Origin of the sequence: Modicisalibacter coralii, from assembly GCF_004117855.1 — a bacterium.
GTDB classification, from domain to species: domain Bacteria; phylum Pseudomonadota; class Gammaproteobacteria; order Pseudomonadales; family Halomonadaceae; genus Modicisalibacter; species Modicisalibacter coralii.
This window is the reverse complement of the sequence record NZ_QWBW01000006.1, coordinates 1-225,348: the sequence shown is the minus strand read 5'-3', so window position 1 is coordinate 225,348 and position 225,348 is coordinate 1. Positions and strand designations below refer to the sequence as shown.

Annotated in this window: 209 protein-coding genes, 5 tRNA genes and 1 pseudogene (1 of these 215 only partly in view); 128 read left to right on the top strand and 87 right to left on the bottom strand. The window is 66.0% G+C overall.

Annotation, left to right across the window (positions count from 1 at the left end; all coding sequences use genetic code 11):
* Positions 1-430, bottom strand: the 5' end (the start) of a protein-coding gene (locus tag D0901_RS01560; protein WP_129138526.1) for an AMP-binding protein. It extends 1,283 nt beyond the left edge of the window; 430 of the gene's 1,713 nt are visible here — the first part of the coding sequence; the start codon lies at positions 428-430; its stop codon lies beyond the left edge, outside the window.
* A gap of 58 nt (positions 431-488) precedes the next feature.
* Positions 489-935, bottom strand: a complete 447-nt coding sequence (locus tag D0901_RS01555) for a MerR family transcriptional regulator (RefSeq protein WP_129138525.1) — start codon at positions 933-935, stop codon at positions 489-491.
* A gap of 151 nt (positions 936-1,086) precedes the next feature.
* On the opposite strand from D0901_RS01555, the gene D0901_RS01550 reads away from it, so the two are divergent.
* The 5 genes from D0901_RS01550 to D0901_RS01530 all read left to right on the top strand — a co-directional run bounded on the left by D0901_RS01550 (position 1,087) and on the right by D0901_RS01530 (position 5,440).
* Positions 1,087-2,253, top strand: coding sequence for an acyl-CoA dehydrogenase family protein (locus D0901_RS01550; protein WP_129138524.1), 1,167 nt, complete (start codon positions 1,087-1,089; stop codon positions 2,251-2,253).
* A 55-nt stretch (positions 2,254-2,308) separates the two neighbouring features.
* Positions 2,309-3,415 (top strand): enoyl-CoA hydratase/isomerase family protein, encoded by a 1,107-nt coding sequence (locus tag D0901_RS01545; protein WP_129138523.1) that lies wholly within the window; start codon positions 2,309-2,311, stop codon positions 3,413-3,415.
* Between the two features lie 79 nt (positions 3,416-3,494).
* Complete coding sequence (gene mmsB, locus D0901_RS01540; RefSeq protein ID WP_129138522.1) at positions 3,495-4,406, top strand: 3-hydroxyisobutyrate dehydrogenase; 912 nt, start codon at positions 3,495-3,497, stop codon at positions 4,404-4,406.
* The gene (locus D0901_RS01535; protein WP_233440320.1) at positions 4,403-4,801 is read left to right on the top strand and encodes a rhodanese-like domain-containing protein; all 399 of its coding nucleotides are present in this window, start codon (positions 4,403-4,405) and stop codon (positions 4,799-4,801) included. The genes mmsB and D0901_RS01535 overlap by 4 nt, the downstream gene beginning before the upstream one ends.
* 63 nt (positions 4,802-4,864) lie before the next feature.
* Positions 4,865-5,440, top strand: coding sequence for a DJ-1 family glyoxalase III (locus tag D0901_RS01530; RefSeq protein WP_129138521.1), 576 nt, complete (start codon positions 4,865-4,867; stop codon positions 5,438-5,440).
* Positions 5,441-5,450: 10 nt separating this feature from the next.
* On the opposite strand, the gene ppsR is transcribed toward D0901_RS01530, so the two are convergent.
* A complete protein-coding gene (gene ppsR / locus D0901_RS01525; protein ID WP_129138520.1) occupies positions 5,451-6,284 on the bottom strand; it encodes a posphoenolpyruvate synthetase regulatory kinase/phosphorylase PpsR in 834 nt (277 codons plus the stop codon).
* 232 nt (positions 6,285-6,516) lie between these two features.
* Here ppsR and ppsA point away from each other — a divergent pair, with 232 nt between their 5' ends.
* Complete coding sequence (ppsA, locus tag D0901_RS01520; protein ID WP_129138519.1) at positions 6,517-8,889, top strand: phosphoenolpyruvate synthase; 2,373 nt, start codon at positions 6,517-6,519, stop codon at positions 8,887-8,889.
* Positions 8,890-8,966: 77 nt separating this feature from the next.
* On the opposite strand, the gene D0901_RS01515 is transcribed toward ppsA, so the two are convergent.
* The 3 genes from D0901_RS01515 to acnB all read right to left on the bottom strand — a co-directional run bounded on the left by D0901_RS01515 (position 8,967) and on the right by acnB (position 14,433).
* A complete protein-coding gene (locus D0901_RS01515; protein WP_129138518.1) occupies positions 8,967-10,799 on the bottom strand; it encodes a glycerophosphodiester phosphodiesterase family protein in 1,833 nt (610 codons plus the stop codon).
* A 140-nt stretch (positions 10,800-10,939) separates the two neighbouring features.
* Positions 10,940-11,542: a porin family protein gene (locus D0901_RS01510; RefSeq protein ID WP_129138517.1), complete on the bottom strand. Its 603-nt coding sequence runs from the start codon at positions 11,540-11,542 to the stop codon at positions 10,940-10,942.
* A gap of 287 nt (positions 11,543-11,829) precedes the next feature.
* Positions 11,830-14,433 carry a bifunctional aconitate hydratase 2/2-methylisocitrate dehydratase gene (gene acnB, locus D0901_RS01505; RefSeq protein ID WP_129138516.1) on the bottom strand — a complete coding sequence of 868 codons (2,604 nt, stop codon included), beginning with the start codon at positions 14,431-14,433 and terminating at the stop codon, positions 11,830-11,832.
* A 227-nt stretch (positions 14,434-14,660) separates the two neighbouring features.
* On the opposite strand from acnB, the gene D0901_RS01500 reads away from it, so the two are divergent.
* The 3 genes from D0901_RS01500 (at position 14,661) to D0901_RS01490 (ending at position 19,707) form a co-directional block, all read left to right on the top strand.
* Complete coding sequence (locus D0901_RS01500; RefSeq protein ID WP_129138515.1) at positions 14,661-15,113, top strand: DUF1289 domain-containing protein; 453 nt, start codon at positions 14,661-14,663, stop codon at positions 15,111-15,113.
* Between the two features lie 6 nt (positions 15,114-15,119).
* The gene (locus D0901_RS01495) at positions 15,120-15,746 is read left to right on the top strand and encodes a MiaE family protein (RefSeq protein ID WP_129138514.1); all 627 of its coding nucleotides are present in this window, start codon (positions 15,120-15,122) and stop codon (positions 15,744-15,746) included.
* 61 nt (positions 15,747-15,807) lie between these two features.
* Positions 15,808-19,707, top strand: a complete 3,900-nt coding sequence (locus D0901_RS01490) for an ATP-binding protein (protein WP_129138513.1) — start codon at positions 15,808-15,810, stop codon at positions 19,705-19,707.
* Positions 19,708-19,778: 71 nt separating this feature from the next.
* On the opposite strand, the gene D0901_RS01485 is transcribed toward D0901_RS01490, so the two are convergent.
* Positions 19,779-20,513: a UDP-2,3-diacylglucosamine diphosphatase gene (locus D0901_RS01485; protein WP_129138512.1), complete on the bottom strand. Its 735-nt coding sequence runs from the start codon at positions 20,511-20,513 to the stop codon at positions 19,779-19,781.
* A 66-nt stretch (positions 20,514-20,579) separates the two neighbouring features.
* Positions 20,580-21,074 carry a peptidylprolyl isomerase gene (locus tag D0901_RS01480; RefSeq protein WP_129138511.1) on the bottom strand — a complete coding sequence of 165 codons (495 nt, stop codon included), beginning with the start codon at positions 21,072-21,074 and terminating at the stop codon, positions 20,580-20,582.
* A gap of 144 nt (positions 21,075-21,218) precedes the next feature.
* On the opposite strand from D0901_RS01480, the gene D0901_RS01475 reads away from it, so the two are divergent.
* Positions 21,219-22,898: a glutamine--tRNA ligase/YqeY domain fusion protein gene (locus D0901_RS01475; RefSeq protein ID WP_129138510.1), complete on the top strand. Its 1,680-nt coding sequence runs from the start codon at positions 21,219-21,221 to the stop codon at positions 22,896-22,898.
* A 2-nt stretch (positions 22,899-22,900) separates the two neighbouring features.
* Positions 22,901-24,283 (top strand): cysteine--tRNA ligase, encoded by a 1,383-nt coding sequence (cysS, locus tag D0901_RS01470; RefSeq protein WP_129138509.1) that lies wholly within the window; start codon positions 22,901-22,903, stop codon positions 24,281-24,283.
* Between the two features lie 79 nt (positions 24,284-24,362).
* On the opposite strand, the gene mtnN is transcribed toward cysS, so the two are convergent.
* From mtnN to folD, 3 genes are all read right to left on the bottom strand, one after another.
* Positions 24,363-25,088: a 5'-methylthioadenosine/S-adenosylhomocysteine nucleosidase gene (gene mtnN / locus D0901_RS01465; protein WP_129138508.1), complete on the bottom strand. Its 726-nt coding sequence runs from the start codon at positions 25,086-25,088 to the stop codon at positions 24,363-24,365.
* Positions 25,089-25,113: 25 nt separating this feature from the next.
* Positions 25,114-25,578: an S-ribosylhomocysteine lyase gene (locus tag D0901_RS01460; RefSeq protein ID WP_129138507.1), complete on the bottom strand. Its 465-nt coding sequence runs from the start codon at positions 25,576-25,578 to the stop codon at positions 25,114-25,116.
* 63 nt (positions 25,579-25,641) lie between these two features.
* On the bottom strand, positions 25,642-26,511 hold the full coding sequence (folD, locus tag D0901_RS01455; RefSeq protein ID WP_129138506.1) for a bifunctional methylenetetrahydrofolate dehydrogenase/methenyltetrahydrofolate cyclohydrolase FolD: 870 nt from the start codon (positions 26,509-26,511) through the stop codon (positions 25,642-25,644).
* Between the two features lie 199 nt (positions 26,512-26,710).
* Here folD and D0901_RS01450 point away from each other — a divergent pair.
* The 10 genes from D0901_RS01450 to D0901_RS01405 all read left to right on the top strand — a co-directional run bounded on the left by D0901_RS01450 (position 26,711) and on the right by D0901_RS01405 (position 35,948).
* A tRNA-Pro gene (locus D0901_RS01450) sits at positions 26,711-26,787 on the top strand.
* 87 nt (positions 26,788-26,874) lie between these two features.
* Positions 26,875-26,951, top strand: a tRNA-Arg gene (locus D0901_RS01445).
* Between the two features lie 68 nt (positions 26,952-27,019).
* Positions 27,020-27,094, top strand: a tRNA-His gene (locus D0901_RS01440).
* A 38-nt stretch (positions 27,095-27,132) separates the two neighbouring features.
* A tRNA-His gene (locus tag D0901_RS01435) sits at positions 27,133-27,207 on the top strand.
* Positions 27,208-27,488: 281 nt separating this feature from the next.
* A complete protein-coding gene (gene tig, locus D0901_RS01430; protein ID WP_129138505.1) occupies positions 27,489-28,844 on the top strand; it encodes a trigger factor in 1,356 nt (451 codons plus the stop codon).
* Positions 28,845-28,959: 115 nt separating this feature from the next.
* Complete coding sequence (gene clpP / locus D0901_RS01425) at positions 28,960-29,580, top strand: ATP-dependent Clp endopeptidase proteolytic subunit ClpP (protein ID WP_129138504.1); 621 nt, start codon at positions 28,960-28,962, stop codon at positions 29,578-29,580.
* Positions 29,581-29,647: 67 nt separating this feature from the next.
* Positions 29,648-30,925 carry an ATP-dependent Clp protease ATP-binding subunit ClpX gene (gene clpX, locus D0901_RS01420; RefSeq protein ID WP_129138503.1) on the top strand — a complete coding sequence of 426 codons (1,278 nt, stop codon included), beginning with the start codon at positions 29,648-29,650 and terminating at the stop codon, positions 30,923-30,925.
* A gap of 148 nt (positions 30,926-31,073) precedes the next feature.
* Entirely contained in the window at positions 31,074-33,482 is a 2,409-nt protein-coding gene (lon, locus tag D0901_RS01415; protein ID WP_129138502.1) for an endopeptidase La, read from the top strand.
* Between the two features lie 177 nt (positions 33,483-33,659).
* On the top strand, positions 33,660-33,932 hold the full coding sequence (hupB, locus tag D0901_RS01410) for a nucleoid-associated protein HU-beta (RefSeq protein ID WP_129138501.1): 273 nt from the start codon (positions 33,660-33,662) through the stop codon (positions 33,930-33,932).
* A 177-nt stretch (positions 33,933-34,109) separates the two neighbouring features.
* Positions 34,110-35,948, top strand: a complete 1,839-nt coding sequence (locus tag D0901_RS01405) for a SurA N-terminal domain-containing protein (RefSeq protein ID WP_129138500.1) — start codon at positions 34,110-34,112, stop codon at positions 35,946-35,948.
* Between the two features lie 179 nt (positions 35,949-36,127).
* Here the strand turns inward: D0901_RS01405 and D0901_RS01400 are convergent, their stop codons facing one another.
* Genes D0901_RS01400 through queC form a run of 4 tightly spaced genes read right to left on the bottom strand, consistent with a single transcriptional unit; the run spans position 36,128 to position 38,626 of the window.
* Positions 36,128-36,445, bottom strand: a complete 318-nt coding sequence (locus tag D0901_RS01400) for a YkgJ family cysteine cluster protein (protein WP_129138499.1) — start codon at positions 36,443-36,445, stop codon at positions 36,128-36,130.
* Positions 36,442-37,293: a 6-carboxytetrahydropterin synthase gene (locus D0901_RS01395; protein ID WP_129138498.1), complete on the bottom strand. Its 852-nt coding sequence runs from the start codon at positions 37,291-37,293 to the stop codon at positions 36,442-36,444. Before D0901_RS01395 ends, D0901_RS01400 begins: the two co-directional genes overlap by 4 nt.
* A complete protein-coding gene (queE, locus tag D0901_RS01390; protein WP_129138497.1) occupies positions 37,293-37,934 on the bottom strand; it encodes a 7-carboxy-7-deazaguanine synthase in 642 nt (213 codons plus the stop codon). The genes D0901_RS01395 and queE overlap by 1 nt, the downstream gene beginning before the upstream one ends.
* Complete coding sequence (gene queC / locus D0901_RS01385) at positions 37,934-38,626, bottom strand: 7-cyano-7-deazaguanine synthase QueC (protein WP_129138496.1); 693 nt, start codon at positions 38,624-38,626, stop codon at positions 37,934-37,936. The genes queE and queC overlap by 1 nt, the downstream gene beginning before the upstream one ends.
* A gap of 228 nt (positions 38,627-38,854) precedes the next feature.
* Here queC and D0901_RS01380 point away from each other — a divergent pair, with 228 nt between their 5' ends.
* Entirely contained in the window at positions 38,855-39,265 is a 411-nt protein-coding gene (locus D0901_RS01380; protein WP_129138495.1) for an SRPBCC family protein, read from the top strand.
* Between the two features lie 9 nt (positions 39,266-39,274).
* Here the strand turns inward: D0901_RS01380 and D0901_RS01375 are convergent, their stop codons facing one another.
* The 4 genes from D0901_RS01375 to flgA form a co-directional block, all read right to left on the bottom strand.
* A complete protein-coding gene (locus D0901_RS01375) occupies positions 39,275-40,738 on the bottom strand; it encodes a sensor domain-containing diguanylate cyclase (protein ID WP_162500797.1) in 1,464 nt (487 codons plus the stop codon).
* Positions 40,739-40,903: 165 nt separating this feature from the next.
* Positions 40,904-41,356, bottom strand: a complete 453-nt coding sequence (locus D0901_RS01370; protein ID WP_129138493.1) for a flagella synthesis protein FlgN — start codon at positions 41,354-41,356, stop codon at positions 40,904-40,906.
* A 61-nt stretch (positions 41,357-41,417) separates the two neighbouring features.
* Complete coding sequence (flgM, locus tag D0901_RS01365; RefSeq protein WP_129138492.1) at positions 41,418-41,687, bottom strand: flagellar biosynthesis anti-sigma factor FlgM; 270 nt, start codon at positions 41,685-41,687, stop codon at positions 41,418-41,420.
* Between the two features lie 265 nt (positions 41,688-41,952).
* Positions 41,953-42,693, bottom strand: coding sequence for a flagellar basal body P-ring formation chaperone FlgA (gene flgA, locus D0901_RS01360; RefSeq protein WP_162500796.1), 741 nt, complete (start codon positions 42,691-42,693; stop codon positions 41,953-41,955).
* Between the two features lie 180 nt (positions 42,694-42,873).
* Between flgA and flgB the strand changes: the two genes are divergently transcribed.
* The 11 genes from flgB (at position 42,874) to flgL (ending at position 53,680) form a co-directional block, all read left to right on the top strand.
* Complete coding sequence (gene flgB, locus D0901_RS01355) at positions 42,874-43,287, top strand: flagellar basal body rod protein FlgB (protein ID WP_129138490.1); 414 nt, start codon at positions 42,874-42,876, stop codon at positions 43,285-43,287.
* 4 nt (positions 43,288-43,291) lie between these two features.
* Positions 43,292-43,699 carry a flagellar basal body rod protein FlgC gene (gene flgC / locus D0901_RS01350; protein WP_129138489.1) on the top strand — a complete coding sequence of 136 codons (408 nt, stop codon included), beginning with the start codon at positions 43,292-43,294 and terminating at the stop codon, positions 43,697-43,699.
* Between the two features lie 29 nt (positions 43,700-43,728).
* Positions 43,729-44,412 carry a flagellar hook assembly protein FlgD gene (locus D0901_RS01345; protein ID WP_129138488.1) on the top strand — a complete coding sequence of 228 codons (684 nt, stop codon included), beginning with the start codon at positions 43,729-43,731 and terminating at the stop codon, positions 44,410-44,412.
* Between the two features lie 76 nt (positions 44,413-44,488).
* Positions 44,489-45,790, top strand: a complete 1,302-nt coding sequence (gene flgE, locus D0901_RS01340) for a flagellar hook protein FlgE (RefSeq protein ID WP_129138487.1) — start codon at positions 44,489-44,491, stop codon at positions 45,788-45,790.
* 77 nt (positions 45,791-45,867) lie between these two features.
* Positions 45,868-46,602 carry a flagellar basal-body rod protein FlgF gene (gene flgF, locus D0901_RS01335; RefSeq protein WP_129138486.1) on the top strand — a complete coding sequence of 245 codons (735 nt, stop codon included), beginning with the start codon at positions 45,868-45,870 and terminating at the stop codon, positions 46,600-46,602.
* Between the two features lie 23 nt (positions 46,603-46,625).
* Positions 46,626-47,408: a flagellar basal-body rod protein FlgG gene (flgG, locus tag D0901_RS01330; protein WP_129138485.1), complete on the top strand. Its 783-nt coding sequence runs from the start codon at positions 46,626-46,628 to the stop codon at positions 47,406-47,408.
* A 33-nt stretch (positions 47,409-47,441) separates the two neighbouring features.
* The gene (locus D0901_RS01325) at positions 47,442-48,128 is read left to right on the top strand and encodes a flagellar basal body L-ring protein FlgH (protein WP_425256162.1); all 687 of its coding nucleotides are present in this window, start codon (positions 47,442-47,444) and stop codon (positions 48,126-48,128) included.
* A 29-nt stretch (positions 48,129-48,157) separates the two neighbouring features.
* A complete protein-coding gene (locus tag D0901_RS01320; protein ID WP_129138484.1) occupies positions 48,158-49,282 on the top strand; it encodes a flagellar basal body P-ring protein FlgI in 1,125 nt (374 codons plus the stop codon).
* Entirely contained in the window at positions 49,282-50,385 is a 1,104-nt protein-coding gene (gene flgJ / locus D0901_RS01315) for a flagellar assembly peptidoglycan hydrolase FlgJ (protein ID WP_129138483.1), read from the top strand. The genes D0901_RS01320 and flgJ overlap by 1 nt, the downstream gene beginning before the upstream one ends.
* Positions 50,386-50,479: 94 nt before the next feature.
* A complete protein-coding gene (flgK, locus tag D0901_RS01310) occupies positions 50,480-52,429 on the top strand; it encodes a flagellar hook-associated protein FlgK (protein ID WP_129138482.1) in 1,950 nt (649 codons plus the stop codon).
* Positions 52,430-52,450: 21 nt separating this feature from the next.
* The gene (flgL, locus tag D0901_RS01305; RefSeq protein ID WP_129138481.1) at positions 52,451-53,680 is read left to right on the top strand and encodes a flagellar hook-associated protein FlgL; all 1,230 of its coding nucleotides are present in this window, start codon (positions 52,451-52,453) and stop codon (positions 53,678-53,680) included.
* 107 nt (positions 53,681-53,787) lie between these two features.
* Here the strand turns inward: flgL and fliR are convergent, their stop codons facing one another.
* The 13 genes from fliR to fliF all read right to left on the bottom strand — a co-directional run bounded on the left by fliR (position 53,788) and on the right by fliF (position 65,268).
* The gene (gene fliR / locus D0901_RS01300; protein ID WP_129138480.1) at positions 53,788-54,573 is read right to left on the bottom strand and encodes a flagellar biosynthetic protein FliR; all 786 of its coding nucleotides are present in this window, start codon (positions 54,571-54,573) and stop codon (positions 53,788-53,790) included.
* A 12-nt stretch (positions 54,574-54,585) separates the two neighbouring features.
* Positions 54,586-54,855, bottom strand: a complete 270-nt coding sequence (gene fliQ / locus D0901_RS01295) for a flagellar biosynthesis protein FliQ (RefSeq protein WP_129138479.1) — start codon at positions 54,853-54,855, stop codon at positions 54,586-54,588.
* A gap of 52 nt (positions 54,856-54,907) precedes the next feature.
* Entirely contained in the window at positions 54,908-55,675 is a 768-nt protein-coding gene (fliP, locus tag D0901_RS01290) for a flagellar type III secretion system pore protein FliP (protein ID WP_203234774.1), read from the bottom strand.
* The gene (gene fliO, locus D0901_RS01285; RefSeq protein ID WP_129138478.1) at positions 55,675-56,130 is read right to left on the bottom strand and encodes a flagellar biosynthetic protein FliO; all 456 of its coding nucleotides are present in this window, start codon (positions 56,128-56,130) and stop codon (positions 55,675-55,677) included. Before fliO ends, fliP begins: the two co-directional genes overlap by 1 nt.
* The gene (gene fliN, locus D0901_RS01280; RefSeq protein WP_129138477.1) at positions 56,127-56,639 is read right to left on the bottom strand and encodes a flagellar motor switch protein FliN; all 513 of its coding nucleotides are present in this window, start codon (positions 56,637-56,639) and stop codon (positions 56,127-56,129) included. Before fliN ends, fliO begins: the two co-directional genes overlap by 4 nt.
* Complete coding sequence (gene fliM / locus D0901_RS01275) at positions 56,632-57,672, bottom strand: flagellar motor switch protein FliM (RefSeq protein WP_129138476.1); 1,041 nt, start codon at positions 57,670-57,672, stop codon at positions 56,632-56,634. The genes fliN and fliM overlap by 8 nt, the downstream gene beginning before the upstream one ends.
* 6 nt (positions 57,673-57,678) lie before the next feature.
* Positions 57,679-58,167 carry a flagellar basal body-associated protein FliL gene (gene fliL, locus D0901_RS01270; RefSeq protein ID WP_129138475.1) on the bottom strand — a complete coding sequence of 163 codons (489 nt, stop codon included), beginning with the start codon at positions 58,165-58,167 and terminating at the stop codon, positions 57,679-57,681.
* 200 nt (positions 58,168-58,367) lie between these two features.
* Positions 58,368-59,816, bottom strand: a complete 1,449-nt coding sequence (locus tag D0901_RS01265; RefSeq protein WP_129138474.1) for a flagellar hook-length control protein FliK — start codon at positions 59,814-59,816, stop codon at positions 58,368-58,370.
* 11 nt (positions 59,817-59,827) lie between these two features.
* The gene (fliJ, locus tag D0901_RS01260) at positions 59,828-60,298 is read right to left on the bottom strand and encodes a flagellar export protein FliJ (protein ID WP_129138473.1); all 471 of its coding nucleotides are present in this window, start codon (positions 60,296-60,298) and stop codon (positions 59,828-59,830) included.
* A gap of 63 nt (positions 60,299-60,361) precedes the next feature.
* Entirely contained in the window at positions 60,362-61,771 is a 1,410-nt protein-coding gene (gene fliI / locus D0901_RS01255) for a flagellar protein export ATPase FliI (protein WP_129138472.1), read from the bottom strand.
* A complete protein-coding gene (fliH, locus tag D0901_RS01250; RefSeq protein WP_129138471.1) occupies positions 61,768-62,508 on the bottom strand; it encodes a flagellar assembly protein FliH in 741 nt (246 codons plus the stop codon). Before fliH ends, fliI begins: the two co-directional genes overlap by 4 nt.
* A complete protein-coding gene (gene fliG, locus D0901_RS01245) occupies positions 62,501-63,496 on the bottom strand; it encodes a flagellar motor switch protein FliG (protein WP_129138470.1) in 996 nt (331 codons plus the stop codon). The genes fliH and fliG overlap by 8 nt, the downstream gene beginning before the upstream one ends.
* Positions 63,493-65,268 (bottom strand): flagellar basal-body MS-ring/collar protein FliF, encoded by a 1,776-nt coding sequence (gene fliF, locus D0901_RS01240; RefSeq protein WP_129138469.1) that lies wholly within the window; start codon positions 65,266-65,268, stop codon positions 63,493-63,495. The genes fliG and fliF overlap by 4 nt, the downstream gene beginning before the upstream one ends.
* Positions 65,269-65,598: 330 nt before the next feature.
* Between fliF and fliE the strand changes: the two genes are divergently transcribed.
* The gene (gene fliE, locus D0901_RS01235; RefSeq protein WP_129138468.1) at positions 65,599-65,934 is read left to right on the top strand and encodes a flagellar hook-basal body complex protein FliE; all 336 of its coding nucleotides are present in this window, start codon (positions 65,599-65,601) and stop codon (positions 65,932-65,934) included.
* Between the two features lie 327 nt (positions 65,935-66,261).
* Here fliE and D0901_RS01230 read toward each other — a convergent pair whose 3' ends face one another.
* From D0901_RS01230 to D0901_RS01195, 8 genes are all read right to left on the bottom strand, one after another.
* A complete protein-coding gene (locus D0901_RS01230; protein WP_129138467.1) occupies positions 66,262-69,042 on the bottom strand; it encodes a sensor domain-containing phosphodiesterase in 2,781 nt (926 codons plus the stop codon).
* An 8-nt stretch (positions 69,043-69,050) separates the two neighbouring features.
* Positions 69,051-69,428: a flagellar protein FlaG gene (locus D0901_RS01225; RefSeq protein ID WP_129138466.1), complete on the bottom strand. Its 378-nt coding sequence runs from the start codon at positions 69,426-69,428 to the stop codon at positions 69,051-69,053.
* A 198-nt stretch (positions 69,429-69,626) separates the two neighbouring features.
* A complete protein-coding gene (locus D0901_RS01220) occupies positions 69,627-70,178 on the bottom strand; it encodes a FlgO family outer membrane protein (protein ID WP_129138465.1) in 552 nt (183 codons plus the stop codon).
* Positions 70,179-70,189: 11 nt separating this feature from the next.
* Positions 70,190-70,849, bottom strand: a complete 660-nt coding sequence (locus D0901_RS01215; protein WP_129138464.1) for a hypothetical protein — start codon at positions 70,847-70,849, stop codon at positions 70,190-70,192.
* Between the two features lie 374 nt (positions 70,850-71,223).
* Positions 71,224-72,054 (bottom strand): hypothetical protein, encoded by an 831-nt coding sequence (locus tag D0901_RS01210; RefSeq protein ID WP_129138463.1) that lies wholly within the window; start codon positions 72,052-72,054, stop codon positions 71,224-71,226.
* Positions 72,054-72,641: an acyltransferase gene (locus D0901_RS01205; protein ID WP_129138462.1), complete on the bottom strand. Its 588-nt coding sequence runs from the start codon at positions 72,639-72,641 to the stop codon at positions 72,054-72,056. Before D0901_RS01205 ends, D0901_RS01210 begins: the two co-directional genes overlap by 1 nt.
* 51 nt (positions 72,642-72,692) lie before the next feature.
* On the bottom strand, positions 72,693-75,584 hold the full coding sequence (locus D0901_RS01200) for an O-linked N-acetylglucosamine transferase, SPINDLY family protein (RefSeq protein WP_162500795.1): 2,892 nt from the start codon (positions 75,582-75,584) through the stop codon (positions 72,693-72,695).
* A 208-nt stretch (positions 75,585-75,792) separates the two neighbouring features.
* Entirely contained in the window at positions 75,793-76,980 is a 1,188-nt protein-coding gene (locus D0901_RS01195) for a FliC/FljB family flagellin (RefSeq protein WP_129138460.1), read from the bottom strand.
* Positions 76,981-77,275: 295 nt separating this feature from the next.
* Between D0901_RS01195 and D0901_RS01190 the strand changes: the two genes are divergently transcribed.
* The 3 genes from D0901_RS01190 to D0901_RS01180 are packed head-to-tail and all read left to right on the top strand — an operon-like array spanning position 77,276 to position 78,323.
* On the top strand, positions 77,276-77,515 hold the full coding sequence (locus D0901_RS01190) for a DUF2835 family protein (protein WP_233440318.1): 240 nt from the start codon (positions 77,276-77,278) through the stop codon (positions 77,513-77,515).
* Between the two features lie 47 nt (positions 77,516-77,562).
* A complete protein-coding gene (locus tag D0901_RS01185) occupies positions 77,563-77,982 on the top strand; it encodes a nucleotidyltransferase substrate binding protein (protein WP_129138459.1) in 420 nt (139 codons plus the stop codon).
* Positions 77,979-78,323: a nucleotidyltransferase domain-containing protein gene (locus tag D0901_RS01180; RefSeq protein WP_233440317.1), complete on the top strand. Its 345-nt coding sequence runs from the start codon at positions 77,979-77,981 to the stop codon at positions 78,321-78,323. The genes D0901_RS01185 and D0901_RS01180 overlap by 4 nt, the downstream gene beginning before the upstream one ends.
* Position 78,324: 1 nt before the next feature.
* Here D0901_RS01180 and D0901_RS01175 read toward each other — a convergent pair whose 3' ends face one another.
* The 4 genes from D0901_RS01175 to D0901_RS01160 form a co-directional block, all read right to left on the bottom strand.
* Positions 78,325-79,368, bottom strand: a complete 1,044-nt coding sequence (locus D0901_RS01175) for an asparaginase (RefSeq protein WP_129138458.1) — start codon at positions 79,366-79,368, stop codon at positions 78,325-78,327.
* A 133-nt stretch (positions 79,369-79,501) separates the two neighbouring features.
* A complete protein-coding gene (locus D0901_RS01170; protein ID WP_129138457.1) occupies positions 79,502-80,014 on the bottom strand; it encodes a hypothetical protein in 513 nt (170 codons plus the stop codon).
* A 300-nt stretch (positions 80,015-80,314) separates the two neighbouring features.
* A complete protein-coding gene (locus D0901_RS01165; RefSeq protein WP_129138456.1) occupies positions 80,315-80,929 on the bottom strand; it encodes a CBS domain-containing protein in 615 nt (204 codons plus the stop codon).
* A gap of 65 nt (positions 80,930-80,994) precedes the next feature.
* A complete protein-coding gene (locus D0901_RS01160; protein WP_129138455.1) occupies positions 80,995-81,498 on the bottom strand; it encodes a hypothetical protein in 504 nt (167 codons plus the stop codon).
* Between the two features lie 236 nt (positions 81,499-81,734).
* On the opposite strand from D0901_RS01160, the gene fliD reads away from it, so the two are divergent.
* The 25 genes from fliD to D0901_RS01035 all read left to right on the top strand — a co-directional run bounded on the left by fliD (position 81,735) and on the right by D0901_RS01035 (position 110,178).
* Positions 81,735-83,141, top strand: a complete 1,407-nt coding sequence (gene fliD / locus D0901_RS01155; RefSeq protein ID WP_129138454.1) for a flagellar filament capping protein FliD — start codon at positions 81,735-81,737, stop codon at positions 83,139-83,141.
* 18 nt (positions 83,142-83,159) lie between these two features.
* Positions 83,160-83,555, top strand: coding sequence for a flagellar export chaperone FliS (gene fliS / locus D0901_RS01150; RefSeq protein WP_129138453.1), 396 nt, complete (start codon positions 83,160-83,162; stop codon positions 83,553-83,555).
* Between the two features lie 6 nt (positions 83,556-83,561).
* The gene (gene fliT / locus D0901_RS01145; RefSeq protein ID WP_129138452.1) at positions 83,562-83,924 is read left to right on the top strand and encodes a flagellar protein FliT; all 363 of its coding nucleotides are present in this window, start codon (positions 83,562-83,564) and stop codon (positions 83,922-83,924) included.
* Positions 83,921-85,096, top strand: coding sequence for a flagellar hook-length control protein FliK (gene fliK, locus D0901_RS01140; protein ID WP_129138451.1), 1,176 nt, complete (start codon positions 83,921-83,923; stop codon positions 85,094-85,096). The genes fliT and fliK overlap by 4 nt, the downstream gene beginning before the upstream one ends.
* 14 nt (positions 85,097-85,110) lie before the next feature.
* Positions 85,111-85,395 carry an EscU/YscU/HrcU family type III secretion system export apparatus switch protein gene (locus D0901_RS01135; RefSeq protein ID WP_129138450.1) on the top strand — a complete coding sequence of 95 codons (285 nt, stop codon included), beginning with the start codon at positions 85,111-85,113 and terminating at the stop codon, positions 85,393-85,395.
* A 299-nt stretch (positions 85,396-85,694) separates the two neighbouring features.
* The gene (flhD, locus tag D0901_RS01130; RefSeq protein WP_129138627.1) at positions 85,695-86,033 is read left to right on the top strand and encodes a flagellar transcriptional regulator FlhD; all 339 of its coding nucleotides are present in this window, start codon (positions 85,695-85,697) and stop codon (positions 86,031-86,033) included.
* 3 nt (positions 86,034-86,036) lie between these two features.
* Positions 86,037-86,645, top strand: a complete 609-nt coding sequence (flhC, locus tag D0901_RS01125; RefSeq protein ID WP_129138449.1) for a flagellar transcriptional regulator FlhC — start codon at positions 86,037-86,039, stop codon at positions 86,643-86,645.
* 92 nt (positions 86,646-86,737) lie between these two features.
* A complete protein-coding gene (gene motA / locus D0901_RS01120; RefSeq protein ID WP_129138448.1) occupies positions 86,738-87,610 on the top strand; it encodes a flagellar motor stator protein MotA in 873 nt (290 codons plus the stop codon).
* A complete protein-coding gene (gene motB, locus D0901_RS01115; RefSeq protein WP_129138447.1) occupies positions 87,607-88,551 on the top strand; it encodes a flagellar motor protein MotB in 945 nt (314 codons plus the stop codon). Before motA ends, motB begins: the two co-directional genes overlap by 4 nt.
* A 17-nt stretch (positions 88,552-88,568) precedes the next feature.
* Positions 88,569-90,716 (top strand): chemotaxis protein CheA, encoded by a 2,148-nt coding sequence (gene cheA, locus D0901_RS01110; protein ID WP_129138446.1) that lies wholly within the window; start codon positions 88,569-88,571, stop codon positions 90,714-90,716.
* Positions 90,713-91,237, top strand: a complete 525-nt coding sequence (gene cheW, locus D0901_RS01105; RefSeq protein WP_233440316.1) for a chemotaxis protein CheW — start codon at positions 90,713-90,715, stop codon at positions 91,235-91,237. Before cheA ends, cheW begins: the two co-directional genes overlap by 4 nt.
* A 293-nt stretch (positions 91,238-91,530) precedes the next feature.
* Positions 91,531-93,219 (top strand): methyl-accepting chemotaxis protein, encoded by a 1,689-nt coding sequence (locus D0901_RS21195; protein WP_203234772.1) that lies wholly within the window; start codon positions 91,531-91,533, stop codon positions 93,217-93,219.
* 149 nt (positions 93,220-93,368) lie between these two features.
* Positions 93,369-95,552 carry a methyl-accepting chemotaxis protein gene (locus D0901_RS21375; protein ID WP_129138444.1) on the top strand — a complete coding sequence of 728 codons (2,184 nt, stop codon included), beginning with the start codon at positions 93,369-93,371 and terminating at the stop codon, positions 95,550-95,552.
* Positions 95,553-95,608: 56 nt separating this feature from the next.
* Positions 95,609-97,774 carry a methyl-accepting chemotaxis protein gene (locus D0901_RS21370; RefSeq protein WP_129138443.1) on the top strand — a complete coding sequence of 722 codons (2,166 nt, stop codon included), beginning with the start codon at positions 95,609-95,611 and terminating at the stop codon, positions 97,772-97,774.
* 77 nt (positions 97,775-97,851) lie between these two features.
* Positions 97,852-98,676, top strand: a complete 825-nt coding sequence (locus D0901_RS01085; RefSeq protein ID WP_224419798.1) for a CheR family methyltransferase — start codon at positions 97,852-97,854, stop codon at positions 98,674-98,676.
* 63 nt (positions 98,677-98,739) lie between these two features.
* Positions 98,740-99,801 (top strand): protein-glutamate methylesterase/protein-glutamine glutaminase, encoded by a 1,062-nt coding sequence (locus D0901_RS01080; RefSeq protein WP_129138441.1) that lies wholly within the window; start codon positions 98,740-98,742, stop codon positions 99,799-99,801.
* Between the two features lie 37 nt (positions 99,802-99,838).
* Positions 99,839-101,536: a methyl-accepting chemotaxis protein gene (locus D0901_RS21365; protein ID WP_129138440.1), complete on the top strand. Its 1,698-nt coding sequence runs from the start codon at positions 99,839-99,841 to the stop codon at positions 101,534-101,536.
* 45 nt (positions 101,537-101,581) lie between these two features.
* Entirely contained in the window at positions 101,582-101,971 is a 390-nt protein-coding gene (cheY, locus tag D0901_RS01070; RefSeq protein WP_129138439.1) for a chemotaxis response regulator CheY, read from the top strand.
* Positions 101,972-101,996: 25 nt separating this feature from the next.
* Entirely contained in the window at positions 101,997-102,659 is a 663-nt protein-coding gene (gene cheZ, locus D0901_RS01065; RefSeq protein WP_129138438.1) for a protein phosphatase CheZ, read from the top strand.
* Positions 102,660-102,884: 225 nt separating this feature from the next.
* Positions 102,885-104,051 carry a flagellar biosynthesis protein FlhB gene (flhB, locus tag D0901_RS01060; RefSeq protein WP_129138437.1) on the top strand — a complete coding sequence of 389 codons (1,167 nt, stop codon included), beginning with the start codon at positions 102,885-102,887 and terminating at the stop codon, positions 104,049-104,051.
* Positions 104,048-106,129: a flagellar biosynthesis protein FlhA gene (gene flhA / locus D0901_RS01055; protein ID WP_129138436.1), complete on the top strand. Its 2,082-nt coding sequence runs from the start codon at positions 104,048-104,050 to the stop codon at positions 106,127-106,129. The genes flhB and flhA overlap by 4 nt, the downstream gene beginning before the upstream one ends.
* Complete coding sequence (gene flhF, locus D0901_RS01050; RefSeq protein WP_129138435.1) at positions 106,126-108,411, top strand: flagellar biosynthesis GTPase FlhF; 2,286 nt, start codon at positions 106,126-106,128, stop codon at positions 108,409-108,411. The genes flhA and flhF overlap by 4 nt, the downstream gene beginning before the upstream one ends.
* A gap of 2 nt (positions 108,412-108,413) precedes the next feature.
* Entirely contained in the window at positions 108,414-108,938 is a 525-nt protein-coding gene (locus tag D0901_RS01045) for a hypothetical protein (RefSeq protein ID WP_129138434.1), read from the top strand.
* Entirely contained in the window at positions 108,935-109,336 is a 402-nt protein-coding gene (locus D0901_RS01040; RefSeq protein ID WP_129138433.1) for a flagellar protein FlhE, read from the top strand. Before D0901_RS01045 ends, D0901_RS01040 begins: the two co-directional genes overlap by 4 nt.
* A gap of 131 nt (positions 109,337-109,467) precedes the next feature.
* The gene (locus D0901_RS01035; RefSeq protein ID WP_129138432.1) at positions 109,468-110,178 is read left to right on the top strand and encodes an RNA polymerase sigma factor FliA; all 711 of its coding nucleotides are present in this window, start codon (positions 109,468-109,470) and stop codon (positions 110,176-110,178) included.
* A 51-nt stretch (positions 110,179-110,229) separates the two neighbouring features.
* Here D0901_RS01035 and D0901_RS01030 read toward each other — a convergent pair whose 3' ends face one another.
* Genes D0901_RS01030 through D0901_RS01020 form a run of 3 tightly spaced genes read right to left on the bottom strand, consistent with a single transcriptional unit; the run spans position 110,230 to position 113,822 of the window.
* Entirely contained in the window at positions 110,230-110,847 is a 618-nt protein-coding gene (locus tag D0901_RS01030; RefSeq protein WP_129138431.1) for a PqiC family protein, read from the bottom strand.
* A 16-nt stretch (positions 110,848-110,863) separates the two neighbouring features.
* Positions 110,864-112,507 (bottom strand): intermembrane transport protein PqiB, encoded by a 1,644-nt coding sequence (pqiB, locus tag D0901_RS01025; RefSeq protein ID WP_129138430.1) that lies wholly within the window; start codon positions 112,505-112,507, stop codon positions 110,864-110,866.
* Positions 112,500-113,822 carry a PqiA/YebS family transporter subunit gene (locus D0901_RS01020; protein WP_129138429.1) on the bottom strand — a complete coding sequence of 441 codons (1,323 nt, stop codon included), beginning with the start codon at positions 113,820-113,822 and terminating at the stop codon, positions 112,500-112,502. Before D0901_RS01020 ends, pqiB begins: the two co-directional genes overlap by 8 nt.
* Before the next feature lie 211 nt (positions 113,823-114,033).
* Between D0901_RS01020 and D0901_RS01015 the strand changes: the two genes are divergently transcribed.
* The 6 genes from D0901_RS01015 to D0901_RS00990 all read left to right on the top strand — a co-directional run bounded on the left by D0901_RS01015 (position 114,034) and on the right by D0901_RS00990 (position 122,208).
* Positions 114,034-115,008: a calcium/sodium antiporter gene (locus D0901_RS01015; RefSeq protein WP_129138428.1), complete on the top strand. Its 975-nt coding sequence runs from the start codon at positions 114,034-114,036 to the stop codon at positions 115,006-115,008.
* Between the two features lie 322 nt (positions 115,009-115,330).
* A complete protein-coding gene (locus tag D0901_RS01010; RefSeq protein ID WP_129138427.1) occupies positions 115,331-116,746 on the top strand; it encodes a cytochrome ubiquinol oxidase subunit I in 1,416 nt (471 codons plus the stop codon).
* Between the two features lie 3 nt (positions 116,747-116,749).
* The gene (gene cydB, locus D0901_RS01005; protein WP_129138426.1) at positions 116,750-117,751 is read left to right on the top strand and encodes a cytochrome d ubiquinol oxidase subunit II; all 1,002 of its coding nucleotides are present in this window, start codon (positions 116,750-116,752) and stop codon (positions 117,749-117,751) included.
* The gene (gene cydD / locus D0901_RS01000; protein WP_233440315.1) at positions 117,748-119,433 is read left to right on the top strand and encodes a thiol reductant ABC exporter subunit CydD; all 1,686 of its coding nucleotides are present in this window, start codon (positions 117,748-117,750) and stop codon (positions 119,431-119,433) included. Before cydB ends, cydD begins: the two co-directional genes overlap by 4 nt.
* Positions 119,420-121,150: a thiol reductant ABC exporter subunit CydC gene (cydC, locus tag D0901_RS00995; protein WP_129138425.1), complete on the top strand. Its 1,731-nt coding sequence runs from the start codon at positions 119,420-119,422 to the stop codon at positions 121,148-121,150. The genes cydD and cydC overlap by 14 nt, the downstream gene beginning before the upstream one ends.
* 65 nt (positions 121,151-121,215) lie before the next feature.
* Positions 121,216-122,208, top strand: coding sequence for an adenosine deaminase (locus D0901_RS00990; protein ID WP_129138424.1), 993 nt, complete (start codon positions 121,216-121,218; stop codon positions 122,206-122,208).
* A 90-nt stretch (positions 122,209-122,298) separates the two neighbouring features.
* On the opposite strand, the gene guaD is transcribed toward D0901_RS00990, so the two are convergent.
* Genes guaD through xdhA form a run of 4 tightly spaced genes read right to left on the bottom strand, consistent with a single transcriptional unit; the run spans position 122,299 to position 128,451 of the window.
* Positions 122,299-123,657: a guanine deaminase gene (guaD, locus tag D0901_RS00985; protein WP_129138423.1), complete on the bottom strand. Its 1,359-nt coding sequence runs from the start codon at positions 123,655-123,657 to the stop codon at positions 122,299-122,301.
* A 19-nt stretch (positions 123,658-123,676) separates the two neighbouring features.
* Entirely contained in the window at positions 123,677-124,516 is an 840-nt protein-coding gene (gene xdhC / locus D0901_RS00980; protein ID WP_129138422.1) for a xanthine dehydrogenase accessory protein XdhC, read from the bottom strand.
* The gene (gene xdhB / locus D0901_RS00975; RefSeq protein WP_129138421.1) at positions 124,503-126,992 is read right to left on the bottom strand and encodes a xanthine dehydrogenase molybdopterin binding subunit; all 2,490 of its coding nucleotides are present in this window, start codon (positions 126,990-126,992) and stop codon (positions 124,503-124,505) included. The genes xdhC and xdhB overlap by 14 nt, the downstream gene beginning before the upstream one ends.
* Positions 126,976-128,451, bottom strand: coding sequence for a xanthine dehydrogenase small subunit (xdhA, locus tag D0901_RS00970; RefSeq protein ID WP_129138420.1), 1,476 nt, complete (start codon positions 128,449-128,451; stop codon positions 126,976-126,978). Before xdhA ends, xdhB begins: the two co-directional genes overlap by 17 nt.
* Before the next feature lie 230 nt (positions 128,452-128,681).
* Between xdhA and D0901_RS00965 the strand changes: the two genes are divergently transcribed.
* From D0901_RS00965 to D0901_RS20845, 3 genes are all read left to right on the top strand, one after another.
* A complete protein-coding gene (locus tag D0901_RS00965; protein WP_129138419.1) occupies positions 128,682-129,323 on the top strand; it encodes a TetR/AcrR family transcriptional regulator in 642 nt (213 codons plus the stop codon).
* Positions 129,324-129,822: 499 nt separating this feature from the next.
* A complete protein-coding gene (locus tag D0901_RS00960) occupies positions 129,823-130,545 on the top strand; it encodes a GntR family transcriptional regulator (protein WP_129138418.1) in 723 nt (240 codons plus the stop codon).
* A 483-nt stretch (positions 130,546-131,028) separates the two neighbouring features.
* On the top strand, positions 131,029-131,193 hold the full coding sequence (locus tag D0901_RS20845; protein ID WP_162500794.1) for a hypothetical protein: 165 nt from the start codon (positions 131,029-131,031) through the stop codon (positions 131,191-131,193).
* A 150-nt stretch (positions 131,194-131,343) separates the two neighbouring features.
* Here D0901_RS20845 and D0901_RS00955 read toward each other — a convergent pair whose 3' ends face one another.
* Positions 131,344-131,562, bottom strand: coding sequence for a hypothetical protein (locus D0901_RS00955; RefSeq protein ID WP_129138417.1), 219 nt, complete (start codon positions 131,560-131,562; stop codon positions 131,344-131,346).
* Between the two features lie 283 nt (positions 131,563-131,845).
* Here D0901_RS00955 and D0901_RS00950 point away from each other — a divergent pair, with 283 nt between their 5' ends.
* Positions 131,846-132,379 (top strand): gamma carbonic anhydrase family protein, encoded by a 534-nt coding sequence (locus D0901_RS00950; RefSeq protein WP_129138416.1) that lies wholly within the window; start codon positions 131,846-131,848, stop codon positions 132,377-132,379.
* Between the two features lie 105 nt (positions 132,380-132,484).
* Here D0901_RS00950 and D0901_RS00945 read toward each other — a convergent pair whose 3' ends face one another.
* The gene (locus D0901_RS00945; RefSeq protein ID WP_129138415.1) at positions 132,485-132,808 is read right to left on the bottom strand and encodes a hypothetical protein; all 324 of its coding nucleotides are present in this window, start codon (positions 132,806-132,808) and stop codon (positions 132,485-132,487) included.
* Between the two features lie 788 nt (positions 132,809-133,596).
* On the bottom strand, positions 133,597-134,268 hold the full coding sequence (locus D0901_RS00940) for an IclR family transcriptional regulator (RefSeq protein WP_129138414.1): 672 nt from the start codon (positions 134,266-134,268) through the stop codon (positions 133,597-133,599).
* Positions 134,269-134,563: 295 nt separating this feature from the next.
* Here D0901_RS00940 and D0901_RS00930 point away from each other — a divergent pair, with 295 nt between their 5' ends.
* The 7 genes from D0901_RS00930 (at position 134,564) to D0901_RS00905 (ending at position 141,488) form a co-directional block, all read left to right on the top strand.
* Positions 134,564-136,912, top strand: a complete 2,349-nt coding sequence (locus D0901_RS00930) for a cytochrome P450/oxidoreductase (protein ID WP_129138413.1) — start codon at positions 134,564-134,566, stop codon at positions 136,910-136,912.
* A 90-nt stretch (positions 136,913-137,002) separates the two neighbouring features.
* Entirely contained in the window at positions 137,003-138,037 is a 1,035-nt protein-coding gene (locus tag D0901_RS00925; RefSeq protein WP_233440314.1) for a TRAP transporter substrate-binding protein, read from the top strand.
* A gap of 63 nt (positions 138,038-138,100) precedes the next feature.
* Positions 138,101-138,598 (top strand): TRAP transporter small permease, encoded by a 498-nt coding sequence (locus tag D0901_RS00920; protein ID WP_129138412.1) that lies wholly within the window; start codon positions 138,101-138,103, stop codon positions 138,596-138,598.
* A complete protein-coding gene (locus D0901_RS00915) occupies positions 138,595-139,896 on the top strand; it encodes a TRAP transporter large permease (protein WP_129138411.1) in 1,302 nt (433 codons plus the stop codon). The genes D0901_RS00920 and D0901_RS00915 overlap by 4 nt, the downstream gene beginning before the upstream one ends.
* A 35-nt stretch (positions 139,897-139,931) precedes the next feature.
* Positions 139,932-140,075 (top strand): hypothetical protein, encoded by a 144-nt coding sequence (locus D0901_RS20840; protein WP_162500793.1) that lies wholly within the window; start codon positions 139,932-139,934, stop codon positions 140,073-140,075.
* Positions 140,076-140,199: 124 nt separating this feature from the next.
* Positions 140,200-140,697, top strand: coding sequence for a DUF4124 domain-containing protein (locus D0901_RS00910; RefSeq protein ID WP_129138410.1), 498 nt, complete (start codon positions 140,200-140,202; stop codon positions 140,695-140,697).
* Between the two features lie 530 nt (positions 140,698-141,227).
* Positions 141,228-141,488, top strand: a complete 261-nt coding sequence (locus D0901_RS00905) for a hypothetical protein (RefSeq protein WP_129138409.1) — start codon at positions 141,228-141,230, stop codon at positions 141,486-141,488.
* An 81-nt stretch (positions 141,489-141,569) separates the two neighbouring features.
* Here the strand turns inward: D0901_RS00905 and D0901_RS00900 are convergent.
* Positions 141,570-141,646 (bottom strand) — tRNA-Pro (locus D0901_RS00900).
* Positions 141,647-141,855: 209 nt separating this feature from the next.
* Here D0901_RS00900 and D0901_RS00895 point away from each other — a divergent pair.
* Complete coding sequence (locus D0901_RS00895) at positions 141,856-142,218, top strand: CidA/LrgA family protein (RefSeq protein ID WP_129138408.1); 363 nt, start codon at positions 141,856-141,858, stop codon at positions 142,216-142,218.
* On the top strand, positions 142,215-142,943 hold the full coding sequence (locus tag D0901_RS00890; RefSeq protein ID WP_129138407.1) for an LrgB family protein: 729 nt from the start codon (positions 142,215-142,217) through the stop codon (positions 142,941-142,943). The genes D0901_RS00895 and D0901_RS00890 overlap by 4 nt, the downstream gene beginning before the upstream one ends.
* Positions 142,944-143,094: 151 nt before the next feature.
* Here D0901_RS00890 and D0901_RS00885 read toward each other — a convergent pair whose 3' ends face one another.
* A complete protein-coding gene (locus D0901_RS00885; RefSeq protein WP_129138406.1) occupies positions 143,095-143,463 on the bottom strand; it encodes a hypothetical protein in 369 nt (122 codons plus the stop codon).
* Positions 143,464-143,567: 104 nt separating this feature from the next.
* The gene (locus tag D0901_RS00880; protein WP_129138405.1) at positions 143,568-145,022 is read right to left on the bottom strand and encodes an SLC13 family permease; all 1,455 of its coding nucleotides are present in this window, start codon (positions 145,020-145,022) and stop codon (positions 143,568-143,570) included.
* A 286-nt stretch (positions 145,023-145,308) separates the two neighbouring features.
* Between D0901_RS00880 and D0901_RS00875 the strand changes: the two genes are divergently transcribed.
* The 10 genes from D0901_RS00875 (at position 145,309) to ihfA (ending at position 155,449) form a co-directional block, all read left to right on the top strand.
* Complete coding sequence (locus tag D0901_RS00875; protein WP_129138404.1) at positions 145,309-145,776, top strand: DUF2489 domain-containing protein; 468 nt, start codon at positions 145,309-145,311, stop codon at positions 145,774-145,776.
* Positions 145,777-145,798: 22 nt separating this feature from the next.
* Positions 145,799-146,956, top strand: coding sequence for an amidohydrolase (locus D0901_RS00870; RefSeq protein ID WP_129138403.1), 1,158 nt, complete (start codon positions 145,799-145,801; stop codon positions 146,954-146,956).
* Between the two features lie 269 nt (positions 146,957-147,225).
* Positions 147,226-148,110, top strand: coding sequence for an OmpA family protein (locus tag D0901_RS00865; RefSeq protein WP_129138402.1), 885 nt, complete (start codon positions 147,226-147,228; stop codon positions 148,108-148,110).
* 298 nt (positions 148,111-148,408) lie between these two features.
* The gene (thrS, locus tag D0901_RS00860; RefSeq protein WP_129138401.1) at positions 148,409-150,307 is read left to right on the top strand and encodes a threonine--tRNA ligase; all 1,899 of its coding nucleotides are present in this window, start codon (positions 148,409-148,411) and stop codon (positions 150,305-150,307) included.
* A gap of 33 nt (positions 150,308-150,340) precedes the next feature.
* A complete protein-coding gene (gene infC / locus D0901_RS00855; protein WP_267899200.1) occupies positions 150,341-150,880 on the top strand; it encodes a translation initiation factor IF-3 in 540 nt (179 codons plus the stop codon).
* 84 nt (positions 150,881-150,964) lie between these two features.
* Positions 150,965-151,159 carry a 50S ribosomal protein L35 gene (rpmI, locus tag D0901_RS00850; protein WP_129138399.1) on the top strand — a complete coding sequence of 65 codons (195 nt, stop codon included), beginning with the start codon at positions 150,965-150,967 and terminating at the stop codon, positions 151,157-151,159.
* A 37-nt stretch (positions 151,160-151,196) separates the two neighbouring features.
* Positions 151,197-151,550, top strand: a complete 354-nt coding sequence (gene rplT / locus D0901_RS00845; RefSeq protein WP_129138398.1) for a 50S ribosomal protein L20 — start codon at positions 151,197-151,199, stop codon at positions 151,548-151,550.
* A gap of 131 nt (positions 151,551-151,681) precedes the next feature.
* Positions 151,682-152,701: a phenylalanine--tRNA ligase subunit alpha gene (gene pheS / locus D0901_RS00840; protein ID WP_129138397.1), complete on the top strand. Its 1,020-nt coding sequence runs from the start codon at positions 151,682-151,684 to the stop codon at positions 152,699-152,701.
* Positions 152,702-152,727: 26 nt separating this feature from the next.
* The gene (gene pheT / locus D0901_RS00835; protein ID WP_129138396.1) at positions 152,728-155,118 is read left to right on the top strand and encodes a phenylalanine--tRNA ligase subunit beta; all 2,391 of its coding nucleotides are present in this window, start codon (positions 152,728-152,730) and stop codon (positions 155,116-155,118) included.
* 28 nt (positions 155,119-155,146) lie between these two features.
* Positions 155,147-155,449: an integration host factor subunit alpha gene (gene ihfA / locus D0901_RS00830; protein WP_129138395.1), complete on the top strand. Its 303-nt coding sequence runs from the start codon at positions 155,147-155,149 to the stop codon at positions 155,447-155,449.
* An 81-nt stretch (positions 155,450-155,530) separates the two neighbouring features.
* Here ihfA and D0901_RS00825 read toward each other — a convergent pair whose 3' ends face one another.
* Positions 155,531-155,842 carry an SCP2 sterol-binding domain-containing protein gene (locus D0901_RS00825; RefSeq protein ID WP_129138394.1) on the bottom strand — a complete coding sequence of 104 codons (312 nt, stop codon included), beginning with the start codon at positions 155,840-155,842 and terminating at the stop codon, positions 155,531-155,533.
* Positions 155,843-155,982: 140 nt separating this feature from the next.
* On the opposite strand from D0901_RS00825, the gene sohB reads away from it, so the two are divergent.
* Positions 155,983-157,014, top strand: a complete 1,032-nt coding sequence (gene sohB, locus D0901_RS00820; RefSeq protein ID WP_129138393.1) for a protease SohB — start codon at positions 155,983-155,985, stop codon at positions 157,012-157,014.
* A 9-nt stretch (positions 157,015-157,023) separates the two neighbouring features.
* On the opposite strand, the gene D0901_RS00815 is transcribed toward sohB, so the two are convergent.
* Positions 157,024-157,344 (bottom strand): ArsR/SmtB family transcription factor, encoded by a 321-nt coding sequence (locus tag D0901_RS00815; RefSeq protein WP_129138392.1) that lies wholly within the window; start codon positions 157,342-157,344, stop codon positions 157,024-157,026.
* A gap of 436 nt (positions 157,345-157,780) precedes the next feature.
* Here D0901_RS00815 and D0901_RS00810 point away from each other — a divergent pair, with 436 nt between their 5' ends.
* Entirely contained in the window at positions 157,781-159,700 is a 1,920-nt protein-coding gene (locus tag D0901_RS00810; protein ID WP_325051820.1) for a propionyl-CoA synthetase, read from the top strand.
* A 24-nt stretch (positions 159,701-159,724) separates the two neighbouring features.
* Here D0901_RS00810 and D0901_RS00805 read toward each other — a convergent pair whose 3' ends face one another.
* Positions 159,725-159,934: a DUF2788 domain-containing protein gene (locus D0901_RS00805; RefSeq protein WP_129138390.1), complete on the bottom strand. Its 210-nt coding sequence runs from the start codon at positions 159,932-159,934 to the stop codon at positions 159,725-159,727.
* 128 nt (positions 159,935-160,062) lie between these two features.
* Here D0901_RS00805 and D0901_RS00800 point away from each other — a divergent pair, with 128 nt between their 5' ends.
* Together D0901_RS00800 and D0901_RS00795 are read left to right on the top strand one after the other, a co-directional pair.
* Positions 160,063-160,527: a flavodoxin gene (locus D0901_RS00800; RefSeq protein ID WP_129138389.1), complete on the top strand. Its 465-nt coding sequence runs from the start codon at positions 160,063-160,065 to the stop codon at positions 160,525-160,527.
* 10 nt (positions 160,528-160,537) lie between these two features.
* A complete protein-coding gene (locus D0901_RS00795; RefSeq protein WP_233440313.1) occupies positions 160,538-160,912 on the top strand; it encodes a hypothetical protein in 375 nt (124 codons plus the stop codon).
* A gap of 76 nt (positions 160,913-160,988) precedes the next feature.
* Here D0901_RS00795 and ppnN read toward each other — a convergent pair whose 3' ends face one another.
* On the bottom strand, positions 160,989-162,353 hold the full coding sequence (gene ppnN / locus D0901_RS00790) for a nucleotide 5'-monophosphate nucleosidase PpnN (RefSeq protein ID WP_129138388.1): 1,365 nt from the start codon (positions 162,351-162,353) through the stop codon (positions 160,989-160,991).
* Positions 162,354-162,636: 283 nt separating this feature from the next.
* On the opposite strand from ppnN, the gene D0901_RS00785 reads away from it, so the two are divergent.
* Positions 162,637-163,554 carry a LysR family transcriptional regulator gene (locus tag D0901_RS00785; protein ID WP_129138387.1) on the top strand — a complete coding sequence of 306 codons (918 nt, stop codon included), beginning with the start codon at positions 162,637-162,639 and terminating at the stop codon, positions 163,552-163,554.
* 74 nt (positions 163,555-163,628) lie between these two features.
* Here D0901_RS00785 and gcvP read toward each other — a convergent pair whose 3' ends face one another.
* Complete coding sequence (gcvP, locus tag D0901_RS00780) at positions 163,629-166,523, bottom strand: aminomethyl-transferring glycine dehydrogenase (RefSeq protein ID WP_129138386.1); 2,895 nt, start codon at positions 166,521-166,523, stop codon at positions 163,629-163,631.
* Positions 166,524-166,615: 92 nt separating this feature from the next.
* Positions 166,616-167,008, bottom strand: coding sequence for a glycine cleavage system protein GcvH (gene gcvH / locus D0901_RS00775; RefSeq protein WP_129138385.1), 393 nt, complete (start codon positions 167,006-167,008; stop codon positions 166,616-166,618).
* 571 nt (positions 167,009-167,579) lie between these two features.
* On the opposite strand from gcvH, the gene D0901_RS00770 reads away from it, so the two are divergent.
* Together D0901_RS00770 and gcvT are read left to right on the top strand one after the other, a co-directional pair.
* On the top strand, positions 167,580-168,959 hold the full coding sequence (locus D0901_RS00770; RefSeq protein WP_129138384.1) for an alanine/glycine:cation symporter family protein: 1,380 nt from the start codon (positions 167,580-167,582) through the stop codon (positions 168,957-168,959).
* Between the two features lie 39 nt (positions 168,960-168,998).
* Positions 168,999-170,111, top strand: a complete 1,113-nt coding sequence (gene gcvT, locus D0901_RS00765; protein WP_129138383.1) for a glycine cleavage system aminomethyltransferase GcvT — start codon at positions 168,999-169,001, stop codon at positions 170,109-170,111.
* A gap of 96 nt (positions 170,112-170,207) precedes the next feature.
* Here the strand turns inward: gcvT and D0901_RS00760 are convergent, their stop codons facing one another.
* From D0901_RS00760 to D0901_RS00735, 6 genes are all read right to left on the bottom strand, one after another.
* Positions 170,208-170,825 (bottom strand): alpha-ketoglutarate-dependent dioxygenase AlkB family protein, encoded by a 618-nt coding sequence (locus D0901_RS00760; RefSeq protein WP_129138382.1) that lies wholly within the window; start codon positions 170,823-170,825, stop codon positions 170,208-170,210.
* A gap of 48 nt (positions 170,826-170,873) precedes the next feature.
* Positions 170,874-171,422: a phosphatase PAP2 family protein gene (locus D0901_RS00755; protein ID WP_129138381.1), complete on the bottom strand. Its 549-nt coding sequence runs from the start codon at positions 171,420-171,422 to the stop codon at positions 170,874-170,876.
* Positions 171,394-172,548 (bottom strand): glycosyltransferase family 4 protein, encoded by a 1,155-nt coding sequence (locus D0901_RS00750; protein WP_129138380.1) that lies wholly within the window; start codon positions 172,546-172,548, stop codon positions 171,394-171,396. Before D0901_RS00750 ends, D0901_RS00755 begins: the two co-directional genes overlap by 29 nt.
* 99 nt (positions 172,549-172,647) lie before the next feature.
* A complete protein-coding gene (locus D0901_RS00745) occupies positions 172,648-173,613 on the bottom strand; it encodes a M23 family metallopeptidase (protein ID WP_129138379.1) in 966 nt (321 codons plus the stop codon).
* A complete protein-coding gene (locus tag D0901_RS00740) occupies positions 173,532-174,431 on the bottom strand; it encodes an acyltransferase (RefSeq protein WP_129138378.1) in 900 nt (299 codons plus the stop codon). The genes D0901_RS00745 and D0901_RS00740 overlap by 82 nt, the downstream gene beginning before the upstream one ends.
* Before the next feature lie 96 nt (positions 174,432-174,527).
* Entirely contained in the window at positions 174,528-176,477 is a 1,950-nt protein-coding gene (locus D0901_RS00735) for an acetoacetate--CoA ligase (RefSeq protein WP_129138377.1), read from the bottom strand.
* A gap of 404 nt (positions 176,478-176,881) precedes the next feature.
* Between D0901_RS00735 and D0901_RS00730 the strand changes: the two genes are divergently transcribed.
* Positions 176,882-178,327 (top strand): MFS transporter, encoded by a 1,446-nt coding sequence (locus D0901_RS00730; RefSeq protein ID WP_129138376.1) that lies wholly within the window; start codon positions 176,882-176,884, stop codon positions 178,325-178,327.
* A 20-nt stretch (positions 178,328-178,347) separates the two neighbouring features.
* On the opposite strand, the gene D0901_RS00725 is transcribed toward D0901_RS00730, so the two are convergent.
* The 7 genes from D0901_RS00725 to D0901_RS00695 form a co-directional block, all read right to left on the bottom strand.
* Positions 178,348-179,115, bottom strand: a complete 768-nt coding sequence (locus D0901_RS00725) for a VOC family protein (protein WP_129138375.1) — start codon at positions 179,113-179,115, stop codon at positions 178,348-178,350.
* An 85-nt stretch (positions 179,116-179,200) separates the two neighbouring features.
* Entirely contained in the window at positions 179,201-180,376 is a 1,176-nt protein-coding gene (locus D0901_RS00720) for an acetate/propionate family kinase (RefSeq protein WP_129138374.1), read from the bottom strand.
* Positions 180,373-181,320, bottom strand: a complete 948-nt coding sequence (locus D0901_RS00715) for a bifunctional enoyl-CoA hydratase/phosphate acetyltransferase (RefSeq protein ID WP_233440312.1) — start codon at positions 181,318-181,320, stop codon at positions 180,373-180,375. Before D0901_RS00715 ends, D0901_RS00720 begins: the two co-directional genes overlap by 4 nt.
* A 155-nt stretch (positions 181,321-181,475) precedes the next feature.
* Complete coding sequence (locus D0901_RS00710; protein ID WP_129138372.1) at positions 181,476-181,751, bottom strand: GrxA family glutaredoxin; 276 nt, start codon at positions 181,749-181,751, stop codon at positions 181,476-181,478.
* A gap of 133 nt (positions 181,752-181,884) precedes the next feature.
* Positions 181,885-182,709 carry an inositol monophosphatase family protein gene (locus tag D0901_RS00705; protein ID WP_129138371.1) on the bottom strand — a complete coding sequence of 275 codons (825 nt, stop codon included), beginning with the start codon at positions 182,707-182,709 and terminating at the stop codon, positions 181,885-181,887.
* 89 nt (positions 182,710-182,798) lie between these two features.
* On the bottom strand, positions 182,799-183,335 hold the full coding sequence (locus D0901_RS00700; RefSeq protein ID WP_129138370.1) for a response regulator transcription factor: 537 nt from the start codon (positions 183,333-183,335) through the stop codon (positions 182,799-182,801).
* Between the two features lie 34 nt (positions 183,336-183,369).
* A complete protein-coding gene (locus D0901_RS00695; protein ID WP_129138369.1) occupies positions 183,370-184,647 on the bottom strand; it encodes an ATP-binding protein in 1,278 nt (425 codons plus the stop codon).
* Positions 184,648-184,841: 194 nt separating this feature from the next.
* On the opposite strand from D0901_RS00695, the gene D0901_RS00690 reads away from it, so the two are divergent.
* From D0901_RS00690 to D0901_RS00680, 3 genes are all read left to right on the top strand, one after another.
* The gene (locus D0901_RS00690; RefSeq protein WP_129138368.1) at positions 184,842-186,431 is read left to right on the top strand and encodes a peptide chain release factor 3; all 1,590 of its coding nucleotides are present in this window, start codon (positions 184,842-184,844) and stop codon (positions 186,429-186,431) included.
* Between the two features lie 83 nt (positions 186,432-186,514).
* Complete coding sequence (gene mscL / locus D0901_RS00685) at positions 186,515-186,991, top strand: large-conductance mechanosensitive channel protein MscL (RefSeq protein ID WP_129138367.1); 477 nt, start codon at positions 186,515-186,517, stop codon at positions 186,989-186,991.
* Between the two features lie 40 nt (positions 186,992-187,031).
* Positions 187,032-187,808, top strand: a complete 777-nt coding sequence (locus tag D0901_RS00680; protein WP_129138366.1) for a TatD family hydrolase — start codon at positions 187,032-187,034, stop codon at positions 187,806-187,808.
* Between the two features lie 23 nt (positions 187,809-187,831).
* Here the strand turns inward: D0901_RS00680 and ygfZ are convergent, their stop codons facing one another.
* The gene (gene ygfZ / locus D0901_RS00675; protein WP_129138365.1) at positions 187,832-188,881 is read right to left on the bottom strand and encodes a CAF17-like 4Fe-4S cluster assembly/insertion protein YgfZ; all 1,050 of its coding nucleotides are present in this window, start codon (positions 188,879-188,881) and stop codon (positions 187,832-187,834) included.
* 167 nt (positions 188,882-189,048) lie between these two features.
* Between ygfZ and D0901_RS00670 the strand changes: the two genes are divergently transcribed.
* Genes D0901_RS00670 through uvrB form a run of 3 tightly spaced genes read left to right on the top strand, consistent with a single transcriptional unit; the run spans position 189,049 to position 191,751 of the window.
* The gene (locus D0901_RS00670) at positions 189,049-189,243 is read left to right on the top strand and encodes a hypothetical protein (RefSeq protein WP_129138364.1); all 195 of its coding nucleotides are present in this window, start codon (positions 189,049-189,051) and stop codon (positions 189,241-189,243) included.
* Positions 189,244-189,272: 29 nt separating this feature from the next.
* A complete protein-coding gene (locus D0901_RS00665; protein WP_129138363.1) occupies positions 189,273-189,689 on the top strand; it encodes an OsmC family protein in 417 nt (138 codons plus the stop codon).
* A 31-nt stretch (positions 189,690-189,720) separates the two neighbouring features.
* The gene (uvrB, locus tag D0901_RS00660; RefSeq protein WP_129138362.1) at positions 189,721-191,751 is read left to right on the top strand and encodes an excinuclease ABC subunit UvrB; all 2,031 of its coding nucleotides are present in this window, start codon (positions 189,721-189,723) and stop codon (positions 191,749-191,751) included.
* A 79-nt stretch (positions 191,752-191,830) separates the two neighbouring features.
* Here uvrB and D0901_RS00655 read toward each other — a convergent pair whose 3' ends face one another.
* Entirely contained in the window at positions 191,831-193,621 is a 1,791-nt protein-coding gene (locus tag D0901_RS00655) for a thiamine pyrophosphate-requiring protein (protein ID WP_129138361.1), read from the bottom strand.
* A gap of 153 nt (positions 193,622-193,774) precedes the next feature.
* Complete coding sequence (locus D0901_RS00650) at positions 193,775-195,352, bottom strand: FMN-binding glutamate synthase family protein (protein WP_129138360.1); 1,578 nt, start codon at positions 195,350-195,352, stop codon at positions 193,775-193,777.
* A gap of 302 nt (positions 195,353-195,654) precedes the next feature.
* Between D0901_RS00650 and D0901_RS00645 the strand changes: the two genes are divergently transcribed.
* The 3 genes from D0901_RS00645 to D0901_RS00635 all read left to right on the top strand — a co-directional run bounded on the left by D0901_RS00645 (position 195,655) and on the right by D0901_RS00635 (position 199,821).
* Complete coding sequence (locus D0901_RS00645) at positions 195,655-197,160, top strand: fumarate hydratase (RefSeq protein WP_129138359.1); 1,506 nt, start codon at positions 195,655-195,657, stop codon at positions 197,158-197,160.
* 191 nt (positions 197,161-197,351) lie between these two features.
* Complete coding sequence (gene cls / locus D0901_RS00640) at positions 197,352-198,770, top strand: cardiolipin synthase (protein WP_129138358.1); 1,419 nt, start codon at positions 197,352-197,354, stop codon at positions 198,768-198,770.
* A gap of 133 nt (positions 198,771-198,903) precedes the next feature.
* A complete protein-coding gene (locus D0901_RS00635; protein ID WP_129138357.1) occupies positions 198,904-199,821 on the top strand; it encodes a LysR substrate-binding domain-containing protein in 918 nt (305 codons plus the stop codon).
* 63 nt (positions 199,822-199,884) lie between these two features.
* Here the strand turns inward: D0901_RS00635 and D0901_RS00630 are convergent, their stop codons facing one another.
* A complete protein-coding gene (locus D0901_RS00630) occupies positions 199,885-200,982 on the bottom strand; it encodes a bifunctional nicotinamide-nucleotide adenylyltransferase/Nudix hydroxylase (protein WP_129138356.1) in 1,098 nt (365 codons plus the stop codon).
* 143 nt (positions 200,983-201,125) lie between these two features.
* Between D0901_RS00630 and D0901_RS00625 the strand changes: the two genes are divergently transcribed.
* Positions 201,126-202,031: a YihY/virulence factor BrkB family protein gene (locus D0901_RS00625; protein WP_224417189.1), complete on the top strand. Its 906-nt coding sequence runs from the start codon at positions 201,126-201,128 to the stop codon at positions 202,029-202,031.
* A 104-nt stretch (positions 202,032-202,135) separates the two neighbouring features.
* Positions 202,136-202,408 carry an acylphosphatase gene (yccX, locus tag D0901_RS00620; protein ID WP_129138354.1) on the top strand — a complete coding sequence of 91 codons (273 nt, stop codon included), beginning with the start codon at positions 202,136-202,138 and terminating at the stop codon, positions 202,406-202,408.
* A gap of 57 nt (positions 202,409-202,465) precedes the next feature.
* Here yccX and D0901_RS00615 read toward each other — a convergent pair whose 3' ends face one another.
* The 3 genes from D0901_RS00615 to D0901_RS00605 all read right to left on the bottom strand — a co-directional run bounded on the left by D0901_RS00615 (position 202,466) and on the right by D0901_RS00605 (position 205,380).
* Positions 202,466-203,407: a nucleoside hydrolase gene (locus D0901_RS00615; RefSeq protein ID WP_129138353.1), complete on the bottom strand. Its 942-nt coding sequence runs from the start codon at positions 203,405-203,407 to the stop codon at positions 202,466-202,468.
* A gap of 35 nt (positions 203,408-203,442) precedes the next feature.
* On the bottom strand, positions 203,443-204,363 hold the full coding sequence (locus D0901_RS00610) for a ribokinase (RefSeq protein WP_129138352.1): 921 nt from the start codon (positions 204,361-204,363) through the stop codon (positions 203,443-203,445).
* A 78-nt stretch (positions 204,364-204,441) separates the two neighbouring features.
* Positions 204,442-205,380 (bottom strand): D-2-hydroxyacid dehydrogenase, encoded by a 939-nt coding sequence (locus D0901_RS00605; protein WP_129138351.1) that lies wholly within the window; start codon positions 205,378-205,380, stop codon positions 204,442-204,444.
* A gap of 195 nt (positions 205,381-205,575) precedes the next feature.
* On the opposite strand from D0901_RS00605, the gene D0901_RS00600 reads away from it, so the two are divergent.
* From D0901_RS00600 to D0901_RS00535, 14 genes are all read left to right on the top strand, one after another.
* Positions 205,576-205,842 carry an FmdB family zinc ribbon protein gene (locus D0901_RS00600; RefSeq protein ID WP_129138350.1) on the top strand — a complete coding sequence of 89 codons (267 nt, stop codon included), beginning with the start codon at positions 205,576-205,578 and terminating at the stop codon, positions 205,840-205,842.
* Positions 205,843-205,904: 62 nt separating this feature from the next.
* Positions 205,905-207,686, top strand: coding sequence for an aspartate--tRNA ligase (aspS, locus tag D0901_RS00595; protein ID WP_129138349.1), 1,782 nt, complete (start codon positions 205,905-205,907; stop codon positions 207,684-207,686).
* 138 nt (positions 207,687-207,824) lie between these two features.
* Positions 207,825-208,574 (top strand): YebC/PmpR family DNA-binding transcriptional regulator, encoded by a 750-nt coding sequence (locus D0901_RS00590; RefSeq protein ID WP_129138348.1) that lies wholly within the window; start codon positions 207,825-207,827, stop codon positions 208,572-208,574.
* Positions 208,575-208,619: 45 nt separating this feature from the next.
* Positions 208,620-209,159 carry a crossover junction endodeoxyribonuclease RuvC gene (gene ruvC / locus D0901_RS00585; RefSeq protein ID WP_129138347.1) on the top strand — a complete coding sequence of 180 codons (540 nt, stop codon included), beginning with the start codon at positions 208,620-208,622 and terminating at the stop codon, positions 209,157-209,159.
* Positions 209,160-209,226: 67 nt separating this feature from the next.
* Positions 209,227-209,835 carry a Holliday junction branch migration protein RuvA gene (gene ruvA, locus D0901_RS00580; RefSeq protein WP_129138346.1) on the top strand — a complete coding sequence of 203 codons (609 nt, stop codon included), beginning with the start codon at positions 209,227-209,229 and terminating at the stop codon, positions 209,833-209,835.
* A gap of 6 nt (positions 209,836-209,841) precedes the next feature.
* On the top strand, positions 209,842-210,879 hold the full coding sequence (gene ruvB, locus D0901_RS00575) for a Holliday junction branch migration DNA helicase RuvB (protein ID WP_129138345.1): 1,038 nt from the start codon (positions 209,842-209,844) through the stop codon (positions 210,877-210,879).
* On the top strand, positions 210,876-211,277 hold the full coding sequence (gene ybgC / locus D0901_RS00570) for a tol-pal system-associated acyl-CoA thioesterase (protein WP_129138344.1): 402 nt from the start codon (positions 210,876-210,878) through the stop codon (positions 211,275-211,277). The genes ruvB and ybgC overlap by 4 nt, the downstream gene beginning before the upstream one ends.
* Positions 211,278-211,295: 18 nt before the next feature.
* Positions 211,296-211,985: a protein TolQ gene (gene tolQ / locus D0901_RS00565; RefSeq protein WP_129138343.1), complete on the top strand. Its 690-nt coding sequence runs from the start codon at positions 211,296-211,298 to the stop codon at positions 211,983-211,985.
* A gap of 15 nt (positions 211,986-212,000) precedes the next feature.
* Positions 212,001-212,441: a protein TolR gene (tolR, locus tag D0901_RS00560; RefSeq protein ID WP_129138622.1), complete on the top strand. Its 441-nt coding sequence runs from the start codon at positions 212,001-212,003 to the stop codon at positions 212,439-212,441.
* Positions 212,442-212,450: 9 nt separating this feature from the next.
* On the top strand, positions 212,451-213,587 hold the full coding sequence (gene tolA, locus D0901_RS00555; protein WP_129138342.1) for a cell envelope integrity protein TolA: 1,137 nt from the start codon (positions 212,451-212,453) through the stop codon (positions 213,585-213,587).
* On the top strand, positions 213,587-214,876 hold the full coding sequence (tolB, locus tag D0901_RS00550; RefSeq protein ID WP_129138341.1) for a Tol-Pal system beta propeller repeat protein TolB: 1,290 nt from the start codon (positions 213,587-213,589) through the stop codon (positions 214,874-214,876). Before tolA ends, tolB begins: the two co-directional genes overlap by 1 nt.
* Before the next feature lie 55 nt (positions 214,877-214,931).
* On the top strand, positions 214,932-215,471 hold the full coding sequence (pal, locus tag D0901_RS00545) for a peptidoglycan-associated lipoprotein Pal (protein WP_129138340.1): 540 nt from the start codon (positions 214,932-214,934) through the stop codon (positions 215,469-215,471).
* A 76-nt stretch (positions 215,472-215,547) separates the two neighbouring features.
* Positions 215,548-216,315 (top strand): tol-pal system protein YbgF, encoded by a 768-nt coding sequence (gene ybgF, locus D0901_RS00540; protein ID WP_129138339.1) that lies wholly within the window; start codon positions 215,548-215,550, stop codon positions 216,313-216,315.
* Between the two features lie 19 nt (positions 216,316-216,334).
* Entirely contained in the window at positions 216,335-217,096 is a 762-nt protein-coding gene (locus D0901_RS00535; protein ID WP_129138338.1) for a YciK family oxidoreductase, read from the top strand.
* 56 nt (positions 217,097-217,152) lie between these two features.
* Here D0901_RS00535 and D0901_RS00530 read toward each other — a convergent pair whose 3' ends face one another.
* The 3 genes from D0901_RS00530 to D0901_RS00520 are packed head-to-tail and all read right to left on the bottom strand — an operon-like array spanning position 217,153 to position 219,925.
* Positions 217,153-217,836 (bottom strand): HAD family hydrolase, encoded by a 684-nt coding sequence (locus tag D0901_RS00530; protein ID WP_129138337.1) that lies wholly within the window; start codon positions 217,834-217,836, stop codon positions 217,153-217,155.
* Entirely contained in the window at positions 217,833-218,564 is a 732-nt protein-coding gene (gene ubiG / locus D0901_RS00525) for a bifunctional 2-polyprenyl-6-hydroxyphenol methylase/3-demethylubiquinol 3-O-methyltransferase UbiG (RefSeq protein WP_129138336.1), read from the bottom strand. The genes D0901_RS00530 and ubiG overlap by 4 nt, the downstream gene beginning before the upstream one ends.
* A complete protein-coding gene (locus D0901_RS00520; RefSeq protein ID WP_129138335.1) occupies positions 218,561-219,925 on the bottom strand; it encodes a TRZ/ATZ family hydrolase in 1,365 nt (454 codons plus the stop codon). Before D0901_RS00520 ends, ubiG begins: the two co-directional genes overlap by 4 nt.
* A gap of 250 nt (positions 219,926-220,175) precedes the next feature.
* Between D0901_RS00520 and galU the strand changes: the two genes are divergently transcribed.
* The 3 genes from galU to D0901_RS00505 all read left to right on the top strand — a co-directional run bounded on the left by galU (position 220,176) and on the right by D0901_RS00505 (position 223,697).
* Positions 220,176-221,063, top strand: coding sequence for a UTP--glucose-1-phosphate uridylyltransferase GalU (gene galU / locus D0901_RS00515; RefSeq protein ID WP_129138334.1), 888 nt, complete (start codon positions 220,176-220,178; stop codon positions 221,061-221,063).
* Positions 221,064-221,066: 3 nt separating this feature from the next.
* Positions 221,067-222,362: a nucleotide sugar dehydrogenase gene (locus tag D0901_RS00510; RefSeq protein WP_129138333.1), complete on the top strand. Its 1,296-nt coding sequence runs from the start codon at positions 221,067-221,069 to the stop codon at positions 222,360-222,362.
* 588 nt (positions 222,363-222,950) lie between these two features.
* Complete coding sequence (locus D0901_RS00505) at positions 222,951-223,697, top strand: SDR family oxidoreductase (protein WP_129138332.1); 747 nt, start codon at positions 222,951-222,953, stop codon at positions 223,695-223,697.
* A 171-nt stretch (positions 223,698-223,868) separates the two neighbouring features.
* Here D0901_RS00505 and D0901_RS00500 read toward each other — a convergent pair whose 3' ends face one another.
* Complete coding sequence (locus D0901_RS00500) at positions 223,869-224,456, bottom strand: NAD(P)H-dependent oxidoreductase (protein ID WP_129138331.1); 588 nt, start codon at positions 224,454-224,456, stop codon at positions 223,869-223,871.
* 353 nt (positions 224,457-224,809) lie between these two features.
* On the opposite strand from D0901_RS00500, the pseudogene D0901_RS00495 reads away from it, so the two are divergent.
* Positions 224,810-225,073: pseudogene (locus tag D0901_RS00495) on the top strand (DDE-type integrase/transposase/recombinase); the annotation flags it as partial.
* Between the last annotated feature and the right edge of the window lie 275 nt (positions 225,074-225,348).

Sequence of the window (225,348 nt, the reverse complement as noted above, 5' to 3'; positions counted from 1 at the left end):
AGCGCGAGGTCTTGAAGGCCCCCTGCAGGATCAGGGTCGAGGTACCCGACTGACGCAGCGCGTATTCCAGCTCATGGGTGCGATAGCTGGGGTTGATGTTGACCAGGATGGCACCGATCTTGGCGGTGGCGAACTGCGTGATCGCCCATTCGGCGCGGTTGGTAGCCCAGATCCCCACCCGGTCGCCCTTGGCGACGCCGACGGCGAGCAGGGCGCGGGCCGTCCGATCGACCGCCGCCTTGAGCGTTGCCCAGGTGTAGCGCAGGCCCTGATGACGGCTGATCAGGGCCTCGCGATCCGGGTAGCGTGCCACGGTGGCATCGAAGCAGTCGCCGATGGTTTCGCCCTTGAGCGGCAGGTGGCCGATACCGCTGAGATAGCTGACCGGGGGCCGGTTGCTGGGCTGGGGCTGGCTGGCTTGGCGTGTCATCTCGTGATTCCTGCTTGTTGTTGTCCGCAAAGGGAAGCATCGTCGATGGGCGTAGGCTTCAGGCGTCGGCCCGCTGCCGGGCCAGGGCATCCAGCGACTCGCGGCAGCGCGCTTCGACGTCGTCGAGTTCGTGCTGCAGAGCGCGGATGTCCTCCATCTGGCGCTCGAGGGCCTGGCGCTTGTCGGCGAGGATGTCGAGCATGCGCTGCAGCTGGCGCTCGTCGCCGTCCGGCGCCTGATCGTAGAGCTGGATCACCTCGCGAATCTCGGCCAGCGAGAAGCCCAGCCGCTTGCCGCGCAGGGTCAGCTTGAGCCGCACCCGATCCTTGTCGTGGTAGACCCGGGTCTGGCCGCGCCGCTCGGGCTCGAGCAGGCCTTCCTGTTCGTAGAAGCGGATGGTTCGCGGGGTCACCGCGAAGCGCTTGGCCAGTTCCCCGATAGTGTAGGTGCGGCGATGGCGGGCGTCCTCCTGCCGGGAAGTGCGGGACGGGCGTGTGTCGGGCATGCGGCTATCCTCGGTTCGATGGCGAAGGTGTCACCGGGATCGAAGCGCTAGGCTAAATGGCATTGACGTTTACGTAAAGTAGACCATAAGTCGTCTTGTCGAGCGGCCACGCGCTGCTAGGTTGATAGCGAATCGGCCGGAGGAGACGACCATGGACTTTTCCCTCAGTGACGACCAGCGGGCCCTGCAGGATGCCGCGGCGGACTTCGCCAGGGCGGAACTCGCGCCCCATGCGGCCGAGTGGGATGCGACCGCCCATTTCCCGGTGGACGTCATCAAGCGCGCCGGCGAGGCGGGCTTTCTGGCGCTCTACGTCGCCGAGGACCACGGCGGCCTGGGGCTGTCGAGGCTCGATGCCTCGCTGATCTTCGAGCAGCTCGCTCAGGGCTGCGTGTCGACCACCGCCTACCTGACCATCCACAACATGGCGACCTGGATGCTGGCCGAGTGGGGCAGCGAGGCGTTGCGCGAGACCTGGATGCCGTCGTTGGTCGTCGGCGAACGTCTGGCATCGTATTGCCTGACCGAGCCCGGGGCAGGCTCCGATGCGGCGAACCTGCGTACCCGTGCGGTGTGCGATGGCGACGACTACCGGATCACCGGCAGCAAGATGTTCATCTCCGGTGCCGGTGCCACCGACCTGCTGGTGGTCATGGCGCGCACCGGCGAGCCCGATTCAGGGGCCTCGGGGGTGTCGGCCTTCGTGGTTCCCGCCGACAGTCCCGGCATCGAGTACGGCAAGAACGAGGACAAGATGGGCTGGAAGAGCCAGCCGACCCGGCTGGTCAGCTTCGACGACGTCAGGATCCCGGCGGGCAATCGCCTGGGCGCGGAGGGCGAAGGTTTCAAGCTGGCCATGCGCGGGCTCGACGGCGGCCGCCTGAACATCGCCAGCTGTTCGCTGGGGGCGGCCCAGCAGGCGCTGACGCTGTCCCGCGATTACCTGCACGAGCGCCAGCAGTTCGGCCGCGAGCTGGCGGCCTTCCAGGCCTTGCAGTTCAAGTTCGCGGACATGGCCACCGACCTCGTCGGCGCCCGGCTGATGGTGCGCCATGCCGCCTGGCAACTCGATCGCAAGGACCCGCAGGCGAGCGCGCACTGCGCGATGGCCAAGCGCCTGGCGACCGACGTCGGTTTTGCCGTGTGCAACGAGGCGCTGCAACTCCACGGCGGCTACGGTTACATCAAGGAGTATCCGCTCGAACGTCTGGTTCGCGACACCCGGGTTCATCAGATCCTCGAGGGCACCAACGAGATCATGCGCGTGATCACCGCCCGCCGCCTGTTCGAGCCCGGTGCGCTCGAGGCACTGCAGTGAGTCGGGGGAAGAAAATGCCTCATCCGTTCCAGTCCCACCGGGAGATGATTGTCTCATGACCGAACCGCTCGTCCATTTCGAGGAACTCACCGGCCACGGCGATGCCCGGCTGGGCATCGCCAGGCTCGAGGCGCCACGCTCGCTCAATGCCCTGTCGCTGAGCATGATCGAGCGGCTCGAGGCCCAGCTCGAGGCCTGGGAGGCGGACCCGGCGATCGCCGCGGTCTGGCTCGAGGGCAGCGGCGACAAGGCCTTCTGTGCCGGCGGCGACGTGGTCGCCCTGTATCACGCCATGAAAGGGGATGCGCAGACGCCCGGCGATGACTTTCCGACCCGCTATTTCACCGCCGAGTACCGCCTCGACTACCGCATCCATACCTATCCCAAGCCGCTCGTGGTATGGGGCGACGGTATCGTCATGGGCGGCGGCCTGGGGCTGATGGCCGGGGGCAGTGAACGGGTGGTCACCGAGACCTCGCGGATCGCCATGCCGGAGATCACCATCGGCCTGTATCCGGACATCGGCGCGAGCTGGTTTCTCAATCACATGCCCAGCGGGGTGGGGCGCTACCTGGGGCTCACCGGTGCCCAGTTGAACGCGCGGGATGCTTTGTCTCTGGGGCTGGCGGACCGTTTCATTCCCCGCGAGCGTCGCGATGCGCTCATCGTCGCCCTGCGCGAGGCGGACCTGAGCCGGCCCGCGGCGGCGGTCGCCGAGGTGCTCGGCCGCTTCGAGCATCGCGAGCAGGCGCCGCCGGGCCAGGTGCTGGCGCACTTCGACACCCTCCAGGCGCTGGTCGACGTCGCCGATGTCGCCGAGGCCGTGCGGCGGATTCTCGACGATACCCGCGACGATGCCTGGCTCGCCGCCAATCGCGCGCGGCTGGCCGCCGGCTGTCCGGTGACGGCCTATCTGGTCTGGGAGATGCAGGCGCGTCACCGTCACACCAGCCTGGCGGACGCCTTCCGCGACGAGCTGAACCTGTCGGTGCAGTGCACCCGACACGCCGATCTCGCCGAAGGCGTCCGTGCCCTGCTGATCGACAAGGACAAGCAGCCACGCTGGTCGCATCGCGACGTCGCCGCGGTGCCGCGCGCGGATGTCGACGATTTCCTGGCGCCCTTGTGGGCACCGGAGGAACATCCGTTACGAGCTCTCTGAGCGCGCCTTTGCGAAGGTCCGGCGCGGGGGCAAGGCGTGCGAAGTCCGCCATTCACAACAACCAGCAAAGGAACACGTCATGCAAATCGCATTCATCGGCCTGGGCAACATGGGCGCTCCGATGGCCGTCAATCTGGTCAAGGCCGGGCATTCGGTGATGGTCTTCGATCTGGTGGAGGCGGCCATGCAGGTCGTCGAAGAGGCCGGTGCGCGGCGTGGCGCCTCGGCGCGCGAGGCCGCCGAAGGTGCCGAGGTCGTGGTATCGATGCTGCCCGCCGGCGAGCACGTCAAGGCGCTGTATCTGGGCGGCGACGACCAGCCCGGCCTGCTCGACGAATTGACCGAGCGGCCGCTGCTGATCGATGCCTCGACCATCGCCCCCGAGGACGCCCGCGAGGTGGCCGGGGAGGCCGCCCGCCGCGGTCTGAGCTATCTGGACGCGCCGGTGTCGGGTGGCGTCGGCGGCGCCAGGGCCGGGACCCTGACCTTCATCGTCGGCGGCAGCGACGCGGGCTTCGCCCAGGCCCGACCGGTGCTCGAGGCGATGGGCAAGAACGTCTTCCACGCCGGCGACAGCGGTGCCGGTCAGGTCGCCAAGATCTGCAACAACATGCTGCTCGGCATCCTCATGAGCGGTACCGCCGAGGCGCTCGCGCTGGGCGTCAAGAACGGCCTCGAGCCGGCGGTGCTCTCCGAGATCATGAAGCAGAGCTCCGGCGGCAACTGGGCACTCAACGTCTACAATCCCTGGCCGGGGGTGATGGAGCAGGCGCCGGCCTCCAACGACTACCAGGGCGGCTTCCTGGTCGACCTGATGAACAAGGACCTGGGCCTGGCGACGAATCTGGCCCTGGCGTCGCGTGCGCCGATCCCCATGGGCGGGCAGGCGCGCAATCTCTATGCCCTGCATGCCAGCCAGGGCAGCGGCCGGCTGGATTTCTCGAGCATCCAGCGGTTGTATCGCGCCGGCGAGGAGGGCGAGACATCGTGACGTCCCGCATCATGGGGGTCGCCGAACTGGTGGCCCAGGCCGAGCGCGAGATCGAGACGCTGAGCGTCGACCAGGCATTGGCGCTGCACGGCCGCGACGGTGTCACCTTCGTCGACATTCGCGACGTGCGCGAACTCGCCCGCGAAGGACGCATTCCCGGCGCCGTGCACGCGCCGCGCGGCATGCTCGAGTTCTGGGTCGATCCGGCCTCACCGTATCACCGCGAGGTGTTCGCCAGCGGCGACCGCTTCGTGCTGTTCTGCGCCCTGGGGCAACGCTCGGCGCTGGCCGTCCAGCAGTTGCAGCGCATGGGGTTCGGCCCGGTGTGCCACATCGGCGGCGGTTTCAGCGCCTGGCGCGAGGCGCGGGGGCCGGTCGCGCGAGATGGCGATTGAACGCCGTCGCTGGACTTCTATCCTGAGGGGAGTGGTTTAACCGACCCTTGAGGAGACGATTCCATGGCGAAGGTATTGCTCGCGGTGGCCGACGGAAGCGAGGACATCGAGACCGTCACCCTGATCGACGTGCTGCGGCGCGCCGATGTCCGGGTCACGGTGGCATCGGTGATGGCGGAGGCGACCGTGACGCTGTCTCGCGGCACGCGGCTGGTCGCCGACACCCGGCTCGAGGCGCTGGACGAGGACGCGGACTTCGATGCCATCGTCCTGCCCGGCGGCATGCCGGGGGCCGAGCACCTGCGTGACACCGGACACCTGACCGCGTTGCTGCAACGTCAGCGCGATGGCGGCGGCTGGATCGCGGCGATCTGTGCCGCGCCGGGCATCGTGCTGGCGCGGCACGACCTGGTGCGCGGCCACGTGGTCACCGGCTACCCGGCCTTTCAGGCCGCGCTGGAAGACGCCGGCGGTCACCTGTCCCAGCAGCCGGTGGTCGAGGACGGCCGGCTGCTGACCAGTCAGGGGCCGGGGACGGCGATGGCCTTCGCCCTGCATCTGGCGCGCCTGCTGGTCGACGATGCCACGGAGCGGCGGATCGCCGAAGGCTTGTTGATGGAGCTGGCCGGGCAGTATTGAGCGGCCGGCGTCAGCGCGGGCTGAAGCGCCGCTGCAGGCCGGTTTCGGCGATCAGGCGGGTGGATATCTCCTCGATCGAGAAGCGCGTGGTATCGATGTAGGGGATGTGGTGGCGCTTGTAGAGCGCTTCGGCCTGCTGGATCTCCTGCAGGCACTGGTCGATGGAGCAGTAGCGGCTGTTGGGGCGGCGCTCGCTGCGAATCGCCGCCAACCGGCGCGGGTCGATGGTCAGACCGAACAGCTTGTGACGGTGGGGTGCCAGGGCGCGGGGCATCTTCAGCATGCCGTCCTCGTCCAGGTCGTCCTCGGTGAGCGGGTAGTTGGCGGCGCGAATGCCGAACTGCAGGGCCAGGTAGAGCGACGTGGGCGTCTTCCCGCAGCGCGAGACACCGATCAGGATCACGTCGGCGGTGTCGTACTGATGGATCCGCGCGCCGTCGTCGTTGTCCAGCGCGAAGTGCACCGAGTCGATGCGGTGCATGTAGACGTCGTCCTGGCCGATGGCGTGGGTGCGGCCCACCGAATAGGACGAATGGACGTTGAGTTCCTCCTCCAGTGGGGCGAGAAAGGTGGTGAACACGTCCACCTTGAAGCCCGGCGCCCGGCTGATGATCTCGCGGATCGCCTGATCGACGATGGTGTCGATGATGATCGGCTTCTCGCCGTCGCGCACCGCGGTGGCCTCGATCACCGCGGCCAGGTTCGCGGCTTTCTCGGTGGAGTCGATGTAGGGCTTGGTGACCATGCGGATCTCGAGACTGGCGAACTGGGCGAGCAGGCTGCGGCCCAGGGTCTCGGCGGTAATGCCGGTGCCGTCGGAGATGAAGAAAGCGGTGCGGGTCATGCCGGGATTCTCGCGGGAAGTTCGCGATATTGTCGCGGTTCGCGGGAGGGGCGACAACCGAGTTCGCTGGCCCGACTACAGGAAAGCACCGCAAACGCCCGGTGTTGTAAAAATACTCCAGTGACTTCGCTATTAGACTAATGGCTAATAAGGGGTCGTCTTGGTACCGTGTCGTCCATCTGGCAAGCACGGCGCACCCGGCGCCGGCACCGCATTGGATCAAGGGGGTCTCTTGGAACACTACATCGAATGGTTCGATCGCCTGGGCATGGACGACGTCGATCGGGTGGGCGGCAAGAACGCGTCACTGGGTGAAATGATCTCCAATCTCGCCGATGCCGGTGTCACCGTGCCCGGCGGTTTCGCCACCACGGCCCACGCCTATCGTCAGTTCCTTGCCCACGAGGGGCTCAACGAGCGCATCAACGCCGCACTCGCCAGGCTCGATGTCGACGATGTCGGCGAGTTGACCCGGGTCGGGCGCGAGATTCGCCAGTGGGTCATCGACACCCCCTTGCCGCCGGAATTCGAGGCCGCGCTGCGCGAAGCCTATCGCGAGCTCGAGTCGCGCCATGCCAACCTCAAGGTCGCGGTGCGCTCGTCGGCGACCGCCGAGGATCTGCCCGATGCGTCCTTCGCGGGCCAACAGGAGACCTTCCTCAATATCGAAGGCTTCGACAACGTCAAGCGTGCCGTCCACGAGGTCTTCGCCTCGCTGTTCAACGACCGCGCCATCTCCTACCGCGTGCATCGTGGCTTCGATCATGCCCAGGTCGCGCTGTCGGCGGGGATCCAGAAGATGGTGCGCTCCGAAACCGGCGCCGCCGGGGTGATGTTCACCCTCGACACCGAATCCGGCTATCGCGATGCGGTGTTCGTCACCGGTTCCTGGGGTCTCGGCGAGACCGTCGTCCAGGGGGCGGTCAACCCCGACGAGTTCTACGTCCACAAGCCGACCCTGGCCGCCGGACGCCCCGCCGTGCTGCGCCGCACGCTGGGGTCCAAGCTGATCAAGATGACCTACACCGACGAGGCCTCGGCGGGCAAGTCGGTGCAGACCGTGGACGTGCCGCTGGGCGATCGGGCCCGCTTCTGCATCAGCGACGAGGATGTCATGGCGCTGGCCCGGCAGGCAGTGATCATCGAGCAGCACTACGGCCGGCCGATGGACATCGAGTGGGCCCGCGACGGTGATGACGACAAGCTCTACATCGTCCAGGCGCGTCCCGAGACCGTGGTCTCCAATCAGGAGGGCGGCAAGCTCGAGCGCTTCCAGTTGAAGGAGAAGGGGCGCCAGCTGATCGCCGGTCGGGCGATCGGCCAGCGCATCGGCAGCGGCGCCATCAAGGTGGTCGAGTCCACCGAAGAGATGGACAAGATCAATCCCGGCGACGTGCTGGTCACCGACATGACCGACCCCGACTGGGAGCCGGTCATGAAGCGCGCCTCGGCGATCGTCACCAACCGCGGCGGGCGCACCTGCCACGCGGCGATCATCGCCCGCGAACTGGGCATCCCGGCGGTGGTGGGTTGCGGCGATGCCACCGAGGTCCTCGAGGAGGGCCGCGAGGTCACCGTCTCCTGCGCCGAGGGTGACACCGGCCACGTCTACGACGGCCTGCTCGACTACGACTGCAAGACCACCAGCGTCGACAGCATGCCGGAGCTGCCGTTCAAGATCATGATGAACATCGGCAATCCCGACCGCGCCTTCAACTTCGCCGGTCTGCCCAGTGCCGGGGTCGGCCTGGCGCGTCTCGAGTTCATCATCAACCGCATGATCGGCGTACACCCCCGGGCGCTGATCGATTACGCCACCCTGCCCACCGATCTCCAGCAGATCATCGACGTGCGTACCGCCGGTTACGACGACCCGGTCTCCTTCTACGTCGACAAGCTGGTCGAGGGCATCTCGACCCTGGCGGCCTCGTTCCATCCCAAGCGGGTGATCGTGCGCCTGTCGGACTTCAAGTCCAACGAGTACGAGAACCTGATCGGCGGCAAGCTCTACGAGCCGGGTGAAGAGAACCCGATGCTCGGCTTCCGCGGCGCCTCGCGCTACATCTCCGAGGACTTCCGGCCCTGCTTCGAGCTGGAGTGCCGCGCGCTCAAGCGTGTCCGTGACGAGATGGGGCTCGACAACGTCGAGATCATGGTGCCGTTCGTGCGCACCCCGGAGGAGGCCCGCCAGGTCGTCGACCTGCTCGCCGCCAACGGCCTGAAGCGTGGCGAGCGCGGCCTCAAGGTGATAATGATGTGCGAGCTGCCGGCCAACGCGCTGCTCGCCGAGGAATTCCTCGAACACTTCGACGGCTTCTCGATCGGTTCCAACGACCTCACCCAGCTGACGCTCGGCCTGGATCGCGATTCGGGGATCGTGGCGCACCTCTTCGACGAGCGCAATCCGGCGGTCAAGAAGCTGCTGTCGATGGCCATCGCCGCCTGCCGGGCGCAGGGCAAGTACGTGGGGATCTGCGGCCAGGGGCCGTCGGACCATCCCGACCTGGCCAAGTGGCTGATGGAGCAGGGTATCGACTCGGTGTCGCTGAACCCCGATGCGGTACTCGAGACCTGGTTCATGCTGGCCGGCGAAACCCTGGGCTGAGCCTCACGACGCAACACCTCCCCCTGCCCGGTCTCGCGAGAGGCCGGGTTTTTTTCGTCCTGGATTCGGGGACGCCCTCAAGAGTGTAGCCAGCTGCGCAGCTTCAACAGCAGCAACTCGCCGTCGCTGAGATCGTCGCGCTCGCGCAGCACCTCGCGAAGCAGGGCCGGTCGGTCGGTGATGATGTTGTCGACGCCCAGGTCGATCAACCGGGCCATCTGCCGGCGATCGTTGACCGTCCAGGCATGCAGGGCGTAGCCGCGGCGATGCGCGGCCTCGACGCTGTGTTCGGTGATGCGGTTGTAGCGCAGCCCGAGGGCGTCGATGGGCCCCAGGTAGAGCCCGCCGCGAACCAGGAACTGGGCGAACAGGGTGGTGCGCAGTGTCGGGGCGCGGCGCTCAACGGCGGCAATCGCCCGCGACGAGAGCGAGGCGATGACGATCTCGTCGTAGCGCTCCCGCGGCAGGCGCTCGAGGACGGCGTCGACCAGCGCCTCGGCATTGCCGCCCACCGGCTTGAGCTCGATGTAGAGCTTGACCCGACCCCGGGTCGCGTCCAGCACCTGGCTCAGCGACGGAATGCGCTGCCCGCGATAGGCGTCGCCGAACCAGCTGCCGACATCGATGCGCTGGATGTCGGCCCAGGCCATCTCGCTGATGCGCTGCGATGAACCGATGAGACGGCGCAGGCTGTCGTCGTGGGAGACCACCACCCGATCGTCCGCGGAGAGGCGCACATCGAATTCGATGTAATCCGCGCCGTCGGCGATCGCTCGATCGAAGGCCGCCAGGGTGTTTTCCGGTGCCTGGGCGGCGCTGCCACGGTGCGCGGTGACCGTGACCGTGTCGTGGATCTCGAAGCTGTTGAGTACCGACCACGCCTGCCAGGCGGCGAACGCCAGCACCAGGGCCTCGGCGCCCCACGCCACCCAGGCCGGATGATCGTGCGAGGTCGGGGTCGGCGGCCGCGGTCGGCGGTGGGCCAGGCGCAGATAGACGCAGCCGCCGAGCAGGCTGTTGATCGCCGCCCCGATGAAGGTCGCCGTCAGGGCCAGCAGGCCGTAGAGCGTGAGATAGCCGAGCATCGCCGGCATGAGCACCGCCACCCGCTCGGGCAGCCACCACAGCAGCGGCGTGAACAGGGCGTCGAACAGGGCGGACGCCGCTACCGGCAGGGCGATGATCAGCACCGCCGGGAGCGCGACGGGCAGCAGCAGGGGACGGTGGCGGCCCCGGGTCAGCGTCCGGCTGCGCCTCAGGGCGTTCAGGGCGGAGCGATCCTCGAGCATCAGCACCGCCAGCGCCTGAGACCAGCGCAGATGGAGGCTGGCCGCTGCCCACAACCAGAGCAGCAGGGGGGCGATGCTCGCCGCGAGGAAGCCCCACAGGGCCGGCGGATGGGTCTGGGAGATGACATAACTCTCCATGTCGCCCAGGCACAGCTGGTAGAGCCCGGTCAGCGCCAGGATCATCGGCAGGGCGATTGCGACCTGGGCGCCGGTCTGTACCAGGGTCAGCAAAGTCAATCCCGGCAGGCGGCGGCCGACGCCCCACAGGGCTTCCAGGGCGAGGCGGTAGCGATTGGCGGCGGGGCGGGTCACCACCAGCAACATGCCGGCCTGCTGCAGTACCAGCAGCAGGCTGGCGAGACCGATCGCCACCAGCATCCAGAGCAGTCCCAGCGGGGTGAGGATGGTGTCGAGGAGTTGCGTGCCGGTGAGCAGCGGACGGCCCAGCCGCTTGAGCAACGCCGCCAGCAGCGTGGCGCCGATCGGCAGCAGGAGCGTCGTGGCGAGCAGGGTGAAGAAGAGCTGGTAGGCGACCAGCGGCCGCCAGTGTTCGCGCAGGGAGCGACCGACTGCCAGCCCCAGGGCGCGGGGCGCCAATGCGCCGGAGGTTGTCTCGAGCATGCCTTCAGACTGTCACCGTTCCCGGGGCGCTGGCAAACCCGTCCACCTGGCCGGCGGACGCGGTGCCCCGGGATACGCGCTGTCGGTGAACGAACGACGCCGGGCGGGGCCCGGCGTCGCGTGACGATGTCGCGGTGGGCTCAGAAGCGCCAGCCGGCCGATGCGGTGAAGGAGTCGATCTGGTAGTCGCTGTCGAAATCGTAGCGTTCGTATTCGGCTCGGATCAGGAAGGGGTCCAGGTTGAACTGGGCGCCGACGCCGTAGACCGGGTCGGTACCGTCCTGATCTTCCAGATCGACGTTGGCGTTGCCCAGGTTGCCGTCGACGTCGGTCTCCCACTTGGCGATACCCGCCTTGGCGAAGGCGGTGAACCAGGAGGTGATCGGTAACTGGCCGACCGCGCTCACCCCGTAGGCGCTGGACTCGAGATCGGTGTTGGCGCCGTTGTTGCCTTCCAGGCGCGTACGGCCCAGATCGGCGTAGAACACTTCGGTGGCGAAGTAGGGGTTGAACTCATAGCCGACGAAGCCCTTGAAGACGTTGTCGTCGTCGTCGACATCGAAATCCTCGCTGCCGGACTCGATGAAGTTGTCGATCTCGTCGTCGTCATTCTTCAGCGAACTGAAACCGGTGCCGATCCCCAGATACAGCCCCTTGCCGTCGTCGGCGGCGAGGGCCGGCGTGGCGGCGACGAGCAGGCCGGTGGTGGCCAGTGAGGCGGTCAGCAGTGTCCTGATGGTCATGCGTGTTCTCCTTGAAAGCAGCGTCGCGGGTCGCGAGCGGTGCGTGGGAAGACTCGCGAAGCCCGAGCAGCGGTGGCTGATTCGTTGGCGTTCGGAGTGGCATCCTGCCAATGACATGCGATGTGACACACGGTTGAACGAGACGTCATGAAATTAAGTCGAACGCTGTTCGATATCAAGTATCGCGAGGTAACGCCTTGTAAGCGTTCGTATAAAAAAAGCGCCCCGCACGGGGCGGGGCGCTTCGGTCATCGATTGACGATGTTGCGAGCATCGGAATCGAAGGATCAGGCTTCCTCGACGAGAGGAATCACGTTGGAGGCCGCCTTCTGGAACTCCTCGATCTCGTGGAAGTTCATGTAGCGGTAGATCTCCCCGGCCATGGCGTTGAACTCGCCCATGTAGCCCTGGTATTCCTCGACGGTCGGCAGGCGACCCACGACCGCCGCCACGGCGGCCAGTTCGGCGGAGGCCAGGTAGACGTTGGCCCCGTCGCCCAGACGGTTGGGGAAGTTGCGAGTCGAGGTCGACACCACGGTGGACTTGGGCGCCACGCGCGCCTGGTTGCCCATGCAAAGCGAGCAGCCGGGCATTTCCATGCGCGCACCGGCACGACCGTAGATGCCGTAGTAGCCCTCTTCCGTCAGCTGATGCTGATCCATCTTGGTCGGCGGTGCAAGCCACAGGCGCGTCTTCAGGCTGCCGGCCGGCTGTTTCTCGAGCAGTTTGCCGGCGGCGCGGAAGTGGCCGATGTTGGTCATGCACGAGCCGATGAAGACTTCGTCGATGGTCTCGCCGGCGACCTCGGAGAGCCGGCGAGCGTCGTCCGGGTCGTTGGGCGCGCAGAGCATCGGCTCGGTGATGGTATCCAGGTCGATCTCGATCACCTCGGCGTATTCGGCGTCGGCATCGGCGCGCATCAGGCTGGGGTTGGCCAGCCATGCTTCCATGCCCTGGATACGCCGCTCGAGGGTGCGACGGTCGCCGTAGCCCTGGTCGATCATCCACTTGAGCAGGGTGATGTTCGACGTGAGGTATTCACTCACGCTGTCTTCCGACAAGGTGATGGTACAACCCGCTGCGCTGCGCTCGGCGGAGGCGTCGGACAGCTCGAAGGCCTGCTCGACGGTGAGATCCTCGAGGCCCTCGATCTCCAGCACGCGGCCGGAGAAGGCGTTCTTCTTGCCGGACTTCTCGACGGTCAGCAGGCCCTGCTGGATGGCCTGGTAGGGGATCGCGTGAACCAGGTCGCGCAGGGTGATCCCCGGCTGGCGCTTGCCCTTGAAACGCACCAGGATCGATTCCGGCATGTCCAGCGGCATGACGCCGGTGGCGGCGGCGAAGGCCACCAGCCCGGAACCCGCCGGGAAGGAGATGCCCATCGGGAAACGGGTGTGCGAATCACCGCCGGTGCCCACGGTGTCGGGCAGCAGCATGCGATTGAGCCAGGAGTGGATGATGCCGTCGCCCGGACGCAGCGAGACGCCGCCGCGGTTCATGATGAAGTCGGGCAGGGTGTGATGGGTCTCGACGTCGACCGGCTTGGGATAGGCGCTGGTGTGGCAGAACGACTGCATCACCAGGTCGGCCTGGAAGCCCAGACAGGCCAGATCCTTGAGCTCGTCGCGGGTCATCGGCCCGGTGGTGTCCTGGGAGCCCACGGTGGTCATCTTCGGCTCGCAGTACATGCCGGGACGCACGCCGTCCATGCCACAGGCCTTGCCGACCATCTTCTGCGCCAGGGTGAAACCGCGGTCGGAATCGGCCGGCTGCTCGGGGGTCTTGAAGACATCGGACGGGCCCAGGCCCAGCTCGCTGCGCGCCTTGTCGGTCAGGCCGCGACCGATGATCAGCGGGATGCGCCCGCCGGCACGCACTTCGTCGAGAATCACGCGGGTCTTGAGCGCGAAGGTGGAGATCACCTCGTCGCTGTCGTGGCGGGTCACCTTGCCGTCATACGGATAGACGTCGATGACGTCGCCCATCTCGAGTCGGGAGACGTCGAACTCGACGGGCAGGGCGCCGGCGTCTTCCATGGTGTTGAAGAAGATCGGCGCGATCTTGCCGCCGAACACGAAGCCCCCGGCGCGCTTGTTGGGCACGTGGGGAATGTCGTCGCCGAAGAACCACAGCACCGAGTTGGTGGCGGACTTGCGCGAGGAGCCGGTACCCACCACGTCGCCGACGTAGGCCACCGGATGGCCCTTGGCCTTGACCGCCTCGATCTGGGCCAGCGGGCCCTTGCTACCCGGCGTCTCGGGCTCGATGCCGTCACGCGGGTTCTTGAGCATGGCGTTGGCGTGCAGCGGGATGTCGGGGCGCGACCAGGCGTCGGGGGCGGGGGAAAGGTCGTCGGTGTTGGTTTCGCCGGGGACCTTGAACACCGTCAGGGTGATCTTTTCGGCCAGCGCCGGCTTGGCCAGGAACCATTCGGCATCGGCCCAGGACTGCAACACGTCCTTGGCCACGGCGTTGCCGGCCTTGGCGCGTTCGGCGACGTCATGAAAGGCGTCGAACATCAACAGCGTGTGCTTGAGCTGCTCGCCGGCTTCCTTGGCCAGGGTCTCGTCGTCGAGCAGTTCGACCAGGGTGGCGATGTTGTAGCCGCCCTGCATGGTCCCCAGCAGCTTGACCGCGTGCACCTTGTCGAGCAGCGGCGATTCGGCGTCGCCCTTGGCGATGGCGGTCAGGAAACCGGCCTTCACATAGGCTGCCTCGTCGACGCCGGGAGGAACGCGGTCGGTGATCAGTTCGAGCAGGAACTGTTCCTCGCCGGCCGGCGGGTTCTTGAGCAGTTCGACCAGTTCGGCGGTCTGCTCGGCGTTGAGCGGCTTCGGCGGGACGCCTTCGGCAGCGCGTTCCTCGACATGTTGGCGGTAGGCTTCAAGCACGTTGGGGACCCTCATCGATTATCGGAATCCAGCAGGGGCAGGAAATGGGGGGTGATCGTCCGTGAACATCGCGGTTTTCCTGCGTCCTCCGGCCCTGTCTGAGCCGCGCGCATTCTACGGGAAACTGTCGACAATGTTAAGTCGGGCGCTGCCGGGCCCGTCCCGGCGCCAGACTATCGTCGGTCGTCGAGTGCCGCGTTACCATGGGGCGTCTTGCCGGAGGTGCCATGTCAAAACGAATCGTCTCGCCCTGCGTCGGGCTCTGTTCCACCACGGTCGGCGACACGGTGTGTCGCGGTTGCCAGCGCAACGACATCGAGATCCGTGACTGGTTCCGCTACGACGACGACGAGCGTCGCGCCGCCATGCAGCGCCTGGACGCCTGGCGCGAGACGGCGGCCGGGCGCTATCTGCGGGTCACCGATGCCGACCAGCTGCAGGCTCAGCTCGAGCGCCACCGCATTCGCTTTCGCCACGATCAGCCGTCGCTGTCGCGCGCCGTCGAACTGCTGCGCGTGGGCCGCGACCGGATTCGCGACATCCGCCGTTACGGCCTGGAGCCGAGGGGTCAAGGAAACGGCCTGGCGGCCGATGAACTCCATGAGGCGATATCGCGAACGCTGATGGCCCAGGCGCGGGCCCACCGGCAGAGTCTCGATACCGATCCATCCACGACGTGAACGCTCATGCCCGATACCTGTGAAACCCTGTTGCCCGCGGACCTGCAGGCCTTCCTGCCGTGCCCCACGCCCGATGCCTGGGTCGCGGCGGCGCTCGCCAATCCGTCACTGTTGCTGATCGACCACGCCCAGTGCGAGAAGAAGGCCGCCTCGACGGCGATGAGCCTGATGTATCGCTACGTCGACCGGCCGTTGCTGCTGGTCAAGATGTCGCAGCTGGCCCGCGAGGAACTCCTGCATTTCGAGCAGGTGGTCAAGCTGATGGAGGCCCGCGGCGTCGACTACCGGCATATCGGGGCCTCGCGCTACGCCGAGGGGCTGCGCCGCCACGTGGCGCGGGAGGACCCGGAGCGGCTGATCGACGTCCTGATCGTCGGCGCCCTCATCGAGGCGCGCTCCTGTGAACGCTTCGCGCGGCTGATTCCGCACCTGGACGATGAACTTGCCAAGTTCTACCGCTCTCTGGTTAAGTCGGAAGGGCGGCACTATGAGGATTACCTGATGTTGGCCCGGCGTTTCGCGGTATCGCCGATCGAGTCACGCATCGCCTTCTTCGCCGAACGCGAGCGCGAGCTGATCGAATCGCCCGACGACATGTTTCGGTTCCACAGCGGAATACCCGCGGTGGCTTGAGGGAGAGCACAGGGAAGGGGTGCTCGCTGTCGCTGACAGAACGACGCAGGAACTGATAACAATGGCACGGACTTTCTCCGGCACTACCCAGTTGACGCTGTTCGGTCATTTCTCGCTGTGTCTGGGCGAGGACACCCTCACCCAGTTCAGCTACGACAAGGTCAAGGCGTTGCTGGTTCACCTGCTGCTGCAGGGCCAGCCCGTCAATCGTGCCGCGCTGGCCGAGCTGCTGTGGCCCGATCAGGGCCTTTCCTCGGGACGTACCAATCTGCGTCATGCCCTGCATTGCCTGCGCCAGAGCCTGGGCGACGAGGCCGACAGGACGCTCAGCGTCTCGCGCCAGACCATCGCCTTCGAGCTGCCGAGCGACTGGGGGTTCGATCTGCGGCGCCTGGATACCCTGATTGCCGAGCCGGCCGATGTCGCGCACCTCGAGCACGTGCTGACGCTCTATCGTGGCGACCTCGTCGAGGACCTGCAACTCGCCCAATGTGCGGAATATCAACGCTGGCTGGTTCGCGTCCGTGGCGAGTGGCGTCAGCGGGTGCTGGGCTATGCCGAACAGGTGCTGGAGAGCGGCGAGGAGGTGCCCGGCAACCTGCTGCGGACCCTGGTCAGCCGCTTTTCCGGCTATGCGCCTTTCCACGAGCGGTTGATCCGCCAGCTCATCGAGCAGGGGCAGTCGGCCGCGGCCCACGAAGAGTACAACGCCTATCTGCAACTGCTGGCGCTGTCCGGTCAGCAGCCCGAGCCGAGCATTCTCCAACTGGCGCGCTACTGGTCGGATGGCGGCAGCGAAGGACGGCCGGTGACCCCTCAGGGCGCCTATTCGCGGACCCTGGCCGACGACTCCCGGCCGTTGCACGACGACGAGATCGAGCACCGCCAGCTATCGGTGATGGCGATCCGGCTGCGGCTGCGTGGCGAATGGGAGGAACGCGGCGAGGCCCGGGACTGCCTGGCGCTGCAGATCGAGCTGCTGCGCTGGCTCGAGCGTCAATGCCATCATCTGGGTGGCTTCTGGCTGCCCGGCGCCACCGGCGGCCTGGGCCTGGCCTGTTTCGGGACGCACGGGCCGGCACACCAGCTCGCCGAACTGGTGGCGCTCTACGAACATTGTCGGCGTGCGCTGCCCGACGAGATCGCACAGCACTGGCGCGGTGAGGGCGACGCGCCGCGCTTCGAACTGGCGGCGGGGCTCGACAGCGGGCGGGTGCTCTACCTGCCCGAACGGCAACTGGTCGACCCGCTGGGCCAGGTCACGCAGCGGTCGCTGGAGTTGATGAGCGCGGCCGAAGGCAGTGAGCTGGTGATCTCCCAGGACGCCAGCCAGCACATGCCGCCGGCGCTCGATCTGCAACCGCGGCTGTCGTCGCGCCTGCTGGCCAGCGACGGCAAGGTGCGTCTGCGGGCGCTGGTGCTGGGCGCCGACGAGGGCGGGCGCAGCACGATTCCCCCCAGCCTGATCGGCCGCGAGAGCCCCCTGCGCAAGCTGCGCGATGCCCTGGCCCGGGCCGGTCTGGGGTTGCGCCAGAGCCTGCTGGTCCAGGGGGCCTCGGGCATGGGCAAGTCGGCCCTGATGGTCAATTTCCGCCAGCGGGTGCAAAGCGAGGACGTCTCGCTGTGCTGGCAGTCGACCACGCGCATGTCGATGCAGGAACCGTTCGGTCTGGCGCGCATGCTGCTGCGCTGGCGCTGTGGCGAGGGCTACGACGGCGACAACGTCAATCGCCTGCTGGTCGAGCAGCATGACGAGGCGGTGGTCGAGGATCCCTCGCATTGTCAGTTGCTGCACCAGGCGCTGGGGCTGGCCACGATCGATGATACGGCGGCCGTCGCCCAGAGCGGCGAGGCGGTCGAACTGCTGGTCGGGGTGCTGCATCGGCTGATCGAGCGCGCCACCGCCGACAAGCCGCTGGTGCTGATGATCGACGATCTGCAGTGGATCGACGAGCCGTCGTTGAAACTGCTTTGTGGTCTACAGGCCCGGTTGCCCATCAATTGCGGTTTCCTGCTCGTCGCCAGCCATCACGGCCGCGAGCCACTGCCCGTCAAGCTCCACTGGGATCAGCAGATCGTGCTCGACAAGCTCGACGCGATGCAGTCCGCGCGCCTGCTTTCGCAGCTGGCGCGTCGCTATCGTCTGCATCTCAGTCCACGCTTGCGCGGTCAGCTCATCGAGCGTTGTGAAGGGGTGCCGCTCTACCTGCAGGAGATCTGCCGGCGCCTCGACATGGACCGCCGCGAAGGTCGCAAGGTCCAGGTCGACGAGTTGCCTCGCGGGTTGCTGGGGCTGCTGGCCAGCCGTATCGATCAGCTCGACGGCGATCGGCACGTCACCCATGTGGCGGCGGTGCTGGGGCGGCAGTTTCGCTTCGACTTTCTCCGCGAGTGCAGCCAGGTCGACACCGATCGGCTCAAGCAGGCACTGGACCACATGCGCCGGCTGGAGATCATCGAGCGCTGCGACGCCCACAGCGAATACGAGTATCAGTTCACGCATCCGCTGCTCCAGGAGGCCGCCTACCTGTCCTGTCCGCGGGACGTGCGCACGCGCATTCACCAGCAGGTGGTGGGGCTGATCGAGGAGCGTTTCCCGATGTGGATCAGCCGCCATCCCGGGGATTTCGCCACCCATCTGCGGCGCAGCGGGCACTACACGCGTGGGGCGCGCTACTTCGAGCTGGCGGCGCGCGAGGCACTCAAGGTTAGCGCCAATCGCACCGCGCTGCGCATGGCCGACCTGGGGCTGGCCAGCCTGCGTCAGGTGGAGGGACAGGCCGAGCGCGAGATCAGTCTGCTGACCGTGCGCGGCCAGGCTGCCTTCGCCCTGGAAGGGCACGGCTCGCCCACCGCCCACGAGAGTTTCGTCAAGGCGCGGGAGCTCATCGACTGTGCCCCCGGCGACGACGAGGAGACCGAGCTCGAGCAGCGTTTCCTGGTCAAGTGGGGGCTCTGGGTCGGCTGCAGCCAGCGTTTCGCGCATGCCGATGCCTTTTCTCTGGCCTCGGCGATGGCCGCCGTGGCCGGGCAGTTGCCCGATCCCCGCTATCGTCGCCTGGCCGATTATGCCCGGGCCCATTGCGAGTACTGGGCGGGGCGGGTGCGTCAGGCCCACGACCATCTCGAGGAGATCGACCCGCTCCATCAACCCATGATGCTCGAGTGGTTGCCGTTCTCCGATCACCCTCAGGTGGCCGCGTCCTGCTATCAGGGCTGGGCGATGTGCCTGCGTGGCGATTACCGCCGCGCCGAGCAGCAGGTCGAGGCGGCGATCCGTCTCGCCGAGGCGTTCAACCACCCCGGCTCGCTGGCGCTGGCGCTGCTGAGCGCCGCGTCGACCTATCGCCAACTGGGCCATGTCCACCTGGCGGGGGCGCGTGCCGAGCGGGCTCTCGAGCTGACGCGCACGCCGGATCTGCATCTCTGGCACGTGACCGCCCAGTGTGCGCTGGGTTGGCATCGCGCCCTGACCGGGGATCGTGCCGGGCTGACGATGATCGAGTCGGGACTCGAGGAGTTTGCCGAGCTGGTCGGCCGCGATCGCCATCAGCGGCCGATGCTGTGGTACGTCGATGCCTGCATGGCGCTGGACGAGTTGACGCTGGCCGAAGATTACCTCGATCAGTGTCTGATGATGGCGCGTGAGCGCAACGTGCTCTTCGTCCCGGAGCTGTCGATTCAACTGGCGCGGGTCTACCAGCGCCTGGAGCGCTCGCCGGAGATGATTCGCCGCCTGGTCGAGCAGGCCATCGAGCAGGCCCGCGAACACGACAACGTGCATCATCAGTTGCATGCCCTGGAGTTCTGGCTGGAGAGCGTGGCGCCGGGCGACGAACGGGCGGGTGAAACGCTGCGTCACATGCTCGGTGAAATCACCCAGACCGATGCGCCGGTGCTGCTGCGCTGGCGAACTCTGCTCGACCAGCAGCTATCCAGTTCGGCGGCCTTCGAGTCCTGAGCGCGTTGTGCCGCCGGCTCGCCGGCGGCACAACGCGCTGGGCCGGGTGGCGCGTCTGGCCAGCCGGCGGATCAGGCGTCGAGCGGGAAGTCGCGCAGCACCGGTTCGCCGTCTGCCTCGACGCGGATCTCCCAGCCGCGATCGGGCTGCCAGTCGCCGAGCACGATCCGTCGTGCCGGCTCGCCGGCGATTTCGAGCGCATGCACGGCCGGGCGGTGGGTGTGGCCGTGGATCAGCGTGCTAACCCCGTGCTCGGCCATCACGCGTGTCACCTCCTCGGGGGTGACGTCCATGATGTCCTCGGCCTTGTTGGAGTTGGCCTCGCCGGACTGACGGCGCAGGTCCTGCGCCAGCGCCAGGCGCTGTTCGACGGGCAGGGCGAGGATCTGTGCCTGCCATTTGGGATCGCGTGCCTTGGCGCGAAACGCCATGTAGGCGGCGTCGCGCGTGCACAGGCTGTCGCCGTGCATGAGCAGCACGCGTTCGCCGCCGAGATCGATGCTGATCGGGTCGGGGAGCAGGGTCGTGCCGGTCGCCTCGGCGAAGCCCTCACCGATCAGGAAGTCGCGGTTGCCGTGCATGAAATAGAGCCGCGTTCCCGTGTCGCTCAGGCGGCGCAGGGCGTCGAGGATCGTCGCCTCGAAGTCGCCCTGGTAGTCGTCGCCGATCCAGGCTTCGAACAGGTCGCCGAGAATGTACAGGGCGTCGGCGCCGGCGGCGTGCTCGGTCAGGTAGCGCTTGAAACCCTCGGCGATGTCGGGGGCCTGGGGATGCAGGTGCAGGTCGGAGATCAGCAGTGTCGTCATGGGTGGTCGACGGTCGGTGGATGAGGCTGGCTCGAGGCGGCCCGTGAGCACGGGCCGCAGGCGGTGTCAGTCGCGGATCTCGGCGCGCTGGATCACGACGTCCTCGGCGGGCACGTCGGCATGCATGCCGCGACGGGTGGTGGGCACGGCGCGGATCTTGTCGACCACGTCCATTCCGGCGACGACCTGGCCGAAGACGCAGTAGCCCCAGCCCTGCAGGTTCTTGCCGCGATGATCGAGGAAGTCGTTGTCGGCGACGTTGATGAAGAACTGCGCGGTCGCCGAGTGCGGATCCTGGGTACGGGCCATGGCCACGCTGCCCTTGCGGTTCTTCAGGCCGTTGTCGGCCTCGTTCTCGATCGGCTCGCGGGTGGGCTTCTGGGAGAAGTCGCTGTCGAAGCCGCCGCCCTGAACCATGAAACCATCGATCACCCGGTGGAAGAGGGTGTCGTCGAAGTGGCCGTCGCGGACGTACTGTTCGAAGTTGGCCGCGGTCTTGGGCGCGTTGTCGTGATCGAGTTCCAGGTGGATCTCGCCGTAGTTGGTCTGCAGGACGATCATGGGAGCTTTCCGAACTGTCTGGATGGTGCGCCTTGGCGAAGCGCGCTGGCGTCACGCTATAATAGCCGCTTTCGAGCGACGCGCGAAGCCGTCGGCTTCAAACCGCGCGCGACACCCGAACATCAAGAGGTTCTCCGACGTCCCATGACCCACGAGAGTAGCAGCGCCCCGAACTTCATCCGCAACCAGATTCGCGAGGAAGTCGACGCGGGTACGGTGGACACCGTCGTCACCCGGTTTCCGCCGGAACCCAACGGCTTTCTGCACATCGGCCATGCCAAGTCGATCTGCCTGAACTTCGGGATCGCCGAGCAGTTCGGCGGGGACTGCCACCTGCGCTTCGACGACACCAACCCGGCCAAGGAGGAACAAGCCTACATCGACGCCATCAAGGCCGATGTCGAATGGCTGGGCTTTCGCTGGGCCGGCGAGGTGCGCTATGCCTCGGACTATTTCGATCGGCTCTACGCCTGGGCCCAGCATCTGGTGCGCGAGGGCAAGGCCTATGTCGACGATCTGTCGCCGGACGAGATTCGCGAATACCGGGGGACGCTGACCGAGCCGGGGCGGCCGAGCCCCTATCGCGACCGTTCGGCCGACGAGAACCTCGATCTGCTCGAGCGGATGCGGCGTGGCGAATTCGCCGAGGGCGAGAAGGTGCTGCGCGCCAAGATCGACATGGCTTCGCCCAACATCAATCTGCGCGATCCGATTCTCTATCGTATCCGCCATGCCAGCCATCATCAGACCGGCGACAAGTGGAAGATCTACCCCTCGTACGACTTCACGCATGGCCAGTCGGATGCCCTCGAGGGCGTCACGCATTCGATCTGCACCCTGGAGTTCGAGGATCATCGGCCGCTCTACGAGTGGTTCCTGGACAACCTGCCGGTGCCCAGTCGCCCGCGCCAGATCGAGTTCGCGCGGCTCAACCTCAACTACACCGTGACCTCGAAGCGCAAGCTCAAGCTGCTGGTCGACGAAGGGGTGGTGGATGGCTGGGACGACCCGCGCATGCCGACCATCTCGGGCATGCGGCGGCGCGGCTACACGCCGGCCTCGATCCGCAAGTTCTGCGAGATGATCGGCGTGACCCGTGCCGAGGGCGGCATGGTCGACATCGCCATGCTCTACCACGCGATCCGCTCCGATCTCGAGGACAACGCGCCGCGGGCGATGTGCGTGCTCAAACCGCTCAAGGTGGTGCTGACCAACGTAGCCGAGGATCATGACGAGGTCTTCGAGGTGGCGGGACATCCCGCCCGTGACGACATGGGCGTGCGTCGTCTGCCGTTGACCCGCGAGATCTGGATCGACGCCGACGATTTCATGGAGGAGCCGCCCAAGAAGTTCTTCCGCCTGGCGCCGGGCAAGGAGGTGCGCCTGCGCAACGCCTACGTGATTCGCTGCGACGAGGTGATCAAGGGGGCTGACGGCGAGATCGAGGAGCTGCGTTGCTCGGTCGACTTCGACACCCTCGGCAAGAACCCGGAAGGGCGCAAGGTCAAGGGTGTGATCCACTGGGTCAGCGCCGCGCACGCGGTGCCGGTCGAGGTGCGTCTCTACGACAACCTTTTCCAGGTCGAGGCCCCCGACAGGGACCGCGACGTCGACTTCCTCGAGCATCTCAACGACGCGTCGCTGAGCGTGGTCGAAGGCTACGCCGAGCCGAGCCTGGCCGATATCGCCCCGGAGGCGCGCTATCAGTTCGAGCGGGTGGGCTACTTCTGCGCCGACCGCTATGCCGTCGCCGAGGGCAAGCGGGTCTTCAACCGCATCGTCGGACTCAAGGACACCTGGGCCAAGATCCAGAAGAAGGGCTGAGCATGCAGATCTACAACACCCTGACTCGTACCAAGGAAACCTTCGTTCCGCTCGAGCCGGGCAAGATCCGCATGTACGTCTGCGGGATCACTGTCTACGACTACTGCCACATCGGCCACGCCCGGGTGATGGTCGCCTTCGACGTGATCACCCGCTACCTGCGCTCGCGGGGCTTCGAGGTGACCTATGTGCGCAACATCACCGACATCGACGACAAGATCCTCAAGCGCGCCGAGGATAACGGCGAGTCGATCGCCGCGCTCACCGAACGCATGATCGCCGCCATGCACGAGGACGAGGGGCGTCTCGGCGTGCTGCGTCCCGATCTCGAGCCGCGCGCCACCGGCCACGTCGACGCGATCACGGCGATGATCGCGACGCTGATCGACAAGGGCTATGCCTATCGGGCCGACAATGGCGACGTCTACTACCGGGTGCGCCGCTTCGCCGACTACGGCAAGCTCAACAATCGCGACCTCGACGAGATGCGCGCCGGCGCCCGGGTCGACGTCGAGGCGCACAAGGAGGATCCGCTCGACTTCGTGCTGTGGAAGGCGGCCAAGCCCAATGAGGCGAGCTGGCCCTCGCCCTGGGGTGAAGGGCGCCCGGGCTGGCACATCGAGTGCTCGGCGATGTCCACGCGCTGCCTGGGCGAGACCTTCGACATCCATGGCGGCGGGCCGGACCTGACCTTCCCGCACCACGAGAACGAGATCGCCCAGAGCGAGGCGGCAACCGGCAAGCATTACGTCAATACCTGGATGCACGCCGGAGCGGTGCGCGTCGATCAGCAGAAGATGTCCAAGTCGCTTGGCAACTTCTTCACCATTCGTGACGTGCTGGCGGTGCACGACCCGGAAGTGGTGCGCTATCTGCTGGTGGCGAGCCACTACCGCAGTCCGATCAATTATGCGCCGGACGCGCTCGACGACGCGCGCCGTTCGCTGGAGCGCTTCTACAACGCGCTGGCGGGTGTCGAGGCGATCGAGGGCGAGGTCGACACCGACCATGCCGCGCGCTTCACGGCGGCGATGGACGACGACTTCAATACTCCCGAGGCCCTGGCGGTGCTCTTCGACCTGGCGCGCGAGCTCAACCGCGCCAAGGCCGACGGTGACGAGCGGGCCGCGGCGCTGGCCTTCGAGCTCAAGCGGCTCGGGGGTATCCTGGGGCTCTTCGGTCAGCAGCCGGAAGCCTTCCTGCAGGGGGGCGAGTCGGCGCTGCCGTTGCCGGAAGCGGAAATCGCTGCGCGCATCGCTGCGCGTGCCGAGGCCAAGAAGGCCCGGAACTTCGCCGAGGCCGACCGCATTCGCGACGAGCTGGCGGCGCTAGGCATCGTGCTCAAGGATTCCCGCGAGGGCACGACCTGGGTACTGGATCGATAAGCGGTATCGCCGCCGGCCGACACAAGAAACCGCGCCTCGTCAGCGCGGTTTCTTGTGCCTCGCAGGTCTCTCGGCCGGGTCAGGCCTCGTGGGGCTCGTGGCGCGGCGTGCCGAGGCGCACGATCATTGCCTCGACCATTTCGGCCGAGTGACGGGCCGCCTGATCGATGAAGGCGGTGAAGGAGAGGTTGGATTCCTTGCCGGCGATGTCCGACAGCGCGCGAATCACCACGAAGGGGCAGCCGTAGAGATGGCAGGTCTGGGCGATGGCGGCGGCTTCCATCTCGGCGGCGAGCATCGTCGGGAAGCGTCCACGGGTGCGCTCGACGGCGTCCGGACAGGCCATGAAGGCATCGCCGGTGGCGATCAGGCCTTCGTGAACACGCAGGTGGCCGAGGCCCTCGATGCACTCTCTGGCCACGCGCACCAGGCGCTCGTCCGGGAGGTAGGCGGCGGGCATCTGCGGCACCTGACCGTGCTCGTAGCCGAAGACCACGGCATCGACGTCGTGATGGCGCACCTCGCTGGAGATCACCACGTCGCCCACCTCGAGGCCGGCGCCGAAGCCGCCCGCCGAGCCGGTGTTGATGATCGCCTCGGGGTGGTACATGTCGAGCAGCAAGGTAGTGCCGATGGCGGCGTTGACCTTGCCGATGCCCGACTGCAGGATCACCACCTCGACGCCCTGCAGGCGGCCGATGTAGAACGTCGAGCCGACGTGATGGCGGATTTCGCAGCCTTCCAGGCGCGAGGCCAGCAGCGCGACCTCTTCCTGCATGGCGCCGATGATGCCGATCTTGTGCATGCGCTGAATCGTCTCCCGTCGCGGCTCAGGCAAAGACCTGACCCCATTCGTCACGTTTGGCGAGGAAGTCGCGGGCGAGCTGCTGGGCGCCTTCCAGGCTGTGGCTGGCCGCCCAGCCGCACTGCATCTCGTTGCAGGCGGGGACCTCGTCGGCGTCGAGGATGTCCTTCAGGGTGGCCTCGAGCAGGTCGAGCACGCCGTCATAGTCGTCGTGGTTGAGCATGGCGACGTAGAAGCCGGTCTGGCAGCCCATCGGGCTGATGTCGACCACCTTGTCGCTGTGATTGCGCGAGAGCTCCGCCATCAGGTGCTCGAGCGAGTGCAGGGCGGGCATCTCCATGTGCGCCTGATTGGGCTGGCAGAAACGCATGTCGTACTTGTGAATGCTGTCGCCGTGCTCGCCGGTCTTGACGCCGGCCAGGCGGACATAGGGGGCCTTGACCTTGGTGTGGTCGAGGTTGAAGCTCTCGACGTTCATCTGATCGCTCATCCAGGACTCCACGGGTTGCTGTTGAAGGATCGGGTAATTCGTTAGGGGCGAAATTATATACGTTCAGTCCCGGCTCTGCATGGCGTCGTGCAGCTCGGCCGCGAAGAGGGTGTTCTCGAGCAGCGACGCCACGGTCATCGGCCCGACGCCGCCCGGCACCGGCGTGATCAGGCTGGCGCGCTCGGCGGCCGGGGCGAATTCGACGTCGCCGACCAGCTGGCCGTCGTCCTGGCGATTGATGCCCACGTCGATCACCACGGCGCCGGGTTTGACCCATTCGCCCTTGACCAGATCGGGAATGCCCACCGCCACCACCAGAATATCGGCACGTTCCACATGTGACTTGAGGTCCCGGGTGAAACGGTGGCAGACGGTAGTGGTGCTGCCGGCCAGCATCAGTTCCAGCGCCATCGGGCGGCCGACGATGTTGGAGGCGCCGACGATGGTGGCGTCGAGTCCGCGGACCTTGACGCCGCTTTCCTGGAGCAGGGTCATCACCCCCTTGGGTGTGCAGGGGCGCAGGACCGGCAGGCGCTGCGCGAGCCGCCCGAGATTGTAGGGATGAAAGCCGTCGACGTCCTTGTCGGGGTGGATGCGCTCGAGAATCGGCCGGGCGTCGAGGTGATCCGGCAGGGGGAGTTGCACCAGGATGCCGTCCACGGCCGGGTCGGCATTGAGGCGATCGACCAGCTGCTCCAGCTCGCTCTGGCGGGTGTCGGCCGGCAACGAATGACGAAAGGACAGAATGCCCGCCTTGTCGCACGCCTTGTGCTTGTTGCGGACGTAGACTTCCGAGGCCGGGTCTTCGCCGACCAGGACCACGGCGAGGCCGGGGACCCGGGCCCCCGACTCACGGCGGGCTTCGACCTGTCGGGCGACCTGTTGGCGGACGTGCGCGGCAATGGCCTTGCCATCGATCAATTGGGCGGTCATCGGGGATTCCTTTGATACTTGGCGGCGCTGGGACGGAGCCGAGAAAGAAAGGCGCTGATTTTCGCATGCAATGCCCGCCAGTCAAAGCGGCCGATAGCGAGGGTGTTCGCTAAAGGCTTGACCCGCGGAGGAAGTTGCGTAAAATATGCAGCGCTTGACGAGGCCCGGTGGCAAGCGTCAAGGCCGTGTATCTCGCCGGCGGGGTATAGCGCAGTCTGGTAGCGCGCCTGCTTTGGGAGCAGGATGTCGGGGGTTCAAATCCCTCTACCCCGACCATCTGTTGCAGGCAGGTTGGCCCGCTTCAGCTGGAACTCGCGCCGTAGTGAACGAAGCGGCGGTGTGAGAGCTAGGCCATGGCAAAGCGCGCCTATAGCTCAACCGGATAGAGCAACGGCCTTCTAAGCCGTAGGTTGCAGGTTCGAGTCCTGCTGGGCGCGCCAGATTGGTGGCCGGCTGGCCCGGGAACCCGCACCTTGGGGTCTCGTCGAACGATCGATGCAGGACAATGGTGGATGTAGCTCAGTGGTAGAGCCCCGGATTGTGGCTCCGGTGGTCGTGGGTTCGATCCCCATCATCCACCCCATTCGCCTGCTTCGATGCTAGCGCCTGATACGAGTCGTGGTGGATGTAGCTCAGTGGTAGAGCCCCGGATTGTGGCTCCGGTGGTCGTGGGTTCGATCCCCATCATCCACCCCATCTCGTCGGCGTGCGTTTTTCCTTCCCTCTTCCTGTTTTGCCTTCGACAACGACGGACTTCGCCCACGCGTGGTGCGTAGGTGCAGTCGGGCCGTTTGCGTCTTGTCGGCGCGTATCTCCAGTCCCGCTTCGGGATATTCGTGCCTCATCCCTTGCAAGTGGTGCCTTGCGTCCCCATATCCGGGTCAAAGGTTGGGCGCGCTTGCCAGGGCGCGCGGGGATTCTTAAAATCCTCTTCTTTTGAACGCACTTCACAAGCCCTAGTCGGTAGAGGACCATTCATGCAAGTTTCCGTCGAAACGACTTCCCCGATCGAACGCCGCGTCACGGTGCAGATACCGGCCGACGAGGTCGATCAGGCCGTCAGCGAACGCCTCAAGGATACCGCCCAGCGCGTCCGTCTGAACGGGTTCCGTCAGGGCAGAGTGCCGATGGCGGTCGTGAAGCAGCGTTACGGGCGTGACGTGCGCAACGAAGTGGTCGGCGAAATGATGCGCCAGCACTACGTCCGTGCGATCACCGAGCAGAGCCTCAACCCCGCGGGCTACCCCTCCATCGAGCCGACCGTCGACGAGACCGGTAAGGATCTGGAGTTCATCGCCACGCTGGAGGTCTATCCCGAGATCGCCCTGAACGGCATCGAGGGTGCCGAGGTCGAGCGCCCGGTCGCCGAGGTGACCGATGCCGACATCGACCAGATGATCGAGACGCTGCGCAAGCAGAATGCCTCCTGGGAAGCCGTCGACCGCGAAGCCGCCGAGGGCGATCAGGTCAAGATCGACTTCCAGGGCTTCATCGGTGACGAGCCGTTCGAGGGTGGCGAGGCCGAAGGTCACGAGCTGGTGCTGGGCTCCGACAGCTTCATTCCGGGCTTCGAGGATCAGCTGGTCGGCACCAAGGCCGGCGACGAGACCGAGATCCGGGTGACCTTCCCGGAAGACTATCAGGCAGAGCACCTGGCGGGTCAGGAAGCGACCTTCAAGGTCAAGGTCCACCAGGTCAGCGAGCAGCAGCTTCCCGAAGTCGACGCCGCCTTCGTCGAACGTTTCGGCGTCGAGAACGGCGATCTCGAGCAGTTCCGCGCCGAAGTGCGCAAGAACATGGAGCGCGAGATCAAGCAGGCCGTCGACAACCGGGTCAAGCAGCAGGTGCTCGAGGCGCTTCAGCGCGCCAACGACATCCCGGTGCCGGCCTCGCTGATCGAGCAGGAAACCGATGCGCTCAAGCGCCAGGCTGCCCAGCAGTTCGGCCTGGGCGATGACTTCGATGTCTCGCAGCTGCCCAACGAACTGTTCGCCGATCAGGCCAAGAGCCGGGTACAGGTCGGTCTGCTGCTCGGCAAGGTGATCGAGGATCACGAGCTCGACGCCAGCGACGACGAGATCAAGACCAAGGTCGAGGAACTCGCGCAGCAGTACCAGCAGCCCGAGCAGGTCGTCGAGTACTACCTCAAGGACGAGCAGATGAAGAACCAGGTCAAGTCCGCCGTCCTCGAGGAGAAGGCGGTTGACAAGCTGCTTGGCCAGGCACAGGTTAAGGACGTCGAGATGTCCTACGAGCAGGCGCTTCAGGCCGCCCAGCAGCAGGGCGGTGCCGAAGACGAGGACGGCGAGGAGCCGGCCGACGATAAAGCCTGACTGCGTTGCGGCTGACTGGCGCTGACCCGGCCTCGTGCCGGGTCTCTAGTCACTGAACCGTCACATCGACGACGTGGTAGAGCTATCCAATCACCGGATTGAAGGGTGTCACGCAATGGGCAACGAGTTCGATATTCAAAACGCCGGCGGCCTGGTCCCGATGGTCGTCGAGCAGAGCGCGCGCGGTGAGCGGGCGTACGACATCTACTCCCGCCTGCTCAAGGAGCGTGTAATCTTCCTGGTGGGTCCGGTGGAAGACTACATGGCCAACCTGGTGGTGGCGCAGCTGCTGTTCCTCGAGTCCGAGAACCCGGACAAGGACATCCACTTGTACATCAACTCGCCGGGCGGCTCGGTGACTGCGGGGATGTCGATCTACGACACCATGCAGTTCGTCAAGCCCGATGTGTCCACCGTCTGCCTGGGGCAGGCGGCCAGCATGGGGGCGTTGCTGCTCGCCGGCGGCACGGCGGGCAAGCGCTTCTGCCTGCCGCATTCGCGGATGATGATCCATCAGCCGCTCGGCGGCTATCAGGGGCAGGCCTCGGATATCGAGATCCACACCAAGGAAATTCTCAATATCCGCCATAAACTGAATCAGATCCTGGCCGATCATACCGGACAGGACATCGGTACCATCGCCAAGGATACCGACCGCGACAATTTCATGGACGGACATCAGGCGGTGGAGTATGGCCTGATCGACGCGGTGCTGGATAAGCGTCCGGCATCCTGATAGCGTAAATCCTATCCATGCATATCCTGGCGGTCCGTGCGGGCCGCCGCCGTAAAGAGGTACGCGAATGGCCGACGGCAAAGGCAAGGACGAGGGCAAGCTGCTGTATTGCTCGTTCTGTGGCAAGAACCAGAATGAGGTACGCAAGCTGATTGCGGGTCCCTCCGTCTATATCTGCGACGAATGTGTCGACTTGTGCAACGACATCATTCGCGAGGAAGTCCTCGAGGCCGATGCAGAGGGCGACGAGGATCGCCTGCCGGCTCCGCGTGAGATCCGCAACACTCTCGACGACTACGTGATCGGCCAGGACCGCGCCAAGATGGTGCTGTCGGTGGCCGTCTACAACCATTACAAGCGCCTGCGGGCCGGGGTGAAGTCCGAAGACGTCGAACTCGGCAAGTCCAACATCCTGCTGATCGGCCCGACGGGCAGCGGCAAGACCCTGCTGGCCGAGACGCTGGCGCGGTTGCTGAACGTGCCCTTCACCATCGCCGACGCGACCACGCTGACCGAGGCGGGCTACGTGGGCGAGGACGTCGAGAACATCATCCAGAAGCTGCTGCAGAAGTGCGACTACGATGTCGATAAGGCCCAGAAGGGGATCGTCTACATCGACGAGATCGACAAGATCTCGCGCAAGTCGGACAACCCGTCGATCACCCGGGACGTCTCGGGCGAGGGCGTGCAGCAGGCCCTGCTCAAGCTGATCGAGGGGACCACGGCATCGGTGCCGCCTCAGGGGGGGCGCAAGCATCCCCAGCAGGAGTTCCTGCAGGTCGATACCGGCAACATCCTGTTCATCGTCGGCGGGGCTTTCGCCGGTTTGGACAAGGTGATCCGCGATCGCGCCGAGAAGGGTGGCATCGGCTTCAACGCCTCGGTGAAGAGCAAGGATACCGACAAGGGCGTGGGTGACATCCTGGCCGGTGTCGAGCCGGAGGATCTGGTCAAGTTCGGTCTGATCCCCGAGTTCGTCGGGCGTCTGCCGGTGATCGCCACGCTCACCGAGCTGACCGAGGATGCGCTGATCGAGATCCTCACCCAGCCGAAGAACTCGCTGATCAAGCAGTACGCGAAGCTCTTCGAGATGGAGAACGTGGAGCTCGACTTCCGCGAAGACGCCCTGCGTGCCGTGGCGCGCAAGGCCATGGCGCGCAAGACCGGGGCACGCGGGCTGCGCTCGATTCTCGAGTCGGTGCTGCTCGATACCATGTACGAGGTACCGTCGCTGGAAGGCGTGACCAAGGTGGTGATCGACGATTCGGTCATCGCCGGCGAGAGTGATCCCCTGTTGATCTACTCCTCGCAGGACGAAGGCAAGGTCGCCAACAAGGACGGCTGAGCCGTTCGCGATCCAGTGGGGGCCGCAAGGCCCCCTTTTCGTTTCTGCCCCGGCGCCGGTTGCAAAACCCGCTCGCCGCCCCCATCTTCCGTACCAGCCTGAGCCGCCCGGGCGGCCCAACCATCCGATTCGTGAGGAACTGTCTGCAATGCAGCAGAACACCCAACAGACACAGAGTCTGCCCCTTCTTCCTCTGCGGGATGTCGTCGTCTACCCGCAGATGGTGATCCCGCTCTTTGTCGGGCGCGAGAAGTCCATCCAGGCCCTCGAGGCCGCGATGGAGGCCGACAAGCGGGTGCTCCTGGTCGCGCAGCGCGAGGCCGGGCAGGACGACCCGGAGGTCGGTGACCTGTTCTCGGTGGGCACCGTGGCCGATATCATGCAGCTGCTCAAGCTGCCCGATGGCACCGTCAAGGTGCTGATCGAGGGCACCTCGCGGGCCGACGTGCGTGACGTCAGTCACGCCGACGCCGGTTACAGCATGGCGACGATCTCCCTGCGCGAGAGCCAGCCGCTCTCCGAACGGGAGCAGGAGTCGCTGGTGCGCGTGCTGCTCAACCAGTTCGAGCAGTATGTCAAGCTGTCCAAGAAGGTGCCCAACGAGGTCCTCAATTCGCTCTCGGGCATCGAGGATCCCAGCCGCCTGGTGGACACCATCTGTGCTCACCTGTCGCTGAAGATCGGTGACAAGCAGGAACTGCTCGAGATGGATCGGGTGCGTGATCGCATCGAGCATCTGATGGCGCTGATCGAGTCCGAGATCGACCTGCTGCAGGTCGAGAAGCGGATTCGCTCGCGGGTCAAGGAGCAGATGGAGAAGTCCCAGCGCGAGTACTATCTCAACGAGCAGATGAAGGCCATCCAGAAGGAGATGGGCGAGCTCGAGAACGTGCCCAACGAGGCCGAGAAGTACGAGCAGCTGATCAAGGACTCGGGCATGCCCGCCGAAGCGGCCGAGAAGGCCAACCAGGAACTCGGCAAGCTCAAGATGATGGCGCCGACCTCCGCCGAGGCGACGGTGGTGCGCTCCTACCTCGACTGGCTGGTCTCGGTGCCCTGGAAGAAGCGCACCCGGGTCCGTCACGATCTCGGTCATGCGGTCAAGGTGCTCGACGAGGATCACTATGGCCTCGAGGAGGTCAAGGAGCGCATCCTCGAATACCTGGCGGTCCAGAAGCGGGTCAAGAAGCTCAAGGGGCCGGTACTCTGCCTGGTCGGGCCGCCCGGGGTCGGCAAGACCTCGCTGGGGCAGTCGATCGCTCGCGCCACCAACCGCAAGTACGTGCGTCTGGCGCTGGGCGGGGTGCGCGACGAGTCGGAGATCCGCGGCCATCGGCGTACCTATATCGGCTCGCTGCCCGGCAAGGTCGTCCAGCGCATGAGCAAGGCCGGGGTTCGCAACCCGCTGTTCCTGCTCGACGAGGTCGACAAGCTGGGGATGGACTACCGCGGCGATCCGTCGTCGGCGTTGCTCGAGGTGCTCGACCCCGAACAGAACGACAAGTTCAGCGACCATTACCTGGAGCTGGATTACGATCTGTCCGACGTGATGTTCATCTGCACCGCCAACTCGATGAACATTCCCGGGCCGTTGCTCGATCGCATGGAGGTCATTCGTCTGCCGGGTTACACCGAGGACGAGAAGCTGGCGATCGCCGATCGCTACCTGGTGACCAAGCAGCTCAAGGCCAACGGCCTGAAAGAGGACGAGCTGAGCTTCTCGGACGAGTCGCTCCTGGAGCTGATTCGCTACTATACCCGTGAAGCGGGTGTCCGTGAGCTCGAGCGTCAGATCGCCAAGGTCTGTCGCAAGGTACTGCGCGGGCGTCTCGAGAAGGAGGCCCAGGAAGGTGCGCAGGCGCCGCGGCTGCTGTCGGCGGCCGACATCGAAGAGTATGCTGGCGTGCGCCGCTACAGCTACGGTCTGGCCGATCAGGAGCACCAGGTGGGGCGGGTGACCGGCCTGGCCTGGACCTCCGTGGGCGGCGAGCTGCTCAACATCGAGTCGGTGGTCACGCCCGGCAAGGGGCGTGTCAACAAGACCGGGTCGCTGGGTGACGTCATGAAGGAGTCGGTGGACGCCGCCCACACCGTGGTGCGCGCGCGTGCCGTGCCGATGGGTATCGACCCCGAGCGGTTCGAGAAGGAGGATCTGCACATCCACGTGCCCGAGGGTGCCACGCCCAAGGACGGCCCGAGTGCGGGGATCGCCATGGTGACCGCCATGGTGTCCGCCTATACCGAGCGCCCGGTTCGTTGCGACGTCGCCATGACCGGCGAGGTCAACTTGCGCGGTGAAGTGATGCCCATCGGTGGGCTCAAGGAGAAATTGCTGGCGGCACGGCGCGGTGGTATAAAGACGGTGCTAATTCCAGAGGAGAACCGTCGGGATCTCAAAGAGGTGCCCGACAACGTCAAGGACGCTCTGGAAATACGGCCCGTTCGTTGGATCGACGAGGTGCTCGACGTTGCGCTGGTTGATATTTCCGGCGGTGATGGCGATGATAGCCGACTCGAAGATGCGGCTTCTTCCCGCAGTATGATAAGCACGCATTGACCTGATTTTGTCCTCATGCCGGGGCTGAAACCCCGGTATGGCGGGCCTTGGCGCCGATGGTTGGTTGACAGTCGTTCCTGCACGTTGCTATAAATTGCGTTTTGCTGTGATCGTGCAAAGCCACCCGCGAAATCGCGCCGATTTCCAGTCATTTCCGAAACAGTCAAGGGGTGAAGTGTGAATAAATCCGAGCTGATCGAAGCCATCGCCGCGTCCGCCGATATTCCCAAGGCGGCTGCCAGCCGAGCGCTGGATGCGATGATCGATACTGTGACCGATTCACTGAAGAAAGGCGATTCCGTTGCGCTGGTGGGCTTCGGTACCTTCACCGTCAAGGAGCGCGCGGCGCGTACCGGTCGTAACCCCCAGACCGGCCAGCCGATCGAGATCAGTGCGGCCAAGGTTCCCAGCTTCAAGGCCGGCAAGGCTCTCAAAGACTCGGTCAACTGAGTCTCGTAGCTACAGGATTATCGCGGGGCCTGGCAGCGATTTTCAGGGCGCTGATGACCGACTCATGACGTTGAGCATCCCCACCTTGCCGGTAGCTGCCCCCACGTCCCTGTTGCCAGGCGCATCGCGAAAGCGGTGCGCCTTTTTCGTTCAGGACCACCAGCATCCGAGGCCAGCATGCTGCAACAAATTCGGGATCGCTCCCAGAGTATGGCCGCCAAGGTCATCGTCGGTGCGGTCATCGTCACCCTTGCGTTTTTCGGGATCCAGTCGCTAGTCAGCCTGTTTTCCCAGGGCAGCGATGAGGTTGCCGAGGTCAATGGCGAGCCCATCGGCCGTCAGGCCGTCGAGATGGCGGTGCAGCGAGCGATCCGTTCCGGCCAGGTGCCGGCCGATCAGGAGCGCCAGCTGCGCAGCCAGGTCATCGATCAGATGATCACCCAGACCTTGCTCGACCAATACGCCGACAAGGGCGGCATCTACCTCTCCGATGCCCAGCTCGATCAGGTGATCGTCAACCGCGCGGAATTCCAGGACCAGGACGGCCACTTTTCCGCGGACCTGTTTCGCAACCGCCTGGCCGGTGCCGGCTACACGCCCTTGTCGTTTCGCCGTCAGCTCAAGCAGGATCTGCAACGCCAGCAGGTCCAGCAGGGCCTGATCAGCAGTGAGTTCATGCTCCCCAGCGAGCGCGACGAACTGCTGGCCTTGCAGAACCAGACCCGCAGCTTTCGTTACCATATCCTGAGCAAAGACGACCTGGAACAGCCGGTGAACGTCTCGCCCCAGGATGTCGAACGCTACTATCAGCAGCATCAGGCGCAATTCAAGCGGCCGGAGCAGATCAAGCTCAATTACGTCGTGCTCGATCAGGCAGCGCTGGCCAAGGACGTCGATGTGTCCGACAAGGCCCTGCAAGAGGCCTATCAGAAGCGTCTCGTCGAGGCGCCTCGGCGGATCTCGCACATCATGGTCAGCTTTGGCGACAAACGCACGCGTGATGAGGCCAGGGCCCGCCTGCAGGAGGTCCAGCAGAAGTTGGAGCAGGGACAAAGCTTCAGCGACCTGGCGGCAGAGTATTCCGACGATGCCACCTCCGCCGACAAGGGCGGTGACCTGGGGGTGATCAATCGTGGCTTCTTCGGCAAGGCGTTCGAGGATGCGGCCTTTTCACTGGACAAGGGGCAGGTTTCAGGCATCGTCGCCACCGACAACGGCCTGCATCTGCTCAAGGCGACGGCAATCGACGCGCCGTCGTTCGACGAGATGCGCGACGAACTGCGCCAGCAACTCGCGCTGGACAAGGCCAAGGACCGCTTCAACGAGCAGGCCCAGAAACTGATCGACCAGAGCTTTTCCGCCGACGATCTGCAAGGTGTCGCCAAGGACCTGGGGCTCGAGATCCAGCACAGTGGCTGGGTCTCGCGCGACGACGTCACCGGGGTGCTTGCCGAGCCAGGCGTCATGGAGGCCGCCTTCCAGCCGGACGTGCTCGACAAGGGCTACAACAGCGACGTGATCGAGCTCGACGATCAACGGCGTCTGGTGCTGCGTGTCGCCGATCATCGTCAGGCGACGACCCTGCCGCTGGACGAGGTTCGCGATCAGGCACGAGCCGCGGTCGAGGCCGACATGACCCGCGACGCCTTGCAGGCACGGGCCGCCGAACTGGCCAAGGCCTTCGAATCCGGGCAGGCGCCGTCTCTCGACTGGCAATCGGTCAACGCCGTCACGCGCCATGCGTCGGGCGAGACTCAGGTGCCGAAGCCGGTTCTCGAGCAGGCCTTCCGCCTGCCGCAGCCGAGCAGCGGCAAGCCGGTCTTCGGGCGGGCGAACACCGAGTCAGGGGTGGCCCTGATCGCGCTGGACAAGGTCAAATCCAGTGATGCCGCCTCGGGGGACGCGTCCGGCGACGGGCAGTTCGTCGTCCAGTTGGCCGATCGGCTCAGGGCGCAGGCCGCCATTCAGGGGCTGCTGGAGTCGCTGCGCAACGATGCCGAGATCGACCGGCGCTAGCGCCGGATCATCGGGAACGCAAAAAGGCGCGGCTCAGGCCGCGCCTTTTTCGTTCCCGGTTGGGGCGTGGTCCGCACCGGTTTCGGTGAGGTGGTGCCGGCCCAGCAAGGTGGGCGTCGTTTCTTATCCCGTCATCTTTTGCCTGCCTCGTCTCTCCATCGAATCCTGGGAGCCCAGTGTCAGGTCAGGGATTCCAGCCGCGTAATGCGCGCCAGTGCGTCGTCGCGATGCGTGCCGCACAAGTCGGCGTCGAAGACGAAGCGGTGACACGCCGCAGGACGGCGTGGGTCGCCGAACAAGCGGCACAGGTTGTTCTCGTCGAGCTGGATGCAGCGCACACCCGCGGGCTTGCCATCAGGCATGCCGGGGATCGCCGAGCTGATCGACGGGGCAATGCAGCAGGCGCCACAGCCGGGGCGGCATTCGCCCGCAGAGACATCGTCGTTGATTGCAATGGGCTCCGCGGACCCGGCTTGGCGGGCGATGAGCCGGCTCATGATCTCGCCTCGGCAATGGCGCCCTTGTCGATACCCTCGAAGGCCTGGACGCGCACCTTTTGCCCCGGGGCATGGTGGCGGGCGATCTGCTCGGCCAGCCAGCCGGCGATGTGCTCGACGGTGGTCGGGCAGGGCAGTCGCTCGCAACGTTCGCTGGGCAGGCTCAGACGAAAGGTGCCCTGGGGCGCCGTGTACTGGATGTTGCTCGTCGCCTGACGGGCGACTTCCCCGCCAGCGAGCACGTCCTCGTCATGCACCAGATAGCGGCCATCGAGATAGTCGGCCCAGTGGGCCTCGAGACGGGGCTGACGCTGGCCGTCGCACCACACCCTGAGCCGGGAGCGATGGCCGTGAGCGATGCGCTGACAGTTGCCGCGATGATGCTTGAGACCGTGACTGTATCGGTAGGCGGCGCCGTCGATGGCCTCTTCGCGAAAGCGCAGGCGTACGGCCTCGACCCGAGCCGGGGCGTGCCGCGTGAGTTTGGCGCCGAGATGGCCGGCGAGACGCTCGGCGTCGATCCGGTGCCAGGGGAGCAGCGTGAATGCCTGGCGTGGTGCACGGATCTCCATGGGATAGGGCAGGGCGGCGCGCACGGAAAGGCCTTCGGCGCATTCGCTGACCGTGATCCCCGGTGCCTGGCTCGGGACCAGCAGGGTATGGTCCGGGCCGTCGTCGATCGCCGTCTTGATCCAGGGTTTCACCTCTCCGAAGTCGAAGAGCATGCCGTCCTCGCCGAGCTCGCCGTCGAGCTCGATGTCGACGTGCCAGCTGACCCCGACCAGGCCCTGGTCCGGGCACCAGAGCGAGGCGTCGAGATGGCTCAGTCCATTGACGAAGAGAGGCATCAGTCGATCTCCAACAGCTTGTGAGTCTGCAGCGATAGCGACCATTGCGGGTTTGCCAGGCAATAGGCCAGCGTCGCGCCGAGGGTTTGTCGCGGTTCCAGGGTGGCGGTGTCCATCGGCTGCAGATAGAAGTGCGCGAAGTCGAGATCGATGAACCGTTCGGGCGGGGCGTCCGCCTGGGGGTAGACCAGCTTGAGCTCGTTGCCGCGTGTCACGACCAGTGTCGTCGTGCCCTTGGGGCTGACGCAAAGCCAGTCGATCCCGGGGGGTGGCGGGACGGTACCATTGGTCTCCACCGCCACCTCGAAGCCGCGTGCGTGCAGGGACTCGATCAGCACGTCGTCGAGCTGCAGCAAGGGTTCGCCGCCGGTGAACACGATGTAGCGCCGTGCGCGCCCGTCCCCTTCGGGCCACAATCCCGCCAGATGGTCGGCCAGTCGATTCGCCTCGGCGAAGCGTCCGCCGTTCTGCCCGTCGGTGCCGACGAAGTCGGTATCGCAGAAGCGGCACGCGCTGGTGGCGCGATCCCGTTCGCGGCCGGACCAGAGGTTGCAGCCACTGAAACGGCAGAACACGCTGGGGCGGCCCGCCCTGGCGCCTTCGCCCTGCAGCGAATAGAAGGCTTCCTTGACACTGTACATCAGGCCGTCCCGGTGCTGGCGTAGGCGAGCGGGTCGGCGAGGCCGTGCGCGGCGAAGGCGGCCAGGCGTTCATGGCAGCTGCCGCAGCGGCCGCAGGCGTGTTCGCCACCCTGATAGCACGTCCAGGTATCGGCGTAGTCGAGCCCCATGGCCAGGCCGTCGGCGAGGATGTCGGCCTTGTCGGCGCGCAGATAGGGGGCCTCGATGGTGACCGGCGAGAAATTGGCGATGGCGGCCACGGCGTTCATCCGTTCGACGAATTCGGGGCGGCAGTCCGGGTAGAGGACGTGGTCGCCGCCATGGGCGCCGTAGAAACAGATCCCGGCACCGATGTTGACGGCCTGGGCGATGGCCAGCGAGAGCAGGATCATGTTGCGGTTGGGGACGACGGTCGCGGCCAGGTTGTCGCCGGCGTACGCGCCCTCGGGCATGGGGCGCTGGGCATCCGTCAGTGCCGAGCCGTCGATCAGTGAATGAATCGACTGGATGTCGACGACCTGATGCGCGATGGCCAGGCGTCGGCAGACATGCCGGGCCATGTCGAGCTCTCTGGCATGACGCTGGCCGTAGTGAAACGACAGGGCGTGGACCTCGTAGCCCTGACGCAGGGCGCGGTGGAGGACGGTGAAGGAGTCCATGCCGCCGGAGTAGATGACGACGGCCTTGGGTGCCGGATTGGCTGAATCAGACATGAGCGGTTTTCCTGCCGGAGAATTTGTGCCCGTCGTGACGGGTCCGGGGTCCGGGCGTCCGGATTGGCAACAGCGGGTGCCTCAGAGAGGCGCTGTCGCGGCGCGCATTGTAGCGCCCGAGCCTTTCAGGCTCCAGCGCGCGTTCGACACCGCTGCGGGTGCGGACTGGCGGAGGACGGACGCTATGGTTACCCTCGGGGACTTTGGATCACGGGAACAGGCAAGCTCATGTCGACCATCGAACACAGCGCCATCCTGCATGCACCACCGGCGCGGGTCTATGCACTACTCGAGCGTATCGAGAACTTTGTCGATTATTCCGACATGATCGAGGCGATCGAGCCGCTGGGGGATGACCGCTATCGCTGGTACCTGCATGTCATCGGGCGTGACTGGCAGTTCGATGTCCAGGTCACCGAGCGACATGCCCCGCATACATTGGCCTGGGAGTCGCTGCAGGGGGTCGCCAATCAGGGGCGCTACACGCTCGTCGAGGTGCCCGAGGGGACGCGCGTCGAGCTCAGCGTCAGCTATCAGATTCGCAACCGCCTGCTGGCAAAGGCGGTCGACAAGGCGGCCAAGCCGCTGGTCAATCAGGTCAGCCGCCAGATCCTGGGACGGGTCGAGGAACGCTTGTGAGAGGTGACGTCACGCCAGGGTGACGCGGTTGCGGCCGGACCGCTTGGAGAAGTACATGCGCTGGTCGGCGATGTGCACCAGTTCGTCGGGTGATTCGCATTGGTCCGCAAGTCGGCTGGCCACCCCCACCGAGACCGTGACATGGATCGGCGTATCCTCGTGGACCAGCAGTGGGCCGTTGCGCAGGGTGCGGCAGATCGCTTCGGCAAAGTGCGCGGCATCGTCGCGATTGCGTCCCGGCAGCAGAATCAGGAACTCTTCCCCACCGAACCGGCCGACATGGGCGTCCTGACGACTCATGCCCTTGAGCAGGCCGGCGAACGCCTTGAGGACCTCGTCGCCCAGCGGATGTCCGTGCTGATCGTTGATCTGCTTGAAATGATCCAGATCGAGAAATACCAGGCCCAGATCCTCCTGTTCGGCATCGGCGAAATGCCGGTCGAGCAGGTTGATGAGATGTTGTCGGTTGTAGAGTCCGGTCAGCGGGTCGTAGCGGACGGCACGATCGAGCTGGCTGTTGCGGGCTCGCGCGCTTTCCAGCTCCTCGTCGCGTTGACGTACCTGGGCCTGGAGCTGAAGGTTGCGTTGAACCAGCAACTGCTTGGCTTCCATCAGCAACTGTGTGGGATCGAGTTCGTGAGGCGTGCGAATCTCGAAGAGCGAGGCCATCTGCGGCAGGCGCCGCTGGATGCTGCCGATCAATTCGCTGCGGAAGCGCTCGTCGCCCAGCCAGGGCTCCAGTTCGGCGACGGTCTCGTGGCCGTTGGGCGCCAGCCAGATGTCGGCCAGGCGTCCCGAGAGCATGAGGCATTCCTTGATCTCGAGCCCTTCCTCGTGGACCGGTCGGTCGTGGCTGTAGCGAATCCAGTCGCTGCAACTCGGCGACAGCCCCCAGCGGCGCGTCAGCCAGGCACCGATCTCGGCATGGTCGGCGCCGTAGGCGAGCCGTTCCTCGAGAGCGAGGTCGTCATGACTCTTGGCGCGCGAGACGACCTCGGCATAACGCTGTGCATCGATGGCATGCAGGGCGAGCATGCCGATGTCCTGCAGGAGCGCGGCCGTGCCGAGAGTGCCATGGTCCGACAGTTGCAGGGCGGATGCCAGTTCCTGAGCGGCGATACTGCTGGTCAGGGCGCGTTGCCAGAAATGCTGCAGATCGAACCCCCGCGGTTCGGCATTCGCGCTGTCGACTGACAGGCTGAAGCCCATGGCGAGAGCGACGGTCATGTCCATGCCCAGTCGCTCGATCGCTTCACTGAGCGTCTCGGCGGGTTGCAGGTGACTGTAGTAGACCACGTTGGCCAGCGAGATCAGGCGTGCCGTGAGAGCGGGGTCCTGATTCAGTGTTGCCACGATCGCCGGCAGCGGGGTCTCGGGATTGGCTGCCTGAGCGATGACTTCCTGTACCACGGCGGGGATGGACGGCAACGACGGACAGTCGATCAGTGCCTGGCGAAGCGCCATGTTGACCATGGGCTTACTCCACGCCAGCGATGAAATCGGCGAAGCCATGCCTGAGGCGCTGGGCTTCACGGAGCGGGACGGCTGTCACGAGTACCTCCGAGCATTGAACGTTCGCCGATTGTAACGCGATATTATCTGTCGGTTACAATCCGGTCGGGGCGTAATGCAATGTCGTCAGGCCTGCGAGGCAACGCCGCCAAACCCGCGTCGGCGGGATTGTCCGTTGGGGCCGTAGAGGGTCTTGCCGGCGGCTTCGTTGAGGAAGTACAGGATGCGTTGATTCTGGGCCATGCGCGATTCGATCAGGATCCCGTTGCGCTGGTTGAGCAGCTTGGCGTGCAGGGCTCGCTCCAGAAAGGCCGTCCACTGTTCGTGGCAGCCGGCATCGATGGCGGCCTGCTCGGCGGCCTGGCGGCCCGGGCCGTAGCCGAGTTTCTCGAGGACGTTGCGCCGTTGTGTCTCCAGGGTCTCGAGACGTTCCATATGGGCCTGTTTGTCTGCCGCCTGCTGCCTGAGATGTGCGCCATCGACGTCGACCTGCGACAGGGCGTCATGCTCGGCGTCGAGCAGGGCGATGAAGGCGTCGAGATGGCGATGTTCACGTTCCAGATGCTGGGCCAGGCTCATGCGGAGACTCCATGGAAAGGGTGGGCGGCGAGCATTCGCGCGCCCGGGCTGTCAATGACGCTTAACCCAGCAGCTCTTGCACGCTTTCCAGCAGGCCGTCGGCGATCCGTTCCGGACGGATCTCCAGCGTGCCGTCGCTGATGGCCTGACGGATCTCGGCGACACGCGCGGTATCGATGTCGCGTGTGGCATCCTGGGCCTTGCTGCTCAGGTGAGCGACCGAGGCGGGGCTCGATGTCGCTTCGGTGCCCGTGTCGGTGACTGTCTGCTGGGGCTTGGTGGCATCGCTCTGAGTGGGGCGATGCAGGGGCTGGCTACCATCGATCTTCACGGGGGCGTCCTCTTGAAACGTCGGCTTTCCCTGATGATCGGCGGGAGACACGAAAACTTTAGGCGCCGATCGAGGGTTTCTGTGCCTATGGTTTGTACGAAAAGTCGACGAGCTAAGGCAAGACAAGGCAAAAATCGGCGAAAAAGCGGAGTTTACGGAGTGTAAATGCGCATTTTGACCGGGCTGGCGCTCCAGCCGATTTTTAACGCCGTATTGCCGAGCGCAGACAGTTTTCGTACAGCGCCTAGTCTAGTGGCCCGGGATACTAGAAGTCGATGGCCAGTCTCCGTGATCCGACGACCCGCGCCTGGAGTCGCTCGCCCTGTCCCGTCCGCAGGCGGACTTCGTCGCCCAGGGCGCCATTGTCCAGCGCCTTGGCCTCGCGGCTGACCTGAAACCCCGCCCCCCGGGCCACCACCGTGACGCGCTGACCACGCTCGACCAGGTTCTGCCGATGCAACTGGTAAGCCTGCAGTGTCGTACCCGCGGGCAGGTTGCGCACGGCGACCTGGCCAATGGCCGCCTCTTCGGCGCGCAGCGCATGACGCGGCAGCTCGTCGAGCAGGCCACTCTGCCAGCGCAGATCCGCCGCCGACAGCGGGTCGCCGCGACGCACGTCACGCGCGGTGACCAGATAGCGAACCTGGACGTCGACTTGCGCCTGCAGATAGCGCACCCGGGCAGTCTGCCCGGCACAGCGAACACCCACCGCCACACGCCCATACACCCGCTGACCCTCGCGTGGAAGGAAGGGTTGCGGATCCTGACACGTCGGCAGTTGGACCGAGGGGGCGAAGACCTTCACCTTGACGACGTCGCCGAGATCGCCCGCCTGTTGCGTCAGGAAGTCCGCCACGCGCTGGTCGAGCAGGCTCGGGGGTGTCGTGCCAGTGCTGGCGTAGACCGGCTGCCCGAGCAGCAGCGCCACCGCCAGCCCCAACAGCCCCAGACAGAGCCGGCGTAGCCGCAGGCCGGGCCTGAACGTCGTGCTGGAAACGGTATCCATGTGTCGGGCTGCTTCGCGCATCCATCACCCCCATTGCTGATGGAGCCGATTCTAGAGATCGGCGGGTCGGGGCAAGCGTGGAAATGATGCGCAAACCGAGGGCTGTTTCGTCGTTTGCCATGACAGGCTGGCGTCTATTCTCCACCCTGAACTTTCCCCCAGCCGATTCAGGGGCCGATGATGATCGACAAGCTTGATGGGGCACTGCGCTTTCACCAGGAGGCGCTCAACCTTCGCGCGGAGCGCCAGAAGGTCCTGGCCAGCAATATCGCCAATGCCGACACGCCCAACTACAAGGCGCGCGACTTCGATTTTGCCGGTGAGCTCTCGCGGGTCATGGAGCAGGGGCGCAGCACGCAGGGCGGGCTGGCGCTGGCGACCACCTCGAGCCGTCATATTCCGGCCCAGGCGCCGTCACGCGGTTCGCTCGATCTGCAATATCGCGTTCCCGACCAGCCGAGCCTGGATGGTAACACCGTCGACATGGATCGTGAGCGCTCGAACTTCGCCGACAACGCGGTCCGCTACGAGGCCGGGCTGACCGTGATGAATCGCAAGATCCAGGGCCTGAAAACGGCCATGCAACCGGAGTGATCCGATGTCCATGTTCAGCATCTTCGATATTTCCAGCTCGGCGATGAGCGCACAGGCCAAGCGCATGAACGTCACCGCCAGCAACCTGGCCAACGCCGACAGCGTCGCCGGGCCCGATGGCCAGCCCTACCGGGCCAAGCAGGTGATGTTCCAGACCCGCTCGCAGGTGGCCAGCGGCGTCGGTGGCGTGCAGGTCAGCGGGGTGGTCGAAGACCCCAGCCCGATGCGCCGCGAATATCGTCCCGACAGCCCGGCGGCCGACGACCAGGGGTATGTGACCATGCCCAATGTCGAGCCGGTCGACGAGATGGTCAACATGATTTCCGCATCCCGTTCCTACCAGGCCAACGTCGAGGTCATGAACACCAGCAAGCAGCTGATGATCAAGACCCTGACGTTGGGTGAAGGCTAAGTCCAGCTTGCTGGCCCTCAGGAGAGCCCATGTCCAATAGCATCGATACCAGCCTGCTCAACAGCCTGAATCAGACCACGGCGAAGCGCGGCAACGCGGCGACTTCCACCGACGATCTCGGCGACAGCTTCATGACGCTGCTGGTGACGCAGCTCAAGAACCAGGATCCGACCAAGCCGATGGAAAACGCCGAGATGACCTCGCAGCTGGCGCAGATCAACACGGTCAACGGCATCAACGACCTCAACGAAACGCTGCAGGGCATCACCCGCCAGATCGATGCCGGCCAGTCGCTGCAGGCCTCGGCGTTGATCGGCAAGGGCGTGCTGGTCCCCGGTAACGAGGTTCGCAAGGGCGACGACGCCACCACGCCGTTCGGCATCGAGCTGGATGCCCCCGCCGACGACGTGACGATCTCCATCGTCAGTGCTTCCGGTGAGGTCGTGCGCCAGTATGGCGCCGATGACGTCGGCTCCCTGGACAAGGGGGTTCACTCCTTCTCCTGGGACGGCAGGGACATGAACGGTCAGCCGGCCGAGAACGGCGTCTACCATGTCCGTTTCGAGACCGCTCAGGGCGGTGAGTCCGTGCCCGCGACGGCCCTCAACTATGCCCCGGTGCAGGGTGTCTTGACCGGCGATGAAGGGCCGCGGCTCGACCTGGGCGCGATCATGGGGCAGGTCGGCCTCGACGCCGTCCGCCAGATTCTCTAATGGCTGCCTGTTGCAGCCAAGCATTGACCAAGAATCAATTACGTAGCGGGCGCCTTGGCTCGCAGGGAGACTAGAAATGGGTTTTTCACAGGCATTGAGCGGCGTCAACGCGGCTTCCCAGCAGCTCGACGTCGTCGGCAACAACATCGCCAACTCGCAGACCTCGGGCTTCAAGAGTTCGTCGGTGCAGTTCGCCGACGTCTTCGCCAACAGCCAGATCGGCCTGGGTACCCGGGTGTCCGGTGTGCTCCAGGACTTCAGTAACGGCAACCTGGAAACCACCGGGCGCAACCTGGACCTGGCGATCAGCGGTACCGGTTTCTTCCGCTTCGAGCAGGATGGTCAGGTGGGCTACTCGCGTAACGGCCAGTTGACCATGACCGCCGATGGCGATCTGGTCAATGCCCAGGGCGCCAAGATCATGGGTTATGGTCTGAGCGATCCCAATGACAGCTTTTCCTCGGTCGTCGCTGGCGGGCAGCCGGTAGCGCTGAACATTCCCGCGGATGACATGCCCGCTAACGCGACCAGTGAAGTGAAGGCGACTTTCAATTTGGATGCAAGCGCCTCCGCGGACGCTGCTGACAAACAGTCGGCGTCTATCGTGACGCAGGAAGACGACCCGGCTACGGCGGCAAATGAACGAGTGACATTCGATTTCGACTATAACTATTCGAACAGTTATACGGCCTACGATTCTCTGGGCAATGCTCGAAACGTGACTACGTATTTCGAGAAGACAGGGGATAATAATTGGACGGCACGTGTTGCCATCGATGGCAAGATGAATGTCGATAATGCTGCTGCCCCGACGGTTGACCAGAACGCGTTTCAGCTGGTTTTCAATTCCAGCGGCCAGTTGGAGTCTGTGGACGGAACGGCAAACAATACCACTAAGGCGCTTCAGTTGCCCGTGGATGGTGGGGCTACCACGACCCTGAACTATGATTTCGATCTCAAGGGCACCACGCAGTTTGCCGATGACTCCTCACAAAAGACCCTGGTCCAGGATGGTTACACGTCGGGGTCACTGATCGGTATCAGCATTGCTGACGATGGCACCGTGATGCGCAATTATACCAACGAGAAATCGGCCGCTGCCGGGCAAATCGTTCTTGCCAACTTCCGCAACCCGGAAGGACTGAAAGCCTCGGGCGACAATATGTGGGCGGCAACGTCCGGTTCCGGTGCGGAAGTCGTCGGGACGGCGGGTGTCGGTCAGTTCGGCTCCGTCGAGGCCGAAACCCTGGAGTCGTCCAACGTCGACCTGACCTCCGAGTTGGTCAACCTGATCATCGCCCAACGCAACTATCAGGCCAACACCAACTCGATCCGGACCCAGTCCGAGGTCATGGATCAGATCGCCCAGTTGCGCTGATAACCCGCCGGATTCGGGCCGACTTCCGGGCTTTGCCCGGCGGTCGGCTCCCTGATACTCGTCGAGAGTGAAACACCATGGATCGCATTCTCTATACCGCCATGAGCGGGGCCCGACAGAGCATGGACCAGCAGGCGGTGGTCAACAACAACCTGGCGAACGTCGCCACGCCGGGGTTCCGCGAACAGCTCAGCGCCATGCGCGCGGTACCGGTGCAGGGCGAAGGTCTGCCGACGCGCACCGTGACCATGGCCACGACGCCGGGTAGCGACTTCTCGCCGGGCGCGCTCTCCACGACGGGGCGCGAACTCGACGTGGCGGTCGACGGCGATGGCTGGCTGGCGGTACAGACCGACAACGGCGAGGCCTACACCCGCCGCGGCGATCTGCAGGTCGATGCCAACGGGGTGGTCAACATCCAGGGCAACCCGGTCGTCGGCGACGGCGGACCGATCATCGTGCCGCTGGGTGCCGATGTCAGCGTGGGCGTCGACGGGACCCTGAGCGCGTTGACCCCGGGGGCGGACCTGACCACGCGCGGGCCGGTCGGTCAGCTCAAGCTCGTCGATCCGGGTGACGGCGCCTTGGTGCGCGGCGACGACGGTCTCTTCCGCACCCCGAATGGCCAGGCCCTGCAGGCCGATGACGGCGTTCGCGTGGTCAGCGGCGCGCTGGAGGGCAGCAACGTCAGTGCCACCGAAGCGATGGTGGCGATGATCGACACCTCTCGGCGTTACGACATGCAGATGAAAGTGATCGAGAGCGCCGATCAGAACGCCGAGCGCGCCAACAAGTTGTTGTCCGTCAGCTAGATATCTTCCCGAGGTAACCAACCATGATTCGATCGCTGTGGACCGCCAAGACCGGTCTGGAAGCCCAGCAGACGCAGATGGACGTCATCGCCAACAACCTGTCGAACGTCAGCACCAATGGCTTCAAGCGTTCCCGGGCGGTATTCGAGGATCTGCTCTATCAGAACCTGCGCCAGCCGGGTGCCCAGGCGAACGTCCAGGACAACCTGCCGTCCGGCATGCAGATCGGTAGCGGTGTGCGTCCCGTGGCGACCGAACGCCTGCACACCCAGGGCAACCTCGAGAATACCGGCAACTCCCACGATCTGGCGATCCAGGGGAAGGGGTTCTTCCAGGTACTGCGCCCCGATGGCACCACCGCCTACACCCGCGATGGCAGTTTCCAGGTCAACCAGAACGGTCAACTGGTCACCGCCAGCGGCTACCCCATCGAGCCGGCGGTGTTCGTCCCTGCCGATGCCCTCACCGTGACGGTGAGTCCGGACGGTATCGTTTCGGTCACCCAGCCGGGAACGACCCAGTCCAACCAGGTCGGCCAGTTGACGCTGGCATCGTTCACCAACCCGGCGGGGCTGCAGAGCATCGGCGAGAATCAATATCTCGAGACCGACGCTTCCGGCCCGGCCAACCAGAACACGCCGGGGCTCAACGGGGCCGGCACCCTGATGCAGAACTATGTCGAGACGTCCAACGTCAACGTCGTCGAGGAAATGGTCAGCATGATCCAGACCCAGCGTGCCTACGAGATCAACAGCAAGGCCGTGAAGTCCTCCGATGAGATGCTGGCAAGGCTCTCGCAGCTTTGACGGGAGTGGACCAATGAAGCGAGGCGAGCGGTGATCAAGGTGTCGAAGAAAGGCTCTCGGTATATCGGGCTGTTGCTGGTCGTGGCGACTCTGCTGCTGAGCGGCTGCGCGCAGTTGCCGCGCCCGTCGATCACCGGCGAGCAGGAGAAGGTCGCGCTCCAGCCGCCGCCGCCGCCGGAACCCAATGGGTCCATCTATCAGCCCACCACGGGCTATCAGCCGTTGTTCGAGGATCGCCGGCCGCGGATGGTCGGTGACATCCTGACCATCGAACTCGATGAGCAGGTCAGCGCCAGCAAGAGTTCGTCGGCCAACGCCGGTCGCCAAGGCAGCGCGAGTCTGACGCCCACCACGTTGCCCAAGGGGCTGACCAAGCTGGGCGATTACGGCTTCGACCTCGAAGGGGCGAACGATTTCGATGGCAGTGGGGGTGCCAACGCCAATAACAGCTTTACCGGCACGCTCACCGTGACTGTGGTCGATGTGCTCTACAACGGCAACCTCAAGGTGCAGGGCGAGAAGCAGATCCTGATCAATCAGGGCACCGAGTTCATCCGCTTCTCCGGCGTGGTCAATCCGCGCACGGTCAGCGGTGCCAACACCGTGCAGTCGACACAGGTGGCCGATGCGCGTATCGAATACGTCGGCGACGGTTACATCAACGAGGCGCAGACCATGGGTTGGCTGCAGCGCTTCTTCCTCAACGTGTCCCCGTTCTGAGCAGCGGAAGGTAGTTCATCTCGATGATCATGCGCATTCATTCTCGTGACTGGGTTGCCGGACGCTGGTGGCTCGGAATGCTGCTGTTGTTGCTGCTGACGATGCCGGCCCGGGCCGAGCGCCTGCAGGACCTGGCCTCGTTCGCCGGAGTGCGCGACAACGCCCTGGTGGGCTACGGCCTGGTCGTGGGGCTCGACGGGTCCGGCGACCAGACCACCCAGGCGCCGTTCACCACCCAGAGCCTGACCAACATGCTCTCGCAGCTGGGCATCAGCGTGCCGGCCGGGACCAACATGCAGCTCAAGAACGTCGCCGCCGTCATGGTGACCGCCGATCTGCCGCCCTTCGCCCGGCGGGGGCAGGACATCGATGTCGTGGTTTCCTCGGTGGGCAATGCGCGTAGCCTGCGTGGCGGCACCCTGTTGATGACCCCGCTCAAGGGCGCCGACGGCAATGTCTATGCGATGGCGCAGGGCAACGTCTTCGTGGGCGGCGCCGGGGCCGAGGCGGCCGGCAGCAGCGTGTCGATCAACCAGCAGGCCGGGGGCAGCATCAACGGCGGCGCCACCGTCGAGCGCGAGGTGCCGTTGGCACTGGGCCGTGACGGCACGCTCGACCTGCAACTCGATGAATACAGTTTCGACACCGCCCAGCGGGCCGTCGACGCCATCAATCGCGAGTTCGGCGAGCCGGTCGCCGCGGCGGTCGACGGCCGCGTGATTCGCCTGCGGGCGCCGATGAACAGCAACGATCGCGTGCGCTTCATGGCGCGTGTCGAGAACATCGATCTGGCACTCGGTCAGGAGCCTGCCAGGGTGGTGATCAATTCCCGTACCGGCTCGGTGGTGCTGACCAGCAGCGTGACGCTGCATCAGGCGGCGGTCGCGCACGGCAACCTGTCGGTGACCATCGATTCCAACCCGCAGGTCAGCCAGCCCAACGCCTTTTCGCAGGGCCAGACGGCCGTGGTTCCCAATGCCGACGTGTCGGTCACCCAGGAGGGCGGTTCGTTGCAGATGCTCGAGACCAGTGCCGACCTCGCCCAGGTGGTCAAGGCACTCAATGCGCTGGGCGCGACGCCCCAGGATCTGATGTCGATCCTGCAGGCGCTCAAGGCGTCGGGCTCGCTGCGCGCCGAACTGGAGATCATCTGATGGCGATGCAGGACATGGGGAGTCAGTTCGCCCTCGACATGCAGGGGCTGCAGCGGCTCAAGCACACCGCCAGCGTGAAGCCCCAGGAGGGCGCCCGGGCGGCCGCCAAGCAGTTCGAGGCGATCTTCATCCAGATGATGCTCAAGAGCATGCGTGAAGCGACGCCCAAGGAGGGCCTGCTGGATAACCAGCAGACCGAGCTCTATACCTCGATGTACGACCAGCAGCTGGCGCAGACCCTCTCCGGCCGGGGGCTGGGGTTCGCCGACATGCTCGTCCAGCAGTTGCAGCATCGCGGCCTGGTGCCCGGCGATGCCGACCGCGGTGATTCACTCATCGCCGGCATCCCACGCGGCACGCCACGGGTCCTGACCGGTGGTCTGATCGCCGGCGAGACGGCGGAAACGGTGTCCAGCGACACCCGTAGCGAGACGCCGCGGCGATTCATCGACGACCTGGCGTTCGAGCCCGATGCCGGCGCCTACGAGACGGATGCTGCTGCCGAGCGGAATGCCGACCGCCACCCGGCCCACGTCGCCGAATTCCTTGAGCAGCTCTCGGAACCGGCCCGGGCGGCCAGCCGCACCACCGGGGTGCCGGCGGAATTGATTCTCGCCCAGGCGGCCCTGGAAACCGGTTGGGGGCGTCACGAGATTCCCACCGCCGAGGGCGGCAACAGTCACAACCTGTTCGGTATCAAGGCCGGCAGCCAGTGGCAGGGCAGGACCACCGACATCACCACCACCGAATACGTGGACGGCCGTCCGGTCAAGATGGTGGATACCTTCCGGGTCTATGACGATTTCGAGCAAGCGTTCACCGACTATGCCCGCCTGATCGGTGACAACCCGCGCTATGCCGGGGTCGTCGCGGCAGGCAATGCCGAAGGGGCCGCTCGGTCGCTCCAGGCGGGTGGCTATGCCACCGACCCCGCCTACGCCGACAAGCTGATCGCCGTGATGCACACCATGGGGTTCGATGCGACGCAACGCACGGCGCGTCTCGAGCCGGGTGAGTCGGCGCAAGGTGCCGGACGCGACCCGAGCGCGCGCGCCGCTCTCGATGCCTACGCCCTCGACAAGGTGCCGACCCGCATCTTCTGAGAGCAATGAACGCGGGATAAAACGGTCGATGGGCTCAAGTTGCTGATGCGAAGGCCGATAAACCCAGATAACAGCGAGATCGGGATTTGATCACATGAGCCTCTTTTCCACTGGCCTGAGTGGCCTGAATGCGGCCCAGGCCGCGCTGCAGACCAGCAGCACCAACATCAGCAACGTCTATACGCCGGGCTACAACCGTCAGGTGACCCAGCTCGGCGAGACGTCACCGGCCGGTGGCGGCGTTCAGGTCAACGACATCGAGCGTCAGTTCAATCAGTACATCGCCTCGCAGCTCAATGCCTCGACCAGCCGTTCCAGCGCCCTGGATACCTACAATACCCAGGTCAGCCAGATCGACAACCTGCTGGCGGATACCGACTCCGGTCTGGCGCCGCTGATGCAGGGGTTCTTCTCCTCGATGGAGGATCTGGCCAGCGCGCCGTCCGATCCGGCGGCCCGCCAGGGCGTGCTCGGCAGCGCCGATACGCTGACGGCACAGTTCCGGGCCTTCGACAATTATCTCGACGACATGCAATCGGGCATCAATGGCCAGGTTCGCGACGAGGTCACGCAGATCAACAATGCCACCGACCAACTCGCCAAGCTCAATCGTCAGATCGCCCTGTCCAAGGCCAAGCTCGGCGAGGCCCCCAACAACCTGCTCAACCAGCGTGACCACCTGATCAACGAGATCAGCCAGCGGGTCGATGTCAAATTGAGCATTCAGGACGGCGGTACCTACAACCTGACCATCGGCAACGGTCAGCCGCTGGTCGCCGGCAATCGCAGCTATTCGCTGGAGGCCGTGCCGTCCTCGGCCGATCCGTCGCGTACCGTGGTCGCCTACAACGACCCGGGCGGCAGCAAGATCGAACTCGACGAGTCGACCTTCCAGGGCGGTACCCTCGGCGGACTGATGACCTTCCGCCGCGAGACGCTGGACACGACTCAGAACCAGATCGGTCAGGTGGCGCTGTCACTGGCCGAGGGCTTCAATGCCCAGCATCGGGCCGGGCAGGATCTCAACGGTGACATGGGTGGCGATTTCTTCGCCATCGGTTCGCCGACGGTGTACAGCAATGACGCCAATGGCGGCAACGCCTCCTTCTCGGCGGCGTTCAGCGATTACAGCCAGGTGACGAGCAGCGATTACCGCATCACGGCCACCGATAACGCCGGCAATTTCGAGGTCGTGCGCAGCGACAGCGGTGAAACGGTCGGCGTGACCACGGGCACGGACGGTAGCGGCAACGCGACACTGAGCTTCGACGGCATCACCTTGACGCTCGACGGGACCGCCAACCAGGGCGACTCCTTCGCCCTGCAGCCGACCCGCCATCTGGCCGGGGAGCTGGAGAACGTGATCCACGACACCGCCAAGATCGCCGCGGGCGCGCACGTTGCCGTGACCCCCGCGAGTGGTAACGCCGGCAACCTGTCGGTCGACGATGTCAGTGTCGGGGAGGGGTTCAGCCTGCCCGCGCAGGGTTCGCCGTTGTCGCTCAGCGTGCAGAGCGTCAACCCCGATGGCAGCTTCGTCCTGCAGAACGCCAGCAACCCCGGCACCGACGACCTGGGCGGCCAGGTCCTGGTCAACGGCGAACCGGCGGCCGATGCCGCCAGCGTGCAACTGAGCGCCGGGGACACGCTGACCATCGACGGTATCAGCATGACCTTCGACGGCGTTCCCGCCGCCAACGACGAACTCACCATCGCCCAGGATCCGGCGGCCGGGGACAACACCAACGCCCTGGCCATGCAGAACCTACAGGATGCCAGCCTGGTGGGCGCCAGGGCGACGCTCAACGATGCCTATGCCGGCCTGGTGGGCGATGTGGGCAACCGCACCAATATCGTCAAGGCCAACCTGAGTGCCCAGGACGTGCTCACCGAGCAGTTGACGCAGGTCCAGCAGTCCGAATCCGGCGTCAACCTCGACGAAGAGGCCGCCAACCTGATTCGCTTCCAGCAGTTCTATCAGGCCAACGCCAAGGTCATCCAGACCGGCAGCACCCTGATGGATACCATCCTGGGCATTCGTTAATCCGTTCATCGAGGCAGCGTCATGCGTATCAGCACCCTGACCATGTTCGAATCCAGTCTGTCGGCGATGAACCGGCAGCAGAGCGCCTTCATGGAAGTCGGCCAGCAGATGGCCAGCGGCCGGCGTGTGGTCAACCCGTCCGACGACCCCCAGGCCGCCTCGCAGGCGGTGGGCGTCTCTCAGTCGATCGCCGTCACCGCCCAGTACAACGATTCGCGGATTTCCGCGCGTAACGCCCTGTCCCAGGAGGAGAGCGTCCTGGGGAGCGTCAGCAATGCCCTGACAAGCGCCAAGACGCTGATGGTGCAGGCCGGCAACGGAACCTTGAGCGACGCGGATCGCACGTCGCTGGCCAGCCAGTTGCAAGGCGTCTACGAGACACTGATCGGCCAGGCCAACACCACCGATGGCAATGGCAGCTATCTGTTCGGGGGGGTCAAGGACAGCGCGCCGCCCTTCGTCAAGCAGAACGGTGCCATCGACTACAAGGGTGCCGATACCGTCCGACGCCAGCAGGTCGATTCCTCGCGTCAGATGCCGGTCGGCGACAGCGGTCGGGAGGTGTTCTTCGGGGTGCATCATGGCGCCAAGTACGTCGCCCAGGCGGATACCGACACGGCCGGCGGCAGTACCCTGACCTTCTCCGGGCCCGCCGTGGAGGACGTCTCCGATCCCGATTACGGCAAGAGCTTCACCGTCGACTTCTACGACAACGCGGGCACCATGGCCTATCGCGTGCTAGACGAGCAGGGCAATGCGATGACCATCAACGGCCAGACCAGCTTCGATTACGACAGCGCCACCGGCGGTTTCGTCGAAGTGGGTGGCATTTCCCTGAGCCTTCAGGGCGATCCTCGGGCCGGTGATCAGGTCGAGATGACCAAGGGCCGCGAACAGAACGTCTTCACGAGTCTCGAGAATGCCCTGAAGGCGCTCGACAGCTCCACCGATTCGCCCGCCGACAAGGCGCATCTGGCCAACACCCTGGCGTCGGTGAGCCGCCAGCTCGACAACAGTCTGGATAACGTTCTCACCGTGCGGGCGTCGGCCGGGGCACGGCTCAATGAGCTCGACGTGCTGGATCAGGTCGGGGGCAATCGTGCCGTCAATTACGAGGCGACATTGTCGGATCTCGTCGATCTGGATTATTCCAAGGCCGTCTCCGACTACACCTTGCGCCAGGTCGGGCTGCAGGCTTCGCAGCGCGCCTTCGTCGATATGCGCGGCATGTCGCTGTTCGAGATGCTGTGAGTTCGCGAGCCGTCGACGAAATGGCGATAGTGCGATGCAACGCCCCGGTCCCGCACCGGGGCGTTTTGCATTCGGGGTTGCGATTCAGACGAGTGAGGCGCGTACGCTCAGCCGGCCAGAACCGAGAGCATCTGGCGCATGAAGACGAAGCCGTTCTGGAGCAGCGTCTCCAGGAAGCGCCCCAGGTCGGTCATCAACACGGCCAGCAGTATCAGCCCGGTGGTCAGGGTCATGGGGAAGCCGATCGAGAAGATCGTCAACTGTGGCGAGGCGCGGTTGAGAATGCCCAGCGACAGGTTGATGATCAGCAGCGCGGCGACGACCGGCAGGGCCAGCAGCATGCCGGCCTCGAAGACGGTACCGCCGTAGCGGACGATCATCTCGAAGGCTTCGGGATTGAGCGGTCGCGGGCCGATCGGCAGGGTCGTGAAGGAGTCGGCCAGGATCTCGATGACCACCAGGTGCGCGTTGAAGGCGAGCAGCATCAGCAGAGTGATCATGTACAGAAAGCGCGAGAGCACCATGGTGTTGGCGCCGATGTCCGACGAGAAGAAGGTCGCGAAGGCCAGGCCCATCTGCAGACCGATGTACTCGCCGGCGGCCATCACCACGGCCAGCGTCACGCGCATCACCATGCCGATGGCGATCCCGATCAGCATCTGTTCGACGATGATGCCGAGGCTCGCCCAGGAGACCAGCGGCACTTCGGGCAGCGGTGGCAGCGAGGGGGCGATGACGTAAGCCAGCAGGGCGGCCAGGGCGATCTTGCTCTGGCGGGGGATGCTGTCGTGCCCCCAGAGCGGAGCGGCCATGATGAAGGCGGCGAGCCGTACGAACGGCCACAGGAAAGCGGCGATCCAGGCCTGCAGTTGATCGAAGGTGACGTCGATCATCGGGCCGGTCGCCTAGCCGAGCATCAGCGGGATGTTCTGGAACAGTTCCGTGGTGAACTGGACGATCGTCTGCAACAGCCACGGGCCGGCCAGCACCATGGCGGCGAACACGCCGAGGATCTTGGGAATGAAGGTCAGGGTCATTTCGTTGATCTGGGTGGCGGCCTGGAACAGGCTGACCAGCAGGCCGATCGCCAGCGCGGTGAGGATCAGCGGGGCGGCCAGGAACAGCGTCACCTTCATGCCTTGATAGGCAAGGCTCATTACCATTTCCGGGGTCATTGCAGTCCCTCCAGGCGAGGTCGGCACCGGGTGCCTGTCCCGGTATTCGCGATCAAAGGTGGAAGCTCTGTGCCAGCGAGCCGATCAGCAACTGCCAGCCGTCGACCAGCACGAACAGCATCAGCTTGAAGGGTAGCGAGATGGTCGCCGGCGGCACCATCATCATCCCCAGCGACATCAACACGCTGGCCACCACCAGATCGATGATCAAAAAAGGGATGAAGATGGTGAAACCGATCTGAAAGGCGGTCTTGAGCTCGCTGGTGACGAACGACGGCAGCAGCACGCGCATCGGCACGTCCTCGGGTCCCTGCATCTCGCCGACGTTGGCCAGGCGCGCGAACAGCGCGATGTCAGGCTCGCGGGTCTGGGCGAGCATGAATTCGCGAAACGGCTGGCTGGCACGCTCGACGAAGGTCTCCATGCCGATCTGCTGGTCGGAGAAGGGCTGCCAGGCCTGCTCGTAGGCCTCGTGCAAGGTCGGCGACATGATGAAGAAGGTCAGGAACAGCGCCAGTCCCAGCAGCACCTGGTTGGGCGGAGCGGACTGGGTCCCCATGGCGGTGCGCAGCAGGCCCAGCACGATGATGATCCGCGTGAAGCTGGTCATCATCAGCAGGATCGCCGGCAGGAAGGCCATTGCGCTGAGCAGCAACAGCGTCTGCAGGCTCAGTGACCACTGCTGGCCGCCATCCTCCAGCGGCTGACTGGTGAGGCCGGGAATCGACTGGGCCGCTGCCGACTGCGAGAGCAGCAGCAGAGCGATCGGCAGGAGGCGACGTAGCCACGGGCGAAGCGGGCCGCAGGCAGAGCGAGCGATCACGACTCCCCCTTGCGATCCGGGGAATCGTCAGACGATCGACGACTCAGGGTATCCCGCGTGTTCTGACGCAGGGCCGCGGCGAAGCGCGATGCGAAGCCCTGTGGGTCGGTGTTCGCGGACGTCGGTCGGGGCGGTTCGTCGGGCGCTTCCATGCGGTGCAGGGCGTTGACCTGGCCGCCGCCCACGCCGAGTACCAGCCAGGTGTCCTGTACCTCGACGATCACCACACGTTCCTTCTGGCCCACCGCGGCGCTGCCCACCACCTTGAGATGCTGGCCTGCCTGGCCGCGCCCGGCATTGAGCCGGCGCAGCAGATAGCTGCACAGCAGGATCACGCCGATCACCACCAGCAGCGCCAGCACGGTCTTGCCGAGCATCGCCAGGCCCATCAGGTCGCTCGGGGAGCCGCCGAGGGTCTCGGCGGCGCCTTGCGTCGCTGCCGTCTCGCTCATCGGTTGAGTTTCTGGACCCGCTCGGACGGGGTGATGATTTCGGTGATACGGATGCCGTACTTGTCGTCGACCACCACGACCTCGCCCTGGGCGATCAGATAACCGTTGATCAGGATGTCCATGGGCTCGCCGGCCAGGCCATCGAGCTCGATCACCGAGCCCTGGGCCAGCTCGAGGAGTTGCTTGATGGTGATTCGGGTGCGGCCGAGCTCCACGGTCAGCTTGACCGGGATGTCCATGATCATCTCGAGATCGCGCATGCCGGCATTGCGCGCCACGGTCGGCGCGTCGAGCGGCTTGAACACCGATTCGCCCGCGGCCTGTGCATGCGGGCTCTCTTCCGGTTCCTGCGCGCTCTCGTCGGCCTGGTGCTCGGCCTCTTCCTGCTCGGCGAAGGCCGCCGCCCACGGATCGTCGTCGGCCGCCGACTCCTCGCTGGCCTGTTCGGCCATCGCTTTCGCCCAATCGTCGTCGGTGCTGGAGTGATCGGGTTTGTTGGGATCAGTCATTGTCGGATTCCTTGACTCCGGTAAGGCCGGGGGCAAACTTGGCGTTGGACTGGATATGGTCGATCAGGTGGCGAACGCGCAGCGCCCGCTGACCGTGCTGGCTCCCGTATTCGCAGCGCATCACCGGGACGCCGTCGACGCTGGTGGTGACGATGTCCGGCAGTTCGATGGGCAGCACGTCGCCCTTCTTGAGCGACATGACCCGGCCCACGGTGGTGGCCACGTCGACGAAGTCGGCGATCAGTTCGACCTGCGACTCCTTGATCTCGCCGGCCATGCGCTGGCCCCAGACGCGATCTTCCTCGGCGTTGCTGTCGGTCAGCGGACCGGAGAGCAGGTCGCGGATCGGTTCGATCATCGAGTAGGGCATGCAGATCTGGAAGTTGCTCGCCAGATTGCCCACCTCCAGATGGAAGGTGCTGTTGACCACGATCTCGTTGGGCGAACTGGTGATGTTGGCGAAGCGCACCTGCATCTCGGAACGGGTGTAGTCGATCTCCAATGGATAGACCGACTGCCAGGCATCCTGGTAGGCATCGATGGCCAGGTTCAGCAGGCGCTGGATGATCCGCTGCTCGGTGTGAGTGAATTCACGACCTTCCGACTTGGTCAGAAAGCGCCCGTCGCCACCGAAGAGGTTGTCGACCACCATGAACACCAGGTTGGGTGGAAACACCACCAGCGCGGTGCCGCGCAGCGGTTTCATGGAGATCAGGTTGATATTGGTCGGCACCGGTATGTGCCGCGAGAAATCGCTGTAGCTCTGGTAGCGGACGCTGTCGACGGTAATGTCGGCACTGCGCCGCAGCAGGTTGAACAGGCTCATCCGGAACTGGCGGGCGAAGCGCTCGTTGATGATGTCCAGCGCATGCAGGCGCTCGCGGATGATCCGGTGCTGTGTGGCCGGGTCGTAGGGGCGCACCCGGGAATCCCCCCCCTTGGGGGCATCGCCGGCGTTGCCTTCGTCCTCGCCACTGACGCCCTTGAGCAGGGCATCGATCTCATCCTGCGAAAGCAGATCGTCTTGAGCCATGGTGTCCTATTGCACGATGAAGTCGGTGTAGAGCACGTCGTCCACGTTCAGCGGCGGCTGCGGGTCCGAGAACGGCTTGTCGAACAGGGCCAGGATCTCGCCGGTCAGCTGCTGCTTGCCTTCCGGCGTGACCAGGTCGTCGGCGTTCTGGCTGGACAGCAGCATGAGCAGGCGGCTGCGCACCTGGGGCATGTGCGACTCCAGCAGATCCTTGGAGGCTTCGTCGGCCACCTTGATCGACAGGCCGATGTACAGCAACCGCTGCGAGTAGTCATCGCTCTGAATGTTGACCGTGAACGGCTTGACGGTCACGAAGATCGGAATCTCGGGTTCGACCGGTTCCGCGGCCTGGGCGGACTCGGCACCGGCCTCGGAGCCGCGTGACTCGAGCAGGAAATACACGCCCGCCGAACAGGCTACCGATATCAGGATAATCAGAAGACCCAGCAGCCACCAGGGCTTGCGTCTCTTGCCGTCAGTCTGCGTCTTGGCCATCGCTTGTGTCTTTCTCGCGTTTGAGTGGGAGAAGTATGAGGCCGGCTCCGCTCCGGGGATGGGAGGAAAAGGCTGCCCATACCGGGTCATCTCATGGTTTTGCCGTCGTGAAAACGCCGGGTCGTCGTTGACGGCGAGAGCCGACTCGGGGAGTCGGCTCTCGTGGGGTTATCGGCGCGGAATCGGCAAATCTGAAGGGGTCACGCGTACAGATCGACCCCGTTCGCCTCCAGCGTCAGCGGCGTCATCGGGATGCCGGATGCCTCGGAGGAATCGCCGTCGAAGGCCAGTGTCCCTCTCTGGGAAGAGCTCCCGGGGTTCCCGTCGCCGTTGCGTTCCTGCTGCTGTGCCTGATCGCCGACCGTGGTGTCACCGAGCTGGATGCCGGCCTCGCCGAGGGCCGCCCGCAACTGGGGCAGGGCCTGCTCAATGGCTGCCCTGACATGCGGGTTGTTCGAGAGGAACTGCGCCTGGGCCAGCTGGTCGTCGACCTTCAGATGTACCGACAGCGGGCCGAGTTCGGCGGGGTGCAGGTGCAACTGGACCTGCTGGTCGCCACGTTGATGCAGGTTGACCAGTTGCTGGCCGAGGCCCTGCTGCCACTCACCGGAGCCGAGGGGCGCCGCGAGCGTCGCGCTGGGCATGCCGCCGGTCATGGCCGTCGTGGGTGAAGCGACGCCATTGCCGGCCTGCAGCGCGCCGGCTTGGTGCGGTGCGTGGCTAGCCAGCAGTGACGGGCTGACGGCATCGGCACCCTTGCCGGACGATTCCGGCACCTTGCCCGCCGGCGCTCTTGTCTCGAACTGGGCGGCGAGCTGGGCGCTGGTCAGTGCAGTGTTCGCCGCGGCGTCCTGGCCGGAGCGGTGTGTCGCGGCGCCGCCGTTATTGATCGTCTGCAGCGACTGGATGAAATCCTGGGATGGCGACCTGTCGGCAAGGGTGTTACTGCCGCCAGCGCTCGTGCTGGCGTCGCCCGCGACAAGACCGGTCGTTGCCGTGGTCCGCGTATCGGGGGTCAAGCGGCCAGCAGCCGTGTCATCGATGCCGGCAATGCGACTCGCGAGCATGGCGTTCGCGGCACCCATGGCCTGTGCATTGCCAGCGTTGGCGGTGTTCGCCTGAGCGGCCCGGGCGACGGCCTGGGACAGCGGCTGGATCGGTGCCTGCGGCTGACCGAGCGCTCCGGCGATGGCATCGAGGCGTTCGCGGATGCCGTCGAGATCGCCCGGCTCACCGAGCTCCTTGCGCAGTGTGGCCAGCGTGTCCGCGCCCTGGGAAGGCGAGTCCTGCAGGGTCTCGAGCAGACTCGCGAGCAGCTCGCCGGGATCGCTGCCCTCCTGGGTCGAGCCGTCGAGTCCGGCCTGGCGGTCGAGCAGCGCTTCGAGCTGCTGGGTCAGTTCGTCGCCTTCCGGGGCGGTTTTCAGAGCCTGGAGCATGGTCTCGAGATCGCGGGCCGAGGTGCCGATCTCGCCAGTGGCGCCGACGGACTCACTGCCGTTGGCCGGCGTGTCCTGGCCGCGCGCGAGCTTGCCGGTGCTGGCCATCAGCTGGGCGAACAGGTTTCCGTTCGAGGCCGACTCGCCACCGCGGGAAGTACCCGGCGTCGAGGAGGTCGTCGCGGAGACGGATGGCAGGGAAGTGGGTGCCATGGGGCGGCCTCCTAGTGGCTGGTCTCGTGACGCGATTCCTGCGTCTGGCGACGCAGCAGCTGATTGCTGGCCATTTCATCGCTCTGGCGCTGTTCGCGTCGGTTGATGCGCTGTTGTTCACGCTGTTCGCGGCGGTCCGCCAGGGTGTCGTAGGCGGAGAGCTTGCGCTGCTCCTGCTGCCAGTGCTGCTGGCCTTGCCCGAGCTTCGACTCGCGATCCTGAAGGGTCTTGCGCGCCCGGTCGATGGCGCCGTCCAGCGACAGCAGGAACTGCTGGTAGTTGCGCCAGCTGTCCGGGCCGATGCCATTCTCCATGGCGCGCTGGAGTTTTTCCCGGTATTCCTGGCGATACTGCTGCAGGGTCTCGAGCTGGACCTGGGCCTCCTGGCGCGCGCGACGCAACTCGACGAGCTTGACGTTGGCGCTGTCGCGAGCGTCGCGCGTCAGGGAAATCAAGGTGTCGAGCGGCGAAGCGTGGGTCATGATGGATCACCTCATGTCGACCGGACGGTCGGATTCAGCCATTGTGCGCAAAGCCTAACGGATTCAGGGCGACACCAATGTGTTCAATACCCGCCGTGTTTCGTCGATATTCGCGCGTTCGTCGATCCGCTGCTGGAGGAATTGCTCCAGTGACGGGAACATCGAGACCGCCTGGTCGAGCTGTGGGTCGTGCCCCGGGGTGTAGGCACCTACGCTGATCAGGTCGCGATTTCGCTGGTAGCGCGAGACCAACTGCTTGAAGCGCTGGGCCTGACGCCACTGGTCGCCGTCGACGATCGCGGTCATCGCACGGCTGATCGAGGCCTCGATGTCGATCGCCGGGTAGTGACCGCTTTCGGCCAGGGCCCGCGAGAGCACGATATGGCCGTCGAGGATCGCCCGTGCCGAGTCGGCGATCGGGTCCTGCTGGTCGTCGCCTTCGGTGAGCACGGTATAGAAGGCGGTGATCGAGCCGCCGCCCCGGGGGCCGTTGCCGGCACGTTCGACCAGGCCGGGCAGCTTGGCGAACACCGAGGGCGGGTAGCCCTTGGTCGCCGGCGGTTCGCCGATCGCCAGGGCGATCTCGCGCTGGGCCATGGCGTAGCGGGTCAGCGAGTCCATGATCAGCAGCACGTTGCGTCCCGCGTCGCGAAAGTCCTCGGCCAGCCGGGTGGCGTAGGCGGCGCCCTGCAGGCGCTGCAGCGGCGAGGTATCGGCGGGGGCGGCGACCACCACCGCGCGACGCCGGCCCTCCTCGCCGAGGATGTTGTCGATGAAGTCCTGGACCTCGCGTCCACGCTCGCCGATCAGGCCCACCACGATCACGTCGGCCCGGGTATAGCGGGCCATCATGCCCAGCAGTACCGACTTGCCCACGCCCGATCCGGCGAACAGCCCCATGCGCTGCCCGCGGCCCACGCTCAACAGACCATTGATGGCCCGAATGCCGACGTCGATCTGCTCCTCGATCGGGGCCCGCGACAGTGGATTGAACGGCGGCGTGGCCAGCGGTGCATGGGGGACGTCGAGCAGCCCATCCTTGCCGTCCAGTGGCCGCCCGTTGCCGTCGACCACGCGCCCCAGCAGGCTATCGCCCAGCGGGAAGCGGCGCGCACTGCTGTTGGCATCGCGACCCTCGCCGAGGGGAAAGACCCGGGCGCCCGGCAACAGGCCGCTGACCTCTTCCAGCGGCATCAGGAAGAGTTTCTCGCCGGAGAAACCCACGACTTCGGCCTCGGCGTAGCGCGGCGACTGCGCGGCGTCGATCCCGCTGCCCTGGGGGGAAACCTCGATGCGGCAGGCGCTGCCCAGCGGTATGCGCAGCCCCACGGCCTCGAGCACCAGCCCGGTGGCACGCACGATGCGGCCGCTGGCCCGGTAGCCCGGCAACGCGGCGACACGCTGGCGCACCCCGCCGAGCGCCTCCTGCCAGTGCCGCTGGTGGCGGTTGGAAAGGGCGTCCGCCGAGGTCATTCGCTGTCCTCCGGTGGCGTATCGGGAGTGTTGCGGCGACGAACCTGGGCGACGATCGAGGCCCAGCGCGTTTCCAGCGTGGCATCGAGATCGCCGCTGGCGCTGGTCGCGCGGCAGCCGCCCCGGCTGATGGTGTCGTCGGGTTGCAGTTGCCAGCCGGCGGCCTCGAATTCATGGCCCAGATGGGCCTTGACCAGGGTCAGGTCGGCGGGGTGCAGCCATAATCGCGGACGCCCCGAAAGGGCCGGCTCGACATGCAGCAGTTCGCGGACGATGTCGAGAATCTCCTCGGGGCGGGCCTCGAGCGCTTCGCCGGCAAGCCGGCGACCGGTGGCCAGGGCCAGGTCGACCAGCCGCTCGGCGACTTCCTCGTCGAGGGTGGCCAGGGCGGCGTCGAACTGCTCGGCGAGCGGCAGCAGTGGGCGCAGCGTTGTCTCGGTTTCCTGGCGCATCTGCGCCTCGCCGGCCTCGAAGCCTTCCTGCAGCCCCTTCTTGTAGCCTTCCTCGCGACCCTGGGCGAAGCCTTCCTCATGCCCCTGCCGCCAGGCTTCCTGGCGGGCCTGTTCGCGCATGGCATCGAGCTGGGCCTGATGCTCCCGGGCGCGGCGCCGGATCGCCTCGCGACGCTCCTGCTCGTGCCGCGCGCCGTTGCCGCCGCCAGCGCTGCGCAATTCGTCCATCTGCCAGCGTTCCCAGGCCCCGTCGTCGTGCTCGGGCTGAACGAGACGATCAGACATAGCTGTCGTCTCCGCCGCCGAGGACTATCTCGCCGCTGTCGGCCAGACGCCGCACGACCTGGAGGATCGCCTTCTGCTCGGCTTCGACCTGCGAGACCCGGATCGGGCCGCGCGCCTCGAGATCCTCCTGGAGCATCTGTGCGGCGCGCTGCGACATGTTGGCCATGAACTTCTCGAGCAGCGCGTCCGGCGCGCCCTTGAGCGCGACCACCAGCGAGTTGGTCTCGACCTCCTTGAGGATCAGCTGGATGCCGCGATCGTCGATGTCGAGCAGGTTCTCGAACAGGAACATCTCGTCGATGATCTTCTGGGCGAGATCCTCGCTGTGCGCGCGGACGTTCTCGATGACCACCTCTTCCTGCGAGGAGTTCATCAGGTTGAGGATCTCGGCCGCGGTCCTCACGCCGCCCATCTTGCTGCGCTTGAGATTCTGACCGTCGAGCATGCCGCCGAGGACCTCGGTGAGCTCCTGCAGCGCCGCCGGCTGGACGCCGCTGAAAGTGGCGATGCGCAGCACCACGTCATTGCGCAGTTTGTCGTCGAACAGTTGCAGGATGTCGGCCGCCTGGTGACGCTCGAGATGGACCAGGATGGTGGCGATGATCTGCGGGTGCTCGTCGCGGATCAGCTCGGAGACCATCGAGGGTTCCATCAGGTTCAGCGAGTCGATGCCCGAGCTGGTGCTGGTGCTCTCGAGGATGTCCTCGATCAGGCTCGACGCACGCTCGCTGCCCAGCGCCTTGGTCAGCACCGAGCGAATGTGGTCGCTCGAGTGCAGATTGATGGCGGTGAACTGCTCGGCCTCGTCGTGGAACTCGGCCAGCACCTTGCTCATGTCCTCGTGGGAGACCTGGTCGAGACCGGCCATCTCCATGCTGATCTCCTGTACCTCCTTGGGTGAGAGGTACTTGAAGACTTCGGCTGCACTGTCCTCGTCGAGAGAGAGCAGCAGGATCGCGCCGCGGCGGGCGCCGCTCATTTCGCTCATTGTTCGTTCATCCAGCTTCTGACGATCATGGCCACCAGGCGCGGGTCTTCCTGGGCCATCTCGCGGGCGTCCTTGAGGTTCTGCTCATAGGCCGTCGAGCGACGGCGGCGGCGCTGCGGCGGCGCCTCGGGCGTGTCTTCCGCCGACTCCTCGCCATCGCCCTCGATGGCGGCCACGCCGGCCCGGCCCGCCGTCGGGCCACGCAATGCCGGTTCCGCGGCGGGGGGAAGGCTATTACGCTTGATCAGCGGGCGCAGCACCATGAACCACAGGAACAGGGCGGCCAGTGCGACCAGCAGATAGCGACCCAGCGTCAGCGCCAACTGGATGACATCGGGCGACTTCCACCATGGCACTTCCGGAACGCTGTCATCGCGCTCGGCGAACGGCGAGTTGACCACCTCGATGGCATCGCCGCGGTTTTCCGAGAAGCCCATCGCCTGACGAACGAGGCGCTTGATGCTGGCCATCTCCTCGTCGCTGAGCGGCTTCTTGACCGGCTCACCGGCGTCGTTCACGCCATCCCGGTAGTCGACGACCACCGCCACCGACAATCGCTGGACGTCGCCGCGCTCGAACTGCACGTGCTCGACCTGACGATCCACCTCGTAGTTGATGGTGTCGTTGCTCTGCAGGCGGCTGGGCGGCGTGTCGTTGCCGGCCTGGGTATTGGCCCCATTCTGCCCGTTGGCGGCGTTGGCCTGATCCTGGGCGTTGTTGCCATCCCCCTGGGCGTCGTTGGCCTGGCCGTTGTCGATCGGCGAGGCGGCCGCGCCCGGCGGGGTGTTGGACAGGGCGCCGGGAACCCCGTTGGCCAGTTCATCGCCACCGGTGTAGGTCTGGTTCAACTGACGGCTGCGCACGGCGGCCTGGTTGGGCGGCTGGTTGGGCTGGTAGCGCTCGGCGGTCTGTTCGCGCTTCGAGAAGTCGATCTGTGCCGCGACCTGGGCGCGCACGTTATTGGCGCCCAGGATCGGCGCCAGGATGCGCTCGATGCGTTGCTGATAGGTGTTCTCGACTTCCTGGATGTAATCCAGTTGGGTGCCGTCGAGGCCCGTGGTGCCGCCATCGCTGCGCGACAGCAGGCGACCGTTCTGGTCGACCACGGTGACGTTGTCCGGCGCCAGATCCGAGACACTGCTCGAGACCATGTGAACGATGGCATTGACCTGACCGTCGCCAAGGGCGCGGCCGGGCTCGAGCGTCAGGATCACCGAGGCCTTGGCGGGCTGGCTCTCGCGGACGAAGACCGAGGGCTTGGCCAGCGAGAGATGAACCCGCGCGGCGGCGACCGGCCCCAGGGTCTTGATCGACTGGGAGAGTTCCCCTTCGAGCGAGCGCTGGTAATTGACGTGCTCGGCAAACTGGCTGATGCCGAAGGCCTGGTTGTCCATCAACTCGAAGCCGACATCGCCGCCCTTGGGCAGGCCCTGTTCGGCGAGCTGCAGACGCAGCGGGTGCACCTGGTCGGCGGGGACCAGCAATGCGCCGCCGCCCTCGCTGAACTGATAAGGGATACCGCGCTTGTCGAGTTCGCTGATGATGCGCCCGCCATCGGCGTTGGTGAGGTTGCTGTAGAGCACGCGATACTCGGGGCTGCGCGCCCACAGCAGCAACGCGGCAATGATCGCGATCGCCGCGGCGGCAGCGATGATCAGGGGGATCCGGGGATTGCCGCGCAACTGGGCAAGCAGGCCCTGTGCGGACATGCCGGTAGTGTTGCCAGTGGCCGCGCGGTTGGCGTTCGGCTGCGACGAAGCGGCGTCGCTCATGCGCGCCTCCTCGGGAAGGTGAGGCCCGACAGGGCGATGTCGTCAGTAGTGGCCCGGGCGATCCGGGGCGCTGCAAGTCGCATGGTTATGTCCGGCTCCAGCATCCATTTCGAGGGCGCGTCCAGCGGGGCGGGTAATATCGTTGTCGGGGGCATTCAAGGTCGAAAACCCCGGCCGCGAGGACGGTCGTGTGATGGGGGCCATTATCCGGAGCCGCTGTCAGCCTAAAGGCGAGAAAAGCCCGATTTTTGCGCGTCATTTGGTGCCATGGCCCTGGCTCGGTGCTTGGTAGGCTTGCCATCACCCAATCCTTATGCGAGAGGAATTGCCATGAGTAGCACTCCTGCCATGCAGGCGGCACTCCAACAGATGCAGAGCCTGGCCACGCAGGCCGGCGCCGCGCAGGAGGCCCGAGGGCAGCAGGTGGCCACCAGCGTGGGGCAGGGCGGCTTCGCCGATGCCCTGCAATCCTCGGTCGAGCGCATCAATCGCCTGCAGAAGAAAGCCGACGCCGGTATCAAGGCCTTCGAGGCCGGCGAGCCGGGTGTCGCCTTGAACGACGTGATGGTCGACATGCAGAAGTCCAGCATCGGCTTTCAGATGGGCGTGCAGGTGCGCAATCGCCTGGTGACCGCCTACAAGGACATCATGAACATGCAGGTGTAAGTCGCCGGCGGCTGGTGTGGCCTGGAAGCGAACTCATGGGTCATGAAACGACCTGCATGCCATCAGGCCACCGCCGTCGGGAATGCATTCCTCTCGCCTACGTGGCATGCGGCATCGGAGGGGACAGGTGGGAGCGAGCTTGTTCGCGATAAAACGACCTGCATGCCATCAGGCTCACCGTCGTCGGGAATGAATCCCCTCCCACGGAAGCGGATGGATTGACGCTACGCGCACCGTCGTCGGCAAAGGCTATCCTGCCAATCGACCGATGGTGTCTGGTGGAGGGGCGATTTCTTCTCGATCAGGATCCCGCGATAACGCGGGGTCTCATTGAAACGGCGATTCGATGACCAGTTCGGGCCCCGGGCGACCCAGCAGGTAGCCCTGGGCCCGCGTGCATTGCAGGCGGCGCAGAAAGTCGAGCTGGGCCGGTGTCTCGATGCCCTCGGCGCAGACGCGACGGCCGAAGCCCCGGCACAGCGTCAGCAGCGATTCGACGATGGCTCGGTCCTCGGTGGAACTTGGCAGGCCGGCGATGAAGGACTTGTCGATCTTCACCGTGTCGAACGGGAACTGCTTGAGATGCGACAGCGACGAGAAACCGGTGCCGAAATCGTCGAGAGCGATGGCGATCGACTGCTGGTGCAGGGCATCGAGTTGCTGTTCCACGCGCAGCGGGGACTGGATCAGGGCGGTTTCGGTGACTTCGAGTTCGAGTACCGAGGTCGGCAGTCGCCGTACCCGCAGGGCTTCGGCGACGAAGTCGGCGAAGTTTCGGTCGTCCATCAACTGCACGGCACTGACGTTGATACTCACGAAGAAGCCGTCGGCAAGCCGCTCGCGCTCTGCCGCCACGGTGTCCAGGCTACGTTCGACGATCCAGCGACCCACCTCGACCATCAGACCGCTGTCCTCGAGGATGGGAATGAAGACGTCGGGGCCCACCACCCCGAGATCGGCATCGTGCCAGCGCAGCAGCACTTCCGCGCCGCACGGGCGTGACAGATCGTCCAGGTTCCATTGCGGCTGGAAGTTGAGAAGAAAGTCCCCGCGCTTGAAAGCGCCGGCCAGTCGCCGCTCGATGACATCGTCGCGGCTGGCTTCATCGAGCATGCCGGTGAGGTATTGTCGAAAGCGGTTGCGCCCGCTGCGCTTGGCGCGCACCAGCGCCGCGTTGGCGCGCCGCAGCAATTCCTCGGCCGGGATGTCGTCCTGCCAGTCGGTGGCGACACCGGCGCTGACCGTCAACTGCAAGCCATCGATGGCGTTGAAACGATGATTCTCGACGGCCTGCCGCCAGCGATCGGCGAGTTCGAGGGCCTTGCGGGTATTGTTGACCCGCAGGCTGACGGCGAACTCGTCGCTGCCCAGGCGTCCAAGCAGTGCCTGCGGATACTTGCGGAGCAGTTGATTCAGTTGTTGCGCCAACTCTTTCAGGATGGCGTCGCCCTGCTGGGTGCCATGGGCGTCATTGATGCGCCGAAAGCGGTCGATCCCGAAAATGACCACCATGTGCAGCCGCTGGGTATCGTCGGCAGCCGCGGCGCGCTGCTCGACGGCGCGCAGAAAGCCGGAGCGGTTGAGCTGGTGGGTGAGCGCGTCGTGATGGGTGATCCAGTCGATCTCGCGCTGGGCCTTGAGGGTCTCGCGAAGATCGCGAGCGACGATGATGTAGTGGGTGCGTCCGGTGGCGTGGTGGCTGATGCGCTGTACCACGGCCTGTACCGGCAGACCGCTGCCATCGCGGCAGCGCAGGGTGGTGTCGAGGCGCAGGGACGTGACGTCGCCGGCCAGCGAGGCCAGGCGGTTGTTCATCGAATCGACATCGAACGCCTCGTTCAGCGTGCTGGCCGGCAGGGCCAGAAGCTCGGTCTCGGGGTAGCCGAGCTGGGCCAGGGCGCCCTGGTTGCAATAACTCAACCGGCGCGTCTGCTCGTCGACGATCAGGATCAGATCGAGGGTGGCATCCAGGGTGGCACGAAATTCCTCGAGTCTGGCCTGTAGCGAGGCACGTTGCTGGGCATCCTGATGGGCGCGGACGAGGCGTCCGCCCAGCGCCTGCAACGGGGCGAGCTCGTCGATCAGGCTTGCCTCGGGCAATGACGCCAGATTGGCGATGAGCAACAGGCCGTTGCGTCGGTCATTGCGCAGGAAGGGCACGATCAGGACGTTGTCCAGCCGGGGGTGGCCGGGCGGCAGCTTGGCCTGGTTCAGCGCGGTGAGGTCTGCCTCGTCGAGGAACTGCACGGCACGACGGCTGAGTCGGCCGCGGCTCACCGTGTCGAGGCGTTCCAGGCACAACCGTCGGCCGCTTTGCAGAAAGAATTCCTGGATGGCGGGCGAGGTCTCCACGCTGGACAAGCCGAGTATCTTCAGCGTGCCGCGGCCCTCGTCGCCGGGTTCGAGACTGCCGACCAGGCCGTACTCCCCCTTCACATGGTCGAGCAGTTCATCCAGCAACTCGGAAAGCACCACACGCGGGGTATCGCCGGCGACATGGCGACGCTCGCTGTGGCGAAGCAGTTCCGGAACGAATGGCGGGCGAGTGATATAGCGCTGGTGACCCTCGGCGATGGCGTGCGAGGCAGCGGTCTCGACGCCGCGTGTGATCTCGAGGCTCGTCAGTCGCGCGAGACCCTCGAGGGTCTCGCGTTCGCAGTCACTCAGCGTGCGAGGCCGCTCGTCGAGAAGGCAGAAGGTCCCGAGTATCATCTCGTCGGGGCCCTGGATGGGCACTCCGGCATAGAAACGGAGAAAGGGCGTGTCGCTGACCGACGGGCTGTCGGCGAAACGCGGGTCCTGGCTGGCATCCTCGATGACCACCAGCGCTTCCCTTGCCAGGGTGTGGGCGCAGAACGAGCTCTTGGCCGCGATCTCGCGCAGCGGCGTGCCGCAGGCGGACTTGAACCACAGGCGCTGACCATCCAGCAGGGTGATCAAGGCAACCGGTACGTCGAAGACCCGGCAGGCCAGCCGCGTCAGGCTGTCGAAACGTTCTTCGCTCGCCGTGTCGAGCAGTCCGGTCGCCTCGAGCGCTGCACGTCGCCGGGGGTGTCGTGCCCAGGCGTCGAACGTGCTGCCGATGTCGTGTAACGTCGGGGGTGTCATTGCCGGTGTCAGGCTTCCAGATGGATCAGGCGGCCCTGCATTTCCGCCAGGCTCCTGGCGATCCGCAGCACTTCCTCGCTGGGGATCTGGCGAATCGTGTCGCCGCTCTCCCGGTCGACGATGCGCGTTATCACGCGGCTGTCGTACTCCTGAATTTCGAACTCGACCCCATAGTTACGCATCACGGCATTGATGCGTTGCACCGGCTCGGCCAGGTCGCTCTGGGTGGCGGCGCTGGTCTGGCTGCTTTCCTCGGTGGTCTCGTCTTCCTGCGGTGCCAGATGCGCCAGCACGCGCTCGAGCCGCTGCTGCGGCGTCGTCGAAACGGAGGGCGACGCCGAGGAAGCGGCAGCGGCGGTCGTCGAATCGGCTAGCGGAGTGCTCATTGGCAAGGCCTCATGCAGGTGAACGGGGACCATCACGTGGTGATTGTTTTCCTTTATCGAGGGCTGTCTCTGCTGTCCTTCATCGCGCAAAGCATGGCGTCGGCAATCCTTCGACAAAAAACCGGGGCGGACCGTCCGCCTGACCTGTCTTCGTTATCGGCCCCTGGCTCGACAACTTGAGGCGAGTGGCGGCGTGCGCTACCACTGAGCCGGCAACATGGCCCGAGTGTTGTAGTCCAGCGGAATCTGCAGGCTGGAGGCGCCGAGGATGGCATTGTCGCGGGTGCGCACCAGGCGCACGTTGACGTAGGCCATACTCTGACCGCGAGCATAGGTCCCCACCAGAATCGCCTGGGCATCGTGCGAGACCGAGAGACGGCGAATGTCCCGCGACAGCACCAGTTCGCCTCGGCGCTCCTCGATGAACAGGCTGTCGCGCATCTTGACCTCGATCATCGGCAATCCGGCGCGCGCCAGGTACGAGGCGAACGTTTCCGAGAGGATGCGGCCGAAAGTCGACGACACGCGCAGGTCGTCGATATCGACGAAGGAGGCCGCCACCACCGGCTGGCTCGGGTCCAGCCCATGGGTGTTGGCGAGCAGGTCATCGACGGCGTGCTGGACCAGGCGAGGGACATCGATGTCATCGCCACCATTGACGACCTGACCATCCGACGAGGTCGCGCAGCCGCTGACCAGCGGCATGATCGATAAGGCAGCAAGCAGCAAGAGGGATCTGAGTGGCGACATGAACGGTGTCCTTACCAGCTATCGGTGACGGGCAGTGGCTTGGAAGCGGCATACTGCCCTGCATCGCCACCGTTGATGTAATAGATGTGCGACGAGGAGTACAGGATGCGACCGTCTTCGGTGACCTGAGTGGTGATCACGATCTCCTGATTGCTGAGGCGTTCCCAGCTGCCGCTGAACAGGTCCACCAGCGCCGCGCCGGGGATCAGCGCGAGTGTCGGCTCGCCCCAGTGATTGATGGGCATCGTCGCCACGGCGATGCCCGAGGCCAGCGCCGTCCACATGCCCTGCGGCGCGCGGACGACGTCGCGGTCCGTGTGCTCGACGAGCCGTACCCGGTAATTCACCTGGGCGGCATTGATCGGGTCGGTGCGAACCAGGGCGCCATTGGCTACCAGTTGGCTGGTCAGCAGGTCCTGGAAACTCCTGGCGAAGGTGGAGTTTTCGCCGGTGGCGTTGATGAACAGCGATTTGCCGCGCAAGGCGCGGCTGCGCAGCATGCCGGCTGCTTCGTACTCGGCCAGCACGTCCCAGTGATGGGCCGCCTGCATGGTCCGCTGCTCGCTGTAGGGGTAGGTGGTCGCCATCGGCGCCTGGCTGGTATTGACGGCAAAGCAGCCGCTGAGCAGCCATGCACTGCCGGCGCTGGCGAATAACAATCTGCGTACCATGGGCGAGCCTTGTTTACAGGGAGTTGGCCGACACTGTGTTCGCGAGCGCTGAAAGTGTCGTTTCAGGCATCTATCGGCAGATAACGCGCAAGCTTTACCTCGAGTCGCCATGTCGGGTCATCGATGCGGCTGAGCGGGACGTGGAAGCGTCCCGTCTCGAGGTGCGTCCGGGCCCCTTGCGGGACCCGTGCTTCTCTGTGTCCTCGATATCTGGTAGCGGCAATGCGGTCAGGTAGGGCAAGTCGGGGCATGAGGCTGAACATTCCCTGTCCATTGCCGTGTTTCGGTTGGCTCCGACGGCCGGGTCGTGCATGGCCCCTGGTGTCCAGACGAGACCTCTCCGAGTGCCGGACATGAAAAAGATTTCGAGAATGTCAGTCGGAAAAGCCGAAGGCCGCTTTGACTGACCCGTCCATGAAGCGGGAATTGAGGGCCTTCTCGATGACAACGGGCCTGTAGTAGGCAATTCTGTCCAGCACGGCGATCTCCTCTTCGTCGAGTGATGCCGGTAGTGACGCCTTGCTCGATGAGCTGTTGGGGTTGTGATGCTTGGCCTTGATGGCATCGTGCTGCTTCTTGGCGGCATCCTCGTTGCCGATGCTCAGGCCGAATGTGGCTCCAACGCTCTTCAGGAAGTCAAAGTCGTGGAAGTCGCCAGAGGCGGCCCAGCGGTAGCACGAGCAATCCTGGCCATCATAGATGTCAGCGGCCTGTAGCTGCCTGGCGAAGGCGTCCAGGACCCCCCAGTAACAGAGTTGATAATCGCTGAGGCTGTCGGGCGAATAGATCGGCAAGCTGTCAGGGACGCTGGGGTCCGCGGAAAAGTGCTGACCCATCTTTGTCCGCATCGGGGTGCTACCTCTCTGGAAGAGGCTGGTTGCGGTTTTTCTGAAATTCCTGTTCAGGAGGACCAGGTTGGGGGTGATACCCATTCGCAGCAAAGGGATGAAGAAGCCCTTGCCGAAGACATTGCTGGTTTCCACATAATTGGCTTCCCGAATCCCATCGATATGCGACAGCTTCTGCTTCAGGAAGTCGATGGCATGGCGTGGGTCCTGCTTGACGAGAGGGAGGTGGTTCGCATAGTTCGGCTCCGGCTCGTGGACGGAAAGAGTGTCCTCGAAAACCTTGAATGCCTCGGTCAGGAAGGTCGTCCCGGTGCGGCCGTGCGTGATCGTGAAAGTCAGGTTCTTGGTGGTGACCATTACAACGCGTCTCCATCGATCGTCTTGACCGGTTTCGCCGGGCGGCCGGCGACGATGGTGTTGTCGGCGACATCCCCCGTGACGAGGCTGCCGGCGGCCACGACGGCATTCTTGCCGATTACTGCCGGGCCCAGCACCGTCACCCCGGACCCCATCCAGACGCCTTCCTTGACATGAATGTCGCGACCTTCGTCGGGAACGGCCTTCAGCCTTTCCATACCCGTCTTGCGATAGTCATGGGTCCCCGTGAGAAGCATGCACCGATGCCCGAAGAAACAATGCTCGTCGATGGTGACATGCCCCGAGCGCGTGTTGACGAGCAGGTCGTTGACCGAAATCGTCGCCCTGTCCAGATGAACGCGCGACTTGTCGCCCCATATTCTGAGCTGTTTCAACTCATGGTCGGCAATGAACGGCATCAGCAGCTTCGCCAGGACATTCAGGTCCTGTTTTCGGGCAGTCCTCAGCAACTGCAGGAATTGGCTTTCCATGCCGTTATCCGAAACGGCTGGAGCCGCCGCGGCCGGTGTATTGCGATGTGCGGCTGGAGTATTCGTTGGCGTCGATGAATCGATGATCGGAATCATGGGCAATCTCTTTAGCGGATGGTGGCGTTCGTTGTTTTCATTCGCTACCGGTCAATGTTGCGATAGGAGGCGATCGATTTCATGACTGATCGTATCCTCCCGATGGGGCGGCCTGGTCACCTCATTGGCGGCGCTGCTAGGCATGTCACGAGGTACTGGGGTGTTTTCTCGCAAGCTCGTCAGATAGCGATCGGCGGTAGCGTCATCCACGTATTGCAGGATTTTGTACGATAGGTCTCGGATGCCATACGCTGTGTGCAGGATGAATGACAGCTTCAACAAGTGGCTGTCATCCAATGCCTCCAGCCGTTCGCGAGTCGGTAGAAAGATGGCCTCCGCACTGACCAGCTCCGTGGCCTGATGCAGTGTTTCCTGCGCCACACTATCCGCCGCGCTTCGATGGCGGGGGTGATGCAGGCGGTAGAGCCGGAATCCATGCCGACTCCCCCAATGCTGCAACTCGGCCAGGTTGGGCTGGCGTTCGTGGGTTGGCTGAAAGGCGACCCTGGCCTGAATCAGCAAGGTGTCACGTAGCGCGGCTTCACCCTGGTCGAGAATTGTCGCGCTGTCGTTGCGTGCATCCAGAACCAGCCAGTCGATGCTCCGCAGTCCCTCGATCCTGTCCAGCGCCACCGTGCCAAGGGAGAGGCGTGTCAGTACCTTGCGACCCTGCAGTACCGTATCCGGCTGGTCGGTGTCGTCCAGAGGGGCAAGAGAACCGCTCATCGCGGGATCGAGACAGGCATGCAGGGTGGCCGGCTGGCCATCGCCGAGGGTGACGTTCGGGTAGTAATGCACGCCGTCGTGATGCTTGAGAGAACCCTCGGCGGCATCGCCGGTCGGGTCGAAGGCAATGAGTTCGAGGCTGCCCGTGGCAAGCATCTGACCAATCGTGTCGCTCTCCAGCAATCGGCCACCGTTGTCGATGGCAACGATCTTGCCGTCGAGCCGCCAGTGGAAACCTTCCTCGTGTCGCGAGGATTGGGGAGGCTCGAGGTCGAGGGGTTGGCCGTCGTCCTCGAACCAGGCCCGACTGTGCTTGTCGAAGGTCAGCGCCTCGGGGGCCTTGCCCGCGCAGTGGCGTTGCCAGATGGCACGCATGGCCATGGTGAAATGGCCGGCGAAGCGGCGTGCGTCGCAGGCCGGCGACTCGAGGAGGACCTGACGCAGGTGGCTGCGGATGGTGGCGAGGCTGTCGAGATCGCTGGCGAGTTCCAGGACCCGGGCGCGATATTCCTCCCAGGAGGTGACGACGAGTTCGGGCATGCCGGCGTTGACCAGGTGCGTGGCGCTGTGGCGGCCGGCAAAGGTGGGGCCGGGCAGGCTGACCACCGGCACGCCCATCAGGAAGGCCTCGCAGGTGGTCAGGCCCCCCGAGTAGGGCCAGGGGTCGAGGGCGATGTCGACGCGATTGTAGGCATCGAGCAGTTCGGCATGGGGTGAGGGGCCTTCGATGCGGATGCGCTCGCGCTGGATACCGTGCTGGCCCAGCGTGTCGAAAATCTGTTGGCAGCGCTCGTCGCTCTGATACTGCATGCTCTTCAAGTAGAGGCGCGAGCCCGGGACGGCCTGCATCAGGGTCGCCCATTCGCCGAGCAGCACGTCGTTGAGCTTGGTGGCGTTATTGAAGCAACCGAAGGTGATATAGCCGTTGCGGCGTGCGGGGAGTTCGCCGACATCGGGCTCGTAACCGCCGGGTGGGTCATAGCAGATGTAATCGTCCGGCAGCCGGATCAGCTTTTCCACGTAGTCGCCATCGACGCCTGCCGGCGTCTCGATGGCATCGCTGATCAGATAGTCGATGGCTTCGACGCCGGTGGTGTTGATCAGGCCCCCCACCCACTTGACCACCAGCGGTGCCGGCTTCATTGCCACGGCGAGCACACGGTTGCCGGAGTTGTGGCCGGCCAGGTCGATGAGGATGTCGATCTCGTCGCGTTCTATCTGGTCGGCCACATCGGTATCGGCCAAGTGCTGGACGCTCATCCAGCGCTCGGCGATTGCCTTGAGTCGTGCAGTGATACCGTCATCGACATTGTTCGTACTGTAGAAATGCAGTGCGATCTGCTCCTTGGGTGCCCACTCGAGCGCCGAGGTGATCATGCGGCCCACGGGATGGCCACGGAAGCCATCTGAGATCAGGCCGATGCGCAGTCGCTTTGCCGGGTCCTTGTGAGTATCGACTCGGCGCCGGGTCACCTGCGGTGAGAACAGGGTATTCCATCGCCGGCTAAGGGCGTTGATCTCGGCGCCGGTCTTGTCAGGGTGATAATGGTGGGCCGTGATCAGGTTGGAAAAGGGGCCCGGTGCAGAGGGACGATTTCGTTGCGCATGACGATAACTCTCGACGGCGGCGTCGAGATCGCCCATTTCCATCTGAACGTTGCCCAGGTTGTTCCAGGAGAGGAATTCGTCGGGCGCCATTTTGGCAGCGCGCGTCAACACCTCCCGCGCGCGCGCGTATTCGAAACGCTTGGCGAGGACGTTGCCCAGAGTGTTCAGGTTGTTGACGTCGTTCGGTGCCTGTTGGAAGGCCTTGTCGGCGTGTGTGACCGCGGCGTCGAATTTCGCCTGGGTATAGTAGATGTAACCCAGGTAGTTGTGGGCCTTGGCATATGTCGGGTTCAGTTCGACGGCACGTTTGAGGTTGTCGATGGCATCATCGACATCGCCGAGACGATGCTTGACCTGACCCTGAAGCGCGAGAATTTCCGGGTCTTCGGGGGTCAACGCCAGGGCATGATTCAATGCGTTCAGTGCTTCCTGGTGTTGCCCCTCGGAAGACAAGTGGGCCCCCAGTTGTTTCCAGCCGAGCGGATTGTTCGGCTCTCGCTGGGTCAACGCCCTGGCCTTGGCCAGTGGCATGGAAGTCACCAGGGATTCCAGGGTATGACGGCCGGTCGTGGATCGTGGCCGTGCTTGCTGCTTGCGCTTCTTCGACATCGTGAGGGGTCCCATGCAACCGGAGGCTCGATGGTCTCTAGCCTAACCGCTAGCCGGGGCCGTCAAAGAAGCGAAAAGCCGCGGAAGATGGGGCCAACTGGAGGTTCGGGGAGGTATAGGGATGCTCAAACAAAGCAGGCTCCCCCGAGGGGGAGCCTGATTCTTGCCGATGGTGACCGCTAGTGGGTCATGCCGTGGCGGGTACCGCTTAGCCCAGCAGGGAGAGGGCGCTCTGCGGGATCTGGTTGGCCTGGGCGAGGACGGAAGTACCGGCCTGCTGCAGGATCTGCGCACGGGTCATGTTGCTGACCTCGGTGGCGTAGTCGGCGTCTTCGATGCGAGAGCGTGCGGCCGACAGGTTGGTCTCGTTGGTGGACAGGTTGGTGATCGCAGACTCGAAGCGGTTCTGGATGGCACCCAGGTCGGAGCGAAGGTCATCGACCTGCTTGAGGGCGGAATCCAGCGCGCTCAGCGGTTCTGAGGTGGAACCGGTCAGCAGGTCCTTGGCGCCCAGATCGGTACCGTCGACCGTGTAGGCGGCAGTAGTGTTGCCGGTGGACACGGCGGCTTCGGACGGATCCAGGGCCACCTGGAAGGTCACGGCGGTACCGGAGGTCGCTTCGATGCCCTGCAGCTGCAGCGCCTTGGCTTCGGCGTTGGACTGCGCGGTCAGGGTAGCGCTGACGTACCAGTTGCCATCGTCGTCGACCTGAGCGGTGCCGGAGGTCGCGACGGCTGCTGCAGACACACCGAGGTTGGTGGCCAGATCGGCACTGAAGTCGCTGACGGTGTTGCTGGTCACGCCGGTGCCAGTACCGTAGGCATCGGTGTAGTCGCTGGCAGTGGCTGCGCCGAGGTTGGCGCCCGGGCCGTTGACGTTGAAGCCGTCCAGGCTCAGGGTCTTGGAGTTGATCTCCTGGAGGCTGATGTCGATGGTTTCGCCATCGTTGGCACCGACCTGGATGGAGAGCGACTGGTCGTCGGAGAGGACCTTGACGCCGTTGAAGTTGGTCTGCTCGGAGATGCGGTCGATCTCGGTCAGACGCTGGTCGATTTCCGCCTGGATGGAAGCCAGGTCGTCGGCGTTGTTGGTGCCGTTCTGGGCCTGAACGCTCAGCTCACGAATACGCTGCAGGTTGTCGTTGACCTGGTTCAGGGCGCCTTCGGTGGTCTGGGCGACGGAGATACCGTCGTTGGCGTTACGCTGTGCCTGAGAAAGGCCGGTGATCTGGCTGCTCATGCGGTTGGCGATGGCCTGACCGGCGGCGTCGTCCTTGGCGCTGTTGATGCGCAGACCGGAAGACAGACGCTCCATGGAGGTGGTCAGGTCGCTCTTGGAACTGTTCAGGTTCTGCTGAGCGATCATTGAAGTGATGTTGGTATTGATAACGGACATCGTCGTTCCTTCCTTTCTTAGGGGGCTCGAGCGGTGAGCCGGACTTCCGGTCTTTCCACCGCAACGGCACCGTTGGCCGTTACCCCTGTTATCGACGCTTGACGGGATAGCTTTAGGGACTTGTGCGATTTTTTTGTGGGCGGGGCAGCAAGGCGGCTGTTCGGGGCATTGTCGCGAACGCCGTCGTTCCCACGATACTGCGGGCTGCGGGCTGCGGGCTGCGGGCTGCGGGCTGCGGGCTGCGGGCTGCGGGCGCGATACGGTTGGGGTACTATCGCGGCTTTCCCGATGCGTGATGAGTATCGACGTGCCGAGCATCGACATCGTCCTGGAACTCACTGCCGAGCAGTGCCTGACCCATTACCAGGGAGCCGCACAATGGGTGCATGCGCGTAGCGTGACCGGCAAGAAAGTCACCTTCCCCGCCCGGGCGTTGCGGCGCATCGTCGGTCCCGACGGGGTGCACGGGATCTATCGGCTGCGGTTCAGCGAAGAAGGGCGGTTCGAGGCGTTGATTCCGCTGAGGATGCGCTGAGTTTGTGGCAAGCTGGGGCAAATGGACTGAAAACCGCAGGAGAGGCTATGCCGGAGCTCGATGTGCGCTGGGTGCAGCGTCTGAAAAATTTCGAGAAGGCCCTGGCGCAACTGGATGACGCCGTGCGACTCATGGGTGAGCGTCCGCTGTCCAGCCTCGAGAAGCAGGGAGTGATTCAGGCCTTTGAGTACACCTACGAGCTGGCCTGGAACACGCTCAAGGATTATCTGGTCTGGCAGGGCATCGAGTCGATCGTCGGGTCGCGGGACACCATCCGCGAAGCGTTCTCACTCGGGCTGATCGAGGAGGGTGACGCCTGGATGGGTATGCTGGTCGATCGTAACCGGACGTCGCACACTTACAATGAAAAGACGGCCGACGATATTCTCGTCAATATACAGCATTCCCATCACGCCAACCTGAGAGCGCTACGGGAAACGTTGAGTGCATTGAGGAGCAAGGCGTGATCCGGGGATATGAGCAAACCCTGGGCGGCATTGGGTTGAGCGTGGAGGATCAGTCACGCATCAGACGGGTGCTGGCCAGCGTGGCTTCGCTGGATTCGGCGATTCTGTATGGCTCCCGGGCCAAGGGCACTTATCGGCATGGTTCGGACATCGATCTGACCTTGAAGGGCGAGAGGCTCACTTGGAAAGACCTTCAGTATCTGGAACTGGCATTGGACGACCTGCTGTTGCCCTATCTCTTTGACCTGTCAATTTACGCCCAGATCGACAATCCCGACCTCGTTAGACATATCCAGCGAGTGGGTAGGCCTTTCTATCGCCGGGATTCTTCGGGATCCTGAGTCAACGCTCGCCGACCAGCGACGTCAAAAAGCGTTGACGTCGCTCGGCCTCGCTCAGTGGCTGGGCCAGCAGATGGACCAGCTTGGTGATGGCGGCTTCGGGGGTCATGGCGTCGCCGCTCATGACGCCGGCATCGAGTAGCCCCTGGCCGGCGGCATAGGTGCCGATCGCCACCGGGCCGTGTGGACACTGGCTGATCGCCGCCAGTAACTTGCCCTCGCCGCTGGCGCGGGCGAGCACTTCCAGCAACGCCGGGTCGTCGGGAATGTTGCCACTGCCCCAGACTTCGAGCAGCCCTGCGTGGATGCCGTCGTCCAGCAGCCAGCGTTCCAGCAGGCGCGTCGATAGTCCGGGCCAGAGCGCGATACGTGCCACCGGGGATTCACGCGAGCCGCCGTCGTTCGTCAATTCGAAGCGCGGCAGGCCGCGCTGCTGGTCGTCGAGCCCGCGGGCGGCATACAGAATCGCCTGGCCAGCGACCATTTCTCCCAGCAGCGGATAGTTGGGGCTGGCGAAGCCGTCGACGGCATGGGTGTCCCACTTGCGGGTACGCACGCCGCGCAGCAACTTGCCGGCAAAACAGACTGCGATTTCCTGTAGCGCGGGCAGTGCCGCGAAGCGCAGCGCGGCCTCCAGATTGGCGAGGGCATCGCTGTCGTCTGCTTCCAGCGGTTTCTGGGAACCGGTGACGACGACCGGCCGGTCGATGCCTTGCAACTGGTAGGCGAGGCTCGAGGCCGTCCAGGCCAGGGTGTCCGTGCCGTGGATGACGACGAAACCGGCGTAGCGCTGCTCGGCATAGGCGTCGGCGAGTTCGCGAGCCAGACTCTGCCAGTCGAGCGGGGTTGCGGCGCTGGAGTCGATGGGGGTGGCGGCTTCCCGAACCTCGAACGACGGCAGCGATGCCTGCCGGGCGGGGGGCAGGCCGGTCAGCGCTTGCTGGATGCGACGGGCGATATCGCCGCCGGGGACGAGCCCCCGGGGGCTCTCGACCATGCCGAAGGTGCCGCCGGTATAGAGGATGAGCAGGGGGGCTTCGGTCATGGGGCGCTCCGCGTCGTCGATGGGGGAGGCGCGATGATAACCAAAAGCGCCGCATCGCCGATACCGAATGTCGGTCTCGGCGCCGGCGCGAGCGGGGCCAGGGCAGTCTCGGTTCGCCAGAGCCCGGGAGGTCTCAATCGTCGCTTTCGCGGTCTGAGCGCCGGGGGGCGTCGGAGGGGGCTGTCGTCAGCGATTGCAGGCCATAAAACCGCGAGGCTGGGTGGGGTGATTGCGCCTTGGCACGTATGCCGCTGACGTCCTCGATACTGACCCAGCGGGTCTGCCCGTCGAGTCGGCTGGGCTGGATCGTCAGGGGGCCGGTGTGTAGCCAGCAGCGTTGTGGCGTCCAGGCGATGTGCCACTGCCGGTTTCGCCACCGGGCGGTACGTTCGTCGACCAGATCGAGGGATGTGTCGGGAATCAGGGCCGCGAATTGAGCGGCATTGAGAATCTGGCCGTTTTCCCGCATGCGCACGGCGCCATGGAAGGTGTCTGCCTCAAGGGCGGCCATCAGTTCGGCGGCCGTGCCTTTCGTCTCGATCGTCGCCTGGCCACAGAGATGCAGCAGATCTTCGTCGATCTGCTTGACGGCCCACACGGAAATGTCGGGCTTGCGCTTGCGTTTGAACCAGTTGCCTAACGCCAACGAATCATTTCCTTGTTGATGGCAGGTCGTACCCGAGCGCGGCATCGCGTCTCTCGTCGGTATCCGGTCCATGTTATAAGCCTGGAACGCCGTATTCCAGCGGTAACCGGTTTTCGTTCGCGCGACACCGCATAATGGAGGCATCGCGCAACCGGTAGACGAAGTGAGCTTCTCCGGCGGCAGGGCGTCGCGAGGGCGCTGTGAACCCCTCCCTGGGTGCTACCTTTGCCATCCATGGCAAAGGACCCTCGCTTTGCCCTGCCACCGGCGCTCATTATCCGAGGGTTTGGAAATGCATTCTTAAATCTCGTGGCCGAGAATCACCTTGCAGATGGTGGCGAAGTTGCGCGCCTCCGGCGGCCGATCCAGGGTGATGCCCAGGGCGCGGCCCACGTCGGCCGCCGAAATCAACCCGCGCACGCACTGAACGCCCTGTTCGTTCTTCTCGGTGATCAGCAGGTGCTGGTCGCCGAAGGCCTCGAGTGCCTTGACCAGCTCACCGACGGTGATCTTCTCGAGACGGGACAGCGGCAGGGCGTGCAGTTCCTGGCGGGGCGTCTGGACCATTTCCACCGTGACCTCGGAGCGCTCGACCTGGTGGCGGTGCATGGCGAGGGTGACGCGGCGTCCGCCGATCAGCTCGCGGGCGTTGACCACCCCGGTGAGCTGTCCCGTCGCATTGAGCACGAAGAGCAGGCGGACACCGCCCTGTTTCATGATTTCCAGGGCCTGGGTGATCGAGTGCGACGCAGGGATCGTGAAGGCGCCGGTATACGCGAAATCGGTCAGCAGGGCACGCGCCGGGCTGTCGACGTCGAGACTGGCCACGGTCGTGGGCCGGCGGATCGTCACCTGGGGATCGAGTGATTCGAGCGGCAGGGCAAGACCTGCAATCTGCGGTGAAGCCGTATTCATGAAGAGCTCCTTGTTCAGGGGGGGGCGCAAAGGCCGGAATGTGACATCGCCAGCCGTACCTCTCGCTACTTCAGGTAGCGAGTCAGGTCACCGCGCACGCTATCCAGAAAGGTGACGAAGTGCGTGTCGCGGTCATCGTCATGACGGTCGATACGGCAACCGAGGGTCATGTCGCGTTGGACCAGAATTTCATCGAAAATCTCCAGGGTGACCTTGTAAGCCGACGCCTGGTCGGGGGCGATGGTCCCCGTTTCCAGCGTGAACCCCTCGAGCAGCGTGGCGCGAACGCGGGTGGTGCCACCTTCGGCGAGAACGCGACGCACCAGTAGCCAGCCCTCGCAGGCGGCGACGTCACCGGTCTCCCGCCGACGGCGGAACAGGGTGCGATAACAGGCGCTTTCCGAGGCACTCTTTTCCGCCATGCTGCGGTAGCCTTGGGTGACCCGCGATGCCATGGCGCCGGATTCGGCAAGCTTGCGCAACGCGGCCCGGTGTTCGCGCTCCAGTTGGTCCTGACGCTGAAAGCGCTGCCAGCGTTGGTAGTCGGCGAAGAGCGTAGTCGCGTCCATGGGGGTCCTTGGTTCTGGTATGTGTTCGTCATGCGGACAAGGCTGTTGCCCGCCGAGTCCCATGATGGCGCAGGCCGTGGCCCTTGACCAGCCGCTAGCGACTCGGGTGCCCCGGCGGGCTAAAGTTCACGGTTCAACGGCCGATAGCGTGAAGTAGTCACCAAACATCGGCCTTTTCGCCCGCTCAGCCTGGGTGTTCGGTTGGTATAAAGGTCGCACGGGTTAGGGAGCCAAGCATGGCAAGCATTTCTTCACTGGGGATTGGGTCCGGCCTGGATCTCAATGGCCTGCTGGATCAGCTGAAGTCGTCGGAGCGTCAGCAACTGGCGCCGATCACCAAGCAGCAGTCCAGTTACAAGGCCAAGATTTCCGCGTTCGGCAAGCTCGAGTCGGCGCTGGACAAGTTCCAGCAGGCCGCCGCCAAGCTGAAGGAGGCCGATACCTATCAGGCCGTGTCGGTCAACGTCACCGGCGAAAAGGGGCCTTCGGCGAGCGCGGGCAAGTCCGCGGTGCCCGGCAGCTACCAGGTTCACGTGACGGCCATGGCCCAGGGCCATTCCCTGTCCAGCGTCTCGATCGCCGACAAGACGGCGGCCGTGGGGGCCGGTACTTTCACGATCAGCCAGGCCGGTGCCGACGACATTAAGGTGGACGTGTCGGGGGGCGACTCCCTGGAGGACCTGCGCGATGCGGTCAACGACGCCGATGGCGGCGTCTCGGCCTCGATCATCAACGATGGCAGCGGCTATCGGCTCGTTCTGAGCTCCAAGGATACCGGGGCCGAGTCGACAATGAGCGTTTCGATGGTGGCCGGCGACGGCAGCACCGACGATCGTTTCACGTTCGATCCGGCGACCTTCGATCCGAACGCCAATGACGGCTCCAACGGCATGATCCAGACCGTCGAGGCCCAGGATGCCCAGCTGACGGTCAACAACATCGCGATCACCAGTGCTTCGAACCACGTCGAGGAGTCCATTCAAGGCGTCGCGATCGACATCACCCAGGAAAGCGTGGGCAGTGACTCGACGGTGACCGTGTCGCGGGACGAGTCGACGATCAAGAAGGACGTGCAGTCGTTCGTCGATGCCTACAACTCGCTGCAGTCGACAATCGGCGGCTTGACCGCTTTCAACAGTGAAACCGGGGTCGCGGGTCAGTTGCTCGGCGACAGTTCGTTGCGCAACGTGGAAACCCAGTTGCGCCGCACGATGAGCGGGGCGGTGGAAGGCGGTGAGTTCAGCATGCTCTCGGACATCGGCGTCGAGTTGCAGCTGGACGGCACCCTCAAGGTCGACGACGACAAGCTCGACGGCGCGATCTCGGACAACCTCGGTTCGCTTCAGGACTTTTTCGTCGGCAGTGGCGATGAAGCGTCCGGCCTGGCGGTTCAGCTCGACGACACCTTGTCAACGCTCCTCGACGATGACGGTGTCATCGATACGGCCACCACGGGCTATCAGGATCGCATCGACCGGCTGAACGAACGTTACGACGCCATGGAAAGTCGCATCGATGCCACCGTCGAGCGTTACCGCAAGCAATTCGCGGACATGGACTCCATGGTGGCGCAGATGAATTCGACGATGAGTTACCTGTCGCAGCAATTCCAGGCCATGAACGCTCGAACGAGCTCGAACTGAACATAGGGGAACAACGTCATGAGTGCGCTGCGCGGTGCCAATGCCTATGCACGGGTGGGGGTCGAGACCGGCGTGATGTCGGCCAGTCCTCACCAGCTGATCGTCATGTTGTTCGAGGGCGCGCAGAGTGCCTTGCGGGCGGCTCGGCTGCATCTGCAGGAGGGCAACATGGCCGAAAAGGGCAAATCGCTCTCCAAGGCGATCGATATCGTCAACAATGGGCTGGCAGCAGCCCTGGATCACGACAAGGGTGGCGAGATCGCCGCCAACCTGGCGTCGCTTTACGACTATGTGGTGCGCTTGCTCATGCAGGCCAATCTGCACAATGACGAGAAGCGAATCGACGAAGCAGCGCGTCTGCTCGAAGACATCGGAACGGCCTGGCGCGAGATCGCACCCCAGGCAAGGAGTTGACCCTGAATGATGGCGGCTAGCGAAGTGCTGGCGGGTTACGAGCAGCTACTCCAGCGCTCATCGGCCATGCTCGAATTGGCGCGTGGCGGTGACTGGCCTGAGTTGGTTGCCGAAGAGTCCGCCTATGTGACCGCCGTGGAGACGCTCAAGCGCCTCGAGGCGGATTGCCGGCTGGGCGAGACCGAGGCACAGCGCAAGGCGGAACTGCTCGAGCGGATTCTCGAACAGGACGTCGAGACGCGGCGCCGCCTGGAAAGCCGCCGCGATGAACTCAGCGCATTGATCGGCAATACCCGGCGGAGTCAGGACGCCAATCGTGCCTATCGCGATGGCGGGCAAGCGTTGCCGTTTCGTCAGGGGCACGAGTGAGTGGTGTCATCACGCCGCTGATCGACACGCTGCTGCATCAGGTCCTGGGCAAGCGTGGCGAGGCACCGGTCTTTCGCGACATGCCGCAGCCGGTCAAGCCGATGGCGCCGGGTTCGGCGCCGAGGGCCGTGCATAGCGATTCGCGGCTCGAGTCGGGGCGAGCCGGGGCTGCGGTCGCGCAGCCCCGGCTCGTTCCTGATGGAGAAGGGCGACCCGCCACGGCGGGATCGCCCTTGTTGCCATCATCGACCGCCACTCACTTCAGTCCGGCGGCGCGCACCATCGCCGATGTCCTGCTCAAGTTCCCGGCTCCGCCATCGGTCCTCACCACGTCCACGCCGCTGGTCACCGACCCCGCGTCGGTATCGGCTTCCCAGGTGGCCAACCGCCTTCAGGGGAGCATCGCAAGCAGCGGCCTGTTCTACGAATCCCACCTGGCAAGCTGGTTTCGCGGTAACCTGACGCGCGGCGATCTTCTGCGCGAACCCCAGATGCAATTCGCTCCGCCGCCGGCGGCGCACAAGGGCAATGCTCGACCCGCCGGCCCGTTATTGACGCCGACGAACGAGCAGGCGGCAGCGCCGCGGTCCGGCGCCCCTGCGCTGGCCAATGCCACCTTCAGACCGGTCGCCGTGCCGGTGGGGACGGTCACCGGTGATGCGGGCACGCTGGCATCTCTCGACCTCGACACGGCTGACGTGGACACCCGTCAGGGCCCGGTTGCCGCGCGTGCCGACGACGCTCTCCAGCACCTGGTACGTCATCAACTGGAATTGCTGGTCACGCCGACGTTGCGCTGGGAGGGGGACGTCTGGTCGGGTCTGTTTATGGCGCTCGCCCTGCATATGCCCGCGGGTCTGGAGGAGCGTGAGCCCCGGCAAGGTGACGGTTCTCAGCAAGGCGAGGAAGAGCTGGTCTGGCACAGCGAGATGACCCTGCGCCTGCGGCGGCTCGGGGAGTTGGATGTACAACTGCGCCTGCGTGACCGAGCGGTGTCGCTCGAGATACGCGCTGACGATGCCGCGACGCTGGACTCCCTGCGGGACGGCAAGGCGGCGTTCGAGTCACGGTTGCGCCGCTGCGGTCTCGACGAGGTACGCGTCGATGTGCTGCCCGCCGTTGCGTCGCGTGACGAGGCAGCGGGGGACGAGAACCGGGAGCGCCACTCATGAAGGATCACAGGTCGATGGATTCCCGCCGCCAGGCGGTGGCCTTGGCTTACCAGGAGGGCGACAAGGCACCGCAGGTCGTCGCCAAGGGGTACGGCGAGCTGGCCGAGCGGATCGTTGCCGAGGCGCGTCGCCAGGGAATCTTCGTCCACGATGCGCCCGAGCTGGTGGGGCTTTTGATGCAGGTGGATCTCGATGCACGGATCCCACCGGTCCTCTATCAGGTCGTCGCCGAACTGCTGGTCTGGGTTTACGGCCTGGAGCAGCAGGCCGAGGACGGCCCGGCCTCGGCGAATCGTTGAACCCTGCCTGCGGTTTTTAACGAAGTCATTTCACGCCACGTCGCTTCTTTTCATGGGTTAACCCGTCGCAGGTTCGAAAAATCTTTGACGACATGGGGTTAACATTTCATTACTGATGTGGATCAGGTTTTCTGCGTCGCGTCTGAGTTTTCTGAACCGGCAGGTTGAAGTTCGTCATAAAAACGCCTCACAATTAGGGTACATTATAAGTGACGAGCACCCCGGTTCCCGGAGGCTCGATAAAAAGCCGGACGGCCTTGTACTGTCCAGCATACGCAACGCAGGGAATGTCAATGACGATGCCTATCGATAGTCTCCTGAGTGATATTCAGGACACCAATCTGTCTTATCTGTTGCTGGTCCAGCGGCTGATCAACGAGGACCGCCCCACCGCCATGTTTCGCCTCAAGTTGAGCGATGAAATGGCGGATCTGCTGGCGTCTCTCTCGGTCAAGCAGCTCAGCCAGCTGGCACGCTCCAATCAACTGCTTTGCCGGCTTTGCTTCGACGAGCCGGAGCAACTGACGAAACTCATCGAGGATCCTCGCGACCAGGGACTGGGTCAGATACATGCGGCACTGCTGATGGCTTCGGCCGCGGAGTCGCGTTCTGATTCGTCCACTAACGGCCGGAGGTAATCCATGGCTGACAAGAGCCTGGTCACCGAGATGCAGCAGGTGCAGATGGCCATCGAGTTGATCGAACTCGGGGCGCGTCTGCAAGTTCTGGAAACCGAAACCGATCTGAGTCGGGCGCGCCTGATCAAGCTTTACAAGGAGGTGCGCGGCATGTCGCCCCCCAAGGGGATGCTGCCGTTCTCGACCGACTGGTTCATCACCTGGCTGCCGAACATCCATTCGTCGCTGTTCTACAACATCTATCAGCGTCTGCTCGACGACTACGGCTGCGAGCGCATGACGGCCTTCGTCCGCGCCTTCAAGCTATACCTCGAGCAGATCTCGCTGGAAGCCGATGCCGAGCCGGTGCTGGGCCTGACGCGGGCCTGGACGCTGGTGCGCTTCTTCGAGAGCGAGCTTCTCGAACTCTGCGAATGTACCAGTTGCCACGGCCGGTACGTCGTTCACGCCCACACGCCGTCGCGGGATTTCGTCTGCGGCATCTGTCAGCCGCCCTCGCGTGCCGGCAAGACGCGCAAGCGTCGTGAAGCCGCCAGTCAGGCCCGCCAACAACAGGCCTCGGGCAGTGCTCCCGCCCTGGTGGAGGTCGCTTCGGCGCGCCGCCAAGCCTGACGAGAAGTTTTCAGCCATTCCCCTCAAGCCGCCGGGGCCTCTGCCGATATCGGGTTAGAGGCCCCGGTTCATTTCAGGCGAAGGAATTCAATGTGCTCATCCCCCTAGGCTATCTGATCGTTATCGGGTCCGTGTTTGGCGGCTACATGATGGTGGGCGGTCATCTCGGCGCACTCTATCAGCCGGCTGAGCTGGTGATGATTGGCGGCGCCGCGGTCGGCGCCTTCATTGCCAACAACAACGGCAAGGCCATCAAGTCGACGCTCAAGAGCTTCTCGAAACTCAAGCGCACCACCAAGTACAACAAGGCGATGTACATGGAACTGCTGGCGCTTCAGTACAAGCTGCTCTCCAAGGCGCGCCGTGACGGCATGCTGGCGATCGAACGCGACATCGACGAGCCCCAGAACAGTGCCCTGTTCGCCGATTATCCGAAGATTCTCGCCGATCCGATGATCATGGCGTTCCTGACCGACTATCTGCGCCTGATGGTCAGCGGCAACATGGACCCGTTCGAGATCGATGCGCTGATGGAGCACGAGATCGAGACCTTCCAGCACGAAGCGGAAGTCCCGTCTCACGCTCTGCACGCGGTCGGTGACGGCCTGCCGGCCTTCGGCATCGTCGCCGCTGTCATGGGCGTGGTGCATGCCCTGGGGTCCGCCGATCAAGGGGCGGGCGAGATGGGCATCCTGATCGCCCACGCCCTGGTGGGGACCTTCCTGGGGATCCTGCTCGCCTACGGCTTCGTCAACCCGGTGGCCGGCCGCATCATGCACCAGGTCACCGAGGCGGTGAAGATGCTGCAGTGCATTCGCGTGACCCTGATGGCCAGCCTCAATGGCTATGCGCCGCAACTGGCCGTGGAGTTCGGCCGCAAGGCCCTGTTCACGGCCGAGCGACCGACGTTCAATGAGCTCGAGGATCACGTGCGTTCGACCAAGAGTTCGACGGGTGGCTCATGAGCGACCATCGGCCCATCATCGTCAAGCGCAAGAAGGTCAAGGCTGCCGGCCATCATGGCGGCGCCTGGAAGATCGCCTACGCCGATTTCATGACCGCCCTGATGGCGCTGTTCCTGGTGCTGTGGATTCTCTCCACGGCGAGCAAGTCCGAACTGCACAGCATCGCCGAATACTTTCGTACCCCCTTGCCGGTGGCCATGGCAGGCGGCGACAAGAGTAGCGCCAGTACCAGCGCCATCCCCGGTGGCGGACCCGACCCGACGCACAGCGACGGCGAGCGTCAGCGCATCGACGAACGTCTCCAGACCCGTCCCAGCGACGAACAGCGTCGCCTGCTGGGTCTCGAGAAGCGTATCGAATCGGTGATCGAGAAAGAGCCGCGCCTGCGCGATCTGCGCTCGCAATTGCGCATGGAGCTGACCCCGGAAGGGCTGCGTATCCAGATCGTCGATTCCGAGAAACGACCGATGTTCGAGCTCGGCAGCGACAAGGTCGAGCCCTACATGCGCGACATCCTGCGGGCGATCGCCCCGGCGCTCAACGAACTCCCCAATCGCATCAGTCTCAGTGGGCATACCGATGACATCCCGTATGTCGGCGGCGAGAAGGGTTACAGCAACTGGGAACTCTCGGCGGACCGGGCCAATGCCTCGCGGCGTGAGCTGGTGGCCGGCGGTCTGGATGCGGACAAATTGCTGCGCGTGGCGGGCATGGGCTCGCGGGTACCGCTCAACCCCGACGATCCGGGCGATCCGATCAATCGGCGAATCAGTATCGTCGTGCTCGACAAGCACACCGCCGAGGTGATTCAGGACCAGAGTGGTTTCGAGTCCGTGAAACCGCCGCAGCCCGGCAAGTCGCTGTTGCCCGAAGAAATGCAAACCGAGTCTGTTACGAACCCGGCGTTGCCGGCCGCTGATGCCGAGCGCAATGCCCCTTGACCCGAGTGGATTAGAACATGGATATCACCGATTTCTATGACACCTTTTTCGAGGAGGCCGAGGAGCTTCTGGGTGACATGGAGCGCCACCTGCTCGATCTGGATGTCGATGACCCCGATCCGGAGCAGCTCAATGCCATCTTCCGAGCGGCGCACTCCATCAAGGGCGGGGCCGGGACGTTCGGTTTTGTCGTTCTGCAGGAAACGACCCACATCCTCGAGAACCTGCTGGATCACACGCGTCGCGGCGAACTCACCTTGCGTCGCGATATCGTCGATACCTTTCTGGAAGCGAAGGATATGTTGCATGACCAACTGGACGCCTATCGCAACGGCGCCGAGCCGGACCCGGAGGCTTTCGAGCGCATTTGCCGCACCCTGAAGCAACTCGCCCTCGACGAGCTGGGCAAGTCGATGGGCGGCGACACGGCCGCACCGGCCCCCGCCGCGCCTCCCAAGGCCGAGCCCGAACCCGCACCGGCCCCCACCGCCGATGAGCCCGTGGCCGGTGATAGTGGCGGAGACGCCGGCGAGCGACGTCTGTGCATCTCGTTGCTCGATGTCGGTGACAAGGACCGCCAGTTGCTCGTCGAAGAGTTGGGCCAGCTTGGCGAGATCGCCAGCCAGAGCGGTGATGCCAAGCGCTACGACGTGCATCTGTCCACCGGCGTCAGCAACGACGACATCGAAGCGGTGATGTGCTTCATCGTCGAGCCCGAGCAGCTGACAATCGTCGACGAGGGCAACTCCGGCTCCCCGGTGGCCGCCACTGAGTCGTCAGGCGCGCCCACGACCTCGTCGCCCGCCGCGCCGGCGGCCGGGGACAAGACGGCCGCCGAAGACGCCCCTGCCGCCTCGGCCCCGGAGAGCGGCGCTGCCAAGGCGCCCGACAAGCCGGGCAAGGCTGCGGCGAAGCCGGCCGCCAAGCCGAAGGGTGGCGGCGCCGAGTCGAGTTCGATTCGCGTGCCGGTGGACAAGGTCGACCAGATCATCAACCTGGTCGGCGAGTTGATCATCACCCAGGCGATGCTCGATCAGACGGCGAGCGAGATCGACGGCGTGACCCACAGCTCGCTGCACAACGGTCTCAATCTGCTTCAGCGCAACGCCCGTGATCTGCAGGAAGCGGTGATGTCGATCCGCATGATGCCCATGGACTACGTGTTCAGCCGCTTCCCGCGTCTGGTCCGCGACCTGGCGGCCAAGCTCAACAAGGAGATCGAGCTGGTCACCGAGGGCAAGTCCACCGAGCTCGACAAGAGTCTCATCGAGCGAATCATCGACCCGCTCACGCACTTGGTGCGCAACAGTCTCGACCACGGGATCGAGCTGCCCGATGCCCGCGAGACCGTCGGCAAGCCGCGTGTCGGCAGGCTGACGCTCTCGGCACAGCATCAGGGCGGCAACATCCTCATCGAGGTGATCGACGACGGTGCCGGGCTCTCGCGCGAGAAGATCCTCGCCAAGGCCGAGAAGAACGGTCTGTCGGTCTCCGACAGCATGAGCGACGACGAGGTCTGGCAGTTGATCTTCGCGCCCGGGTTCTCCACCGCCGAGCAGGTCAGTGACGTCTCCGGGCGTGGCGTGGGCATGGACGTGGTCAAGCGCAACATCCAGTCGATGGGCGGCCACGTCGAGATCATGTCCCGTTACGGTCAGGGCACCACGACACGGATCGTCCTGCCGCTGACACTGGCGATTCTCGACGGCATGTCGATCAAGGTCGGCGAGGAGGTCTTCATCCTGCCGCTGGGGGCGGTTCTCGAGTCCCTGCAGCCCTCGCGCGACGACCTCTACTCGATGGCCGGCGACGATCTGCTGCTCAAGGTGCGCGACGAATACCTGCCGGTGATCGCCCTGCATCATGTGCTGGACGTCGCCGAGGCGCGCACCGAGCTGACCGAGTGCATCGTGGTGATCGTCCAGGGCGAAGGCCGTCGTTATGCGCTGGTCGTCGACGATCTCATCGGTCAGCAACAGGTCGTGGTCAAGAACCTCGAAACGAATTACCGCAAGGTCCCGGGGATTTCCGCGGCGACCATTCTTGGTGATGGCAGTGTCGCGCTGATTCTCGATATCGCCGATCTGCATCGCTTGAGCCGGCGCAAATCAGGCAAGCGCGCGGCCGTGTCAACCCCGTCCGCCCAGGAGGTGCTTCCTTCATGACAACGACTACCGTGCCCCAGACACCCACCGCCGTCGACAAGGCCCAGGCGGCCACCGACGTGCACAGCCAGGAGTTCCTGGTGTTCTCGCTGGGTAGCGAGGAATACGCCGTGGACATTCTCAAGGTCCAGGAAATTCGCGGCTACGAGAACGTCACGCGCATCGCCAACGCGCCCGACTTCATCAAGGGCGTCACCAACCTGCGCGGGGTGATCGTGCCGATCGTCGACCTGCGCATCAAGTTCCACCTGGAGAACGTCGAGTACGGCGGTCAGACGGTGGTCATCGTGGTCAACGTCGGCGAGCGCATCGTGGGGATCGTCGTCGACGGGGTGTCCGACGTCATGACCCTGTCCCCCGATCAGATCAAGCCCGCGCCGGAGTTCGGCGTGACGCTGTCGTCGGATTACCTGAGCGGTCTCGGCAGCCTCGAGGACCGGATGCTGGTTCTGGTCGACATCGACAAGCTGCTGACCAGCGAAGAGATGGCGCTGGTGGACAGCAGTACTGCCAAGAAGTAACGCCGGGGCGTCGCCCTCGCCATGGCCGTGACGGATCCGTCACGGCCTTTTTTGTATCTGCCGCCGTCCGGCAGGCGCGGCATGGGCCGAGCGCTAATCGGGACTCAAGAACCCGCGCGGCTTGCCGATATCTTTCAGTGGCACCCGACGGGCGCGAATTCATCGATAACGCCGCGTACGGCCGACAAGACCATGAGGCGGCCCGAGCGCGATAAAAAAGAGCGACAGACACCGCCGTCGGGATCGATTCCAGGTTTCTGGTGCAAGGGGGCAATGTGAAACGATTCAATGACATGACCGTCAAGACCAGTTGGATGCTGGTCCTGGTGGTGTTCACGGCATTGCTGGTCGGGGTGAGTGCCCTGGGCTGGTATGCCGTTCACTACAGCCAGCAGGCATTGGGTACGCTCAATCAGGTCAATGTCGAGCAGCAAGCGACGCTGAATCGAGCCAATACGCAACTGCTCAACCTGCGACTCGCGATTCAGAATCAGTATGCCAGCCTGACCGGTTCGACGTGGGGCAACGACAGTGGCGATGCTGCCGACCTGTCCCGGCAGCTCGAGTCCCTGCAGAAGACCTTCGCCGAGTTTCACGCCATCCCCGTCGAGGCGAAGTACCAGGAGCTGATCGACGAGGTCGAGTCGCGTTTCCAGCGTCTGCTCGAGGAAGGCCTGGCGCCCCAGGTCAAAGCGCTTCAGGACACTGATCTGGCCGCCTACAGCGAGGCGACCCAGTCGGTCCAGGCGCTCAACGATGCCTTCTATGAGAGTGCCACCGACTTCTTCGTCACCGCCGAGAACGACGGCCATACGCTCTTCGACGATTTCGAGGGCATGGCGCTGATGCTCAAGATGGCCATCGGCGCGGCGCTGGTCGCGGCACTGATCATGATCCTGGTCGTGCTGTGGGGCATCACCCGCAACGTCATTCAGCCGTTGGGGCGTGTCGTCGAGCACTTCGAGCGCCTCGCCGCGGGCGATTTGTCCGCCGACATCGAACGGCGCGGCGACAACGAGATCGGCAAGCTGTTTGCCGCCCTGCGGCGTACCCAGGAGGGGCTGTCGCGGACGGTGGGCAGTGTGCGGCGCAGCAGTCAGGCCATCTACCGTGACTCCCAGAACATCGCCAACGGCAACAACGACCTGTCCTCGCGCACCGAGCAGCAGGCATCGTCCCTGGCCGAAACGGCCTCGAGCATGGAGCAGTTGACCTCGACCGTCGATCAGAACGCCGACAATGCCCGCCAGGCCAGCCAACTCGCCGAGAGTGCCGCGCAGACCGCCGAACGCGGCGGCAATGTGGTTGGCGAGGTGGTCGAAACCATGCGCGACATCAGCAGCAGCTCGCACAAGGTCGTCGACATCATCGACGTGATCGACTCGATCGCCTTTCAGACCAACATCCTGGCGCTCAACGCCTCGGTGGAGGCGGCGCGCGCCGGTGAGCAGGGCCGCGGTTTCGCCGTGGTGGCCGGCGAGGTGCGCAACCTGGCCAGTCGCAGCGCCGATGCCGCCAAGGAGATCCGCGATCTGATCGAGGCTTCGGTCTCGCGGGTCGACGCCGGCTCCCGGCTGGTCGATCAGGCCGGCTCCACCATGAGCGATATCGTCGCCTCGGTGCAGCGGGTCAACGACATCATGGACGAGATCGCCGCGGCCTCCCAGGAACAGAGCAACGGCATCGGCCAGACCAATCAGGCCATCAGCCAGATGGATCAGGTCACCCAGCAGAACGCCAGTCTGGTGCAGGAATCGGCGCTCGCCGCCAACGCCCTGGCGCGCGAAGCCGAGGTGCTGAGGGAGTCGGTCGCCCAGTTCCGCCTGGCCGCGGGCCAGGACGATGGCGAGGCGATCGCGCATCAGCCGTCAGCGGGGGGCGCGCGCCAGTCATCGACGAAAACGACGGCGGCATTGCCGAGCCGCAAGTCCGATGCCGAGACGACGCGCGAGAGCAACGAAGCCGAGTGGGAAACGTTCTGATCGGGGATCCCCCCGGTCATGCCTCGCCGACCCGGCAAATCCCGGCGGCACAGAGTGCGATGAGGGCTGGGGGCCGCGAGGCCCAGCCACCACCACTCAGGACATAACGAAAAACGAGTACGCGAAAGCACTCAGTGGGGAACCAAGACATGCGCGACAACCAGCCCGTCACTCAGCGTGAATACCCTCTCAACGACGAGCATTACCTGATTACGCGGACGGACCTCAAGGGACGGATCACCTATGCCAACCCGGCCTTCGTCGAGGTCAGTGGCTTCAGCCGGGACGAACTGATCGGTGCGCCGCACAGCCTCGTTCGCCACCCGGACATGCCCGAGGCGGCGTTCGCCAATCTCTGGGAGACGCTCGAGGCCGGTGAATCCTGGCAGGGGCTGGTCAAGAACCGGCGCAAGAACGGCGATCACTACTGGGTCGAAGCCAGCGTGACGCCGATCTACGAGAACGGCGAGGTCCAGGGCTACGCGTCGGTCAGGGTGCAGGCCGACGGCGAAGCGGTCCGGCGCGCCGAGCGCATCTATGCCCAGATGCGTGCCGGCCAGGCGAAGAAGGTGCGTCTCGAGCGGGGGCAGATCGTGCGTCGCGGCCTGTGGGCACGCCTGCGTCGCATGCGTCTGCGTTCGTTGCAGGGCCGGATGATCGGGATGGTCGTGCTGTCGCTGGTGCTGTTGGGGATCAGTGGCGGCATGGGCCTGTATGGGGTCAACGAGGCCGGCGAACGCACTCAGGCCTTGCAGCGCGATGGGCTCGAGGACGTCGCGCGCCTGCAGCAGATCGGCCAGTTGGCGACCCGGGGCTATCAGATCCTGTCCAACAACGAGCGCATGACGTTGATGGATCAGCGTCTCGACTATGCCAAGCGGCTTCAGGAGCTCAGCGCACGCATCGATGACACCTGGGCGGCGTACAGTGCCCGTGCGGTCAACGATACCGCGGAGGCGCGCGCCTTTGGCGAGCAGCTCGAGGCCTACCTGAAGCAGGGGCTGGGCAGCATCGCCGAGGCGTTTTCCGGCGACGAGGCCTTCGATGCCTTCGTGGCGCTGCGCGACCACCTGGGGGACCTTCAGAAGCAGGGCGCGGCGCTATCGACCAGTGTCAACCAGCTGATCGAAGCGAAGCAGGCCGATGCCCGCGAACTGGCCGTCACGGCGCAGGCGCAGCGTGATCAGATGATGATCGTGCAGAGCGTGTTGCTGGCGATCGGCCTGGTGCTGCTGGTGCTCATGGGCGCGGTGAGCGTGCGCGCGCTTCGCCGGCCGATCAAGGAATCCCAGCAGTTCACCCTGCAGATTTCGGCGGGCAACCTGGGCTCCACCATGCCCAGCCGGCGCAACGATGAACTCGGCGATCTGATGCTGTCGCTCGACGCGATGCGCAAGAGCCTGGGTAGCATCGTCAAGGACGTCGATCAGAGCGTGTCGGTGGTGCGTCCGGCCTCGCGGGACATCGCGGCAGGCAACGAGGATCTGTCGTCGCGCACCGAACAGCAGGCCGCCTCGCTCGAGGAAACCGCCTCGAGCATGGAGCAGATAACCGCCACGGTGAAGCAGAACGCCGCCAATGCCCGTGAAGCCAGCAACCTGGCCGGCAACGCGGTCGGCTCGGTCCGCGAGAGCGGCGAGGTGATGGGTCAGGTGGTCGACACCATGGGCCGGATCACCGACAGCTCGCGCAAGGTCTCCGAGATCATCGGCGTGATCGATTCGATCGCCTTCCAGACCAACATCCTGGCGCTCAACGCCTCGGTGGAGGCGGCACGGGCCGGCGAGCAGGGCCGGGGCTTCGCGGTGGTCGCCGGCGAGGTACGCAACCTGGCCAGCCGCAGTGCCGAGGCCGCCAAGGAGATCCGCGCGCTGATCGACGGTTCGGCCCAGGAGATCGACGGCGGGGCGGAACTGGTCAAGCGCGCCGAGGCGTCGATCGAGAGCGTGGTCGGCGCGGTGACCAAGGTCAACGACATCATGGGCGAGATCGCCTCGGCCTCCGACGAGCAGACTCGCGGCATCGAGCAGATCAACCAGGCGGTGGCGCAGATGGACGAGGTCACCCAGCAGAACTCGGAGCGGGTCCAGACCTCCGCGCGGGCCGCCAGGCAGCTCGACGAGCAGGTGGTGCGTCTGGCCGAGGCGATGGCGGTACTGCGCCTGCGGGGCAGTGGCAAGGAGAGCGTCGATCGTCAGGCCCGCTTCCAGGCCGCCGCGGCACGCCGCCAGGCCGGCGGCGGGGCACCGGCCCTGGGGCGTGACTCCGCCCGTCAGAAGTCGGCACCGCGCGCGCTCGCGACGGACGGTGGCAACGATTGGGAAGCGTTCTAGGACGCGCGAACAACACAATAAGCCTATTGACGGCCAACACCAGGGGAAACGATGACATGCGAGACAATCAGCCGGTCACACAGCGTGAATATCCGCTCGACGACGAGCACTATCTGATTTCCCGTACCGACCTCAAGGGGCGGATCACCTATGCCAACCCCGCCTTCGTCGAGGTCAGCGGCTTCTCGCGGGAGGAACTGATCGGCGCCCCGCATAGCATCGTCCGCCACCCGGACATGCCCGAGGCGGCGTTCGCCAACCTCTGGGAAACGCTGGAGGCCGGCGAACCCTGGCGCGGGCTGGTCAAGAACCGTTGCAAGAACGGCGATCACTACTGGGTGGATGCCAGCGTGACGCCGATCTACGAAGAGGGTGAGCTCCAGGGTTACGCCTCGGTGCGGGTCAAGGCCGACCCCGAGGCCTGTCGGCAGGCCGAACAGGTCTACGCTCAACTGCGTGCCGGCAAGGCTCGGGGCGTGCGACTGGCGCAGGGCAGGATCGTTCGCCGCGGGCTGTGGGCGCGGTTGCGACGCCTGCGGCTGCGCACCCTGCAGGGGCGCATGGCGTCGATGATCGGCCTGGCCCTGGTGCTGCTGGTCGCCGGGAGCGGGCTGGGTATCTACGGCCTGCAGGCCTCGTCCGAGCGGCTGCATGACGTCAACAGCAACGGCCTCAAGGACGTCGCGCGTCTGCAGCAGATCGATCAATTGATGGGCCGGGGGCGCGATCTGGTCGCCGACCCGGTCAGCAATCCGATGTCCGGCGACCTCGACAAGGTCACCCAGCAGGTCAAGACGATCGATACCGATCTCGACCGCCTGTGGGGGGAATTCATGGACCGCGGCGTCAACCATTCCGAGGCGGCGCAGTCCTTCGGCGACGGTCTGGCCACCTACCGCAAGGCGCTGGACCAGGTCATCGAGAGTCTCAACAACGGGGACTTCTATCAGGCCTACACCGCTTACAACGAGACCCTTTTGACCGAAGGCGAAAAGCTCAGCGGGGTGCTCAACCAACTGGTTTCCAGCAAGCAGGCCCAGGCCGAGGCGCTGGTCGAACAGGCCGAGGCCGAGAAACAGCGGATTCTCATGGCGCAGCTCGGTCTGATCGCGCTGGGCCTGGTGCTGCTGGTGATCATGGGTGTGGCGAGCATGCGCGCGATTCGCCGGCCGATCAAGGAATCCAAGCAGTTCACCCTGCAGATTTCGGCGGGCAACCTGGGGGCCACCATGCCTAGCCGGCGCAACGACGAGATCGGCGAGCTGATGGCGGCCCTCGACGTGATGCGCAAGAGCCTGGGCAGCATCGTCAAGGACGTCGATCACAGTGTGTCGATGGTGCGCCCGGCCTCGCGGGACATCGCGTCGGGTAACGAGGATCTGTCGTCGCGCACCGAGCAGCAGGCGTCGTCGCTGGCCGAGACGGCATCGAGCATGGAGCAGATGACCGCCACGGTGAAGCAGAACGCCGCCAACGCCCGTGAAGCCAGCAGCCTGGCCGGCAACGCGGTCGGTTCGGTCCGCGAGAGCGGCGAGGTGATGGGTCAGGTGGTCGACACCATGGGCCGGATCACCGACAGCTCGCGCAAGGTCTCCGAGATCATCGGCGTGATCGACTCGATCGCCTTCCAGACCAACATCCTGGCGCTCAACGCCTCGGTGGAGGCGGCGCGGGCCGGCGAGCAGGGCCGGGGCTTCGCGGTGGTCGCCGGCGAGGTACGCAACCTGGCCAGCCGCAGTGCCGAGGCCGCCAAGGAGATCCGCGCGCTGATCGACGGCTCGGCCCAGGAGATCGACGGCGGGGCGGAACTGGTCAAGCGCGCCGAGGCGTCGATCGAGAGCGTGGTCGGCGCGGTGACCAAGGTCAACGACATCATGGGCGAGATCGCCTCGGCCTCCGACGAGCAGACCAGCGGCATCGAGCAGGTCAACCAGGCGGTGGCGCAGATGGACGAGGTCACCCAGCAGAACGCCGAGCGGGTCCAGACCTCGGCGCGGGCCGCCCAGCAGCTCGACGAGCAGGTGGCCTACCTGGCCAACGCCATCGCCGTGCTGCGCCTGAGCGGCAGCGGCAAGGAGAACGTCGACCGCCAGACGCGCTTCCGGGCCGCCGCGGCACGCCGTCAGTCCGACAGCGAAACGCCGGCACTGGACCGACCCAGGACCGAGCGGCAGGACCCTGCCGCCGAAACCGCGAGTGAGAGCGAATGGGAAACCTTCTGAACACGCCCACGGGGCCTGCCGACGCCGCAGGCGCGGCGGCCCGCTCGGGCGGCACCCCGCTCGAGCGTGACCTGACCATGACCGATGGCGATTTCGAGCGCGTGCGCAAGCTGATCTATCAGCGGGCGGGTATCGTGCTGGCCGAGCACAAGCGGGAAATGGTCTACAGTCGTCTCGCCCGGCGTCTGCGGTTGCACAAGATGACCCACTTCTCGGAATACCTGGCGCGGCTCGAGCGTCAGCCCGATGCCAAGGAGTGGGAGGCATTCACCAACGCGCTGACCACCAACCTCACGGCATTCTTCCGCGAGGCGCACCATTTCCCGTTGCTGGCCGATCATCTCAGCGGCCGCAGTGGTCCGGTGCGTATCTGGTGTGCCGCGGCCTCGACCGGCGAGGAGCCCTATTCGATCGCCATGACCCTCAGCGAGGTGCTGGGGGCCAAGGCCCGTGAGTCGCGGGTGGTCGCCACCGACATCGACACCGATGCCCTGAATCGTGCCCGGGAGGCGGTCTATCCGCTGGAGCAGGTTCTCAAGCTCAGCGAAGAGCGACGCAAGCGCTTTTTCCTGCGCGGGGGCGGCACGCGAGCCGGTCTGGCGAGAATTCGTCCCGAACTCACGGCGATGGTCGAGTTTCGTCAGCTCAATCTGCTGGCGCCGTCCTGGCCCCTGGACGGACCCTTCGATGCGATCTTCTGCCGTAACGTGATGATCTATTTCGACAAGACGACCCAGGCCAAGATTCTCGATCGCTTCGTGCCGCTGCTCAAGCCTGATGGTCTGCTGTTTGCCGGCCATTCCGAGAACTTTTCCTATATCAGTCAGGCGTTTCGACTGCGCGGTCAGACCGTCTACGAACTGGCCGGCGCACCCTCAAGTCGTGCGTCAGGCCGCCGATAGAGAACATGACTGCCCGGCCGAGCATCAATCGTGACGGCTGGGCACAGGAAAGGAGAACCCCTCTTGAGTGGCCCGAAGATCAAGGTGTTGTGTGTCGACGACTCGGCGCTGATCCGTGACCTGATGAGCGAGATCATCAACTCGCACCCCGATATGGAAGTCGTGGCGACGGCGCCCGACCCGCTCGTGGCACGCGATCTCATCAAGCGCACCAATCCCGATGTGCTGACCCTCGACGTCGAGATGCCGCGCATGGACGGCATCGACTTTCTCGAGCGGTTGATGCGCCTGCGGCCGATGCCGGTGCTGATGGTGTCGTCGCTCACCCAGGCCGGCTCCGAGGTCACCCTGCGGGCGCTCGAGCTGGGCGCCGTGGACTTCATTGCCAAGCCACAGCTGGGGATCCGCAGCGGGATGCTCGACTACGGCGAGATGATCGCCGACAAGATTCGTGCCGCCGCCCGTTCGCGCCCGCGTGCCGCGCCGCGTACGCCGCCGGCCCCCGCCGCGCCGCTCAAGGCGCCGCTGATTTCCAGCGAGAAGCTGATCATCATCGGGGCCTCCACCGGCGGTACCGAGGCGATCCGCAACGTCCTCGAGCCGCTGCCGGCCAACACCCCGGCCATTCTGATCACCCAGCACATGCCGGGCGGCTTCACGCGGTCCTTCGCCGAGCGACTCGACCGTATCTGCCGGATCAGCGTCAAGGAAGCCGAGGACGGCGAACGGGTCCTGCCGGGGCACGCCTACATCGCGCCCGGCGATCGTCACCTGAAGCTGGCCCGCAGCGGCGCCAATTACGTGGTCCGCCTCGACGATGGCGACCCGGTCAACCGGCATCGCCCCTCGGTGGACGTGCTGTTTCATTCGGCGGCGCAGAACGCCGGGCGCAACGCGATCGGCGTGATCCTCACCGGGATGGGCAAGGACGGTGCCGCCGGACTGCTGGAAATGCGCCAGGCCGGCGCGCATACCCTGGCGCAGACCGAGGCGACCTGCGTGGTCTATGGCATGCCCCGGGAAGCCGTGGCCCTGGGGGGCGCGGTCGAAAGTGTCGACCTCGATCAGATGGCGGCACGCATCATGAATCAGGTCGCCGCGTCGGGCCGCGCCCAGCGGGTCTGAACCGCCATTATTCCAAGTAAAGCAGGGAGACCGCATTGTGAAGCGCCTACTGGGCAATATTTCCATCAGTGCCTTGCTGACGTCGGTGTTGGTGTGTGTCGGGCTCTTCTTCCTCATCCTGGAAGGGCTGTCGTATACCGCCAACCGCAGTGCCGAGGCATCGATCGATACCGTCAACCGGATCAACGTCAAGCAACTGAGTGAAATCTCCCGCGCCGACGTGCTCAAGCTGCGAGCCAACCTCGCCCTGGAAGGCGCGTCGAACGCCCTGTATCTGGGCAAGACGGAGCGCGCCGCCACTCAGGTGGCCAAGGCCGGCGATCTGCTCGAGCGTTCCCGCGTTCGTTTCGAGACGTTCAAGGCCCAGCCCAAGACAGAGCAGGGGCGTGAACTCAGCGCGGCCGTCGTCGACAACTTCGGCAGCGTCCTGGATATTCTGGACAAGCAGCGTCAGGCACTCGCCGACGGTGACGTGACGACCTATCGCGACCTCAAGACACGCCTCGACACCTACGATACGCCGCTCAACACGGCGATGACCGACTTCGTGCATTATGCCAACGTGCGCGGTGAGGACTTGATGACCGCCTACCATGATCAGGTGCGTCTGTTCGAGATCATCGGCGTGGTCATCGTGGTTCTCGCCCTGCTGATGCTGGTCGCGGTGCGCTTCGGTCTGTCGCGGATGGTCGTGCGTCCGCTCGAGGCGGCGGTCGAGCACTTCCAGGCGATCGCCAATGCCGATCTGTCCCGTGACATCCGGGTGTCGAGCAACAACGAGATCGGCCAGCTGTTCGCCGCCATGCGCGAGATGCAGCAGGGGCTGGCGACGACCGTTCGCACGGTGCGCGAGGGCAGCGGCTCCATTCATACCGGCACCCGCGAGATCGCCGGCGGCAATGCCGATCTGTCGTCGCGTACCGAACAGCAGGCGGCTTCGATCGCGGAAACCGCCGCCAGCATGGAAGAACTGACCGCCACGGTGAAGCAGAACGCCGACAACGCCCGCCAGGCCAGCACCCTCGCCAACGATGCCTCGACGACCGCGGGACATGGCGGCGAGGTGGTCGATCGGGTGATCGACACCATGCAGGGTATCTCGACGAGTTCGCGCCAGATCGCCGACATCACCGGCGTGATCGACTCGATCGCCTTCCAGACCAACATCCTGGCGCTCAATGCGTCGGTGGAGGCGGCACGGGCCGGCGAGCAGGGCCGCGGCTTCGCGGTGGTCGCCGGCGAGGTACGCAACCTGGCCAGCCGCAGCGCCACCGCCGCCAAGGAGATCCGGGAACTGATCGACAACTCCGTCGCCCAGGTCGAGCAGGGGTCGACGCTGGTCGAGGAGGCCGGCGACACGATGCGCGAGGTGGTCGCCTCGGTGAAGCGTGTCACCGACATCATGGACGAGATATCCGCCGCCTCGCAGGAGCAGAGCGACGGCATCGACCAGGTCAGCCAGGCAGTGACGCAGATGGACGAGGTCACCCAGCAGAATTCGGCGCTGGTTCAGCAGGCCTCGGCGGCCGCCGCTTCGCTGGAGGAGCAGGCCACCCGCCTCGAACAGGCCGTTGCACTGTTCCGTCTGGCCAACGCCGGCCCGACGCCGGCCGGCGTCGCGCAGTCCGCCGCGTTGCCGCGTTCGTCGGCGACGAGCGAAACCGCTCAGACGGCCACCCCACGAATCGACTCACGTTCCGCGGTATCCGCCGAGAACGACTGGGAAGAATTCTGACACAACCCGATATATCCGATTGACGACGAAAGACGAGGAACGACGATGTCCGACAAGAACATGAGCATTCTGGTGGTCGATGACTTTCCCACCATGCGGCGTATCGTGCGCAGCCTGCTCAAGGAACTGGGTTACAACAATGTCGAGGAGGCCGAAGACGGCCAGGACGCGCTGGGCAAGTTGCGCGGCGGCGGTTTCGAATTCGTGGTGTCCGACTGGAACATGCCCAATCTCGACGGCCTCGAGATGCTCAAGCAGATCCGGGCCGATGACGCGCTGAAATCGCTGCCGGTACTGATGGTCACCGCCGAAGCCAAGAAGGAGAACATCATCGCCGCCGCGCAGGCCGGCGCCAATGGTTACGTCGTCAAGCCGTTCACGGCGGCCACCCTGGAAGAAAAGCTCAACAAGATCTTCGAGAAACTGGGCAAATAAGCATAATTGTGAAGGAGGGTGAGCCATGAGTGCTGAAGCACAGCACACCGGAACGCAGGGCGGCGACGATCTGGTCCAGCGAATCGGTCAACTGACTCGCATGCTGCGTGACAGCATGCGCGAACTGGGTCTCGACAAGGAGATCGAAAAGGCCGCGGAAGCGATTCCCGATGCCCGCGATCGTCTCAGCTATGTCGCCTCGATGACCGAGCAGGCCGCCGAGCGGGCGCTCAACGCCATCGACCGCGCCCAGCCGCTGCAGGAAGCGCTCGAGGCCCGGGCGACCGAACTCGATGCCCGCTGGGCGGAGTGGTTCGCCGAGCCCAAGGAGCTCGACGAGGCCAAGGCGCTGGTTCAGGACACGCGCAACTACCTCAGCGATGTCCCGGCACAGACCAAGGCGACCAACGCCGAACTGTTCGAGATCATGATGGCCCAGGATTTCCAGGACCTGACCGGCCAGGTGATCAAGCGCATGATGGACATGGTCCGCGAGATCGAGCATCAACTGGTCCAGGTCCTGCTCGACAGCGTTCCCGACAGCCAGGATCGTCAGGAGCTGCGCCGGTCCATGGAAAACGAGCGCAGCCAGTCGTTGCTCAACGGCCCGCAGATCAAGCCCGAGGGCGAGGACGTGGTCAACAGTCAGGATCAGGTGGACGACCTGCTGGATTCGCTAGGGTTCTAGGGTTTCCGCGTCGCTGGCGGGGTGCCCGGTCAGGGCGACCCGGCCCGCGTACCGGTAGGGGCGCGTCGGTTCCTGCCGGTTTGTGCCCCCTTTGCGCTCCCCTCCGTGTGCGCGACAATCGTGGATTAACGTCCGATTCGTCGCGCTTTTTCGCTGTTCGTCGACAACGCCCCCCGCGCAGAATAAGCCTCGACCGATGTGTGGCCGATGCACGGCGTGGAGATCATGGCCGACGATAGCAGCGACGAAGAAAAGACCGAAGACCCGACACCACGACGCCAGGAAAAGGCGCGTGAAGAGGGCCAGATCGCGCGCTCGCGCGAACTCGCCACCTTCATGATGCTGCTCGCCGGGGTCGGTGGCCTGTGGTCGATGGGCTCGCTGCTCTACGACGACCTGGGCGCGATGATGGAGCAGGCCTTCCTCTTCGACCGCGGCATTGCCTTCGACACCACGCGCATGATGGCCCACCTGTGGGCCCTGGGCACGCATTCCCTGGAAGCCGTGTTGCCGCTGTTTCTGCTGCTCACCGTGGTGGCCGCGGTGTCGCCGGCATTGCTGGGTGGCTGGCTGATTTCCGGCAAGTCGCTCAAGCCCCAGCTCTCCAAGCTCAATCCCGGCAAGGGCCTCAAGCGCATGGTCTCGTCCCAGGCGCTGACCGAACTCGCCAAGGCGATCGCCAAGTCGGTGCTCACGGGCAGCGTCGCGGCAACGTTTCTATGGCTCAAGCGAGGCGAGCTGCTGGCCCTGATGGATCAGCCCGTCGAGCAGGCGCTGTTCCATGCGCTGCGGCTGGCGGCGGTCTGTTGCGGCCTGATCGTGTTGTCCCTGATCGTGGTGGTGTTGATCGACGTGCCCTACCAGCTGTGGAGCCACAACAAGCAGCTGCGCATGACCAAGGACGAGATCAAGAAGGAGCACAAGGAATCCGAGGGCGACCCGCAGATCAAGGGGCGGATCCGCCAGCAGCAGCAGGCCATGGCCCGCGGACGCATGATGAGCAAGTTGCCCGAGGCCGACGTGATCGTCACCAACCCCACGCATTACGCGGTGGCGCTGAGCTACCGCGACGGCGAGATGGGCGCGCCGCGGGTGATCGCCAAGGGCGCCGATGCCGTGGCCGCGCGCATCCGCGAGATCGGCGACGAGCATCGGATCCCGCGCCTCGAGGCGCCGCCGCTGGCGCGAGCGCTGTACCGTCACGTGGATCTCGACCGGGAGATCCCGGTCGCCCTTTACACGGCCGTCGCCGAGGTCATGGCCTGGGCGTTCCGCCTGCATCAGGTCCGTCGCGAGGGCGGTGAGATGCCCGTACCGCCGCGCGATCTGCCCATTCCCGACGATCTGGCGGTCGGCCCTGATGCCGCTTCGTCCCACGAGGAAACGCAATGAGTCTGATGGACACCCTGGGGCGCCAGAGCTGGCTGGGCAACACCCAGATGAAGTTGCTGGCCGGTCCGGTCCTCATCGTCATGATCCTGTCGATGATGATCCTGCCGTTGCCGCCGTTCGCCCTCGACATGTTCTTCACCTTCAACATCGCCATGTCGATCATGGTGCTGCTGGTGAGCATGTTCACCCAGAAGCCGCTGGATTTCGCGGCCTTCCCGGCGGTATTGCTGTTCACTACCTTGCTGCGACTGTCGCTGAACGTGGCCTCGACCCGTGTGGTGCTGATGAACGGCGACGAGGGCGGCGACGCCGCGGGCAAGGTGATCGAGGCGTTCGGCGAGTTCCTGATCGGCGGCAACTTCGCGGTGGGCCTGGTGGTGTTCCTGATCCTGGTGATCATCAACTTCATGGTCATCACCAAGGGCGCCGGGCGTATCGCCGAGGTCGGCGCCCGTTTCACCCTCGACTCCATGCCCGGCAAGCAGATGGCCATCGATGCCGATCTCAACGCCGGGCTGATCGGCGAGGAGGACGCCAAGCAGCGGCGTGCCGAGATCGCCCAGGAATCCGATTTCTACGGCTCGATGGACGGCGCCAGCAAGTTCGTGCGCGGCGATGCCGTGGCCGGGCTGATCATCATGGTGGTCAACCTGATCGGCGGGCTGCTGATCGGCGTGCTGCAGCACGACATGAGCTTCGGCAACGCCGCGCGCACCTATGCGCTGCTGACCATCGGCGACGGCCTGGTGGCCCAGATCCCCGCGCTGGTGATCTCGACGGCGGCGGGTGTCACCGTGTCGCGGGTCAATACCGACCAGGACGTCGGCCAGCAGATGATCTCCCAGTTGTTCAACAACCCCCAGGTGCTGGTGCTCGCCGCCTGCGTGATGGGGCTGCTGGGGCTGGTGCCGGGCATGCCCAACCTGGTCTTCCTGCTGTTCAGTTCGGTGCTGGGGGTGCTGGCCTGGTGGATGGTCCGCCACCGCGACAACAAGCTCGCCGAGGAGACGGTCAACCGCGAGCCACCGCCGGCCCCCGAGGCGCCCGAGGCCAGTTGGGACGACGTGCAACTGGTCGATACCCTGGGGCTCGAGGTCGGCCATCGCCTGATCCCGCTGGTCGATCACCGCCAGGATGGGGAACTGTTGGGGCGAATCAAGAGCGTGCGCAAGAAGTTCGCCCAGGAGGTCGGCTTCCTGCCGCCGGTGGTGCACATTCGCGACAATCTGGAGCTCGGCCCCAATACCTACGTGATCACCCTCAAGGGGGTCGAGATCGGTCGCGCCGAGGCCTACCCCGGAAAATGGCTGGCGATCGATCCCGGCCAGGTCTCCGGCCACCTGGAGGGCACGCCCACCGAGGACCCGGCCTTCGGTCTGCCGGCGGTGTGGATCGACGGCGGCCAGCGCGAACAGGCGCAGGTCTACGGTTATACCGTGGTCGATGCCGGCACCGTGGCGGCCACCCATCTCAACCATCTGCTGCATCGCCATGCCGGCGACATGCTGGGTCGCCACGAGGTCCAGCAACTGCTCGACAAGCTCGGCGAGGAGAACAAGGCGCTGGTCGAGGACGTGGTGCCCAAGCTGGTCTCGCTGACCACCCTGCAACGCATCCTGCAGAATCTGCTCGAGGAGGAGGTGTCGATTCGCGACATGCGCACCATTCTCGATACCCTGGCGGAACATGCCACGCCGCAGAGCGATGCCCACGATCTGACCGCGGTGGTCCGCGCGGCGCTGGGCCGGGCGATCACCCAGCAGTGGTTCCCGGGGCAGGGCGAATTGCACGTGATCGGTCTCGATGCCAACCTCGAACAGGTGCTGAGCCAGGCGATGAACGGCGGCGGGGCCATCGAGCCGGGGCTGGCCGATACCCTGATGACCCAGACCGAAGCCGCCGTCTCGCGTCAGGAGGCACTCGGCGAACCCACGGTGCTGGTCGTTCCGCACGGCTTGCGCGCCTTGCTGGCGCGATTCCTGCGCCGTCGTCTGCGTCATCTCGTGGTGATGTCGCAGGCCGAGATTCCGGATGACCGGACGATTCGAGTCACCACGCTGGTCGGAGGCCGTCAATGAGCGTACAGCGATTCATCGGAGCCAACAGCCGTGACGCCATGCGTCAGGTACGCGCGGCACTGGGCGACGATGCCCTGATCCTGGCCAACCGCCGGGTCGACGAAGGTGTCGAGATCCTGGCCCTGGCCGAGGAGATGCCGCCGACGCCGCCGGCCGAGACCCGCTCGGCACCGCCGGCTGCGGTGCGTCCTTCACCGCCGGCCGGCCGGGGTGTCGAACCGCCCGCGGCTGCCCCGGAACGCGCTCCCGCCGCGCCACGGCCGCCCGAACCGCCGGCCGCCCCCACCGGGGGCGCGCCGGCGGATTTCTCGGCATTCACCGAACGCTTGCTCGGCGAGATGCAGGATCTGCGCTCGCTGCTGGTCGGCCAGGCGGCGGCCCAGGGCAACGGCCAGGAGGACAATCGCCGGCGGCTCAACCGGCGGCTGCAGGCCGCCGGCTACGGCAACGCCCTGGCCCGCGAGCTGCTCGATTCGCTGCCCGTGGAACTGATTCACGCCGACGGCAGCGAGGCCCTGGCCTGGCTCGAGCGGCAACTCGCCACGCGTCTGGCGGTGCTCGACGACGAGCGGCGCCTGCTCGACGAGGGCGGTGTCTTCGCCCTGCTCGGGCCCACCGGCGTGGGCAAGACCACCACCACCGCCAAGCTGGCGGCGCGCTACGTGATGCGTCACGGGGCCGGCAGCGTGGCGCTGGTCACCACCGACAGCTACCGGATCGGTGCCCATGAACAGTTGCGCATCTATGCGCGCTTGCTGGGGGCCGAGGTCCATGCCCTCGACGCCGAGGCGCCGCTGGGCGAGCTGCTGGAAACGCTCGCCGACAAGCGGCTGGTGATCATCGATACCGTCGGCATGAGCCAGCGCGACCAGCGTCTGGTCGACCAGGTGGCGCGGCTCGGCGGAACGCCGCGCCCGGTGCGACGTCTGCTGTTGCTCAATGCGGCCAGCCACGGCGAGACGCTGGAAGACGTGGTGGTCACCTATCAGCGTGCCTCGCGGGCCGCCGGGGCGCCGCTGTACGGGGCGATTCTCACCAAGGTCGACGAGGCGCCGCGGCTGGGCGCGGTGCTCGACATCGCCATCCGTCACGAGCTGTGCCTGCACTACGTGTCGCACGGCCAGCAGGTCCCCGAGGATCTGCGGCTCGCCGACCGTCAGGCGCTGGTCAGTCGCTCGCTGGCGGTGAACGACGAGGACTCGTCGTTCGTCGGCGAACCGCTGGACTGGCAGCCGGGCCCGTCGGCCCAGCGCTGGCGCGCGTTGTCGCGCAGCCTGCTGGGGCAGGGGCGGACCCTGGCGGCGGTCTTCGACCAGTTGCGCGAGCGCGTCGGCGGCTTTGCCAATCTGGAGACCGCCTGGCCGCTGCTGGGCCTGCCTCTCGATCATCAGCGAGCCAGGGTCGCCGGGCTGATGGCACTGCCGTCGACGTCGTCGACGGCTTTCGTCGAGCCGCCCCGGGGCATGCTCTGGTCGCGCACGGCACCGCTCAAGGGCAGCGACTGGCGCTTGCCGGCCATCGCCCTGAACGGTGACGATCTCGCTCAGGTGGCGCCTTGGCCGGCGCACCGCCAGTCGGCGGGCGAGACGGAGAAGCTGGTCGAGGTCGCGGAGGAGGGGGCGTTGCGCCGACACTTCCTGCCGCGCTGCCCCTCCTCGGCAGCCCGTCGTTACCTGGGGGCCGCGGGGGACCTTTGGGTGGCCCAGGCCCAGGCCAACAGTCGCGTCGCGTTCGACGGGTCACGTCGGACCCTGAAGGAGCTGGCCGACGATGCCCAACCCGTCGGGGATATCGCCATCCGTCATCGGGGGCGGCCGGTGCGGCTTGGCGTGCGGCGGTTGAGCGTGGAAGGGGATGAGGCGATGCCGCTGACCGCCTGGTTCGCCGCCCTGGTCGATCCCGACACCGGGCGTCGCCTCGGGCAGCGCTACTGGTTCTCGGCCGTGCCCGACCTGCCGCTGGCCACGCTGGCCACCCACCTGGCCCACGACGAGCTGGCCACGCTGGCCCGGCGGGCCTGGCAGTGGCTGGAGCCGGATGCCGGTGAGGTCGATGGCGAATTGCGGGTCTGGCTGGCGGCGTCGCTGGCGGCACTGGCGGTGCGTCTCGACCAGGAGAGCGCCGAGTGGGCGATGGACCTGCGGGGTCACCTGCTGGCACTGCTCGGCGGTAACCGCAAGCGTAGTGCCTCGGCACTGCTCGAGGCCTTGTGGTACCTGTTCGCCGCCCGCGACGCCTTCCTGCTGGCCGGCGGCGCGCGCGAGCCGATGGCGAGTCGTTGAGCATGAGCGGCGGAGATCAGGCGGCCGGATTGCGCCGCTGGGCCGAAACGCTCGCCCCGTACACCGCGCAGGCGACCATCGACGACACCGCGACCTTGACCGCCGTCGAGTCGACGCCGACACGGGTCTTGATGGTCGTGGGCCTGCCGGGCGGTGACCAGGCCTCGACGGCGCCGGTGGTCGAGGCGCTCCAGCGCTGGCACGCGCAGGGGCAGCGCTGGGTCGGCGATCCGCTCAGCTGGCGGGTGGTGCCGACCCAGGCCGACAGCCCGCATCTTGCCGCACTGGTCGCCCAACAGCGTCACTGGGCACTCTGGGTCGGACGTGACGGCGAGGCCTTCCGGCGCAGTTACCGACTGCTCAAGCAGCTTGCCGAGCATGGCGGGCCGCGTCGCCTGTTGCTGGTGCATCCGCCGCTGGCATCCCGCTCGGGGCTGCTGGCCAATCTGCAGCAGGCGGCGGCGGGCTTTCTGGGCTTCGAGTTGTGGATCGTGCCGGCGACTCGCCGCCAAGGGCACGAGGCGTGAAGCGCCGTCACTGGCTGATGGCCGTGGGATGGCTGATGGCGCTGCCGGCCTGGGCCGGTGCGCCGGGAAGCTGGGTCGGCGATGCCCGCGCGGTCCGCGTGTTCACGCCGGGGCGGCTCGTCGATTCACGGGCCATCGAGCCGCCGGCCGCCGTTCGCGGCGAGATCGCCTCGGTTGCCTGGCGCTTCGAGGTCCCCCCCGGGGTGGTCGGACTGCGGGCCTGGTTGTGCCATCCGCAGCGTTGTCTCGCGCTCTCCGCGGCGCGCGGGCGCAGCAAGGGCCTCGCGGGGCTGGCGGCCGATGCGCCGCTGCGTTTCCGTTTCGGGCTGGTGCGGGGGCATCAACCGACACGACCGCTGCGCATCACCGGCCTTCAGGCGATCGTCGACTACCGCTGAGGCCGCAAAAGCGGAAATAACCTGACAAGCGGCCGGGTATTTACCGCTTGGCGCCTCGCCGATGCAGGCAATAATGCCACCATCGGCAGCCATCTCGGCGCTGCCCCCGGTAATGGGGTCGAGACGAACGGATGTACACGGCACAGGGTAAAATCGATCAGCAGGCCTTGCTCGACCAGTATCTGCCCGTGGTGCGTCGGCAGGCACTGGCCCTTCAGGTTCGCCTGCCCGCCAGCGTCGACCTGGACGACCTGATCCAGGCCGGCATGGTGGGCCTGCTCGATGCGCTCGGACGTTACAACGCCGCGCAGGGCGCCAGCCTGACCACCTACGCCAGTCAGCGCATTCGCGGTGCCATGATCGACGAACTGCGCAGCCGCGACTGGGTACCGCGCAGCGTGCGTCGTCATGCACGCGAGATCGACGAGACCATTCGTCGTCTCGAGCAGCAGTTCGGACGACCCGCGGAAGAGCGCGAGATCGCCGAGGCGCTGTCGCTGGACCTCGACGATTATCGCCAGCGCCTCGCCGATACCAACGGCGGGCATCTGCTCGGCTTCGAGGAGATGATCGAGGAGGGCGGCGAGCCCGAGGGCGGTGACGGCGCGCCACAATCCCCCTTCGAGGCGCTGGCCGGTTCCGAGCAGCGCGAGCGGCTGATCGCCGCGATCGAGCAATTGCCCGAGCGCGAGAAGCTGCTGCTGGGCCTCTACTACCAGGAAGAGCTCAACCTCAAGGAGATCGGCGCCGTGCTCGGCGTCAGCGAATCCCGGGTCTGCCAGCTCCACAGTCAGGCCGTGGCACGGCTGCGCGCTCAGTTGAAGGCCGACGCCGAGGACTGATCGGCCGGTGGCCCCGCGTATTGGCGCCGGGGCCTTTCCCTCGGACAGCGCCTAGCCGTTGGACCGATAGCGGCGGATGCCCTCGGCGATGCGTGCCGCCACGTCATCCCAGTTACTCCCCAGGGCGTGAACCAGCGCCGGGTAGCCATCCTCGTCGAGGGGCGTGGTGACCGCAAACGGTGCCACCTCGACGATCCCCCCCGACGCATCGCGTAATTCCCAGCGCCCGCTGGTCACCGCCACGCCGTCATAGCGCCCCTGGAATCGATCGACCTCGACGCTCAGATGCAAGGCGCCACTCGGGTTGCCGCCATCGAGCACTCGGGTAGCGGGCAGCCGTTGACTCAGCCGGTCGCGCAAGCCCCGCCACAGCTGTCGGTTCAGCGGCTCCGCCCACTGGTGATTGCTGGCCTGGTGCAGGCGGATGGCGTCGGTCTGCAGCACGATGCCCGGGTCGTCGAGATAGCGGCTGACCGTCACCCCGTCGATGACCAGGGTGTCGCGTGCCGGTGTCGGAGGCGCTTCGCCGGTCGGTTCGGGCCCCGGCAGCATGTAGCGCGGGGTGGCGTCGCTACCCCCGCCGGTGGCGCAGCCGGCGAGGGTGATCAGCAGCGCGAGCGCGGCGATCCAGCCGCCACGGCGCCCGGCCTTCACTCCTTGTATCGGCATGGCGATTCCCTCCGTGTCATGGTTTGGGGGCCCGCGGGATCGGGTCCTGGCCGGCGCTGCGATCGAAGATCAGCGCATTGGGCTGCTCGCTGAGCGTCTCGGCCAGCGGCTGCAGGTCGCGGACCAGGCGCTCGATGCTTTCCAGCGTGTCGTCGAGCTTGCGATAGGCCTTCGAGTCGGGCGAGAGGCCGTCGAGTGCGCGTTGCAGATTCTCGAGCGTGGCGTTGAGGTTGCCAGGAATCTCGCGGGTCGCCGGGTCGTCGAGCATCTGGCGCAGGGTTTCGGCGCTCTGGCGCACCTCCTCGAGAGTCGCCTGCGAGGTCGCCATGGTCTTGTCGAGCTTGTCGAGGATCGGCTCGACCTGCAGCTCGTTGAGCTTGTCGAGCAGGTTCGAGACCTTCTGCTCGATCTGCGCGAAGCCGCCCGCGGTGGTCGGGAAGACCGTCTTGCCCTCGAAGGTTTCCGGCTGGTACTGGCCGCGCTGGTCCTTGTCGAAATTGAGGTCGACGAACAGCGCTCCGGTGAGCAGGTTGCCGTTCTTGAGCGAGGCTCGCAGGCCATAGCCGAACATGCGCGTGAAGCGTTGACGCCACTCGTCGAGATCGATCGGCTGGTTGTCGAGGGTCAGGCGCTGTGGCTCGATACGGATCAGCACCGGGATCGCGAAGCGTTGCCGCGAGTCGGGCTGCGGCGCGGTGAAGTGCCAGGGCACGCTGACCACCGTGCCCACGCGCACGCCGCGATACTCCACCGGCGAGCCCTTGGAGAGGCCGCGCACGGTGTCGTCGACCAGCAGCACGTATTCCAGGTTGCTGTTGTAGGTGCCCTGCAGGGCGCTTTCCTCGTCGGCATAGAGCGTGTAGGTGCTGTCCGGCTCGGCCTTGGGCCCCGGTGGAATGTCCTCGGGGATGCCGAAGGTCACGCCGCCGCCGACCAGGGCCTCGAGCGATTCCATCTGCACGCTCACGCCCTCGGAATCGAGATCGACCTTGATCCCCGAGGCCGACCAGAAGCGGGTGGCCTCGGTGATCAGGGTATCGTAGGGCGATTCGATGAACAGCCGATGGTGCATCTCGCGATCGTCGGGATCGAAGGTGGCGTCCTCGACGCGGCCGACGGTGAAGCCCTGATAGGTGACCGGGTCGCCGACGCGCAGCGAACTGCCCAGCTTGCTGACCAGGTTGATGCGCACGCCCTCGGCGCCAGGCGGGGCGACTGGCGGCTGGTCGAGGACCTTGAAATGGTACTTGCGCTCGTCGTCCTGGCCGGGCTGGAGCTGGATGTAGGCCCCGGAGAGCACGGTGTTCAGGCCGCTGATGCCCTCGCGGCCGATGCGCGGCTTGACCACCCAGAAACGCGTGCCCGCGTTGAGCATGCGTTCGGCGTCCTCGCTCATCCGCGCGGTGACCACGGTGTGCGAGAGGTCGTCCGACAGGCGCACGCTCTCGACCCGGCCGACCTCGACGTTGCGGGTCTTGATCAGCGTCTTGCCGGCCTCGATGCCTTCGGCGTTGGGCATCTCCAGGGTGATCTGCGGGCCGCGCCGGCTGACGTTGTCGTAGACTAGCCACAGGCCGATCAGCACGGCGACCAGCGGAACGATCCAGATCGGCGAGATGCGGGACTGCACCTGGCGTTGGGCGCGGTGCGCTTCAGGCATGAGAGGCTTCCTTGACGGACGACGGGGATTGCCACAACAGGCGTGGGTCGAAGGTGATCGCCGCCAGCATGGTCAGCACCACCACGGCGGCGAAGGCCAGGGCCGCGGGGCCCGGGGTGATCGACATCAGCGTCCCGGCGCGGATCAGTGCCACCAGGATCGCCACCACGAAGACATCGACCATCGACCAGCGGCCGATCAGCTCGGTGACCCGGTACAACCGGGTGCGCACGGTACGGTGCTCGCCGGTCCGGTAGCGGGCGGCGATGCACAGCCAGCTCAAGGCGAGCAACTTGCCCACCGGGACCAGCACGCTGGCGACGAAGATCACCCCGGCCACCGGATAGGAGCCCATCTGCCAGAGCTGCACGACCCCGCCGATGATGGTCGACGGGCTGGCGTCGCCCAGGTACGTGGTCGTCATGATCGGATAGAGGTTGGCCGGCACGTACATCACCGCCGAGGCGGCGAGCAGCGCCCAGGTGCGTTGCAGGCTGTTCGGCACGCGGGCGTGGAGTGGCTCGCCGCAACGCCGGCAGCGCCCATGGCCGTGCGTGTCGAGGGTATTGACCAGGCCGCAGGTCGGGCAGCCGGCGAGCCCCTGTTCGGCGGCCGTGGTGCCGGTGCGGCTGTGCGCCGGGGCCAGTGGCTCGCCGGCCAGCGAGAACCACATCCAGTCGTTGTCGATCGACTGGGTGGTCACCAGCAGTAGCACGGCGAAGGCGCAGAAGGCCCAGAAGGAGATGCCCAGACTGACCTCGGCCAGCCCGGCGACCTTGATCAGGCTGACCAGGGTGCCGACGATGAACACATCGGCCATCATCCAGGGGTGCATGTGGACCAGCGAGCGCGCGATGCCGCGGCTGAAAGGCAAGGGTTCGCGACGCAGCAGGCCGACGTGCAGCCAGGCGACGCTGGCCAGGTACAGGGCCGGCAGCACGGCGATGCCCAGCAGCACGCAGACCGCCACCACGGGCTGATGGAAACCGATCAGTTGCGTGGTGGTCTCGAACAGCTCGATGCGATTATGGATACCGCTGAACTCGAAACTGATGAACGGAAAGGAGACGGCGATCGCCAGGGCCACCAGCGCCGCCAGCGACAAGGCCAGGTTGCGTTCGGCCGGGTGCGAGCGACGCTGGGCCAGGGTATGGCCGCAGCGCGGACAGTCGGCTTTCTCGCCGGCGCGCAGCGGCGGCAGGGCGACCAGCCAGTCGCACTCGTGGCACACCCGCAACCGGCGGCGCGTGCGCCGGGGGTGCCGAGCGTCCAGGTGGGGGCGCGCGTCCCTGCTGTCAGCCGTGGTCGATTCCACTCGGTCGTCCCGTGATTCGTGGTGTCATGCGGTCAAGATTTCCAGTGTAACCGCTTCCCGGTCGGGGGCGAACGGCGTTTCTCGATCCGTCGCGAATTCCCATCATGAAGGTACGGACCCCGAGCGGACCTGGCAACTGGCCGTGCCGCGACGACTCGGGCATCATGCGGGCAAAATCATGGAGCGTGTCCGCTGAGGCGGGGGAGGCCTTGTGCTACTGGCGATTGCAGCCATCGTTGTCGGTTTGATTCTGCTGGTCTGGAGTGCCGACCGTTTCATCGACGGCGCCGCGGCGACGGCGGGCCATCTCGGCTTGCCGTCGTTGCTGATCGGGATCCTGGTGATCGGCTTCGGTACCTCGGCGCCGGAGATGATGGTCTCGGTGCTGGCGGCCGCCCAGGGCAATCCCGGCCTGGCGCTGGGCAACGCCTATGGCTCGAACATCGCCAACATCGGCCTGATCCTCGGCGTGACGGCACTGTTCAGCCCGCTCGCCGTGCACTCCCAGGTGATCAAGCAGGAACTGCCGCTGCTGGCGGTGGCGACACTGATCGCCGGGGCGCTGCTGCTGAACGGCCGCATTTCGCGGCTCGACGGCGCCGTGCTGCTGGTGCTGCTGGTCGGGTTGATGGGCCTGACCATCTGGCGCGCCAAGCGCGGCGCGGTCGATGCGCTGGGTGTCACGACCGAGGCGAACATGGCCGAGCATGCCATGTCACTGCGGGCGGGCATCGTCTGGACGCTGATCGGGCTGGTACTGCTGATCGTCAGTTCGCGGCTGCTGGTCTGGGGGGCGGTATGGATCGCCCAGGCGCTCGGGGTGAGCGATCTGATCATCGGCCTGACGGTGGTGGCGGTCGGCACCTCGCTGCCGGAACTGGCCTCGGCGATCACCGCGGTGCGCAAGAACGAGCACGACCTGGTGCTGGGCAACGTGGTGGGCTCCAACCTCTTCAATCTGCTGGCGGTGGTGGGCCTGGCCGGAGTGATCACGCCGATCGACGTCAGCAGCGAGGTGCTCTGGCGGGACTGGCCGGTGATGGCGGTGCTGACCCTGGCGTTGATGATCTTCGGCATCGGCTGGCGCGGCCAGGGGCGCATCAACCGTTTCGAGGCCGGCGCGCTGCTGCTCGCCTACCTCGGCTACAACGGCTATCTGATCGGCACCCTGGTGCAGGGCGCCTGACAGGGCAGAGGGCGTCGACGACGGCATTGTCTCGGCGGCGGTTTTGCCGACTACACTCAGGACACCGCGGTGAGACGCGTCGCCGGCCTGCGTCAACGGACCTCACCGGCGCGTCTTAAGGTGGGCCTCCCCGGACGGGTATCATGAGGTCGTGCCAGTACTTGGCCGATGGTCATTCCGCGCGTCCGGGGATGGTTGGCCGAATGCTGGATGCTGGGTCGTTGTGACCGACAAGAACGGCTTTTGGGCCGACAACAAGCAGAAATGCGCACCAAAACCCTGTCGACGACGGCCCCAACCGATGCTGGGTTGAGGAGTCGCCATGGAGCTTGATCCGATTCTGCTGTCGCGATTGCAGTTCGCGTTCGTCGTATCCTTTCACGCCATCTTTCCGGTCTTCACGATCGGTCTGGCGTCCTATCTCGCGCTGCTCTACGGGCTGTTCGTGAAGACCGGCAACCCCGCGTGGGAGCGGCTCGCCGAATTCTGGACCAAGGTGTTCGCCGTGGTGTTCGGCATGGGGGTGGTGTCGGGGATCGTCATGTCTTTCCAGTTCGGCACCAACTGGAGCAACTTCTCCCAGGCGGCCTCCAACTTCATCGGCCCGATGCTCAGCTACGAGGTGATTACCGCCTTCTTCCTCGAGGCGGGCTTCCTGGGGGTGCTGCTGTTCGGTCGCGAGCGGGTCTCGCCCAAGGTCCATCTCTTCGCCGCGCTGATGGTGGCGCTGGGCACCTTCGTCTCGGCCTTCTGGATCCTCGCCACCAACAGCTGGATGCAGACCCCGGCCGGGGTCGAGATGCGCGACGGGCTCTTCCACGTCACCTCCTGGCTGGAGGCGATCTTCAACCCGTCCTTTCCGTATCGCTTCGCGCACATGGTGATCGCCTCCTTCCTGACCGGCGGCTTCGTGGTCTCCGGGGTGAGCGCCTGGTATCTGTTGCGCGGTCACGACGTCGAAGCCAACCGCAAGGCGCTGTCCATGTCGATGTGGCTGCTGCTGATCGCTGCGCCACTCCAGGCCTTCGTCGGCGACATGCACGGGCTCAACACCCTCGAGCACCAGCCGGCCAAGGTCGCCGCCATGGAAGGCCACTGGCAGCAGGAGGGCGATGGCGTGCCGCTGCTGCTCTTCGCGCTACCCGATCAGCAGGCCCAGACCAACCACTTCGAGGTGGCCATACCGCACGGGGCGAGCCTGATCCTCACCCACTCGTGGAACGGCACCTTCCCCGGTCTCAGCGAGGTGCCGAAGGCGGAACAGCCGCCGGTCTGGATCGCGTTCTTCTCGTTCCGGATCATGGTCGCGCTGGGGCTGGCGATGATCGGTTTCGCCCTCGCCGGGCTGCTGCTGCGACGCGGCGGTCGACTCTACACCCATCGCGCCTTCCTGCAGGGGCTGCGATTGATGAGCGTGGCGCCGTTCATCGCCGTGCTCGCCGGCTGGTTCGTCACCGAGACCGGCCGCGCGCCCTGGCTGGTCTACGGCATGATGACCCAGGCCGAGGCCGTGACCCCCTCGCTGACCGGCGGCATGGCGCTGTTCACGCTGATCGGCTACGTGCTGGTCTATGCCGTGGTGTTCTATGCCGGGGTCTACTACCTCACGCGGGTGATCCGCCAGGGCATGACCGAGGGCGAGGTCCACGACGTGGAGAGCGCCATGCGGCCGATGTCCGCCTCGCACGTGGCCTATGACGACGACTATCCCGACGGCTATACCACTTCAGGGAGCTGAGCCATGGCGACTATCGACCTTTCTCTGATCTGGGCGGTGATCATCGCCTTCGGCGTGATCATGTACGTGCTGATGGACGGCTTCGACCTGGGCGTGGGCATCCTGTTTCCCTTCGCCCCGGACGAGGAATCGCGCGACGTGATGATGAATTCCGTGGCGCCGATCTGGGATGGCAACGAGACCTGGCTGGTGCTCGGCGGCGCCGGGCTGCTGGGGGCCTTTCCGCTGGTCTACTCGGTGCTGCTGCCAGCGCTCTACATCGGCGTGTTCCTGATGCTCGCCGGCTTGATATTCCGCGGCATCGCCTTCGAGTTCCGTTTCAAGGCGCGCCGTTCGCGGCAATGGTGGAACGCAGCCTTCTCCGGCGGTTCGGCGGTGGCGACCTTTGCCCAGGGCGCGGTGGTCGGCGCGTACATCCAGGGCTTCGAGACCGCCGACCGGGTATTCACCGGCGGCGCCCTCGACTGGCTGACGCCGTTCTCGGTGCTCACCGGGCTGGGCATGCTCGCCGGTTACGCCCTGCTGGGCGCGACCTGGGTGGCGATGAAGACCGAGGGCCACATCCAGCGCTGGGCGCGCCGCCTGGTGCCGTCGCTGCTGGCCGCGGTACTGCTGGTCTTTGCCGGGGTCAGCCTGTGGACGCCCTACATCGATCCCGGGGTCTGGGAACGCTGGTTCAGTCACCTGCAGGTGATCTGGATCCTCCCGGTGCTGGCATTGGGCTGTGCCGCGCTGGTGTGGTGGGGCGTGAAGCGCGAGCGCGACATCCTGCCGTTCCTGGCTACCATGGGCATGTTCGTCTTCACCTATCTGGGCCTGCTGGTCAGCCGCTGGCCCTACGTGATCCCGCCCGAGTACACCCTGTGGGACGCCGCTTCGGCACCGGGATCGCAGCTCTTTCTGCTGGTCGGGGTGCTGTTCGTGATTCCCATCATCCTCGGCTATACCGGCTGGGCCTACTGGGTGTTCCGCGGCAAGGTGCGTCCGGGTGAGGGCTACCATTGACGCCACCGCTGGCGGTGGACACCACACCCCGGGGCTGGCTGCGTGACCTGGCCGGTGGCGTTCGCCACTGGCTGGGGCTGGCCGCTGCCGCTGCCTTGCTGGCGGGTCTTTGCACCCTGGTGCAGATGGGCCTGCTGGCCTGGCTGGTCGCGGTACTGATCAACGACTCGCGGTCGGTGGCGAGCCTGACGCCGGTGTTCGTCGCGCTGCTCGGTGTGCTGGTCCTGCGCGGGCTCGCCCAGTGGGGTCAGGAGCGGGCCGCCTTCGAGGCGGGATTGCGGGTCCGTGAGCGGGTTCGCGAGTCGCTGCTCGACCATCTCGCCGCGCTGGGCCCGGTGCGCCTGGCGGATCGCCACAGCGCGGCGCTGGGCCAGCAGCTCGTCGAGCAGGTCGAGGCGCTGGACGGTTACTTCGCGCGCTTTCTGCCGCAGTTGCGGCTGGTCATGCTGTTGCCGGCGATCATCCTCGCGGTGGTCGCGTATCTCGACTGGCTGGCGGCGCTGTTGCTGCTGCTCTCGGCACCGCTGATTCCGCTGTTCATGGCGCTGGTGGGGATGGGCGCCGAGCGGCTCAATCGCGAACAGTTCGTGGCGGTGAGCCGGCTCGCCGGGCATTTTCTCGACCGGGTACGCGGGGTCAGCACCCTGCAGCTCTTCAACCGCACCCGCGCGAGCATCGACGAGGTGTACGCCGCCGCCGACGACTACCGCAGGCGCAGCCTCAGGACCCTGCGCCTGGCCTTCCTGTCGTCGGCGGTGCTGGAATTCTTCGCTTCGGTGGCGATCGCCCTGGTGGCGATCTACATCGGCTTCGGCCTGCTCGGCTACATTCGTTTCGGCCCCGCCGACGGACTGACGCTGTTCAGCGGGCTGTTCGTGCTGTTGCTGGCCCCGGAGTTCTTCCAGCCGCTGCGCACCCTGTCCCAGCACTATCACGATCGCGCCGCGGCACTGGGGGCGGCCGACGGCCTGATCGAACGGCTCAAGCAGCCCGCGCCGTCCATCCCCGCGTTCGCGACGGGGGACTCGGCCCCGCCGCGTATCACGCTGCGTGGCGTATCCCTCGCGCATGCCGGCCGCGGGCGGGTGCTCGGCCCCCTCGATCTGGACGTCGCGCCGGGCGAATGTCTGGTCCTGGTCGGCCCCTCGGGCAGCGGCAAGTCCTCGCTGCTTCAGGCGCTGGCCGGGTTCGTCGAGCCGGCAGCGGGCACCCTGGCCGTCGAGCCGCGCGGGCCGAGCGCCTGGATGGACCAGCGTCCCTGGCTGATCCAGGGCAGCCTGGCCGACAACCTGCGGGTGGTGGCGCCGGACGCCGATGACACGGCCCTCGAAGCGGCGATCGCCGGGGCGCATCTCGGCGAGGTCGTTGCGGCGTTGCCCGACGAGCTGGCCACCCCGCTGGGCGAGCGCGGCTTCGGCCTCTCCGGGGGCCAGGCCCAGCGGCTGGCGCTGGCGCGGGTGCTCCTGTCGCGGGCCCCGCTGGTACTGCTCGACGAGCCGACCGCCGGGCTGGATGCGATCACCGAGGCGGCCATCGTCGAGGCCTTGCAGGCGTTGCGTCGCCAGGGCGTGACGCTGGTGATCGCCACTCATCATCCGGCACTGGTCGCGTTGGCCGATCGTGTCGTCGATCTGGCGCGGCCGCCAACGGCGGAGGAGAGGCCCAACGATGTCTCGGCATGAGCGGCGGCGCGTTCCGAACGGCGAGCGGGGTGCCGGGTCGCTGGGCGCGGATTTTCGTCCCTGGCTGAACCGCCTGGGACGTCGCCGACGGCGCCTGTGGCTGGGCGCCGGTCTGATGCTGCTGACCGCGGTCTCGGGGATCGGCCTGCTGGCGCTCTCCGGCTGGTTCATCACCGCCACGGCGCTGACCGGCGCGCTGATCGCCGCGGGGGTCGCGGCGTCGATCGACGTCTACGTGCCCGGGGGCGGCATTCGGGCCTTCGCGATATCGCGGACCGTGGCGCGCTATGCCGAGCGGCTCTACAACCACGACACGGTGCTGCGCGTGCTCGCCGACCTGCGGCGCGATGCCTTCGCGGTGCTGACCCGTCTCGATGGCCGCGAGCTGGCCAGGCTGCGTGCCTCGGAGTGGCTCAATCGGCTGACCGCGGACATCGACACCCTGGATGGCCTCTATCTGCGGTTGCTGGCACCGCCGCTGGTGGCCCTGCTGGCGGCTCTCGGCGTCGGCGTGCTACTGGGTATCTTCGTGCCGATCGCGGCGCTTGTCGTGACGTTACTGCTGCTGGCGCTGTGGGCCTGGTTGGTGATCGGTCAGGCGCGGTTGGGCATGGCACCCGGTCAGCGGCGGATCGCCACTCAGGATCGCCTGCGCAGTCGGATCATCGAGCTGCTCGAGGGCCTCGCCGAGCTGCGCGGCCACGGGGCGCTGGACGCTTACCGGAGGCGTCTCGGCCTGGAAACGCGGGCGCTCTATGCCGATCAGCGGCGGCTGGCCAGCCGTCAGGCGCTGGGTAGCGCGCTGGCGGGGTTGGGCGTGAGCGCCGCTGCCGTGCTGGCGCTGTGGCTGGGCGCCCGGGCCTACGAGGCACAGCGGATCGGCGGCGCCGTGATGGTGATGCTGCCGCTGGCGGTGCTGGCGCTGAACGAGGTGTTCGGTGCCCTGCCGACGGCGTTCACGCCACTCGGCGGTACGCGCGCGGCGGCCCGGCGGCTCAATGCGCTGGAAGCCCGGCAGGGTGGCATCGCGGCTCCCGGGACGCCACAGCCATTGCCCGACGGCCGGCCCGGTATCGCCTTGCAGGGTGTCACACTGCGTTATCCCGGCGCCCCGGTGCCGGCGCTCGATGACGTCTCGCTGACGATCGCGCCCGGTGAGCGGCTGGCGCTGCTGGGGGCTTCGGGAGCCGGCAAGTCCTCCATCGGCCAGTTGCTGGTCCGCCAGCTCGATCCCACCGCGGGTACGCTGCGTTTCAACGGCGTCGACCTGCACCGGGTCGCACCGGCCCGGCTGCGCCGGCGTATCGGCTATCTCACCCAGCGCAGCGAGCTGTTCCAGGCCAGCCTGGCCGACAACCTGCGCCTCGCCGATGCCCAGGTCGACGAGGCGGCCCTGTGGCGGGCCCTGGAGATCGTCGAACTCGCCGACTGGGCGGCCGCGCTGCCGGTGGGGCTGGAGACCTGGGTGGGCGAGTCGGGACGCCGGCTTTCCGGGGGGCAGGCGCGGCGTCTGGCATTGGCACGGGTACTGCTGACCCGGGCCGAGCTGGTGATCCTCGACGAGCCGTTCACCGGCGTCGATGCCGCCACCGCCGCGCGTATCGCCGCGCGGCTGGACGCCTGGCTCGAGGGGCGCACGGTGCTCTACCTGGCCCATGACGACGCCTGGCTGCCCGGCGTGACGCGAACCCTGACGTTACGCGAAGGGCGGCTCTGAAGCGGACTTTGCCCGATCGGTCAGCTCAGGCAATATGGCATGGACTCATATTGCGGGAGACCCCCATGCACGACTGGTTGAAGGGCCTGCCCAAGGCCGAACTGCACCTGCACATCGAGGGCACCCTGGAGCCCGAGCTGATGTTCGAGCTGGCGGCGCGCAACAAGGTGTCCTTGCCCTACGCGTCAGTGGATGAGGTCCGCGCCGCCTACGATTTTCACGATCTGCAGTCGTTCCTCGATCTCTACTACCAGGGCATGGCGGTCCTGCGCACCGCCGACGACTTCCATGATCTGGCGATGGCCTACTTTCGCCGGGCTCATGCCGACGGCGTGGTGCATGTCGAGTTGATGTTCGACCCGCAGGCGCATCTGGCCCGAGGCGTGGGACTGGCCCCGCAGATCGAGGGCTTGCGCCGGGCGATGCGCGCGGCCGCCCGCGAGCTGGACCTGTCGAGCGCGCTGATCCTGAGTTTCGTGCGCGACCGCCCGGCCGACGAGGCGATGCAGGTGCTCGAGCAGGCCAATTCCTACCTGGAACTGGTCGATGCCGTGGGGCTCGACAGCGCCGAGCAGGGCCACCCGCCGGACAAGTTCGTCGAGGTCTTCGCCCGGGCCGGGGATCTGGGCCTGGCCCGGGTCGCCCATGCCGGCGAGGAAGGGCCGCCCGAGTACATCCACCAGGCGCTGGATACCCTCGATGTCTGCCGCATCGACCATGGCGTGCGCTGTCTCGAGGATCCGGCGCTGGTCGCGCGGTTGCGCGACGCGCGGATGCCGCTGACCGTGTGCCCGCTGTCCAACACCCGGCTCAAGGTGGTCGAGACGATGGACGCGCATCCGTTGCCGGCCATGCTCGACGCCGGTCTCACCCTGACCCTCAACTCCGACGATCCGGCCTATTTCGGCGGCGGCATGCTCGACAATTTCCTGGCCTGCCACGCGGCCTTCGATTGGGACCGCGCGACCTTCCGCACGCTGGCTCGCAACGCCGTGGAAGCAGCCTTCATCGAGGAGCCGCGGCGCGAGGCGCTGCTGGCGCGTATCGACGCCCATTGATCGGGGCGAACGCCATGGGTCGGCAGCCAATACGCAGGGTCCGGTCGACGCTGCCGACCGTGTTGCGGGGCAGGTCGCGCCCCAGCGAAATCAGGCCGGCTGGCCGATGCGATCCGGTGGTGCGTCGTGCGGGGCGCTTGCATCACGCTGATGCACGAGCCGGCCGTGGGCCCAGGTGGCGTACACGGCCCGGTCGTCGCCGAGGATCATCAATGCGAAGAGCCGTTCGGCCAGGCACTGGGTGCGAGCGGTGCGCCGGGCGAGCAGCGGCGTGGCTTGGGGATCGAGCACCACCAGGTCGGCCTCACCGCCCTCGCGCAGGCTGCCGATGTGCGCGTCCAGATGCAGGGCGCGGGCGTTGCCCAGGGTCAGCCGGTAGAAGCCCTGCCAGGCGGTGAGCGGCTGGTCGAGCAACTGGCCGACCTGATAGGCCGCCTTGAGGGTGGCGAAGCCGGACAGGTCGGTGCCGGCGCCCACGTCGCTGGCCAGCGAGACGTTGAGACCCGCCTCGCGGCAGGCCAGGCGATCGAACAGGCCGCTGCCCAGATACAGGTTGGAGGTCGGGCAGAAGGCGATGTTGGCGCCGGCCTGGGCGAGCCGCTTGCGCTCGTCGGGCGACAGGTGGATGCCGTGGGCGAAGGTGCTGCGCGGCCCGACCAGCCCGTATCGTTCGTAGACGTCCAGATAGTCGCGGGACTCGGGGAACAGCTCGGCCACCCAGTCGATCTCGCCGCGGTTCTCGGAGAGGTGCGTCTGCAGGTAGAGATCGGGGGCGTTGCGCAGCACCGCGCCGGTGGCGTCGAGCTGCTCGCGGCTCGAGGTGGGCGCAAAGCGTGGCGTCAGGGTATAGCCGAGCCGGTCGGTGCCGTGCCAGTCGGCGATCAGCCGCTCGCTGTCGGCGAGCCCGCCCCGGACGGTGTCGACGAGGCCGTCAGGGGCGTGACGGTCCATCAGCACCTTGCCGGCGAGCATCCGCAGGCCGCGGCGCCGGGCGGCCGTGAAGAAGGTGTCCACCGAGACCGGATGCGAGGTACAGAACACCTGCGCGGTGGTGGTGCCGGTGCGCAGCGTCTCGTCGAGAAAGGCCTCGGCGACGTTCTCGGCGTGGGCGCGTTCGGCGAAGCGGCACTCCTCGGGAAAGGTGTATTCATTGAGCCAGTCGAGCAGCTGGCGACCGTAGGAGGCCATGATGTCGAGCTGCACGTAGTGCACGTGGGTGTCGATGAACCCCGGCATGATCAGCTTGTCGCGATAGTCGACGATCTCGAGCCCGGCCGGCAGGTGTGGGGCGAGCTCGGCGTAGTCGCCGATGGCGCGGATACGGCCGTCCTCCAGCCACAGCGCGCCGTCCTCGAGGTGCAGGACGCTGCCGGATTCCGGGGTATCGTTCTCGCCGGGATCATTCAGAAAGCTCAGCAGGGGGCCGCGCAACAGGCGGGCATCGGTCATGGTCGGTCTCCTGAAACGGTCACGGGGCCGATCGTGGGGGAAACGTCGCCCGCAGCACCTGCGGTTCGACGCCGCGCCGATCCGACGCGGCGGCCTGGGGTTTGAGAGTGAGCAGTTCGGCGGCCACCGCCACGGCGATCTCGTAAGGCAGCTTGCCGTGGGCGCCGGCAATGCCGATCGGGCAGCGGACGCGACTCAGCGCGTCGTCCGGGTGTCCGGCATCGCTCAGCCGGCGACGGAAGCTCGCCCACTTGCTGGTCGAGCCGATCAGGCCGAGCGAGGCGCAGTCGCCGCGTGTGAGCAGGGCATCGACCAGGCGGCGGTCCTCGTCGTGGTCGTGGGTCATCACCAGGGCGTGGCAACCCGGGGGCAACGCCGCCACCGCCGCGTCGGCATCCGCGGCCGGGCGGCGGCTCAGGCGCGGCTGGTTCGCCGCCCAGTCGGGGAAGCCGGTGTCGCGGCTGTCGTGCCACAGCACGCGCCAGGGCAGCGGCGCCAGCAGGCCGGCCAGGGCCTGGCCGACATGGCCGGCGCCGAACAGCGCGACCGTCAGCGCCGCGCCGGGAAACACCTCGAGCAGGACGTGGACGTAGCCGCCACAGCACTGGCCCGAGCGGGCGCCGAGCGGAAAGGCCTCCAGGCGCGTTCCCGGTTCGGCGTCGGCCAGCGCCTGACGTGCGGTATCGATCACCTGGTACTCGAAGCTGCCGCCGCCCAGGGTGTCATGAACGGCATCGGCGGTGATCACCATCTTGGCGCCCGGCTCGCGGGGTGTGGAACCCGCCGTGCCGACCACGCTGGCCAGCACGTGGGGCTCGGCGGCGTCCTGCAGGCGGTGCAGCGCCTCATGCCAGATCATGCCGGGTCTCCCGCGATGCCGCCTGGGCGCCGCCTTGGCGCAGAGCCTCGGCGGCCATCAGTACCCGCTCCGGCGTCGCCGGGGTGTCCAGCCGCGGACAGCGGCGATAGTCCACCAGGCTGGCCAGGGCGTCGCGCAGCGCCGACCATGCCGACATGCCGAGCATGAAGGGCGGTTCGCCCACCGCCTTGGAGCGGTAGATGCTGGCCTGGGAGTTGGGGTGTCCCTCGAGCAGCGCGACGTTGAACACCGGCGGCTGGTCGCCGAAGGTGGGAATCTTGTAGGTCGCCGGCCCGTCGGAGATCAGTCGCCCCTCGGCGTTCCACTTGAGTTCCTCGCTGGTCAGCCAGCCCATGCCCTGGATGAAACCGCCTTCCACCTGACCGATGTCGATGGCCGGGTTCAGCGAGTCGCCGACGTCGTGGAGGATGTCCACCCGGGTGAGGCGGTACTCGCCGGAGAGTGTGTCGACCTCGACCTCGGAAACCGCCGCGCCGTAGGCGTAGTAGTAGAAGGGGCGCCCCTTGCCGGTCTCCCGGTCGTAGTGGATCAACGGCGTCGAGTAGAAGCCCTTGGCCGACAGCGACACGCGGCCCAGGTAGGCGGCCTGGATCAGCTCGCCCCAGGGGATGCGACGGTTGAAGGCGACGAGTTCGCCGTCTTCCAGGCGCATGCCCTCGCGGTCGAGCTGGTAGTGCTCGGCGGCGAAGTCGAACAGCCGCTCGCGGAGCCGACCGGCGGCGTCGCGGGCGGCCATGCCGTTGAGGTCGGCGCCGCTCGAGGCGGCGGTGGGCGAGGTATTGGGCACCTTGTCGGTGCGCGTGGCGGTGATGCGTACTTGTAGGGTATCCAGGCCCAGCTCGCGGGCCACCACCTGACAGACCTTGGTGTGAAGGCCCTGGCCCATCTCGGTGCCGCCGTGATTGATCATCACGCTGCCGTCGGTGTAGACGTGCAGCAGCGCGCCGGCCTGATTGAGGTGCTTGGCGGTGAACGAGATGCCGAACTTCACCGGCGTCAGTGCCAGGCCCTTTCTGATGACCGGGCTGGCGGCGTTGAACGCGGTGATCGCCTCACGCCGCTGCCAGTAGTCGCTGCTCGCTTCCAGGCGTTCGATGAGCTCGTTCATCAGCGGGTGCTGGTCGACGCTCTGGCCGTAATGGGTCACGTCGCGTTCGGCGCGGTAGAGGTTGCGCTTGCGCACCGTCAGCGGGTCCTCGCCCACGTGGCGGGCGATGTCGTCCATCGCCTGCTCGATGATCATCATGCCCTGCGGGCCGCCGAAGCCGCGAAAGGCGGTGTTGGAAGCGGTGTGGGTGCGGGCGCGATGGCCGGTGACCCGCGCGTCGCCCAACGAGTAGGCGTTGTCGGCGTGGAACATGGCGCGGTCGACCACCGCCTCGGAGAGATCCGGCGAGTAGCCGCAATCGCCGATCACGGTGATGTCGCCGCCGGCGAGCACGCCCCGGGCGTCGAAGCCCAGCCGGTAACGGTTGTGGAACGGGTGGCGCTTGCCGGTGGCGCGCATGTCCTCGGCACGCGGCAGGCGCAGCCGGGCGGCGCGCCCCGTACGCCGGGCGACGAGCGCGGCGATGCACGCCCAGGGCGAGGCCTGGGTTTCCTTGCCGCCGAAGCCGCCGCCCATGCGCCGGGTCTCCACGGTCACCGCATGGAAGGGGATGTCGAGTACCTCGGCGACCAGCTTCTGGGTCTCGCTGGGGTGCTGGTTGGAGGTGTAGACGACGACGCCCTCGTCCTCGGTGGGGGTGACCAGACACGCCTGGCCTTCCAGGTAGAAGTGCTCCTGACCGCCGACGAACTGTTCGCCCTCGAGGGTGAACGCGGCGCCCGCCAGCGCCGCCTGCCAGTCGCCGCGCTCCTGGACGTGGGTCGGGCGAACCACGTCGCCGCGCTCGGCACTGGCCACCGGGTCGAGGCTCGCCGGCTGTTCGTCGATCTCGACGATGGCCTCCCTGACCGCCAGGCGTGCCGCCTTGTAGCTGGTGGCGGCCACCGCGAACAGCGTCTGGCCGAGATAGCTGATCTCGTCGTCGACGATCAGCGGGTCGCCGGGGAAGACCGGGCCGATATCGGTGTGGCCGGGCACGTCGACCACGGTGAAGACCTCGACCACGCCCGGGGCGCGCTTGACCGCCTCGAGGTCGAGCCGGGTCAGGCGGCCGTGGGCCACCGGCGAGAAGCCCAGCGCCACGTGCAGGGCGTCGGCGGGCGCCGGGATGTCGTCGATGTAGGCGGCACGCCCGGTGACGTGCTTGATGGCGCTCTCGTGGGCCTGGGCCGTGCCCGCGCCATTGGCTCGGGTGTCACGGGCCTCGCGCGCCAGCGGACCGTCGCCCTTGTTGCGGCCGTCCTGGTCGTGTCGGGCGCGGGCCGACTCGGCATCGACCTCGGCCGGCTGGCCGGTGGCGGAGGGGGTGTCGGACGCCGTGCTGGACAGCTTAGTGAGCGTACGCATCGAGACACACCTCCGTGGTCGGGTCGTTGTCGGTATCGAGGGTCAGGCGCAGCCGCTCCAGCAGATTGGTCGCCGTGACCAGGCGATATTCGCGGGAGCCGCGGACATCGTCGAGCGGATCGAATTCGCCGCGCAGGGTGGCCCTGGCCGTCGCGAAGAGCGCCTGACCGGGCGCCTGTCCTTCCAGCACGGCTTCGGTGGCGCTGGCGCGTCTGGGGATGCCGGCCATGCCGCCGAAGGCCAGGTGGACGTCGCGCATCACGCCGTCCTCAAGGCGCCAGGCGAAGGCGGCGAGCACCGCGGAGATGTCGTCCTCGCGGCGCTTGGAGATCTTCCACACCTTGAGCTGCCGGTCCGCGGTCGGTTTGGGCACGAAGATCGCGCTGAGGAACTCGCCGTCCGCGAGCGCCGTCTTCTTGTAGTCGAGAAAGAATTCGCCGATGGGCAGCTCGCGTTCGCCGTCGGGACCGTCGAGGCGCAGGGTCGCGTCGAGGGCGAGCAGCACCGGCGGGGTATCGCCGATCGGCGAGGCGTTGGCGACGTTGCCGCCCAGGGTGGCGCGGTTGCGGATCTGCTGCGAGGCGAAGCGGTGCATCAGGTGCGAGAAGGCGGGATAGGCCTCTTCGAGCAGCGGCTCGATGCGGCGATAGGTAACGCCGGCGCCGATCCACCAGCCATCGTCGTTCTCGTCGATGCGCTGCAGTTCGGCGACCCGGGTGACGTCGATCAGCGCGTCGAAGGACTTGAGCTGCTGGGTGCTTTCCAGCCACAGGTCGGTGGCGCCGGCGACCAGGCGAGCCTGGGGCGCCTGCAGGCGGCATTCACGCAATTCGGCGAGGTCGCGGGGCCGGGCGTAGGCCTCGGGCGTCTCGCCCGCCACCGGCGGCTGGCGGGTGGCATCATGGGCCAGGGCGGCGACGTCGGCCGGCAACTGCGGGTCGTCGGCCCAGGCCGGGTGGGTGTCCGGATAGTCGTTCATGCGCAGGGCCGCATCGCGAATCGGCCGGTAGCCGGTGCAGCGGCACAGGTTGCCGCCGAGAGCCGCCTCGAGGCGTTGCGGCGTCAGCGGGGCGGGGGCGCGGCGCTGGGATTCGTGCAGGCTGAACAGCGACATCACGATGCCCGGCGTGCAGAAGCCGCACTGGCTGCCGTGGCAGTCGACCATCGCCGCCTGGACCGGGTGCAGGGCATCGCCGCGGGCCAGCCCCTCGACGGTGACCAGGTGGCAGCCGTGGATCTGGTGGGCGGGCATGATGCAGGCGTTGGCCGTCTGGTAGGTCAGCTCGCCGCTGCCGTCCGGCGTGCCGATCGCCACGGTACAGGCGCCGCAATCGCCCGAGGCGCAGCCTTCCTTGGTGCCGGTTTGACCCAGGTGGATGCGCAGCAGTTCGAGCGCACTGGTATCGGGCGGGATGTCGGCGCACTGCCGACGCTGCCCATTGAGATAGAAGTCGATCATCACGGGTCGCTCGTTGTTATCGGTGTTCGACGTCGAGGTCAGGAGGTTTTGACCAATTGGTCAAGATGAGTGAAGCGTGGCGTATTTGCCCGGTGAGTGCAAGCCGGGGCGTTTGAAAAATGGCGCTGATCCTGACTCGCGGGGGCGACGGTTCGGCAAGTGCTTGATCGACATTGAGTCCGGGCCCGAGGTACGGCAAGCTTGCGACTTTGAACCAGCGGGGTGCTGCGATGACCACAACCCCTTCGTCGGAGGTGTCGCGGGCGAGGGTGCGCAACGAGAAGGCGATTCTCGAGGCGGCCGAGGAGGTCTTCGCCCGGCACGGCTACCGGGGGGCCAGCGTGCAGGCGATCGCCGAGGCCGCCGGGCTGCCCAAGTCCAATGTACTGTATTACGTCGGCAGCAAGCGCAAGCTCTATGTCGCGCTTCTCGAGCGGATGATGAGCCGCTGGAACGCCATGCTCGACGACATCAGCGTCGACGACGATCCCGCCGAGGTGCTCGAGGCGTTCATTCGCAGCAAGATGGAACTGACGCGCACCCATCCCCAGGGCTCGCGACTGTTCGCCGCCGAGGTGATTCAAGGGGCTCCCTTTCTTCAGGACTATCTGCGCGGCGAATTGCGCGACTGGGTGCAACAGCGTGCCAGGGTCTTCGAGCAGTGGGCCGAACGCGGGCTGATGGATCCGGTCGACCCGGTCTGGCTGATCTTCCTGATCTGGTCGGCGACCCAGCACTATGCGGATTTCGAGGCCCAGGTGCTGGGTATCACCGGTCGCGAGACACTCGATACCGACGACTACCGGCGGATCACCGATTTTCTGTGCCGGGTCGTGTTGCAAGGCTGTGGCGTGAGATCGCGCCGGTCCTGAACGGCCCTCCCCGGCACGACGGGTACCGCAGCGTCCGGCCCTTGACGACCCGCGGCGTGTGCGCGCCGGCGCCCGTCACGCCATACTTCGATTCTGGACAGGCATTCCCGGCGAGCGGCACGAATCGTGGCAGCGAGGCGTTGCGCTCGACGGGTCCTGTTCTTAGTACCTTGGTCTGGAGATCGCCTCTTGTATGCAAAAAAGGGGCAGAAAGTGCCAGCGAGACGGTGCGACGCCCGGCGAGGGCAATCTGATACCCTCGAAAACGCTCCGAAAAGGTTCCCGATTGTCGTGTATGTGGGGATCCTCTGGCGGGATCTTGTGCAGCGCGCACATGATTGCCCGTGGTCCCTCATCGTTGTTCATGCCTTTTCCTGAGGCGAGTGGTGACAATGTCTGGCGGGGTCTTGGATCCAAAAATCGTGTCCGATTGCATACACATGGCCTTGCCGGGCATAACGTGCGAAGGTGGAACTCGTAACGACAACGCGAGGTGGCTATGAACAAGCCATGGCAGGAAACGATGCTGGCCGATGCGCCATCCGGCGGCCGGATCAGCGACCCGCAGATCGTCGCTATGATTCGTCGGGCGGTGCTGACCCAGCGCCTGCCACCGGGGACGCGTCTGCCCGAGGTCACCCTGGGCGAGATCTTCGGGGTCAGCCGTTCGGTGGTGCGCAAGGCGCTGACCCGCTTGGCCTCCGACCACGTGATCGTTCAGCAACCCAACCAGGTGGCCCGTGTGTCGGCCCCGGACGTGGCGGAAACCCGCGAGATCTTCGCCGCTCGCCGCCTGGTCGAGGGTGAGGTCGCCGGACTGCTGGCCGGCCGCCTCGAGGAGGCGCAACGCCAGGCCCTGGCCGAGATCATCGCCCGTGAGCACGAGGCGCATCAGCGTGGCGACGAGGCGGAGCGTGTCGAATGCTCGCAGGCGGTGCACCATTATCTGGCCGAGCAGTCACCCAATCGCGTGCTCGGCGCCATGCTCGCCGACCTCATCCTGCGCACCTCGATCGTCATTGCCCTCTACAAGCGTTCGGGCATGGAGGCTTGCTATCTCGATCACGATCATGCCGACCTGCTGACGTTGCTCGAGCACGGGCCGGCCGACGAGGCGAGGCGTCGCATGCACGACCATCTGAGTGCCCTGGAGGCGCTGCTGGATCTCAGGCCCCAGGAGTCGCGCATCGATCTGGCGGCCATTCTGGGCGGTGCCGCCTGAGGCCAATGCGCCTGGCCTCGCGTCACGGGTAGGTCTTGTATAAGTTTTTCCGGTGCTTTCGTATTCCTCAGTATTTTTAGGCCTAATTTACGCGTTTCTGGCTATACCAACCTTGTACTCGGGCCATGGCTGTCCTATCGTGAGAGTGTGTTCAACGCTCCCTGCTGTCCCGTTTGAGCACATGTTGCCGGTCCGTTCGCGGACCGGCTTTTTGTTGTGTCTCCTCGTTGCCGACAAGCCCGTGTCGCCCTGCGGGCGAATTCCTGTATTGCCGCAAGCGATCGGTCGGGAGTCAACAACCGGTCATACGAAGCGTGGTACCGTCGGGCTTCACCCATCCATGGAAGGAAGGCGGGACACCCCATGTCGAATCGTTTCAGGACAGCCGTCTGCCCGGTATGCCGCACCGATAACTCATGGCCGCAAGGGAGCGAACCCGCTGCTGCCACTGCGTTGCATTGCCAGCATTGCCAGGCCTTCATCATGACCTATCACGCCTATCTCCAGGGCATGTTGCGCCGCGAGATCACTCGGGTGATGGCGTGTTATGCCGACCCTGACTCGGACTGCGAGTTGCAGTTGCTCAAGCGGGCGCTGGCCTACTCGCCACGGCAGGAGCCGAAGACGCCGTCGCTTCGTGTCGAATGACGGCCAGGTGCGCCGACACGGGGAAGGCCATTCGCGGGGGGCGAGAAGGAAGGGGAGCGTCCAGCGGCAGCCATATCGCCGCGCTGAGATCCGCCAGTGGCCCCGGTCCTGGCGACCGGGGCGGGTCTCGGCGTGAGCCTTGCCTTCGGTTCAGTGCATCACTTTCCAGAGTTGCAGCAGGGGTTCCTTGACGCCATTGCGACGGGCGATGTATTCCGCTTCCCGCCGGGCGTTGGCGGCCTGCTCGAGACTCATCGGACCGTCGTCCTCGTCACGCCGGGTGGTGGCAATCGTGTGCTCGGCAGTGTAGGCCTGAGCCGGGCCGATATGGGGGCCGAGCGTCGCTGGCGCCTGTTGCAGCTTGTTCATGGGAGCTCTCCTTGGCATTGGTCAGGGCGTCACGTGCCCTCCATTACCACGATAGTACACATTTCGTTACGTTCAAGGAGCGGCAGCGCAAGACGAGACCACGACTCGAGGTGCTTGGCGTCTTCCTCGTCATGACCGACGATGGGAGACGTGACAGGCCCGCCCTATCGCGACGCTGTCGCGGAACGCCCACGGGCGAGCCCGGAAGGTCCGGTTGATCGAGGCACCGACCCTGGTTATCCGGTCACCGGCGAGCCAACAACCTCAAGAGCGAGCAACGACGATGACTCTCTACGCACTCGACAACAAGGCGCCGCGGCGCGATGCGACGGTCTTTGTCGCGCCGAATGCCGCCGTGATCGGCGATGTGACCCTCGGCAAGGATGTCAGCATATGGTTCGGCGCCGTGATCCGTGGCGACAACGACAGCATCGTCATCGGTGACGGCACCAATATTCAGGAGAACTGTGTGCTGCATACCGATCCGGGTTTCGCGATGCGGATCGGAGAGGGCGTCACGGTCGGCCATCTGGTCATGCTGCATGGCTGCACCATTGGCGACGGCACCCTGGTGGGGATGCATTCGACGATCCTCAATGGGGCGCAGATCGGTGCGCAGTGCCTGATAGGGGCCGGTTCGGTGGTCACGTCCAACAAGACATTCCCGCCGCGCTCTTTGATCCTGGGCTCGCCGGCGAAGGTCGTACGGGAACTGAGCGACGAGGAAGTCGCCGGCCTGGCCGAGAGCAGTAGCGGGTATGTCGAGCGCAAGACCCGTTATCAGACGCAGCTTCGCGCGGTCGACGAGCGTCGATAGCCCGGCAGCGTGGCGTTCGGATGCCCGAACGCAAGGGAAGCCGGCTCGGTCGTGCGTCCACCTCGCTCGGCTTCCCTCGCTGTGTCCGTAACGGTGATGCGATAGCTAGCGGGCCGGGTAGGGAGACGACGACAAGTAGCGCCAGCGACCCCGCACCTCTTCCCGGTGGAGCGGCGTCCGACCGGGCTGGTGGGCCCGTTTCATGCGATAGAACTCCCGACGCACCTCGGTTTCGTCCGTGACGCCACGATAGATCAGCCGCTGGTCGTCGCTGCCGATGAGGCAATCGGGCACGGGGCCCAGATGATCCTCGATCAACCAGATCTCCACGCCGCTGGCGCGGTCGGGCCCCTCATTCGTTGCCGCCAGCAAGTAGGTCTGGCGGTGGTCGAGATCGACGAAGTAGTCGATGCCTGTCTTGTTGCTCATCACATGCTACCTCCTGACATCACGATCAGCGATGGCGATTTCTCGCATCGCTTCTTCAGCGTAGCAGAGAATTTGGGTTTTCAAACGCTGTTCGCAATCCGGCGTGAGTCGCCCGGAAGACCTGGCGAGCAGGGGTGAGAGACGGGAAATGATCTAGGCAGAGCGCGCCTGGTGTCGAAAGCTGCCAATTACTGGCTTCTGACGTACCGGCGCGGACGCTTTGCCGGCCGCAAGCGCCGGCGACGAACAGTCCCGGCTGCGATGCGCCGTGGGTGTGGCAAACCTATGTTGGTTATTTTCTGTAAATTTGCGCAATGGTTAACTTGGGTTATATGTAGGCAGCCCGTTAGCGGCCTACGCTGAGTACAGCGAAGGAATCGCTGACAGGGAAGAACGAGCCAGGAAGGCTCGACAGGCCAAGGAGGCACGAACAGGACGTTCGTGGTCAGCCAGCAAGGAGACGCAGCGCTTGGAGGCCTGCCCGCGAGGGTGGGCCTTCTCTTTGTGTGCTGAGTTGTGTGCTGAGCGCTTCAAGCCACGAAGACCTCCCCAAAACCGACCCGCATGCAAGCTGAGATTTCCGCGATGTCGCCCTTGGTGGGGAGTCGTTCAGCCATTCCGATGATGACGAGCGAGACGTAACGGCCTGCGGTGCTGTCATCACGTACCAAGCCGGCCCCGTTTCCCCAGAGACGGTTTGGAGCTTTCCCGTAACGCGGAGGATCTCCGTCCCGGTTCCCGGCGTTCCGGCACTGTCCGACCACCCAGGATCTTCTCGCATCATGAGGTCACGCCATCAGATCGTTGAGTCGTGCCACACAGGCCTGAATGGCACTTGCCGCCGCGTCGGCATCCAGGTCGTCCAGTGCCACGACGCCGACGCTGCCTTCGAAGCCCGAGCGGGATGCCGGATCGCACAGCGGACAGGCCACGCCTACGGCGCCACGCTGAAGTTGCCCGCGGGTAATGCTGTAGCCCTGGCGGCGAGCGTCGCGTACCGCGTCGCTGTCCGATTCGGACTCGGGGCGCGCCGAGAGGATGGCAATGCCGGCGGCGCCGATGGTCAGGGGGTGTCGGCTCCCCACCCGGTAGCCGACCCGGAGCAATGCCTCTTCGGGTTCGGCCACCATCAAGGCTACGCACTCGTCGCCTTGGGCGGCGGACAGGTAGGCGGTGGCGTTCGTCTCGCGGGCCAGGCGGCGCAGCAAGGGTTCGGCCACGCTGCGTAACTGCGGCTCGAATTGCGCGGCGAGGCCGAGAATCCCCCCGCCCAGGCAGATGGCCCCGTCCTTGCGGCGATAGACGAGGGCGTTAGCCTCCAGTGTCGCGACGATGCGGTAGACGATCGCCCGGTTGATCCCCAGCGCTTCCGCCAGCTCGGCAATGCTCAGGCCGCCCGGGTGGCGGGCGATGATCTTCAGGGCCTGGAGACCCCGATCGAGGGTTTGCAACTGACTCATCGTGCAGGCTCGCCGTTCAGAAATCACTGCTTAGAGGGTGTTTACAAAATGCCTGCGCTCGACAATACGGCGTTAAAATCGGCCTCAAAATGCTCATTTACCCCGTGTAAACTCCGCTTTTTCGGCCGATTTTGCCTTGTCTTGCCTTCGCTCGCCTGATTTGTAAACACCCTCTTAGACTTTGGGCTAGAAAGCCCGGGGTCTCAGCTGTCCGCCCCTTGACCCCGGTCGAGGGCTTACCTATGTTCGTTCACAGAACAAGTCTTTTCAATAAAAGTAAATAACGAGACTCGCCATGCCCACGCCCCGGACCTCACCGCGCGCCGACGAGGGACGTTGTCCTTTTCACGCCTCCGCCTCTCATGCCTTCGATGTCGCGCCGAACGGCTGTCCGGTATCGCCGCAGGCGGCAGCGTTCGACCCCTTCGAACGCGACTATCAACTGGACCCGGCGGAGGCGCTGCGCTGGTCCCGCGATCAGGAACCGGTCTTCTACAGTCCCAGGCTCGGCTACTGGGTGGTCAGCCGTTACGCCGATGTGAAGGCTATCTTCCGCGACAACCGGACGTTCTCGCCGTCCATTGCCCTGGAGAAGATCACGCCCGTCACCCAGGCCGCACAGGACACGCTCAAGCGCTACGGCTATGCCATGAACCGCACCCTGGTCAACGAGGACGAACCGGCCCACATGGAGCGCCGCCGCGCCCTGATGACGTCCTTCGAACTGGACGAGCTGGCCCATCACGAACCCATGGTGCGGCACCTGACGCGTGACTATCTGGATCGGCTGGTCGACAAGGGCGAGGCGGACCTGGTCGATGAAATGCTCTGGGAAATCCCTCTGACCGTGGCGCTGCACTTTCTCGGTGTGCCCGAGGAGGACATGGACACGCTGCGCGAGTACTCCATTGCCCACACGGTGAATACCTGGGGACGCCCCTCGCCGGACGAGCAGGTGGCCGTCGCCGAGGCGGTGGGCAAGTTCTGGCAATATGCCGGCCAGGTCCTGGAGAAGATGCGACAGGACCCTTCCGGCCACGGCTGGATGAAGTACGCCATTCGCCGCCAGCAGGAGCTGCCGGAGGTGGTCACCGACTCCTACCTGCATTCGATGATGATGGCCGGCATCGTCGCCGCCCACGAGACCACGGCGCATGCCACCGCCAACATGTTGCGCCTGCTGCTGGAAAATCGCGCGGTCTGGGAAGATCTCTGCGCCAACCCGTCGTTGATCCCCAATGCCGTCGAAGAGTGCCTGCGTCTGTCGGGGTCGGTGGCCGCCTGGCGGCGTATCGCCACGACCGATACACGGGTCGGCGACGTGACGATCCCCGAGGGGGCGAAGCTGTTGATCGTCAGTGCCTCGGCCAACCACGACGGCCGGCACTTCGAGAATCCCGACGAGCTGGACATCTACCGGGACAACACCACCGATCACCTGACCTTCGGCTACGGCAGCCACCAGTGCATGGGCAAGAACCTCGCCCGCCTGGAGATGCGTATCTTCCTCGAAGAATTCACGCGTCGCCTGCCGCACATGGCCCTGGTTCCCGAGCAGACGTTCAGCTTCGTGCCCAATACCTCGTTCCGTGGCCCGGAGCACTTGTGGGTGCGCTGGGACCCGACCCAGAACCCCGAACGTCGCGATGGCTCGATCCGTGAGCAGGGGCGCGACTTCCCGCTGGGCGCGCCCTCCCGGCGAGATGCCGAGCGGGAGGCGGTGGTGACTCGGGTCATCCGCGAGACGCCCGATGTCATCCGTCTGGTGCTGGAAGATCCGCGCGGGCGACCGCTGCCGCGCTGGACGCCGGGGTCCCACATCGATCTGACCGTAGGCGACGTCACGCGCAAGTATTCCCTGTGCGGTGACCCGGACGACGAACATCGCCTGGAAATCGCCATCCGCCGGGAAGCACCGGGGCGGGGCGGCTCCCGCTACATCCATGACACGGTCGAGCCACAGGCCCGGGTGCGTCTGCGTGGCCCGCGCAACCATTTCCGGCTGGACGAGACCACCGACGACTACCTGTTGATCGCCGGAGGCATCGGCATTACTCCGATCATCGCCATGGCGGATCGCCTCAAGCGGCTCGGCAAGCGTTATACCATCCACTACGGCGGCTGTTCCCGAGCCGCCATGCCGCTGCTGGCGCGTCTGACACGGGATCATGGTGAGTGTCTGCACCTGTATCCCGCGGACGCCGGACGGCGCCTCGACCTTCCCGCCGTCCTGGCCGGACGCGGCGAGGCCCCGGTCTATGCCTGTGGCCCGGAACGTCTGCTCGGTGCGCTGGCGGAACTCACCCGGGACGACGCGGATGCCATCCATGTTGAACACTTCAGCGCGGGTCAGGCGATCCTCGATCCTCGCCAGGAGCAAGCCTTCGAGGTGGAGCTGACGGACTCCGAACTGACCGTGCCCGTGGCCGCCGACCAGACCGTGCTGCAGGCGCTGCGCGCGGTCGGTGTCGACGTGCCCAGCGACTGTGAAGAAGGGCTGTGCGGTACCTGCGAGGTGGCCGTCATGGCGGGCGAGGTTGACCACCGCGACAAGGTCCTGACCGCCGACGAGCGAACCGCCAACCGGCGCATGATGACCTGCTGTTCCCGCGCGAAGTGCGGCAAGCTCGTGCTGGGGCTCTAGTTGATCGATAACGACTTCCTCCTGGCCCCTGACGGCCGAACAACAAGACCAACCCCACCTCCGCGCCTGCGGAGCAATCAGGAGTTCCCCGTGAACAACAAGACACTCACCCTGGCCACGCTAGTCGCCGGCGCGACGCTGCTGATGTCGCAAGCCGCCTCCGCCCAGACCACGCTCAAGGTCAGCCATTACCTGCCTCCCGTGCATGGCATCCATACCGATTTCATCGTGCCCTGGACCGAGCAGGTCACCCAGTGCACCAACGGCGAGGTCCAGTTCAAGATCTATCCGGGCGGCACGCAGCTGGGCAACGTCGCCAAGCAGCAGGAGCAGGTGCTGGCCGGGGTCGTGGATATCGCGCACGGCCTTCAGGGCATCCCCCGCGGGCGCTTTCCGCGCACCTCGTTGATCGAGTTGCCGTTCATGACTCGTGACGCCGGGGCCGCCAGCGAGACGCTGTGGGCGATGTATCCCGAGTACCTGGCACCCGAATATCGCGGCCTCAAGGTGCTCGCCTTGCATGCCCACAACGGTGGGCTCGTCCACACGGCGGACAAGAAGGTGGAAACCATGGAGGACATGCAGGGGCTGCGCCTGCGGACTCCCAGCCCTGCCGTCTCGCAGATGCTTACGGCGCTGGGGGCCACCCCGCAGGGTCTGCCGCCGGGCGAGGTCTACGAGAACATCCAGAAGCACGTGATTGACGGAACCGTCTTCCCCTGGGACCCGGTGAAGTCGTTCGGCCTGAACGAGGTGCTGCATTATCACCTGGACGCCGGCGCCTATACGGTCCCGTTTTTCTTCGTGATGAATCAGCGCAAGTACGACTCGTTGCCCGGGAACGTCCAGGCGTGCATCGACGAGGCGTCGGGGGACTCGCTGGTGGCCAAGTTCGGAGACTGGTGGGACAAGTGGGATGCCGCCGGCCGCGAGGAGGCCGTGGCCTCCGGGGATGTCATCACCCACCTGACGGACGCCGAGCGTGAGCGCTGGCGCGAGGCGCTGCAGCCCACCACCGAGGCGTATATCCAGGAGACCGCCGATCACGGGGTCGACAACGCGCGGGAGATCTACGAACGCATGCGCGAGCTGCTCGCCGAGAAGCAGCAAGACGACGCCTCCTGAGCCTCCTCGCGTGGGCGGCGCCCGTCAGGGTGACGGCCCGCCGTCTTTAGGGTGACCCTGTTTATGCGCTACGTGATAACCGCCTTGCGATCCCTGGTCACGCTGACCGCCGTGATCGGCGTCGCGGCCTATGCGGCGGCCGCGCTGCTGACGGTGGCCGACATCATCGGTCGCCAGGTCGACCACCCCGTACCCGGCGTGGTCGACCTGGTCCAGCTGTTCGTGCTGGGCGGGGCCTGGCTGGTCATTCCCTACGCCTTCATGACCGGGGCCCATGTGGGCGTGGATCTGCTCGTCGAGTCCCTGCCTCGTCAGTTGACGAGCGTGTTGCGGGGCGTCGCCGGGCTGGCCGCCATGACGTTGCTGGGTGTAATGCTCTATTTCTGTTACGCCACCTTCCAGCAGCAGGTCATGTTCGGCGATCGTTCGCAGCAACTGGGCATTCCGATCTTCTATTACTGGATGCCGCTGCTGTTTGGCGTCGGTCTCTCCATCGTCGGGACCGGACTCGGCCTGCTGCCGTCCTCTCGGCCGGCCACAGCCTCGAAGGTCGCCTCATGAGTGGTGCGATGCTCGGTCTGGCCGGTTTCGGCCTGACACTGGCGTTGATCGCCTTCGGCTTCCCGGTCGCGGTGGCCATGGCGCTGGTGGGGGTCGGCGGCTTCTGGTGGCTGAACGGGCTCATGGGGGCCGGGTTCATTCTCGGCTCGTCACCCTTCGAGGCGATCTTCCCGTACTCGCTGAGTGTCGTGCCGCTGTTCGTGATGATGGGGGTCTTTGCCGCGCGCGCCGGGCTGTCGCGCTCGCTGTTCGACATGGTCAACAGCTTCCTGGGTCATGTCCGAGGCGGGCTCGCCGTCACCGGGGTCGGCGCCTGCGCCATCTTCGGTGCCATCTGCGGGTCGTCCCTGGCCACGGTCGCGACCATGGGGCGCGTGGCGATCCCGGAGATGGAGAAGCGCGGCTATGATGGCTCGCTGTCATCCGCCTCCATCGCCGCGGGCGGTACGCTGGGTGTGTTGATCCCGCCCTCCATCCTGCTGGTGATCTACGGCATCCTCACCCAGACCTCGATCGGCCAGCTGTTCATTGGCGCCATCCTGCCCGGGATCATCGGGGCGGTGCTCTATGGGCTGGCGATCATCGTGCGGGTACGCATGGCCCCGCATCTGGCGCCTTCCACGCCCCGGGCGGGGTGGGGCACACGGCTGGCTACCCTGCGTCGGGTCTGGGGCGTGCTATTGCTCTTCGCGCTGGTGATCGGGGGCATCTATATGGGCTGGTTCTCGCCCACCGAAGCCGCCGCGGTGGGGGCCGTTGGTGCCTTCGGCCTGGCGCTGATTTCCGGGGAGCTCGATCGCCGGGCGCTGTGGGGGGCGGTGCGGGAGACCGCGGGCCTGACCGGGATGATCTTCTTCATCCTGATCGGCGCGTCGTTGTTCAACTATTTCCTGGAAACCACCGGGCTGCCCAGCGCGCTGATCGACGGTATCGAGGCCAGCGGCCTGTCGCCGGCCATGGTGCTGGTGCTGATCATGCTGTTCTACATCATCCTGGGCTGCTTCATGGATGCCATGTCGATGATCCTGCTGACCGTGCCGTTCCTGGCGCCGGTCGCGGCCTCGCTGGATTTCGACATGGTGTGGTTCGGCGTGCTCGTGGTGACGGTGGCCGAGATCGGCCTGATCACCCCGCCCATCGGCATGAACCTGTTCGTGGTCCAGGCCACTCAGCCTCATCTGACCCAGCGAACGGTGATCCGCGGAATCCTGCCGTTCATCCTGGCGGATGTGGTGCGTCTGGTACTGCTGGCGGCGCTTCCCGCGCTGACCCTGTGGTTGCCCGGGAAGATGTTCTAGGAACGGTCGCGTTATCATCGCAACGGCATGATGTTTTGGCGGCGATTGCCAATTCTCTGCTCTGTGAGCTCGGCGAAGGACTGAATCGCCCTTGCCGCACCAGCCTCGAGGAGGACGTGCTGATCACCGATGATGCCTTGCTGGTGCAGCACGGCGACCTGATGCTGATCGGCGAGTGATCTTGCCCAGCAGCAGTGGACACACCGTTAAACCCGGGTACAGTATTCAAGCGTTTCATGGATAGCGATAAGGGGCGGTGCCCTTGGGCAGGGATGCCACTCTTGAATCTAACCGGAGTCGGTTATGCGTAAGTGGCTCATTGCAAAGGCATTGGCGGGTGTGATCGCAACGGCGGCTCTGTCGGCCGTGGTGTCCGCCCAGGCTGCTGACATCTATCGCTGTACGATCGACGGCACGGCAACGTTTCAGGACTACCCTTGTGGCGATGAGCGCCAGTCCGTCGAGGTCGGCAGTAACCTCTCCACGGTCGGCTCCCCCGAACCTCGCTTCGATCTGGCCGAGCAACGCCGTAAGCGCGAGGAGCAACAGCGCCTCAAGGCCGATCTCGCCCGTGAACGTGCCAGGGTCCGCGATCTGCACAGCCAGACTGAGGAATCAAAGTATGACCAGGCCCGGGCGCAGGGCGTGGTGATCCCCGGGATGACGGAAGGGGATGCACGACTGATTTACGGCAGGCCTGATCGCTCCGGTCGGGACGGCACCTGTACTATCCTTCGATGGCACCGCCCTTATCATTGGGTGAAGATTTGTCGGAACGAAGTGGTCCAGTCCTATTACTGAAGCAGCAAGGAGAGCTCGCTATGCCTGCCGGTGTCACTGCAAATCGCCATCTGTTTTCGGCGCCTCTGTCCAGCCTGGATCCTGTTGAACCAATGGATCGGGCGAAGTTCGGCCAAGGCCAGAGGAGTGATGCTCTGGCGCAAATCCCGCCTGTCGCTGACACGACTGATGACGCTGACAGCATTGGTGATGCCGCACCTTGCGCGTCGCTCTCTCAACCCAGTCACCGGACGGAGCAACTTCTTGGTCAGCTCGTAGCCGATCTTCAACACGGTCGGGGTCAGTCATAGCTCTTTCTGTTGTATCAATTCTTACTAATATAGAGAAAGGGGCCTCGAAAGGCCCCTTTCCTATCTACCTAGGTTAAATGTCCAGATTAAGCTGCCCGGTCGGGACCAGGATAGGCCATGCTTTCAGGCCAAACTGGCGTGCGTGTTGCGTTTTGCCAGTCTTCGGGTCCTTGCGGGTAGCTAGGGTGGTTGGTCTCAATGATCAAGCGCAACATGTGACCCATGAGGTACGGTGTTGCCATGAGTCACCGCTATCGCCATCTCTCTGCTGAAGACCGAGACGCCGACCGGGACGGCAACCTGTACGTCCGGGCGATGCGCGTCGACGCGACCATCGTCCAGATGGAGGAGCTCGGCCAGGTGATGGAGGCCTTCAGCACCCTGGCAGGTTTCGTCACCGGCGGGAATCGAGGATGGCTTTCCGGCAGGCAAGAGGGCGCCGGAGTCATCCCGGCAGGAGATGACGCCCTCTGGAAACAGGTCAACCCCATAGCGTTTTGACAATTTTTTGACAAAATCTTGACGGCAACGAAAAACCGCCGCTTCGGTTGACCCGTGAGCGGCGGTTTTCGTTAATCCTTTTGGTCGGAGCGACTGGATTCGAACCAGCGACCTCTGCAACCCCATTGCAGCGCGCTACCAAGCTGCGCCACGCTCCGACAATGTCGCGACTTCATCAGCATTCGCTGAAGTGTTCGCCGCAGGACGAGGCATATACTAACGATTCCTCGATCAAATGCAAGTGGAAATTACGCTTGGCATTCAATCGCTTGTCGCTGATGGACGTGGCAGAGGGTCGGCCTCGGCTCGAGATGTGCGACTTTCGTAGTATCATGCTGGTCGCAAGCGTTGCCAGAAGGGGAGAGAGATGCCGTTGATCGTCGGTATGAGCGTACTGCTGGGTTGTCAGTTCATCGGTGAGTTGCTGGTCAGGGCGTTGTCGCTGCCGGTGCCCGGGCCGGTGATGGGGATGGTCGTGCTGCTGGTGGCCCTGATGGTCAACGGTCGGGTGCCCAGCGCCCTGCGAACGGCCGGCGAGGGCTTGCTGCGTTATCTGACCCTGCTGTTCGTGCCCGCCGGGGTGGGGATCATGTCGCATTTCGGGTTGATCGGCGAGGATCTGGGCATACTCGCCGTGACCCTGGTGGTATCCACCGGACTGACCCTGGCGGTGACCGCCAAGGTGCTCGACGTGCTGGCGAAGCGGCGTTGGGGCGGGGGTGACTCATGAATCTGACGGGGCTCGATCAGCTCTGGGTCTACCTGTCCGGCAACCCCCTGGTATCGCTGCTGGCGACGCTGGTGGCCTTCTATCTGGCCACGCACCTCCATCGCCTGGCGGGGCATTCCACCTTCGCGCATCCGGTTCTGGTGGCCATCGCCCTGTTGATCGGCTTCCTGTTGCTGACCGGCATCGACTACGCGAGCTATTTCGAGGGCGCGCAGTTCATCCACTTTCTGTTGGGGCCGGCCACGGTGGCGCTGGCGATTCCGCTGTTCGACCATCGCGAGCGGGTGCGCCGCATGCTGGTGCCGATCCTGGTTGCCTGTCTCGCGGGTATCGTCACGGCGGTGAGTTCGACACTGGGCATTGCCCTGCTGATGGGGGCGCAGCCCGAAGTGCTACTGTCGCTGGCGCCTCGCTCGGTCACCTCGCCGATCGCCATGGGCATCGCCGAGCAGATCGGTGGCATCCCCTCGCTGGCGGCGGCGCTGGTCCTGCTCACCGGGTCGATCGGTTGCACGCTGGGTCCGTGGATCTTTCGCTGGCTGCGCATCGAGGACCCCAGCGTCAAGGGGTTCACCATGGGGCTGGCCGCTCATGGCTTCGGCACCGCGTACTGCTTCGCCTCGGTCGGGGCGATGGCGGGCGCCTTCGCGGGACTGGCCATGGGGCTCACCGGCATGCTCACCGCCTTCGTGCTGCCGGCGATCGTCGCGCTGTTCGGAGTGTGAGCCGGCGTCAGAGGGTGTTTACAAAATGCCTGCGCTCGACAATACGGCGTTAAAATCGGCCTCAAAATACTCATTTACTCCGTGTAAACTCCGTTTTTTCGGCCGATTTTGCCTTGTCTTGCCTTCGCTCGCCGACTTTGTAAACACCCTCTCAGATCTCGTCCCAGATACGCTCGCGAAGGTCGTGGCTGAGTTCGCTGACCTTGCTGAAACGCCGGGCCGCGGCATTGGCCACCTCGGAGGCGGCCTGCTGGTAGCAGGAGGAGAGCGCCGAGGGATCGCGCAGCGCCTCGGGATCCCAGGCGCAGCGGGCGAGCTTTTCACTGGACGTGGCGACGACCTTGAGAAACTCGGCTTCGTGCTGCATGGCCTCGCTCATGGTCTGCAGCCAGGCCAGTTGCATCCGCGTGATCGGCGCCGTGGACTCCAGCCACTGCTGCATCCACCAGCTGGGCAGCGAGTCGCCGTTCAGCAGAGAGGCCAAAGCGTCGTTGCCGGTTCTGGACTTGCGCGTTGCCATACGAACCTCCCGTCGCGTCGAGCGTGGGTTGAGTATAGGCGTTGCCGCAGGGTGTGCCTCGGCGTTCTGACGTCATGTGCCGGAATGCTGATCGAGGTCATGGCTCACCAGAACGTCGTGAGCAGGAAGTAGACCACGCCGGTAACCACCAGGGTGCCGATCAGGTTGAGCACGAAGCCCGCCTGGATCATCGACTGGATTCGCATGTGGCCGGTGGCGAAGACGATGGCGTTGGGCGGTGTCGCCACCGGCATCATGAAGGCGCAACTGGCGGCGATGGCGGCGGGCACGGTGATCAGGATCGGCGAGACGTCGAGCGACAGCGCCAGTGCTCCGAGCAGCGGCAGGAAGGCGGCCGAGGTGGCAGTGTTGGAGGTCACTTCGGTGAGGAAGATGATCACCAGCACCACCATGCCCACCAGGCCGATCAGCGGCAGGGCGCCGAACACCGACAGGTGGTTGGCGATCCACTCCGCGAGACCGGAACGCTTGATGACCCCCGCCAGCGCCAGGCCGCCGCCGAACAGCAACAGCACGCCCCAGGGCAGGTCACGCGCCTGTTCCCAGCTCAGCAGCCGGTGGCCCCGCTGGCCGCTGGGCAGAATGAACAGCAGCAGACCGGCGGCGATGGCGATACCGGTATCCGACACCCACCCGAGGCCGGCATCGTTGATCAACGGTCTCGTGACCCAGGCCAAGGCGGCGAGCAGGAAGATCGCCCCGACGCGGCGCTCCGCCGTCGACAGGGCGCCCAGCTCGGCCAGCTGGTCGCGCACCAACTGCGCGCTGTCCTCGCCGGAACCCAGCGAGAAGCCGCCGCGGGTCAGCCACAGCCAGGCGGCGACCATCATGATCACGCTGACCGGGATGCCCACGATCATCCATTGTGCAAAGCCGATCTCGATGCCCCGGTCGCTGGCGAGGTAACCGGCGAGCAGCGCGTTGGGCGGTGTGCCGATCAGTGTCGCGATCCCGCCGATGCTGGCGGCATAGGCGATCGCCAGCAGCAGCGACGTGGCGTAGCGGTTGAGTTCCTGCGGGTCACGGTCGTCGAGCAGACTGATCACCGACATGCCGATCGGCAGCATCATGATGCTGGTGGCGGTATTGGAGACCCACATGCTGAGGAAGCCGGTGGCGATCATGAAGCCGGCGATCTGGCGACGCGGTTGATGACCGACGATCTGCAGGACCTTGAGGGCGATGCGCCGGTGCAGATCCCAGCGCTGCATGCCGAGCCCCAGCAGGAAGCCGCCCAGGAACAGGAAGACGATCGGGTCGGCGTAGCTGGCGGCCGTGGGATCGATGTCGCCGATTCCCAGGGCCGGTACCAGCACCAGGGGGAGCAGGGCGGTGGCCGGGATGGGAATCGCTTCCGTCGACCACCAGGTCGCCATCAGCAGGGCCATGCCCGCACAGTGCCAGGCCGCGGGCGACATCCCCGCCGGTGCCGGAACGAGCAGGACCATGACGACCCAGGCAGGGCCCAGCCAGAAGCCGATACGTGCGGCGAGCGAGGGCGGCGCCGCTTGTTGCCGGGTGTCGTTATCGTTCGCCATGAGGTGCCTCCTTGCATGTTCCGTCATCGCTGGCGGGCGTCGAATCCGCCGCATTCCTGTCCTGCCGGGCCCGCCATCGGGCATGGTCGGGCCCCCGAGGATTTGTCCGAAAAGCCGACGAGCGCAGGCAGTTTTCGTGCCGAGCCTAGAGGATAGCCAATCAACGCGCTAAGAGCCGAGTCAAGCGCTTCGCTACGCTGCATTCGTCGCCCGATCGCGACGCTTGGGTCCATGACGGTGCCCGCGTATACTGCGCGCACTCGCAAGTGAACCGCATGAGGCGCGCATGACAGAAACGACGGCCTGGCTGCTGCTGCTGGTCGGCCTGATCCTGATCGCCGGGCTCGCCGGCTATGCCTATTCGCTGTGGCGGGAGGTCGGCCGCCGCAAGCGCTTCCGCGAGGAAGAGGTCCAGCGCGCCAACCACAACTGTCTGGAGAGCCTCGATGGCCTCGCCCGGGCGATGCTGGCCGAACAGGTCGACCTGACCGAAGGCTCCCTGCGCTGCAAGGTGCTTCTCGAGATCATCGACCCCGGGCTGGTCGAACGCGACGCCTTTCGGGTCTTTGCCGAGGTCCATCGGCGCACCTCGCATCTGCATACGCACGCCGCGCGCGCGGCGCTGACCCCGCGCGAGCGGATGGGCGAGGATCGCGAGCGTCTGGCGGTCGAGTCGGACCTGCGTCGCGAGGTGCTTGCCGCGGCTCAGGCGGTACTCGATTTCAAGCAGCGCTGGCCGGCCAGCCTCCATTGATCGTCCGTTCGGGAGCCTCGTGATGTCGTTGTCGTTGCTGGACACCCCCCTCGCCGAGATTCGCCATGCGCTGCATGCCGCTCCGGAGCTCTCCGGCGACGAGTCGCGAACCGCCACGCGGGTGGCCGACTGGCTCGAGCAGGCCGGTGCCGACCGTGTCCTGCGGGGGCTGGGGGGGCACGGCGTGGCCGGTGTCTTTCGCGGCGCCGAGCCCGGCCCCCGGGTGATGCTGCGCGCCGAGCTCGACGGCCTGCCGATCCGCGAGGCGGCCGGCACGGCCTGGCGCTCGCGTCACGACGCCGTTGCCCACAGCTGTGGCCACGATGGCCACATGAGCGCCCTGCTGGGCGTTGCTCAGCGTCTGGCGCGGCAGCGTCCCCGGAGCGGCGAAGTGGTGCTGCTGTTCCAGCCGGCCGAGGAAACCGGCGACGGCGCCGGGCGGATCGTCGATGCGGCGGCCTTTGCCGAGATTCGTCCCGATTTCGTCTACGCCATGCACAACCTGCCCGGACGGCCGCTGGGCGAGGTCTCGGTGCGCCCCGGGGCGTTCAGCTGTGCATCCCGCGGCCTCACCGTGCGCCTCAACGGGCTGTGCGCGCACGCCGCGCATCCCGAGCAGGGACGCAGTCCGGCGATGGCGATGTGCCGCATTCTCCAGGGGCTGAAGCGTCTTCCCCAGCAGTTGCCGGACGACCTGGGGCTGGTGATGATCACCCTGATTCACGCCCGGCTGGGTGAGGTGGCATTCGGCACCTCGCCGGGCCAGGCCGAGGTCATGGCCACCCTGCGCACGGCCAGCGACGACATGATGCGGGCCCTGGCCGAGGCCTCGGTATCGCTGGTGCGTGCCGAGGCCGAGGAGGAGCAACTGGGGGTCGAGATCGACTGGAGCGACGTCTTCTCGGCGACCGTCAATGCCCCGGCGGCCGTCGAGGTCATCGAAAGCGTCGCCGGCTCGCTCGACATGCCCGTGCACCGGCTGGACGAGGCGCATCGCTGGTCCGAGGATTTCGGGGTATTGCTGGCTTGCGGCGAAGGGGCGATGTTCACCCTCGGCAGTGGCGAGCAGTGCCGTCCCTTGCATCATCCGGCCTACGATTTTCCCGACGAACTGCTCGAACGGGCCGTGGACCTGTTTCACGGGCTCGTCGAGCATCATCTGGGACGAGCGAGCGCCTGAAGTGTTGTACAAGACTGGTACAGTAAGCGTCATTTGCATCGTTTCATGCATTGCGTCACGATTGTAACTGCTATGATGTAATGCGATTGTCGTTGATGACCGCGGCAAAGAAGGATGGAGAGCACTGGCCGACGGGCGTCGGATGTGCTTTCTTTTCCGGGGAGTGTATGAGAGGACTCATCGCCCCCGAATTATTGGGTTCTAGGCTGTTTTGAACCCGCTGAGTAACGACACGTTACGACGAGCGCTGTGTTAAGAAGGAGTCTTACATGAAGAAATCAACGACTGGCTTGCTGCTTGGTTCCGCTTTCGTGATTGGCCTGTCGGGCTGTGCCAGCTCCGGCACTCAGTCCATGGGCGATACCCAGCAGGATGCTTGGTACCAGTCACCCTTCGTCTGCGGTCTGGCCGGCGGCCTGATCGGCGGCGGCATCGGCTATGCCTCGAGCGGCGATGCCGACGAGGACGATGGCGCAGCCATCGGTAGCGTGGCGGGTGCGACGGCGGGTGCCCTGCTGTGCGCCGACTACGGCAGCAAGGTGGGCGACAGCGACGGTGACGGCGTCCCGGACGATCGTGACCAGTGCCCGAACACCCCGGCGGGTGTCGCGGTGGATGCCGACGGCTGCCCGCTGGACACCGACGGTGACGGCGTACCCGATTACATGGACGAGTGCCCGGGAACCCCGGCCGGTGTCGAGGTGAACGCCTCCGGTTGCCCGCTGGACTCCGACGGTGACGGCGTACCCGACTACATGGACCAGTGCCCGGACACCCCGGCCGGTGCCGAGGTCAACGCGCTGGGCTGTGAAGCCGACGTGGTCCTGCACGACGTCAACTTCGAGTTCGACTCCGCCAAGCTGACCTCTCAGGCCGAGAGCATCCTCGACGGCGTGGCCGACAAGCTGTCAGCCAACGGTCAGGTCCGCGTCCGTGTTGAAGGCTATACCGACTCCATCGGTACCGAAGCCTACAACAAGGACCTGTCTCAGCGTCGCGCCGAGTCCGTCAAGGACTACCTGAACGCTCAGGGCATCGCCTCTGATCGCATGAAGGCCATCGGTTACGGCGAGAGCGATCCGATCGCCACCAACGAGACGGCTGCAGGTCGTGCTCAGAACCGTCGTGTCGAACTGGGTGAGTGGACTCAGTAAGACATCGGCGAGACGACGGCCGGCCAGTCCGGTCGTCGGTTGCGAAGAGGGGCGCCAGCGGCGCCCCTTTTTCATGGGTGCGCCGGGCCGGTGCTGCTGGACGTCGCGCCCCGGCAACTGCTAATGTCTGACCTCTCGCGAGCGCCGACGTCCGCCACCGTCTCACGCCGCTGCACGGTCCGACGCCGAGCGGTGGGTGTGTTGGCCGGATGACGATGCTCGCCTCGCCCCAGCCATACACCCTGATTCCGCGACATGTGATCCCTGGTATGGATCACCACTGCGCACGAGGATACCCATGCCCATCGTGACTCTCCCGGACGGCAGTCAGCGCACGTTCGATGCCCCGCTCAGTATCATGCAACTCGCCGAATCGATCGGCCCCGGTCTGGCCAAGGCCTGCGTAGCCGGCAAGATCGACGGCGTGCCGGTCGATGCCGCCGATGTCATCGACCATGATGCCGAGGTGGCCATCATCACCGCGCGTGACCCGGAAGGCCTCGAGATCATTCGTCACTCCTGCGCCCACCTGATCGGGCACGCGGTCAAGCAGCTGTACCCCGATGCCAAGATGGCGATCGGCCCGGTGATCGAGGACGGCTTCTACTACGACATCGACTTCGGCCGTTCGGTGACCCCCGAGGACCTCGAGGCCATCGAGCAGCGCATGAAGGCGCTGATCGACAAGGGCTACGATGTGGTGCGCGAGTACGTCGATCGCGATCAGGCGATGTTGACCTTCCTGCATCGCGACGAGCCCTACAAGCAGGAGATCGTCCGCGAGATTCCCGAAGGCGAGACCATCCGCCTCTATCATCACGAAGAATACACGGACATGTGCCGCGGTCCGCACGTGCCCAACACCAGCCACCTCAAGGCCTTCAAGCTCACCAAGCTGGCCGGTGCCTACTGGCGCGGCGACGCCGAGAAACCGATGCTGACGCGCATCTACGGCACCGCCTGGGGCGACAAGAAGCAGCTCAAGGCCTATCTCAAGCGGCTCGAGGAGGCGGAGAAGCGCGACCACCGCAAGCTGGCGCGCAAGCTCGACCTCTTCCACATGCAGGAAGAGGCGCCGGGCATGATCTTCTGGCACCCGCGGGGCTGGACGCTGTGGCAGGTGGTCGAGCAATACATGCGCAACGTCTATCGCGAGAGCGGTTACCAGGAAGTGCGCTGCCCGCAGATCATGGACGTGTCGCTGTGGAAGAAGTCCGGCCACTGGGACAACTACGCCGAGAACATGTTCTTCACCGAGTCGGAGAAGCGCGAGTACGCGCTCAAGCCGATGAACTGCCCGGGGCACGTTCAGGTCTTCAATTCGGGACTGCGCAGCTATCGGGAACTGCCGGTGCGCTACGGCGAGTTCGGCGGCTGTCACCGCAACGAACCCTCGGGTGCGCTGCACGGCATCATGCGCGTGCGGGCGTTCACCCAGGACGACGGTCACGTGTTCTGCACCGAGGAGCAGGTCGAAGCCGAGGTCACGGCCTTCCACCGCCAGGCGCTGAAGGTGTATCGCGATTTCGGTTTCGATGACATCGCCGTCAAGATCGCCCTGCGTCCCGACAAGCGGATCGGCGATGACGCCGTCTGGGATCGCGCCGAGTCCGCCCTGCGTTCGGCGCTGTCGGCCTGCGAGGTCGAGTGGCAGGAGCTGCCCGGCGAGGGCGCCTTCTACGGACCCAAGATCGAATACCACATGAAGGACTGCCTGGGTCGCCAGTGGCAGGTCGGTACCATGCAGGTCGACTTCATGATGCCCGAGCGTCTGGGCGCCCAGTACGTCGCCGAGGACGGTGCGCGGCGCACGCCGGTCATGCTGCACCGGGCCATCGTCGGGTCGATGGAGCGCTTCATCGGTATCCTGATCGAGCACTACGCCGGCGCCATGCCGCTCTGGCTGTCGCCTCAGCAGGCGGTGGTGCTGACCATCACCGATGCCCAGCGCGATTACGCCCTGGCCGTCGAGCAACGCCTGCAGAAAATCGGCCTGCGCGTCAAGGCGGACTTGAGGAACGAGAAGATCGGCTTTAAAATCCGTGAACATACGTTGCAGAAGGTCCCGTACCTGTTGGTGGTAGGGGACAAGGAAGTCGAAGCGGATTCAGTCGCCGTTCGTACCCGGAGTGGCGAGGATTTGGGCACCATCACGGTCGATGACCTGATCGCCCGCCTCGAGGCTGAGCGGGGCTGACACGACAACGTTAACCAGAACGGAGACGTAACGATCAAGCGTAATACTCAGCGCGGACGTCCTCAGGACAAGCGCCCTCCCATGAACGACCGCATCCGTGAAGACGAGGTGCGGTTGATCGACAGCGACGGTGAACAGGTCGGCGTCGTGCCCACCAGCGAAGCGCTGGAGCGGGCCGAGGCGGCGGGAATGGATCTCGTGCAGATCTCCAACGCCGACCCCATCGTCTGCAAGATCATGGATTACGGTAAATTCCTCTTCGAGCAGAAGAAGCAGAAAGCGGCTCAGAAGAAGAAGACCAAGCAGATCCAGGTCAAGGAAGTCAAGTTCCGGCCTGGCACCGACGAGGGGGACTATCAGGTCAAGCTCAAGAACCTGACGCGCTTCCTCGAAGGTGGTGACAAGGGCAAGGTCACGCTGCGTTTCAGAGGTCGTGAAATGGCGCACCAGGACATCGGCCGCAAGCTGATGGAACGGATCGCCGCCGATCTCGAGGAACTGGCCAATGTGGAATCCTTCCCCAAGATGGAAGGGCGCCAGATGGTCATGATCCTTGCCCCCAAGAAGAAGTGATCCGACGGCAGTCGAACGGATAGCCGCCAGCGGGCGGCTATCGGCCACGGATTTTCTAAAGAAACCCGAGCGGAGACTCTCTCCATGCCGAAAATCAAGAGTAACAGCGGCGCTGCCAAGCGCTTCAAGAAGACGGCCAACGGCTTCAAGCACAAGCAGTCGTTTCGCAGTCACATCCTGACCAAGAAATCCACCAAGCGTAAGCGTCAGCTGCGCGGCATGAAACAGATCCACGACGCCGACAAGCCGTTGATCCGTCGCATGCTGCCCAACCTGTAACGCCTTGGTCGAATTCATCTAACGTCAGGAGATTGCCATGACTCGCGTCAAGCGTGGTGTGGTCGCACGCCGCCGTCACAAGAAAATCATGAAGCAGGCCAAGGGTTACTACGGTGCCCGGTCTCGCGTGTTCCGTGTCGCCAAGCAGGCGGTCATCAAGGCGGGCCAGTATGCCTACCGCGACCGTCGTCAGCGCAAGCGTCAGTTCCGCGCCCTGTGGATCTCGCGCATCAACGCGGCGGCCCGTCAGAACGGCCTGTCCTACAGCCGCTTCATCGCCGGCCTCAAGAAGTCCGGTATCGAGATCGACCGCAAGGTCCTGGCCGATCTCGCGGTTCACGAAAAGGCTGCCTTTGCCGCTATCGTCGAGAAGGCCAAGGCTGCCCAGTAAATGATGACACCGGCGAGGCCGCCATGGCTTGCCGATGGTTCATCGTGAACGTCGCAGGGGAAGAGCAGCCGCTCTTCCCCTGTTTTTTTTGGGGCCTTCGGGCCCCACGACCCAGAATCGGAGCGTAACGGATGGAGCATCTATCCACTCTGGTCAACGAGGCGCGTCAGGCCATCCAGGCCGCCGATACGGTCGCGTCGCTGGACGAGGTCCGGGTTCGCTATCTCGGCAAGAAGGGCGAGATCACCGCGCTGCTCAAGTCGCTGGGCCAGTTGCCGGCCGAGGAACGTCCGCAGGCCGGGGAGCGTATCAATCAGGCCAAGCAGGCGCTCAACGGCGACATCGAGGCGCGTCGGCGCGCGCTCGAACAGGCCGCGCTCGAGGCGCGCCTGGCCGCCGAGCGTGTCGACGTGACCCTGCCGGGTCGCGACCGGGTCGCGGGCGGGCTGCATCCGGTGACTCGCACCCTCGAGCGGATCGAGGGGCTGTTCGCCCATATCGGCTTCGAGGTCGCCGTGGGCCCCGAGATCGAGGACGACTACCACAACTTCGAGGCGCTCAACATCCCGGCGCATCACCCGGCGCGGGGCATGGCCGACACCTTCTATTTCGATGCCACCCGGCTGCTGCGTACCCATACCTCGCCGGTTCAGGTGCGCACCATGGAAACCCAGGCACCGCCGATCCGCATCGTCTGCCCGGGGCGGGTCTATCGCAGCGACTCCGACCTGACCCACACGCCGATGTTCCATCAGATCGAAGGGCTGCTGGTCGACGAGGGGGTCAGCTTCGCCGACCTCAAGGGCACCATCGAGGACTTCCTCCACGCCTTCTTCGAGCGCGACGATCTGTCGGTGCGTTTCCGGCCGTCCTACTTCCCGTTCACCGAACCCTCCGCCGAGGTCGACATCCAGTGCGTGATGTGCAGCGGCGACGGCTGCCGGGTCTGCTCGCACAGCGGCTGGATCGAGATCATGGGCTGCGGCATGGTGCATCCCGAGGTCTTCCGCCATTCGGGCATCGATGCCGAGAGCTACACCGGGTTCGCCTTCGGCATGGGGGCGGAACGTCTGGCCATGCTGCGTTACGGGGTCAATGACCTGCGTCTGTTCTTCGAGAACGATCTGCGCTTTCTGCGTCAGTTCGCCTGAGCGACTCAAGGAGACGGGATCTCAAGATGAAATTTTCCGAACAATGGCTGCGTGAGTGGGTCTCGCCGAGCCTGTCGACGCAGGCCCTGGCCGATCAGATCACCATGGCGGGCCTGGAGGTCGACGCCGTGGCCGACGTGGCGGCCGAGTTCTCCGGCGTGGTCGTCGCCGAGGTGATCAGTCGCGAGGCGCACCCCGACGCCGACAAGCTCAGCCTGTGCCGGGTCGACGACGGCTCCGGCGAGCCGGTCCAGGTGGTGTGCGGCGCGCCCAACGTCGCCGCCGGCCAGAAGGTGGCCTTCGCCCGGGTCGGTGCCGTGCTGCCCGGTGACTTCACGATCAAGAAGGCCAAGCTGCGCGGCGCGGAGTCGCGGGGCATGATCTGCTCGGCCTCCGAGCTGGGGCTGGAAGAGGAGACCTCGCCGGGCATTCTCGAATTGCCGGCCAGTGCGCCGGTGGGCGAGGACTTCCGCGGCTGGATGGGCCTCGACGACCGGACCATCGAGGTCGACCTGACGCCCAACCGTGGCGACTGCCTGAGCGTCAAGGGCATGGCCCGCGAAGTGGGGGCACTCAATCGCCTGACCGTTCGCCCGCCCGAGCTGGTCGAGCAGCCGGCGACCCACGAGGTCGTCTTTCCGGTCGCGGTCAGTGCGCCCGAGGCCTGCCCACGTTACGTGGGGCGGGTGGTGCGCGGCATCGACGTCAGCGCCGAGACGCCGTTATGGATGGTCGAACGCCTGCGCCGCAGCGGCGTGCGCCCGATCAATGCCGTCGTCGACATCACCAACTACGTGATGCTCGAACTCGGCCAGCCGATGCATGCCTTCGACCTGGCCAACCTCGCGCAGGCCATCGACGTGCGCCATGCCCGTGACGGCGAAACCCTGGTACTGCTCGATGGTCAGGAAGTGACCCTGCGCGCTGACACCCTGCTGATCGCCGATGCCGAGAAGCCGCTGGCGATCGCCGGCGTGATGGGCGGCGAGCACTCCGGGGTCAGCGACGCCACCCGTGACGTCTTCCTCGAATCAGCGTTCTTCGCGCCGCTGGCGGTGGCCGGCCAGGCGCGGACCTACGGCCTGCACACCGACGCCTCGCACCGTTTCGAGCGCGGCGTCGACCCCGACCTGACCCTGCCGGCGATCGAGCGCGCCACGGCGCTGCTGCTGGCGATCGCCGGCGGCGAGGCCGGGCCGATCAGCGAGACGGTGAGCCCCGATCATCTACCCGCGGCGCGTCGGGTGACCCTCCGGGCCGCGCGAGTCCAGCAGTGTCTGGACATGGCGATTCCCGACGCGGACATGGTCGATATCCTCGAGCGGCTGGGCATGCGGGTCGTGGACGCTGACGCTGACGCCGGCGTCTGGCAGGTCGAGGTGCCCAGCTGGCGCTTCGACGTGGCGATCGAGGAGGACCTGATCGAGGAACTGGCGCGCATCTACGGTTACAACCGGCTTCCGGTGCGTCGCCCCGCGGCCCGCCTGGCGTTGAGCGCCGATGACGAGGCGCGTCGCCCCCTGGCGCAGCTACGTCGCCAGTTCGTGGCTCGCGGCTACCAGGAGGCGATCAGCTACAGCTTCGTCGCGCCGGACCTGCAGGCGCTGTTGGCCCCCGATGCGGTCGCGCCGCGCCTGGCCAACCCCATCTCCAGCGACATGTCGGTGATGCGGGCCAGCCTGTTTCCCGGGCTGGTGAAGGCGCTGATGCACAACCTCAATCGTCAGCAGAACCGGGTGCGACTGTTCGAGACCGGCCTGGTGTTCCGCGGCGAACTCGATGCCCTGGAGCAGACCGCCATGGTCGGCGCCCTAGTCTGCGGGTCGCGCGATCCCGAAGGCTGGACGGCGGGACGCGATACGGTCGACTTCTTCGATCTCAAGGGCGACCTGGAAAGCATCCTGGCGATGAGCGGGCAAGGGGGGCAGTGGCGCTTCGAGGCACAGCCCCACCCGGCGCTGCATCCCGGGCAGTCGGCGCGGGTCCTGCGCGACGGCGTGCCGGTCGGCTGGATCGGTGCGCTGCACCCGGCGGTGCGCAGCGAGCTGGGGCTGAAGGTCGATGCCTTCGTCTTCGAGGTCGAGCAGGAGGCGCTGGTCGCAGGGCAACTGCCGCGTTTCGTGCCGCTTTCCCGCTACCCGGAAGTGCGCCGTGACCTGGCGCTGGTGGTGGCCGAGGACGTGCCGGTCCAGGCGCTGCTGGACACGCTGCGCGAGCAGGCCGGCGAATGGCTGGCCGATCTGGCCCTGTTCGACGTCTACCAGGGGGCGGGGGTCGCCGAGGGCTACAAGAGCCTTGCGCTGGGCTTGACCTGGCAGCATCCTTCGCGCACGCTGAATGATGAGGAAATCAATCAGTTAGTCGATGCTATCGTTGCCGAGTCCAAGCGTCGTTTCGGCGCCGAGTTGCGAGGCTGATGCCGTCATCCAGCACGAGGGAGTGATCATGGGTGCGTTGACCAAAGCGGAGCTGGCCGAACATCTGCATACCGAGCTGGGCGTATCCAAGCGCGAAGCCAAGTCGATGGTGGAAGCGTTCTTCGAGGAGATTCGCGGCTGTCTGCGCGAGAACGAACAGGTGAAGCTGTCCGGATTCGGCAACTTCGATCTTCGCGACAAGCGCGAACGGCCGGGACGCAACCCCAAGACCGGTGAGGAGATTCCGATTTCGGCGCGTCGCGTCGTGACCTTCCGCCCCGGCCAGAAGCTCAAGGCCCGGGTCGAGGATTACGACGGTCAGCACCCCTGATGCCAGGCTTCCGCACGCATGACGACGAGGGCCCCGCCAAATCGGCGGGGCCCTCGTCGTTGCGGGAAGCGGGAGCAGGGGTCAGGGAAACAGCTGTGACAGCTTGGTCGCCAGCATGACGTTGCCGCTGGCCTTGAGGCGCCCCGACATGAAGGCCTGCATGCCGTTCAATTCGCCCTTGAGGACACCCTTGAGCGTGGCGCTGTCGGTGCTCAGCGTGACCGAGGGATCGTCGTGTTCGCCTTGCTGGATGTCCAGCGTGCCATCCTCGATCTGGAGATAATAGTCGTCGGCGTCACTGATCAGGAACTGGAAGGTCTCGTTCATGCCCTTGGCGGCCTGGGGATCGAAACGTGCCTTGAGGGTGTCGATGACGCTGGGGGTGTTGCTCATTGCGGCTTCCTGCTATGGGCGATGGTATCGGGGAGCATATTTAAGACACTCGTTTGAAGCAAGTGGGGCGCCGGTAGAGGCCCTTGTCGTTGCCTCGAGCGAGAGTATTCGCAACGCGTAGCCGGAACAAGGAGTCGAGCGTGAACGAATGGTTGTCGGACTATGGGCTGTTCCTCGCGGAAGCGGTGACCCTGACGGTGGTGGCGGTCGCGGTGATCGCCGTCGCCGCGAAGGGGCGAGGTAGCGGTCAGGCGCGCAGCCGCCTGAGAATCGAGGAACTCAATGGCCGCTACCGGGCCAGGCAGCGGCGCCTGAAACTCGCCACGCTGGACAAGAAGCGACGCAAGCTCGCGCAGAAGGCCTTCAAGCGCGACGACAAGCACAGCGATCGCCAGCCGGGCGGCGAGCGCCGTGCCACGGTCTGGGTCATCGATTTCCATGGCGACATCAAGGCGTCCGGGACCGCCCGCCTGGCGGAGGAGGTCTCGTTGCTGATCGAGGCCTCCGAACCGGGCGACGAGGTGGTGGTGCGGCTCGAATCGGCGGGCGGGCTGGTCCACGCCTATGGCCTGGCGGCGGCGCAACTTGACCGACTGCGTCAGGCCGGGGTCTCGACCACGGTGTGCGTCGACAAGGTGGCGGCCAGTGGCGGTTACATGATGGCCTGCTGCGCCGATCGCGTGCAGGCCGCGCCGTTCGCGGTACTCGGGTCGATCGGGGTGGTCGCGCAGCTGCCCAACCTGCATCGGCTGCTCAAGCGTCACGACGTCGATGTCGAACTGCTGACCGCGGGACGCTACAAGCGGACCCTGACGGTCTTCGGCGAAAACACCGAGGAGGGACGCGAGAAGTTCGTCGATGAGCTCGAGAACACCCACGCGCTGTTCAAGCGTTTCGTCGGCGAGCGGCGACCGGGGCTCGACATCGAGGCCATCGCCACCGGCGAGACCTGGTACGGCAGCGAGGCCGTGGAAAAGGGGTTGATCGATGCCGTGGGAACCAGCGAAGCCTATCTGCTCGAGCGGATGGCCCGTGCCCGGGTGCTGAGTGTCGCCCTGGAGAAGCGCCGCGGGATGGCCGAACGGGTCGGCCTGGCGGCCTCGGTCGGCGTCGAGCGAAGCCTCCGGCGGCTCTACGAGACCCTGGAGGCCAGTGGCTGGCAGCGGCGCTGACGCCTGCGGTCAGCCGCTGTTGTAGAGACCGGCGAGGGTGTCGACCAGGGTGCGCGCCTGGTCGCCCTGCAGCGAGTAGTAGATCGTCTGCGAGGCACGCCGGGTGGTGACCAGTCCTTCCCGGCGCAGGATCGCCAGATGTTGCGAGAGGGCCGACTGACTCAGTGCCAGGCGGGCATTGAGCTCGGAAACCGACAGTTCGCCATCGTCGAGCAGGCAGAGGATGCGCAGACGGTTCTCGTTGGCCATGGCCTTGAGCAGGTTGGTGGCTTGGTTGATCGCCGTACCGCTTCCTTCGAGCAGGGTCGCGGTGGGCTGGCGGGTAGTCATTGGCGCCTCCTGGGGTGACGGCCCAGCGGGAGAGGGGCCGGTGCCGCGTCGGTGTTCTTGTCGTGTCTCGTACGCGGTGATCGCGCGAGGGCCTGCGGCCCTGGCGCCGGAAACCGTTAGGCGACTCGCTGATCGTGATTCTGAGCCTATCGGGTCTGCCTTCATTACTGATTTAGTGAAACTTCATTCACCGCGCAATCGGGGCGCTGGGGTGGATTTCACGATAAATCAGCGTAGCGTTTGCCGTCATGACGGTCCTTGCGTCTCTTTGTCGACAATTTTGTCACGCGGCTTGTCGCAGATCACGAAGACTCGCTCGCTGTGCCGGTTTTAGGCCATGGTATGAAGGCAAAAGTTCGCCCCTGACCTAGAGTGTCAACAATCGTTGTGGCGGCGTCGACCACACGGCTGACAACAACCATCATCAAAGGTCAGGATTTCCATGAGCGCCTATCAGACCGAATACCGACTCGCGATCCAGGAACCCGCTGCCTTCTGGGCGGAGCAGGCTGAGCGCATCCCCTGGTTCAGTCCACCCGGGACCATTCTCGCGTATGACGAACAGGGTCATGCGCGCTGGTACGGCGACGGCGTGCTGAATACCTGCCACGTGGCGCTCGACCATCACGTCGAGACCGGGCGCGGCGATCAGCCGGCCATTCATTGGGACTCGCCGGTCACCCGGAGCAAGCGGACCCTGAGCTATCGGCAACTGCGCGACGAGGTGGCGCGATTCGCCGGTGCGTTGCGGGAACTGGGCGTGACCAAGGGCGACCGGGTGGTCATCTACATGTCGATGGTCCCCGAGGCGCTGGTCGCGATGTACGCCTGTGCCCGACTGGGTGCCGTGCACTCGGTGGTGTTCGGCGGTTTCGCGGCGCACGAACTGGCGGTACGCATCGACGACGCCGAACCGCGGGTGGTGATCGCCGCCTCCTGCGGTGTCGAGGTCGACCGGGTGATTCCCTACAAGCCGATTCTCGACGCCGCGCTGGCGCAGAGTACCCACCGCCCCGAGGTCTGCGTGATCCTGCAGCGGGAAGCGCTGACGGCCGAACTCGGCGATCGCGATCATGACTGGCGCACGGTGATCGAGACGGCCGAGCCGGCGGCGTGCGTCCCGGTGGCGGCGACCGACCCGCTCTACATTCTTTACACGTCGGGGACCACCGGCAAGCCGAAGGGGGTGGTCCGCGACCATGGCGGCCATGCCGTGGCACTGCACTATTCCATGGAGCGTGTCTACGGCATGTCGCCCGGCGAGGTGTTCTTCTCGGCCTCCGACGTGGGCTGGGTGGTGGGGCATTCCTATATCGTCTATGCACCCTTGATCTACGGCTGCACCACGCTGGTCTACGAGGGCAAGCCCGTGCGCACGCCGAATGCCGGGGCGTTCTGGCGGCTCATCGAGGAATACCGGGTTCGCGCCTTCTTCACCGCCCCCACGGCGTTCCGGGCGATCAAGAAGGAGGATCCCGACGGCCACTGGCTGGAGAAGCACGACATCGGCTGTCTGCGCACCCTGTTCCTGGCCGGCGAGCGGCTCGATCCGCCGACGTTCTACTGGCTCGAGGACCTGCTGAAGATTCCGGTGATCGACCACTGGTGGCAGACCGAGACCGGCTGGCCGATCGCCGCCAACCTGCAGGGCCTGGAGCCCATGCCGACCAAGGCCGGTTCGGCCACCATGCCGGTGCCGGGGTACGCCGTCGAGGTGCTCGACCCGCACGGCGACAGGGCCGCGCCCGGCACCCAGGGCAGTGTGGTGATTCGCGAACCCCTGCCGCCGGGCTGCCTGGCCGGCATCTGGCGCGATCCGGCGCGTTTCCAGCGCGCCTATCTGGCCGCCTATCCGGGCTATTACCTGACCGGCGACGGTGGCTATTTCGACGAGGACGGGTATCTGTTCGTCATGGGGCGCACCGACGACGTGATCAACGTGGCGGGGCACCGGCTGTCCACGGGCGAGATGGAAGAGGTCGTGGGCGCGCATCCGGCGGTGGCCGAGTGCGCGGTGATCGGCATTCAGGACGCGCTGAAAGGGCAGGTGCCGATCGCGCTGGTGATTCCCAAGGACGGCTTCGACGGCGATGACGAGGCGCTCGAGCGCGCCCTGGTCGCCCTGGTGCGCGAACGCATCGGCGGCATCGCCTGCCTCCACCAGGTGCTGGTGGTGCCGCGCCTGCCCAAGACCCGCTCGGGCAAGATCCTGCGCAAGCTGCTGCGCAATATCGCCGACGGCGAGGCGTATGGCATGCCGTCGACCATCGACGACCCGGCCAGCCTGCAGGACGTCCACGAGAGCATGATCGAACGCCGAATCGGTGCCGCCGGGCAGGCCCGGCCGGCGGAGTGACGTACAGCGGCGGCGGCCCTGGCCCTAGAGACCGCCGCCGCTCTCCATCAAATACGTGATCACCACCTTGATCACGAAGGCGAGCAGGCCGGCGCCCAGCACCATGAACAGCATCACGCTACCGAAACGGCCCGCGCGCGACTGGCGCGCCAGGTCCCAGATGATGAAGCCCATGAACAGGATCAGTCCGCCGATCATCAGCGGCGTGGCCCAGGTCTCGAAGGTCTGATCCATGCGCTGCGTGCCCCCGGCAAAGCGACGAGTATAGCCGGCCTGCGCCACCGAGGCAGCCCGCCTGCGGCGCTGCCTCGGTGGCGTTTCCGTGGTAATATCCGAGCAAATTCCTCAAGCAAGTCCGATACATGCCTACCTTGAAGATCTTCGTCGGTACCGTCTACGGCGGTGCCCTGGATGTCGCCGAGCAGGTCAAGCCGCTGTTCGAAGAGGCCGGCTACGAGGTCGACATCCTCGAGCAGCCCACCCTCGAGGACCTCGTCGATCCGTTGCCCGATCTGGCGCTGTTCTGCACCTCGACCACCGGCAGCGGCGACGTGCCCGGCAATCTGACGCCGTTCGTGCGGGCGCTCAAGGAACGCCCGCCGACCCTGACAGCGCTGCGCTACGGGCTGATCGCGCTGGGCGACAGCTCCTATGTCGATAGCTTCTGCGGCGGAGGGCGCAGTCTCGACGCCCTGCTCGAGGATCTCGGGGCACAACGGCTCGGCGAACGCCTCGAGATCGATGCCATGGAAACCTTCATGGCCGACGACGAGGCCGTTCCCTGGGCGGAGCGCTGGATCGCCGAGCAGCAGCTTCGTCAGGCCTGAAGGAGGTGACGTGGTGAAACCCAACCTGATGACGCCCGAGCGGGTCAGCGTGATGGTGGGCGTGGCGATCGCCCTGCTGGCGACCCTGCCGCGCTATCTGCACGCCGCCGGCCAGTCGGATCGCCTGTGGCTGCTGACGGGGGCGCTGGTCGTGGTGCTCGTCGGGGCACTGCTCTCGTGGCGAGTGCTCGAGGCGCCGGCAAGACGTCGCCTGCCGGGGCTGTTGACCAGTCTGGCGCTCAGGCTGGTGCTGGGCCTGGCGCTGGTGGCGATCTGGCAGTGGAGCCAGGGCGGGGTCGATCGCCTGATGGTGCTTTCCCACGGCACGGCCCTGGGTCTGCTGGGGCATGCCCTGCTGGTGGGGTGGCGGCGCCGCGGCGCCTGACGGCAAGCCCCTCGACGCCGCCCCGGCCGAGCGACCGGGGCGATGCATGGCGGCCCGGAGCATTCCGGGCCGTGATTCATTTCAAGGTGTAGCAGGGCACGTACTCGCGTCCCGGCAGCTTCATGCGGCCCTGGGTGACGAAGGAGCCGAGCAGGGCGTCGAGGCGTTCCATCAGTTCGGCTTCGGCATGCAGGCGGAAGGGGCCGCGGGCCTCGATCGCGCGGATGCCGGGTTCCTTGACGTTGCCGGCGACGATGCCGGAAAAGGCACGCCGCAGGTTGGCGGCCAGTTCGTGGACCGGCAGCTCACGATGCAGCTCGAGCCCGGCCATCGCCTCGTGGGTGGGCTCGAAGGGCTGCTGGAAGGCCGGCTGCACGTTGAGGCGCCAGTTGAAGTAGAAGGCATCGTTGTGAGCGCGCCGGAATTCGGCGACTTCGTCGATCCCCTCGCGCATGGCGCGGGCCACGCCGATCGGGTCGTCGATGATGATGCGGTAGCGCTGGCGTACCGACTCGCCGAGGGTATAGGCGAGGAATTCATCGATGCGCTTGAAGTACTCGGCGGCGCTCGACGGCCCGGTGAGGATCACCGGGAAGGGCGTGTCGGCATTCGACGGGTGCAGCAGGATGCCCAGCAGGTAGAGGATCTCTTCCGCGGTGCCCACGCCGCCGGGAAAGACGATGATCCCGTGACCGACCCGGATGAACGCCTCGAGGCGCTTCTCGATGTCGGGCATCACCACCAGCTCGTTGACGATCGGGTTGGGTGACTCGGCGGCGATGATGCCGGGCTCCGAAATGCCCAGATAGCGCCCGTGCTTGCGACGCTGCTTGGCGTGGGCGACGTTGGCGCCCTTCATCGGCCCCTTCATGGCGCCCGGGCCACAGCCGGTGCAGATGTCCATGTCGCGCAGGCCCAGATGGTAGCCGACGTCCTTGGTGTAGTCGTACTCCTCGCGGGTGATCGAGTGACCGCCCCAGCAGACCACCAGGCTGGGTTCGCGCGAGGATTTCAGGGTGCCGGCGTTGCGCAGGATATGGAACACCGCATTGGTGGTGCCCTCGCCGGTGGAGAGGTCGAAGCGCGGCTGCTGCTGGATTTCGTTGAAGACGTAGACGATGTCGCGCAGCACCGCCGACAGGTGCTCGCGAATGCCGCGGATCATGTGCCCGTCGACGAAGGCTTCGTCCGGGGCGTTGGTGAGCTTGAGGCGAATGCCGCGGTCCTGCTGCAGCACCTCGATGTCGAAGTCGTGGAAGGCTTCCATCACGGCCAGGCCGTCGTCGGTGGGCGAGCCGCAATTGAGGACCGCCAGCGCGCAACGCCGCAGCAGGTCGTGAAGGCCGTTGGCCGAGGTGTCTCGCAGGCGGTTGACCTCCTGCTGGGAGAGGACCTCGAGGCTGCCTTCCGGGGAAATCGTCGTGGATATCGTTTCGGGCATCTAGGGTTCCTTGTCATGCCGCCCCCGGCGAGGGCGAATCCCTGGCAAGCGTTCGTCAGGCCGATTCTGCCACTCGCCGACAGTGATCTGTCGGGTCCGGGGAAGTGTCTTCGTCGATGCTAACACGCCGCTCTCGTCCCCGCAGCGCTGCGGGGCGCGGGCATTTTTGTTAAGCTTGTGGCGGTGTCCTGATCGGCCTGGGCATGGCCAGCCGTGTCGCCGACCCGGGGGCGTCGCTTGTGCCGCGCCACCAATGACTTCCAGCGAGTGGACCCCTCGATCCATGTTCAACGCCCAGTACTTTCGTACCTTCATCACGCTGGTAGAGACCGGCAGCTTCACGCACACTGCACGCCGTCTGGACATGACCCAGCCGGGGGTCAGTCAGCACATCCGCAAGCTGGAAAAGTATCTCGGCAAGCCGCTGCTCAACCGCCATGGACGACGCTTCACGCTCACCGAGGCGGGGCGACGTGCCTACGACTACGCCATTCGACTGTTCGCCGAGCACGAGCATTTTCGCCACTCGCTGGACAACGAGTCCCCGCACTCCGGGGAGTGCCGTGTCGCCTCGCCGGGCAGCATCGGGCTGATGTTCTACCCGTTCATTCTCGGCTATCAGCAGATGCACCCGGGGCTGACGGTGAATTACAGCTTCGCCTTCAACCACGAGATCGTGCAGGGCGTGCTGGCCGGGCGACACGACCTGGGCATCGTCACCGAGCGGGTGCGGCATCCCGAGCTGCACTTCGAGCCGTGGCATCAGGAGCCGCTGTGCCTGGTGGTCCCGGCCGACTTCACCGGGACCTCGTTGCAGGAATTGATGGCGCTGGGCTTCATCAACTATTCGGATGGGCTCAATCACGCCGGTCAGTTGCTGCGCGCCAACTTCGCCGGCGAATTCCGCTCGATGAGCCATTTTCCCCGCCAGGGTTTCACCAACGAGGTCGCCATGGTGCTCGACGCCGTGGCCCGCGGGCTGGGCTTCACGGTGATCTCGCGACTGGTGCTCGAGACCTCGCCCTGGCAGCGTCAGGTCAAGGCACTGACCCTGCCCAATCAGGTCTACGAATCCCTCTACATCGTCACGCAATCGGGCAGCGACCTGCCGCGCCGTTACCAACAACTGCTCGACGATTTCCGCGACGAACGGCGCAATACCCTCTACGGCCTGGTCGAGGAGCCCGGTTTCGATATCTGAACGCCCGAAACGCGAACGGCCCCGCACATGCGGGGCCGTTGCGTTAGCTGCCGTGATACCGGGTGGCGGGCCACTCAGTCGCGGTAGGCATCGATGCTCGGGCAGGAGCAGATCAGGTTGCGATCGCCGAACACGTTGTCGACCCGGTTGACCGCCGGCCAGATCTTGGCGGCCTTGACGGCCTCCGACGGGAAGGCGGCGAGCTCGCGGGAGTAGGGGCGCTCCCAGCCGTCGTCCATCAGGTCGGCCATGGTGTGCGGGGCGTTGACCAGCGGGTTGTCGTCGAGCGGCCATTCGCCCTGCTCGACGCGCCGGATCTCCTCGCGGATCGCGATCATGGCATCGCAGAAGCGGTCGATCTCGTAGCGCGATTCCGATTCGGTGGGCTCGATCATCAGCGTGCCCGGTACCGGGAACGACATGGTCGGGGCGTGGAAGCCGTAGTCCATCAGGCGCTTGGCGATATCCTCCTCGCTGATCCCCGAGGCGTTCTTGAGCGGGCGGATGTCGATGATGCATTCATGGGCCACGGTGCCGTTGATGCCGCGATAGAGCACCTGGTAGTGCGATTCCAGGCGGTGGGCGATGTAGTTGGCGTTGAGAATCGCCAGCTCGGTGGCCTCGCGGAGTCCGCGCGCGCCCATCATCTTGATGTAGGCCCAGGAGATCGGCAGGATCGAGGCGCTGCCGAAGGCCGCCGCCGCGACCGCGCCGCTGTCCTCGCGGACCCCGTTGAGGGGGGTGACCACATGGTTGGCGACGAAGGGCGCCAGGTGGGCCTTGACCCCGATCGGCCCCATGCCCGGGCCGCCGCCACCGTGGGGGATGCAGAAGGTCTTGTGCAGGTTGAGGTGCGAGACGTCGCCGCCGAAGTCGCCCGGCCGGGCGAGTCCCACCTGGGCGTTCATGTTGGCGCCGTCGATGTAGACCTGGCCGCCATGCCGGTGAACGATCTCGCACACCTCGCGCACCGTCTCCTCGAACACCCCGTGGGTGGAGGGGTAGGTGATCATGATCGCCGACAGGGCCTCGCTGTGCTGCTCGGCCTTGCTGCGCAGGTCGTCGATGTCGATGTTGCCGGTGTCGTCGCACTCGACCACCACGACCTTCATCTGTGCCATGGCCGCCGAGGCCGGATTGGTGCCGTGGGCCGAGCTGGGAATCAGGCAGATGTTGCGGTGCCCCTGGCCCTGGTCGGCCTGATAGCGGCGGATCGCCACCAGGCCGGCGTATTCGCCCTGGGCGCCGGAGTTGGGCTGCATCGAGATGTGATCGTAGCCGGTGATCTCGACCAGAAAGGCGCTGAGCTCGTCGATCATCTGCTTGTAACCCACCGCCTGATCGCCGGGCGCGAAGGGGTGGATCTGGGCGAATTCCGGCCAGGTGATCGGAATCATCTCGCTGGTCGCGTTGAGCTTCATGGTGCACGAGCCCAGCGGGATCATCGCGTGGGTCAGCGACAGGTCGCGGTTCTCCAGGCGCTTGAGGTAGCGCAGCATCTCGGTCTCGCTGCGGTAGCGCGTGAAGTTGGGATGGTCGAGAAAGCCCGTTTCACGGGCACGATCCGCGGGGATGCCGGTGAGGCCGTCCGCGATCACCGCCTCGTCCAGCGCGCTGACCGACAGGTCGTGCTCCTCGCCGAGCAGCACGTCGAACAGCCGCGCCACGTCGGCCGGCGAGGTGGTCTCGTCGAGACTCACGCCAACCCGGCCGTCGCCGTGGAGGCGCAGATTGACCTCGTGGGTCAGGGCGCGTCCATGGATCTTGCCGGCGTCGACCCCGGTCAGGGTCAGGGTGTCGAACCAGCTGTCGTGGGCCAGCGCGACACCGTGGCGGCGCAGCCCCTCGGCGAGGATGGTGGTCAGGCGATGGATGCGCGAGGCGATGGTTCGCAGCCCCTCGGCACCGTGGTAGACCGCATAGAAACCGGCGATGTTGGCCAGCAGCGCCTGGGCGGTGCAGATGTTGGAGGTCGCCTTCTCGCGGCGGATGTGCTGTTCGCGGGTCTGCATCGCCATGCGCAGCGCGGTGTTGCCGCGGCTGTCGCGGGAAACGCCGATGATCCGCCCGGGGATCGAGCGCTTGTGCTTGTCGGTGGTGGCGAAGAAGGCGGCATGCGGGCCGCCATAGCCCATCGGCACGCCGAAGCGCTGCGAGTTGCCGAGGACGATGTCCGCGCCCAGCGCCCCGGGTTCCTTGAGCAGCACCAGGCTCATCAGGTCGGTGGCCACGCAGGCCAGCGCCCGGTTCTCCTTGGCTTGGCCGATCAGCGTGCCCAGATCGGCGATGCGCCCGCCGTCGCCGGGGTACTGGAACAGCGCGCCGAAGACCTCGTGCGCGGCGACGTTCTCGGCCCGGTCGACCACCAGTTCGATGTCCAGGTAGGCGGCGCGGGTGCGCAGCACGTCGAGGGTCTGAGGAAAGACGTCGTCGGCGACGAAGAAGCGGTCGCTCTTGACCGCCTTGTTGGCGCGCCGGCACAGCGCCATGGCCTCGGCGGCGGCGGTGGCCTCGTCGAGCAGCGAGGCATTGGCCAGGTCCATGCCGGTCAGGTCCATGACCATCTGCTGGAAATTGAGCAGTCCTTCCAGACGGCCCTGGGCGATCTCCGGCTGATAGGGCGTGTAGGCGGTGTACCAGCCCGGATTCTCGAGCACGTTGCGCACGATCACCGCCGGCGTGTGGGTGCCGTAGTAGCCCTGGCCGATGTAGGTCTTGAAGACCTTGTTCTGGCGCGCCAGGCGCTTCAGGTAATCCAGCGCCTCCGCCTCGCCCCGCGGCGGGTCCAGGTCGAGCTCGCGTCCCAGACGAATGCCGGCGGGCACGGTCTTCTCGATCAAGGCGTTCATGTCGGCGACGTCGAGCGTCTCGAGCATGGCCTTCGCGTCGGCGGCGTCGGGGCCGTTATGGCGATGAACGAAAGCGTCATGACTGACCAGGTCGGCCAGACGGCGGTTATCTGTAGACATGGAGCACCCTGAGTGTGACGGGGCGGTCAGGCCCGGGTTGAGAAACGGAAGGGGCACGCTCGAACGCGGCGGGCGATCTCGCCCGCCGTCGTTCAGGCGTCGGTGTCGGCGATCGCGGCGTAGGCGTCGGCATCGAGCAGGTCGTCGAGGGCGGCGCTGTCGCTGGGCTTGACTCGGGCGATCCAGCCTTCCTCGTACGGCGACTCGTTGACGGTTTCCGGCGCATCCTCGAGCGCCTCGTTGACGGCGACGATCTCGCCGGCCAGCGGGGCGTAGAGGTCGGAGGCCGCCTTGACCGATTCGATCACGCCGAACTCCTCGCCGGCATCGAGCTCGCGGCCGACGTCGGGCAGTTCGACGAAGACCACGTCGCCGAGGGCTTCCTGGGCATGATCGGTGATCCCGATGGTGACCGTGCCGTCGCCGTTGTCGAGGATCCACTCGTGACTGTCGGTGTAACGCAGGTTCGCGGGGATGTTGCTCATAATTTTTCCTATACGAAAAATGGTTTTCTTTTTAGGGAATCGTATCGCGATTTTGCCTGAATGACGACTCTCTTGTCAGGGTCGGCGACACGGCGGCGATACGAACGCGAGCATTGGTGCCTGACCGTGGGGTAAGGGTGGCCAGATTTGGCGTCTCCGTCCAGTCCTGGAGCGCCATCCCTGGAGTGACGCGCACGCCCCGTCCGGCGACCTGGGCGGCAGGGGCCGCGGGTCCGGGCTATGCTACCACCGGGGATGGCGGATCGGGCGACGTGCTTGCGCCGAGGCTGGTGGCTGGGTAAGGTGGCGATGTTTCCTAAAAGAAAAAAGTTTCTCTTTACTCTGTCAGGAGACTCGTCCGGCAGTGGCGGCGTTCACCATGAGCTTTGTTCTGACCGGAAAAGAAAGTGCAGTTTTTTCTAAGGTCGAGTGGAGTCGGGGCGGCGGGTTCCGCTATCGTTACGCCGGTTCGTTTCAACCGTCCTGCCGGTCACCGTCACGGCGGTCGGCAGGACGGCGCGACACCGTGCACATGCGTGCCTAACAACAAACTGTCACTGGGAGTAATGACGTGGAAACGTTGACGAATCTACTGAGCGCTATCGAGGGCGTCGTTTGGGGCCCCTTGATGCTGGTGCTGCTGCTCGGCGTGGGGCTCTACCTGCAGGCCGGGTTGAAGGTCATGCCGATCCGCAAGCTGGGGACCGGTTTCAAGCTGCTCTGGCAGGGGCGGACCACCGCCGAGGGCGACGAGAAGGAGGGCGAGGTCTCGCCGTTCAACGCGCTGATGACCTCGCTGTCGGCGACCATCGGCACCGGCAACATCGCCGGGGTGGCCACCGCCATCTTCCTGGGTGGCCCGGGGGCGGTGTTCTGGATGTGGATCACGGCGCTGGTGGGCATGGCCACCAAGTTCTCGGAGGCGGTGCTGGCGGTGCGCTACCGCGAGGTCGACGAAGCCGGGGATCACGTCGGCGGCCCGATGTACTACATCCGTAACGGCCTGGGCCGCAAGTGGGCGTGGATGGGCGGTCTATTCGCCTTCTTCGGCGCCGTGGCGGCCTTCGGCATCGGCAACACCGTGCAATCCAATTCCGTGGCCGACGGCCTGGGCGAGTCATTGAATCTGCCGCACTGGCTGACCGGCATCGTGATCATGCTGCTCGCCGGCGCGGTGATCCTGGGCGGCATCAAGCGTATCGCCAAGGTCGCCGGCAAGCTGGTGCCGATCATGGCGATCGCCTACTTCGCCTGCGGTGTCCTGATCCTCGTCATCAATGCCGACCAGATCGGTGCGGCGCTCGGCCTGATCTTCGGGCATGCCTTCTCGCCGGCCTCTGCGGCGGGTGGCTTCGCCGGCGCGGCGGTGGCCAAGGCGATCCAGTTCGGTGTCGCGCGCGGCGTCTTCTCCAACGAGGCCGGCCTGGGCAGCGCGCCGATCGCTCACGCCGCGGCACAGACCAAGAACCCGGTTCGTCAGGGGCTGGTGGCGATGCTCGGTACCTTCATCGACACCATCGTGGTGTGCTCGATCACCGCGCTGGCGATCCTCACCACCCAGGACTGGACCTCGGGCGAGACCGGTGCCGCGCTGACCACCATGGCCTTCGACAACACCCTGCCCGGCGTGGGCCAGTATGTGGTGTCGTTCGCCCTGGCGGTCTTCGCCTTCACCACGATCCTCGGCTGGGCCTTCTACGGTGAGAAGTGCTTCGAGTATCTGTTCGGCGTGCGCTCGATCAAGCTGTATCGCGTCGTCTACATCCTCGCCATCCTGGCGGGTGCCGTGGCGCCGCTCGACTTCGTCTGGCTGATGGCCAGTGTCTTCAATGCCTTGATGGCGATCCCCAACCTGATCGCGCTGGCCCTGTTGTCCCCGGTGGTCTTCAAGCTGACCAAGGACTACTTTGCCGGCAAGACGGTGTTGCCGGGTGAAGACCTGAATCGCTGAAGCCCGTTCATTCACGCTCACTCAGGGTGGAGCAACCCGATGACCGATCTCAACCGTACCCCGCTGCACGACCTGCATGTCGAACTGGGCGGCAAGATGGTGGAATTCGCCGGCTACCACATGCCCGTCCAGTATCCCATGGGGGTCAAGAAGGAGCATGAGCATACGCGTACTGCCTGTGGCCTGTTCGATGTCTCGCACATGGGCCAGGTCGTGCTGCGCGGTCCGGAGCCGGCCCGGGCGCTGGAGTCGCTGGTCTGTGCCGACATCGTCGGCCTCGCCGAAGGCGCGCAGCGTTATGCGCTGTTCACCGGCACCGAGGGCGGGATCCTCGATGACCTGATGGTGGTCAACGCCGGTGATCATCTCTATCTGGTGGTCAACGCGGCGTGCAAGGCCCAGGATATCGCCCACCTGCGTACCGGTCTTGGCGGCGAGTATTCGGTCGAGGAGCTGGATCGTGGTCTGCTCGCCCTGCAGGGGCCGAAGGCGGCCGAGGTCATGGAGCGGCTGTGTCCGGCGGCCTGCCGCCTGGTCTTCATGCAGCACGGCCGATTCGAGATCGCGGGCATGGAGGTCTGGGTCAGCCGCAGTGGCTATACCGGCGAGGACGGCTTCGAGATCTCGGTCGCCGCCGAGGAGGCCGAGCGCCTCGCCCGGTGTCTGCTCGCCGAGAGCGAGGTCGAAGCGATCGGGCTGGGTGCGCGGGACTCGCTGCGACTCGAAGCCGGCCTCTGCCTGTATGGTCACGACATCGATCAGTCGACGACGCCGATCGAGGCCAGCCTGATCTGGGCGATCGGCAAGCCGCGGCGCGTCGGTGGCGAGCGCGAGGCCGGCTTCCCGGGGGCCGACGTCATCCTCCACCAGTTGCAGGCCCGCGATCATCGTCGCAAGCGTGTCGGCCTGCTCGGCGAGGGGCGTGCCCCGGTGCGCGAAGGCGCCGAGCTGTTCAACGCCGACGATCGTTCCATCGGTTCGGTGACCTCCGGCAGTTTCGGGCCCTCCGTCGGCCAGCCGGTGGCGATGGGCTACGTGGCGATCGACGAGGCCGAGATCGGCAACGTGGTCTATGCCGAAGTGCGCGGCAAGCGCCTGCCGATGACCGTCAGCAAGCTGCCCTTCGTGGCCCCGGGCTACCACCGAGGGTAACGTTTTATACCGTTATCTTCTATGTGACGCCTACCGGGCCGCCTCGATCGAGGCGGCCTTTTCGTTTGGGAGACGGCGCCTTGTCGTCGCCGGGGCTCAGCCCGGCATGACGCGACGAAACGTCAGGCTGATCCGCAGGCCGGGAATGGCGCGCGGCAGCAGCGCATGCTGCAGGCATTCCTGGACGCCCGCCCCCATGACCAGCAGGCTGGCGTGGGGCAGCCAGACGTTGAAGGGGTCGCGCGGCGGCTGGCGCCGGCGGAATCGCAAGGGCCGCTCGGCGCCCAGGCTGAGCGCGGCGACCACCGGTTCATGACCCAGTTCCGGCTCGTCGTCGGCATGCCAGCCCATGCTCTCCTCGCCGTCGCGGTAGCGGTTGAGCAGCACGCTGTTGACGTCGGACGTCACGCCCAACTGGTCGATCAGCGCCCGGGCCCGCTCGCCGAGTTCCTTCACCGCGGGATGCCAGGGCCGGGGCGCGAAGTCCTGGCCGGAATAGCGGTAGCGGGCCTCGGCGTCGCCCATCCAGCACTGCGAGCGCGGGATCGGGTGGCGGCGGCCGTACAGGGTCAGGGTCGGTGTCTCCCAGGGAATCTCGCGGTCGAGCCGTTCGAGCAGGCGCCACCCCGCCTCGGCCGTGACGGCACCGTCGAGCCGCCAGAGTGGGGGCGAGTCGAGTAGTCGCTGCCAGTTGGGAGGGTTCGATTCGGTCATGCCGGCAGGTTGGCATGTCGACGCCGACCTGGCCAGGCCCGGACCCGTTCACACCGGCAACGGGTACAGCCAGACACTGGCGCTGGCCAGCAGGTAGCCGAGCAGGGCGCCGGCGGCGACATCGCTGAGGTAATGCAGACCCAGCACCACCCGTGACAGGGCGATCAACAGCGCCAGCGGCGCGATCCAGGGGATCAGCGCCGGGGCCAGGGCGATCGTCAGGGTACAGAAGCTCACAGCGTGCAGGGTGTGCCCGCTGGGGAAGCTGTAGCGATCCAGCGGTGGCATGGTGCAGGGGATCTGCTTGAAGGTGATGTAGGGGCGCTCGCGGCACAGCCGGGTCTTGAGCAGCCGGTAGACCAGCGCGCCGACGGCCGCGGTGGCGGCGAACTGCAAGCCGGTACGCCAGCCCTGGGTGTCGTCGGAGAGGCTCACCACGAGTGTCAGAAGCACCCAGGCGGGCCAGTCGCCGACCCGGCTGGCGAAGCGGAACAGCCAGAGGATCATTCGATAGCGGCTGTAACAGGCCAGCCGGTGGCAGGCCTGCCATTCCAGGGTATCGAGTCGTTCAAACGCCGGAAGGTTGCGGTGTGTCATGAGGCGTCTCCTGAACGTGACGTAGCGTGGCCAGGAAGTCGTCGGCGATCGACGACCAGCCCTGGGGCTCGACGCGCAGGCGGGCCGCGCGCCCCAGACGGGCGGCGAGGCCCGGGTTGCGACACAGCGCGAGGGCCGCGTCGATGAAGCCCTGGTCGTCGTCGAGCGCGACCGTGAAGCCGTGATGTCCCGTCTCGATCATCGCGGCCGCCGCGGCGTAATCGAAGGCGACGATGCCCAGCTCGCTGGCCATCGCCTCGAGGACCACGTTGCCGTAGGTTTCCGAACGCGAGGGGAACACGAACAGATCGGCGCTGGCATAGTGCCGCGCCAGCGAATCGCTATCGACGAAGCCGGTATAGATGGCCTCGGGGAGGCGGCGTTCGAGTTCGCCGCGCAGCGGCCCGTCGCCGACGATCACCAGCTGCAGGGCGGGGCTCGTGGCGCGCATCGCGCGATAGCTCTCGATCAGCAGATCGAGGTTCTTTTCCTGGGCGAGGCGGCCGACATGCAGCAGTACCGGCTGCTGTGGGTCCACGCCCCACGCCCGACGCAGGGCCGGGTCCCGGCGATGCGGGCCGAAGTGGCGGGTATCGATGCCGCGGGCCATGACGCGGACGCCGCGGAAGCCGCAACGCGCCAGCTCGTCGGCGCGTTGCCGGGTGGGCACCAGCGTGGCCCGGGTCCGGTTGTGGAAATGGCGCAGCACGGCGCGCACCGGCCAGGCCAGCCAGCGCCAGCCGTAATCCCCCGCGTAGTGGTCGAAGTTGGTGTGAAAGCCGCTGACCACCGGGATACCGAGGCGTCGGGCGGCATTCAGCGCCGACCAGCCCAGCGGGCCTTCGGTGGCGACGTAGATGGCATCGGGGCGCTGCTCGCGCCACAGGGCGAGCAGCCGGCGGCGAGTGGGCAGGCCCAGTTGCACGTCGGGGTAGCCCGGCGCGCGAAATCCGCGGACCTGGAGTTCGCTGGCGACGTGCTCGGCGCGTCCCGGCTCCCGGGGCGCCGGGCGTACCAGTTGAATCGACACCCCGCGTCGATGCAGTTCGCGACTCAACTGGCCGAGGGTGTGCGCCACCCCGTTGATGTCCGGTGCCCAGGTCTCGCTGACCATGGCGATGCGCATGCGCGTGTCTCCCGCGTCGAATGAGCGACGGGGTCAGCATCGCCGCCGGGGATGACAGCGACACGACAGCGCGGTGAACAGTGTGTGACGCCGCCGGCCTCAGCGCAGCACCTTGCGCGGGTCGATGGGCTTGCCGCCGTGACGGACGTCGAAGAGCAGGTCGTAGCGGTGGGTGACGTTGCTGTAGCCGACCGTGCAGACCGGCGTGCCGGCGGCGATCGTCTGTCCCTCGCGAACCTCGAGCTTGTCGCACAGCGCGTAGACGGTCTGCAGGTTGCCGTCGTGGTGGACGATCACCACATGCCCCAGTTGCCGCATGGTGCTGGCGAAGCGGACGTCGCCATCGGCCACGGCATGGGCGACGTCGCCGCGCTTGGCGGCGAGCAGCATCGGCTGCAGGGCGCCGCGCTTGTCGCGGCCGAAGGCCCGCACCACGCGGTAGTCGTCGAGCGGCCAGGGCCAGGCCCGCTGCTTGGGCAGCGGGCCCGGATCGGGCAGGCTAACGGCCCGGGTCGACTTGGGTTTGGGCTTGCGCTGGGCCGGCGTCGACTGGCGCGTGCTGCGCGTGGCAACGGCGGTGCGGGTGCCGCCGGACAGGGGGACGCGAACCAGTTGGCCGACGTCGAGATCGGCGGGGTCGAGGCCGGGATTGGCGGCACGGATGCGCCCCGCGGTGGTGCCGAAGCGACGCGCGACGGCCGTGTAGGTGTCACCGGGGCGGATCTGGTAGCGATACGGGCCGCCGGAGGGCGCGCGCTCGCGGCGGCTGGGCACCAGAATGCGCTGGCCGATGCGCAGATGGCGGGCATCGACCCCGGGGTTGAAGCGCTGCAGGCGGACCAGCGGGACACCGGCGCGCCGGGCGATTTCGCCCAGGGTGTCGCCGGAACGAATGGTCACCCAGTTGCCGGCCAGCACCGAGGTGTAGCCGGAGGAGATCCGGGGCGAGTTGGCGCAGCCGCTCAGCAACAGCAGGAGCAGTATCAGCGCGCCGACACGGTAGCGGCCGAGCCCGTCGCGGAGGCGAGCCGGCGATCCTTTTCCTGCCACAGCGCGTTGAGCCATTGCTGAAAGCGTTCCTTGTACTCCGGGTCCTGATGATAATCGCCCTCGAGCATCCACTCGGGCACGGCGATGCGCCGCGCCTGCAGGCTGACCGGCCCTTCGCGTCCGCACAGGAAGTCCCAGAAATTCGGGCATTCCCGCGCGTAGGCGAGGGTGACATCCAGGATGCCGCTCAATTGACGGCCCAGCAGGCCGATGACCTGGGCACTGCCGCCGGCCTTGGGGCGCAGCAGGTGGCGGTAGGGGCTGGCCTGCTCGCGTTGCTTGGCCGGGGTGAAGCGGGTGCCTTCGACGAAGTTGTAGATCGCCATGGGCGTCTGGCGGGCCTGATCGCAGAGCCGCTGGGTCGCCTCGCGGTCGCGGCGGGCCAATGCCGGATTGCGGGCCAGCGCCTCGCGCTTGTAGCGGCGCATGAAGGGAAACTCCAGGGCCCACCAGGCCAGCCCGATCACCGGCACCCAGATCAGCTCGCGCTTGAGGAAGAAGCGCGGCATGGGAATGCGCCGGTGCAGGGCCATCTGCAGCAGGAAGATGTCGGTCCAGCTGCGATGGTTGGCGATCACCAGCCACCACTGGTGGGGCGACAGCCCGTCGGGCAGATGAATGTCCAGTACCGGACGCAGCCAGCGCCGCATCCACCACAGGTTGGTGCCGATCCAGGCCAGGGCGATGCGGTTGAGGCCGCCCAGCACACGCAGGCGCCAGCGGCGGGTCGGGGTGACCAGCTTGGCCAGCGTCAGCGCATACAGCGGGACCGCCCAGAACAGGGTACTGACCGTCAGCAGCAGCACGCTGACGAGCCCCTTGAAGATCGACATGCCATTCTCCGTCAATGACTTGCCGACCATGCTACTGCAAGCGTGTCGGGCTGCCCAGCGTCCCGGCTCACTCCTGGCTCATGACGCCGCTGACCGTCACGCCTGCAGTTCGGGCAGATTCTCGTAGAGTTCGAGGGCTTCCGGGTTGGCCAGCGCTTCCCGGTTCTCGACCGGCCGGCCGTGGACCACGTTGCGTACCGCCAGTTCGACGATCTTGCCCGACAGGGTGCGCGGGATGTCGCTGACCTGGACGATGCGCGCCGGCACGTGGCGCGGCGTGGTGTTGTCACGGATGGTCCGGCGGATGGTGTCGCGCAGCGCGTCATCCAGGGTCAGCCCGTCGCGCAGGCGCACGAACAGCACCACGCGCACGTCGTCCTGCCATTCCTGGCCGATGCACAGCGACTCCAGCACCTCCTCGACCTTCTCCACCTGACGGTAGATCTCGGCGGTACCGATGCGCACGCCGCCGGGGTTGAGCACGGCGTCCGAGCGGCCGTGGATGATCAGGCCGTCCTCGGGGGTGATCTCGGCGTAGTCGCCGTGGGCCCAGAGGCCGGGAAAGGCCGCGAAATAGGCCTCGTGATAGCGCTCGCCACCGGGGTCGTTCCAGAAGCCGATGGGCATCGACGGGAAGGGCCTCGTGCAGACCAGTTCGCCCTTCTCGCTGCGTACCGGCTGGCCGGCGTCGTCGACCACCTCGACCGCCATGCCCAGGCCACGGCACTGCAACTGGCCGCGATAGACGGGGCGGATCGGGCAGCCCAGGGCGAAGCAGGCGACGATGTCGGTGCCGCCCGAGATCGAGGCCAGCAGCAGGTCTGTCTTGATCTCGCCGTAGACGTAGTCGAACGACTCGTGGGTCAGTGCCGAGCCGGTGGAGAGGATCGCCCGCAGCGCCGAAAGGTCGTGCTCGCGACCCGGCGCCAGGCCTTGCTTCTCGCAGGCGGCGAGGTACTTGGCGCTGGTGCCGAACACGCTGATGCGCTCCTCGGCGGCCATCCGCCACAGCGACCGTGCGTCGGGGGCGAAGGGCGAGCCGTCGTAGAGCACCAGCGTGGCCTCGCAGGCCAGCCCCGAGACCAGCCAGTTCCACATCATCCAGCCGCAGGTGGTGTAGTAGAACAGCACGTCGTCGGCGGCGAGATCGGTGTGCAGGCGGTGTTCCTTGAGGTGCTGCAACAGTGTGCCGCCGGCCGAGTGGACGATGCACTTGGGCGCCCCGGTGGTGCCCGACGAGAACAGGATGTACAGCGGATGGTCGAAGGGCTGCGGCTCGAACTCGAGGGGCTCGGCCGCGTCGTCGAGGTAGTCGTGCCAGCCGACCGCCTTGTCGATACCGCCGATATCCGGCGTGTCGCGGAGAAAGGGGAAGACCACCACCCGGTCGAGCGAATCGATCGCCCGGCCGATCTCGGCGACGCGCTGGCGAGTGTCGATCGCCTTGCCGTTCCAGGTGTAGCCGTCGGTGGCGATCAGTACCTTGGGCTGGATCTGGCCGAAGCGGTCGAGCACGCCGTGAAAGCCGAAGTCCGGCGAGCAGGAGGACCAGACCGCGCCCAGGCTGGCGGTGGCGAGCATGCCGATCACCGCGTGCTCGCTGTTGGGCACGAAGCCGACGACCCGGTCGCCGGGGGTCACGCCGTTGTCGCGCAGGGCGTGAGCCAGACGCGCCACCTGGGCGTGGAGGTCGGCGTAGCTCAACTCGCGGCGACGGCCGCGCTCGTCGCGGCACACCAGCGCTGGCTTGGCGTCGCGGCGGCGCAGCAGGTTCTCGGCGACGTTGAGCCGGGCCTCGGGGAACCAGCGGGCTCCGGGCATGGCGTCGGGACGGGTCAGCACGGCCTCGCCGCGTCGTTCGGCGATCACCCCGCCCAACTCCCAGACATAGGGCCAGAAGGCCTCGAGGTTCTCGACGCTCCAGGCGTGCAAGTCGGCGTAGTCGGCCAGGGCCAGGCCCCGGTCGCGATTGATGCGCTGCATCAAGGCGTACATCTGGGTGGCCTCGATCGTTTCCCGTGACGGCTGCCAGAGTGGCGTGGACATGCTGACCCTCCTCTTCCGCGTCAGGCTGGTGATGGGCGGCGCTCGCAAGATCGACCTTGTGGTCAGTCTGGCTCCGAATGCCGCCGCTGACCAAGGGCGTGATACGCCCGGGCCTGGGTGGCGATACCGGGCTCGACAGCCGGTTTCGCGGGTGTGTCACCCGGCGGCGATTTTTTGAGCGCGGCGGCGGGGGCGGCTCGGTCTCTACGTCGGCGGGGCTTGTTCAGCCGCCACTCACAACCTTATGCACAGTTTCTGTGTATAACTCCCCGACCGGACGAGGTTTGGTCCGACTGGGGTTAAGCGGCTAGACTCTACCCACTTTTGCGATGCCCATCTCCGCCGGCCTTATTTCGGGCCGGCGGTCTCGTTTCGTCGATCACGCATCTTGGAGGAGGCCCGACTTGCGCGGATTACCGGCGACGCTGCCGATTCTCTTCGTCTGTGAAATCAGTTTTCTGCTCGGCCACGGGTTGATCATGACCCTGCTCGGGGTGCGCATGTCCCTCGAGGGTTTTCCCTCCCAGATGGCCGGCCTGCTGATGTCGAGCTTCTCGCTGGGCTTCGTGCTGGGCAGCTATTTCCTCGAGAAGCGCATCCGCTCGGTGGGGCACATCCGGGTCTTCGCCGCCTGCGCGGCGATGCTGGCGGTCACCGCGATGCTCCACGGGCTGTGGGTCAACCCCTGGGCATGGCTGGTCTGGCGTGTCGCCGGTGGCGCCTCCACGGCGGGCCTGTTGATGGTCATGGAATCGTGGGTCTCCGGGGAATCGAGCAACGACAACCGCGGCAAGGTGCTGGGCTGGTATCTGGTCATCTCGACGTTGTCGCTGGCCGGCGGCCAGTGGATGCTCAACATCGCCGACCCGGCGACGATGGTGCTGTTCTCGGTCTCGGGGATGCTGTTCGCCCTGTCGCTGGTGCCGCTGTCGATCCATCGTATTCACGGCCCCTCGCAGTCGAGCCACGACGTCGCCCACAAGATCAAGCTCAAGGAACTCTACAAGCGTGCGCCGGTGGGCCTGGTCGGTGCCTTCACAGCCGGGCTGATGGTTCAGGCCTTCTTCGCCATGACCCCGTTCTTCGGTCAGGAGATCGGCCTGTCGACCGGCCAGACGGCCCAGTTCATGGCCACGACCACGCTGGTCGCGCTGATCGCCCAGTGGTCGCTGGGGCGTATCTCCGACCGGCTCGACCGGCGCAAGGTGATCCTGTGCATGGCGGCGATCATGGCGGTCACCGGCGTCTTCATCTCGGCCGCCGCGGCCTACAGCTACCTCATGCTGCTGGTCGTCGCCTGCTTGCATACCGCCATGCTGCACACGCTCTATTCGCTGAGCCTGGCACACACCAACGACTGGCTGGAGCCCAGCGAGATCATCGCCGCCAACGCCAAGCTGATGATCTGGTACGGCATCGGCTCGATCATCGGGCCCTTCAGTGCCTCGCTGGTGATGCAGGTGGTTGGCCCCGAGGGGTTGTGGCTGTTCCTGGGCGCGGCGGCGCTGGCGCTGGCGATGTTCGTCATGGTGCGCCTGCACGGAACCCGCACGACGACGCGGCCGGAAATCGCGCAGGAGCCCTACGCGCCGATGCCGATGATGGAGACCCCGCACTATCACAGCGAACTCGACACCCGCCACGATCCCCAGCAACTGGAGTTCGACTTCGAGTACTACGAATACGAGGAAGAAGCGGCGCTAGCCTCGGAAGACCCGCGAGAACCCGCCATGGAGGACTCGCGCGACAGCGCGGAAGAGGTCGAGGACGATGAGCAGGACCCGTCGCGGGGGCGACGCCCGGATCCGCAGCCTCGCGCGACCTCGCTGTCCTTCGATCGGCCCGATTGAGTGAGCCGCTGGGGTGACTGTCAGGCGACCTCGCAACGAGTGTGGCGGGGTAGCAGCAGTTCGGCGGCGCGCTCGCGCTCGCCGTTGATACAGCGCTGGACGATGGCCAGCCCGCCCAGGGCAACCCGGTGTTCATCGCCGTCGGCGAAGGCGATGCGCCGTGTGCAGGCCGGATAGTAACGGTAGTCGAGCAGGGGCGAGATCGGGAAGATACCGTGGCGGCGGTCGGCATTGCCGACCAGCCCGGCCTGGCGCAAGTCGTGATCGACCTGCGCCAGGGAGCCCCCGAGGCGTTCGCAATCGAAGCCGACATGATGCAGGCGTGGCCCCAGCGCCGCCAGCCAGGCGGCGAGCGGGTGGGCCTGGTGGAGCATCCGGTAGGTCGCCCAGTCGGGCATCGGCCACGGACGCCCGCGACAGAGCAGGTTCTGCCCCTTGCAGTCGGCGGGATGGGCATCGCCCACCAGGCTTTCGAGACGGCGGCGCGGTTCGCGGGTCAGGGTCCCGGGCTGAAGTTCGACCAGCAACAGCCAGGCGCCGTTGTCGGCGGGGGACAGGCAGGTCACCAGCACGCCGCGGTCGGCCATGGCGTACTGTCCGGCCCGCCGATAGCCGAAATGGCCGAGCGTGGGCAACAGTGTCTCGGTGCTGAAGGGCCCCTGGTTGAGGGTTACCAGGGCGAGGTACTCCGCGGCGGGCGCATTGACCCACAGGTCGAGCGCCCCGAGGTCGGGGTGCAGGTGGACATAGTCCAGCCACAATTGCTGCAGGAACTCGTCGCGTTGCATCGGCGGTGCTCTCCCAGGCGGTGCCTTGACCAGTATAGGTGCTGGGAGTCGCAGAGCTTTCAACGCCCGCGAGGCTGTCCCGGGCTCAGCATGAGGCGGCCGACCCGGTGTCGAGGCAGTCGATCGTTGAACGCTGAATTTCGGCTTCCTCGTCGGCCGCCATGATGGCGACCGCCGGTCCGCGTCCACGGTCGAGGCGTTCGGCATGACGGGCATTGGCCGCTTCGTCGATATCCACGCCCAGCCAGCCCAGGCCCGCGCAGATCGCCTGGCGGATCGGCGCGGCATGCTCGCCGACACCGGCGGTGAACACCAGCGCATCCAGTCCGCCGAGCAGGGCGACGAGCGCTCCCGTCTCGCGAATCACGCGCTGCACGAACAACTCGATCGCTTCTCTCGCCGGCGGTGCCGGGCTCTCGAGCAGGTCGCGCATGTCGTCGGAGATCCCCGAGACGCCGTAGAGCCCGCTGTCGTGATAGAGCATGTGCTCGACCTCGGCGGCGCTCCAGCCCCGGGATTGCATCAGGTAGAGGATGACTCCGGGGTCGAGACTGCCGGCGCGTCGGCCCATCACCAGCCCGTCCAGGGCGGTGAAGCCCATCGAGGTCGCCTGACTTCGGCCGTCGCGCAGGGCGCACAGGCTGCAGCCATGGCCCAGGTGAGCGACGATCACCCGCCCGCGGCCGCGCTCGCCGAGCCGTTCGGGAAGCCGGCGCGCGGTGTGGGCGTAGGAGAGCCCGTGAAAGCCGTAACGCAGGATGCCCTCGTCGGTCAGCCGTCGCGGCAGGGCAAAGCATTGATTGACCCAGGGCTGGGTACGATGGAAGGCGGTGTCGAAACAGGCCACCTGGGGCAGTGTCGGCCAGCGTTCGTGCAACTGCTCGATGATCGTCAGGGCGTGGGGCTGATGCAGGGGGGCCAGCGGAATCAACGCCTTGAGCCGTTCGATCACGTCGCGATCGATGCGCCGGGGCGCGGCGAAGTCGCGCCCGCCATGCACGACGCGATGGCCGACCGCCGTGAGCGGCGTGCCCTCGAGCACCGCGTTGACCCAGTCGAGCAGCGGGGCGACGACCGCCTCGTGCCCGCGGCCCTCGACGCGGAACGCGTGCGCGCTGGCTTCACCGGTGTCGAGCGTGAGTCGAGGCGCGTCGTTGATGCGTTCGATCTGGCCCCGGGCCAGCGCCGCGTCGGCGTCGAACAGGGCGAACTTGAGCGATGACGAGCCGGCGTTGATGACCAGGATCGGGGAGCGGCTCATGGCGTCGCCTCATGGTGAACGACCAGGCAGGCCAGCGCCGCGGAAGCCAGGCGGGCGGCGATGTCATCGCTACGGCTGGTGAGCATGATCGGCACCCGGGCGCCCATGACCAGTCCGGCGGCCTGGGCGTCGGCCAGGTGGATGAGCAGCTTGGCGATCATGTTGGCGGCCTCGAGATCGGGCGCCACCAGGATGTCGGCCTGGCCGGCGACGTCCGATGTCAGCCCCTTGGTGCGCGCGGCCTCGACCGACACAGCGTTGTCGATGGCCAGAGGGCCGTCGAGATCGCCGCCGCTGATCTGGCCGCGCTGGCTCATCTTGCACAATGCCGCGGCCTCCACGGTCGAGGGGATGCGGGGGTTGACGGTCTCCACCGCCGAGAGGATCGCCACGCGCGGGCGGGCGAGCCCCAGGGCGTGGGCGAGCTCGATGGCGTTCTGGATGATGTCGCGCTTGGCGGCGAGGTCGGGCTGGATATGCAGGGCGCCGTCGGTGATCAGCAACGGGCGCGGGTAGCTGGCGACGTCGAGGGCGTAGATGTGGCTCATCTGGCGCTCGGTACGCAGACCGGCCTCGTGGGCGAGGACGGCACTCATCAGTTCATCGGTGTGCAGCGCGCCCTTCATCAGCGCGCGGGCGTCGTCCTTGGCGGCCAGCGCCACGGCCGTCTCCGCCGAGGCATGGCTGTGCGGCGTGTCGACGATGGTCAGGCCCGCCAGCGACTCGCCGAGGGCCTCGGCGGTGCTCTCGATTCGCGTGCGCGGGCCGACCAGCAGCGGTTCGATCAGGCCTTGGTGCCAGGCGGCCAGGGCGCCGCCCAGCGAGGGGGCGTCGCAGGGGTGGACCACCGCGGTGCGGATTGCCGGATAACCGCGGGTCGCCTCGATCAACTGGCGGTGGCGATCGGCGACGCCGGCAGGGCTCGGGGGCGTTTCGGGTGCCATGGGCTGGCCTCCTGGCAGGACGAGGATCATCCGACTTTAGGCCGGGGCCGGAACCGGCGCCAGCGGCATTGCGAGACCCTTGATCTGCATCAGCCCGTGGGTGCCAACGCAGACGCCGGCCCTGGGGGCCGGCGTTGCGGTATTGCCGATGGCGGTCAGTTGACCGGCGATTCGGGCATCAATTGGTTGTCGCGAACGTACTGGTCGAACTCGGTGAAGCCGCCGATGTGGGTCTGGTCGACGAAGATCTGCGGCACGGTTTCCACCGGCTTGCCGATGGTCTTCTCCATGTCGGCCTTGGTGATGCCTTCCTCGTGGATGTCGATGTACTTGTAGCTGAAGTCGTCGCGCAGGTTGCTCAGCTGGTCGGCGAGCTCCTTGGCGCGAACGCAGAACGGGCAACCGGGACGTCCGAAGATGACGGTAAGCATGCAATCTCCTGTCGGTGAAACCTGAATTCGTTGGCGGTCAACGGCGACGTTGCGCCCATTGTTCCGCAATCCGACCCCGGGCGCCAATAGAGTCTGGCTACGCGGGCCATTGCGGGCTGCTATAGGATGTGGCTCAGCGCGTGGCGGCCTGCGGGTCCTCGTCGGCACGCTGCAGCAGCTTGCGTAGCGCGACGTAGATGTCCGGGGCGGCCGCGACGATGTGTTCGCCGTAGAGCTCCTCCGGGATGCCGGTCGGGCAGGGATAGACGTGCCCGGTGCGGGCGCCGCTCTCGCGGGCGATCAGCAACCCGGCGGCGAAGTCCCACGGCGAGACGCTCTCGTAGTAGGCGTCGATCCGGCCGCTGGCCACGTTGCACAGGTCGAGCGCGGCGGAGCCGCAGCGGCGCGCGTCCTGACACTGTTGCATGACCGCCGCGAACCGTCGCAGCAGCGGCGTGCGGCCGTCGAGACGATAGGGAAAGCCGGTGGCGATCACGCTGCGCTCGAGCTTGCTGGCCAGGCTGGCGCGGATGCGCTGTCCGTTGCGTTGGGCCCCGTCGCCGCGGATCGCCGTGAAGGTCTCGTCGAGAAAGGGGGCGTGGACGACACCGATCTGGACCTTGCCGTCGAGCGCCCAGGCGATCGACACCGCGACATGCGGCAGGCCACGGGCGAAGTTGACCGTGCCGTCGATGGGGTCGACGACCCACAGCGGGCCGCCCTGGCCGAGCGTCTCGCGGTCGGGGGCGAGCTCCTCGCTGAGCCGCGTCTCGCCGGGAAAGTGTGCCTCGAGGCGTTCACCGATCAGGCGGTCGACGGCGACGTCGGCATCGGTCACCAGCTCGCTGCCTTTCTTGTAGCGCTGCTCGAAGTTCTGACGCTCGCGGGCCTGGCGGATCTCTTGCCCGGCCTCTTCGGCGATCCGTGTCGCGATGGCGAGCCGCTCGGCAAGCTGCATTGGGCCTCCTGGATGCAGAGTGGGGTAGCGTGAAGGCCTCTCAGTCTAGCATCGCCGCGCCGCTGGCCCCAGCCGGTGCGGGCGCGCGATCAGCGCCTTACCGGGCGCTTCTGCAGCTTGCGTTGCAGGGTCCGGCGGTGCATGCCCAGCGCCCGGGCGGTGGCGGAGATGTTGCCGTCGTGCTCCTGCAGAACCTTCTGGATGTGCTCCCAAGTCACGCGGTTGATCGACGGCGGGTTGTCGGCGATATCGATGTCGGGGTCGCCGCCGTCGCGATCGAAGGCGGCGAGTACCTCGTCGGCGTCGACCGGCTTGCACAGATAGTTGACCGCGCCGAGCTTGATCGCCTCCACGGCGGTGGCGATGCTCGAATAGCCGGTCAGGACCACCACGCGGCAGTCCGGCACGATCGCCAGCAGGTCGGGCAGCAGCTTGAGTCCCGAGGAGTGTTCCAGCTTGAGGTCCAGCGTCGCCAGGTCGGGCGGCGAGCGACGCGCCAGGGCGAGGGCCTGTTCCTCGTCCGCGGCGATGAGCACTTCGTAGCCGCGACGGCTCAGCGCGCGCTCCATGACATGGCAGAACATCTCGTCGTCGTCGACGATCAGCAGGCGTTCCGGTGTGGGCATAGCGTCTTCCCCTCGTGGATGGTCGATGGCCGCGTCATTCGCCGGCGATCAGCCGGGGCAGCTTGACTTCGGTCAGGGTGCCGCCCTCTTCGTGATTGTAAAGGCTCACGCCGCCGCCGAAACGGTTGATGGTGGCGTGGGTCAGGAACAGGCCGATGCCCATGCCCTTGCTCTTGGTCGAAATGAAGGTCTCGCCGAGCTGGTCGGCGATCGACATCGCCACGCCGGGGCCGTGGTCGCGGATGTCGATGATCACCTCGTCGTTGTTCCAGTCGAGGCTGATGACGATGCCCTCGGGGTTGGCGTCGGCGGCGTTGTTGAGCAGGTTCATCAGCGCCTGCTCGAGGGTGGAGTCGACCGCCAGTATCGGCGTGCCGCGCTTGCCGAGGATCTCGATCTGATGGGTGACGTCCGGGCGCAGTACCAGCCAGCGCTGGATCACTCCCTCGAGCCAGGCCTGGGCGGGGCGCGAGCTGGGCTCGGCGAGCCGCCGCCGGTCGGCATTGGCGACCAGGTTCTGCAGGCGCGACTTGCAGGTATCGACCTGCTGGCGCAGCAGGTCGATGTCGGCCTCGAGGGTCGGCTGGCCGGCCACATCCTGACGCATCTCCTTGAGCAGCACCGCCATGGTCGACAGCGGGGTGCCCAGTTCGTGGGCGGTGCCGGCGGCCTGGGTGGCCACCGCCAGCACCTGCTCGTTGCGCAGGGCCGCCTCGCGGGTGCGCGACAGCGAGATGTCCCGCCGGCGCAGGGCGTGCGCCATCTTGAAGATGAAGTAGGTGACCAGCCCCGCCGAGAGGCCGAAATTGAGCCACATGCCCAGCACGTGCAGGCTGATGCCGGGCCCGATCATGCCGTGACTGAGCTGGGGCACCGGGTCGTAGAACAGCATCAGGAAGGTGTAGGCGGCCATCGCCGCGCTGGCGATGATCCAGGCGTAGAGCCAGGGCAGGGTCGCGGCGGCGATGGTCACCGGCACCAGGTAGTAGGTGATGAAGGGGTTGGTCGAACCGCCGGTATAGAAGAACAGCAACGACAGCCCGGCGATGTCGGCGAGCAGGTGCAGCAGGTATTCGACGTCGGTCACCGCCCGCGGGCGGCCCAGGCGCCACCAGGAGGCGATGTTGATGAAGCCCATGGCGATGATCACGCTGATCACCGGCACCACGCGCAACTGGAAACCCAGCACCTCGATGCCGAAGATGATCGCGGCGAGAAAACCGGTCCAGGTGATCCCGCGCACGAAGGTCAACCGCACCAGATTGCGGTTGGGGGTCGACAGGGGCAAGGGCAGGGGCGTGGGCTGTGGCATGGCGGCTCCGAGGTCAGGCTGGGGGCATGATAACCGAAGACGGCGACGGTCTCAGCGGCCGTGGCGGCCGCCCGGGCTACAACTCGTGCCCGCGAGGCCGTAGAATTGGCGGCCTTCGATTCACGCACGCCCATCCGCCCGACCGCGAAGCCTCGCTTGGCCGACCGGGTGGGCAACGAGACGACGACCATTCGATGTCAGACACCCAGACCGCTCGCGAAGCCGAGCTGCGCAGGACTTTCGCGATCATCTCGCACCCCGACGCGGGGAAGACCACCATCACCGAGAAGCTGCTGCTGTTCGGCAACGCCATCCAGCTCGCCGGTTCGGTGAAGAGCAAGCGCAACGATCGCCATGCCACCTCCGACTGGATGAAGATGGAGCAGGAGCGCGGCATCTCGGTGACCACCTCGGTGATGCAGTTCCCCTACAAGGGGCGCATCGTCAACCTGCTCGATACCCCGGGGCACGAGGACTTCTCCGAGGACACCTACCGCACGCTGACCGCGGTGGATTCGGCGCTGATGGTGATCGACGGCGCCAAGGGCGTCGAGGATCGCACCATCAAGCTGATGGAAGTGTGCCGGCTGCGCACCACCCCGATCCTCACCTTCATCAACAAGATGGATCGCGACATCCGCGATCCCATCGAGGTGATGGACGAGGTCGAGACGGTGCTCAACATCCAGTGCGCGCCGATGACCTGGCCGATCGGCATGGGCCGTCACTTCAGGGGCGTCTACCACCTCTACGACGACGTCATCCATCTCTACAAGCAGGGTCAGGGCAACCGCATTCCCGACGACGTGCGCATCGAGGGCCTCGACAGCGCCGAGGTCGACGAGGTGCTGGGCGCCGATCAGGCCGAGGAACTGCGCATGGAGGTCGAGCTGGTACGCGGCGCCTCCCACGAATTCGACCTCGAGGCCTACCGGCGCGGCGAGCTGACGCCGGTCTACTTCGGTACCGCGATGGGCAACTTCGGCGTGCGCGAGATGCTCGACGGCTTCGTCGAGTATGCCCCCATGCCGCAGCCCCGGGAGACCGACGCCCGCGAGGTGGAGGCCAGTGACGGCCAGTTCTCCGGCTTCGTCTTCAAGATCCAGGCCAACATGGATCCCAAGCACCGCGACCGGGTCGCCTTCCTGCGCGTCTGCTCGGGCAAGTACGAGAAGAACATGAAGATGCGCCATGTGCGCATCGGCAAGGACGTCAAGATCGCCGACGCCCTGACCTTCATGGCCTCGGATCGAGCCCACGTCGAGCAGGCCTGGCCGGGCGACATCATCGGTCTGCACAACCACGGCACGATCCAGATCGGCGACACCTTCACCGTCGGCGAGGACATGCGCTTCACCGGCATCCCGCACTTCGCGCCGGAGCTGTTCAAGCGCGTGCGCCTGCGCGATCCGCTGAAGATGAAACAACTCCAGAAGGGCCTGCAGCAGCTCTCCGAGGAGGGCGCCACCCAGGTGTTCATGCCGCTGGACAACAATGACCTGATCGTCGGCGCGGTCGGGGCGCTGCAGTTCGACGTGGTCGCCCATCGCCTCAAGGAGGAGTACAAGGTCGACTGCATCTATGAGGGCGTCAACGTCCAGACCGCCCGCTGGGTGTATTGCGACGACGCCAGGAAGCTCGACGAATTCCGGCGCAAGGCGAGCACCAACCTGGCGCTCGACGGGGGCGGCTACCTGACCTACCTGGCACCGACCCGGGTCAATCTGCAGATGACCCAGGAACGCTGGCCGGAGGTACGCTTCAACGCCACCCGCGAGCACTGAAACGACTTGCCCGAAGCCGGGTGATGGCACATCTTGCGTTCGAGGAGCGACCCTCGTCGCTCCCCGGATCGAGGGAAGCGGACATGGCATCTCGGTTTCTCAAGGAATTCCGCGAATTCGCGGTCAAGGGCAATGTCGTCGACATGGCGGTGGGGATCATCATCGGCGCCGCCTTCACCGCCATCGTCAACAGCCTGGTCAAGGACATCTTCACGCCACTGATCGGGCTGATCACCGGCGGCGTGAACTTCACCAATCAGTTCTGGGTGCTGCGCGCGGGCAGCGGCGAAGGGCCCTATCACACCCTCGAGCAGGCCCAGGCTGCGGGCGCCGTGACGCTCAACTACGGGCTGTTCATCAACGCCACGCTGTCGTTTCTGATCGTGGCCTTCGCCACCTTCGTGCTGATCCGCAACATCAACCGGCTCAAGAACCTGCATCACGAGCCGGAGCCGGCCGCGCCGACCGTCAAGACCTGTCCCTACTGCGTGTCCAAGATCCCGCTCGAGGCGACGCGCTGCCCGGCCTGCACCTCGCACCTGAAGGACACCGCTGCCTAGACTGCTTGGAACGGCAGATGCGTCCGAGACGGGAGAATGCATGCTGATCGACGCCCATTGCCATCTCGACTTTTCCGCCTTCGACGACGACCGTGAGGCGGTCTTCGCGCGGGCCCGCGAGGCCGGCGTCGGTCATTTCGTGGTGCCGGGGACCACGCGGGCCGCCTGGGACGCCGTGCTGGCGCTGGGGCGGCGCGACGACGTCAGTGCCTGCCTGGGATTGCATCCCTATTTCATGGATCGCCACGGCGAGGCGGACGTGGAAGCGCTGGCGCGGGCCCTCGATGCGCAACCCGAGGTGGTGGCGCTGGGCGAGTGCGGTATCGATGCGCGTTTCGCGGACAGCCTGGACGCCCAGTGGCGGCTGTTCGATGCCCAGGTGCGCCTGGCCAAGGCGCGGCACCTGCCCCTGGTGATCCACTGCGTGCAGTGCAACGACACGCTGACCAAGCGGCTGCGCCAGCTGGCGCCACCGGCCGGGGGGCTGATCCACGCCTTCTCCGGCAGCCCCGAACAGGCCCGCGCGTTTCTCGATCTGGGGTTCGTCCTGGGCCTGGGCGGGGCGACGACCTTCCCGCGGGCCAAGCGCCTGCATCGCGCCGTGGCCGCCTTGCCGGACGACGGTTACCTGCTGGAGACCGACAGCCCCGACATGCCGCTGTGCGGCTTCCAGGGCCAGCGTAACGAGCCGGCGCGAATCGCTGACATTGCCGAACGGGTGGCCGGGTTACGCGACCAGACGATGGCGGCGATCGCCGAACATAGTACGACCAACGCCCGCCGGCTGTTCGGTCTCGCCGATGGGCCATCGTCGTGATGCGGTGGCCGAGCCGCTAGCCGTCAGGGGCTGCCGACCGCCATGGCCTCGGGGTCGAGGCGTTCCACCGGGTAGGGCAGTTCGAGGCGTTCGAGGCGCTGCTCGCCGACCGTCAACGGCTCGGCGCTCTCGCGGGTGGTCAGTACCGCGAGGATCTCGGCCTGGCCTTGGCCGTCGAGCGCCGCCGCGACGACCTCGCCGCGTGCCTTGCCCTCGGCGTCGATCACCGCGTCGCCGATCCCCGGCAGGCTGGCGCCCTCGAGCCGGGCGCGTACCAGGCGTTTCTTGACCTGACCGCGGAAGTGGGCGCGGGCGACGACCTCCTGGCCGGTGTAGCAGCCCTTCTTGAAGCTCACGCCGCCCAGCGCTTCCCAATTGAACATCTGCGGCAGGTAGCTGTCCTGCAGGCTGGCGTCCAGCCAGGCGAGACCGGCCTGGATGTCCTGCCACTGCCAGACGTCGTTGCCGACCGGCGTGGCGTCGTGCGCCAGGGCATCCCAGGCGTCGATCGCCGCCGGCGTGGTGAGGCAGAGCAGCAGGCGTGGCAGATTGCCGGGATGGCGCGCGATCACGCCGTCGTCCACGGTCGCTTGCCGCCAGGTGGTCGGTGGCGTCACATCGAAGCGGGCCTCGACCAGCGCCGGGGCAGCGTGACCGGTCAGGCCGATGATCGCCAGATCGTCACGCGCCGTGAGTTCGACCTTGTAGAAGGGCGCGAACTTGGCCAGGTGCCCGCGCAGCGGTTCGACCAGCCCGGCGTCCAGCAGCAGCCAGTAGCAGCCTTCCTCGCGGCGCATCAACTGGCCGTTGGCCAGCATGCGTCCCTTGGGCGTGCAGAAGCTGGTGGGTGCGGCGAAGTCGCCGTCGGCCAGGGTGAGCTGTGCGCTGGTCTGCCCCTGCAGGAAGCGCTCGGCATCGCTGCCGCGAATCTCGAGGATCGCCAAGTGGACCAGCGGTTGCAGGACGGTTTTCTCCAGGGCCTCGCGCACCTGCGCCGGGTCCGCGAAACTCACGTGGCGAGCGTCGACGTGGCGAGCGCCGTGGCTCTCGAGATGGGCGTTCCAGTCGGTCATGGCGTCTCCCTTGCCGGGGTGGGTCATCCTTATCGAGATGGGGGCGCCGGGCGGCGAATGCAAGCCATCGGAGCCCTCGCCGGGTGTGGCCGGCGAGTGACGGATTGCCCCCGCGTGCTAGACTGGAGGCGCAGTCGAGCGAGCCAACCGCACCAGGGGGACGACACATGGCCCAGCAGATCTCATTGACCTTCGACAACGTCGACGATGCCGACACCGTCAACCGGCTGACCACGGCGCTAATGATGGTCGATGGCGTCGAGAGCGCCGAGGTGGGGCGCCACGGTGCCGAGGTCGAGGGCCGGGTGCAGCGCGATGCGCTGATCCGGGCGGTGAAGCAGTTGGGTGTCGAGGTTCGCTAGACAAACCATCAACCACGCAGGGAGGCGGCATGACCATCACCGTCATCAGCGTCGACGATCACAGCCTGCGCCAGCGCATCGACATCGAGGACTTCGACGACCTGTTCGCCGATGCGCCGGCGATCGTCGGCGGCGACGAGAGCGCGCCGGATCCGCACGATTATTTCGACATGGCGCTGGGCGCCTGCAAGGCGATCACCGCGCGCATGTACGCCCGGCGCAAGGACTGGCCGCTGGAGGCGGTCCGTGTCGAGGTCTCGCGCGACGACCGCGAGGAGCGCCACGGGCGTTACACCCTCGAGGTGTCGCTGACCTTCGAGGGCGATCTCGACGACGCGCAGCGCACGCGGTTGCTGGAGATCGCCGATCGCTGCCCCATCCACCGGCTGATGACCGATGCCACGGTCGCCATCACCAGCCGGCTGGCGACGGCCTCCGGCGCTTGAACTTTCCCCGCCCGGCTACCATCTCAGGCTCATGAGCAAATCCTTTCAAATTCGTTCCCAGTACCGCCCGGCCGGCGACCAGCCCGCGGCGATCGACGGCCTGGTCAAGGGCCTCGAGGCCGGGCTGGCACACCAGACGCTGCTGGGCGTGACCGGGTCGGGCAAGACCTTCACCATGGCCAACGTGGTCGAGCGCGTGCAGCGCCCGACCATCGTGCTGGCGCCCAACAAGACCCTGGCCGCCCAGCTCTACGGCGAGTTCAAGTCGTTCCTCCCCGACAACGCGGTGGAGTACTTCGTCTCCTACTACGACTACTACCAGCCGGAAGCCTACGTGCCGTCGTCGGACACCTTCATCGAGAAGGATGCCTCGATCAACGATCACATCGAGCAGATGCGCCTGTCGGCGACCAAGGCGCTACTCGAGCGTCGCGATGCGCTGATCGTCGCCTCGGTGTCGGCGATCTACGGTCTCGGCGATCCCGACCAGTACCTGAAGATGCGGCTGCACTTCAACCGTGGCGAGTTGATCGACCAGCGCTCCTTCCTGCGCCGTCTCGCCGAGTTGCAGTACACCCGCAACGACATGGATTTCCGCCGCGGTACCTACCGGGTACGCGGCGACGTGATCGACATCTTCCCGGCGGATTCCGAGGAGGAGGCGGTGCGCGTCGAGCTGTTCGACGACGAGATCGAGTCGATCAGCCTGTTCGACCCCTTGACCGGCGAGATGCGTGGCAAGGTGCCGCGCATGACCATCTACCCCAAGAGCCACTACGTGACGCCGCGCGAGACGATCCTCGCCGCCACCGAGGAGATCAAGGCCGAGCTCGCCGAGCGCCTCGAGTGGCTGCGCAAGCACGACAAGCTGGTCGAGGCCCAGCGGCTCGAGCAGCGCACCCTCTACGACATCGAGATGATGCTCGAGCTGGGCTACTGCAACGGCATCGAGAACTACTCGCGCTATCTCTCCGGTCGCGCGCCGGGCGAGCCGCCGCCGACCTTCTTCGACTACCTGCCGCCCGACGCCATCCTGTTCATCGACGAATCCCACGTCAGCGTTCCGCAGGTGGGCGGCATGTACAAGGGCGACCGCTCGCGCAAGGAGACCCTGGTCGAGTACGGTTTTCGCCTGCCTTCGGCGCTCGACAACCGTCCGATGACCTTCGAGGAGTGGGAGCGGATCTGTCCGCAGACGGTGTTCGTCTCGGCCACGCCGGGGCCCTACGAGGCCGAGCACGCCGGCCAGGTGGTCGAGCAGGTGGTGCGTCCCACCGGGCTGGTCGATCCCGAGGTCGAGGTGCGCCCGGCCTCCACCCAGGTCGACGACCTGCTCTCGGAGATCCGCGCGCGGACCGAGGTCGGCGAGCGGGTGCTGGTCACCACCCTGACCAAGCGCATGGCCGAGGATCTCACCGAATACCTCGACGAGCACGACATCCGCGTGCGCTACCTGCACTCCGACATCGATACCGTCGAGCGTGTCGAGATCATTCGCGACCTGCGTCTGGGCAAGTTCGACGTGCTGGTGGGGATCAACCTGCTGCGCGAGGGCCTGGATATTCCCGAGGTGTCGCTGGTGGCGATCCTCGACGCCGACAAGGAGGGCTTCCTGCGTGCCGAGCGCTCGCTGATCCAGACCATCGGTCGCGCCGCGCGCAACGCCAACGGCAAGGCGATCCTCTACGGCGACCGGGTCACCGATTCGATGCGCCGGGCGATCGACGAGACCGAACGGCGTCGCGCCAAGCAGATCGCCCACAACGAAAAGCACGGCATCGTGCCGCGGACCGTCACCAAGTCGGTGGCCGATATCATGGAAGGCGCCCAGACGCCCGGCAAGAAGGGCTCGCGGCGCAAGAGCGAGCGCAAGGTCGCCGAGCCGCAGGCCGATTACGGCGCCGAGATGCTGCGCAATCTCTCGGTGCCCGAGCTGACCCGCGAGATCGCCAAGCTCGAGGACGCCATGCACGAGGCCGCCCAGAATCTCGAGTTCGAGGAGGCGGCGAGGCTCCGCGATCAGGCCCAGGCGCTCAATGCGCGGCTGATCGAACTCAAGTAACCCCGGAAGCACGTTCGGCGGCCCCACCTCGGTGGGGCCGCCGTCGTTGCCAGACCGCAAGGGTCAGGGCGCGGCCATGTCAGGAGCGGTTGCGCCCCAGCAGGCTGCGTCCCAGTTGCTTGGCGGACAACCGCGCGTGGTGGGTGGCCGAGGAATCGCCCTTGAGCATCGAACTCAGGTAGTGCTTGGCCTGCTCGAACTTGATGTGCGGGGGCAGCGGGGCGATGTCGCCGTCGGTGTAGGCGTTGATCACCACCGGGCGGTCGGCGGCGAAGGCCTCGTCCCAGACCCGGTCGATCTCCTCGGCGCGCTCCAGGCGCAGCCCCGTGAAACCCAGCATCCGGGCGTATTCGTCGAAGGCGAAGTCGGGCAGGTCCTGCGAGGTGTCGAAGCGCGGGTCGCCTTCCATGACGCGCTGCTCCCAGGTCACCTGGCTGAGATCGCGATTGTTGAGCACCAGCACGATGCACTGCGGGTTCTCCCACTCGCGCCAGTACTTGGCCAGGGTGATCAGCGCCTGGTTGCCGAGCATCTGCATGGCGCCGTCGCCGACCATCGCCACCGCCGGACGGTGCGGGTGGGCGAACTTGGCCGCCAGCAGGTAGGGCACGCCGTTGCCCATCGAGGCCAGGCCGCCGGACACCGAGCCCAGCATGCCGCGGCGGATCTTCAGGTAGCGTGCGTACCAGTTGGTGGCGGACCCCACGTCGCAGCTCAGCAGCACGTCGTCGGGCAGCCGCGGCGAGAGCGCCTGGAACAGCCGCTGCGGGTTGATCGGTGCGGCATCGGTTTCGGCGCGTTCGTCGGTGATTCGCCACCACTCGTCGATCCAGCCCTGGACGCGCTCGCGCCACTCGCGGTTGTCCTTGCGCGCCACGCGCTCGGTCAGGGCGGCCAGCGTGCCGCGGGCGTCGCCGTGCAGGTTGATCTCGGTCGGGTAGCGCAGCCCCAGCGCCTCGGGGGCGACGTCGATCTGGATGGCGCGTGCCTGGTCCGACTTGGGCAGGAATTCGGCGTAGGGAAAGCGCGTGCCGACCAGCAGCAGGGTGTCGCACTCCTCCATCATCTTCTCGCTGGCCTCGGTGCCCAGCAGGCCGATGGTGCCGGTCATGCCGGGCACATCGTCCGGGACCATGGTCTTGGCCAGGATCGCCTTGGCCACGCCGGCGCCGAGACACTCGGCGAGCTCCAGCAGCTCGTCCACCGCGTGCTTGACGCCGGCGCCGGCGAGGATCGCCACCTTCTCGCCCTGGTCGAGCAGCTCGGCCGCGGCGTCGAGATCCTCGGCCGCGGGGAGACGCTGCGGGCGCCGATAGCCGACGCCCGAGAACACCGCGCCGTGGGCGGCGGGCGGATCGGCCATGGGCAGGTCCTGCACGTCGTTGGGCAGGATCACGCAGGTCACGGTGCGCTCGGCGATGGCGATGCGCAGTGCCTGATCGATGACGTGCCGCGCCTGGGCGGGCTCGGTGACCATCTGCACGTAATCGCCGGCGACGTCCTTGAACAGCGCGATCAGGTCGAGCTCCTGCTGGTAGTCGGTGCCCAGGCTCATGCGCGCCTGCTGGCCGACGATCGCCACCGCCGGCATGTGATCCTTGCGGGCGTCGTAGAGGCCGTTGAGCAGGTGGACCGCGCCGGGCCCGGAGGTCGCCACGCAGACCCCCACCTGATCGCTGAACTTGGCGTGGCCGCTGGCCATGAAGGCGGCGACCTCCTCGTGGCGGGGCTGGATCAGGCGCGGCCCGTCGTCGGCGCGCCGCAGGGCCGCCATGAAGCCGTTGATGCCGTCGCCCGAATAACCGTAGAGACGCTCGATACCCCAGTCCCTGAGGCGCGAGACGATGAAATCGCTGACCGTGTCTGACATGCATTCCCTCCTTTGGATGACGATCTCGGTATCGCGAGGACCCGGTCGTGGTAACGCCGCCGGCAAGCGGCCGGCGACGTGACAGTAAGCCTAGGCAACCAAGCCTGGGTTTGTAGGAAAAGGCGGCGAGCGCAGGCCGTTTTGGTATAGCGCCTAGAAGCGATCGGCCCGGGCGGCCTCCCAGTGCGGCGCATAGGCCGCCGGAATCTCGCTGCCGTCGAGCAACTGACCCGGACGCAGCGGAACGAGGTGCTGCTGGTAGCTGACCGCCGGGGTGTAGTCGTTGCGATGGTAGATCATGTCGGGCGTCAGCTTGTCCGGGTGGTCGACCCCCATCGCGCCGGTCAGATCGCGAAAGGCCTTGAGGGTGCCCGCGTGGTAATTGGCGACCCGCCAGGCCTTCTCCTCGACGTTGATGGCGCGGCTGCGCTTGGGGTCCTGGGTGGTGACCCCGGTGGGGCACTGGTTGGTGTGGCAGCGGCGCGCCTGGATGCAGCCCACCGAGAACATGAACGGTCGGGCGGCGTTGCACATGTCGGCGCCCAGCGCCATCTTGACCACCATGTCGAAGCCCAGCGCGACCTTGCCGCTGGCGATCAGCTTGAGGTCGTCGCGCAGGCCGGTGCCGACGAGACACTGGTGCACGAACGGCAACGCCTCGTTGATGTAGTTGCCCAGGCGGTCCGAGAACTCCTGCGGGGCGGCGCCGGTGCCGCCCTCGGCACCGTCGATGGTGATGAAGTCGGGACGGATGCCGGTTTCCCGCATCGCCTTGCAGAGGCTCAGGAATTCGCTGCGCTTGCCGAGGCACATCTTCATGCCCACCGGCTTGCCCCCGGAGAGTTCGCGCAGGCGGACGATGAACTCCAGCAGCCCGATCGGGGTATCGAACTCGGGGTGCGAAGCCGGCGACTGGCAATCCTTGCCGGCCTCGATCTGACGGGTCTCGGCGATCTCCTGGTTGACCTTCCCCCCCGGCAGCAGGCCGCCATGGGAGGGCTTGGCGCCCTGGGAGAGCTTGAGTTCGATCATCTTGACCTGGTCCTCACGGGCCTTGTCGCGGAACACCTCGGCGTCGAAGCGGCCCTCCCGGGTGCGGCAACCGAAATAGGCGGTACCCAGTTCCCAGATCAGATCGCCGCCATGACGCTGGTGATAGGGGCTGATGGCGCCTTCGCCGGTGTTGTGGGCGAAGCCGCCCCGCTTGGCACCCAGGTTCATGGCCAGCACCGCCGTACCCGACAGCGAGCCGAAACTCATCGCCGAGATGTTCAGGCGCGAGGCGTGGTAGGGGCGCTCGCACTGCGGCCCGCCGACGGTGATGCGGGTGACGTCCTCGGCCACGTCCTTGGGCACCAGCGAATGTTCGGAGAAGTCGAACCCGGCGGCCTCGAAATCGCGCAGGGTGCCGAACGGCGAGGTATCGGCTTTACCGTCGGCACGGGCATTGATCAGCGTGCGCTGGGCGCGGCTGAAGGGGCGGCCGCTCTGCTCGGACTCGAAGAAATACTGGCGCAGCTCGGGGCGCACGAATTCCAGCATGTAACGCAGGTGACCGATGATCGGGTAGTTGTTGAGCACGTTGTGCCGCGAGCGCAGGTCGTAAATGCCGAGCAGGGCCATTGCCAGCCACACGATGAGCAGGTAGGAGGCGGGGGGCCAGAACACCAGCCAGACGGAGATGATGGCGAGGGCGAGGAACAGAAACGAGACGAAGTGGCGACGGTACATGAGCATCCCTGCAAGTAGTCGGTTGATCGCGAGCGACGCGCCGGACGTCCCAGTTCGGCGCGTCGGTCCACCCCGTTAGTTTGGTAAGAGTGAGGCGGAGTTGCAAAAGTCTACTTTTTATACCGTTATCTTTATAGTCGGGAACAAAAGGCTGTGAGGTCGGGTGGTAGCCTTTCGGGATGCCAGGCGCGAGCGCTGCCGTGGCCGGTGGGGATAGGGTATAATCCGGGGCCACGGAGATTCGCCGCAGACACCTGATGGTCCGCGGCGAGTTGCTTGTCACTCGAAGGAGTTCCTGCCACATGACCGTGATCCGCCAGGATGACCTGATCCAGAGCGTCGCCGATGCGCTGCAGTACATTTCGTATTACCACCCCAAGGATTTCATCGAGGCCATGCATGCGGCCTACCAGCGCGAGGAAAATCCGGCGGCGCGCGATGCCATCGCGCAGATCCTGATCAACTCGCGGATGTGTGCCACGGGCCACCGTCCGATCTGCCAGGACACCGGGATCGTCACCGTCTTCGTGCACGTCGGCATGAACGTGCGTTTCGAGACCGACATGAGTCTCGACGACATGATCAACGAGGGCGTGCGCCGGGCCTACACGCACCCCGATAACGTGCTGCGCGCCTCGGTGCTGGCCGATCCGGACGGCAAGCGCCAGAACACCCGGGACAACACGCCCGCGGTCATTCACCACAAGCTGGTGCCCGGCGACACCGTCGAGGTGCACGTCGCCGCCAAGGGTGGCGGCAGCGAAGCCAAGTCCAAGTTCGCCATGCTCAACCCCTCCGACAACGTGGTCGACTGGGTGCTCGAGCAGTTGCCCAAGATGGGGGCCGGCTGGTGCCCGCCCGGGATGCTGGGTATCGGCATCGGCGGCACCGCCGAGAAGGCCATGGAACTCGCCAAGGAGTCGCTGCTGGATCCGATCGACATTCAGGAACTCCAGGCGCGGGGCGCCTCGACGCGCGCCGAGGAACTGCGGCTCGAGCTCTACGACAAGGTCAACCGGACCGGCATCGGCGCCCAGGGGCTGGGCGGACTGACCACGGTGCTCGACATCAAGGTCAAGGATTATCCGACTCACGCCGCCAACAAGCCGGTGGCGATCATCCCCAACTGTGCCGCCACGCGCCACGTGCACTTCACCCTCGACGGCAGCGGGGCCGCCGAACTCCCGGTGCCCAGGCTCGAGGACTGGCCGGAGATCACCCGCGAGGTCGGCGACAACGTCAAGCGCGTCGATCTCGACACGGTCACCGCCGAGGACGTGCGCAACTGGCAGCCGGGCGACACGCTGCTGCTCAACGGCAAGCTGCTCACCGGCCGCGACGCCGCGCACAAGCGGATGGTCGACATGCTCGCCAAGGGCGAGAGCCTTCCCGTGGATCTCAAGGGCCGCTTCATCTACTACGTGGGGCCCGTGGATCCGGTGGGCGACGAGGTCGTCGGCCCCGCCGGTCCGACCACCGCCACGCGCATGGACAAGTTCACCCGCACCATGCTCGAACAGACCGGCCTGCTGGGCATGGTCGGCAAGGCCGAGCGCGGGCCCACGGCGATCGAGGCGATCCGTGACAACCGGGCGGTCTATCTGATGGCCGTGGGCGGTGCCGCCTATCTGGTCGCCCAGGCCATCAAGGCCTCACGGGTGGTCGGCTTCGAGGACCTGGGCATGGAAGCGATCTATGAATTCGAGGTCGAGGACATGCCGGTGACCGTGGCCGTGGATTCCAGCGGCGAGTCGGTCCACCGGACCGGTCCGGCCAAGTGGCAGGCGATCATCGCCGAACCGGCCTGATCGGCGGATGACCGACGCGGCGGCGTCGGCCGCGACGCCGCCTGCCAGCCACGTCAACGACGAGGGAACGCCATGCGACGTGCAGGACGCGCCCATCAGCATGCCTCGATCGCCCCCTGCCGGGGCGGCGCGGGGATACGCCGCGCCGGGCGAGGGGCGTTCGGCCCGGTCACGCCGGGCGGGAGCGTGCGATGACCTCCTGGTTGCTGGGCCTCGGTGTCTTCGTGATCCATCTCACCGGTGCGGTCTCCGCCGTGCTGGCGTTGATGTCGAGTCGCACGTCGCAGGGGGCGGTGGCCTGGATCATCTCCCTGGTGACCTTTCCCTATCTGGCGCTGCCGGCCTACTGGATCTTCGGTCGGCCGCGCTTCTACGGTTACGTGTCGGCGCGGGGTGAACGGGACACGGCGCTGCGCCGTGTGCTGCAGCGCTATCGGCCGCTGATCGAGCCGTACCTGGCCGACGTGCGTCAGGGCAACGTGCATGCCGTGGAAAAGCTGGCGATGATGCCGCTGACCAGCGGCAATCGCGCCGAACTGCTGATCGACGGCGAGGCCACCTTCGAGAGCCTGTTCGCGGGCATCGAGTCGGCGAGCCGCTATGTGCTGGTGCAGTTCTTCATCATCCGTCGCGACCGCCTGGGGCTGGCGCTCAAGGATCGACTGGAACGCAAGGCGCAGCAGGGTGTGCGCGTCCACCTGCTGTATGACGAGATCGGCAGCCGGGCCCTGGACGAGGGCTATCTGGAGGATCTCCGGCGTGCCGGTGTGGAGGTGAGCGCCTTCAATTCGTCGCGCGGCGTGCGCCATCGTTTCCAGCTGAACTTTCGCAATCACCGCAAGGTGGTGGTGGTCGATGGCGTTCAGGGCTGGACCGGCGGGCTCAACGTGGGGACCGAGTATCTCGGCGAGAACCCGCGTCACGGTGCCTGGCGGGATACCCACCTGCGCCTCGCCGGACCCAGTGTGCTGGGCCTTCAGGAGGCATTCTGGGAAGACTGGCACTGGGCGACCGGCCGGGTCATCGACCTGACCTGGATGCCGGAGGTGACCTGCGAGGAGTGCCAGAACGTGGTCATCGTGCCGTCGGGGCCGGCCGACGCCCAGGAGACCGCGAGCCTGTTCATGCAGCACAACATCACCAGCGCCCAGCATCGGCTATGGGTGACCAGTCCCTATTTCGTGCCCGATCAGGGCGTGCAGGACGCCCTGCGGCTGGCCGCCATGCGCGGGGTGGACGTGCGCGTGATGATGCCCGAGCGGCCCGACCATCTGCTGGTGTTTCTCTCGGCGTTCTCCTTTCTGCCGGACATGATTCGGGCGGGCGTCAAGATCTATCGCTATCAGCCGGGCTTTCTGCATCAGAAGGTCTTGCTGATCGACGATCACAGCGCGGCCGTGGGGACGGTCAACCTGGACAATCGCTCCTTCCGGCTGAATTTCGAGATCACCGCCTTCATTCCCGACCGGGGGTTCGCCGCCGAGGTGGAGACGATGCTCGAGCGCGATTTCACGCACTGCCGTCAGGTCACCCTGGAAGAACTCCAGCAGCGCTCGCTGTGGCGCAAGCTGGTCTCGCGCGCGGCTTACCTGCTGGCCCCGGTCCAGTGAACATTCATGGCGGGTGGACAAGGTGTTGCAAAACATCGACATAGGCGTGGAGCCGGGGTGGGAGCTTGGGTAAAATCGTGGCTTCGGCGGTGAGTGGTGGCACTCGCGCCCGCCAACGGCAAGTGGAGTCGCGGTGAACCTCGAAACGAAATGGCTGGAAGACTTCGTCGCCCTGGCCAACACACGCAGCTTTTCCGCCTCGGCGCGGCAGCGCCACGTCACGCAGCCGGCCTTCAGCCGGCGCATCCGTTCGCTGGAACAGGCGGTCGGCGCGACCCTGGTCGATCGTTCGACGACCCCCGTGGGTCTGACCCCCGAAGGGCAGCTGTTTCTGGTTACGGCGCGCAACCTGGTCGAGCAGCTCGGCGAATGTCTCGGTCATCTGCGCGGGCTGGCGATGGCCAACGAGGCGCTGGACATCGTCGCGGCACACTCGCTGGCGCTGGCGTTCTATCCGCGCTGGATCTCGCGCTTGCAGAAGGGGGTCGGCGAACTGCCCACCCGCCTAGTGGCCATGAACGTGGGCGATGCCATCCACGTCCTGCGCGAAGGCAACTGCGATCTGATGCTCGGCTATCACGACCCCTATGCCACCATGCAGCTCGATGCCGAGGCCTTTCCCTCCTTCTCGATCGGCAAGGCGATGATGCTGCCGGTCTGTGTCCCCGATGAGCGGGGACGGCCGCGATTTCCGCTCGAGGGTGACGAGGCGATTCCGTTCCTGGCCTATACCCAGGGGGCCTTTCTGGGACGCTCGGTGCGCATGCTGCTCAAGAACGATCCGACCCGGATGCGGCTCAAGACCGTCTACGAGACGGCGATGGCCGAGGGGCTCAAGGGCATGGCGTTGCAGGGCGTGGGCATGGCCTGGATTCCCGATTTCTGTATCCGCGAGGAACTCGACGATGGGCGTCTGGTGAGGGCCGGCGATGCCCACTGGGACATTCCGCTCGAGGTCAGGCTGTATCGCTGTTCGCTGGTGCACAAGCCGGGCGTGGAGCGGCTGTGGCGGCAGATGACCAAGCTGCCGCGGGATTTCCTGCAGGCCTGATCCGGCCGTGCTGTGTCAGAGGGCGTTGATCGGCTCGACGAGCGCAGGCCTCTCAAGGCCCTTTCAGGGGCTGGCCCAGCCGGCCGGAAGCCCCAGAAAATTCTGAATGATGAAGAAGTGATCCTCGAACAGGGTCTCGGGTTCGAGGTCGGCGAGCGCCACCCAGCTCGCCCGATCGCCGCCGCGGGTGGCTTTCAGACGCGGCAGTTGCTGCTCGGGGCGCAAGGCGAAGTAGAAGGCCTCGGCCAGGGTGCGCCCCCGCCAGCTGCGATGCGGGTCGTCGAACAGCCGCTGATCGCGCAGCGAGCCCTTGAGCACCGGTTCCGGAACCTTGAGGCGGACCCGCTCCTTGAGTTCGCGAAGACAGGCATCGAGCAGCCGCTCCTGGGGGTGGATGAAGCCGCCCGGCAAGGCGTACAGCCCCTTGCCGGGCGCGGCGGTGCGCCTGACCAGCAGCACGTGGCCGGACTGCACGACCACGGCGTTGACGGTGACGAAGATCGGCGGGTAGGGCGCCTGGGCCCAGGCGCTGCGATACTGTTCGAGCAACGCTTGCTCTTCGAGCAACTGGTCGCAGGCGGGCGTCGACTGGAAGGCCTCGAGGGCGCGATGCACGTGGGCCGGCAAATCGTGGCCGGCGTCGTCAGCCAAGTAGGCGCTGCCCGAAGCCCGGGAATGGAAGAGCCGCTCGCGGATACGGCTTGCCGAGATGGCGTCGACCAGCGGCACGCTGACCGACTCCCACTGCGGAAACAGGCTCAGGTAGTAGCTGGACTGGCCCCGGCTGGCACCGATCAGGCCGATGCGCGGCAGCTTGCCGTGGCAGGGCCGGGCGATGTCGCGGACCTTGCGCTGGACATCGCGGACCCAGACGTCGTCGTTGTAGAGCGCATCGAGCAGTGGCTCGATCTCCAGGCGGGCGTTGTCGTCGTCGTCGAAGCCGCTGCGCAGCATGTCGCGGCGTTCCTCGAAGCGCCAGGGGTTGCGCAGCGAGCGCGCCTGCCAGGCGGAACCGATCAGCACGATGACCTGGCGTGCCCGCTTCAATGCCTCGTGAATCACCGTCAGATGGCCCAGATGCGGCGGCTGGAACCGGCCGATGAAGACCAGGCAGTCGAAGTCGTGGCCGGTGGCGGGTGGCGAGGGGTTGGCGGGCACCATCTGTCTCCGATCGGAAAGGCGCGGCCATTATGGTGGCCGGCCTTGCCGGCTGCAAGGCGCGCCGGGCATGGAATGGGTTGGCGATTTTTCACGGCCGCCGCGCTTGGTTATGCTGGGATCCGTTTTCCGAACAGGACGTTCCCGTGCTCGTCAAGACCCCCCTCCGCTGGATTCGCATCCTCCGCGACGCCGTCAAGCTGTGGCTGGACCGCAACGCCTTCAGCTACGCCGGATCGCTGGCTTTCTACACGCTGTTCTCGCTGGCGCCGACGGTGATCATCGCGGTCACGGTGATCGGTGTGGTGCTGGGCGAGGAAGCGGCACAGGGCCAGATCGTCGCCAACCTGCAGGGAATGATCGGCCCCGGGGCCGCCGAGGCGGTGCAGAACGCCGTCGCCGCCTCGCGCATCCAGGCGTCGGGGCTGCTGCCCACCCTGCTGGGCGTGTTCACGCTGCTGGTGGGCGCCACCACGGTGTTCGCCCAGATGCAGTACTCGTTCAACGTGCTGTGGGGGGTCACCGCCAATCCCGACCGCAACAGCCTGCTCATCTTTCTCAAGCAGCGCGTGATGTCGCTGGCCGTGGTGCTGGCGATCGGCTTCGTGCTGCTGGTCTCGCTGGTACTGGGCGTGGTGATGCGTGCCGTGTTCCGCTTCGCCGGCGATTGGCTGCCGTGGACCGAGACGCTGCTCAGCGGCGCCGAGGTGCTGGTATCGCTGCTGGTCATCGCGCTGTTCTTCGCCACGCTCTTCAAGGTGCTGCCCGACGTGGTGCTGAGCTGGCGCGACGTGGCGGTGGGGGCGCTGGTCACCGCGGTGCTGTTCTCCCTCGGCCGCTACGCCATCGCCGCCTACCTGGCCTATACCGCGACGGCCTCGACCTACGGGGCGGCCGGGTCGGTGGTGCTGATCCTGCTGTGGGTCTACTACTCGTCGTTGATCCTGCTGTTCGGCACGGCGCTCACCCGCACGCATTTCGAAGCCCGCGGCAAGCGTATCGTGCCGCGCAACGTGGCGGTGAAGGTTCGCCATGAGCTGATCAACGACTGAGCGGGCGATGGGCGCAATGTGACCGTGGGCGCCGCCGCGGGTTGGGCGTCGCGCGTCGGGAATGCTACAACGAGGGGCGATACGTCACGACAGGGGAGGAGGCGATGAGCGATTGCTGCGTCAAGGCACGCGTTACCGGCAAGGTGCAGGGTGTCGGCTACCGCGCCGCGACCCGGGAACGGGCGCTGAGTGCGTGCGTGACGGGGTATGCCAGGAATCAGGCGGACGGCAGCGTGGAGGTCGTGCTCTGCGGCCGGGGCGAAGCGGTGAACGGCGTGATCGAATGGTTGTGGAAGGGGCCACCCGCGGCGCGGGTGACCCATGTCGAACTGGCGGGCATCGACTGGCAGGAACACGACACCTTCGTCACCCGCTGAGGGGGTGTCTGCCGGAGGCCCGCCCGCCCCGCAAGTGAGCCTCCGTGGCGTCTCGGCTCAGCTCAGGGTCTCGACGATCCAGTCGACCACCGCCGCGCCGTCGGCGTCGAGGCAGACCTCGGCCAGCGGTGTGGTCGACCAGCGTTCGGTGATGAATGGCCGGCCTTCGGGGGCGAAGATCGTCTGTCCTTCGGCATGTCCCTCGGTGACCACGTTGAGATGGCCGCGCTGGGTGGTGAAGAGTTCCGGCTTCATCAGCCAGGCCAGCGCACAGCTGTCGTGAGGGCAGCAGCCGTCGAAGCCCAGGGCCTGCTGGTAGAAGGCCTTGTAGAATTCGTAGCTGCCGGCCAGGACCTTGCCCAGCTCGCCCTGGGCCTCGGCGATGCGCGCCATCGCCGCCGGATCGAGCACGCACCGGTGGGTGGCGTCGAGCCCCACCATTGTCAGCGGCCAGCCGGCGGTGAGCACGCGGGCGCCGGCGTGCGGGTCGTTGAACAGATTGGCTTCGGCCACCGGCGTGACGTTGCCGCCCTCACGAATCGAGCCGCCCATCACCACCACGCGCTTGACCTTGTCGACGATGCTCGGGTCGATCTGCAGGGCGGCGGCCAGATTGCCCAGCGGAGCGACCGCCACCAGGGTCACCTCGCCGGGGCGGGCATTGACCGTGTCGACGATGAACTGGCCGGCGCTGACCGGTTGTGGCTGCCCCTTGACCGGCGGCAGATCGATGTTGCCCAGGCCGTTGGCGCCGTGGATGTGCGCCGGGGGCGGCGACTTGGGCTTGCTCATCGGTGCCGCGGCGCCCTGGGCGACCGGGATCGACTGGCCCGCCAGCTCGCTGAGCAGCAGGGCGTTGTAGGTGGCAGTGGCCACTTCGACGTTGCCGAAGGTGGTGGTCAGCCCGAGTAGTTCGATGTCGGGGTGCGCCAGGGCGATGGCGATCGCCTGGGCGTCGTCGACGCCGGGATCGGTGTCGAAGATGATGGGAGTCGTCATGGTCTCGATCCTCGTGTTGGTTCGGTAGGGAAGGGTCACGCTTCGTCGAGGGGCAGCTCGTCCCACGTTCGGGTCGCTTCGGCGACCTCGCTGAAGACCGGGATGCTGGGGGCGGCCCCTTCGCGCTGGACGCACAGCGCCGAGGCGGCACTGGCCAGGCGTAGCGCCTCGACGATGTCGTTGTCGCGCTGCAGCGCGGCCATGAAGTAGCCGATGAAGGTATCGCCGGCCGCCGTGGTGTCGATTGCCTCGACCGAATGGGCGGGTAGCCGCAGGCGTCGCGTGGCGTCCTGGAAGACCACCCCGTCGCGGCCCAGGGTCAGGACCACCTGGCTCGTGGGCAGGCGCTGGCGCAGGGCCTCCAGGAGGCCGTCGACCGTGTCGTGTTCGTTGCGGTCGACCAGCGCGGCGGCCTCGCCGCGGTTGAGGAACAACAACTGGCAACGCTCCAGCGGCAGACGCAGCACGTTGGCCGACATCGGCGCCGGGTTGAAGGCGATGCGCAGTTCCTGGGCCTCGGCACGGATCAGCAAGCGCTCCAGGGCGTTGCATTCGTTCTGCAGCAGCAGCCAGTCGCCGGCCCGGGCCGAGGCCATCAGGGTCGCGAGGTGCGCGTCGGTAAAGCCGTGATTGGCTCCGGGATGCAGAATGATCGCGTTCTCGCCATGGTCGTCGACCTGGATCAGGGCGTGGCCGCTGGGCTCGGCGGTCAGCTCGATGGGGGTGATGTCGACGCCGGCGCTGGCCAGCGTTTCCAGCACCCAGCGGTCCTGCTGGCCGAGTCGCCCCCAGTGGGTAACGTCGCCACCGGCGCGGGCCATGGCCAGCGACTGATTGGCTCCCTTGCCGCCCAGCACCTGGCGATAACCGTGGCTGGTCAGGGTCTCGCCGGGGCGCACCAGATGCGGAACCCGGTAGACATGGTCGATATTGATCGACCCGTAGTTGTAGAGCATGGCGTCTCCTTCGCGGTCGTCCGGACGGTGTGACCCGACGATGCTGATACCGTTATCTCGAGCGGTTTCGCTCGTGTCTCAGCGATTCGCTTTCCAGTGTCTGATGTTGTCGGCCGTGAGTGCGATCACGTTCTGGCGTGCCTCGGGGCTGATCCAGGCGTTATGAGGCGTGACGATCAGGTTGAGCGGTTCCTCGAGCGCGCTCAGCAGGGGGTGGCCGTCGCGGGGCGGTTCGCCGGGCAGCACGTCCACGCCCAGGCCGCCGAGCCGGCCGTCGCGCAGCGCCGTCAGCGCCGCCGCCTCGTCGATGATGCCGCCACGCGCGCAGTTGATCAGCAGGGCACCCGGCTTGAGCCGGGTCAGCAACGCCTCGTCGATCAGGTGGCGTGTCGCCTCGGTGAGCGGGCAGTGCAGGCTGATGATGTCGGCTTCGGGCGCGAGGTCGGCGAGCGGTCTGCGGGAGTCCTCGCCTTCGTTGCCGGGGCGGGCGGCGAAGTCGACGTGCATGCCGAAGGCCTCGGCCAGGCGTGCCACGGCACGTCCGAGCTCGCCGCTGCCGACGATCACCAGACGCTTGCCGTCGAGCTGCAGGGTGCGATGATCGAGCAGACAGAAGATCGGGGCGCGGTTCCAGGCGCCCTCGCGGACATCGCGCTGATAGAGCGGCAGGCGGTTGGCCAGGCTGAGCATCAGCATCAGCGTATGCTGGGCGACGCTGGCCGTGCCGTAGGCGGTGACGTTGCGCACCGTGATCCCCAGTCGCTCGGCGGCGGCCATGTCGATGTTGTTGGTCCCCGTGGCCAGCACGCCGATCATGCGCAACTCGGGCAGGTCGCCGAGCAGGGCCTCGTCGAGCACGACCTTGTTGACCAGCGCGATCTCGGCGCCGGCCAGGCGCTCTCGGCAGGTGTCGGGGGGCGAGAGGTCGTAAACCTCGAGGGTATCGACCTCGCGGTGCAGCGGTTGCAGGTCGATGTCGTCGCCCAGCGTGGCGGCATCGAGTATCACGGCTTTCATGGCAATTCCTTGTCGACGGAAACTTCCTCGCGCCGCCGAGCGACAACTTGCCCGCCCGGGGCCGCGGCACGCTATAATATGCGGCTTTCGCGGCAGGCTTGGAAAGCGCGACGGCTGGCCACATCATAGGGATGATCGCCGTAGGCTCGAGCAGGCTGCCTGCGGCAGAGACTTCGTCACAGAGTGATTAGAACCATGCCCATCTACGAATATGAGTGCAAGGCCTGCGGCCATCGCCTGGAAAAGCTTCAGAAGGTCGGTGCGCCGGCGCTGACCGATTGTCCCGTCTGTCAGGCCAGCGAGTTGTCGCGGCTGATCTCCGCGGCGGGCTTTCGTCTCGCCGGGGGCGGCTGGTACGAGACCGACTTCAAGTCCGGTGGTACCAAGCGCAACCTCGCCGGTGACGCCAGCAAGTCGTCGGGCGGTGACGCCAAGCCGGCCGACAGCAAGGCAACCGCCTGATCGTTCTCCGCCGGCGCCGGCCGGCGGAGAAGCACTCTCAAAGCAACGGAACAGGATTTGACATGCGCAGCCATTATTGCGGCCAGTTGAACGAGACTCTGGTGGACCAGGAGGTCACGCTGTGCGGATGGGTACACCGCCGCCGTGACCACGGGGGAGTGATCTTCCTCGACATGCGCGATCGCGACGGCATCGCCCAGGTCGTGGTCGACCCCGATACCCCGGATGCGTTCGCCCATGCTGACCGCGCCCGCAGCGAATACGTGCTGCGCATCCGCGGGCGCATTCGTCTGCGCCCCGAGGGCACCCAGAATCCCGGCATGCCCACCGGGATGATCGAGGTCCTGGCCAAGGAGGTCGAGGTCCTCAACACCGCCGCCACGCCGCCGTTCCAGCTCGACGAGCACGGCAAGGTGGGCGAGGAGGTACGCCTCAAGTATCGCTACATCGACCTGCGCCGTCCGGAGATGATCGACAAGCTGCGGCTGCGTTCGCGGATCACCCACAGCGTGCGTGCCTATCTCGAGAACGAGGGCTTCCTCGACATCGAGACGCCGGTGCTGACCCGCGCGACCCCGGAAGGTGCCCGCGACTATCTGGTCCCCAGCCGCACCCATGAAGGCCACTTCTTCGCCCTGCCGCAGTCACCGCAGCTGTTCAAGCAGTTGCTGATGGTCTCGGGGCTGGATCGCTACTATCAGGTCGCCAAGTGCTTCCGCGACGAGGACCTGCGCGCCGACCGTCAGCCGGAATTCACCCAGATCGACATCGAGGCCTCGTTCATCGACGAGGAGGCGATCATGGGCATCACCGAGGGCATGATCCGCCAGCTCTTCCACGACGTGCTCGACGTCGAGCTGCCGGCCTTCCCGCGGATGACCTATGCCGAGGCGATGCGCCGTTACGGCTCCGACAAGCCGGACCTGCGTATTCCGCTGGAACTGGTCGACGTCGACGACCTGATGAAGGACGTCGACTTCAAGGTCTTCTCCGGCCCGGCCAACGCCGACGACGGCCGCGTGGCGGCGCTCAAGGTCAGCGGTGGCGCCAAGCTGACCCGCAAGGAGATCGACGAGTACACCCGCTTCGTGGGCATCTACGGTGCCAAGGGGCTGGCCTGGATCAAGGTCAACGAGCGCGCCAAGGGGCTCGAGGGGCTGCAGTCGCCGATCGTCAAGTTCATGGACGGCATCGTGGAGACGCTGCTCGACCGGGTTGGCGCCGAGGACGGCGACATCATCTTCTTCGGCGCCGACAAGGCGCGCATCGTCAGCGAGGCGATCGGCGCGCTGCGCGTCAGGCTCGGCGAGGATCTCGACCTCTATACCCAGGCCTGGGCACCGCTGTGGGTGGTCGACTTCCCGATGTTCGAAGACGACGGCGGTGCTCGCCTGCAGGCGTTGCACCATCCGTTCACGGCGCCGTCCTGCGACGTCGAGACACTCAGGAACAACCCCGTCGAGGCGCTGTCGCGGGCCTACGACATGGTGCTCAACGGTACCGAACTGGGCGGCGGGTCGATCCGTATCCACGACCAGGCGATGCAGCGTGCGGTGCTCGAGGTGCTGGGCATCGGCGAGGACGAGGCCAACGAGAAGTTCGGTTTCCTGCTCGAGGCGCTGAAGTTCGGGGCGCCGCCCCATGGCGGTCTGGCGTTCGGCCTCGACCGGCTGGTGATGCTGATGACCGGGGCGCGCACCATCCGTGAAGTGATCGCCTTCCCCAAGACCCAGAGCGCCGCGGACTTGATGACCGACGCGCCGGGCGAGGTGAGCGCCGAGCAGCTCAAGGAACTCAACATCCGCCTGCGTCAGAAGCCCAAGGTGGCGACCGACGAGGCGTGATGCGCCTGGCCCGGACCGCCGCGACACGGTGGCCCGGGTTCGGTACCCGATGCGGGCCGACGACTCATCGATTCCCGTCACGGCGACCGGCGAGCTGATCACAGCGGCGCCGGTCTTTCCGATTAAGGAGACCATGAGATGGCTGGCCATAGTAAATGGGCGAACATCAAGCACCGCAAGGCGGCGCAGGATGCCAAGAAGGGCAAGGTATTCACCAAGCTGATTCGTGAACTCAGCGTGGCGGCACGCCAGGGTGGCGGCGAGCCCGACGACAATCCGCGACTGCGCGCGGCGGTCGACAAGGCGCTCGCCAACAACATGACCAAGGACACCATCCAGCGGGCGATCGATCGGGGCGCCGGCAATGCCGACGGCGACGCCATGGAAGAGGCCGTCTACGAGGGTTACGGGCCGGACGGTGTCGCGGTGCTGGTCGAATGCCTGACCGACAATCGCAACCGCACGGTGTCCGACGTGCGGCACGCCTTCAGCAAGCACGGCGGCAACCTGGGCACCTCCGGCTCGGTGGCGTTTCTCTTCAACAAGCAGGGGCGGCTGAACTTTGCCGCCGACAGCGACGAGGAGACGATCATGGAAGCGGCCCTGGAGGGCGGCGCCGAGGACGTCGTGACTCACGACGATGGCGCGATCGAGGTGATCACCACGCCCAAGGCCTTCGGCGAGGTCAAGGATGCGCTCGTCGCCCGGGGGCTCGAGCCCGAGCACAGCGAAGTGGGGATGTTTCCCGAGACCTATTCACCGATCGAGGACGTCGAGGTGGCCAGGAAGGTCGTCGGGCTCTTCGACCGCCTCGAGGATCTGGATGACGTACAGAATGTCTATTCCAACGCCGACTTCGCCGACGATGTGCTCGCCGAGCTCCACTGATCCAGCGGCCGGCGCCCGCGTGAGCCGGCATCGGTGGCGCCCGGCATGATCGTGCTGGGCATCGACCCTGGCTCGCGAATCACCGGCTACGGGGTGCTGGATCTCGGCGCGACGCGGCCCGCCTACGTCGCCAGCGGCTGCATCCGCATCAAGGCCGACGACCTGGCTCAGAAGCTGGCCCAGGTCTATGCCGGCGTGGCCGAGTTGATTGCCCGCTATCGCCCGGCGGAATTCGCCATCGAGCAGGTCTTTATGGCGCGCAATCCCGACTCCGCGCTCAAGCTGGGCCAGGCCAGGGGCACGGCGATCGTCTGTGCCGCCAATCACGGCCTGGCGGTGCATGAATACGCGGCCCGCCAGATCAAGCAGGCGGTGACCGGCACCGGAGCGGCCGACAAGGCTCAGGTCCAGCACATGGTGACGGCGCTGCTCGCGCTCGACGCCACGCCCCAGGCGGATGCCGCCGACGCGTTGGCCATCGCCCTGACCCATGCCAATGCCCGCGCCGGCCTGCTGCCACGGGCCGGACGCAGCACCCGGCGTCGCAGCGGACGCCAGGCGTGGCGCGACTTTCGACCCGAGTGAGCCGCGCTGGCCAGTCGTCCGGGTGACCAGTATAGTGATCACCCAGTCATCTCAAGGAAGGTATCGCATGATTGGACGCCTGCGAGGCACCCTGCTGGAAAAGCAGCCCCCCTGGCTGGTCGTCGACGTGGGCGGCGTCGGCTACGAACTCGAGGCCTCGATGAACACCTTGCTGGCCCTGCCGGGCATCGGTGACACCGTTCAGCTCTATACCCATCTGAGCATTCGCGATGATGCGCACCTGCTCTACGGGTTCTTCCGCGAACCCGAGCGGGCGCTGTTCCGGGCGCTGGTCAAGGTCAACGGGGTGGGGCCCAAGCTGGCCCTGGCGATTCTTTCCGGCATGGAGCAGGACCAGTTCATTCGTTGTGTCATGGACAGCGACGTCAAGGCGCTCACCCGGCTCCCCGGGGTCGGCAGGAAGACCGCCGAGCGGTTGATCGTCGAGATGCACGACCGCTTTCCGCACTGGTCCGGCGGGCAGGGCGGTCTCGACGTCGACGGAGCGACGCCTTCCACGTCGCCGGCGAGCGACCCGCAGGCCGACGCCGAGGCGGCGCTGGTGGCGCTGGGCTACAAGCCGACCGAGGCCGGCCGCATGCTCTCGGGACTCGATGAGGGTCTGTCGACGGAAGCGCTGATCAAGGCCGCCCTGGCCCGCAAGTTTGCAGGATAATCCGCGATGATCGACAGCGATCGCCTGATAGCCGCCGCGCCCCAGGAGGGCGAGCCTCATCACGACCACGCGATTCGTCCCCGGCGGCTGACCGACTACATCGGCCAGCCCCGGGTCCGCGAACAACTGGACATCTTCATCGCCGCCGCGCGCCGCCGCGGCGACAGTCTCGATCACACCCTGGTATTCGGCCCGCCGGGACTGGGCAAGACCACGCTCGCCAACATCATCGCCTCCGAAATGGAGGTCGACATCAAGTCGACCTCCGGGCCGGTGCTGGAACGCGCCGGGGATCTCGCCGCCATGCTCACCAACCTGCAGGCGGGCGACGTGCTGTTCATCGACGAGATCCATCGTCTGCCGGCCGCCGTGGAAGAGGTCTTGTACCCGGCGATGGAGGACTTCCAGCTCGACATCATGATCGGCGAGGGGCCGGCGGCGCGCTCGATCAAGCTCGATCTGCCGCGTTTCACCCTGGTGGGCGCGACCACTCGCGCGGGGCTTCTGACCTCGCCGCTGCGCGATCGCTTCGGCATCGTCCAGCGCCTGGAGTTCTACGCCATCGACGAGCTCACCGAGATCGTCGCCCGCTCGGCGCGGCTGCTGGGCATCGAGGCGGAGCCGGCGGGAGCCGCCGAAGTCGCGCGGCGCGCGCGGGGGACGCCACGCATCGCCAACCGGCTGCTGCGCCGCGTGCGCGACTATGCCGAGATCCGCGGCGACGGGCGGCTGACCGAGGAGACCGCCGACCGGGCCCTGAACATGCTGCACGTCGACAGCCACGGGCTCGATCACATGGACCGCCGGCTGCTGCTGGCGATGATCGAGAAGTTCGACGGCGGGCCGGTGGGGGTCGACAGCCTCGCCGCCGCGATCAGCGAGGAGCGCGACACCATCGAGGACGTCATCGAGCCCTATATGATTCAGCAGGGCTTCATGCTGCGCACCGCGCGGGGGCGCATGGTCACCCGCCAGGCCTATCTGCATTTCGGTCTGGAGGCCCTGGAAGGCGCCCCCGAAGCGAGTGGCGAGGGACGCCCATGACGGCATTCGCGATTCCGGTGACGGTCTACATCGAGGACACCGACGCCGGTGGCATCGTCTATTACGTCAACTATCTGAAATACATGGAGCGGGCACGCAGCGAGTGGTTGCGCGCCGGAGGCCTGACCCAGCGCGGATTGCTCGACGACGGCATCCAGCTGGTCGTGCACCGGCTCGAATGCCGTTACGCCAAGCCCGCCCGACTCGACGACCGGCTCCGGGTCACGGCCGAGGTCGTCGAACGCACGTCGTGCCGGCTGCGTTTTCGCCAGCAGGTGCTGGCAGGCGGGGAACCCTTGTGCGACGCGGACGTCGATATCGCCTGTATCGACGCGACGCGACTTCGCCCTACACGGTGGCCGGCGGCACTTGCCGCGGTCTTGAATGGATACGCTTAACCACTGACGAGGACGCACGTGAACGATTCCCTGTCCATTCCCAACCTGATCATGAACGCCAGTCTGGTCGTCCAGTTGGTGATGTTGCTGCTGATCGTGGGGTCCATCGCCTCCTGGGTGGTGATCTTCCAGCGCAGCTTCGTCCTCAGCCGGGCGAAGAAGGCCCATCGTGCCTTCGAGGACCGCTTCTGGTCGGGGGTCGACCTCAATGAGCTCTATCGCGAGACGCCGCCCGAACAGGACGTGGTCGGCGCCGAACACATCTTTCGTGCCGGCTTTCGCGAATTCAACCGGCTGATGCCCAAGACGCGCAGCAGCCAGGCGATTCTCGACGGCGTGCAGCGGGCGATGCGGGTCGCCTGGTCGCGCGAGGAGGAGCGCCTCAACCAGCACCTGATCTTCCTCGCCACGGTGGCATCGTCGAGCCCCTACATCGGCCTGTTCGGTACCGTGTGGGGCATCATGGGCTCCTTCATGGGCCTGTCGATGGCCCAGCAGGCGACGCTGTCCACGGTCGCGCCCTGGATCGCCGAGGCGTTGATCGCCACCGCCATGGGGCTGTTCGCGGCGATCCCCGCGGTGATCTTCTACAATCGCCTGTCCGCTCAGTCCAACCGGATCCTGGGCCAGTACGAGGACTTCGCCGAGGAGTTTCATTCCATCCTGCACCGCAACCTCCAGGGGCGCGGTGATCGCGAGGCAGCCTGAGGAGCGACGGTCATGATGCACGGACCCTTCAATCGCGGCCCGCATCGCAAGCCCATGGGCGAAATCAACGTCGTGCCCTTCATCGACGTGATGCTGGTGCTGCTGGTGATCTTCATGATCACCGCCCCCATGATGACCCAGGGGGTGCAGGTCGAACTGCCCAAGGTGACCTCGGAGCCCATCGACGTCCCCGACGACAGCGAGCCGCTGGTCGTTTCCGTCAATCGCGACGGCGAATACTTCCTGTCGGTGGGTGACGGCCAGACACCGCTGAGCCTCGACGAGATCAGCAACAAGGTGATCGCCATCCTCCAGCGCAAGCCGCAGACGCCGGTGATGGTGAAGGGGGACCAGAGCGTTTCCTACGGGCAGGTCGTGACGCTGATGAGCACGCTGCAGACGGCCGGGGTGCCCAACGTGGGGCTGATCTCCGATCCGCCCCCGGCGAAGCGATGAGGAAACACGATGGCTAGAAAGGAAAGGCGGGTAGGCTATGGTCTACCTGTGGTCCTCGCCATTGGCCTTCATCTGGGCGTGCTCGTCTTGAGTCTCCTGCACTGGCCGGCCAGCGAGCCCGAGCCGTCCTCCGCGTCGATCGTCAAGGCGACCCTGGTGAGTACCGAGACGGCGACCGATCAGGCGCAGCGTGCCCAGGAGGCCCAGGCGCGCGCCGCCGAGGCCCAGAAGCAGGCGGAGCAGGACGCCAAGGCGAAACAGGCCGAGGAAGACGCCCAGGCGAAAGCCGAACGGCAGGCGCGCGAACAGGCCGCCAAGCAGCAACAGGCCGAGGCGGCGCGTCAGCAGCAACTCGAGGCGATCGAGAAGGCGCGTCAGCAGGCCGAAGAGGCCGCCCAGCGTCGTGCCGAGGAAGCCGAACAGGCTGCCCAGCGTCAGGCCGCGGCGGAGAAGCAGCGCAAGGCCGAAGCCGAGGCCCGCCGGCAAGCCGAAGCCGAGAAACAGCGCAAGGCCGAAGAGGCTCGCAAGCAGCAGGCCGAGGCCGAGAAACAGCGCAAGGCAGAAGAGGCCCGCAAGCAGGCCGAGGCCGAGAAACAGCGCAAGGCCGAGGAGGCCCGCAAGCAGGCCGAGGCCGAGAAACAGCGCAAGGCCGAGGAGGCTCGCAAGCAGGCCGAGGCCGAGAAACAGCGCAAGGCCGAGGAGGCTCGCAAGCAGGCCGAAGCCGAGAAAAAGCGCAAGGCCGAAGAGGCGGCCGAACGCGCGGCACAAGCGGCCAAGCAGGCTGCCCAGCAGGCGCTCGATCAGTCGATTGCCGGCGAGGAGCAGGCGATCGCCAATGCCAGACAGGCGGCCCAGGCGGCGAATGGCTTCAAGAATTTGGTCAAGCGTGCAGTGGAACAGGCCTGGATCATTCCGGCATCGGCGAGCAATCAGCTTCGGGCCGTGGTGCACCTCACCCTGCTGCCCACCGGCGAGCTGGTGGATGCCACGATCCAGAAGAGCAGTGGCGATCCCACTTTCGATCGCTCGGTATTGCAGGCCGTCGAGCGGGCGGCACCGTTTCGGGAAATGCGCGACTTGCCGCCATCGGCACAGCGCCAGTTCCGTGACTTCAATCTCGATTTCAACCCTGAGGATGTGCGCTGATGAAACGACTGACCCCGTATTTGTGCGGCTGGTTGATCCTGCTGTTCAGCAGTCTGGCCAGTGCCGACCTGACCATCCAGATCACCAAGGGCAGCGATCAGGCGATTCCCATCGCCGTGGTGCCCTTCGCGGAACAGGATGGCACGCTGCCCGAGGACATCGCCGATATCGTCAGCAACGATCTGGCCCGCAGCGGCCAGTTCGATCCGCTCGCCCGCAGCGCCCTGGTGGCCACGCCCCACACCAGCGATCAGGTCTACTATCGTGACTGGCGGGCCGTCGACAGCAACTACGTGGTCGTCGGCCAGGTCACGCCGCAGGGCAACGACTACCGCATCCAGTTCGAGCTGATGGATGTCTACGGCGAGAAACGCATGCTCGGCGAGGCGGTCACCGTCTCGGCCAATCAGTTACGCGCCGGGGCTCACTATGTCAGCGACAAGGTGTTCGAGGCGATCACCGGCGTGCGTGGCGCCTTCTCGACGCGCATCGCCTACGTCACGGCACAGGGCGCGGGCGACGATCGCCAGTTCGCGCTGCATGTCGCCGACGCCGACGGCCACAACGGCCAGCAGATCCTCGGTTCCGACGACCCCATCATGTCGCCCGCCTGGTCGCCCGACGGCAAGAAGCTGGCCTATGTGTCCTTCGAGTCGGGCAACTCGGCGATCTACGTGCAGAATCTGGCGACCGGTCAGCGTGTGCAGCTGACCTCGTTCTCCGGCATCAACGGCGCCCCGGCGTGGTCGCCCGATGGCCGGCGGCTGGCGATGTCGCTCTCCAAGGACGGTCAGCCGGAAATCTACGTGATGGATATCGGGTCACGCGGTCTGCAGCGCCTGACCAACAACGACTCGATCGACACCGAACCGTCCTGGGCGCCGGACGGCCAGAGCCTGGTGTTCACCTCGGATCGCAGCGGCGGCCCGCAACTCTACCGCTACAATCTGGGCAGCGGGCAGAGCGAGCGCCTCACCTTCACCGGCAACTACAATTCCCGTGGGCGCTTCTCCCCGGACGGCAAGACGCTGTTCATGATTCACCGCGGCAACGACGGCTTTCATGTCGCCAGGCAGGATCTCGACACCAACCGGCTGACGATTCTCAGCGACTCGCGGTGGGACGAGTCACCGAGTGTCGCGCCGAACGGCAGCATGGTAATCTTCGCTACCCAGCAGGGTAACCGCGGGGTGCTGAGTGTGGTGTCGGCCGATGGCAATGCGTCCTACCGTCTGCCCTCGGCCCAGGGCGACGTGCGCGAACCGGCATGGTCGCCCTTCATGAATTGACGTCGCGGGACAAGCGACATCTCGTGTCATTCGAATTCCGAGCAAGGAGTTGACAATGAAGTTCAAACCGTACGCCAAAGGTCTGGCAGTGGCTGTCTCGTTGGCCGTGATGGCCGGCTGTTCCAGCAGCGGTGGCACCCAGGACGGGAGCATGAATGGCACCGGCGGAGGCACCGCAGGCGGCATGGGCGCCGGTGGCCAGGGCGTCTCCGGCGGCCAGGTCAGCGGCACCCAGATGGGAGGCGGGCAGCAGCAGCAGGCCGGCATCCCCGACGTGCGGACCATCTACTTCGATTACGACAAGGACACCATTCGTCCCGAATTCGAGTCGGTGCTGAATTCGAACGCCCAGTATCTGCGCAGCCACCCCAACGCGAACGTCGTCCTGCAGGGCCATACCGACGAGCGCGGTACCCGCGAGTACAACCTCGGCCTCGGGGAGCGCCGGGCGCAATCGGTGGAGCGTTTCCTGACCGTGCAGGGCGTGTCGCCGTCGCAGATCGATGTCGTGAGCTACGGTGAGGAGCGTCCGGCGGTGGAAGGACACAACGAACAGGCTTACGCCAAGAACCGTCGCGTCATCCTCGATTACTGAGCAACGCTGTCTCGCCCGGATCCGCGATGATATCGGCGGTCCGGGCGATGTCTTCCAGTCATAGGCGGAGTCGAGCATGAAACACCGTCTGAAAGGACTGTGCGGCGCGGGAGCCCTGGTGCTCCCGCTGACCGTATGGGCCGCCCCCGTGGTCGAGGATCTCGCGGCCAAGCAGAGCAACTTCTATCAGCAGACCCAGGCTCGCGAGGAGCCCGGGGGCAACCTGGTACTGTTCAACCAGCTCCAGGAGAATCAGGAGGCCATCAAGCAGCTGCGCGGTCAGCTCGAGGAGCTGCGCTATCAGCTCGAACAGCAGAAGCAGCTCTCCCAGGAACGCTATCTGGATCTCGAGAAGCGTGTCGATCAGCTCGGCCGCGGTGGTGGTACCGGAGGCAGTGACGCGGGTGCCGCGTCCGACGGTCAGCGTGTCGACGACGGTGCCGCCGACAGCGTGGCGGCCGCCAGCCAGGACGGCCGACAGGCCTATCAGGCGGCCTTCGAGAAGGTTCAGGCGCGGGATTTCGATGCCGCCACCCGTGCCTTCGAGGCGTTCGTCAAGGATTACCCGCAGTCGCCGTTGCGACCCAACGGCTATTATTGGTTGGGGGAGCTCTATTCGGCGCGTTCCGAACTCGACAAGGCGGCGCAGTCGTTCAATACCGTGATCGAGGATTACTCGCAGAGCAGCAAGGTGCCCGATGCCCTGTACAAGCTGGGTCTGCTCAAGGCGCGCCAGGGCCAGCCCGATGCCAGCAAGCAACTGCTCCAGCGAGTGACCCAGGAATACCCCGACAGCAACGCCGCCAGCATGGCCAAGGACTTCCTCAACCAGTCCGGCCTGTGAGGGGCAGGGAGACGGCGTCATGACCTGCAAGATCGACTATCGAGCGAGCGACGACCTGCTCGCCGATCGCGTGATCCTGGTGACCGGAGCCGGCGACGGGATCGGTCGGGCCGCCGCAAAAAGCTATGCGGCCCATGGTGCGACGGTGATCCTGCTGGGGCGTACCACCGCCAAGCTGGAGAGCGTCTACGACGAGATCGAAGCGGCCGGCGGCCCGCAGCCGGCGATCTTCCCGCTCAACTTCGAGGGGGCAACGCTCAAGGACTATCAGGAGATGGCCGAAACGCTCGACAAGGCGTTCGGCCGCCTGGACGGCATCCTGCACAACGCCGGTCTGCTGGGACGGATCACGCCCTTCGAGCAGTATCCGCCGGCACTCTGGGAGCAGGTCATGCAGGTCAATCTGAATGGCCCGATATGGATGACCCAGGCTCTGCTGCCATTGCTCAAGGCGTCTCGCGACGCCTCGGTGATCTTCACGTCCTCCAGTGTCGGTCGCAAGGGGCGTGCCTTCTGGGGTAGCTACTCAGTCTCCAAGTTCGCCACCGAGGGCTTCGTCCAGGTGCTGGCCGACGAACTCGAGAACCTGTCGTCGATCCGCGTCAACAGTCTCAACCCCGGTGCGACGCGCACCCGAATGCGCCAGAGCGCCTTTCCCGGCGAAGACCCGGCGACGCTGCGCAGTGCCGAGCAGATCATGCCCACCTATCTGTGGCTGATGGGCCCGGACAGCCGCGGGCATACCGGCGAGCGGTTCGACGCTCAGCCGCCGCGGCGTTAGGGGCTGAGCCCGCCGGTCGCCCGCTCCGGGCCGACCGGCGTCGCGCCATCCCGCCTTCAGGCGTCGCGCTCGACCGCCAGCAACGCCGCGGCCAGCGCCTGCGGCGTCTCGAACCAGCGGTCGGCCTGCCAGCGCTCGCGATCCTCCGCCTCGTCGATGTAGCCATACCCCACCGCGATCGCGCGCATGCCGGCAGCATGCGCGGCGAGCATGTCGCGGGCATGATCGCCGATGTACCAGCACGCATCCGGGGCGACACCGAGTTCACGCGCCGCGGCCCACAGCGGTTCCGGGGCGGGCTTCTTGACCGGCAGATCGTCGGCGCACAGCAGGGCACCGGGCTCGAGACCCAATGCCTCGATCAGTGGTGCCGCATAGGCGCGCGGCTTGTTGGTGACGATTCCCCAGGCGATACGCGGCCGCGACCAGGCGGCCAGCAGCGGCTCCAGACCGGGGAAGACCCGGCTCTCGGCGGCGACGTCGCGCCCGTAGCTGTCGAGCAGGAACTGCCGGGCGCTGGCGTGATCGGGGTGCGAGGCCTCCAGGCCCAGTGCCAGGGTCACCAGGGCGCTGCCGCCGTTGGAGACCTGGGCGCGAATCAGCGGATAGGGCAACGCCTCGAGCCCGTGATGGGCGCGCAGGGCGTTGGTGGCCCGGGCCAGGTCCGGGGCAGTGTCGACCAGGGTGCCGTCGAGGTCGAAGAGCAGGGCCTGAGGAGGCGTGGTCGCGGGCTCGCTCATGGCGTCTCCAGCGAGCAGTGCATGAGGTAGTTGACCGAGACGTCATGGGCCGCGAGGCGATAGCGGCGGGTCAGCGGGTTGTAGGTGAGCCCGCTCTGCTCGCGCACGCGCAGCCCCGTCGCCCGGCACCAGTTGGAAAGCTCCGAGGGGCGGATGAACTTGCGATATTCGTGGGTGCCCCGCGGCAGCAGGCCGAGAACGTACTCGGCGCCGAGAATCGCGAAGGCATAGGCCTTGGGGTTGCGATTGATGGTCGAGAAGAACACATGCCCGCCAGGGCGGACCAGCGTCGCGCAGGCGCGCACCACGGCCGCCGGATCGGGCACGTGCTCGAGCATCTCCAGGCAGGTCACGACGTCGAACTCGCCGGGATGCTCGTGGGCCATCTCCTCGGCACTGGCTTGGCGGTAGACCACCTCGGCGCCGCTTTCCTGCTGATGGAGGCGGGCCACCGACAGCGGCGCCTCGCCGAGATCGATGCCGGTCACCGTGGCGCCGCGATGGGCCATCGCCTCGCTGAGGATGCCGCCGCCGCAGCCGATGTCGATCACCGTCTTGCCGGCGAGGCCGGCGCGCGCGTCGATGAAGTCGAGACGCAGCGGGTTGATCTCGTGCAGCGGCTTGAACTCGCCCTCGGCGTCCCACCAGCGATTGGCCAGTGCCTCGAACTTGGCGATTTCATTGTGATCGACGTTATGGCGGCGGTCTTCGCTTTGCGCCTGAGTCATTGAGCCTCTCCCGATTGGCTGGTGGCGGCCATGGCGCGCTGCTGTTCCATGGCCATGCGCGTGAGTGCCTCGACATCGCTGTCGCAGAGAATGCCGTCCACCAGCCGTGGGCGACCCGCCACCCAGGAATGGCTGACCTGACGGCTGTTCATGGCGTAGACGATCGCCGAGGCGGGGTGATGGACGGGCAGGGTGTTGACGGCCTGCAGATCGACGGCGATCAGATCGGCCTCGAAGCCGTCGCGCAACTGGCCGATCCGGTCGCCGAGCCCCAGCGCGTGCGCGCCGTCGCGGGTGGCCATGGCCAGTGCCTCGATGGCCGGCAGGGCCGCGGCATCGCCGCTGACGCCCTTGGCGAGCAGCGCGGCACTGCGCAGTTCGTCGATCATGTCCAGGTCGTTGTTGCTGGCGGCGCCGTCGGTGCCCAGAGCGACGTTGACGCCGGCGCGCCGCAGGCGCTCGACCGGACAGAAGCCGCTGGCCAGCTTGAGGTTGGACTGCGGACAGTGGATGACCTGGGTGCCGGTCTCGCGCAGCATCGCCAAATCCGTGTCGTCGACCTGAGTGACGTGGACCGCCTGGAAGCGCTCGCCGAGCAGCCCGGCCTCGAACAGGCGCTGCAACGGCCGCTTGCCGTGCTTGGCCAGCCCCTGCTCGACCTCGTCGGCGGTCTCATGGACGTGCATCTGAACCGGCAGGTCGAGCCGCTCGCGGGCCTCGAGCAGGCGCCGTAGGCTGTCGTCGCCGACGGTGTAGGGGGCGTGAGGGCCGAAGGCCAGTTCGATCAGCGGATGATCGCGATAGCGTTCCACCAGTGCCCGGGTGCGTTCGAGGCCGGTGCCGAAATCGGCGGCCCAGGGGGTAGGGAAGTCGATCAGCGGCGTGCAGAGCTGGGTGCGGATCCCGGCCTGGGCCACCACCTCCGCCACCGCTTCGGGGGCCAGGTACATGTCGGCGAAGGTGGTGGTCCCCGAGCGCAGCATCTCGGCGATCGCCAGGCGCGTGCCGTCGGCGACGAAGCGCGGATTGACGTGGGCCGCCTCGGCGGGCCAGATGTGCTCGTTGAGCCAGGTCATCAGCGGCAGGTCGTCGGCGAAGCCGCGCATCAGGCTCATCCCGGCGTGGTTGTGGGCGTTGACCAGACCGGGCAGCAGGGCATGGTGGCCGAGGGCCAGCACTCGGCGCGCCCTGACCCGACGGCGCGCTTCCTCGATGGGCCAGGGGCCGAGCAGCCGCCCGGCATCGATCGCCACGGCATGGTCGTCCAGGGTCGGCAGACCCTCGCTCATCGGCAGCACCCAGCGGGCCTCGATCAACAACTCGACGTCGAGCGGGGTGCCTGGCGGAGCATGAGATGGCATCGCGGACCTCCTGCGGTATGATCCCGGCATTCTACCTGTTATCGAGCGCTTTGGGGGGCGGCCGGGACGCTGGCATGTCTGTCGCGGTTGGCGTTTACCCCACCGATTCGCCGTTGACGGTCACGTCGGGCGCGCATAGATGTTATCGTTTGTGAACGAGGCGCCCGGGCGTCTCGGCTCGCTGCAGGATGCGGCGGGTCACGCAACGCTATGACATACTCGAATCATTCGTGCATGAAGGAGGGACCCCATGATCCGTAAGGCTGTACTTCCCGTCGCCGGGCTCGGCACCCGCTGCCTGCCCGCCTCCAAGGCGATCCCCAAGGAAATGATCACCATCGTCGACAAGCCGGTGATCCAGTACGTGGTCGAGGAGGCGGTCAAGGCCGGCATCAAGGAGATCGTGCTGGTCACGCACTCCAGCAAGGGGGCGATCGAGAACCACTTCGACAAGCATTACGAACTCGAGGCGATGCTCGAGGCCAAGGGCAAGGACGACATGCTCGCCGAGGTGCGCGGCATCGTGCCCGACGACGTCAGCATCATCGCCGTGCGCCAGCCCGAAGCGCTGGGCCTGGGCCATGCCATCCTCTGCGCGCGCCCGGTGATCGGCGACGATCCGTTCGCGGTGTTGCTGCCCGACGTGCTGGTCGACGATGCCGGCCTGACGCGCAACGATCTGGCGGGAATGATCGAGGCCTTCGACAAGACCGGCGCCGCGCAGATCATGGTCGAGAACGTGCCCGAGGAACTGACCTACAAGTACGGCATCGTGGCGCTCGACGGCGAGACCCCGGCGCCGGGCAAGAGCGCCCCGATCAGCGACATGGTGGAGAAGCCCAAGGTCGAGGAGGCGCCGTCGACGCTGGCGGTGATCGGCCGCTATCTGCTGCCGCCGGAAATCTTCCCGCTGCTCGCCGACACCCCGCCGGGCGCCGGTAACGAGATCCAGCTCACCGACGCCATCGACCGGCTGCGTCAGGACAAGCCGGTCGCCGCCTACCGGATGCAGGGCGCGACCTACGACTGCGGCCACCAGCTCGGCTATCTCGAGGCCACGCTGGTCTTCGCCAAGCGCCATCCCAAGTTCGGCGACGGCTTCAACGCCCTTCTGCAGCGTTACGCCAGCGAGGGGTAAGCGATGCGAATCATCGTGCATGGAAGCGAGCTCGCGGCGGCCACGGCCGCGGCGGCCCTGGCGTCGGTCGGCCATCAGGTCGACTGGTATCCGCATCCCGATGCGCCCTGGAGCCAGCTGGCCGAAGCCGATTGGCTGTCCCGCGAACCCTCGGTGGCCGAGCAGCTCTCGGCCAGCCGCGAGGCCGGGGCGCTGCAGGTGTTCGATGCCACCGACGGTCTCGAGACCTGCGGCGAGGTGGATATCGTATGGCTGGCCCTGGCGCCGGACCAGCGCGAGGCCGCCGAACAGTTCATCGACGCCATCGCCGGCGGGCAGACCTCGCCGCTGGTGGTGGTCAACAACTCGACCTTCCCGGTGGGTCAGACCGAATCGCTCGAAGCCCTGCTGCGGCACGCCTCTCAGGTGGCGGTGGTGCTGCCCGACATGCTCGAGGAGGGGCGCGCCTGGCAGGTCTTCACCCGACCGTCGCGCTGGTTGCTGGGCTGTGAGGACGACTGGGCGGCGGATCAGGTCCGCGAACTGTTGCGCGCCTTCAACCGGCGTGCCGAGGTCTTTCAGCGCATGCCGCGGCGTGCCGCCGAGCTGACCAAGCTGGCGATCAACGGCATGCTGGCCACCCGCATCAGCTACATGAACGAGGTGGCCGGGCTGGCGGACTCGCTGGGCGTGGACGTCGAGCACGTCCGCCAGGGGATGGGCGCCGACACGCGTATCGGCTACGAGTATCTCTATCCCGGGTGTGGTTTCGGCGGCCCCAATTTCTCCCGCGACCTGATGCGTCTGGCCGATGTCCAGCACGAGACCGGGCGCGAGTCCCAGTTGCTCGAGCAAGTCCTGGACATCAACGAGCACAAGAAGGAGACGCTGTTCCGCAAGCTGTGGACGCATTTCCACGGCCAACTGGAAGGGCGTCGCGTGGCCATCTGGGGGGCGGCCTTCAAGCCGGGGACCACGCGCATCGACCACGCGCCGGTGCTGACCCTGCTACGGGCGCTGTGGGCCCAGGGCGTCCACGTGCAACTCCACGATCCGGCGGCACTCCCGGCCCTGCGCAAGGAGGTCGGCGCCCATCCGTTGCTGAGCCTGTACGAGGACGATCCCTATGCGGCCTGCGAAGGGGCCGATGCGCTGATGCTCGTCACCGAGTGGAAGTGTTACTGGAACCCGGACTGGCGGCGTCTCGCGGAGACCCTCGGCTCGCGCCTGATTCTCGACGGTCGCAACATCTACGACCCCGTCTACGTGGCTGCCCGAGGGCTAGTCTATCGGGGCATCGGCAGACGTGCCGATCCCTAGCGAGGTTTTTCACAGTCAGGCCTGGCCGGCTAAGGAAATGCTGAATAAATCGACGAGCGAGATGAAGCGCGAGGCGCATGGAATGCAGAAAACGAGACATAACATGAAGTTAGGCGAGTTTTCGACCGGGCTGGCGCCCCAGTACCACGCAACGAAGCGATTCGTTGGGGACGCCGAGTCCGCGTAGGCATTTATGCAGCGTTTCTCTAACCGGAGGTTGGTACCCCAAACTGGCCTGTGGGCGATGCCAGTTGTACTGATGAAGCGAGGCAGGCAGATGCCTGCCTCTCCCTTTCCAGCTTGCATCGCTCAACATAGGCGTCATTGATGCGAGCGCTTTATGGCTGGTGCAGCCCGCACTCCTTCATCGATGGCCGGAGCGGCCAGCAGGATTCGACCATGTGGCATGAGACGCGCATTCTCATGGAGGCATCCGGCCCTTCTGGAGATGGGTTTCGTACCTTCCCTTGCCCGGTAGGCGCCGAATGAACAACCTGCCGAGAGATCACATCTCGCGTTTCCGTCTTCCCAAAATCGGCGTCGCCGCCCAGGATGGAGGCGTCTTTCAACACGAAACGGAACATTGCGATGAGTGACGTCATGCTGGTGACCGGCGGTAGCCGGGGAATCGGTGCCGCCGTGGCCCGCCTGGGAGCGGCGGCGGGTTATCGGGTCTGCATCAATTATCGGGGTAACCGGCAGGCCGCCGAGGCGGTGGTCGACGAGATCGTCGCGGCCGGCGGCCGGGCGATCGCCGTGGCTGCCGATGTGGCCGAGGAGGGCGAGGTCGTGCGACTCTTCGAGTGCATCGACCGTGAACTGGGGCCGGTGACCGCGCTGGTCAACAATGCCGGCATCCTCGAGCGGCAGTGTCGCGTGGCCGACATGGATGCTGCCCGTCTGGCCCGCATTCTGGCCGTCAATGTCACCGGCAGCTTTCTCTGCGCCCGCGAGGCGATCCGCCGCATGTCCATCGCGCAGGGCGGTACCGGCGGCGCCATCGTCAACCTCTCCTCGGTCGCCGCGCGGCTCGGCGCGCCCCATGAATATGTCGACTACGCCGCCACCAAGGGCGCCATCGATACCTTCACGGTCGGCCTGGCCAAGGAGGTCGCCGACGAAGGCATTCGTGTCAACGCCGTGCGTCCGGGGATCATTTATACCGATATCCACGCCAGTGGCGGAGAACCCGAACGCGTCGATCATCTCAAGGATACGGTGCCGATGCGCCGTGGCGGTCAAGCCGAGGAAGTCGCCCGGGCGGTCCTCTGGCTGCTTTCCGATGCGGCCTCGTATACCACCGGGACCTGTATCGATGTGACCGGCGGTCGCTAGAGTTCTCGAATCAGCACGACTCGCTGATTTCCTCACGCCGGCGTGGTGAGGCCAGGAAAAGATCGGTGGCAGGTCATTCCGGTGGGAGCGAACTGGTTCGCGATAAACATTGCCTCGGGTCAGCCGTTATCGGGAATGAGTTCGACGGCTCCGGGCATTGGCAGCAGCTCGCTATTGTGCCCAGCGCCCCAGTTCGTGGAGCTTCTCGAACCAGGCCTGTCGGGTCTTGAGTGTCAGTGACTCGACCTGGCCGATCAGTGTTTCTTCGATAGGGGCGATGCCCACGAAGCCCAGGATGTTGCGCTCCAGCGACTTGACGCTGTGAGCGCGATAGAAATGCTGGTAAACCAGCGCAGGCATGCCCATGGTCACCACCACCCGTGCGGAACGCCCGGTAAGCCCCTTGCGTCCGAAGGGATTGTGCTTCTCGTACTCGAAAGCGAAGCCCGGCCGCGCCACCTGTTCCAGAAAGCCCTTGAGCAGTGCCGGCATGTCGCCGAGCCAGAGCGGGAATATCAGCACCAGATGCTCCGCCCAGGCGATCGACGCCTGCGCGGAGCGTAGCGACTCGGGTAACGGGCCTTCCTGCCAGGCCTTCTGACTGCACAACAGCGGGAAATCCAGCGTGGCGACATCGATCACCCGCACCGCGTGGCCGGTCGCCTCCGCCCCTTCCAGGTAGTGCTGGGCCAGGGCATGGCATAGGTGCGGTTCGCTGGCGTCGGGATGGCCCTGGATGATCACGATACGCCGGGTCATGGGCCCCTCGCGGTGGTCAATACTCTTACCGAGCCTAGCGCACCGACGAGAACCGGCGAGATGGGTTTGTCTGGTACCAGCCGACATGAACTCTTTGATCGAGTGGGCTTGGGGCGCAGCGGGGCTATCACACCATTGAGCCCCGCCCTCGATGGCCTGCATACCGCCATTGGCCAGGGTAACGCTGGCGCCGAGCACCTTGGCCCAGTCGGCGTCGGTGTCCTCGTCGCTGAGCAGTTCCTTGTCGACCACCAGCAGGCCCAGTGATCTTGCCCAGCAGCAGTGGACACCTCGTTAAGGTCGTACACTAAGACGAGGTGACCCATGGCAAGGCAAGCAGCTTCGATGAAGAAGTGGCACCCAACCTGCTGGAGCAAGACTTCACCGCCACGGCGCCGAACGAGAAATGGGTTGGCGACATCACCTATCTGGCGACCGGTGAAGGATGGCTCTACCTGGCGGTGCTGATCGATCTGTTCTCACGCAAGGTGATCGGCTGGGCGATGAGCGAGCGAATGACTGCCGACCTGGCCGGGGACGCGCTCCAGATGGCGTTGTGGCGCCGTAAGATGCCCAAGAAGGTCGTCGTTCACTCGGATAGTAATACTGAGAGATGCCGGGTGTTTCAGGGTTGACCTGACTCACACAGCGATCGACCTATGCTGAAAGACCTGGTGCCGTGAGGGTTCTCGGGTCTCCTGACCCCCACTCTGATCGACCGGGTAGTGTGTCTTTCCTCGGACCTGTCGGTGACCCGGGAACACCTGGCGGCGAGGGCTCACCTCGTCGATGCATGTGACTCAAGAAGGGCCTGACGCTCGCTGCCTGTCCCGTTACTGTCGTGTCCAGGCTATCGCACTCGGTGAAGCCACCTTGCACTGATAGCCTGGAG

What these genes read in the sequence shown, in the direction of transcription:
- D0901_RS01185 (WP_129138459.1), top strand. Translation starts at nt 77,563, where the DNA reads ATGCCGGAGCTCGATGTGCGCTGGGTGCAGCGTCTGAAAAATTTCGAG.
- D0901_RS01210 (WP_129138463.1), bottom strand. Translation starts at nt 72,054, where the DNA reads ATGGTCACCACCAAGAACCTGACTTTCACGATCACGCACGGCCGCACC.
- D0901_RS01555 (WP_129138525.1), bottom strand. Translation starts at nt 935, where the DNA reads ATGCCCGACACACGCCCGTCCCGCACTTCCCGGCAGGAGGACGCCCGC.
- D0901_RS00930 (WP_129138413.1), top strand. Translation starts at nt 134,564, where the DNA reads ATGCCCACGCCCCGGACCTCACCGCGCGCCGACGAGGGACGTTGTCCT.
- D0901_RS00965 (WP_129138419.1), top strand. Translation starts at nt 128,682, where the DNA reads ATGACCACAACCCCTTCGTCGGAGGTGTCGCGGGCGAGGGTGCGCAAC.
- ruvC (WP_129138347.1), top strand. Translation starts at nt 208,620, where the DNA reads ATGATCGTGCTGGGCATCGACCCTGGCTCGCGAATCACCGGCTACGGG.
- D0901_RS00990 (WP_129138424.1), top strand. Translation starts at nt 121,216, where the DNA reads ATGCACGACTGGTTGAAGGGCCTGCCCAAGGCCGAACTGCACCTGCAC.
- D0901_RS00655 (WP_129138361.1), bottom strand. Translation starts at nt 193,621, where the DNA reads ATGTCAGACACGGTCAGCGATTTCATCGTCTCGCGCCTCAGGGACTGG.
- cheW (WP_233440316.1), top strand. Translation starts at nt 90,713, where the DNA reads ATGACAACGACTACCGTGCCCCAGACACCCACCGCCGTCGACAAGGCC.
- ppsR (WP_129138520.1), bottom strand. Translation starts at nt 6,284, where the DNA reads ATGACCCGCACCGCTTTCTTCATCTCCGACGGCACCGGCATTACCGCC.
- D0901_RS01220 (WP_129138465.1), bottom strand. Translation starts at nt 70,178, where the DNA reads ATGTCGCCACTCAGATCCCTCTTGCTGCTTGCTGCCTTATCGATCATG.
- flgJ (WP_129138483.1), top strand. Translation starts at nt 49,282, where the DNA reads ATGGCGATGCAGGACATGGGGAGTCAGTTCGCCCTCGACATGCAGGGG.
- thrS (WP_129138401.1), top strand. Translation starts at nt 148,409, where the DNA reads ATGCCCATCGTGACTCTCCCGGACGGCAGTCAGCGCACGTTCGATGCC.
- D0901_RS01320 (WP_129138484.1), top strand. Translation starts at nt 48,158, where the DNA reads ATGCGCATTCATTCTCGTGACTGGGTTGCCGGACGCTGGTGGCTCGGA.
- rpmI (WP_129138399.1), top strand. Translation starts at nt 150,965, where the DNA reads ATGCCGAAAATCAAGAGTAACAGCGGCGCTGCCAAGCGCTTCAAGAAG.
- D0901_RS00725 (WP_129138375.1), bottom strand. Translation starts at nt 179,115, where the DNA reads ATGCAACGCGACGAGTTCCTGCAGCAATTGTGGCTGGACTATGTCCAC.
- D0901_RS00615 (WP_129138353.1), bottom strand. Translation starts at nt 203,407, where the DNA reads ATGACGACTCCCATCATCTTCGACACCGATCCCGGCGTCGACGACGCC.
- queC (WP_129138496.1), bottom strand. Translation starts at nt 38,626, where the DNA reads ATGTCTGATTCAGCCAATCCGGCACCCAAGGCCGTCGTCATCTACTCC.
- clpX (WP_129138503.1), top strand. Translation starts at nt 29,648, where the DNA reads ATGGCCGACGGCAAAGGCAAGGACGAGGGCAAGCTGCTGTATTGCTCG.
- ubiG (WP_129138336.1), bottom strand. Translation starts at nt 218,564, where the DNA reads ATGACTCAGGCGCAAAGCGAAGACCGCCGCCATAACGTCGATCACAAT.
- D0901_RS00610 (WP_129138352.1), bottom strand. Translation starts at nt 204,363, where the DNA reads ATGCTCTACAACTACGGGTCGATCAATATCGACCATGTCTACCGGGTT.
- fliT (WP_129138452.1), top strand. Translation starts at nt 83,562, where the DNA reads ATGATGGCGGCTAGCGAAGTGCTGGCGGGTTACGAGCAGCTACTCCAG.
- fliG (WP_129138470.1), bottom strand. Translation starts at nt 63,496, where the DNA reads ATGAGCGAAATGAGCGGCGCCCGCCGCGGCGCGATCCTGCTGCTCTCT.
- D0901_RS01265 (WP_129138474.1), bottom strand. Translation starts at nt 59,816, where the DNA reads ATGGCACCCACTTCCCTGCCATCCGTCTCCGCGACGACCTCCTCGACG.
- D0901_RS00535 (WP_129138338.1), top strand. Translation starts at nt 216,335, where the DNA reads ATGACCTGCAAGATCGACTATCGAGCGAGCGACGACCTGCTCGCCGAT.
- D0901_RS01195 (WP_129138460.1), bottom strand. Translation starts at nt 76,980, where the DNA reads ATGTCCGTTATCAATACCAACATCACTTCAATGATCGCTCAGCAGAAC.
- flhD (WP_129138627.1), top strand. Translation starts at nt 85,695, where the DNA reads ATGCCTATCGATAGTCTCCTGAGTGATATTCAGGACACCAATCTGTCT.
- D0901_RS00825 (WP_129138394.1), bottom strand. Translation starts at nt 155,842, where the DNA reads ATGAGCAACACCCCCAGCGTCATCGACACCCTCAAGGCACGTTTCGAT.
- D0901_RS00960 (WP_129138418.1), top strand. Translation starts at nt 129,823, where the DNA reads ATGAACAAGCCATGGCAGGAAACGATGCTGGCCGATGCGCCATCCGGC.
- cysS (WP_129138509.1), top strand. Translation starts at nt 22,901, where the DNA reads ATGCAGATCTACAACACCCTGACTCGTACCAAGGAAACCTTCGTTCCG.
- D0901_RS21195 (WP_203234772.1), top strand. Translation starts at nt 91,531, where the DNA reads ATGACCGTCAAGACCAGTTGGATGCTGGTCCTGGTGGTGTTCACGGCA.
- yccX (WP_129138354.1), top strand. Translation starts at nt 202,136, where the DNA reads ATGAGCGATTGCTGCGTCAAGGCACGCGTTACCGGCAAGGTGCAGGGT.
- tolB (WP_129138341.1), top strand. Translation starts at nt 213,587, where the DNA reads ATGAAACGACTGACCCCGTATTTGTGCGGCTGGTTGATCCTGCTGTTC.
- D0901_RS01400 (WP_129138499.1), bottom strand. Translation starts at nt 36,445, where the DNA reads ATGAGCCGGCTCATCGCCCGCCAAGCCGGGTCCGCGGAGCCCATTGCA.
- flgF (WP_129138486.1), top strand. Translation starts at nt 45,868, where the DNA reads ATGGATCGCATTCTCTATACCGCCATGAGCGGGGCCCGACAGAGCATG.
- cheZ (WP_129138438.1), top strand. Translation starts at nt 101,997, where the DNA reads ATGAGTGCTGAAGCACAGCACACCGGAACGCAGGGCGGCGACGATCTG.
- cydB (WP_129138426.1), top strand. Translation starts at nt 116,750, where the DNA reads ATGGCGACTATCGACCTTTCTCTGATCTGGGCGGTGATCATCGCCTTC.
- ybgF (WP_129138339.1), top strand. Translation starts at nt 215,548, where the DNA reads ATGAAACACCGTCTGAAAGGACTGTGCGGCGCGGGAGCCCTGGTGCTC.
- D0901_RS01545 (WP_129138523.1), top strand. Translation starts at nt 2,309, where the DNA reads ATGACCGAACCGCTCGTCCATTTCGAGGAACTCACCGGCCACGGCGAT.
- cheY (WP_129138439.1), top strand. Translation starts at nt 101,582, where the DNA reads ATGTCCGACAAGAACATGAGCATTCTGGTGGTCGATGACTTTCCCACC.
- D0901_RS00505 (WP_129138332.1), top strand. Translation starts at nt 222,951, where the DNA reads ATGAGTGACGTCATGCTGGTGACCGGCGGTAGCCGGGGAATCGGTGCC.
- D0901_RS00705 (WP_129138371.1), bottom strand. Translation starts at nt 182,709, where the DNA reads ATGCAGCTTGCCGAGCGGCTCGCCATCGCGACACGGATCGCCGAAGAG.
- fliS (WP_129138453.1), top strand. Translation starts at nt 83,160, where the DNA reads ATGAGTGCGCTGCGCGGTGCCAATGCCTATGCACGGGTGGGGGTCGAG.
- D0901_RS00530 (WP_129138337.1), bottom strand. Translation starts at nt 217,836, where the DNA reads ATGAGCGAGCCCGCGACCACGCCTCCTCAGGCCCTGCTCTTCGACCTC.
- D0901_RS00940 (WP_129138414.1), bottom strand. Translation starts at nt 134,268, where the DNA reads ATGAGTCAGTTGCAAACCCTCGATCGGGGTCTCCAGGCCCTGAAGATC.
- fliN (WP_129138477.1), bottom strand. Translation starts at nt 56,639, where the DNA reads ATGACTGATCCCAACAAACCCGATCACTCCAGCACCGACGACGATTGG.
- D0901_RS01370 (WP_129138493.1), bottom strand. Translation starts at nt 41,356, where the DNA reads ATGAGCCTGGCCCAGCATCTGGAACGTGAACATCGCCATCTCGACGCC.
- flgL (WP_129138481.1), top strand. Translation starts at nt 52,451, where the DNA reads ATGCGTATCAGCACCCTGACCATGTTCGAATCCAGTCTGTCGGCGATG.
- D0901_RS00710 (WP_129138372.1), bottom strand. Translation starts at nt 181,751, where the DNA reads ATGCTTACCGTCATCTTCGGACGTCCCGGTTGCCCGTTCTGCGTTCGC.
- D0901_RS00605 (WP_129138351.1), bottom strand. Translation starts at nt 205,380, where the DNA reads ATGAAAGCCGTGATACTCGATGCCGCCACGCTGGGCGACGACATCGAC.
- aspS (WP_129138349.1), top strand. Translation starts at nt 205,905, where the DNA reads ATGCGCAGCCATTATTGCGGCCAGTTGAACGAGACTCTGGTGGACCAG.
- D0901_RS00630 (WP_129138356.1), bottom strand. Translation starts at nt 200,982, where the DNA reads ATGGTGCCCGCCAACCCCTCGCCACCCGCCACCGGCCACGACTTCGAC.
- D0901_RS00875 (WP_129138404.1), top strand. Translation starts at nt 145,309, where the DNA reads ATGACAGAAACGACGGCCTGGCTGCTGCTGCTGGTCGGCCTGATCCTG.
- cydC (WP_129138425.1), top strand. Translation starts at nt 119,420, where the DNA reads ATGTCTCGGCATGAGCGGCGGCGCGTTCCGAACGGCGAGCGGGGTGCC.
- D0901_RS00870 (WP_129138403.1), top strand. Translation starts at nt 145,799, where the DNA reads ATGTCGTTGTCGTTGCTGGACACCCCCCTCGCCGAGATTCGCCATGCG.
- D0901_RS01375 (WP_162500797.1), bottom strand. Translation starts at nt 40,738, where the DNA reads ATGGTCAACATGGCGCTTCGCCAGGCACTGATCGACTGTCCGTCGTTG.
- fliE (WP_129138468.1), top strand. Translation starts at nt 65,599, where the DNA reads ATGAGTAGCACTCCTGCCATGCAGGCGGCACTCCAACAGATGCAGAGC.
- cheA (WP_129138446.1), top strand. Translation starts at nt 88,569, where the DNA reads ATGGATATCACCGATTTCTATGACACCTTTTTCGAGGAGGCCGAGGAG.
- ybgC (WP_129138344.1), top strand. Translation starts at nt 210,876, where the DNA reads ATGACGGCATTCGCGATTCCGGTGACGGTCTACATCGAGGACACCGAC.
- D0901_RS21370 (WP_129138443.1), top strand. Translation starts at nt 95,609, where the DNA reads ATGCGAGACAATCAGCCGGTCACACAGCGTGAATATCCGCTCGACGAC.
- D0901_RS00910 (WP_129138410.1), top strand. Translation starts at nt 140,200, where the DNA reads ATGCGTAAGTGGCTCATTGCAAAGGCATTGGCGGGTGTGATCGCAACG.
- D0901_RS00880 (WP_129138405.1), bottom strand. Translation starts at nt 145,022, where the DNA reads ATGGCGAACGATAACGACACCCGGCAACAAGCGGCGCCGCCCTCGCTC.
- motB (WP_129138447.1), top strand. Translation starts at nt 87,607, where the DNA reads ATGAGCGACCATCGGCCCATCATCGTCAAGCGCAAGAAGGTCAAGGCT.
- D0901_RS01215 (WP_129138464.1), bottom strand. Translation starts at nt 70,849, where the DNA reads ATGGTACGCAGATTGTTATTCGCCAGCGCCGGCAGTGCATGGCTGCTC.
- pal (WP_129138340.1), top strand. Translation starts at nt 214,932, where the DNA reads ATGAAGTTCAAACCGTACGCCAAAGGTCTGGCAGTGGCTGTCTCGTTG.
- D0901_RS00885 (WP_129138406.1), bottom strand. Translation starts at nt 143,463, where the DNA reads ATGGCAACGCGCAAGTCCAGAACCGGCAACGACGCTTTGGCCTCTCTG.
- xdhA (WP_129138420.1), bottom strand. Translation starts at nt 128,451, where the DNA reads ATGATCGACTTCTATCTCAATGGGCAGCGTCGGCAGTGCGCCGACATC.
- D0901_RS01035 (WP_129138432.1), top strand. Translation starts at nt 109,468, where the DNA reads ATGTACACGGCACAGGGTAAAATCGATCAGCAGGCCTTGCTCGACCAG.
- ruvA (WP_129138346.1), top strand. Translation starts at nt 209,227, where the DNA reads ATGATTGGACGCCTGCGAGGCACCCTGCTGGAAAAGCAGCCCCCCTGG.
- flgK (WP_129138482.1), top strand. Translation starts at nt 50,480, where the DNA reads ATGAGCCTCTTTTCCACTGGCCTGAGTGGCCTGAATGCGGCCCAGGCC.
- D0901_RS01135 (WP_129138450.1), top strand. Translation starts at nt 85,111, where the DNA reads ATGGATTCCCGCCGCCAGGCGGTGGCCTTGGCTTACCAGGAGGGCGAC.
- D0901_RS00590 (WP_129138348.1), top strand. Translation starts at nt 207,825, where the DNA reads ATGGCTGGCCATAGTAAATGGGCGAACATCAAGCACCGCAAGGCGGCG.
- pqiB (WP_129138430.1), bottom strand. Translation starts at nt 112,507, where the DNA reads ATGCCTGAAGCGCACCGCGCCCAACGCCAGGTGCAGTCCCGCATCTCG.
- pheS (WP_129138397.1), top strand. Translation starts at nt 151,682, where the DNA reads ATGGAGCATCTATCCACTCTGGTCAACGAGGCGCGTCAGGCCATCCAG.
- D0901_RS00600 (WP_129138350.1), top strand. Translation starts at nt 205,576, where the DNA reads ATGCCCATCTACGAATATGAGTGCAAGGCCTGCGGCCATCGCCTGGAA.
- ruvB (WP_129138345.1), top strand. Translation starts at nt 209,842, where the DNA reads ATGATCGACAGCGATCGCCTGATAGCCGCCGCGCCCCAGGAGGGCGAG.
- fliI (WP_129138472.1), bottom strand. Translation starts at nt 61,771, where the DNA reads ATGACCTCGGCGGACGCCCTTTCCAACCGCCACCAGCGGCACTGGCAG.
- D0901_RS01010 (WP_129138427.1), top strand. Translation starts at nt 115,331, where the DNA reads ATGGAGCTTGATCCGATTCTGCTGTCGCGATTGCAGTTCGCGTTCGTC.
- fliD (WP_129138454.1), top strand. Translation starts at nt 81,735, where the DNA reads ATGGCAAGCATTTCTTCACTGGGGATTGGGTCCGGCCTGGATCTCAAT.
- tolA (WP_129138342.1), top strand. Translation starts at nt 212,451, where the DNA reads ATGGCTAGAAAGGAAAGGCGGGTAGGCTATGGTCTACCTGTGGTCCTC.
- D0901_RS01510 (WP_129138517.1), bottom strand. Translation starts at nt 11,542, where the DNA reads ATGACCATCAGGACACTGCTGACCGCCTCACTGGCCACCACCGGCCTG.
- D0901_RS01345 (WP_129138488.1), top strand. Translation starts at nt 43,729, where the DNA reads ATGTCCAATAGCATCGATACCAGCCTGCTCAACAGCCTGAATCAGACC.
- D0901_RS01460 (WP_129138507.1), bottom strand. Translation starts at nt 25,578, where the DNA reads ATGAGCGATCAGATGAACGTCGAGAGCTTCAACCTCGACCACACCAAG.
- D0901_RS00955 (WP_129138417.1), bottom strand. Translation starts at nt 131,562, where the DNA reads ATGAACAAGCTGCAACAGGCGCCAGCGACGCTCGGCCCCCATATCGGC.
- D0901_RS01530 (WP_129138521.1), top strand. Translation starts at nt 4,865, where the DNA reads ATGGCGAAGGTATTGCTCGCGGTGGCCGACGGAAGCGAGGACATCGAG.
- queE (WP_129138497.1), bottom strand. Translation starts at nt 37,934, where the DNA reads ATGTACAGTGTCAAGGAAGCCTTCTATTCGCTGCAGGGCGAAGGCGCC.
- D0901_RS01190 (WP_233440318.1), top strand. Translation starts at nt 77,276, where the DNA reads ATGAGTATCGACGTGCCGAGCATCGACATCGTCCTGGAACTCACTGCC.
- D0901_RS01380 (WP_129138495.1), top strand. Translation starts at nt 38,855, where the DNA reads ATGTCGACCATCGAACACAGCGCCATCCTGCATGCACCACCGGCGCGG.
- D0901_RS00745 (WP_129138379.1), bottom strand. Translation starts at nt 173,613, where the DNA reads ATGGCTCAACGCGCTGTGGCAGGAAAAGGATCGCCGGCTCGCCTCCGC.
- D0901_RS00500 (WP_129138331.1), bottom strand. Translation starts at nt 224,456, where the DNA reads ATGACCCGGCGTATCGTGATCATCCAGGGCCATCCCGACGCCAGCGAA.
- gcvT (WP_129138383.1), top strand. Translation starts at nt 168,999, where the DNA reads ATGACCGATCTCAACCGTACCCCGCTGCACGACCTGCATGTCGAACTG.
- ihfA (WP_129138395.1), top strand. Translation starts at nt 155,147, where the DNA reads ATGGGTGCGTTGACCAAAGCGGAGCTGGCCGAACATCTGCATACCGAG.
- clpP (WP_129138504.1), top strand. Translation starts at nt 28,960, where the DNA reads ATGGGCAACGAGTTCGATATTCAAAACGCCGGCGGCCTGGTCCCGATG.
- fliL (WP_129138475.1), bottom strand. Translation starts at nt 58,167, where the DNA reads ATGGCCAAGACGCAGACTGACGGCAAGAGACGCAAGCCCTGGTGGCTG.
- D0901_RS01225 (WP_129138466.1), bottom strand. Translation starts at nt 69,428, where the DNA reads ATGAGCACTCCGCTAGCCGATTCGACGACCGCCGCTGCCGCTTCCTCG.
- D0901_RS21375 (WP_129138444.1), top strand. Translation starts at nt 93,369, where the DNA reads ATGCGCGACAACCAGCCCGTCACTCAGCGTGAATACCCTCTCAACGAC.
- flhC (WP_129138449.1), top strand. Translation starts at nt 86,037, where the DNA reads ATGGCTGACAAGAGCCTGGTCACCGAGATGCAGCAGGTGCAGATGGCC.
- galU (WP_129138334.1), top strand. Translation starts at nt 220,176, where the DNA reads ATGATCCGTAAGGCTGTACTTCCCGTCGCCGGGCTCGGCACCCGCTGC.
- flgA (WP_162500796.1), bottom strand. Translation starts at nt 42,693, where the DNA reads ATGGATACCGTTTCCAGCACGACGTTCAGGCCCGGCCTGCGGCTACGC.
- D0901_RS01495 (WP_129138514.1), top strand. Translation starts at nt 15,120, where the DNA reads ATGCCCGATACCTGTGAAACCCTGTTGCCCGCGGACCTGCAGGCCTTC.
- folD (WP_129138506.1), bottom strand. Translation starts at nt 26,511, where the DNA reads ATGACCGCCCAATTGATCGATGGCAAGGCCATTGCCGCGCACGTCCGC.
- fliQ (WP_129138479.1), bottom strand. Translation starts at nt 54,855, where the DNA reads ATGACCCCGGAAATGGTAATGAGCCTTGCCTATCAAGGCATGAAGGTG.
- D0901_RS00645 (WP_129138359.1), top strand. Translation starts at nt 195,655, where the DNA reads ATGACCGTGATCCGCCAGGATGACCTGATCCAGAGCGTCGCCGATGCG.
- D0901_RS00800 (WP_129138389.1), top strand. Translation starts at nt 160,063, where the DNA reads ATGCCTACCTTGAAGATCTTCGTCGGTACCGTCTACGGCGGTGCCCTG.
- D0901_RS01045 (WP_129138434.1), top strand. Translation starts at nt 108,414, where the DNA reads ATGAGCGGCGGAGATCAGGCGGCCGGATTGCGCCGCTGGGCCGAAACG.
- pheT (WP_129138396.1), top strand. Translation starts at nt 152,728, where the DNA reads ATGAAATTTTCCGAACAATGGCTGCGTGAGTGGGTCTCGCCGAGCCTG.
- D0901_RS00650 (WP_129138360.1), bottom strand. Translation starts at nt 195,352, where the DNA reads ATGTACCGTCGCCACTTCGTCTCGTTTCTGTTCCTCGCCCTCGCCATC.
- fliF (WP_129138469.1), bottom strand. Translation starts at nt 65,268, where the DNA reads ATGAGCGACGCCGCTTCGTCGCAGCCGAACGCCAACCGCGCGGCCACT.
- D0901_RS00690 (WP_129138368.1), top strand. Translation starts at nt 184,842, where the DNA reads ATGTCAGACACCCAGACCGCTCGCGAAGCCGAGCTGCGCAGGACTTTC.
- D0901_RS00510 (WP_129138333.1), top strand. Translation starts at nt 221,067, where the DNA reads ATGCGAATCATCGTGCATGGAAGCGAGCTCGCGGCGGCCACGGCCGCG.
- D0901_RS00665 (WP_129138363.1), top strand. Translation starts at nt 189,273, where the DNA reads ATGACCATCACCGTCATCAGCGTCGACGATCACAGCCTGCGCCAGCGC.
- D0901_RS00865 (WP_129138402.1), top strand. Translation starts at nt 147,226, where the DNA reads ATGAAGAAATCAACGACTGGCTTGCTGCTTGGTTCCGCTTTCGTGATT.
- D0901_RS01485 (WP_129138512.1), bottom strand. Translation starts at nt 20,513, where the DNA reads ATGACGACACTGCTGATCTCCGACCTGCACCTGCATCCCCAGGCCCCC.
- guaD (WP_129138423.1), bottom strand. Translation starts at nt 123,657, where the DNA reads ATGACCGATGCCCGCCTGTTGCGCGGCCCCCTGCTGAGCTTTCTGAAT.
- flgB (WP_129138490.1), top strand. Translation starts at nt 42,874, where the DNA reads ATGATCGACAAGCTTGATGGGGCACTGCGCTTTCACCAGGAGGCGCTC.
- D0901_RS00670 (WP_129138364.1), top strand. Translation starts at nt 189,049, where the DNA reads ATGGCCCAGCAGATCTCATTGACCTTCGACAACGTCGACGATGCCGAC.
- D0901_RS01085 (WP_224419798.1), top strand. Translation starts at nt 97,852, where the DNA reads ATGACCGATGGCGATTTCGAGCGCGTGCGCAAGCTGATCTATCAGCGG.
- D0901_RS00695 (WP_129138369.1), bottom strand. Translation starts at nt 184,647, where the DNA reads ATGCCACAGCCCACGCCCCTGCCCTTGCCCCTGTCGACCCCCAACCGC.
- D0901_RS01475 (WP_129138510.1), top strand. Translation starts at nt 21,219, where the DNA reads ATGACCCACGAGAGTAGCAGCGCCCCGAACTTCATCCGCAACCAGATT.
- D0901_RS00750 (WP_129138380.1), bottom strand. Translation starts at nt 172,548, where the DNA reads ATGCGCATCGCCATGGTCAGCGAGACCTGGGCACCGGACATCAACGGG.
- flgG (WP_129138485.1), top strand. Translation starts at nt 46,626, where the DNA reads ATGATTCGATCGCTGTGGACCGCCAAGACCGGTCTGGAAGCCCAGCAG.
- fliR (WP_129138480.1), bottom strand. Translation starts at nt 54,573, where the DNA reads ATGATCGACGTCACCTTCGATCAACTGCAGGCCTGGATCGCCGCTTTC.
- tolR (WP_129138622.1), top strand. Translation starts at nt 212,001, where the DNA reads ATGCACGGACCCTTCAATCGCGGCCCGCATCGCAAGCCCATGGGCGAA.
- rplT (WP_129138398.1), top strand. Translation starts at nt 151,197, where the DNA reads ATGACTCGCGTCAAGCGTGGTGTGGTCGCACGCCGCCGTCACAAGAAA.
- D0901_RS00720 (WP_129138374.1), bottom strand. Translation starts at nt 180,376, where the DNA reads ATGAGCCGCTCCCCGATCCTGGTCATCAACGCCGGCTCGTCATCGCTC.
- fliJ (WP_129138473.1), bottom strand. Translation starts at nt 60,298, where the DNA reads ATGACCCACGCTTCGCCGCTCGACACCTTGATTTCCCTGACGCGCGAC.
- mmsB (WP_129138522.1), top strand. Translation starts at nt 3,495, where the DNA reads ATGCAAATCGCATTCATCGGCCTGGGCAACATGGGCGCTCCGATGGCC.
- D0901_RS00920 (WP_129138412.1), top strand. Translation starts at nt 138,101, where the DNA reads ATGCGCTACGTGATAACCGCCTTGCGATCCCTGGTCACGCTGACCGCC.
- D0901_RS01200 (WP_162500795.1), bottom strand. Translation starts at nt 75,584, where the DNA reads ATGTCGAAGAAGCGCAAGCAGCAAGCACGGCCACGATCCACGACCGGC.
- D0901_RS01480 (WP_129138511.1), bottom strand. Translation starts at nt 21,074, where the DNA reads ATGATCGTCCTGCAGACCAACTACGGCGAGATCCACCTGGAACTCGAT.
- flgC (WP_129138489.1), top strand. Translation starts at nt 43,292, where the DNA reads ATGTCCATGTTCAGCATCTTCGATATTTCCAGCTCGGCGATGAGCGCA.
- D0901_RS00945 (WP_129138415.1), bottom strand. Translation starts at nt 132,808, where the DNA reads ATGAGCAACAAGACAGGCATCGACTACTTCGTCGATCTCGACCACCGC.
- D0901_RS00735 (WP_129138377.1), bottom strand. Translation starts at nt 176,477, where the DNA reads ATGTCCACGCCACTCTGGCAGCCGTCACGGGAAACGATCGAGGCCACC.
- xdhC (WP_129138422.1), bottom strand. Translation starts at nt 124,516, where the DNA reads ATGATCTGGCATGAGGCGCTGCACCGCCTGCAGGACGCCGCCGAGCCC.
- D0901_RS01395 (WP_129138498.1), bottom strand. Translation starts at nt 37,293, where the DNA reads ATGCCTCTCTTCGTCAATGGACTGAGCCATCTCGACGCCTCGCTCTGG.
- flhB (WP_129138437.1), top strand. Translation starts at nt 102,885, where the DNA reads ATGGCCGACGATAGCAGCGACGAAGAAAAGACCGAAGACCCGACACCA.
- D0901_RS00815 (WP_129138392.1), bottom strand. Translation starts at nt 157,344, where the DNA reads ATGACTACCCGCCAGCCCACCGCGACCCTGCTCGAAGGAAGCGGTACG.
- D0901_RS00890 (WP_129138407.1), top strand. Translation starts at nt 142,215, where the DNA reads ATGAATCTGACGGGGCTCGATCAGCTCTGGGTCTACCTGTCCGGCAAC.
- D0901_RS00895 (WP_129138408.1), top strand. Translation starts at nt 141,856, where the DNA reads ATGCCGTTGATCGTCGGTATGAGCGTACTGCTGGGTTGTCAGTTCATC.
- D0901_RS00905 (WP_129138409.1), top strand. Translation starts at nt 141,228, where the DNA reads ATGAGTCACCGCTATCGCCATCTCTCTGCTGAAGACCGAGACGCCGAC.
- D0901_RS00950 (WP_129138416.1), top strand. Translation starts at nt 131,846, where the DNA reads ATGACTCTCTACGCACTCGACAACAAGGCGCCGCGGCGCGATGCGACG.
- D0901_RS00520 (WP_129138335.1), bottom strand. Translation starts at nt 219,925, where the DNA reads ATGCCATCTCATGCTCCGCCAGGCACCCCGCTCGACGTCGAGTTGTTG.
- ppnN (WP_129138388.1), bottom strand. Translation starts at nt 162,353, where the DNA reads ATGCCCGAAACGATATCCACGACGATTTCCCCGGAAGGCAGCCTCGAG.
- gcvH (WP_129138385.1), bottom strand. Translation starts at nt 167,008, where the DNA reads ATGAGCAACATCCCCGCGAACCTGCGTTACACCGACAGTCACGAGTGG.
- D0901_RS00915 (WP_129138411.1), top strand. Translation starts at nt 138,595, where the DNA reads ATGAGTGGTGCGATGCTCGGTCTGGCCGGTTTCGGCCTGACACTGGCG.
- D0901_RS00755 (WP_129138381.1), bottom strand. Translation starts at nt 171,422, where the DNA reads ATGACACACCGCAACCTTCCGGCGTTTGAACGACTCGATACCCTGGAA.
- cls (WP_129138358.1), top strand. Translation starts at nt 197,352, where the DNA reads ATGACCTCCTGGTTGCTGGGCCTCGGTGTCTTCGTGATCCATCTCACC.
- flhA (WP_129138436.1), top strand. Translation starts at nt 104,048, where the DNA reads ATGAGTCTGATGGACACCCTGGGGCGCCAGAGCTGGCTGGGCAACACC.
- D0901_RS00760 (WP_129138382.1), bottom strand. Translation starts at nt 170,825, where the DNA reads ATGACCGAATCGAACCCTCCCAACTGGCAGCGACTACTCGACTCGCCC.
- D0901_RS01550 (WP_129138524.1), top strand. Translation starts at nt 1,087, where the DNA reads ATGGACTTTTCCCTCAGTGACGACCAGCGGGCCCTGCAGGATGCCGCG.
- fliH (WP_129138471.1), bottom strand. Translation starts at nt 62,508, where the DNA reads ATGTCTGATCGTCTCGTTCAGCCCGAGCACGACGACGGGGCCTGGGAA.
- D0901_RS00805 (WP_129138390.1), bottom strand. Translation starts at nt 159,934, where the DNA reads ATGGATCAGACCTTCGAGACCTGGGCCACGCCGCTGATGATCGGCGGA.
- D0901_RS00785 (WP_129138387.1), top strand. Translation starts at nt 162,637, where the DNA reads ATGTTCAACGCCCAGTACTTTCGTACCTTCATCACGCTGGTAGAGACC.
- mtnN (WP_129138508.1), bottom strand. Translation starts at nt 25,088, where the DNA reads ATGCACAAGATCGGCATCATCGGCGCCATGCAGGAAGAGGTCGCGCTG.
- D0901_RS20845 (WP_162500794.1), top strand. Translation starts at nt 131,029, where the DNA reads ATGACCTATCACGCCTATCTCCAGGGCATGTTGCGCCGCGAGATCACT.
- fliO (WP_129138478.1), bottom strand. Translation starts at nt 56,130, where the DNA reads ATGAGCGAGACGGCAGCGACGCAAGGCGCCGCCGAGACCCTCGGCGGC.
- xdhB (WP_129138421.1), bottom strand. Translation starts at nt 126,992, where the DNA reads ATGCGTACGCTCACTAAGCTGTCCAGCACGGCGTCCGACACCCCCTCC.
- D0901_RS00740 (WP_129138378.1), bottom strand. Translation starts at nt 174,431, where the DNA reads ATGTCGATCTTCAAGGGGCTCGTCAGCGTGCTGCTGCTGACGGTCAGT.
- D0901_RS01405 (WP_129138500.1), top strand. Translation starts at nt 34,110, where the DNA reads ATGCTGCAACAAATTCGGGATCGCTCCCAGAGTATGGCCGCCAAGGTC.
- D0901_RS01175 (WP_129138458.1), bottom strand. Translation starts at nt 79,368, where the DNA reads ATGACCGAAGCCCCCCTGCTCATCCTCTATACCGGCGGCACCTTCGGC.
- lon (WP_129138502.1), top strand. Translation starts at nt 31,074, where the DNA reads ATGCAGCAGAACACCCAACAGACACAGAGTCTGCCCCTTCTTCCTCTG.
- fliM (WP_129138476.1), bottom strand. Translation starts at nt 57,672, where the DNA reads ATGGCTCAAGACGATCTGCTTTCGCAGGATGAGATCGATGCCCTGCTC.
- D0901_RS01165 (WP_129138456.1), bottom strand. Translation starts at nt 80,929, where the DNA reads ATGAATACGGCTTCACCGCAGATTGCAGGTCTTGCCCTGCCGCTCGAA.
- D0901_RS01230 (WP_129138467.1), bottom strand. Translation starts at nt 69,042, where the DNA reads ATGACACCCCCGACGTTACACGACATCGGCAGCACGTTCGACGCCTGG.
- D0901_RS00700 (WP_129138370.1), bottom strand. Translation starts at nt 183,335, where the DNA reads ATGCCCACACCGGAACGCCTGCTGATCGTCGACGACGACGAGATGTTC.
- D0901_RS00680 (WP_129138366.1), top strand. Translation starts at nt 187,032, where the DNA reads ATGCTGATCGACGCCCATTGCCATCTCGACTTTTCCGCCTTCGACGAC.
- D0901_RS01160 (WP_129138455.1), bottom strand. Translation starts at nt 81,498, where the DNA reads ATGGACGCGACTACGCTCTTCGCCGACTACCAACGCTGGCAGCGCTTT.
- D0901_RS01030 (WP_129138431.1), bottom strand. Translation starts at nt 110,847, where the DNA reads ATGCCGATACAAGGAGTGAAGGCCGGGCGCCGTGGCGGCTGGATCGCC.
- gcvP (WP_129138386.1), bottom strand. Translation starts at nt 166,523, where the DNA reads ATGTCTACAGATAACCGCCGTCTGGCCGACCTGGTCAGTCATGACGCT.
- uvrB (WP_129138362.1), top strand. Translation starts at nt 189,721, where the DNA reads ATGAGCAAATCCTTTCAAATTCGTTCCCAGTACCGCCCGGCCGGCGAC.
- D0901_RS00715 (WP_233440312.1), bottom strand. Translation starts at nt 181,320, where the DNA reads ATGGCACCCGAAACGCCCCCGAGCCCTGCCGGCGTCGCCGATCGCCAC.
- D0901_RS01515 (WP_129138518.1), bottom strand. Translation starts at nt 10,799, where the DNA reads ATGCTCGAGACAACCTCCGGCGCATTGGCGCCCCGCGCCCTGGGGCTG.
- tig (WP_129138505.1), top strand. Translation starts at nt 27,489, where the DNA reads ATGCAAGTTTCCGTCGAAACGACTTCCCCGATCGAACGCCGCGTCACG.
- D0901_RS01205 (WP_129138462.1), bottom strand. Translation starts at nt 72,641, where the DNA reads ATGATTCCGATCATCGATTCATCGACGCCAACGAATACTCCAGCCGCA.
- ygfZ (WP_129138365.1), bottom strand. Translation starts at nt 188,881, where the DNA reads ATGACCGACTGGAACGCCCATCTCGAGAGCCACGGCGCTCGCCACGTC.
- D0901_RS01490 (WP_129138513.1), top strand. Translation starts at nt 15,808, where the DNA reads ATGGCACGGACTTTCTCCGGCACTACCCAGTTGACGCTGTTCGGTCAT.
- flhF (WP_129138435.1), top strand. Translation starts at nt 106,126, where the DNA reads ATGAGCGTACAGCGATTCATCGGAGCCAACAGCCGTGACGCCATGCGT.
- mscL (WP_129138367.1), top strand. Translation starts at nt 186,515, where the DNA reads ATGGCATCTCGGTTTCTCAAGGAATTCCGCGAATTCGCGGTCAAGGGC.
- flgE (WP_129138487.1), top strand. Translation starts at nt 44,489, where the DNA reads ATGGGTTTTTCACAGGCATTGAGCGGCGTCAACGCGGCTTCCCAGCAG.
- D0901_RS01500 (WP_129138515.1), top strand. Translation starts at nt 14,661, where the DNA reads ATGTCAAAACGAATCGTCTCGCCCTGCGTCGGGCTCTGTTCCACCACG.